General features: G+C 68.8%; 214 protein-coding genes, 1 tRNA gene, 2 pseudogenes and 1 riboswitch (2 of these 218 only partly in view). Of the genes and pseudogenes, 108 read left to right on the top strand and 109 right to left on the bottom strand.

Features of this window, described 5'->3' with window-relative positions; translation table 11 throughout:
• Nucleotides 1-151 carry the final stretch of a methylated-DNA--[protein]-cysteine S-methyltransferase gene (locus tag ACZ6SF_RS10890; RefSeq protein WP_466061853.1) on the top strand. Its footprint begins 398 nt before the window's first position, so the window shows 151 of its 549 coding nt (coding positions 399-549); the start codon falls outside the window, past its left edge; its stop codon occupies nt 149-151.
• 119 nt (nt 152-270) lie between these two features.
• The gene (locus ACZ6SF_RS10885) at nt 271-1,005 is read left to right on the top strand and encodes a MerR family transcriptional regulator (protein ID WP_466061852.1); all 735 of its coding nucleotides are present in this window, start codon (nt 271-273) and stop codon (nt 1,003-1,005) included.
• 17 nt (nt 1,006-1,022) lie between these two features.
• Here ACZ6SF_RS10885 and ACZ6SF_RS10880 read toward each other — a convergent pair whose 3' ends face one another.
• Both ACZ6SF_RS10880 and ACZ6SF_RS10875 read right to left on the bottom strand, forming a co-directional pair.
• Nucleotides 1,023-1,355 (bottom strand): rhodanese-like domain-containing protein, encoded by a 333-nt coding sequence (locus ACZ6SF_RS10880; protein ID WP_466061850.1) that lies wholly within the window; start codon nt 1,353-1,355, stop codon nt 1,023-1,025.
• Nucleotides 1,356-1,462: 107 nt separating this feature from the next.
• Nucleotides 1,463-1,882 (bottom strand): MarR family winged helix-turn-helix transcriptional regulator, encoded by a 420-nt coding sequence (locus ACZ6SF_RS10875; RefSeq protein WP_466061849.1) that lies wholly within the window; start codon nt 1,880-1,882, stop codon nt 1,463-1,465.
• Nucleotides 1,883-1,981: 99 nt separating this feature from the next.
• On the opposite strand from ACZ6SF_RS10875, the gene ACZ6SF_RS10870 reads away from it, so the two are divergent.
• The 4 genes from ACZ6SF_RS10870 to ACZ6SF_RS10855 all read left to right on the top strand — a co-directional run bounded on the left by ACZ6SF_RS10870 (nt 1,982) and on the right by ACZ6SF_RS10855 (nt 4,688).
• A complete protein-coding gene (locus ACZ6SF_RS10870; RefSeq protein WP_466061847.1) occupies nt 1,982-2,251 on the top strand; it encodes a hypothetical protein in 270 nt (89 codons plus the stop codon).
• A 104-nt stretch (nt 2,252-2,355) separates the two neighbouring features.
• Nucleotides 2,356-3,234, top strand: a complete 879-nt coding sequence (locus tag ACZ6SF_RS10865) for a TIGR03854 family LLM class F420-dependent oxidoreductase (protein WP_466061846.1) — start codon at nt 2,356-2,358, stop codon at nt 3,232-3,234.
• A gap of 111 nt (nt 3,235-3,345) precedes the next feature.
• On the top strand, nt 3,346-4,140 hold the full coding sequence (locus tag ACZ6SF_RS10860) for an SGNH/GDSL hydrolase family protein (RefSeq protein ID WP_466061845.1): 795 nt from the start codon (nt 3,346-3,348) through the stop codon (nt 4,138-4,140).
• Between the two features lie 65 nt (nt 4,141-4,205).
• The gene (locus ACZ6SF_RS10855; protein WP_466061844.1) at nt 4,206-4,688 is read left to right on the top strand and encodes a DUF456 domain-containing protein; all 483 of its coding nucleotides are present in this window, start codon (nt 4,206-4,208) and stop codon (nt 4,686-4,688) included.
• Nucleotides 4,689-4,725: 37 nt separating this feature from the next.
• Here the strand turns inward: ACZ6SF_RS10855 and ACZ6SF_RS10850 are convergent, their stop codons facing one another.
• Together ACZ6SF_RS10850 and ACZ6SF_RS10845 are read right to left on the bottom strand one after the other, a co-directional pair.
• The gene (locus ACZ6SF_RS10850) at nt 4,726-5,598 is read right to left on the bottom strand and encodes an amidohydrolase family protein (RefSeq protein WP_466061843.1); all 873 of its coding nucleotides are present in this window, start codon (nt 5,596-5,598) and stop codon (nt 4,726-4,728) included.
• Between the two features lie 71 nt (nt 5,599-5,669).
• On the bottom strand, nt 5,670-7,058 hold the full coding sequence (locus ACZ6SF_RS10845; RefSeq protein WP_466061842.1) for an FAD-dependent oxidoreductase: 1,389 nt from the start codon (nt 7,056-7,058) through the stop codon (nt 5,670-5,672).
• 229 nt (nt 7,059-7,287) lie between these two features.
• Between ACZ6SF_RS10845 and ACZ6SF_RS10840 the strand changes: the two genes are divergently transcribed.
• From ACZ6SF_RS10840 to ACZ6SF_RS10830, 3 genes are all read left to right on the top strand, one after another.
• Nucleotides 7,288-7,758, top strand: coding sequence for an Rv0361 family membrane protein (locus ACZ6SF_RS10840; protein ID WP_466061841.1), 471 nt, complete (start codon nt 7,288-7,290; stop codon nt 7,756-7,758).
• A gap of 64 nt (nt 7,759-7,822) precedes the next feature.
• Nucleotides 7,823-7,935, top strand: a riboswitch (SAM riboswitch).
• 17 nt (nt 7,936-7,952) lie between these two features.
• Complete coding sequence (locus ACZ6SF_RS10835) at nt 7,953-8,369, top strand: rhodanese-like domain-containing protein (RefSeq protein ID WP_466061840.1); 417 nt, start codon at nt 7,953-7,955, stop codon at nt 8,367-8,369.
• Entirely contained in the window at nt 8,366-9,577 is a 1,212-nt protein-coding gene (locus ACZ6SF_RS10830) for an O-succinylhomoserine sulfhydrylase (protein ID WP_466061839.1), read from the top strand. Before ACZ6SF_RS10835 ends, ACZ6SF_RS10830 begins: the two co-directional genes overlap by 4 nt.
• 423 nt (nt 9,578-10,000) lie before the next feature.
• Here ACZ6SF_RS10830 and ACZ6SF_RS10825 read toward each other — a convergent pair whose 3' ends face one another.
• Nucleotides 10,001-10,753: an HAD-IIA family hydrolase gene (locus ACZ6SF_RS10825; RefSeq protein ID WP_466062255.1), complete on the bottom strand. Its 753-nt coding sequence runs from the start codon at nt 10,751-10,753 to the stop codon at nt 10,001-10,003.
• A 225-nt stretch (nt 10,754-10,978) separates the two neighbouring features.
• Here ACZ6SF_RS10825 and fgd point away from each other — a divergent pair, with 225 nt between their 5' ends.
• Nucleotides 10,979-11,989 carry a glucose-6-phosphate dehydrogenase (coenzyme-F420) gene (fgd, locus tag ACZ6SF_RS10820; protein WP_466061838.1) on the top strand — a complete coding sequence of 337 codons (1,011 nt, stop codon included), beginning with the start codon at nt 10,979-10,981 and terminating at the stop codon, nt 11,987-11,989.
• Between the two features lie 42 nt (nt 11,990-12,031).
• Here fgd and ACZ6SF_RS10815 read toward each other — a convergent pair whose 3' ends face one another.
• Both ACZ6SF_RS10815 and ACZ6SF_RS10810 read right to left on the bottom strand, forming a co-directional pair.
• A complete protein-coding gene (locus ACZ6SF_RS10815) occupies nt 12,032-12,532 on the bottom strand; it encodes a DinB family protein (RefSeq protein ID WP_466061837.1) in 501 nt (166 codons plus the stop codon).
• A 148-nt stretch (nt 12,533-12,680) separates the two neighbouring features.
• Nucleotides 12,681-13,622 (bottom strand): GlxA family transcriptional regulator, encoded by a 942-nt coding sequence (locus ACZ6SF_RS10810; RefSeq protein WP_466061836.1) that lies wholly within the window; start codon nt 13,620-13,622, stop codon nt 12,681-12,683.
• Nucleotides 13,623-13,732: 110 nt separating this feature from the next.
• Between ACZ6SF_RS10810 and ACZ6SF_RS10805 the strand changes: the two genes are divergently transcribed.
• The 3 genes from ACZ6SF_RS10805 to ACZ6SF_RS10795 are packed head-to-tail and all read left to right on the top strand — an operon-like array spanning nt 13,733 to nt 18,048.
• Nucleotides 13,733-14,674: an NAD-dependent epimerase/dehydratase family protein gene (locus tag ACZ6SF_RS10805; RefSeq protein WP_466061835.1), complete on the top strand. Its 942-nt coding sequence runs from the start codon at nt 13,733-13,735 to the stop codon at nt 14,672-14,674.
• A 36-nt stretch (nt 14,675-14,710) separates the two neighbouring features.
• Complete coding sequence (gene pta, locus ACZ6SF_RS10800) at nt 14,711-16,783, top strand: phosphate acetyltransferase (protein ID WP_466061833.1); 2,073 nt, start codon at nt 14,711-14,713, stop codon at nt 16,781-16,783.
• A gap of 32 nt (nt 16,784-16,815) precedes the next feature.
• Nucleotides 16,816-18,048: an acetate kinase gene (locus tag ACZ6SF_RS10795; RefSeq protein ID WP_466061832.1), complete on the top strand. Its 1,233-nt coding sequence runs from the start codon at nt 16,816-16,818 to the stop codon at nt 18,046-18,048.
• Here ACZ6SF_RS10795 and yczR read toward each other — a convergent pair.
• Nucleotides 18,042-19,547: a MocR-like transcription factor YczR gene (yczR, locus tag ACZ6SF_RS10790; protein WP_466061831.1), complete on the bottom strand. Its 1,506-nt coding sequence runs from the start codon at nt 19,545-19,547 to the stop codon at nt 18,042-18,044. The two genes, ACZ6SF_RS10795 and yczR, sit on opposite strands and share 7 nt — an antisense overlap.
• Before the next feature lie 61 nt (nt 19,548-19,608).
• On the opposite strand from yczR, the gene ACZ6SF_RS10785 reads away from it, so the two are divergent.
• Complete coding sequence (locus ACZ6SF_RS10785; protein WP_466061830.1) at nt 19,609-19,833, top strand: hypothetical protein; 225 nt, start codon at nt 19,609-19,611, stop codon at nt 19,831-19,833.
• A gap of 63 nt (nt 19,834-19,896) precedes the next feature.
• Here the strand turns inward: ACZ6SF_RS10785 and ACZ6SF_RS10780 are convergent, their stop codons facing one another.
• The 3 genes from ACZ6SF_RS10780 to ACZ6SF_RS10770 all read right to left on the bottom strand — a co-directional run bounded on the left by ACZ6SF_RS10780 (nt 19,897) and on the right by ACZ6SF_RS10770 (nt 22,978).
• Nucleotides 19,897-20,193: a hypothetical protein gene (locus tag ACZ6SF_RS10780; RefSeq protein WP_466061829.1), complete on the bottom strand. Its 297-nt coding sequence runs from the start codon at nt 20,191-20,193 to the stop codon at nt 19,897-19,899.
• A gap of 250 nt (nt 20,194-20,443) precedes the next feature.
• Nucleotides 20,444-20,806 carry an excalibur calcium-binding domain-containing protein gene (locus ACZ6SF_RS10775; RefSeq protein ID WP_466061828.1) on the bottom strand — a complete coding sequence of 121 codons (363 nt, stop codon included), beginning with the start codon at nt 20,804-20,806 and terminating at the stop codon, nt 20,444-20,446.
• A gap of 105 nt (nt 20,807-20,911) precedes the next feature.
• Nucleotides 20,912-22,978 (bottom strand): Rv0361 family membrane protein, encoded by a 2,067-nt coding sequence (locus ACZ6SF_RS10770; RefSeq protein WP_466061827.1) that lies wholly within the window; start codon nt 22,976-22,978, stop codon nt 20,912-20,914.
• 104 nt (nt 22,979-23,082) lie between these two features.
• Between ACZ6SF_RS10770 and ACZ6SF_RS10765 the strand changes: the two genes are divergently transcribed.
• The 3 genes from ACZ6SF_RS10765 to ACZ6SF_RS10755 all read left to right on the top strand — a co-directional run bounded on the left by ACZ6SF_RS10765 (nt 23,083) and on the right by ACZ6SF_RS10755 (nt 26,116).
• Entirely contained in the window at nt 23,083-23,526 is a 444-nt protein-coding gene (locus tag ACZ6SF_RS10765) for a DUF3151 domain-containing protein (protein WP_466061826.1), read from the top strand.
• A gap of 68 nt (nt 23,527-23,594) precedes the next feature.
• On the top strand, nt 23,595-24,689 hold the full coding sequence (locus ACZ6SF_RS10760) for an FUSC family protein (RefSeq protein ID WP_466062254.1): 1,095 nt from the start codon (nt 23,595-23,597) through the stop codon (nt 24,687-24,689).
• Between the two features lie 503 nt (nt 24,690-25,192).
• Entirely contained in the window at nt 25,193-26,116 is a 924-nt protein-coding gene (locus ACZ6SF_RS10755; RefSeq protein ID WP_466061825.1) for a hypothetical protein, read from the top strand.
• Nucleotides 26,117-26,171: 55 nt separating this feature from the next.
• On the opposite strand, the gene ACZ6SF_RS10750 is transcribed toward ACZ6SF_RS10755, so the two are convergent.
• Both ACZ6SF_RS10750 and ACZ6SF_RS10745 read right to left on the bottom strand, forming a co-directional pair.
• Nucleotides 26,172-26,945, bottom strand: a complete 774-nt coding sequence (locus ACZ6SF_RS10750) for a site-2 protease family protein (RefSeq protein ID WP_466061824.1) — start codon at nt 26,943-26,945, stop codon at nt 26,172-26,174.
• Nucleotides 26,942-27,601, bottom strand: a complete 660-nt coding sequence (locus ACZ6SF_RS10745) for a hypothetical protein (RefSeq protein ID WP_466061823.1) — start codon at nt 27,599-27,601, stop codon at nt 26,942-26,944. The genes ACZ6SF_RS10750 and ACZ6SF_RS10745 overlap by 4 nt, the downstream gene beginning before the upstream one ends.
• A 201-nt stretch (nt 27,602-27,802) precedes the next feature.
• Here ACZ6SF_RS10745 and ACZ6SF_RS10740 point away from each other — a divergent pair, with 201 nt between their 5' ends.
• Nucleotides 27,803-29,092, top strand: coding sequence for an adenylosuccinate synthase (locus tag ACZ6SF_RS10740; RefSeq protein WP_466061822.1), 1,290 nt, complete (start codon nt 27,803-27,805; stop codon nt 29,090-29,092).
• 40 nt (nt 29,093-29,132) lie between these two features.
• Here the strand turns inward: ACZ6SF_RS10740 and ACZ6SF_RS10735 are convergent, their stop codons facing one another.
• The gene (locus ACZ6SF_RS10735) at nt 29,133-30,248 is read right to left on the bottom strand and encodes a BTAD domain-containing putative transcriptional regulator (RefSeq protein WP_466061821.1); all 1,116 of its coding nucleotides are present in this window, start codon (nt 30,246-30,248) and stop codon (nt 29,133-29,135) included.
• 25 nt (nt 30,249-30,273) lie between these two features.
• Nucleotides 30,274-31,308, bottom strand: a complete 1,035-nt coding sequence (fbaA, locus tag ACZ6SF_RS10730) for a class II fructose-bisphosphate aldolase (RefSeq protein ID WP_466061820.1) — start codon at nt 31,306-31,308, stop codon at nt 30,274-30,276.
• Between the two features lie 208 nt (nt 31,309-31,516).
• On the opposite strand from fbaA, the gene ACZ6SF_RS10725 reads away from it, so the two are divergent.
• Complete coding sequence (locus tag ACZ6SF_RS10725; RefSeq protein ID WP_466062253.1) at nt 31,517-32,260, top strand: DedA family protein; 744 nt, start codon at nt 31,517-31,519, stop codon at nt 32,258-32,260.
• A gap of 29 nt (nt 32,261-32,289) precedes the next feature.
• A pseudogene (locus ACZ6SF_RS10720) lies at nt 32,290-32,928 on the top strand (DedA family protein); the annotation flags it as partial.
• Between the two features lie 84 nt (nt 32,929-33,012).
• Here the strand turns inward: ACZ6SF_RS10720 and ACZ6SF_RS10715 are convergent.
• Complete coding sequence (locus ACZ6SF_RS10715; protein ID WP_466062252.1) at nt 33,013-34,101, bottom strand: glycoside hydrolase family 76 protein; 1,089 nt, start codon at nt 34,099-34,101, stop codon at nt 33,013-33,015.
• A 404-nt stretch (nt 34,102-34,505) separates the two neighbouring features.
• Between ACZ6SF_RS10715 and ACZ6SF_RS10710 the strand changes: the two genes are divergently transcribed.
• Entirely contained in the window at nt 34,506-35,288 is a 783-nt protein-coding gene (locus ACZ6SF_RS10710) for a TrmH family RNA methyltransferase (RefSeq protein ID WP_466061819.1), read from the top strand.
• A gap of 21 nt (nt 35,289-35,309) precedes the next feature.
• On the opposite strand, the gene ACZ6SF_RS10705 is transcribed toward ACZ6SF_RS10710, so the two are convergent.
• The 7 genes from ACZ6SF_RS10705 to clpB form a co-directional block, all read right to left on the bottom strand.
• Nucleotides 35,310-35,624 (bottom strand): DUF4190 domain-containing protein, encoded by a 315-nt coding sequence (locus ACZ6SF_RS10705; protein ID WP_466061818.1) that lies wholly within the window; start codon nt 35,622-35,624, stop codon nt 35,310-35,312.
• 67 nt (nt 35,625-35,691) lie between these two features.
• Nucleotides 35,692-36,381: a lysoplasmalogenase family protein gene (locus tag ACZ6SF_RS10700; protein WP_466061817.1), complete on the bottom strand. Its 690-nt coding sequence runs from the start codon at nt 36,379-36,381 to the stop codon at nt 35,692-35,694.
• 1 nt (nt 36,382) lies between these two features.
• Entirely contained in the window at nt 36,383-37,441 is a 1,059-nt protein-coding gene (locus ACZ6SF_RS10695) for a beta-ketoacyl-ACP synthase 3 (RefSeq protein ID WP_466061816.1), read from the bottom strand.
• A gap of 84 nt (nt 37,442-37,525) precedes the next feature.
• Nucleotides 37,526-38,074 (bottom strand): orotate phosphoribosyltransferase, encoded by a 549-nt coding sequence (gene pyrE, locus ACZ6SF_RS10690; RefSeq protein WP_466061815.1) that lies wholly within the window; start codon nt 38,072-38,074, stop codon nt 37,526-37,528.
• A gap of 144 nt (nt 38,075-38,218) precedes the next feature.
• A complete protein-coding gene (locus ACZ6SF_RS10685) occupies nt 38,219-39,259 on the bottom strand; it encodes a hypothetical protein (RefSeq protein WP_466061814.1) in 1,041 nt (346 codons plus the stop codon).
• A gap of 68 nt (nt 39,260-39,327) precedes the next feature.
• Nucleotides 39,328-40,134, bottom strand: a complete 807-nt coding sequence (locus ACZ6SF_RS10680; protein WP_466061813.1) for a DUF5666 domain-containing protein — start codon at nt 40,132-40,134, stop codon at nt 39,328-39,330.
• Between the two features lie 33 nt (nt 40,135-40,167).
• On the bottom strand, nt 40,168-42,771 hold the full coding sequence (gene clpB / locus ACZ6SF_RS10675; RefSeq protein WP_466061812.1) for an ATP-dependent chaperone ClpB: 2,604 nt from the start codon (nt 42,769-42,771) through the stop codon (nt 40,168-40,170).
• 323 nt (nt 42,772-43,094) lie between these two features.
• Here clpB and ACZ6SF_RS10670 point away from each other — a divergent pair, with 323 nt between their 5' ends.
• On the top strand, nt 43,095-44,252 hold the full coding sequence (locus tag ACZ6SF_RS10670) for a globin domain-containing protein (RefSeq protein WP_466061811.1): 1,158 nt from the start codon (nt 43,095-43,097) through the stop codon (nt 44,250-44,252).
• A 48-nt stretch (nt 44,253-44,300) separates the two neighbouring features.
• Entirely contained in the window at nt 44,301-45,080 is a 780-nt protein-coding gene (locus tag ACZ6SF_RS10665) for an FAD-binding oxidoreductase (protein ID WP_466061809.1), read from the top strand.
• Nucleotides 45,081-45,153: 73 nt separating this feature from the next.
• Here ACZ6SF_RS10665 and ACZ6SF_RS10660 read toward each other — a convergent pair whose 3' ends face one another.
• The 4 genes from ACZ6SF_RS10660 to dnaK are packed head-to-tail and all read right to left on the bottom strand — an operon-like array spanning nt 45,154 to nt 49,330.
• Nucleotides 45,154-45,567, bottom strand: coding sequence for a heat shock protein transcriptional repressor HspR (locus ACZ6SF_RS10660; protein ID WP_466061808.1), 414 nt, complete (start codon nt 45,565-45,567; stop codon nt 45,154-45,156).
• Nucleotides 45,567-46,739 carry a molecular chaperone DnaJ gene (dnaJ, locus tag ACZ6SF_RS10655; RefSeq protein ID WP_466061807.1) on the bottom strand — a complete coding sequence of 391 codons (1,173 nt, stop codon included), beginning with the start codon at nt 46,737-46,739 and terminating at the stop codon, nt 45,567-45,569. Before dnaJ ends, ACZ6SF_RS10660 begins: the two co-directional genes overlap by 1 nt.
• A gap of 27 nt (nt 46,740-46,766) precedes the next feature.
• Complete coding sequence (gene grpE, locus ACZ6SF_RS10650) at nt 46,767-47,486, bottom strand: nucleotide exchange factor GrpE (protein ID WP_466061806.1); 720 nt, start codon at nt 47,484-47,486, stop codon at nt 46,767-46,769.
• Nucleotides 47,483-49,330: a molecular chaperone DnaK gene (dnaK, locus tag ACZ6SF_RS10645; protein ID WP_357426932.1), complete on the bottom strand. Its 1,848-nt coding sequence runs from the start codon at nt 49,328-49,330 to the stop codon at nt 47,483-47,485. The genes grpE and dnaK overlap by 4 nt, the downstream gene beginning before the upstream one ends.
• Before the next feature lie 492 nt (nt 49,331-49,822).
• Between dnaK and ACZ6SF_RS10640 the strand changes: the two genes are divergently transcribed.
• The 3 genes from ACZ6SF_RS10640 to ACZ6SF_RS10630 all read left to right on the top strand — a co-directional run bounded on the left by ACZ6SF_RS10640 (nt 49,823) and on the right by ACZ6SF_RS10630 (nt 53,995).
• Nucleotides 49,823-51,163 (top strand): hypothetical protein, encoded by a 1,341-nt coding sequence (locus tag ACZ6SF_RS10640; protein ID WP_466061805.1) that lies wholly within the window; start codon nt 49,823-49,825, stop codon nt 51,161-51,163.
• Nucleotides 51,164-51,307: 144 nt separating this feature from the next.
• Complete coding sequence (locus ACZ6SF_RS10635) at nt 51,308-52,663, top strand: S1 family peptidase (protein WP_466061804.1); 1,356 nt, start codon at nt 51,308-51,310, stop codon at nt 52,661-52,663.
• Nucleotides 52,664-52,681: 18 nt separating this feature from the next.
• Nucleotides 52,682-53,995, top strand: a complete 1,314-nt coding sequence (locus tag ACZ6SF_RS10630; RefSeq protein ID WP_466061803.1) for a S1 family peptidase — start codon at nt 52,682-52,684, stop codon at nt 53,993-53,995.
• Between the two features lie 429 nt (nt 53,996-54,424).
• On the opposite strand, the gene ACZ6SF_RS10625 is transcribed toward ACZ6SF_RS10630, so the two are convergent.
• Nucleotides 54,425-55,225 carry a DUF8020 domain-containing protein gene (locus ACZ6SF_RS10625; protein ID WP_466061802.1) on the bottom strand — a complete coding sequence of 267 codons (801 nt, stop codon included), beginning with the start codon at nt 55,223-55,225 and terminating at the stop codon, nt 54,425-54,427.
• A gap of 468 nt (nt 55,226-55,693) precedes the next feature.
• Between ACZ6SF_RS10625 and ACZ6SF_RS10620 the strand changes: the two genes are divergently transcribed.
• Nucleotides 55,694-58,969 carry a (Fe-S)-binding protein gene (locus ACZ6SF_RS10620; RefSeq protein ID WP_466061801.1) on the top strand — a complete coding sequence of 1,092 codons (3,276 nt, stop codon included), beginning with the start codon at nt 55,694-55,696 and terminating at the stop codon, nt 58,967-58,969.
• Between the two features lie 161 nt (nt 58,970-59,130).
• Here ACZ6SF_RS10620 and ACZ6SF_RS10615 read toward each other — a convergent pair whose 3' ends face one another.
• From ACZ6SF_RS10615 to ACZ6SF_RS10600, 4 genes are all read right to left on the bottom strand, one after another.
• Entirely contained in the window at nt 59,131-59,562 is a 432-nt protein-coding gene (locus tag ACZ6SF_RS10615) for a PPOX class F420-dependent oxidoreductase (RefSeq protein WP_466061800.1), read from the bottom strand.
• 253 nt (nt 59,563-59,815) lie between these two features.
• A complete protein-coding gene (locus ACZ6SF_RS10610) occupies nt 59,816-60,961 on the bottom strand; it encodes an acyl-CoA dehydrogenase family protein (RefSeq protein WP_466061799.1) in 1,146 nt (381 codons plus the stop codon).
• Complete coding sequence (locus ACZ6SF_RS10605) at nt 60,961-62,193, bottom strand: acyl-CoA dehydrogenase family protein (protein ID WP_466061798.1); 1,233 nt, start codon at nt 62,191-62,193, stop codon at nt 60,961-60,963. The genes ACZ6SF_RS10610 and ACZ6SF_RS10605 overlap by 1 nt, the downstream gene beginning before the upstream one ends.
• A 136-nt stretch (nt 62,194-62,329) precedes the next feature.
• Nucleotides 62,330-62,866: a YdcF family protein gene (locus ACZ6SF_RS10600; protein ID WP_466061797.1), complete on the bottom strand. Its 537-nt coding sequence runs from the start codon at nt 62,864-62,866 to the stop codon at nt 62,330-62,332.
• A gap of 189 nt (nt 62,867-63,055) precedes the next feature.
• Between ACZ6SF_RS10600 and ACZ6SF_RS10595 the strand changes: the two genes are divergently transcribed.
• Both ACZ6SF_RS10595 and ACZ6SF_RS10590 read left to right on the top strand, forming a co-directional pair.
• A complete protein-coding gene (locus ACZ6SF_RS10595) occupies nt 63,056-64,375 on the top strand; it encodes a UDP-glucose dehydrogenase family protein (RefSeq protein WP_466061796.1) in 1,320 nt (439 codons plus the stop codon).
• Between the two features lie 165 nt (nt 64,376-64,540).
• Complete coding sequence (locus ACZ6SF_RS10590) at nt 64,541-66,382, top strand: DUF7159 family protein (protein WP_466061795.1); 1,842 nt, start codon at nt 64,541-64,543, stop codon at nt 66,380-66,382.
• A 419-nt stretch (nt 66,383-66,801) separates the two neighbouring features.
• On the opposite strand, the pseudogene ACZ6SF_RS10585 reads toward ACZ6SF_RS10590, so the two are convergent.
• Nucleotides 66,802-68,049: pseudogene (locus ACZ6SF_RS10585) on the bottom strand (YibE/F family protein); the annotation flags it as partial.
• A 332-nt stretch (nt 68,050-68,381) separates the two neighbouring features.
• A complete protein-coding gene (locus ACZ6SF_RS10580; RefSeq protein WP_466061794.1) occupies nt 68,382-69,635 on the bottom strand; it encodes a pyridoxal phosphate-dependent aminotransferase in 1,254 nt (417 codons plus the stop codon).
• 85 nt (nt 69,636-69,720) lie between these two features.
• On the opposite strand from ACZ6SF_RS10580, the gene ACZ6SF_RS10575 reads away from it, so the two are divergent.
• Entirely contained in the window at nt 69,721-70,965 is a 1,245-nt protein-coding gene (locus ACZ6SF_RS10575; protein ID WP_466061792.1) for a serine/threonine-protein kinase, read from the top strand.
• Nucleotides 70,966-71,024: 59 nt separating this feature from the next.
• Here the strand turns inward: ACZ6SF_RS10575 and ACZ6SF_RS10570 are convergent, their stop codons facing one another.
• Nucleotides 71,025-71,705 carry a winged helix-turn-helix transcriptional regulator gene (locus ACZ6SF_RS10570; protein ID WP_466061791.1) on the bottom strand — a complete coding sequence of 227 codons (681 nt, stop codon included), beginning with the start codon at nt 71,703-71,705 and terminating at the stop codon, nt 71,025-71,027.
• Nucleotides 71,706-71,753: 48 nt separating this feature from the next.
• Here ACZ6SF_RS10570 and ACZ6SF_RS10565 point away from each other — a divergent pair, with 48 nt between their 5' ends.
• The gene (locus ACZ6SF_RS10565; RefSeq protein ID WP_466061790.1) at nt 71,754-72,173 is read left to right on the top strand and encodes a DUF1761 domain-containing protein; all 420 of its coding nucleotides are present in this window, start codon (nt 71,754-71,756) and stop codon (nt 72,171-72,173) included.
• A gap of 3 nt (nt 72,174-72,176) precedes the next feature.
• On the opposite strand, the gene ACZ6SF_RS10560 is transcribed toward ACZ6SF_RS10565, so the two are convergent.
• Entirely contained in the window at nt 72,177-73,553 is a 1,377-nt protein-coding gene (locus tag ACZ6SF_RS10560; RefSeq protein WP_466061789.1) for a helix-turn-helix domain-containing protein, read from the bottom strand.
• Between the two features lie 258 nt (nt 73,554-73,811).
• Here ACZ6SF_RS10560 and ACZ6SF_RS10555 point away from each other — a divergent pair, with 258 nt between their 5' ends.
• On the top strand, nt 73,812-74,252 hold the full coding sequence (locus ACZ6SF_RS10555) for a hypothetical protein (RefSeq protein ID WP_466061788.1): 441 nt from the start codon (nt 73,812-73,814) through the stop codon (nt 74,250-74,252).
• A 76-nt stretch (nt 74,253-74,328) separates the two neighbouring features.
• Here ACZ6SF_RS10555 and ACZ6SF_RS10550 read toward each other — a convergent pair whose 3' ends face one another.
• Nucleotides 74,329-74,844: a hypothetical protein gene (locus ACZ6SF_RS10550; protein WP_466061787.1), complete on the bottom strand. Its 516-nt coding sequence runs from the start codon at nt 74,842-74,844 to the stop codon at nt 74,329-74,331.
• Nucleotides 74,845-74,940: 96 nt separating this feature from the next.
• Between ACZ6SF_RS10550 and ACZ6SF_RS10545 the strand changes: the two genes are divergently transcribed.
• Nucleotides 74,941-75,513: a TetR/AcrR family transcriptional regulator gene (locus ACZ6SF_RS10545; protein ID WP_466061786.1), complete on the top strand. Its 573-nt coding sequence runs from the start codon at nt 74,941-74,943 to the stop codon at nt 75,511-75,513.
• Here the strand turns inward: ACZ6SF_RS10545 and dcd are convergent.
• A complete protein-coding gene (gene dcd / locus ACZ6SF_RS10540) occupies nt 75,510-76,082 on the bottom strand; it encodes a dCTP deaminase (protein WP_466061785.1) in 573 nt (190 codons plus the stop codon). The genes ACZ6SF_RS10545 and dcd overlap by 4 nt on opposite strands.
• An 89-nt stretch (nt 76,083-76,171) precedes the next feature.
• Between dcd and ACZ6SF_RS10535 the strand changes: the two genes are divergently transcribed.
• The 3 genes from ACZ6SF_RS10535 (at nt 76,172) to ACZ6SF_RS10525 (ending at nt 77,259) form a co-directional block, all read left to right on the top strand.
• A complete protein-coding gene (locus ACZ6SF_RS10535) occupies nt 76,172-76,543 on the top strand; it encodes a VOC family protein (RefSeq protein ID WP_466061784.1) in 372 nt (123 codons plus the stop codon).
• A 102-nt stretch (nt 76,544-76,645) separates the two neighbouring features.
• Nucleotides 76,646-76,719: transfer RNA gene (locus ACZ6SF_RS10530), tRNA-Gly, on the top strand.
• Between the two features lie 60 nt (nt 76,720-76,779).
• A complete protein-coding gene (locus ACZ6SF_RS10525) occupies nt 76,780-77,259 on the top strand; it encodes a P-loop NTPase family protein (protein ID WP_466061783.1) in 480 nt (159 codons plus the stop codon).
• Between the two features lie 136 nt (nt 77,260-77,395).
• On the opposite strand, the gene ACZ6SF_RS10520 is transcribed toward ACZ6SF_RS10525, so the two are convergent.
• Together ACZ6SF_RS10520 and ACZ6SF_RS10515 are read right to left on the bottom strand one after the other, a co-directional pair.
• Nucleotides 77,396-78,250, bottom strand: coding sequence for a helix-turn-helix domain-containing protein (locus ACZ6SF_RS10520; RefSeq protein WP_466061781.1), 855 nt, complete (start codon nt 78,248-78,250; stop codon nt 77,396-77,398).
• Nucleotides 78,231-78,749, bottom strand: a complete 519-nt coding sequence (locus ACZ6SF_RS10515) for a DUF6879 family protein (RefSeq protein WP_466061780.1) — start codon at nt 78,747-78,749, stop codon at nt 78,231-78,233. The genes ACZ6SF_RS10520 and ACZ6SF_RS10515 overlap by 20 nt, the downstream gene beginning before the upstream one ends.
• Before the next feature lie 763 nt (nt 78,750-79,512).
• On the opposite strand from ACZ6SF_RS10515, the gene ACZ6SF_RS10510 reads away from it, so the two are divergent.
• The 3 genes from ACZ6SF_RS10510 (at nt 79,513) to ACZ6SF_RS10500 (ending at nt 80,876) form a co-directional block, all read left to right on the top strand.
• Nucleotides 79,513-79,827, top strand: coding sequence for a hypothetical protein (locus ACZ6SF_RS10510; protein WP_466061779.1), 315 nt, complete (start codon nt 79,513-79,515; stop codon nt 79,825-79,827).
• Nucleotides 79,828-79,954: 127 nt separating this feature from the next.
• Complete coding sequence (locus tag ACZ6SF_RS10505) at nt 79,955-80,302, top strand: VOC family protein (RefSeq protein ID WP_466061778.1); 348 nt, start codon at nt 79,955-79,957, stop codon at nt 80,300-80,302.
• A 229-nt stretch (nt 80,303-80,531) separates the two neighbouring features.
• Complete coding sequence (locus tag ACZ6SF_RS10500; protein WP_466061776.1) at nt 80,532-80,876, top strand: hypothetical protein; 345 nt, start codon at nt 80,532-80,534, stop codon at nt 80,874-80,876.
• Between the two features lie 37 nt (nt 80,877-80,913).
• Here the strand turns inward: ACZ6SF_RS10500 and ACZ6SF_RS10495 are convergent, their stop codons facing one another.
• The 4 genes from ACZ6SF_RS10495 to ACZ6SF_RS10480 form a co-directional block, all read right to left on the bottom strand.
• Nucleotides 80,914-81,411, bottom strand: a complete 498-nt coding sequence (locus ACZ6SF_RS10495; RefSeq protein WP_466061775.1) for a flavin reductase family protein — start codon at nt 81,409-81,411, stop codon at nt 80,914-80,916.
• A gap of 10 nt (nt 81,412-81,421) precedes the next feature.
• Nucleotides 81,422-81,931 (bottom strand): NADPH-dependent FMN reductase, encoded by a 510-nt coding sequence (locus tag ACZ6SF_RS10490; protein WP_466061774.1) that lies wholly within the window; start codon nt 81,929-81,931, stop codon nt 81,422-81,424.
• A 51-nt stretch (nt 81,932-81,982) separates the two neighbouring features.
• Nucleotides 81,983-82,585 (bottom strand): hypothetical protein, encoded by a 603-nt coding sequence (locus ACZ6SF_RS10485; protein ID WP_466061773.1) that lies wholly within the window; start codon nt 82,583-82,585, stop codon nt 81,983-81,985.
• 124 nt (nt 82,586-82,709) lie between these two features.
• Complete coding sequence (locus ACZ6SF_RS10480; protein WP_466061772.1) at nt 82,710-83,042, bottom strand: hypothetical protein; 333 nt, start codon at nt 83,040-83,042, stop codon at nt 82,710-82,712.
• A 396-nt stretch (nt 83,043-83,438) separates the two neighbouring features.
• Here ACZ6SF_RS10480 and ACZ6SF_RS10475 point away from each other — a divergent pair, with 396 nt between their 5' ends.
• On the top strand, nt 83,439-84,221 hold the full coding sequence (locus ACZ6SF_RS10475; RefSeq protein WP_466061771.1) for an alpha/beta fold hydrolase: 783 nt from the start codon (nt 83,439-83,441) through the stop codon (nt 84,219-84,221).
• Between the two features lie 11 nt (nt 84,222-84,232).
• On the opposite strand, the gene ACZ6SF_RS10470 is transcribed toward ACZ6SF_RS10475, so the two are convergent.
• Together ACZ6SF_RS10470 and ACZ6SF_RS10465 are read right to left on the bottom strand one after the other, a co-directional pair.
• Nucleotides 84,233-84,997 (bottom strand): crotonase/enoyl-CoA hydratase family protein, encoded by a 765-nt coding sequence (locus tag ACZ6SF_RS10470; RefSeq protein WP_466061770.1) that lies wholly within the window; start codon nt 84,995-84,997, stop codon nt 84,233-84,235.
• On the bottom strand, nt 84,994-86,517 hold the full coding sequence (locus ACZ6SF_RS10465) for an acetyl-CoA acetyltransferase (RefSeq protein WP_466061769.1): 1,524 nt from the start codon (nt 86,515-86,517) through the stop codon (nt 84,994-84,996). The genes ACZ6SF_RS10470 and ACZ6SF_RS10465 overlap by 4 nt, the downstream gene beginning before the upstream one ends.
• A 328-nt stretch (nt 86,518-86,845) precedes the next feature.
• Between ACZ6SF_RS10465 and ACZ6SF_RS10460 the strand changes: the two genes are divergently transcribed.
• The 3 genes from ACZ6SF_RS10460 (at nt 86,846) to ACZ6SF_RS10450 (ending at nt 89,956) form a co-directional block, all read left to right on the top strand.
• Entirely contained in the window at nt 86,846-87,928 is a 1,083-nt protein-coding gene (locus ACZ6SF_RS10460) for a DUF4185 domain-containing protein (protein WP_466061768.1), read from the top strand.
• A 73-nt stretch (nt 87,929-88,001) separates the two neighbouring features.
• Nucleotides 88,002-89,246 carry an erythromycin esterase family protein gene (locus ACZ6SF_RS10455; RefSeq protein WP_466061767.1) on the top strand — a complete coding sequence of 415 codons (1,245 nt, stop codon included), beginning with the start codon at nt 88,002-88,004 and terminating at the stop codon, nt 89,244-89,246.
• 44 nt (nt 89,247-89,290) lie between these two features.
• Nucleotides 89,291-89,956, top strand: a complete 666-nt coding sequence (locus ACZ6SF_RS10450; RefSeq protein WP_466061766.1) for a class I SAM-dependent methyltransferase — start codon at nt 89,291-89,293, stop codon at nt 89,954-89,956.
• Here the strand turns inward: ACZ6SF_RS10450 and ACZ6SF_RS10445 are convergent.
• Both ACZ6SF_RS10445 and ACZ6SF_RS10440 read right to left on the bottom strand, forming a co-directional pair.
• Complete coding sequence (locus tag ACZ6SF_RS10445) at nt 89,953-90,834, bottom strand: SDR family oxidoreductase (protein WP_466061765.1); 882 nt, start codon at nt 90,832-90,834, stop codon at nt 89,953-89,955. The two genes, ACZ6SF_RS10450 and ACZ6SF_RS10445, sit on opposite strands and share 4 nt — an antisense overlap.
• A gap of 83 nt (nt 90,835-90,917) precedes the next feature.
• Nucleotides 90,918-91,529 (bottom strand): alpha/beta hydrolase family protein, encoded by a 612-nt coding sequence (locus ACZ6SF_RS10440; protein WP_466061764.1) that lies wholly within the window; start codon nt 91,527-91,529, stop codon nt 90,918-90,920.
• 273 nt (nt 91,530-91,802) lie between these two features.
• On the opposite strand from ACZ6SF_RS10440, the gene ACZ6SF_RS10435 reads away from it, so the two are divergent.
• The 3 genes from ACZ6SF_RS10435 (at nt 91,803) to ACZ6SF_RS10425 (ending at nt 95,862) form a co-directional block, all read left to right on the top strand.
• Nucleotides 91,803-93,638 (top strand): acyl-CoA dehydrogenase, encoded by a 1,836-nt coding sequence (locus tag ACZ6SF_RS10435; protein ID WP_466062251.1) that lies wholly within the window; start codon nt 91,803-91,805, stop codon nt 93,636-93,638.
• A 262-nt stretch (nt 93,639-93,900) separates the two neighbouring features.
• Nucleotides 93,901-94,608, top strand: coding sequence for an MspA family porin (locus tag ACZ6SF_RS10430; protein WP_466061763.1), 708 nt, complete (start codon nt 93,901-93,903; stop codon nt 94,606-94,608).
• Between the two features lie 162 nt (nt 94,609-94,770).
• Nucleotides 94,771-95,862: a DUF4185 domain-containing protein gene (locus ACZ6SF_RS10425; RefSeq protein WP_466061762.1), complete on the top strand. Its 1,092-nt coding sequence runs from the start codon at nt 94,771-94,773 to the stop codon at nt 95,860-95,862.
• A gap of 234 nt (nt 95,863-96,096) precedes the next feature.
• Here the strand turns inward: ACZ6SF_RS10425 and ACZ6SF_RS10420 are convergent, their stop codons facing one another.
• Nucleotides 96,097-98,127 (bottom strand): VanW family protein, encoded by a 2,031-nt coding sequence (locus tag ACZ6SF_RS10420; RefSeq protein WP_466061761.1) that lies wholly within the window; start codon nt 98,125-98,127, stop codon nt 96,097-96,099.
• Between the two features lie 1,084 nt (nt 98,128-99,211).
• Between ACZ6SF_RS10420 and gnd the strand changes: the two genes are divergently transcribed.
• Nucleotides 99,212-100,243 (top strand): phosphogluconate dehydrogenase (NAD(+)-dependent, decarboxylating), encoded by a 1,032-nt coding sequence (gnd, locus tag ACZ6SF_RS10415; RefSeq protein ID WP_466061760.1) that lies wholly within the window; start codon nt 99,212-99,214, stop codon nt 100,241-100,243.
• A 50-nt stretch (nt 100,244-100,293) separates the two neighbouring features.
• Here gnd and ACZ6SF_RS10410 read toward each other — a convergent pair whose 3' ends face one another.
• Complete coding sequence (locus ACZ6SF_RS10410; RefSeq protein WP_466061759.1) at nt 100,294-101,586, bottom strand: acetyl-CoA C-acetyltransferase; 1,293 nt, start codon at nt 101,584-101,586, stop codon at nt 100,294-100,296.
• Between the two features lie 241 nt (nt 101,587-101,827).
• On the opposite strand from ACZ6SF_RS10410, the gene ACZ6SF_RS10405 reads away from it, so the two are divergent.
• The 5 genes from ACZ6SF_RS10405 to ACZ6SF_RS10385 all read left to right on the top strand — a co-directional run bounded on the left by ACZ6SF_RS10405 (nt 101,828) and on the right by ACZ6SF_RS10385 (nt 105,653).
• Nucleotides 101,828-103,186: a 3-oxoacyl-ACP reductase gene (locus ACZ6SF_RS10405; RefSeq protein WP_466061758.1), complete on the top strand. Its 1,359-nt coding sequence runs from the start codon at nt 101,828-101,830 to the stop codon at nt 103,184-103,186.
• The gene (locus ACZ6SF_RS10400) at nt 103,186-104,046 is read left to right on the top strand and encodes a MaoC family dehydratase (RefSeq protein WP_466062250.1); all 861 of its coding nucleotides are present in this window, start codon (nt 103,186-103,188) and stop codon (nt 104,044-104,046) included. The genes ACZ6SF_RS10405 and ACZ6SF_RS10400 overlap by 1 nt, the downstream gene beginning before the upstream one ends.
• Before the next feature lie 374 nt (nt 104,047-104,420).
• Nucleotides 104,421-104,759, top strand: coding sequence for a hypothetical protein (locus ACZ6SF_RS10395; protein WP_466061757.1), 339 nt, complete (start codon nt 104,421-104,423; stop codon nt 104,757-104,759).
• 21 nt (nt 104,760-104,780) lie between these two features.
• Nucleotides 104,781-105,260 carry a hypothetical protein gene (locus ACZ6SF_RS10390; RefSeq protein ID WP_466061756.1) on the top strand — a complete coding sequence of 160 codons (480 nt, stop codon included), beginning with the start codon at nt 104,781-104,783 and terminating at the stop codon, nt 105,258-105,260.
• Between the two features lie 168 nt (nt 105,261-105,428).
• Nucleotides 105,429-105,653: a hypothetical protein gene (locus ACZ6SF_RS10385; RefSeq protein WP_466061755.1), complete on the top strand. Its 225-nt coding sequence runs from the start codon at nt 105,429-105,431 to the stop codon at nt 105,651-105,653.
• Between the two features lie 221 nt (nt 105,654-105,874).
• Here ACZ6SF_RS10385 and ACZ6SF_RS10380 read toward each other — a convergent pair whose 3' ends face one another.
• The 4 genes from ACZ6SF_RS10380 to ACZ6SF_RS10365 form a co-directional block, all read right to left on the bottom strand.
• Nucleotides 105,875-106,462: a hypothetical protein gene (locus ACZ6SF_RS10380; protein WP_466061754.1), complete on the bottom strand. Its 588-nt coding sequence runs from the start codon at nt 106,460-106,462 to the stop codon at nt 105,875-105,877.
• 4 nt (nt 106,463-106,466) lie between these two features.
• Nucleotides 106,467-106,964, bottom strand: coding sequence for a hypothetical protein (locus tag ACZ6SF_RS10375; RefSeq protein ID WP_466061753.1), 498 nt, complete (start codon nt 106,962-106,964; stop codon nt 106,467-106,469).
• A gap of 157 nt (nt 106,965-107,121) precedes the next feature.
• The gene (locus ACZ6SF_RS10370) at nt 107,122-108,870 is read right to left on the bottom strand and encodes a hypothetical protein (RefSeq protein WP_466061752.1); all 1,749 of its coding nucleotides are present in this window, start codon (nt 108,868-108,870) and stop codon (nt 107,122-107,124) included.
• Nucleotides 108,867-109,178, bottom strand: coding sequence for a hypothetical protein (locus ACZ6SF_RS10365; RefSeq protein WP_466061751.1), 312 nt, complete (start codon nt 109,176-109,178; stop codon nt 108,867-108,869). The genes ACZ6SF_RS10370 and ACZ6SF_RS10365 overlap by 4 nt, the downstream gene beginning before the upstream one ends.
• A 573-nt stretch (nt 109,179-109,751) precedes the next feature.
• Between ACZ6SF_RS10365 and ACZ6SF_RS10360 the strand changes: the two genes are divergently transcribed.
• Together ACZ6SF_RS10360 and ACZ6SF_RS10355 are read left to right on the top strand one after the other, a co-directional pair.
• Nucleotides 109,752-110,240 (top strand): hypothetical protein, encoded by a 489-nt coding sequence (locus ACZ6SF_RS10360; RefSeq protein WP_466061750.1) that lies wholly within the window; start codon nt 109,752-109,754, stop codon nt 110,238-110,240.
• Nucleotides 110,241-110,451: 211 nt separating this feature from the next.
• Complete coding sequence (locus ACZ6SF_RS10355) at nt 110,452-110,685, top strand: hypothetical protein (RefSeq protein WP_466061749.1); 234 nt, start codon at nt 110,452-110,454, stop codon at nt 110,683-110,685.
• A gap of 1,234 nt (nt 110,686-111,919) precedes the next feature.
• Here the strand turns inward: ACZ6SF_RS10355 and ACZ6SF_RS10350 are convergent.
• On the bottom strand, nt 111,920-112,297 hold the full coding sequence (locus ACZ6SF_RS10350; RefSeq protein ID WP_466061748.1) for a hypothetical protein: 378 nt from the start codon (nt 112,295-112,297) through the stop codon (nt 111,920-111,922).
• Between the two features lie 201 nt (nt 112,298-112,498).
• Between ACZ6SF_RS10350 and ACZ6SF_RS10345 the strand changes: the two genes are divergently transcribed.
• Nucleotides 112,499-113,734 (top strand): MFS transporter, encoded by a 1,236-nt coding sequence (locus ACZ6SF_RS10345; protein ID WP_466061747.1) that lies wholly within the window; start codon nt 112,499-112,501, stop codon nt 113,732-113,734.
• A gap of 239 nt (nt 113,735-113,973) precedes the next feature.
• Here ACZ6SF_RS10345 and ACZ6SF_RS10340 read toward each other — a convergent pair whose 3' ends face one another.
• Nucleotides 113,974-114,273, bottom strand: a complete 300-nt coding sequence (locus tag ACZ6SF_RS10340; RefSeq protein ID WP_466061746.1) for a hypothetical protein — start codon at nt 114,271-114,273, stop codon at nt 113,974-113,976.
• A 283-nt stretch (nt 114,274-114,556) separates the two neighbouring features.
• On the opposite strand from ACZ6SF_RS10340, the gene ACZ6SF_RS10335 reads away from it, so the two are divergent.
• A complete protein-coding gene (locus ACZ6SF_RS10335) occupies nt 114,557-114,988 on the top strand; it encodes a MarR family winged helix-turn-helix transcriptional regulator (protein ID WP_466062248.1) in 432 nt (143 codons plus the stop codon).
• A 138-nt stretch (nt 114,989-115,126) separates the two neighbouring features.
• Here the strand turns inward: ACZ6SF_RS10335 and ACZ6SF_RS10330 are convergent, their stop codons facing one another.
• Complete coding sequence (locus ACZ6SF_RS10330) at nt 115,127-116,047, bottom strand: alpha/beta hydrolase family protein (RefSeq protein ID WP_466061745.1); 921 nt, start codon at nt 116,045-116,047, stop codon at nt 115,127-115,129.
• Between the two features lie 221 nt (nt 116,048-116,268).
• Here ACZ6SF_RS10330 and ACZ6SF_RS10325 point away from each other — a divergent pair, with 221 nt between their 5' ends.
• From ACZ6SF_RS10325 to ACZ6SF_RS10315, 3 genes are all read left to right on the top strand, one after another.
• Nucleotides 116,269-117,174: a helix-turn-helix domain-containing protein gene (locus ACZ6SF_RS10325; protein WP_466061744.1), complete on the top strand. Its 906-nt coding sequence runs from the start codon at nt 116,269-116,271 to the stop codon at nt 117,172-117,174.
• A 275-nt stretch (nt 117,175-117,449) separates the two neighbouring features.
• The gene (locus ACZ6SF_RS10320; RefSeq protein WP_466061743.1) at nt 117,450-118,073 is read left to right on the top strand and encodes a TetR/AcrR family transcriptional regulator; all 624 of its coding nucleotides are present in this window, start codon (nt 117,450-117,452) and stop codon (nt 118,071-118,073) included.
• Nucleotides 118,070-118,939, top strand: coding sequence for a metal-dependent hydrolase (locus ACZ6SF_RS10315; protein ID WP_466061742.1), 870 nt, complete (start codon nt 118,070-118,072; stop codon nt 118,937-118,939). The genes ACZ6SF_RS10320 and ACZ6SF_RS10315 overlap by 4 nt, the downstream gene beginning before the upstream one ends.
• A gap of 124 nt (nt 118,940-119,063) precedes the next feature.
• Here ACZ6SF_RS10315 and ACZ6SF_RS10310 read toward each other — a convergent pair whose 3' ends face one another.
• Entirely contained in the window at nt 119,064-119,930 is an 867-nt protein-coding gene (locus ACZ6SF_RS10310; RefSeq protein WP_466061741.1) for an alpha/beta fold hydrolase, read from the bottom strand.
• A 493-nt stretch (nt 119,931-120,423) separates the two neighbouring features.
• Nucleotides 120,424-120,768, bottom strand: a complete 345-nt coding sequence (locus tag ACZ6SF_RS10305) for a hypothetical protein (RefSeq protein WP_466061740.1) — start codon at nt 120,766-120,768, stop codon at nt 120,424-120,426.
• Nucleotides 120,769-120,849: 81 nt separating this feature from the next.
• On the opposite strand from ACZ6SF_RS10305, the gene ACZ6SF_RS10300 reads away from it, so the two are divergent.
• Nucleotides 120,850-121,500 carry a YybH family protein gene (locus ACZ6SF_RS10300; RefSeq protein WP_466061739.1) on the top strand — a complete coding sequence of 217 codons (651 nt, stop codon included), beginning with the start codon at nt 120,850-120,852 and terminating at the stop codon, nt 121,498-121,500.
• A 244-nt stretch (nt 121,501-121,744) separates the two neighbouring features.
• On the opposite strand, the gene ACZ6SF_RS10295 is transcribed toward ACZ6SF_RS10300, so the two are convergent.
• A complete protein-coding gene (locus ACZ6SF_RS10295; RefSeq protein WP_466061738.1) occupies nt 121,745-122,152 on the bottom strand; it encodes an HIT domain-containing protein in 408 nt (135 codons plus the stop codon).
• A gap of 165 nt (nt 122,153-122,317) precedes the next feature.
• The gene (locus ACZ6SF_RS10290; RefSeq protein WP_466061737.1) at nt 122,318-123,055 is read right to left on the bottom strand and encodes a GNAT family N-acetyltransferase; all 738 of its coding nucleotides are present in this window, start codon (nt 123,053-123,055) and stop codon (nt 122,318-122,320) included.
• A gap of 183 nt (nt 123,056-123,238) precedes the next feature.
• Here ACZ6SF_RS10290 and ACZ6SF_RS10285 point away from each other — a divergent pair, with 183 nt between their 5' ends.
• Complete coding sequence (locus tag ACZ6SF_RS10285; protein ID WP_466061736.1) at nt 123,239-124,027, top strand: CPBP family intramembrane glutamic endopeptidase; 789 nt, start codon at nt 123,239-123,241, stop codon at nt 124,025-124,027.
• A gap of 71 nt (nt 124,028-124,098) precedes the next feature.
• Here the strand turns inward: ACZ6SF_RS10285 and ACZ6SF_RS10280 are convergent, their stop codons facing one another.
• Entirely contained in the window at nt 124,099-124,671 is a 573-nt protein-coding gene (locus ACZ6SF_RS10280) for a putative glycolipid-binding domain-containing protein (RefSeq protein WP_466061735.1), read from the bottom strand.
• A 118-nt stretch (nt 124,672-124,789) separates the two neighbouring features.
• On the opposite strand from ACZ6SF_RS10280, the gene ACZ6SF_RS10275 reads away from it, so the two are divergent.
• On the top strand, nt 124,790-125,680 hold the full coding sequence (locus tag ACZ6SF_RS10275) for an aminoglycoside phosphotransferase family protein (RefSeq protein ID WP_466061734.1): 891 nt from the start codon (nt 124,790-124,792) through the stop codon (nt 125,678-125,680).
• Nucleotides 125,681-125,714: 34 nt separating this feature from the next.
• Here ACZ6SF_RS10275 and ACZ6SF_RS10270 read toward each other — a convergent pair whose 3' ends face one another.
• Nucleotides 125,715-126,149: a VOC family protein gene (locus tag ACZ6SF_RS10270; RefSeq protein WP_466061733.1), complete on the bottom strand. Its 435-nt coding sequence runs from the start codon at nt 126,147-126,149 to the stop codon at nt 125,715-125,717.
• Between the two features lie 50 nt (nt 126,150-126,199).
• Here ACZ6SF_RS10270 and ACZ6SF_RS10265 point away from each other — a divergent pair, with 50 nt between their 5' ends.
• Nucleotides 126,200-126,325: a hypothetical protein gene (locus ACZ6SF_RS10265; protein ID WP_466061732.1), complete on the top strand. Its 126-nt coding sequence runs from the start codon at nt 126,200-126,202 to the stop codon at nt 126,323-126,325.
• Nucleotides 126,326-126,333: 8 nt separating this feature from the next.
• Here ACZ6SF_RS10265 and pgfA read toward each other — a convergent pair whose 3' ends face one another.
• Complete coding sequence (gene pgfA, locus ACZ6SF_RS10260; protein ID WP_466061731.1) at nt 126,334-127,509, bottom strand: cell envelope lipid trafficking protein PgfA; 1,176 nt, start codon at nt 127,507-127,509, stop codon at nt 126,334-126,336.
• Between the two features lie 202 nt (nt 127,510-127,711).
• Here pgfA and ACZ6SF_RS10255 point away from each other — a divergent pair, with 202 nt between their 5' ends.
• Nucleotides 127,712-128,911 (top strand): acyltransferase family protein, encoded by a 1,200-nt coding sequence (locus ACZ6SF_RS10255; RefSeq protein WP_466061730.1) that lies wholly within the window; start codon nt 127,712-127,714, stop codon nt 128,909-128,911.
• 15 nt (nt 128,912-128,926) lie between these two features.
• On the opposite strand, the gene ACZ6SF_RS10250 is transcribed toward ACZ6SF_RS10255, so the two are convergent.
• The 3 genes from ACZ6SF_RS10250 to ACZ6SF_RS10240 all read right to left on the bottom strand — a co-directional run bounded on the left by ACZ6SF_RS10250 (nt 128,927) and on the right by ACZ6SF_RS10240 (nt 132,178).
• Nucleotides 128,927-130,087: a DUF5685 family protein gene (locus ACZ6SF_RS10250; RefSeq protein ID WP_466062247.1), complete on the bottom strand. Its 1,161-nt coding sequence runs from the start codon at nt 130,085-130,087 to the stop codon at nt 128,927-128,929.
• 130 nt (nt 130,088-130,217) lie between these two features.
• Entirely contained in the window at nt 130,218-130,832 is a 615-nt protein-coding gene (locus tag ACZ6SF_RS10245) for a TetR/AcrR family transcriptional regulator (protein ID WP_466061729.1), read from the bottom strand.
• Nucleotides 130,833-131,008: 176 nt separating this feature from the next.
• The gene (locus tag ACZ6SF_RS10240) at nt 131,009-132,178 is read right to left on the bottom strand and encodes a glycoside hydrolase family 3 N-terminal domain-containing protein (protein ID WP_466061728.1); all 1,170 of its coding nucleotides are present in this window, start codon (nt 132,176-132,178) and stop codon (nt 131,009-131,011) included.
• Nucleotides 132,179-132,308: 130 nt separating this feature from the next.
• Here ACZ6SF_RS10240 and ACZ6SF_RS10235 point away from each other — a divergent pair, with 130 nt between their 5' ends.
• The 4 genes from ACZ6SF_RS10235 (at nt 132,309) to ACZ6SF_RS10220 (ending at nt 138,605) form a co-directional block, all read left to right on the top strand.
• Nucleotides 132,309-132,821, top strand: coding sequence for a universal stress protein (locus tag ACZ6SF_RS10235; protein WP_466061727.1), 513 nt, complete (start codon nt 132,309-132,311; stop codon nt 132,819-132,821).
• Between the two features lie 33 nt (nt 132,822-132,854).
• A complete protein-coding gene (locus tag ACZ6SF_RS10230) occupies nt 132,855-133,955 on the top strand; it encodes an isochorismate synthase (RefSeq protein ID WP_466061726.1) in 1,101 nt (366 codons plus the stop codon).
• Nucleotides 133,956-134,121: 166 nt separating this feature from the next.
• Entirely contained in the window at nt 134,122-134,292 is a 171-nt protein-coding gene (locus ACZ6SF_RS10225; RefSeq protein ID WP_357428559.1) for a DUF2613 domain-containing protein, read from the top strand.
• A 68-nt stretch (nt 134,293-134,360) separates the two neighbouring features.
• On the top strand, nt 134,361-138,605 hold the full coding sequence (locus tag ACZ6SF_RS10220; RefSeq protein WP_466061725.1) for an alpha-(1->3)-arabinofuranosyltransferase: 4,245 nt from the start codon (nt 134,361-134,363) through the stop codon (nt 138,603-138,605).
• Here ACZ6SF_RS10220 and ACZ6SF_RS10215 read toward each other — a convergent pair.
• Nucleotides 138,559-139,818, bottom strand: a complete 1,260-nt coding sequence (locus tag ACZ6SF_RS10215; RefSeq protein WP_466062246.1) for a polysaccharide biosynthesis protein — start codon at nt 139,816-139,818, stop codon at nt 138,559-138,561. The genes ACZ6SF_RS10220 and ACZ6SF_RS10215 overlap by 47 nt on opposite strands.
• Before the next feature lie 137 nt (nt 139,819-139,955).
• Here ACZ6SF_RS10215 and ACZ6SF_RS10210 point away from each other — a divergent pair, with 137 nt between their 5' ends.
• The gene (locus ACZ6SF_RS10210) at nt 139,956-141,866 is read left to right on the top strand and encodes an MmpA family trehalose lipid delivery protein (RefSeq protein WP_466061724.1); all 1,911 of its coding nucleotides are present in this window, start codon (nt 139,956-139,958) and stop codon (nt 141,864-141,866) included.
• A 25-nt stretch (nt 141,867-141,891) separates the two neighbouring features.
• Here the strand turns inward: ACZ6SF_RS10210 and ACZ6SF_RS10205 are convergent, their stop codons facing one another.
• Nucleotides 141,892-143,100 (bottom strand): glycosyltransferase family 4 protein, encoded by a 1,209-nt coding sequence (locus tag ACZ6SF_RS10205; protein WP_466061723.1) that lies wholly within the window; start codon nt 143,098-143,100, stop codon nt 141,892-141,894.
• Between the two features lie 395 nt (nt 143,101-143,495).
• Between ACZ6SF_RS10205 and ACZ6SF_RS10200 the strand changes: the two genes are divergently transcribed.
• Nucleotides 143,496-144,221, top strand: coding sequence for a class I SAM-dependent methyltransferase (locus ACZ6SF_RS10200; RefSeq protein WP_466062245.1), 726 nt, complete (start codon nt 143,496-143,498; stop codon nt 144,219-144,221).
• Between the two features lie 3 nt (nt 144,222-144,224).
• Here the strand turns inward: ACZ6SF_RS10200 and ACZ6SF_RS10195 are convergent, their stop codons facing one another.
• The 5 genes from ACZ6SF_RS10195 to ACZ6SF_RS10175 all read right to left on the bottom strand — a co-directional run bounded on the left by ACZ6SF_RS10195 (nt 144,225) and on the right by ACZ6SF_RS10175 (nt 150,211).
• On the bottom strand, nt 144,225-144,539 hold the full coding sequence (locus ACZ6SF_RS10195) for a hypothetical protein (RefSeq protein WP_466061721.1): 315 nt from the start codon (nt 144,537-144,539) through the stop codon (nt 144,225-144,227).
• A 331-nt stretch (nt 144,540-144,870) separates the two neighbouring features.
• The gene (locus ACZ6SF_RS10190) at nt 144,871-145,053 is read right to left on the bottom strand and encodes a hypothetical protein (RefSeq protein WP_466061720.1); all 183 of its coding nucleotides are present in this window, start codon (nt 145,051-145,053) and stop codon (nt 144,871-144,873) included.
• A gap of 423 nt (nt 145,054-145,476) precedes the next feature.
• A complete protein-coding gene (locus tag ACZ6SF_RS10185; protein WP_466061719.1) occupies nt 145,477-147,309 on the bottom strand; it encodes a phosphoenolpyruvate carboxykinase (GTP) in 1,833 nt (610 codons plus the stop codon).
• A gap of 240 nt (nt 147,310-147,549) precedes the next feature.
• A complete protein-coding gene (locus tag ACZ6SF_RS10180) occupies nt 147,550-148,995 on the bottom strand; it encodes a hypothetical protein (RefSeq protein ID WP_466061718.1) in 1,446 nt (481 codons plus the stop codon).
• 121 nt (nt 148,996-149,116) lie between these two features.
• Nucleotides 149,117-150,211, bottom strand: coding sequence for a hypothetical protein (locus ACZ6SF_RS10175; protein WP_466061717.1), 1,095 nt, complete (start codon nt 150,209-150,211; stop codon nt 149,117-149,119).
• A gap of 154 nt (nt 150,212-150,365) precedes the next feature.
• Between ACZ6SF_RS10175 and trmB the strand changes: the two genes are divergently transcribed.
• Genes trmB through ACZ6SF_RS10160 form a run of 3 tightly spaced genes read left to right on the top strand, consistent with a single transcriptional unit; the run spans nt 150,366 to nt 155,653 of the window.
• Nucleotides 150,366-151,193, top strand: coding sequence for a tRNA (guanosine(46)-N7)-methyltransferase TrmB (gene trmB / locus ACZ6SF_RS10170; protein ID WP_466061716.1), 828 nt, complete (start codon nt 150,366-150,368; stop codon nt 151,191-151,193).
• Nucleotides 151,193-151,921, top strand: coding sequence for an NYN domain-containing protein (locus ACZ6SF_RS10165; RefSeq protein WP_466061715.1), 729 nt, complete (start codon nt 151,193-151,195; stop codon nt 151,919-151,921). The genes trmB and ACZ6SF_RS10165 overlap by 1 nt, the downstream gene beginning before the upstream one ends.
• Complete coding sequence (locus ACZ6SF_RS10160) at nt 151,922-155,653, top strand: MMPL family transporter (RefSeq protein WP_466061714.1); 3,732 nt, start codon at nt 151,922-151,924, stop codon at nt 155,651-155,653. It begins immediately after the preceding gene.
• Nucleotides 155,654-155,693: 40 nt separating this feature from the next.
• On the opposite strand, the gene ACZ6SF_RS10155 is transcribed toward ACZ6SF_RS10160, so the two are convergent.
• Both ACZ6SF_RS10155 and ACZ6SF_RS10150 read right to left on the bottom strand, forming a co-directional pair.
• Complete coding sequence (locus ACZ6SF_RS10155) at nt 155,694-156,389, bottom strand: DUF1707 SHOCT-like domain-containing protein (protein ID WP_466061713.1); 696 nt, start codon at nt 156,387-156,389, stop codon at nt 155,694-155,696.
• A 76-nt stretch (nt 156,390-156,465) separates the two neighbouring features.
• Nucleotides 156,466-157,767 (bottom strand): AI-2E family transporter, encoded by a 1,302-nt coding sequence (locus ACZ6SF_RS10150; RefSeq protein ID WP_466061712.1) that lies wholly within the window; start codon nt 157,765-157,767, stop codon nt 156,466-156,468.
• 101 nt (nt 157,768-157,868) lie between these two features.
• On the opposite strand from ACZ6SF_RS10150, the gene ACZ6SF_RS10145 reads away from it, so the two are divergent.
• The 3 genes from ACZ6SF_RS10145 to ACZ6SF_RS10135 all read left to right on the top strand — a co-directional run bounded on the left by ACZ6SF_RS10145 (nt 157,869) and on the right by ACZ6SF_RS10135 (nt 161,013).
• Nucleotides 157,869-159,353 carry an adenylate/guanylate cyclase domain-containing protein gene (locus ACZ6SF_RS10145; protein WP_466062244.1) on the top strand — a complete coding sequence of 495 codons (1,485 nt, stop codon included), beginning with the start codon at nt 157,869-157,871 and terminating at the stop codon, nt 159,351-159,353.
• A gap of 95 nt (nt 159,354-159,448) precedes the next feature.
• On the top strand, nt 159,449-160,570 hold the full coding sequence (locus tag ACZ6SF_RS10140) for a lysylphosphatidylglycerol synthase transmembrane domain-containing protein (protein WP_466061711.1): 1,122 nt from the start codon (nt 159,449-159,451) through the stop codon (nt 160,568-160,570).
• Between the two features lie 74 nt (nt 160,571-160,644).
• Nucleotides 160,645-161,013, top strand: a complete 369-nt coding sequence (locus ACZ6SF_RS10135; RefSeq protein WP_466061710.1) for a DUF3054 domain-containing protein — start codon at nt 160,645-160,647, stop codon at nt 161,011-161,013.
• 75 nt (nt 161,014-161,088) lie between these two features.
• Here ACZ6SF_RS10135 and ACZ6SF_RS10130 read toward each other — a convergent pair whose 3' ends face one another.
• Nucleotides 161,089-162,684 carry an NTF2-like N-terminal transpeptidase domain-containing protein gene (locus ACZ6SF_RS10130; protein WP_466061709.1) on the bottom strand — a complete coding sequence of 532 codons (1,596 nt, stop codon included), beginning with the start codon at nt 162,682-162,684 and terminating at the stop codon, nt 161,089-161,091.
• A 388-nt stretch (nt 162,685-163,072) separates the two neighbouring features.
• On the opposite strand from ACZ6SF_RS10130, the gene aroQ reads away from it, so the two are divergent.
• Complete coding sequence (aroQ, locus tag ACZ6SF_RS10125; RefSeq protein ID WP_466061708.1) at nt 163,073-163,537, top strand: type II 3-dehydroquinate dehydratase; 465 nt, start codon at nt 163,073-163,075, stop codon at nt 163,535-163,537.
• Between the two features lie 14 nt (nt 163,538-163,551).
• Here aroQ and ACZ6SF_RS10120 read toward each other — a convergent pair whose 3' ends face one another.
• Nucleotides 163,552-164,007 (bottom strand): nitroreductase/quinone reductase family protein, encoded by a 456-nt coding sequence (locus tag ACZ6SF_RS10120; RefSeq protein ID WP_466061707.1) that lies wholly within the window; start codon nt 164,005-164,007, stop codon nt 163,552-163,554.
• Nucleotides 164,008-164,166: 159 nt separating this feature from the next.
• Between ACZ6SF_RS10120 and ACZ6SF_RS10115 the strand changes: the two genes are divergently transcribed.
• From ACZ6SF_RS10115 to ACZ6SF_RS10105, 3 genes are all read left to right on the top strand, one after another.
• Complete coding sequence (locus ACZ6SF_RS10115) at nt 164,167-164,517, top strand: DoxX family protein (protein WP_466061706.1); 351 nt, start codon at nt 164,167-164,169, stop codon at nt 164,515-164,517.
• Between the two features lie 129 nt (nt 164,518-164,646).
• On the top strand, nt 164,647-165,744 hold the full coding sequence (locus ACZ6SF_RS10110) for a zinc-binding dehydrogenase (RefSeq protein ID WP_466061705.1): 1,098 nt from the start codon (nt 164,647-164,649) through the stop codon (nt 165,742-165,744).
• A 76-nt stretch (nt 165,745-165,820) separates the two neighbouring features.
• On the top strand, nt 165,821-166,132 hold the full coding sequence (locus ACZ6SF_RS10105; protein ID WP_466061704.1) for a GNAT family N-acetyltransferase: 312 nt from the start codon (nt 165,821-165,823) through the stop codon (nt 166,130-166,132).
• 22 nt (nt 166,133-166,154) lie between these two features.
• On the opposite strand, the gene ACZ6SF_RS10100 is transcribed toward ACZ6SF_RS10105, so the two are convergent.
• Nucleotides 166,155-166,916, bottom strand: coding sequence for a lysophospholipid acyltransferase family protein (locus ACZ6SF_RS10100; RefSeq protein ID WP_466061703.1), 762 nt, complete (start codon nt 166,914-166,916; stop codon nt 166,155-166,157).
• 127 nt (nt 166,917-167,043) lie between these two features.
• On the opposite strand from ACZ6SF_RS10100, the gene ACZ6SF_RS10095 reads away from it, so the two are divergent.
• Nucleotides 167,044-167,703 carry a YqgE/AlgH family protein gene (locus ACZ6SF_RS10095; protein WP_466061702.1) on the top strand — a complete coding sequence of 220 codons (660 nt, stop codon included), beginning with the start codon at nt 167,044-167,046 and terminating at the stop codon, nt 167,701-167,703.
• Between the two features lie 60 nt (nt 167,704-167,763).
• Here ACZ6SF_RS10095 and ACZ6SF_RS10090 read toward each other — a convergent pair whose 3' ends face one another.
• From ACZ6SF_RS10090 to ACZ6SF_RS10065, 6 genes are all read right to left on the bottom strand, one after another.
• The gene (locus tag ACZ6SF_RS10090; RefSeq protein WP_466061701.1) at nt 167,764-168,564 is read right to left on the bottom strand and encodes an ABC transporter permease; all 801 of its coding nucleotides are present in this window, start codon (nt 168,562-168,564) and stop codon (nt 167,764-167,766) included.
• Nucleotides 168,561-169,523, bottom strand: a complete 963-nt coding sequence (locus ACZ6SF_RS10085) for an ABC transporter ATP-binding protein (protein WP_466061700.1) — start codon at nt 169,521-169,523, stop codon at nt 168,561-168,563. The genes ACZ6SF_RS10090 and ACZ6SF_RS10085 overlap by 4 nt, the downstream gene beginning before the upstream one ends.
• Nucleotides 169,524-169,631: 108 nt before the next feature.
• Nucleotides 169,632-170,144, bottom strand: coding sequence for an EXLDI protein (locus ACZ6SF_RS10080; protein ID WP_466061699.1), 513 nt, complete (start codon nt 170,142-170,144; stop codon nt 169,632-169,634).
• Nucleotides 170,145-170,223: 79 nt separating this feature from the next.
• Entirely contained in the window at nt 170,224-170,580 is a 357-nt protein-coding gene (locus ACZ6SF_RS10075; protein WP_466061698.1) for an SCO6045 C-terminal-like domain-containing protein, read from the bottom strand.
• Nucleotides 170,577-171,440: an MbnB/TglH/ChrH family RiPP precursor modification enzyme gene (locus tag ACZ6SF_RS10070; RefSeq protein WP_466061696.1), complete on the bottom strand. Its 864-nt coding sequence runs from the start codon at nt 171,438-171,440 to the stop codon at nt 170,577-170,579. Before ACZ6SF_RS10070 ends, ACZ6SF_RS10075 begins: the two co-directional genes overlap by 4 nt.
• A gap of 4 nt (nt 171,441-171,444) precedes the next feature.
• Nucleotides 171,445-172,329 (bottom strand): TIGR04222 domain-containing membrane protein, encoded by an 885-nt coding sequence (locus tag ACZ6SF_RS10065; RefSeq protein ID WP_466062242.1) that lies wholly within the window; start codon nt 172,327-172,329, stop codon nt 171,445-171,447.
• A gap of 365 nt (nt 172,330-172,694) precedes the next feature.
• Between ACZ6SF_RS10065 and ACZ6SF_RS10060 the strand changes: the two genes are divergently transcribed.
• Nucleotides 172,695-173,393 carry a glycoside hydrolase family 25 protein gene (locus ACZ6SF_RS10060; protein WP_466061695.1) on the top strand — a complete coding sequence of 233 codons (699 nt, stop codon included), beginning with the start codon at nt 172,695-172,697 and terminating at the stop codon, nt 173,391-173,393.
• 73 nt (nt 173,394-173,466) lie between these two features.
• On the opposite strand, the gene ACZ6SF_RS10055 is transcribed toward ACZ6SF_RS10060, so the two are convergent.
• Together ACZ6SF_RS10055 and leuS are read right to left on the bottom strand one after the other, a co-directional pair.
• Nucleotides 173,467-175,506 carry a PhoX family protein gene (locus ACZ6SF_RS10055; protein WP_466061694.1) on the bottom strand — a complete coding sequence of 680 codons (2,040 nt, stop codon included), beginning with the start codon at nt 175,504-175,506 and terminating at the stop codon, nt 173,467-173,469.
• Nucleotides 175,507-175,637: 131 nt separating this feature from the next.
• Nucleotides 175,638-178,532, bottom strand: coding sequence for a leucine--tRNA ligase (gene leuS, locus ACZ6SF_RS10050; protein WP_466061693.1), 2,895 nt, complete (start codon nt 178,530-178,532; stop codon nt 175,638-175,640).
• A gap of 338 nt (nt 178,533-178,870) precedes the next feature.
• Between leuS and ACZ6SF_RS10045 the strand changes: the two genes are divergently transcribed.
• A complete protein-coding gene (locus tag ACZ6SF_RS10045) occupies nt 178,871-179,281 on the top strand; it encodes an SdpI family protein (RefSeq protein ID WP_466061692.1) in 411 nt (136 codons plus the stop codon).
• 7 nt (nt 179,282-179,288) lie between these two features.
• Here the strand turns inward: ACZ6SF_RS10045 and ggh are convergent, their stop codons facing one another.
• Nucleotides 179,289-180,629: a glucosylglycerate hydrolase gene (gene ggh / locus ACZ6SF_RS10040; RefSeq protein WP_466061691.1), complete on the bottom strand. Its 1,341-nt coding sequence runs from the start codon at nt 180,627-180,629 to the stop codon at nt 179,289-179,291.
• A 194-nt stretch (nt 180,630-180,823) separates the two neighbouring features.
• Here ggh and ACZ6SF_RS10035 point away from each other — a divergent pair, with 194 nt between their 5' ends.
• Nucleotides 180,824-181,525, top strand: a complete 702-nt coding sequence (locus ACZ6SF_RS10035) for an SDR family oxidoreductase (protein WP_466061690.1) — start codon at nt 180,824-180,826, stop codon at nt 181,523-181,525.
• A gap of 54 nt (nt 181,526-181,579) precedes the next feature.
• On the opposite strand, the gene ACZ6SF_RS10030 is transcribed toward ACZ6SF_RS10035, so the two are convergent.
• On the bottom strand, nt 181,580-181,876 hold the full coding sequence (locus ACZ6SF_RS10030; protein WP_466061689.1) for a hypothetical protein: 297 nt from the start codon (nt 181,874-181,876) through the stop codon (nt 181,580-181,582).
• 484 nt (nt 181,877-182,360) lie between these two features.
• Here ACZ6SF_RS10030 and ACZ6SF_RS10025 point away from each other — a divergent pair, with 484 nt between their 5' ends.
• Together ACZ6SF_RS10025 and ACZ6SF_RS10020 are read left to right on the top strand one after the other, a co-directional pair.
• Nucleotides 182,361-183,008, top strand: a complete 648-nt coding sequence (locus ACZ6SF_RS10025) for a DUF8020 domain-containing protein (protein ID WP_466061688.1) — start codon at nt 182,361-182,363, stop codon at nt 183,006-183,008.
• Between the two features lie 346 nt (nt 183,009-183,354).
• Entirely contained in the window at nt 183,355-183,990 is a 636-nt protein-coding gene (locus ACZ6SF_RS10020) for a hypothetical protein (RefSeq protein WP_466061687.1), read from the top strand.
• A gap of 90 nt (nt 183,991-184,080) precedes the next feature.
• On the opposite strand, the gene ACZ6SF_RS10015 is transcribed toward ACZ6SF_RS10020, so the two are convergent.
• The gene (locus ACZ6SF_RS10015) at nt 184,081-184,875 is read right to left on the bottom strand and encodes an LLM class F420-dependent oxidoreductase (RefSeq protein ID WP_466061686.1); all 795 of its coding nucleotides are present in this window, start codon (nt 184,873-184,875) and stop codon (nt 184,081-184,083) included.
• A gap of 249 nt (nt 184,876-185,124) precedes the next feature.
• On the opposite strand from ACZ6SF_RS10015, the gene ACZ6SF_RS10010 reads away from it, so the two are divergent.
• On the top strand, nt 185,125-185,952 hold the full coding sequence (locus tag ACZ6SF_RS10010) for an alpha/beta fold hydrolase (protein WP_466061685.1): 828 nt from the start codon (nt 185,125-185,127) through the stop codon (nt 185,950-185,952).
• A gap of 14 nt (nt 185,953-185,966) precedes the next feature.
• On the opposite strand, the gene ACZ6SF_RS10005 is transcribed toward ACZ6SF_RS10010, so the two are convergent.
• Nucleotides 185,967-187,103: an epoxide hydrolase family protein gene (locus ACZ6SF_RS10005; RefSeq protein WP_466061684.1), complete on the bottom strand. Its 1,137-nt coding sequence runs from the start codon at nt 187,101-187,103 to the stop codon at nt 185,967-185,969.
• An 86-nt stretch (nt 187,104-187,189) separates the two neighbouring features.
• On the opposite strand from ACZ6SF_RS10005, the gene ACZ6SF_RS10000 reads away from it, so the two are divergent.
• Nucleotides 187,190-187,834: a TetR/AcrR family transcriptional regulator gene (locus ACZ6SF_RS10000; RefSeq protein ID WP_466061683.1), complete on the top strand. Its 645-nt coding sequence runs from the start codon at nt 187,190-187,192 to the stop codon at nt 187,832-187,834.
• Nucleotides 187,835-188,071: 237 nt separating this feature from the next.
• Here ACZ6SF_RS10000 and ACZ6SF_RS09995 read toward each other — a convergent pair whose 3' ends face one another.
• Nucleotides 188,072-189,259 (bottom strand): helix-turn-helix domain-containing protein, encoded by a 1,188-nt coding sequence (locus ACZ6SF_RS09995; RefSeq protein ID WP_466061682.1) that lies wholly within the window; start codon nt 189,257-189,259, stop codon nt 188,072-188,074.
• 135 nt (nt 189,260-189,394) lie between these two features.
• Between ACZ6SF_RS09995 and ACZ6SF_RS09990 the strand changes: the two genes are divergently transcribed.
• Nucleotides 189,395-189,697 (top strand): hypothetical protein, encoded by a 303-nt coding sequence (locus ACZ6SF_RS09990; protein ID WP_466061681.1) that lies wholly within the window; start codon nt 189,395-189,397, stop codon nt 189,695-189,697.
• 564 nt (nt 189,698-190,261) lie between these two features.
• On the opposite strand, the gene ACZ6SF_RS09985 is transcribed toward ACZ6SF_RS09990, so the two are convergent.
• Nucleotides 190,262-190,621: a nitroreductase/quinone reductase family protein gene (locus ACZ6SF_RS09985; protein ID WP_466062241.1), complete on the bottom strand. Its 360-nt coding sequence runs from the start codon at nt 190,619-190,621 to the stop codon at nt 190,262-190,264.
• A gap of 149 nt (nt 190,622-190,770) precedes the next feature.
• Between ACZ6SF_RS09985 and ACZ6SF_RS09980 the strand changes: the two genes are divergently transcribed.
• Nucleotides 190,771-191,355: a TetR/AcrR family transcriptional regulator gene (locus tag ACZ6SF_RS09980; RefSeq protein WP_466061680.1), complete on the top strand. Its 585-nt coding sequence runs from the start codon at nt 190,771-190,773 to the stop codon at nt 191,353-191,355.
• A 45-nt stretch (nt 191,356-191,400) separates the two neighbouring features.
• Here ACZ6SF_RS09980 and ACZ6SF_RS09975 read toward each other — a convergent pair whose 3' ends face one another.
• The 5 genes from ACZ6SF_RS09975 to ACZ6SF_RS09955 form a co-directional block, all read right to left on the bottom strand.
• A complete protein-coding gene (locus tag ACZ6SF_RS09975) occupies nt 191,401-191,682 on the bottom strand; it encodes a hypothetical protein (protein ID WP_466061679.1) in 282 nt (93 codons plus the stop codon).
• Nucleotides 191,683-192,092: 410 nt separating this feature from the next.
• The gene (locus tag ACZ6SF_RS09970; RefSeq protein WP_466061678.1) at nt 192,093-193,529 is read right to left on the bottom strand and encodes an MmgE/PrpD family protein; all 1,437 of its coding nucleotides are present in this window, start codon (nt 193,527-193,529) and stop codon (nt 192,093-192,095) included.
• Nucleotides 193,526-194,365 carry a cyclase family protein gene (locus ACZ6SF_RS09965; protein WP_466061676.1) on the bottom strand — a complete coding sequence of 280 codons (840 nt, stop codon included), beginning with the start codon at nt 194,363-194,365 and terminating at the stop codon, nt 193,526-193,528. Before ACZ6SF_RS09965 ends, ACZ6SF_RS09970 begins: the two co-directional genes overlap by 4 nt.
• Nucleotides 194,362-195,204, bottom strand: coding sequence for an HpcH/HpaI aldolase/citrate lyase family protein (locus tag ACZ6SF_RS09960; RefSeq protein ID WP_466061675.1), 843 nt, complete (start codon nt 195,202-195,204; stop codon nt 194,362-194,364). Before ACZ6SF_RS09960 ends, ACZ6SF_RS09965 begins: the two co-directional genes overlap by 4 nt.
• Nucleotides 195,201-196,007 carry an IclR family transcriptional regulator gene (locus tag ACZ6SF_RS09955; RefSeq protein ID WP_449999062.1) on the bottom strand — a complete coding sequence of 269 codons (807 nt, stop codon included), beginning with the start codon at nt 196,005-196,007 and terminating at the stop codon, nt 195,201-195,203. The genes ACZ6SF_RS09960 and ACZ6SF_RS09955 overlap by 4 nt, the downstream gene beginning before the upstream one ends.
• Nucleotides 196,008-196,271: 264 nt before the next feature.
• On the opposite strand from ACZ6SF_RS09955, the gene ACZ6SF_RS09950 reads away from it, so the two are divergent.
• The 4 genes from ACZ6SF_RS09950 to ACZ6SF_RS09935 are packed head-to-tail and all read left to right on the top strand — an operon-like array spanning nt 196,272 to nt 201,685.
• The gene (locus ACZ6SF_RS09950) at nt 196,272-197,639 is read left to right on the top strand and encodes an FAD-dependent oxidoreductase (protein ID WP_466061674.1); all 1,368 of its coding nucleotides are present in this window, start codon (nt 196,272-196,274) and stop codon (nt 197,637-197,639) included.
• Between the two features lie 37 nt (nt 197,640-197,676).
• A complete protein-coding gene (locus ACZ6SF_RS09945; protein ID WP_466061673.1) occupies nt 197,677-199,137 on the top strand; it encodes a dihydroorotase in 1,461 nt (486 codons plus the stop codon).
• An 11-nt stretch (nt 199,138-199,148) separates the two neighbouring features.
• Nucleotides 199,149-200,357 (top strand): CaiB/BaiF CoA transferase family protein, encoded by a 1,209-nt coding sequence (locus tag ACZ6SF_RS09940; protein ID WP_466061672.1) that lies wholly within the window; start codon nt 199,149-199,151, stop codon nt 200,355-200,357.
• A gap of 32 nt (nt 200,358-200,389) precedes the next feature.
• Nucleotides 200,390-201,685 carry an MFS transporter gene (locus tag ACZ6SF_RS09935; protein WP_466061671.1) on the top strand — a complete coding sequence of 432 codons (1,296 nt, stop codon included), beginning with the start codon at nt 200,390-200,392 and terminating at the stop codon, nt 201,683-201,685.
• Between the two features lie 130 nt (nt 201,686-201,815).
• On the opposite strand, the gene ACZ6SF_RS09930 is transcribed toward ACZ6SF_RS09935, so the two are convergent.
• Nucleotides 201,816-202,676, bottom strand: coding sequence for a haloalkane dehalogenase (locus ACZ6SF_RS09930; RefSeq protein ID WP_466061670.1), 861 nt, complete (start codon nt 202,674-202,676; stop codon nt 201,816-201,818).
• A gap of 35 nt (nt 202,677-202,711) precedes the next feature.
• On the bottom strand, nt 202,712-203,530 hold the full coding sequence (locus ACZ6SF_RS09925; protein ID WP_466061669.1) for an SDR family oxidoreductase: 819 nt from the start codon (nt 203,528-203,530) through the stop codon (nt 202,712-202,714).
• An 82-nt stretch (nt 203,531-203,612) separates the two neighbouring features.
• On the opposite strand from ACZ6SF_RS09925, the gene ACZ6SF_RS09920 reads away from it, so the two are divergent.
• A complete protein-coding gene (locus ACZ6SF_RS09920) occupies nt 203,613-204,191 on the top strand; it encodes a TetR/AcrR family transcriptional regulator (protein WP_466061668.1) in 579 nt (192 codons plus the stop codon).
• Nucleotides 204,192-204,299: 108 nt separating this feature from the next.
• On the opposite strand, the gene ACZ6SF_RS09915 is transcribed toward ACZ6SF_RS09920, so the two are convergent.
• Both ACZ6SF_RS09915 and ACZ6SF_RS09910 read right to left on the bottom strand, forming a co-directional pair.
• A complete protein-coding gene (locus ACZ6SF_RS09915; protein WP_466061667.1) occupies nt 204,300-204,707 on the bottom strand; it encodes a hypothetical protein in 408 nt (135 codons plus the stop codon).
• A gap of 215 nt (nt 204,708-204,922) precedes the next feature.
• Entirely contained in the window at nt 204,923-206,821 is a 1,899-nt protein-coding gene (locus ACZ6SF_RS09910) for a S9 family peptidase (protein WP_466061666.1), read from the bottom strand.
• A gap of 244 nt (nt 206,822-207,065) precedes the next feature.
• On the opposite strand from ACZ6SF_RS09910, the gene ACZ6SF_RS09905 reads away from it, so the two are divergent.
• The gene (locus ACZ6SF_RS09905) at nt 207,066-208,013 is read left to right on the top strand and encodes an NAD(P)-dependent oxidoreductase (RefSeq protein WP_466061665.1); all 948 of its coding nucleotides are present in this window, start codon (nt 207,066-207,068) and stop codon (nt 208,011-208,013) included.
• Here ACZ6SF_RS09905 and ACZ6SF_RS09900 read toward each other — a convergent pair.
• On the bottom strand, nt 207,927-208,367 hold the full coding sequence (locus ACZ6SF_RS09900) for a hypothetical protein (protein WP_466061664.1): 441 nt from the start codon (nt 208,365-208,367) through the stop codon (nt 207,927-207,929). The two genes, ACZ6SF_RS09905 and ACZ6SF_RS09900, sit on opposite strands and share 87 nt — an antisense overlap.
• 98 nt (nt 208,368-208,465) lie before the next feature.
• A complete protein-coding gene (locus tag ACZ6SF_RS09895) occupies nt 208,466-209,233 on the bottom strand; it encodes a phosphotransferase enzyme family protein (protein ID WP_466061663.1) in 768 nt (255 codons plus the stop codon).
• A gap of 279 nt (nt 209,234-209,512) precedes the next feature.
• Here ACZ6SF_RS09895 and ACZ6SF_RS09890 point away from each other — a divergent pair, with 279 nt between their 5' ends.
• Nucleotides 209,513-210,586 carry an ABC transporter ATP-binding protein gene (locus ACZ6SF_RS09890; RefSeq protein ID WP_466061662.1) on the top strand — a complete coding sequence of 358 codons (1,074 nt, stop codon included), beginning with the start codon at nt 209,513-209,515 and terminating at the stop codon, nt 210,584-210,586.
• Nucleotides 210,587-210,625: 39 nt separating this feature from the next.
• On the opposite strand, the gene ACZ6SF_RS09885 is transcribed toward ACZ6SF_RS09890, so the two are convergent.
• Nucleotides 210,626-211,126 (bottom strand): winged helix-turn-helix transcriptional regulator, encoded by a 501-nt coding sequence (locus tag ACZ6SF_RS09885; protein WP_466061661.1) that lies wholly within the window; start codon nt 211,124-211,126, stop codon nt 210,626-210,628.
• A 104-nt stretch (nt 211,127-211,230) separates the two neighbouring features.
• Here ACZ6SF_RS09885 and ACZ6SF_RS09880 point away from each other — a divergent pair, with 104 nt between their 5' ends.
• The 3 genes from ACZ6SF_RS09880 to ACZ6SF_RS09870 all read left to right on the top strand — a co-directional run bounded on the left by ACZ6SF_RS09880 (nt 211,231) and on the right by ACZ6SF_RS09870 (nt 214,604).
• A complete protein-coding gene (locus tag ACZ6SF_RS09880; protein WP_466061660.1) occupies nt 211,231-212,400 on the top strand; it encodes a thiolase family protein in 1,170 nt (389 codons plus the stop codon).
• 80 nt (nt 212,401-212,480) lie between these two features.
• Entirely contained in the window at nt 212,481-213,551 is a 1,071-nt protein-coding gene (locus tag ACZ6SF_RS09875) for an RpnC/YadD family protein (protein WP_466061659.1), read from the top strand.
• Nucleotides 213,552-213,629: 78 nt separating this feature from the next.
• Entirely contained in the window at nt 213,630-214,604 is a 975-nt protein-coding gene (locus ACZ6SF_RS09870) for an o-succinylbenzoate synthase (protein ID WP_466061658.1), read from the top strand.
• Nucleotides 214,605-214,670: 66 nt separating this feature from the next.
• On the opposite strand, the gene ACZ6SF_RS09865 is transcribed toward ACZ6SF_RS09870, so the two are convergent.
• Nucleotides 214,671-215,198: a TIGR04338 family metallohydrolase gene (locus ACZ6SF_RS09865; RefSeq protein ID WP_466061657.1), complete on the bottom strand. Its 528-nt coding sequence runs from the start codon at nt 215,196-215,198 to the stop codon at nt 214,671-214,673.
• 31 nt (nt 215,199-215,229) lie between these two features.
• Complete coding sequence (locus ACZ6SF_RS09860; protein WP_449998139.1) at nt 215,230-216,102, bottom strand: DUF2786 domain-containing protein; 873 nt, start codon at nt 216,100-216,102, stop codon at nt 215,230-215,232.
• 264 nt (nt 216,103-216,366) lie between these two features.
• On the opposite strand from ACZ6SF_RS09860, the gene ACZ6SF_RS09855 reads away from it, so the two are divergent.
• The 6 genes from ACZ6SF_RS09855 to ACZ6SF_RS09830 all read left to right on the top strand — a co-directional run bounded on the left by ACZ6SF_RS09855 (nt 216,367) and on the right by ACZ6SF_RS09830 (nt 223,122).
• Complete coding sequence (locus ACZ6SF_RS09855) at nt 216,367-217,650, top strand: ABC transporter substrate-binding protein (protein ID WP_466061656.1); 1,284 nt, start codon at nt 216,367-216,369, stop codon at nt 217,648-217,650.
• A gap of 151 nt (nt 217,651-217,801) precedes the next feature.
• Nucleotides 217,802-218,728 (top strand): carbohydrate ABC transporter permease, encoded by a 927-nt coding sequence (locus ACZ6SF_RS09850; RefSeq protein WP_466062240.1) that lies wholly within the window; start codon nt 217,802-217,804, stop codon nt 218,726-218,728.
• A 37-nt stretch (nt 218,729-218,765) separates the two neighbouring features.
• On the top strand, nt 218,766-219,599 hold the full coding sequence (locus tag ACZ6SF_RS09845; protein ID WP_466062239.1) for a carbohydrate ABC transporter permease: 834 nt from the start codon (nt 218,766-218,768) through the stop codon (nt 219,597-219,599).
• A 62-nt stretch (nt 219,600-219,661) separates the two neighbouring features.
• Nucleotides 219,662-222,049, top strand: coding sequence for a transglycosylase domain-containing protein (locus tag ACZ6SF_RS09840; protein WP_466061655.1), 2,388 nt, complete (start codon nt 219,662-219,664; stop codon nt 222,047-222,049).
• Between the two features lie 180 nt (nt 222,050-222,229).
• Nucleotides 222,230-222,691, top strand: a complete 462-nt coding sequence (locus ACZ6SF_RS09835; protein WP_466061654.1) for a GyrI-like domain-containing protein — start codon at nt 222,230-222,232, stop codon at nt 222,689-222,691.
• Nucleotides 222,692-222,696: 5 nt separating this feature from the next.
• Complete coding sequence (locus ACZ6SF_RS09830) at nt 222,697-223,122, top strand: GyrI-like domain-containing protein (protein ID WP_466061653.1); 426 nt, start codon at nt 222,697-222,699, stop codon at nt 223,120-223,122.
• Nucleotides 223,123-223,347: 225 nt separating this feature from the next.
• Here ACZ6SF_RS09830 and ACZ6SF_RS09825 read toward each other — a convergent pair whose 3' ends face one another.
• Nucleotides 223,348-224,436, bottom strand: a complete 1,089-nt coding sequence (locus ACZ6SF_RS09825; RefSeq protein WP_466061652.1) for an inositol-3-phosphate synthase — start codon at nt 224,434-224,436, stop codon at nt 223,348-223,350.
• On the bottom strand, nt 224,429-224,989 hold the full coding sequence (locus ACZ6SF_RS09820) for a PadR family transcriptional regulator (RefSeq protein ID WP_466061651.1): 561 nt from the start codon (nt 224,987-224,989) through the stop codon (nt 224,429-224,431). Before ACZ6SF_RS09820 ends, ACZ6SF_RS09825 begins: the two co-directional genes overlap by 8 nt.
• A gap of 337 nt (nt 224,990-225,326) precedes the next feature.
• Here ACZ6SF_RS09820 and ACZ6SF_RS09815 point away from each other — a divergent pair, with 337 nt between their 5' ends.
• The gene (locus ACZ6SF_RS09815; protein WP_357429890.1) at nt 225,327-225,740 is read left to right on the top strand and encodes a DUF5318 domain-containing protein; all 414 of its coding nucleotides are present in this window, start codon (nt 225,327-225,329) and stop codon (nt 225,738-225,740) included.
• A 439-nt stretch (nt 225,741-226,179) separates the two neighbouring features.
• A protein-coding gene (locus ACZ6SF_RS09810; protein WP_466061650.1) for a transglycosylase domain-containing protein crosses the window boundary here: on the top strand, nt 226,180-226,385 show its beginning. Its footprint extends 2,422 nt past the window's final position; only the first 206 of its 2,628 coding nucleotides appear in the window; it begins with the start codon at nt 226,180-226,182; the stop codon falls past the right edge of the window.

The following is a 226,385-nucleotide window of genomic DNA, read 5'->3' as shown; positions in this document are numbered from 1 at the left end:
CAACCCGATCCCGCTGATCATCCCCTGCCACCGGGTCCTCGCCGCCGATCACGCGCTACACGGCTTCTCGGCGCCCGGCGGAATCGACACCAAACAGCGTCTGCTCACCATCGAACGCACCTCGGGCTTCGGCGAGCCGACTCTGTTCTGATCGGCGCCCGGCACCTTTCCACCCGGCAGTGCTTGACCATGCCGCCGCGGCACAGTTGAGACTGTGGTCGAGCCGGCGCACCCGCGCCGGCGGCCCGAGCGCTCGAGGAGTGACTGGATATGGCGTGGAGTACTCGTCAGCTCGCGGAACTCGCCGGCACCACCGTGCGAGCGGTGCGGCATTACCACGAGGTCGGGCTGCTGGAGGAGCCCGAACGGGGCTCCAACGGCTACAAGAAGTACAGCTCGACCCATCTGGTTCGCGTACTTCGGATCAAACGGCTCGCGGACCTGGGCATCCCGCTCTCACAGATCGCCGCCATGGACGGTGCCGACGAACATCCGGAGGAAGCATTGCGGACATTGGACGCCGAACTCGCCGCGACCATCGAGCGCCTGCAGCGCATCCGGGTCGAACTCGCCCTGATTCTGCGGCGGGGCGCCGGTACCGATCTTCCGCCCGAGATCGACGCCGTCGCCTCCGAACTCAGTGCGGCCGACCGCGACTACACCGTGATCCTGAGCCGGATACTCGGCCCGACCGGCCTCGGCACGCTGCGCGAACTGCTGAGCGATACGACGCACCGGACGAGCTTCGGCAAGTTCGACGATCTCACCCCCGAAGCCGACGAGCGCACCCGGGCCGAACTGACCGAGGAGTTGCTCCCCCATGTCCGCGACCTGCTGGCCGACCATCCCACGCTGTCCGAACAGCACAGGGACTCGCCGGTGGGCGCCGAACGCGCGGCACACACCATCGCCGTCGCGGTCCGGGACCTGTACAACGAAGCCCAGATCGACGTGCTGGTGCGGGTGAACAGAGTGCTCGAAGCCGAGAAGACCGCCGAATCCTGACCCGGACGGAGCACCGCTCACCGCTCGGTGAGGGGTCCGCCCGCGGCCCGCCATTCGATCAGTCCGCGACTCATATTCACGGCGTCGAAACCATTCTCCACCAGCAGATTCGCCGCTCCCGCGGAGCGCAGGCCGCCGGTGCAGAAGGTAATGAGCAGGCGATCTTCGGGCAATTCCGGACAGCGTTCGGGCAGCACTTCCAGCGGCATATGCACCGCGCCCGGGATATGCGCCCGGTTCCACTCGAACTCGCGGCGTACATCGACCACCAGCGCGCCTTCGGCCACGAGCCGTACCGCCTCGGCGGCGGTGACGGCCGGTGGGCGGTGCAGATAATGCCGGAACTTCATGCGCTGCGAGCCTCCCGTCGCACGGTGACACAGGTGAGCGACCCGCTCGGCGGGGGCACGACGGGGCGGAGAAACTCATTGTCCATAACCTTCAGATTAGCTGAAGGTTATGGAGCGCCCCCTGTCATTCGCGTCATAGCGGCGCGTAGCGCCTCGGTGAGCTCGGGATATTGCGGCGCGAACTCCCGGTCCAGACTCGTCACCACCTCAGCCGCCCGGGCCAGCAGTTCCTCGCCCACGGCGGTGACCCGCAGGGTCGAAGCGGAACCCGCGTGCGCGGTCGCGTCCTCGACGAACCCGGACGCGACGAAACCCGCGACGGCGGTATGCGCGCTCTGCACGGTGATCCGCGACCGCCTGGCGAGTTCACTGAACGAGATACCCGGCCGCGCCCGGATATGGCCCAGCAGCCCGTACTTACGCGTGGTCAGCCCGAGCGGTTTCAGCCCCTCGGCGAACCTGGCCTCCCAGACCCGTCCCACGGTCAACAGCATGATCGTCGGACTGAAGGGTGGCGGTTCGGACATGAGAGCAGGCTACTGTCCATCCGGCTTCCCACCACCGGACCGCACCGCGGCGGCGCGAAAGCGACCTGACGTCAGCGTTTTTCGCCGCTACCGTGGGTTATGGATATTTTCGGGTGGATCCTGGCAGTGGTGGCGGTGATCGGTATCGTCACCTTCTTCGTCACCGACCGCCGTCATCGGCGCACCGGGAAGCGACGCGGGGGCAGAGGCCTGCGGTCCGGTGGTTCCGGTGCGGCGTCCACGCCCTGGTTCTTCGGCGGCGGATCGGACGGGAGCGGCGGATCGGACGGCGGCGGAAGCGGCTGCGGCGGCGGTAGCAGCTGCGGCGGGGGTGGCGGCGGCTGCGGCGGCGGGGGTGGCGGCAGCTGACCGGCACCTTCCTCTCGATGGCGCCGCGGCCCGCACTCGGCCGCGGCGTCCTCTCCCCGTCGCGGACTATCGTGGCCGCAGGGGCAGCGGACCAGGAGTGAGAGATGAAGATCCGATTCGGCGTCGGCACGGGCTCCACCACCGCCACCGAGGAGTTGCCGGACCTGGTGGACCGGCTCGAGGACGCGGGCGTGGATTCGCTGTGGTTCTCCGAACTCATCCGGTCACCGGCCGTGGATCCGGTGGTGGGCATGGCGTTCGCGCTCTCGCGCACCACCCATTTGAAGGTCGGCACCTCGGTGGCGATTCTGCCCGGCCGCCATCCCGTCCTGGTGGCCAAACAACTGGCGTCACTGGCCGTCCTCGCACCGCGCCGGGTGCTGCCGGTTTTCGGATTGCAGCCGGCGAGCCCGGAGGAACGCGACCTGTTCCCGGTATCGGGCCGGCGCGGCGATGTCTTCGACGAATCCCTGCGGCTGCTGCGTGCCGCGCTGGAATCCGACGAGGTGTCCTTCGACGGCGATCACTTCACGGTGCGCGGCGCGGGTATCGGCACCCGTCCGGTGCGGCCACCCGATATCTGGCTCGGCGGCCGCGCCCCCGCGGCCTTCCGGCGGATCGGCCGATACGCCGACGGCTGGCTGGGCAGTTTCCTCTCCCCGGCCGACGCCGCGGCCGCGGTTCGCACGATCAACGCCGAAGCGGCGGCGGCCGGACGCGAGATCGAAGCCGACCACTTCGGAATAACCCTCCTGCTGGCCGAAAGCGGTATTCCCGCCGAACTCGCGACGGCCATCCGGGCCCAGCGCCCCGGCACCGATCCGGCCGAACTGGTGGCGGGCAGCTGGACCGATCTGCACCGGCTCATCGACGGCTATCTCGCCGCGGGACTGACCAAATTCGTGGTCGTACCGGCCGACGGGAAACCGGTCTCGGGATTCCTGGACCGCTTCGTCACCGAACTCCTCCCGCGGCAGAACTGATCGTTACCCGATTCCGGCAGGCACCGGCCGGATCGGATCCCTCTGTAGCACAACTCAGGTCGATCTGGAGGTTCCATGCGTCTCGGTCTGTCCGGCAGGCGGAGAAATATTGTGATCGCCACGGCCGTCGCGGCCCTGGCCGCCGTTCTCGGCGCCGCCGGTACCGTCGGGTACCTGACCTTCGTCCGCGCTCCGGCGGACGCACCCGCGCGGGCGTGCCGAGACGGACGTCCGGCCGCGAACGGGCCGGTGGTCGTCGCCGCCGGCGCCAGCATGACCCAGGGCACGCTGGGCGCGGATTGGGTCGGTGCGCTGCGGGCCCGCCCGGAGTTCGGCGGATACCGGTTCGTCAACGCCGGTATCAACGGAAATACCAGCGCGGATCTGCTCGAACGGCTGGACGGCGATGTCCTGGCCTGCCACCCCGACGCGGTCATCGTGCTGGTCGGTGCCAATGACGTGCGCGGCGACGTACCGCTCGACGAATACCGGGCCAACCTCGACGCCATCGCCGGGCGTCTCACCGCCGCGGATGGTATCCGCGTCGCGCTGATGTCGCTGCCCCCGCTCGGTGAGAACCTCGACGCGCCGATCAATCACGAACTCGCCGGATACAACCGGATCATCGCCGAGACCGCGGCCCGGCACGGCACCGACTACCTGCCGCTGCACGAACGGATCGCCGACCTGGTGCGCAGCGAGGGAAATCCCGAGGCGATCTACGATTTCGGCTTCGCCCTGGCGTTCAAGGCGGCCGCCCGCCACTACCTGTTCCGGCAGAGCTGGGACCGGGTGGCGCACAGCAACGGGATGACCTTCTTCATCGACCACATCCATCTCAGTGATCGCTCCGGGGCCGTGGTCACCGACCTCACCGCCGGCTGGCTCACCGGTCCCGGCCGCTGATCGCACGCGGAGATCAGGGATTTCACCGATCCACGGCGACGGCCGATCCGGGATAGGTTGGATCCGTGAGCGTATGGGGAGAAATCATTGTCGGCCTGGTGATCCTGGTCGGGCTGATCGGCATCGTGGTGCCGGTCCTGCCGGGGGTGATCCTGATCTTCGCGGCGATCGCGGTCTGGGCATTCCTCACCGGCGGCGCCACCGCGTGGGTGGTGCTGGGAATCGCCACCGTCGCGCTCCTCGTATCCGGCATCGTGAAATACACCTGGCCGGGACAGAAGCTCAAGGACGCCGGCGTTCCGAACCGCACGCTCCTGCTGGGCGGGCTCGCGGGTATCGCCGGATTCTTCCTGATCCCGGTGGTCGGGCTGTTCGTGGGATTCGTGGTGGGCGTGTACCTCTCGGAACTGCTGCGGCTACCCGACAACCGGCAGGCCTGGACGTCCAGCAAACACGCGCTCAAAGGCGTGGGACTGTCGATCATGGTGGAGTTGTTCGGCGCGCTGCTGGCCACCGGGGTGTGGGTGGGCGGCGCGATCGCGGCCTGACAGGCCCGGTCGATACCACCTGAGCGAGTCGGGCCTGTCAGTGCCGGCCGGGCGGGCGGCCGATGATCGGCAGCGGGCGCGTGGTGCCGTCGGTGGGCGGCGCGCCGCCGTTCTCCGGTAGCGGCGGAACCAGCAGCGGCAGTGTGGGAGTCGGATCCTCGGGATGGCGTTCGACGGCGGGCAGGCCGTAGAACGCGCGGGCATTGTCCTCGAGCACCGCGTGCATATCGGTGCCGACGACATCGCAGATCAGATCGATATCCGATTCGCGGAACGGGCGCCCCGCCCGGGTGCCGGGCAGATCGCTACCGAACATGAGCGCCTCGGGATTGACCGCGTGGATACGCCGGAGCGCGGTGGCGATATCCAGATCCACCCGCCCGAAGCCGGTGGCCTTCACCCGCGCGCCGCGGTCGACCAGGTTCAGCAGATACGACAGCCCTTCCTCGGACATCCCGAGATGATCCACCGAAACCTTGGGCAGTTTCAGGATCACCGGCTGCAAGGACGCCAGCATCTGGCCGTCCACGTAGATTTCCACATGCCAGCCGGCCAGTTCATGGGCGCGCAACGCCTGCCTGGTCATACTGGTGATATCGGCAGCGGCGCGTTTGAGATTGAACCGCACCGCCCGGACCCCGGCCGCGTGCAGATCGAGGATCTCGGAATCGGTGGCGTCCAGATCCAGCCTGGTCACGCCGACCCAGCCCGGCCCCAATTCGGCCAGTGCCGCACGCAGATAACTCTGATCGTTGCTCTGGAACGACGCGCTGACCACCGCGCCACCGGACGGCCGGTACCGCGCCATCCGGCGCCGGTAGTCGGCGACGGTATAGGGCTCCGGCAGGTAGCCCTCGTTCTCGATCAGCGGAAAACGCGGATCGATGATGTGCACATGGGCATCGAACACTGATACAGCATGCCTGATAGATCGGGGCGCCCGCTCCTCCCAGCACTGAACCGGCAGGAGCGGGCCGCGACTCATACCTTGTGCGGTTCGCTCGCGCGCAGCATGTCTTCGCGCTCCACGACCTTGACCCGCTCCCGGCCCTCGGGCTCGCCGAGCGACCGCTCGTGGGCGTCGAGCCGGTACCAGCCCGCCCAGGTGGTGAACGGAATACCCCGGCCCTCCAGGAACTCCAGCACCGCTTCGGGCTCGGGGCTCTCGGCCGGGGTGAAGTTCACGCTGTCGTCGACGAGGCAGGCCACCGTCTCGTTGGCGTCGCCCTTGGTGTGGCCGATCAGGCCGACCGGGCCGCGTTTGATCCAGCCGGTCACGTAGGTGCCGGACATGTACCGGGCCGCGCCGTCGGCGTTCTCGTCGACCAGCACCCGGCCGGCCTCGTTCGGGATGACGCCGGCCTGGTCGTCGAACGGCAGTTCCGAGATGTTCTGCGACAGATAGCCCACCGCCCGGTACACCGACTGCACATCCCAATCCTTGAAGGTGCCGGTGCCCTTCACATTGCCGGTGCCGTCGAGCTGGGTGCGCTCGGTGCGCAGGCCCACGACCTTGCCGTCCTCGCCGAGGATCTCCGAGGGGGATTCGAAGAAGTGCAGGAACAGTTTGTGCGGGCGATCGCCCTGATCCCGGATGGCCCACTGTTCGAGGGTGTTGGCGACCATATCGACCTGCTTGGAATGCCGCCGCGCCGCTTCCGAGCCCTCGTCGTAGTCGATGTCCTCGGGATCGACGATCACCTCGATCGTCGGGGAATGATCCAGTTCGCGCAGTTCCAGGGGCGTGAACTTCGCCTGCGCCGGACCGCGCCGCCCGAACACGTGCACCTCGACGGCCTTGTTCGCCTTGAGGCCCTCGTAGACGTTCGGCGGGATCTCGGTCGGCAGCAGTTCGTCACCGGTCTTGGCCAGTACGCGCGCCACGTCGAGCGCCACATTGCCGACGCCGAGCACCGCGACCTTCTCCGCGTCCAGCGGCCAGGTCCGCGGCACATCCGGGTGGCCGTCGTACCAGGACACGAAATCGGCGGCGCCGTAGGAACCGTCCAGGTCGATACCCGGGATCGGCAGCGCACGGTCGGCGTTGGCGCCGGTGGAGAAGATCACCGCGTCGTAGAAGCGCTTCAGATCCGAGAGGGTGATATCGGTGCCGTAGTCGATATTGCCCAGCAGCCGGACCTGCTCCTTGTCCAGCACCTTGTGCAGCGCGGTCACGATCCCCTTGATGCGGGGATGGTCCGGCGCGACGCCGTAGCGGATCAGTCCGAACGGCGCGGGCATCCGCTCGAACAGATCGATCGACACGTCGGCGTCCGACTTCATCAGTGCGTCGGCGGCATAGATCCCGGCCGGACCGGCTCCCACGATCGCGATCCGAAGCGGGCGGTTCGCTTCCTTCTGCTCGGTCATCAGTTTCGCGCACCCTTATCGGTCGAGAGATTCACTGGCGTTGTTGTTAGCTTAGGCTAAGTTGACGCGCGGCCTGTCTGCACCATCGCCCCGCCTTGCGCGGGCGGCTCGTTCGCCGTCGGTCTTCCCACGTCTCCGCGGTGACTGCCGTGCAGCAGCACCCGCCTCACCCGCGATTCTATCGGGGTGCGGGCACACGCCGATCCGGGGACCAGGGATGATCGTCTGTATGAGCGATCCCGGACCCACCGAGGAGCAGCCGGCCGCCGAAACGGGCGGCGACGAGGCACCGCGCACGATCACCCCGTTCATCGTGGCCGCGGTACTCGCGGCCCTGGTCCTGGGTGGTGTGCTGATCGCCGGGCTGGTGGCGCCCGCTGAGAAAAATGTCACAGAATCCGACCGCATCGCCGGAGCGGTCCGTGAGTTCGGCGACGCGAGCAGCCGCTTCGGGCCGGAACCGCCGCGGGAGGCGGTCTGCCCCGGGTTCGTGCCCGCCCGCTCACCGCTGGCCGGGCAGCTGAAACCCGGCGAAACCGGGAAGGACGTCGAGATCGAGAGATTCGGCGCCGTCCAGGTCAACGGCGAGAACGCGACCATCGAGGTGACCAGCCGCGTCGAAGGCGAGGAAAGAACCGCGACCTGGTGGCTGTTCAAGGCCGACGGCGAGTGGAAGGTGTGCAACCAGCCGGTCGAATAGCTTTCACCCGGCCCGTCAACCGGGGTTTGACACGACGGGGCGCGGCGGGCAATCTCATCCCTTAGGTCATGAGTGCCAGCGCCAAGCCCCGGCTCGCTGGTCGGCAACCCTCCTCCGCGGTGGGGTGCTCCGGGTGACGACCTGGCGTGCATCGAACGGATGCGGCAAGTGCGGATTCGCAGGAGGTACCACGTATGAGTTACGCAGGGGATATCGAGCCGAAGCAGGCATGGGAACTGCTCACCGGGCATCCCGACGCCGTCCTGGTGGACGTGCGCACCGAAGCCGAATGGAAGTTCGTCGGCGTTCCCGACACCAGCGGTATCGCCACCCCGACCGTGCTGGTCGAATGGGTCGATTCCACCGGCACCCGCAACGCGGGATTCCTGGACCAGTTGCGCCGCGCCCTGGGCGACCGCCCGGCCGACGCCCCGGTGGTGTTCCTGTGCCGGTCCGGCCAGCGGTCGGCGCATGCCGCCGACGCCGCCACCGCCGCGGGTATCGCCCCCTCGTACAACGTCACCGAAGGCTTCGAAGGGCCGCTCGACGAATTCGGCCATCGTGGCGAGTCGGGCTGGCGGGCCGACGGCCTGCCCTGGCGGCAGTCGTGATCGGCGGCGGTGCGTTCGAGCGCGCCCTGCCCGAAGGTGTCGGACCGGCGACGCTCGGCGTCCGCGGCGGGCTCAACCGCTCCGGTTTCGAGGAGACCTCCGAGGCGCTCTACCTGAACTCCGGGTTCGTCTACGCCAGCGCCGAGGACGCCGAAGCCGCGTTCACCGGCGACCTCCCGCATTTCGTGTACTCCCGCTACGGCAACCCGACCGTGGAGATGTTCCAGGAACGGATGCGGCTGCTCGACGGCGCCGAAGCCTGTTTCGCCACCGCCAGCGGTATGGCCGCGGTCTTCGTCGCCCTCGGCGCCCTGCTGAAGGCCGGCGACCGGCTGGTGGCGGCGCGCAGCCTGTTCGGATCATGTTTCGTGGTCTGCAACGAGATCCTGCCGCGCTGGGGTGTGGAAACCGTTTTCGTCGACGGTGAGGACCTCGGCCAGTGGGAGGCGGCACTGTCGGTCCCCACCACGGCGGTGTTCTTCGAAACGCCCGCCAACCCGATGCAGACGCTGGTGGATGTGCGCAAGGTCAGCGAACTCGCCCACGCCGCCGGCGCCCAGGTGGTCCTGGACAATGTCTTCGCCACCCCGCTGCTGCAGCGCGGCTTCGACCTCGGCGCCGATGTACTCGTGTACTCGGGCACCAAACATATCGACGGCCAGGGCCGGGTCCTGGGCGGCGCGATCCTCGGCTCCGCCGAATACATCGACGGCCCGGTCAAAACGCTGATGCGCCACACCGGCCCGGCGCTCAGCCCCTTCAACGCCTGGACGCTGCTCAAAGGCCTGGAAACCATGCCGCTGCGCGTACGGCAGTCCACCGATTCGGCCCTGCGCATCGCCCGCTACCTGGACGAACACCCCGCGGTGGAATGGGTGCGGTACCCCTTCCTCGAAACCCACCCGCAGTACGCACTGGCCACCTCCCAGATGAGCGGCGGCGGCACCGTGGTCACCTTCGAACTGAAGGCGAACGCGGACGAGGCCAAGAAACGGGCCTTCGAAGTACTCAACGGCCTGCGCATCGTCGATATCTCCAACAACCTCGGCGACGCGAAATCCCTCATCACCCACCCCGCGACCACCACCCACCGGGCGATGGGACCGGAAGGGCGCGCCGGAATCGGACTGTCGGACGGGGTGGTCCGGCTCTCGGTCGGCCTCGAGGACATCGAGGACCTCCTGGGCGACCTGGACCGGGCGCTGTAATTTTGGAGCGGCTCCGCCGCTCGAGGGTGGGGCTGTGATTTTGGAGGCGCTCCGCGCCTCGAGGGTGGGGCCCCTGGTAGCCCGGTTCTTCACTCCCGGCGGTCGGTCGCTGCGCTCCCTTCCTCTGGTCGCTCCAGAACCGGGCGGGCCCCACCCCATGGGGTGCGACCATGTGGACAAAGGTGAGAGCACGCTGGAGCGCCCGCACCGGCCCCCGGCATCCGCACGACCCCTGCCCCGATTCGAATTCGAACCGGGCTCAGGCCCACTGTCCCGGTGCCGAGGCGCAGCGAGGCATCGAACGGGTTCGGCCCGCGCCTGCTGTCGGCCCTCGAAGCGCATGCGGCGCAGCCGCGAGTCTCGAGGGCCGACAGCAGGCGCTCACGAGGGCCGAACCTCGAGCGGCGGAGCCGCTCCAGAATCTCAGAACGGGGTCCGGACCCGGCCCGCCAGTTCGGCGACCGAGTCGAGCACCATGGTCGGCCGGTAGGGATAGTGCTCCACGGAGGTTTTCGTGGAGATACCGGTGGTCACCAGGATGGTGCGCATACCGGCCTCCATCCCCGAGATCACATCGGTGTCCATCCGGTCGCCGATCATCACGCTGCTCTGGGAGTGGGCGTCGATCCGGCGTAGCGCCGACCGCATCATCAGCGGATTCGGTTTGCCGATGTAGTAGGGGTCGCGGCCGGTGGCGCGGGTGATCAGGGCCGCCACCGAACCGGTCGCGGGCAGGACACCGTCGCGGGACGGGCCGGTGGGGTCGGGATTGGTGGCGATGAAGCGGGCGCCGCGCTCGACCAGCCGGATCGCGGTGGTGATCGCCTCGAACGAATAGGTGCGGGTCTCGCCCAGGACGACGTAATCGGGGTCGACCTCGGTCAGCACGTAGCCGATTTCGTGCAGCGCGGTGGTGAGCCCGGATTCGCCGACCACATAGGCGGTGCCGCCCGGCCGCTGCTCGTTCAGGAAACTCGCCGTGGCCAGGGCCGAGGTCCAGATCGAATGCTCCGGGATCTCGAGCCCGGTCTGACGCAGCCGCGCCTGCAGATCGCGCGGGGTGCGAATCGAATTGTTGGTCAGCACCAGGAACGGGATCGCCTCGGCCCGCAGTTCGGCGAGGAATTCGTCGGCGCCGGGGACCATATGGTCCTCGTGCACCAGCACCCCGTCCATATCGGTGAGATAGGACAAAATCGGCTCGTCTGCGCTCACACCGCCAATTCTGCGCCTGTTCGCGACCGGACCGGGTATACCGCGCCCGCGCGAGCCGAAGTGGTGCCGCGATCGGGTGAACGCGCGCGCGGCCCGCACCCCGTGGACGGGGCGCGCACACCGGGCCTATTAATGTCGGATCCGGGCCGGAAACGGTCCGACCACAAGCGACAGGAGTGGCGCAACATGGGTGAGCTGAAGCTCGGGTACAAAGCGTCGGCGGAACAATTCGGACCCCGTGAACTGGTGGAGCTCGCGGTACTGGTCGAGGAGCACGGCCTCGACAGCGCGACGGTCAGCGACCATTTCCAGCCGTGGCGGCACAAGGGCGGCCACGCACCGTTCTCGCTGGCCTGGCTGGCGGCCGCGGGTGAGCGTACCGAGCGGATCATGCTCGGCACCTCGGTACTCACCCCGACCTTCCGGTACAACCCCGCGGTGATCGCGCAGGCGTTCGCGACCCTGGGTTGCCTGTATCCCGGCCGCGTGATGCTGGGCGTGGGCACCGGTGAGGCGCTCAACGAGATCGCCACCGGGTACGCGGGCGAGTGGCCGGAGTTCAAGGAACGTTTCGCCCGGCTCCGGGAATCGGTCGACCTCATGCGGGCGCTGTGGACCGGTGACCGTACCGATTTCGACGGCACGTACTACAAGACGGTGGGCGCCTCCATCTACGACGTGCCCGAGGGCGGTATCCCGGTCTACGTCGCGGCCGGCGGGCCGGTGGTGGCCCGCTACGCGGGACGCGCGGGCGACGGTTTCATCTGCACGTCGGGCAAGGGGATGGACCTCTACACCGAGAAGCTCATGCCGGCCGTCGCCGAGGGCGCGGAGAAGGCCGGGCGCGAGGTGAGCGCCATCGACCGGATGATCGAGATCAAGATCTCCTACGACACCGACCCGGAACTGGCGCTGGAGAACACCCGCTTCTGGGCGCCGCTGTCGCTGACGGCCGAGCAGAAGCACAGCATCACCGATCCGATCGAAATGGAAGAGGCCGCCGACGCACTGCCGATCGAGCAGATCGCCAAGCGCTGGATCGTGGCCAGCGATCCCGACGAGGCGGTGGAACTGGTGAAACCGTATGTCGACGCGGGCCTGAACCACCTCGTGTTCCACGCCCCCGGACACGACCAGAAGCGATTCCTGGACCTCTTCCAGCGAGATCTGGCCCCCCGCCTGCGCAAGCTCGGCTGAGCGAGAGCCGCCGTGGCGACGGCCGGCCGAGGGATGTGACGCTCATCGGCCGGTCGCGCCGTCGATGAGTTCGCGCAGGATATCCGCATGGCCGGCGTGGCGGCCGGTCTCCTCGATCATATGAACGAGCGCCCAGCGGACACTGGGCGCGGGACGCCCCGGGCGCGGGCGCGGTACGGGGGCGGCGAGGTCCGGGCATCGGTCCAGGATCTCGTTCGCGCGGTCCACCGCCTCCCGGTAGCGAGCGACCACCTCGGCCACGCTGTCGGCGGGGTCGGCCCGGAAGGTGGCCTGCCAGTCGGTGACGTTCTCGCCGAGGAATATCGAACGTTCGACCCGGGTGAGATGCGTGAGCAGGCCGAGCAGGTTCGTCCCGGAGGGCACGGCGGCGGTGCGGACCCCCGGTTCGGGAGCACCGTCGACCTTCGCGGCGATCGAGGTCCGGAGGTAGTCGAGGAACCCGCGCAGGGTCTCGGTCTCGCTGTTACCGGTCCGGGGCGGCGGTGCGTCGCGGCGACGTCCGGAATGTGAGGCAGTGGGCACAGCGGTCTCCTTCGTAGCCGATACGCCGACGATTCACGGCCCACCCAGTGTTTCCGCAATCCTGATAATCGGCACGCAATCTTGTCGTTCCGGCAAATCGCACGGTGCCGGCCCCGCCGATCTCCGCACCGGGGAGGTCGCCGGCTGCTCAGAGTCGGGTGAAGGCCGTCCGGTACGCCCGGGGCGTCAGGCCGTGCCGGTGTATCAGATGCCGGCGCAGTGATTCCGAGGTACCCAGCCCGGCCCGGCGCGCCACCTCGGTAACCGGCAGATCGGTGACCTCGAGCAGTTCGCGGGCACGGTCGACCCGCTGGTGCAGCAGCCACTGCAGTGGGCTCGATCCGGTTTCCGCGCGGAAGCGCCGGGTGAGCGTACGGGTGCTCATATGCGCGTGGGCGGCCAGCTCCCGCAGGGTCAGGGGCTCGTCCAGCCGGGCCAGCGCCCAGGCGCGGGTGGGTGCGAGGGTTACGCCGTTCTCCGGTGGCAGCGGTGTCTCGATGAACTGCGCCTGGCCGCCGGGCCGAAGCGGTGCCACCACCGCCAGCCGCGCCACATCGTTGGCGATCGCGGCGCCGTGGTCGCGGCGCACGATATGGACGCACAGATCGATTCCGGCGGCCAGCCCGGCCGAGGTGAGAATCTGGCCGTCGTCCACGAACAGCACATCCGGCCGCAGGTCGACGGCGGGGAAGCGCGATCGCATCTCACCGGAGAACAACCAGTAGGTCGTCGCGGGCCGGCCGTCGAGCAGACCCGCCTGGGCAAGGACGAAGGCTCCGGTACAGATGGAGGCGATCCGGGTCCCGGCGGCCGCGGCCGCCCGCAGCGCCGCCAGCACACGGACGTCGCCTTCGACGCGAGCACCGGTTCCGGTGACCATGACGGTGTCCGCGTCGGCCAGCCGCGACAGGTTTTCGTCTATCAGCACCGGCCGCCCGACATACCCGGCGACCGGTCCCGGGTCCGGGGTGCACACCACGACCTCGTACACCTGTTCACCGTTCACCCGCACCGCCGGGAACACCATTTCCGGTATGGCCAGGTCGAAAGTGGTCACCGGAGGTACCGCGAGTACGGCGATTCGATGCATGGCCCGATCCTTTGGATATATGGCATTCAGGCCACTACTGTATCGAGATCTTCCGCGCCACAGTGGTTCCGGACCGCCGCACCGCGGTCCGGGCAGAGGAGGATCGCGAAATGTCGTTGCACGTCGTCGCGGGCGCGGGCAGTACCGGAGGCCGTACCGCGCTGCTGCTGGCCGAAGCCGGGCACCGGGTACGGCTGGTGAGTCGTCGGGGCCTGGGCCCCGAACACCCGGCAATCGAAAAGGTCGTCGGTGACACCACGGATGCGGACGGGCTGACCGTGCTCACCGAGGGCGCCCGCACGCTGATCAACACCACGTGGCCACCGTATGACCGATGGCCCGCCGAATTCCCGCCGATCGGCGCCGGCGTACTGGCCGCGGCCGAGCGCACCGGGGCGAACTACGTATCGCTGAGCAACACCTACGGCTACGGACATGTCGAGGGCCCGATGACCGAGGATCTGCCGATGGCGCCCGTGACGGTGAAGGGCGCGGTACGGGCCCGGTTGTGGCTCGACGCCCTGGACGCGCACAGGGCGGGACGGGTCCGCGTCACCGAGGTCCGCGCCTCGGACTACCTCGGGCACGACGCCGGCTCGCTGTTCAACTTCCTCGCGACAGCTGCGATACGCCAGGGCGCGCCGGTGCACTATCCCGGGGATCCGGACGTACCCAAGAGCTGGTCGTATCTCGACGATGTGGCCAGGACACTGGTCGCGGTGACCCTCGACGACCGGTCGTGGGGCCGGGCCTGGCACGTACCGTCCACGGTGGTCTCGCTACGCGACCTCGTCGAACGGCTGGCCCTGGTCACCGGAGCACCCGAGCCGCGATTGGCGCCCATGACGCTGACCGATCTGGCGTGGGCGGGCGCGACCGATCCCATCAGCGCCGAAACGGTCGAGATGTGGTACTCGCTGGCCCACCCCGACATCCTCGATTCCACGCTGACCCAGCGAACCTTCGACCTGACCGCCACGCCCCTCGACGAGGTGCTCGCCGATACCGCGCTGTTCGGGATGATCCCGGACCGGGTCGCCCCCACCGGCTGATCGGGTAACCGGCCGGGACACCGTTAGGCTCTTGCCATGGCCGAGGTTGCTGCGTCCAGTGTGTACATCGCATCGCCGGAGGGCGATACCGGGAAATCGACAGTGGCGCTCGGTGTGCTGCAGATGTTGTGCGCGACCACCGCGCGGGTGGGGGTGTTCCGGCCCATCACCCGCTCGGTGCGCGAACCCGACTACATCCTGGAATTGCTGCTCGAGCACAGCACCGTCGATCTGGAATACCAGCAGGCGGTGGGGGTGAACTACGAGCAGGTCCACGCCGACCCCGACGGCGCGATCTCCGAGATCGTGATGCGGTACCACGAGGTGGCGGACCTCTGCGACGCCGTGGTGATCGTGGGCAGCGACTACACCGACGTGGCCAGCCCGAGCGAACTCCGGTTCAACGCGCGGATCGCGGTCAATCTCGGGGCCCCGGTGCTGCTGGTGGTGCGCGGGGCGCAGCGGTCTCCCGATGAGGTGCAGCAGCTGGTGGATCTGTGCACGGCCGAACTGTCGGCCGAGCACGCGCAGCTCGCGGCGATCGTCGCCAACCGGTGCGCGCCCGGCGAACTGGACTCGGTCCGGGACCGGCTGACCGGCTTCGGGGTGCCGTCCTGGAGCCTGCCCGAGGTACCGCTGCTGATCGCGCCCACCATGGCGGAACTGTGCGCCGCCCTCGACGGCGAGATCTACAGCGGCGACCCGGAACTCCTGCACCGCGAGGCGCTGGGAGTGATGGTCGGCGGGATGACCGCCGAGCATATTCTGGAGCGGCTCTACGACGGCGCGGTGGTGATCGCCCCGGGCGACCGGTCCGATGTGCTGCTGAGTGTGGTGAACGCGCACGAAGCGGAGAGTTTCCCCTCGCTGGCCGGGATCATCATGAACGGCGGCCTGCTGCCGCATCCCGCGATCGCCCGGCTCATCACCGGACTGAAACCGCGATTACCCATCCTGACCACCGGCCAGGGCACCTACGACACCGCCGGTATCGCGCACCGGACCCGCGGCCGGATGTCGGCGGACAACCCGCGCAAGGTGGATACGGCGCTGGCACTGATGGAAACCCATGTGGACGCCGGGGAGTTCCTGCGCCGCCTCGAGGTGCCGCTCACCAGTGTGGTGACCCCGCAGATGTTCGAATATCAGCTCATCGAACGCGCGCGGGCCGACCGCAAGACCATCGTGCTGCCCGAGGGCGACGACGACCGGGTGCTGCGGGCCGCGGGCCGGGTACTGCAGCGCAAGATCGCCGATCTGATCATCCTCGGCGACGAGACCGCGGTCCGGGCGCGGGCCGCGGAACTGGGCGTGGATATCGCCGGCGCGCAGGTCTTGGACCCGCGCACCTCCGACCATATCGACGATTTCGCCCGCGAATACGCCGACCTGCGCAAACACAAGGGAATCAGCCTGGAGCGGGCCCGCGAAACCGTCACCGACATCTCGTATTTCGGCACCATGATGGTGCATCGCGGCCTCGCCGACGGCATGGTGTCGGGAGCCGCGCACACCACCGCGCACACCATCCGACCCTCGTTCGAGATCATCAAAACCGTGCCCGGGGTCGCCACGGTGTCCAGTGTTTTCCTCATGTGCCTGGCCGATCGGGTGCTGGCCTACGGCGACTGCGCGGTGGTCCCCGATCCGACCTCGGAACAACTGGCCGATATCGCCGTCTCCTCGGCCGCCACCGCCACCCGGTTCGGTATCGACGCCCGGATCGCCATGCTGTCGTATTCGACCGGCGAATCCGGCAGCGGCGCGGATGTCGACAAGGTTCGGGTGGCCACCGGATTGGTACGCGAACGCGCGCCCGAACTCCTGGTGGAGGGACCCATCCAATACGACGCGGCCATCGAACCCACCGTCGCCGACGCCAAACTCCCCGGATCCGAAGTGGCCGGCCGGGCCACGGTTTTCATCTTCCCCGACCTCAATACCGGCAACAACACCTACAAGGCGGTACAGCGCAGCGCCGGGGCGGTCGCGATCGGGCCGGTCCTGCAGGGACTGCGCAAACCGGTGAACGACCTGTCTCGCGGCGCTCTGGTCACCGATATCGTGAACACGGTGGCCATCACCGCCATTCAGGCCCAGCAGCAGTGACCGCGAGGCGGTCCGGCGAACAGGAGACTGCGGTGGACAGCAAGCTGGTTCTGGTGGTCAACTCCGGCTCCTCCTCGATCAAATATCAGCTGGTGGCACCGGTTTCGGGCGAGGTCGCGGCGGCCGGGCTGGTGCAGCGCATCGGTGAGGACAACGGCTCGATCGAGCACACCGACGGCGACCGGACCGTTACCGAGGAGGTCCGGGTCGCCGACCATACGGCCGGATTGCGGCTGGCCTTCGCGAAATTCGCCGAGACCGGCCGGGATCTGGCCACCGCGGGAGTCGGGGCGGTGGGCCACCGGGTGGTGCACGGTGGCGAGGTCTTCTACCGGCCGACCCTCGTCGACGACCGGGTGCTCCGCACGATCTCCGAGCTGTCCACCCTGGCGCCGCTGCACAACCCGGCCAATGTCCGGGGTATCGAGGCGGTGCGCACGCTGCTGCCCGGGGTGGCGCAGGTGGCGGTCTTCGATACCGCGTTCTTCCACGGGCTGCCCGAGGCCGCGCGCACCTACGCCATCGACCGTCAGGTCGCGCAGGCGCACGGTATCCGCCGCTACGGTTTCCACGGCACCTCGCACGAGTACGTCTCGGGGCAGGCCGCCGAATTCCTCGGACGCCCGGCGGATTCGCTGAACCAGATCGTCTTCCACCTCGGCAACGGCGCCTCGGTCTCGGCACTGCGCGGCGGGCGGCCGGTGGACACCAGTATGGGTCTGACTCCGCTGGAGGGCCTGGTCATGGGCACCCGGTCCGGGGATCTGGACCCCGGAATCATCCTGCACCTCATGCGCGCGGCGCATCTGGACATCTCCGGTGTCGACCGGCTGCTCAACCGGGGCTCCGGGCTGCGCGGGCTGGCGGGGGTGAACGATTTCCGCGAACTGCGGCGGCTCATCGATACCGGTGACGCGGCCGCCCGCACCGCCTACGACGTCTATGTGCACCGCATCCGCCACTACCTGGGCGCCTACCTGATCGAACTGGGCGGGGTGGACGCGATCACCTTCACCGCCGGTGTGGGCGAGAACAATCCGGATATCCGGGCCGATGCCCTGGCCGGACTGCAACGGTTCGGGATCGCGGTGGACCCCGGCCGCAACGCCGCCCCGGAGCGCACCGCCCGCCGGATCTCCCCGCCGGACGCCGCGGTCGAGGTGCTGGTGATCCCGACCAACGAGGAACTCGCGATCGCGCGGGCGGCGCTGGCCGTCACCGAGGGGGCAGCGGAGGTCGCCGGCAAGCCGGGGTCAGGTCAGTAGCAGGTCAGGGGCTGTAGCGCGTCGCCGGCCTGCGGCCCCAGGCTCGCGTAGGCGGTGGCGATCGCCGTCACCGCCCGCCGCAGTTCGGGTTCCGAGGTGGTGTAGGGCAGGCGCAGGAACCGCTCGAAGGCGCCCTGGACCCCGAAGCGGGGCCCGGCGGCCAGCAGCACCCCGTGATTGGGCGCCGTGGCGGCCAGCGCGGACGCCACCGGCGCCGGGAGTTGCGCCCAGACCGACATCCCGCCGACACCGGGCAGCACCTGCCAGCCCGGCAGTTCGTCGGCCATCGCGCCCAGCAGTACCTCACGCTGGTCGCGGAGCAGCGCCCGGCGGCGCTTCAGGATCGGCACGGAGTTCTCGAGCAGGTGCACCGCCGCCAGCTGATCCATCACCGGGGTGCCCATATCGACGGTGGCGCGGGAGGTCAGCAACCGGGTGATCAGCGATTCCGAGGTCCGGATCCAGCCGACCCGCAGCCCGCCCCAGAAGGATTTGGACGCCGAGCCGATCGTGATCACCTCGGAGCCCTTCGCGTACGCGGCGACCGGGGTCGGCAGCGCGGAATCGGCGAGCGAGAGATCGACCATCGACTCGTCGATTATCAGCGTCATCCGGGTTTCGCGGGCGATGGCGGCGAGTTCGGCACGGGCGGGCTCGTCCATCAGGAAGCCGGTGGGATTGTTGTGGTCGGGCACCAGATAGGCCAGCGCGGCAGCGGTCTGGCGCGCGGCGCTGCGGATCCCGTCGAGATCCCACGCCGCGTGCGGGGCCTCGAGCCGCAGGGGTACGGGGATCGGGCGGGCGCCGACATCGCGGATCGCCTCGATCGCGTTGGGGTAGGTGGGGTGGTCGATCAGTACCCGCGAGGTCGGCGCGGCGAGCACGTTCACCAGCAGCCGCAACCCGTGCTGGGCGCCGAGGGTCACCAGGATCTGGTCGGCGGTGGTCGGCAGGCCGCGCTCGGTGTAGCGGCGGGCCAGTGCCTCGCGCAGCGGCCCGATTCCCACCGGATCCATCCCGTGGGTGCCCAGGTACGAGGGGATCCCCTGCAGCGCTACGGCGTACGCGTCCTCCATCTCGGGCGGCGCGGTCATGGCGGCGTAGGTCAGGTCCACGGCGGGACGGTCGCCGGTGGACATGGTGGCCAGGATGCCGCGTGCGACCCGGCGGCCGTCGTGCGCGATGGACGGCGGCAGGGCGACGGTACTGCGCGAACCCTGCCGGGTGATGAGATAGCCGTGCTCACGCAGCAGCGAATAGGTGGAGGTCACCGTGGTGCGGCTGACCCCGAGCGTCGCGGCGAGGTCGCGTTCGCTGGGCAGGGCCACCCCGAGCGGGGCCCGGCCGTCGTGGATGAGCAGCCGGATTCCCTCCGCCAGCGCCAGATAGGCGGGGCGGGAGGTCTTACGGGCGGCGGTCTCCGCGGACCCGGGGTCGGCGCTGCGCCACTGCCCGAGATCGCGGGCGAGGCCCGAGGCGCCGATCACTCGTGTTGCCATAAGGTCCAGTATCGACCGATTGGCTCTTTATCGGCAAGTCCAGTAGGCGGATGCTGGAAACATGACACTCTTGGTGACGCTCGTGGGAGTGGGAACGTTCGTCTTCTTCGCCTACCACTACCTGGTGACCGAATCACGGATACCCGAACTGCTGGAACGGTACCGGCCGCTCGGTTCGGTCACGGACGACTCGCGCACGCGGTACGACCTCGAACGCGAGTACCGGGACCTGGACGCGGCCCGGGCACACCGGGAGCCGGGCCCGATCCCATTCCGCGCCGGCTGACCCCCGGCGCTACCTCCACACCGCCCATCGACCAGTCCAGTTGGAAAACTGGACTGGTCTTCGCTAGTTCAGTGGATGCCGGTGGTAGAAGTCGCACGCGTCGCCGGAAACCAGACCGTCCTCGCAGGCGAAATAGGTCTGGATACACGAGTTGCTGTCACATCCCAGCTGCACGAGCTGATCGCGGATACGGAGACTGCGCTGCTGCGGTGTCTCCGCCGGCGGTGCGGCGACCGAGGAAACCGGCGCCGCGGAGGTCGTGGCCGTCCCGGACCCGCTGTCGGCACAGGCCGCGAACAGCATGGTTCCGGCGCACAGCGCCGTGACGGCGGCGAATCGGGCGGCGGATCTCGTAGTCATTTCGCACCTCCACTTCCCCCGGTGTTCGACGAGCGGCCAGCCTAACCGACACCCGGGCGCGCCGGAACCGGTCGCGAATCCCGAATCGGACCGACCGGACGGACCCGGCGTCTCGGCGAGCGATATCCGCTGGTAGCCCGGCCGGTGACCCAATTGCGCCGTCATCGGGCCACCTCGTCACACAGCGCCGCGGAGGCGGGAAACACACAGCGCCGCGAAGGCGGGGCCGCCGGACGCCCGCGCTACCGGTTCAGAACTCCCCGACCTCGCAGGCGAGCCCGTCACCGTCGGCGTCGAGTTGCCGCGAATACCCCGGCTGTCCGCCGTAGAGCGGGGTATCGGTCTCCCGCCGGGCGTGACCGCAACTGATGTAGTACGGATAGCCCTCCTCGTCCGGCGGCGTCTGCGCGCGATCGGCGGGAAGGGGATGGGAATCGTCGATCGTATTCGACGACCGCGGCTGATCGGCCGCGGCCGGAGCGGCGGCGAGCAAGGTCAGCGCGCAGCCGGCGACGACGATCCGGGCGGCTCGCAGGGCCCGTCCGTGGGTCGCGGCCCGCGACAGCCCGCTCGGTCGCGGCACCGTCGGGGAAGAGATAGTGCGAAAGCTCATGCTGGAATCCTCGGAGCGCAGGGATATCTCCATCCTCACCCGGACTCCGCGAAAGTGAAAGACCTGTGATCCGGGGGCGGGCCGGATGCGCCCGCCCCCGGTCGGTTACGGGGTGGCCGTGGGGGGATCGCAGACCTTCCAGCCGCTTTCGGTCTCCTGCAGGTCGAGGGTCCGGGCGGTCTGCTCGGCGTCCGCCTCGGTCTGCACGCTGACCTGCGCGAGCGCCGTCCGATCGGTGATCTGGACGGCGTCGACGCCGGTGACCTCGGGGATACTGCCCTCGGTGACGGCCTGCTGGTGTACGCCCGCGAACTGTTCCTCGGACAGTCCCTGGTAGTACTCGTGCAGGCCACCGCAGGTCGCGTCACGCAGGCTCGACAGGTCACCGGATTCCAGCGCCCCGGTGTAATCGCCTATCGCGGCACGGATCCGGGCCTGCGGGGAATCGTCCTCCGATCCCACGCCCACCAGCACCGCGATCAGCGCGATCACCAGCGCGGCCGCGGCGCCGGCCACGATCAGCCACTTCTTGTTCGCACCCGGGCCGGCGGGCGCGGACGCGGGAGCGGGCGCCACCCGCTGCGGCGCGGCGATCTGCGGCGGCGCGGAGTAGGGGGCCGCCTGCGCGACCCGCTGTTCGGCCACCGTCTGCTTGTTGTCGGCGGGCGACGGCGCCGAACCCGGACGCTGCGGGCCGGCCTGCGGACGCCCCGCGCCCTGGCGCTGCGCGGGCGGCGGTCCACCGGGCCGCTGCGGCGCCGGCTGATCCGGACGACCTGGGTTCGCGGGTCCCGGCCGTTTCGGCCCGGGTTGAGAACGCGGGGTGGCCGGTGGTTTCGACAGCGGCGGCGCCCCCGGACCCACCCGGTCCGTCCGCGCCGGACCCTGCGGTCCGCCCTGCTTCGACCGGCCGGCCTGGCGCACCTGATTCATATCGATACGCTCGGTGGCATCGGCGTCGGGCCGCTGCACCGGCATGGCCACGGTCTTCGCCTCGGCGGCCGGTGGGTCCTCGGGCTTCTTCGGATCCGCGGGGCCCTGGCCGCCGCCGGGCCGTTTCGCACGGGGGATCACGACGGTCTTCGCGTCGGTGTCCTCGGGTTCATCGGCCTGCCGCGCCTCGCCGGAATCCTCGCCGTCCGCTTCGGACCCGGCCCGCACATCGGAATCCGCAGCGACCTCGGCCGCGGTATCGCCCGCATCGGGCCCGGGTTCCCCGGAATCGCCGCTGTCCTCGGCGGCCTGCCCGTCGGTGGCGTCGCTGTCCGGGCCGTTCTCCACGTCCTCGGTGGGCCCGGCGGTGGCATCACCGAAATCGTCCGCGCCTTCCGCCGCGTCCGAATCATCGGTGCCGGCGGTGTCGCCTTCCGTCGGAGCCTCATCACTCGCGGCTTCCGCGTCGGCATCGCCCGAGGCCTTGTCATCCGGGCCTTCCGTGGCGGCGTCGGCGTCACCCGGGGCACCCTCGGGATCCCCGTCCGCCGCATTCGCGGTCGTGCCCTCGCCGGCCTTCGCCGAGCCCGCCGGGGTATCGCTCCCGCCGGACGCCGCGGACGTCGTGGTGTCGTCCGCTCGCACGTCATCGGCCGCCCGCGTCTCGGTGTCCGCGGCGGTGCCGTCCTGCTCGGACTCTGTCACCTGTGCACCATCACCCTCGGCGGCGTCGCTGTCCACGACAGCGGCGGGCGTGTCGCCCGGTTCGTCCGCCGCCGGTTCACCGGCCTCCGGTTCCTCCGCGGCCGCCTCCGTCGCGGCGGGCTCGGCCTCCGGGGTCGCGGGGTCCGCATCCTTCGCGCCGGACGAGGCGGCGTCCTTCGCGCCGGACGAGGCGGGGTCCTTCGCGCCGGACGAGGCAGCATCCTTCGCACCGGACGTGGAGATGGCCTCGGTCTCGGCGTCGTCACCGCCGTCCGGCGACTCGTCTCCGGACGCGGCCGACGCCCGGGGAATCGCGACCGTCCGCTCGTCGTTCTCCACCGCCGCCGGCCCGCCGGATTCTCCGGTCTCGGCCGTGGAGATCCGGGAGGTCACCGCGTCGGCCGCCGGCGACTGCGTTCCGGTGTCCTGCGACGTTTCCCCGGCGGTGGAATCCGCTTGTGAATCGTTATCCGCGGACGAGCCGGAACCTGACTCCGAACCCGTCGGTTTCTTGTCGTCGGTCGGGTGCGACACCTATACCCCTTGTTACTTGCAAACAGATCGTTACTGGCAAACAGACTTGTGACGTAGAAGGCCAGCCTATCGACCATTCCCCGGAGCCGTGCACAATGAAGCCCATGACCTCGTTCGGTGATCTGCTCGGCCCGCAACCTGTCCTCCTCCCAGAGCTCCACGCGGCGCAGGACGCGCTGGACGCGGGCACCGATCCGGTCCGGGTGGCCGCCGAGAATCCGGCCGCCTCGATCGCCTGGGCCGCCCTCGCCGAGGCCGCCCTGGACCGGGCTGCCGACGCCGGGGAAGCGGTCAACCACGATGTCGTGGCCGCCTACGCGTTCGCCCGCACCGGATACCACCGCGGGCTCGACCTGCTGCGCCGTAACGGCTGGAAGGGATTCGGCCCGGTCCCGTGGGAGCACGAACCCAACCAGGGCTTCCTGCGCAGCGTCGGCGCGCTGGCCCGGGCGGCCCGGGCGGTCGGCGAATCCGACGAATACGCCCGCTGCCTGGATCTGCTCGAGGACTGCGACCCCCGCGCGGCCGCCGAACTCGGTCTGGGCTGAACGACCCCGCGGCATTGATCCACCAGAACTCACCGGTGGCCCGGGCCAGAACCAGGGGCGCCGCCCGGATGCGGCGTTCCTGGAAGCGGCTGCGCCTGTCCGCGCTGCCCATCGTGCAGTGTTCGCTGGCCGCGGCACTGGCCTGGTTCCTGGCCAAGGACGTGGTCGGCCATCCCCTGCCCTTCTTCGCGCCCACCGCGGCGGTGGTGTCGATCGGCACCGCGTTCGGGGCCCGGCTGCGCCGCTCCCTGGAACTGGTCGTCGGAGTCGCGGTCGGTATCGGCGTCGGTGATCTGTTCATCTCGCAGGTCGGCACCGGAGTCTGGCAGATCGCCCTGGTCGTTGCGGTCGCGATGGCGCTCGCGGTCTTCCTCGACGGCGGCCCGATCATCGGCATCCAGGCATCCGGTTCGGCGGTGCTGGTCGCGACACTGATGCCGCCCGATACCGGCGCCGGACTCTCCCGCATGGTCGACGCGCTGATCGGCGGGCTGGTCGGGGTGGTCGTCGTGGCGGCGCTGCCACTGCACCCGGTGCGCCGCGCCCGCGAACACGCCGCCGCCGTACTCGGCGTGATGGGCAAATCGCTCGACGACTGCGCCCGCGGTCTGCTGGAACAGGACCCCGCCAGAATCCACGACGCTCTCACCGCGGTACGGGCCACCCAGCCGCAATTGGATTCGCTGCGCAAAACTCTGGAGGGCGGCCGCGAAGTGAGCCGGATCTCCCCGCTGTACTGGAACTCCCGGAGCCGGCTGGAACGACTACGCGCCGCCGCCGACCCACTCGACAACGCCGTCCGCAACACCCGGGTACTGCTACGCCGCTCGCTGACGCTGGTCCGCGACGACGAAATCCTGCACCCCGGCCTGATCGAAGAGGTGGAACGGCTCTCTTCGGCAGTGGATGTGGTGCGGCGCATGGTGCTCGCCGACCCCGGTGAACAGCCCGACCGCGCCGAAGCAGCCCGGGCCCTGCGCTCGGTCGCCAAACAGGCGAACCCCGATCTGGTTTCGGGGGCGGGGCTTTCGGCACACGTGGTCTTCGCGCAGATCCGGTCCACCCTCATCGACCTCATGCAGGTATGCGGGGTACAGCGGGTATCGGCACTGGCCCTGCTGCCCCCGACGGTCCCCAATCCCTATGTCATGCCGCAGAGTTGAGCACACCCGGTTCCGGCGGCGGCGCACAACCGGCGCGGGCGAGGAGTTGCCGGTCGGCGCGGCCCTCCGGACTCGGATTCATCTCGACTGGCGGACTACCCGTGCCGCCGGATACCACCTTCCACTAATGTGAAATATGGCCGAACCGGTTCCGCCGGTCCGGCCGGGACCCCACCCGTGCGCCGCGTTGCCGACGGACGGCGCCCAACAGCGCCGATACCGTTCGGATACCCGGACGCCGGCCCGGGCGGGGAATCCGGGCCCGTCCGGCCGGCGCCGCGCCGGACGGGCCCTCTCGGAAATCCGAGAATGCCGGGCCGATGATCCGCACAGCGGGATTCCCGGGTGTGGGGGCCGCGCGGATCGACAGGGGTGGCCGGGGCCAATAAATTGGCCGGGTGACTGCTGGGGACGGCCAATTGTTGAACGCTGTTGCGAGATTCGAACGTTCGGTGCGCGAGGGTGATCCGGATGAACTCGTAGCGGCACACGGGGAGCTTCGGGTGCTGGTCGGTGACGCGAGCCATACGACGCTGGCACAGGCGGGGCCGCGCCTGGCGGCCGTACTCGATGACGTCCCGATCGGCGGCAGAGCCGATATCGCGGCGATGATCGGTTACTGCGTCGAGGTCGGCGCCGACCCGATCGCCTGCGCGCCACAGGTGCTGGCGAATTTCGCGAATACGCTGGAAAAGGCCCAGGAGATGGTCGGGCAGTGGGCCGCGACCATGGACGTCGGCCTGCCCGACCCCGCGGACGTCGGCGACGAGAACGAACTGCTGGAGTCGATGTTCGAGGCGTTCGGTTTCGAGGAGACCCTGTCCTGGCTGACGGTATCCCCCTGGCTGACCGCCTCGCTCTCCATGCTGCAGCGCAAGGCGGTTCGCCGGCATCTCGGCACTCCCCTGCGCGAGATGCTGACGCAGCGGTATCAGAGTTACACGCGGGCCACCGATTCCGACAGCAAAGATCTCGACTACGCGCTGCTGGTTCTGGACGACGAGCCGCTGATCGCCCTGGATCGCGAAACCGGTACCGGCTATCTGCTGCGGATCAGCGGGATCGCCGACAACTTCCAGTTGCAGACCCTGCTCGGCGACGCGCTCGTCGGCGGCGGATATCTACCCGGCGAGGCGCCGACGGCCGAGGCGGTCGCGGTCTCCCGGGACGCCGACGGACGCGAGCCGACCGTCTGCTCATTCCTGTTCCACGCCACCGACGGAACCAGGATCTGGAACGAGGGCACGCCCTCCGATATCCCGGTCATCGCCGGCGAACGGGTACTCGTGCTCGACGAGATGCCGTATCCACATCATTTCCCGGCGCTGCGGTACTTCCCGAGCATGACCGCCGAACTGGTACTGGAGCGGTCACTGAGCCCGGCGGAGTGCGCTACCCGGTTCGAGCGGGTCCGGCCCGCCGGGTAGCCCGAAGTCCGCCGGGGTGAGGCAGCGCCTCGGCGGACGGGCCGGGTACCGGGAATCAACTCCAGAAGCGGGTCAGGTAGCTGCCGTAGCGGGACCATTCCTCGGGGACGCCGGAGAGGTCGTACAGGGCGTAGACGGCGTCGAAGAAGACCTGGTTGATGGCGGGGGTGAACAGCAGGGCGAACAGGATCAGCATGCCGAAGGGTTTGAACTGTTCGAGGCCGCGCCGGGTTTGGTAGCTCAGGGAGGGTTCCACGACGCCGTAGCCGTCGAGACCCGGAATGGGCAGCAGGTTCAGCAGGGTGGCGGTCACCTGGAGGAAGGCCAGGAAGCTCAGGCCGAACCAGAAGGCGGGGTTGTGTTCCGCGCTGCCGAATAGCCGCACCACCAGCAGCAGGATCACGGCGCACAGGAGGTTCACGGCGGGTCCGGCGACGCTGATCAGCCGCTGGGTTCGGGGGGACACCTGGTGCGTATGTATGTAGACCGCTCCGCCGGGCAGGCCGATTCCGCCGAGGGCGATGAACACCATGGGCAGCACGATCGACAGCAGCGGATGGCTGTACTTCAACGGGTTCAGGGTGAGATAGCCGCGCAATTCCACCTCGCGGTCACCGGCGCGCCAGGCGAGGTAGGCGTGGGCGAATTCGTGCAGGCACAGGCTCACCACCCAGCCGGCCACCACCAGGACGAAAACTCCGGCGCGCGCCTGCCACGAATCCGTATCCGCGCCCCAGGCCAGCACCGCGCCGGCCACCGCGACAGCGACGACGAGCAGGAACACCGGGCTCGGCCGCACCGCGCCGCGCCGCAATTCCGGGACGCTCACCGGACCAGGAGCCAGGGTTCGTGGTGGCGGTAGAAACTCGCCCGGGGCACCGGGCGGTCGCTCTGCACACCGTCGCGGTTCACCACCGCGGCGGGGGTGCCGAGCTGGGCGGCGCGGCCTGCGGTCCAGCGGCGGCGGCGGAAGCGGCGGGGCACGCTCGCGCGGACTCCCGGCAGTTCCAGCGTCGGGGTCACGAACATGGCCCGCACTTCGCCGGAGAACAGGCGGGTGTCGTCCACGTAGGCCTCGCCGGTCAGGTGGGCGCCGTCCACTCCGGTGATCTTGGCCCGGCCCACCAGCACGGTGCCGGTGTCATCGCGGACCAGCGGCACTTCTTCGGCGCTGCCCTCCAGGGCGCGTTTGGCGGCGGCGTTCCCGGTGCCCGTGTGATAGGCCTGCGCGCCGTAGGTCCCTTCCAGGGGCACGTACCCGACTTCCACATGCAGCCGTTCGGTCCGCATGAGATGGGTGAGCACGGCCGCCAGCGCGGCATCGCCGCCCAGCACGATCAACCGCGGGAGACTGTCGGCGGCCAGCACCGGCAGCAGTTCGTCGATGAGCGCGGGATCCGGAACGGCGTCGGACTGCGCGGTGGACTGTGCCGCCAGGGCGATGGGCACCGGAACGTCTGCACAGCGGAGAACCTGGGTACTCAAACGCCCAACACCCTCCCTCGGACCGGTCATCCCCGAGTGTAGAGGGTGGGCTTCGGCGACCCGCGCAACGGGCCGGGCACGGCGGCCGTCCCGGCCCGCCGAGGGGCCTCGGCTAGACTGTGCTCCCGGCTTCCTCCCCATTACGGCAGGTAGCTGCGATACGAAGTGCGTGTCGCGCGTCGAACCGTAGGAGACACGACCATGCCGGCAATCGTCCTCATCGGCGCCCAGTGGGGTGACGAGGGCAAGGGCAAAGCCACCGACCTGCTCGGCGGCCGCGTGCAGTGGGTGGTGCGGTACCAGGGCGGTAACAACGCCGGTCACACCGTGGTGCTACCCAACGGGGACAACTTCGCGCTGCACCTCATCCCCTCGGGCATCCTCACCCCGGGGGTCAACAACGTCATCGGCAACGGTGTGGTGGTCGATCCGGGTGTTCTGCTCGACGAACTCGCCGGACTCGAGGAGCGCGATGTCGACACCTCGGGTCTGCTGCTGTCCGCGGACGCGCATCTGATCATGCCGTACCACGTGGCCATCGATAAGGTCACCGAGCGGTTCCTCGGCAACAACAAGATCGGCACCACCGGCCGCGGTATCGGCCCCTGCTACCAGGACAAGGTCGCCCGGGTAGGGGTGCGGGTCGCCGATGTCCTGGACGAGAAGATCCTCACCCAGAAGGTGGAGGCCGCCCTCGAGTTCAAGAACCAGGTGCTGGTCAAGATCTACAACCGGCGCGCCCTGGACCCGCAGCAGGTGGTCGAGGAGGTGCTGGGCCAGGCCGAGCGGTTCGCGCACCGGATCAGCGATACCCGCCTGGAGCTGAACCTGGCGCTGGAACGCGGCGAAACCGTGCTGCTGGAGGGGTCGCAGGGCACGCTGCTGGATGTCGACCACGGCACCTACCCCTATGTCACCTCGTCCAACCCCACCGCCGGCGGCGCCGCGGTGGGCGCGGGTATCGGCCCGAACCAGATCGGCACCGTGCTGGGGATCCTGAAGTGCTACACCACCCGCGTCGGTTCCGGCCCGTTCCCGACCGAACTGTTCGACGAATCGGGCGCCTACCTGGCCAAGACCGGTGGCGAGGTCGGCGTGACCACCGGCCGCGCCCGGCGCTGCGGCTGGTTCGACGCGGTGATCGCCCGCTACGCCACCCGGGTAAACGGGATCACCGACTACTTCCTCACCAAACTGGATGTGCTCTCCAGCCTGGACCGGGTCCCCATCTGTGTGGCCTACGAGGTCGACGGCGAGCGGGTGGAACAGATGCCCACCACCCAGACCGGTTTCCACCACGCGAAACCGATCTACGAGGAGATGCCGGGCTGGTGGGAGGACATCTCGGGGGCCCGCACCTTCGACGAGCTCCCCGCCAACGCCCAGGCCTATGTGCACCGGCTGGAGGAACTGTCGGGCGCCCGGATCTCCTGTATCGGAGTGGGCCCCGGCCGCGACCAGACCATCGTCCGGCACGACATCCTCGGCTAGCGGCACTGCGCGCTCGCCGCGGGTGAGCGGGCCGGACGGTTCAGCGAACCGCTTGGAAGCCCAGGACGGTGTTGCCGATCCGGATCGTGTCACCGTCGGCGAGCAGCGCGGAGTCGATGGGTTCTTCGTTGACGTACACGCCGTTGGCCGAATCCAGGTCCTCGATCAGCAGACCGGCGCGGCCCAGCTTGATCTGGGCGTGGTAGCGGCTGGCCTTCGGATCGTCGAGGACCAGATCGTTATCGGTCATCCGGCCGATCCGGAGACTGCCGTGCGCGACCACGACGAGACGGCCGTCGGGGAGTAGTAGCTGCCCGCTGCGCACAGTACGCGGCACCTCGGTGACCGTATCGGTCATGGCCGCCGCCATCCGCTCCACACTTTTGAGCTCCCCGGCGCCCAGCGGTTCCTGGCGCAGCACCCGCCGTTCCAGTTCCAGCAGCGCCGGACCCGGATCGATACCGAGTTCCTCGGCGAGTACCGCCCGTACCCGGCGGCACGCCTCCAGCGCGTCGGCATGGCGTTCGGAGAGGTACAGGGCGGTGATGAGCTGGGCCCACAGTGGTTCCCGCAGCGGATGCTCGGTGGTGAGCGCGACGAGTTCGCCGATCACCGCGACCGCGCGTCCGCAGGCGATCTCGGCGTCGAACCGCGCCGAGACGGCCAGGAGCCGTTCCTCCTCCATCGCCGTGGCGAATCCGTCGGCGAAACCCAGACCGGCCAGATCCGACAGCGCGCGGCCGTTCCATTCGCGCAGCGCGGTGGTGAACAGGCGCGAGGCCGAGATGTTGTCACCGGCCGCCGAGGCCCGGCTGCCCGCGTCCCGGGCGGCCTCGAACCGGCCGAGATCGCACGCGTCGTCGGCGATCTCGAGCCGGTAGCCGGAGGATTCCGTACGCAGCACAGCCGCCGGGTCGATCCCCGAATTCCGCAGTGCCTTGCGGATATTGGAGACGAACACCTGCAGGCTGGCCGCATAGGCGTCCGGCGGCTCCTCGTTCCAGACCATATCGGCCAGGGTCGTCGAGGCGACGGCACGCCGCCGGTTCACCGCGAGCGCGGCGAGCAGCGCCCGGGGTTTGGGCCCGCCGACCGGAATCGGCTCACCGCCGACCAGTAACCGCACGGGCCCCAGCACACGGAGATCGAGAGTCATCTGGCTGCGGGTGAGGGCACGGGTATCAGGCGCTGATGGAGCGCCCCGCGGACCGCAGATCCTCGCAGGCCTGCACCACCCGCTGCGCCATGTTCAGCTCGGCCTTCTTCAGGTAGCTGCGCGGATCGTAGGTCTTCTTGTTGCCGACCTCGCCGTCGATCTTCAGCACACCGTCGTAGTTGGCGAACATATGGGCGGCGATCGGCCGGGTGAAGGCGTACTGGGTGTCGGTGTCGACGTTCATCTTCACCACGCCGTAGCGCAGCGAATCGTCGATCTCCGATTTCAGCGAACCCGACCCGCCGTGGAAGACGAAATCGAAGGGCTGCGCGTCGGAGCCCAGGCCGAGCTTGGCCGCGGCCACCTTCTGGCCCTCGGCCAGCACCTCGGGCTTGAGCACCACGTTGCCGGGCTTGTAGACGCCGTGCACATTGCCGAAGGTGGCGGCGAGCAGGTACTTGCCCTTGTCGCCGGCGCCCAGGGCGTCGATGGTCTTCTCGAAATCGGCGGGCGAGGTGTAGAGCTTGTCGTTGATCTCGGCCTCGACGCCGTCCTCTTCACCACCGACGACGCCGATCTCGACCTCGAGGATGATCCGGGCGGCGGCGGCCTGGGCCAGCAGCTCCTGGGCGATGGAGAGGTTCTCGTCGATCGGGACCGCCGAGCCGTCCCACATATGCGACTGGAACAGCGGGTTCTTTCCGGCGTCGACGCGCTCCTGCGAGACGGCCAGCAGCGGGCGGACGAATCCGTCGAGCTTGTCCTTCGGGCAGTGGTCGGTGTGCAGCGCGATGGTGACGCCGTACTTCGCGGCCACCACATGGGCGAATTCGGCCAGCGCGACCGCGCCGGTGACCATATCCTTCACACCCTGGCCGGAACCGAATTCCGCGCCACCGGTGGAGAACTGGATGATCCCGTCGCTGCCCGCCTCGGCGAAACCCTTGATCGCCGCGTTGATCGTCTCCGAGGATGTGCAGTTGATAGCGGGGAAAGCGAACGAGTTCGCCTTGGCCTGACCGAGCATCTCGGCGTAGACCTCCGGAGTCGCAATCGGCACTGTGAAGACCTCCGTGTAGTGCGGCAGACGGGACTGTCTGTTTCTGCCCATACCCTAAGGCAGGCGGGATTCATCCGGTATAAGGGGATTGTTTGCGCCGCCGCACCCTGCGGGTGCCGGAGTTACCGGTACTGTGGTCCGGGTGATTGCGCTGGCGGCTTCCGACGCGGTGACGAGCAATCTGGCTCTGACCGAACTGCTCGACCCGATGCACCTGTTGACCGAGACATGGCTGAAGAACGCCGTGCTACCGGCCATCCTGGTGATCGTCTTCATCGAAACCGGACTGCTGTTCCCGCTGCTGCCCGGTGATTCGCTGCTGTTCACCGGCGGTCTACTGGCCGCCCAGGAGAACCCCCCGGTGTCCATCTGGGTGCTGCTGCCGGCCGTCGTCCTCATCGCGTTCGCCGGTGACCAGTGCGGTTACTGGATCGGCCGGGCCATCGGTCCGGCGTTGTTCCACAAAGAGGACACCCGGTTCTTCAAGAAGAGCTACGTCACCGAAACGCACGAATTCTTCGAGAAGCACGGCCCCAAAACGATCATCCTCGCCCGATTCGTCCCGATCGTCCGGACCTTCATGCCGGTTCTGGCGGGCGTCTCGAAGATGAACTATCAGCGCTATCTCGCCTTCGATATCGTCGGCGCCGTCGCCTGGGGCGGCGGGGTGACCATTCTCGGGTACTACCTGGGCAGTATCGCCTTCATCCGCGATCACGTCGAAGCGATCTTCCTGTTCATCGTGTTCATCTCGATCCTGCCCGGTATCAGCGCGGTGGCCAAGAAGCTGCTCGGCCGCAAGTCCGCGGCTCGGCCGGCGGCCGCGGCCGGGATCACCTCCACCGCCGAACTGCCGGCCGTGGATATGCCCGGTCCGATCGACGCCACCATGCCCCTGCCGGTGGTACGGACCGGCGGTACGACCGGCGCGAACGAGAGCCCCGTTAGGTAGAGGTGTCCAGCCAGGCCATGCCCCATGCGATGGGTAGTTTCGAACCACTGATCTCGGCCGGTCCGACATTGGTCTGGATAGTGGTTCTGACCTTCGTCTTCTTGGAATGCGCGTTCATTCTCGGACTTTTCCTGCCCGGCGATTCGATGCTGCTCACGGCGGGGATCGTGATGGCCTCGCATGCTTCCGGCGAAACCCAGGTGTGGTTGCTGTCGGTGGGCGCGATGGTGGCCGCTATCGCCGGTAACCAGGTCGGATATGTCGTCGGCCGGCGCACCGGGCACCGGCTCGTGGCCCGGAAGAACGGGCGCTATATCAACACCCGCAATCTGGCCCGCGTCGCCGACCTGCTGCAACGGCACGGTTTCGTCGCGGTCCTCATCGCCCGCTGGATTCCGTGGGTGCGCACCCTGTGCCCGATGGTGGCCGGCGCCGCCGAGATGGATCATCGCCGGTACACGGTGGCCTCCACGGTCGGCGCGATCATCTGGGCCCCGGTGCTGTTGCTGATGGGCTACTACGCGGGCAGTTTCATCCAGCAGTTCTCCTGGTTGATGCCGATCGTGATCGGCTCACTGGTGCTGTGCCTGATCGTCGGCACGATCATCGGCGTCAGGCAGTACCGGCACGAGATGTCGCAGCCGGAAGAGGATTTCGATCTGGATTCCGCCTCGGCCGAAGGCGACACCATGCCGCTACCGGAACTCGCCCGGGCCGATCACGACTCCGCCCCGGGACGCGGCTGGAACGACCTACAGTCCGGCCGCCGTGACCATATGGGCGGCTTCCATGAGCATCCAACCCGACAGCTGTACCGATAGATCGCGTTCGGGTACGCGCGAGGAGGTCACCGCGCCGTTCGAGGTGACCCCGCCGGCGCCGGCGCTACCACCCGGCAGTTTCGCCGAGGTCGTCCAGTCGTGGCCGAACAGCGGTTCGCCCTCGACGTCGAGGCGATTCGCCCAGGCCGAGGCGGCGGATTCCTTCACGATCCGGGCCGCCGTGCGGCGATCGGCGAGTTGTTCGTGTTCATCGCCGGGCAGCATGAGAGCGACCTGCGCGAGATACCGGATGAGAATCCCATTGAACAGTCCACCGTCGCCGCCCGAGCCACCCCGCACCACGCTCTCGGTGGTGAGATCGTCCTCGACGGCGTCGAGCAGCGTGTGCACGCGATCCAGATGTACGCCGTCGTGGGTGTGGACCGCTAGTTCGGTTTCCAGTCCCAGCACCACGCCCTGGCAGTAGGTGTAGATGGGGCGTTCGAGATTGCCGGCGGGCAGGTGGATACCGTCGAAGATCAGGCCGGTTTCCGGGTCGCGCAGGGTGCGATCGATCCAGTCGGCGATCTCGGCGGCCCGTTCGTAGCGGCCGAGCCGGGCCAGCGCGATACCCGCGGGCCCGTTGGCGGGGGCGTTGTAGAAATCCGCACCGACCCGCCAGGGCAGACCGCCGCCCACGGCCGGGTCCCAGGCGGCGTAGAGCTTCTGTTCCAGCGGTCCGAGCCCGCCCCGTGCCTCGGCGTTCTCCTGGATGCGGGTGGCGCGCTCCAGTGCCAGCGCCAGCCAGGCCATATCGTCGTAATAGCGGTTGGTCCACCCGGTGAGATTGCGGAGGCGATGCGAACGGACCAGGGTGGCGACCCGTTTGCGGCGCGCGATCGTCGGCGCCCGGTTGGCGGCGTCCACCGCGCAGTCGATCAGATGGGCCTGCCACCAGTAGTGCCAGGTGAGAAAGAACCGTTCCCGCCTGGTCGCCGGCCAGCCCACGACTCCGAGGCCGGTGGCGGGCAGCAGCCAGACCGGTCTCAGATGCCGCGACAGAATCGCCGCCTCGGCCATATCCGCCCGTTCCGACCACAGCGTCGCGGGGTTGCCCAGCCGCCTGCGCTGTTGCCCGGCCGAACGCCGGGGAACATCGAGATCGTCGCTGGGCGGGGTCATGCAACCCATATTGCCAGGAGAATCGGAATTCACGCCGCTCAATTGTTACCGAGTCGAAGCGCAACCGTTCGGGTACGCGCTTTATCCCTCGGGACCACGGCTGATTGCGGCCGGACAGCGCCGGCGCAGAACCCGGTCGGCCGTCAAGCGGGGTTAACATATCGGCCGGGGGCTGGCCGCTCCGCCTGTCGGTATCGAGACCGTTCGCGCCTCCGATCGCGGTAACCGCAATCGGCACAACGGTATTCGATCGGACCAGACCGACCCGCCGGTGCCCGGCCCGCCCGCACTACGATCATGCCGTGACCAATCCTGCGCCAACGGCCGGCCCCGAACCCGCCCCGAGTCCGGAGCCGGCGTCCGCGGGCGCCGGCGGAGAAGCGGACGCGGAACCCGCGGAATCCGGCGACGAGGACGATCCGGCCGGTCGCCACGAACCCGGCCCCACCGAATGGGGCGAACACCCGCACGGTGTCGGACCCTGGGTGACCGAACACGGCGGCCCCCCGCCCGACGACGACCGGTTCGACCCGGAACTGCTGGCCGAGGGCGACCGCCGCAATGTCGTCGACGCCTACCGCTACTGGACCCGCGAGGCGATCGTCGCCGATATCGACCGCCGCCGGCACCCCTTCCACATCGCCATCGAGAACTTCGGGCACGACGCGAATATCGGCACCGTGGTGCGCACCGCGAATGCCTTCGCCGCGGGTGCGGTGCATATCGTCGGCCGGCGCCGCTGGAACCGCCGGGGCGCCATGGTCACCGACCGCTACCAGCACATCACCCATCATCCGGATATCGAGGCCCTGCTCGACTTCACCCGCGCCGAGGACCTCTCCGTGGTCGCCGTGGACAACGTCCCGGGGTCGGTACCGCTGGAGACCGTCCGGCTGCCGCGCCGCTGCCTGCTGCTGTTCGGCCAGGAGGGTCCGGGCGTCACCGAAAGCGCCCGCGACGCCGCGGTACTCACCGTTTCCATCGCCCAGTTCGGATCCACCCGCAGTATCAACGCGGGCGTCGCGGCGGGGATCGCCATGCACACCTGGATCCGCCAGCACGCCGATCTGACCACGGCCTGGTGACCGGACCGGTACTCGGGGGCGTCAGACCGCGCTCGACGTACCGAACAGGACGATGACGAACACGATGTAGGCGACGATCGCGAGAACTCCCAGGATCACGAACACCGAGCCGATGATCCCGCAGATGTAGCCCACCATCACATTGCTCCGGCCGCCGATGGCGCCGCCGGAGGCGTCGATCTCGTTGAGCGCCCGCTTGCCCATCACCCACGCGAACGGCGCGCACAGCTGGCAGAACACCAAGCCGACGATGCCGAGGATCAGCACCAGCGTGGCCTGCGGATGCTCGGGCGGCGGCCCGTAGGCGGGATAGCCGTACGGCGGCGGGTAGCTCATGTGTGGATAGTAGCGGCCCCACGACAACGGCCACGAGCGAAAATCCGGCCGGGACAGGGCGGCCGGGCTAACGACGGGTGTGCGCGCCCGGGTCGGTGAGCAGGTACTGGGCCGCCCCGTAGGTCGCCAGGATGGTGCCCTCCAGCACCCGCCGCGACCGCTCACCCCGCGCGAACAGCCGGCGCAACACGATGAGACCGTCCGATACCGTGAACAGCAGGGCGCCCAGGCCGAGCCGGCTGCGCGGATCGGCATCCGGGATGTTCAGCCCCGCAACAGTCTTCGCGCCGGGGGCGAGCGCGGGATCGGAGGCGAGCACCGCGGCGGTGCCCAGCGTCGCACCGTAGGCGCCCAGTGGCACGGCCAGTACCGGGGCCTTGGCCCGCAGCAGTGCCGCGGCCCCCGCCCAGGCCAGCACCCGGGGCAGCGCCACTTCCGGCCGCGGCCGGGCCCCGCGCCGCCACCAGAGGGTGGCGTAACCGGTCTGCATCACCGCGAACGAGGAGGCGCCGGCGATGAGCCGGCGGTCGTCGTCCGGGTCGATCAGCAGGATATCGCCCACGGTGGCCGCGCCCAGCGAACCCAGCAGCAGGGTTCGCTCGGACGGATCGATATCGGCGCCGCCGGTCGCGATATCGGCGGCCAGCAGCGGCATCATCAGCGGTTTGGCCACCCACTGCAGCCGTTCACGCCCGGTGAGCGCGCCCAGTACGGTAACCGCCGTCGCGGCCAGGAAACCCGCGCGCAGGGGCCGCATCTCAGAGACTCGACTCGTCGGGAGCGGGCGGCAGGGTCACCACCTGGCCCGCGTAGCTGAGCCCGGCGCCGAAGCCGAGCAGCAACGCCAGCTGCCCGCCCTTGGCCTTGCCGGTCGCCAGCATCTCCTCCATGGCCAGTGGGATGGAGGCAGCCGAGGTGTTACCGGTGTTCTCGATATCGCCGGCCATCGGGATATCGTCGGCCAGCCCGAGGTTCTTCTTCATCAGCTCGTTGATCCGCGCGTTGGCCTGGTGCGGAATGAAGACCTCGATATCGTCCTTCGACACCCCGGCCATATCGAGCGCGGTGGACAGCGCCCGGGGCAGGGTGACCGCCGCCCAGCGGAACACCCGCGGTCCCTCCATCCGCAGCGCCATCCGGCCGACCGGCTCCACGGCCGGATCGGTGCCCTGCAGGTCCTGGGCGCGCTGCATGTAGTCGATGAAGTTGACGTCCTGTTTGATGGCCTCGGCGTTCTCGCCGTCGCTGCCCCAGACCGTCGGCGAGATCCCGTTCTCCTCGCTCGGCCCGAGCACCACCGCACCCGCGCCGTCACCGAAGATGAAGGCGGTGCCGCGATCGGTCGGGTCGATCCCGATGGTCATCGTCTCGGCCCCGATGAGCAGGACATATTCGGCCGAACCGGCCCGGATCATATCGGCGCCGACACCGAGGCCGTAGCCGAACCCACCGCATCCGGAGGTGAGGTCGAAGGCGGGGATACCGTTCATCCCGAGGTCGCTGGCGACGATCGGGGCGCCGTGCGGGGTGAGCATGGGCCAGCTCGAGGTGGCCAGGATCAGCGCGCCGATCTTCTCCGGATCCACCCCGCTGTTGCGCAGTGCCCGACGGCCGGCGGCCACCGAGATGGAGCGCAGCGATTCGTCACCGCTGATCCAGCGCCGGTTGCGGATACCGCTGCGCTCGAAGATCCACTCGTCGGTGGAGTCGAGAACCTCGCACACCTCGGCGTTGCTGACCACGCGCTGCGGCCGGTAGGCACCGATACCGAGCATTGCGACGTTGTCGTGCCCCTGTTTGCCGGCAATGCTCACCACGACATTCACGACCCTTCGATTCGCAGTACTGACGGATCCTCAGGCTAACGGAGGGCGACCCGAGGTTGAACAGCCCGTCATACTTCAGCCCAGCGCCAGATCCCGCAGGCCCAGAATCGAACGGTACTCCAGACCCTCGTCCGCGATGACCCGATCCGCGCCGGTTCCCCGGTCGACCACGGTGGCCACCCCGACCACGGTCGCGCCCACGTCACGCAGGGCGCGCACGGCGGTCAGCGGGGAGTTGCCGGTGGTGGTGGTGTCCTCGACGACCAGCACCCGTTTGCCCACCACGTCGGGGCCCTCGATCTGGCGTTGCATGCCATGGGTTTTCGCGGCCTTGCGCACGACGAAGGCGTTGATCGGGCGGCCGGGGGCGTGCATCACGGCCAGCGCGACGGGGTCGGCGCCCATGGTGAGCCCGCCTACCGAATCGAATTCCCAGTCGGCGACGAGTTCCCGCAACAGCGTGCCGATCAGCGGCCCGGCCCGATGATGCAGAGTCGCCCGGCGCAGGTCGACGTAGTAGTCGGCCTCCTTACCCGAGGACAGTGTCACCTTGCCGTGCACGACGGCTAACTCGCGCACCAGCCCGGCCAAGACGTCCCGGTCGGTCGTTGCCTGGTCGATCATCGGTGTCCTTCCGCCTGCGTAGGCGAGTCGCGGCAAGTTCGGGTCCGGCGCACGATTCGGCGCCCACCGAGTGAGGATACGGGGGCCGCTCGGAGGGAGTTACCGCAGGTGGCTGTATCTATCGACCGGCCGGGGGCCGCGTGGTCACCGGGGCACCGGCCCCTGGTACGGCCGGAATCCGGGGTGGAAGGGACCGCCCGGCGGACGGGAGCCGTTATCGTCCTCGGCGCCCTCGCGACGCTCCGGATCGCCGGGCCCGGCCGGGCGCGGCGGCGGATCGCTGGGCGCGGACCGGCTCACCGGTCGGGCATCGGGGACCACGGCCAGGCTCGGCCGGCGCGGCGGGGTGTCGTCGCCGGGCTCGGGACCGCGGCGGTCGCGGTCCTGCTCCGGGTCCTCCTGCCGGTATCGGACGTTCGGGGCGGGGTGCTCGTAGCGACCGCCGGGTTCGTCCTGGTAGTCGTCGAAATCGTCGTAGTCGTCGAACTCCCGGTCCGGGCCCCGGTCGTCGCGGTCGTCCGGACGGACCCGGCCCCGCGGATGCGCGCCGGGCTCGCGCTCGTCGAGCGGCGGCTCGGTGACCGGCGGCAGCACATGCAGCAGGCCGGAAAGCCGCAGCACCGCGTCGATACCGGTCTCCCAGTCCTTGGCCGCGGTGCCGACGGGCAGCATGCCCAGGGTCCAGTTGCCCTCGCTCCACAGCATCTGCACCGTATCGGCCAGCGATTCGATGAACGCGACCATCCGCTGATCCACCGCGTGCCGCGCGATTTCGGGATTGGTCGCGAACACCACCCGGTCGCCGATGGCGCCGAGCAGTTCCAGATCGGCGTCCTTGGGCGGATTCATGGTCTTGAGCCGCATATCGACGTCGATATCCGAGCCGATCTGGCGGCGCACCGCGACCAGCGTCGCCGAATCCTCCAGATCGAGCAGAACGAACTTCTCGCCCTTGCGGATACCGGTCACCACGTCGACCGCGGTCAGGTAGCCGAGCTTGGCCAGCGCACCGCGCCGCCAGGTCGACGCAAGCGCCGGTTCCACCGACACATAGGTGTATCCCTGGGCTTTCGCCCACACCTGGCGCGCGTGACCGGTGCGCTGCCGCTGCCGCCGGTCGAAGTAGAGCAGCACGAAGGCACCCGCGAGGGTGATCGCCGCCAGCCCGAACCACATTGCCGTCATCGTCGCCTAGCCTATCGACCCGCCCGGCGTAATGCCGGGCACCCACACTGCGTGCCGCCGATTTCTCTTCATCGCCCGCCTCCTTCGAGTGCGGTACTGATGATGACCTCGGCCTGAATCGAGCCGTCCGGGCCCTTCTGCCCCTGCACGATCACGAGATCTCCGGTGGGCAGCGCCTCGACGGTACTGCCCGCCAGCGAGATCACCTGGGTACTCGCGCTGGTGTGCACAGTGACCTCGGCACCGGCCAGGGTGCTCAAGGTCAGTGTCCCACCCGAATTGGCGCTGATGGTGCCCATCGTGGTGCCGCCCGCTTCCGGGTCGCCGGTATCGGGCATATCCGGGAGCCCGGGCAGACTGGGCAGTGCGGGCGCGGATTCCTCCGGCCCGCCGGGGATCTCACGGCCCAGAGTGCGGGTCGTGCTGGTGGTATCGCTCGCGGTCGATCCGGAATCGTCGCGGCCGGAAAGCATTCCCACCGCGATTCCCGCGAGCGCGACCGCAACGAGGGCGGCCAGCCCGAGCGCCACCCACATCCCCGTCCGCTTCGGCGGCCGGGGTGGTTCGCCGGGCGGACCGGGTGGCGGGCCACCGGGCGGTCCGTAGGAACCCGGCGGCCCGTACCCCTGCTGCCCCTGCCCGGCCCACTGGTTCGGGTAGGCGTAACTGTCGTAGGTCGGCATCTCCCGGGTCGGGTTGGGGCCGGGCCCCCACCCGCCGTAGGGGTCGGTGCCCGGGTAGGCCGTCGTCGGTTCCCCGTAGCCCGCGTTGTCGCCGGTGGGCAGCTTCTCGGTCGCCGATTCGCCCGGCTGACCCAGGTGCTGGGTCGGATCGTCGTCCGGCCGCCTCGCCCAGGGATCGTTCGGGTTGGTCATGCCATCCAGACTAAGCCGAACGGATCCCGGCCGTCAGGAGCCCACCTGCCCGTCCGAGCCCACCCGCGCCGCGGCGCGGGTCTCGCCTCCCACCACCAGCCGGTCGCCGTCGGCGGAGACGCCCACCTCGACCGTGTCGCCGTCGACGATCTTGCCGGCCAGCAGTTCCTTGGCCAGGGTGTCGCCGATCGCCTGCTGGATCAGGCGCCGCAGCGGCCGGGCGCCGTACACCGGGTCGTAGCCGCGTACCGCCAGCCAGAACCGGGCCGAATCGCTGACGTCCAGCGTGAGCCGCCGCTGCGCCAGCCGGCGCTGCAGCTGATCGAGCTGGATATCCACCACGTGCGCGAGCTGGTCCTCGTCCAGGGCGTCGAACATCACCACATCGTCGAGACGGTTCAGGAACTCGGGTTTGAAGGCGGCGCGGACCGCGTTCATCACGAACTCCGGATCGCCCCCGGCGCCGAGGTTCGAGGTCAGGATGAGGATGGTGTTGCGGAAGTCCACCGTCCGGCCCTGGCCGTCGGTCAGCCTGCCCTCGTCCAGGACGGCGAGCAGGATATCGAAGACATCGGGATGCGCCTTCTCGATCTCGTCGAACAGCACCACCGTGTAGGGCCTGCGCCGCACGGCCTCGGTGAGCTGGCCGCCCTGGTCGTAGCCGACGTATCCGGGCGGTGCGCCGACCAGGCGCGCGACCGCGTGCTTCTCGCTGTACTCGCTCATATCGATGCGGACCATCGCCCGTTCGTCGTCGAACAGGAAATCGGCCAGCGCCTTGGCCAGCTCCGTCTTACCCACGCCCGTGGGACCGACGAACAGGAACGAACCGGTGGGACGGTTCGGATCCGCGACCCCGGCGCGGGCGCGCCGCACGGCATCGGATACCGCTTTCACCGCGGCATTCTGCCCGACCACCCGGCGGCCCAGTTCGTCTTCCATCCGCAGCAGCTTCTCGGTCTCGCCCTCGAGCAGACGGCCCACCGGGATATGCGTCCAAGCCGAGATCACCTCGGCGATATCGTCCGGGCCGACCTCCTCCTTGAGCATCACCTCACCGTCGGCCGCGGCGCCGGACGCCCGCTCGGCCTCGGCGAGTTCCTTCTCCAGCGCCGGGATGCGCCCGTAGCGCAGCTCGGCGGCCTTGCCCAGGTCACCGTCGCGTTCGGCGCGCTCGGATTCCCCGCGCAGACCCTCGAGCTGCTCCTTGAGCGTGCGGACCTGGTCGATCGCGGTCTTCTCGTTCTGCCACCGGGTGGTGAGCTGGTTGAGCTTCTCCCGGTCGTCGGCGAGTTCGGCGCGCAGTTTCTCCAGCCGCTGTTCGGACGCCTCGTCGGTCTCCTTGGCGAGGGCCACCTCTTCGATCTCGAGCCGGCGCACCGCGCGCTCGACCTCGTCGATCTCCACCGGTCGCGAGTCGATCTCCATCCGCAGCCGTGACGCCGATTCGTCCACCAGGTCGATGGCCTTGTCGGGCAGGAACCGGGAGGTGATGTAGCGGTCGGAGAGCGTGGCCGCGGCGACCAGCGCGGAGTCGGTGATCCGCACACCGTGGTGCACTTCGTAGCGCTCCTTGATACCGCGCAGGATCCCGACGGTGTCCTCGACCGTGGGTTCGCCCACCAGTACCTGCTGGAAGCGGCGTTCCAGAGCCGCGTCCTTCTCGATATGCCGGCGGTACTCCTCGAGCGTCGTCGCGCCGACGAGCCGAAGTTCGCCGCGGGCCAGCATCGGTTTGATCATATTGCCGGCGTCCATCGCCGATTCGCCGGTCGCGCCGGCGCCGACGATGGTGTGCAGTTCGTCGATGAAGGTGATGATCTGCCCGGCGCTGGACTTGATCTCCTCCAGTACGGCCTTGAGCCGTTCCTCGAACTCGCCGCGGTATTTCGCGCCCGCCACCATGGCGCCCAGATCGAGCGAGACGACGGTCTTACCGCGCAGCGATTCCGGCACATCACCCGCGATGATGCGCTGGGCCAGGCCCTCGACGATCGCGGTCTTACCGACGCCCGGCTCACCGATGAGCACCGGGTTGTTCTTGGTGCGCCGGGACAGCACCTGCACGACGCGGCGGATCTCGGTATCGCGCCCGATCACCGGGTCGAGTTTGCCGGCGCGCGCGGCGTCGGTGAGATCGGTGGAGTACTTCTCCAGCGCCTGATAGCTGCCCTCGGGGTCGGGGCTGGAGACACGGGTGTTGCCGCGTACCGCGGTGAACGCCTCTCGTAGCGCGGCGGCGCTCGCGCCGTATTTCTGCAACAGCATCGTGATGTCGGTATCGCCCTCGGCGAGGCCGACCATCACATGCTCGGTGGAGACGTATTCGTCACCGAGTTCGGTGGCCAGATGCTGCGCCGCGGTGATCGCGGCCAGGGCCTCCCGCCCGAGTTGCGGGGTGGTGGTGGCGCCGGACGCGCGCGGCAGCCGGTCGACGATGTCCTGGGCCTCGCGCCGTACGGTCGCCGGATCTGTGCCCACTGCCTTCAGCAGCGGACCGGCGATTCCGTCGGTCTGGTCCAGCAGCGCCACCAGCAGATGCGCCGGCCGGATCTCGGGGTTTCCGGCGGCCGAGGCGGCCTGCAGCGCGGCGGTCAGCGCGGCCTGGGTCTTGGTGGTGGGGTTGAACGAGTCCACGAAGCACCTTCCTGCTAGTCGATATCTCCTCCGGCAACCGCACCCGCATCCGGGGACTCGTGCCGTTCTGCCCGTTTCAACGTCCGAAAGGTTGAGTCTGTTCCGCTCAAGTTTGAGATTTTTCCGGATCCGCCCGCATGCTCCGGTAACCAGAAAAATGCCGGACCACGGCGCGCGATACCCGCGAACAAGATCACTCAAACCCGGTACTGGTATTTCACATCCACCATCATCACAATTTTCGGGGATACTGGTCCAGGGAAGGACCGCCGGTAACGGCTGGGTCACTTCGGGCAGATATCAGGGAAAGGAAGCTCCACGCCGTGGATGCGCGTTCGGCAGCGCTGGTCCGCGCCAATTTCCAGTCGGTGCTCGACACTCCGGCTGGACCCGAGCGGTTGGTCAGCGCGTTTTACAGTCACCTGTTCGCGGAGGACCCGCGGCTGCGAGAACTGTTTCCTCCGGCGATGGAGATGCAGGCGAAACGACTGGTCACCGCGATCCAGTACATGCTCGACCATCTGGAGGACTGGGACCGTGCGCAGAAGTTCCTCGAACAGCTCGCCCGCGATCACCGCAAGTACGGCGTCGAGGCCGCGCACTACGATCAGGCCGGGCCCGCGCTCTACGCCGCCTTCCAGAACTACAACGGCCGCTACTGGACCAGAGAACTCGCCGAGGGCTGGCGAGACGTCTGCCTGCTGATCTCGGCCGCCATGGCGATCGGCGCCAATTCCGACGACGCCCCGCCCTACTGGGAGGCCACCGTCGTCGGCCACCGGCACGTCCTCGACGATCTGGCCATCGTCCGGCTGCAGTCCGACGATCCGATTCCCTACCTGGCCGGGCAGTACGTCCCGGTCTCGGTACCGCAGCGCCCGCGGATGTGGCGCTACCTGTCCCCGGCGATCCCGTCGAACCCGTACGGCGAGATCGAATTCCACGTCCGCAAGGTCCGCGGCGGCTGGGTGAGCCCGTCCATCGTCGGCGAGACCAAGGTCGGCGACCGGTGGCTCATCGGCGGTCCGCTGGGCGGCCTCCAGGTGGATCCGGACCGCGGCAGCGATGTGCTCATGATCGGCTCGGGCACCGGGGTCGCCCCGCTGCGGGCCCAGCTGATCGAGATGGGCCGGCGCGGTATCAATCCGCGGGTGCACTTCTTCATCGGCGGCGTCTACCCGTGCGACCTCTACGACGTCGAGAACATGTGGCAGCTCTCGCAGAGCAACCCGTGGCTCACCGTGGTCCCGGTCTGCGAACACAAGACCAACCCCTGGTGGTACCCGCACCCCACCGAGGACGCGCCCTACGGAATGCACCGCCGGCTCGTCGGCAACCTCGGCGCCGTGGTCGCCAGCTTCGGCGCATGGGAGGATCGGCAGATCCAGATCGCCGGTTCGGCGACGATGATCGCCGACACCCGGCGCGCGCTGCTCGCGGTGGGCACGCCGGAAGAGATCATCAGCACCGACCCGGTGTGATCCGGTGCCCCACCGAACACCAGGCCCCGAAAGGGTTGAGGCCCGCGTATGACCAACGACCCCCGCCTGTCCCACGACCGGCCCCGGCAGGCGTATTGGATGGCCGATGTCGTCGAACACCACCGGCTGCGCCACGATACGGCGGTGATCCGGCTGATCGGCGATTACGTGCCCTTCACCGCGGGGCAGTCCGTCCAGGTCGAGGTCCCGCAGTTCCCGGGGATGCGGCGCCGGTTCTCCCCCGCCCTGCCGCCCTCGATGGACGGCAAGATGGAATTCCACGTCCGCACGGTCGCGGGCGGCTGGTGCAGCGGCGGGATCGTCGCCGATACCGCGGTCGGCGACCGGTGGAAACTCTCCGAACCCCAGGGCATGTTCACCATCGACCCCGACGGTGAGGAGGTGGTCCTGATCGCCGGCGGCACCGGCCTGGCGCCGCTGCGCTCCCAGATCCTGGAACTGGCCCGGCATCCCGCACCACCCACCACCTACCTCTTCTTCGGCGGTTTCTCCCCTCGCGACCTGTACGCCGCCGATATGCTCGTGCTGCTCGGCCACAGCCTGCCCTGGCTCACCGTGGTCCCGGTCGTGGAACGCCTCGAAGATCCGTCCTGGCCCGACCAGTGGCACGAAAGCCACCGGGTCGACATCGGATTCGACGAGGACGACCTCATCCAGGGCACCCTCGCCGACGTCGTCGGCTCCTACGGTTCCTTCAACCGCCATCAGGTGCTGGTCTGCGGTTCCCCGGCCATGACCCGCTCCACGGTCGAACGCCTCCTCGATACCGGCACCCCACCCGAACGCATCCAATTCGAAGGCGCCTGAGGGGAATCGCCGGACGAAGGAAACCCCGTGGAAGACTCCACGGGGTTTCCCTCGAGACAGCGGGTGGGCCCGGCTACCGTCGCCGGTTGCGGGGCTGCCAGACGACCAGGGCGGTATTGCGCTGGGGCGGGATCAGTTCCGGACGGTAGTCCGGCCGGCTGCGTTCCCGCTCCAGAGCCGCGGAGAGCTCCACCACCTGCTGCTGGAGTTCGGACACCTGGTTGGTGAGTTCGATGATCCGTTTGATGCCGGCCAGATTGACGCCTTCGTCCTGGGACAACCGCTGCACTTCGCGCAGAAGTTCCACGTCCCGTTCCGAATAGCGCCGGCCACCACCCGAAGTGCGCTGCGGAGTGACCAGACCCAGCCGGTCGTAGGTACGCAACGTCTGCGCGTGCATACCGGCCAGCTGAGCGGCCACCGAGATCACGAAATACTCGGCTCGCGCAGCACCACCCTCGGGTGTCCGCTTCGGATCAGTGGACATCACGCACCTGCCCATCCAGCTCTCGGATCGAAGCCGCTGGCCTTCTCCGCCTCCTGCAGCGCGCGCATGGCGGCCACGGCGTCGTCGTCCAGCTTCGGCGGCACGGCGACCTTCACGGTGACCAGCAGATCACCGGCTCCGCCACCACGTTTGGGAACCCCGCGGCCACGCACCCGCAGGATGCGGCCGTCCGCGGTGCCCGGTGGCACCTTCACGCCGACCCGGCCCTCCAGAGTGGGCACCGATACGGTCGTGCCGAGCACCAATTCACTGTAACTGACCGGTAGCGCCAGCGTGAGGTCATCGCCGGCCCGGCCGAAGACCTTGTCCTGGCCGACGCGCACCGTGACGAACAGGTCGCCCGAGGGCGCGCCCCGCAGCCCGGCCTCGCCCTGCCCGGCCAGGCGGATGCGCTGACCGTCGGAGATCCCCGGTGGAATCCGGACATTGATGGTGCGGGTGCGGTTCTGGATACCGCTGCCCTGGCAGTCCACGCACGGATCGTCGATGATCGATCCGGTCCCGCGGCAGTCGTCGCAGGGTTCGCTGAACCCGAACGCGCCCTGGTTGCGGCTCACCACACCGCTGCCGTTGCAGATCGGGCAGACCCGCGGGCTGGTGCCCGGTTTGGCGCCGCTGCCGTGGCAGGTGGTGCAGGGAGACGGGCTGGTCAGGTGCAACGGCACGGTGACGCCCTTGGCCGCCTCGCGGAAACCGAGGGTCGTCTCCGCCTCCACATCGGCGCCCCGGCGCGGCCGCTGACCGGTCCGCGTGGTGCCGCCGCCCCGGTTGAACAGACCGCCGAAGAGATCGCCGAGTCCGCCGTCGGCACCGGCGCCGGCGCCCTGCCCGAAGAGATCGCCCAGATCGAAGCTCTGGGAGAACCCGCCACCGCCGCCGGGGGTGAAGCCGCCGCCCCGGCCGTACCCGCCGCCGGAGAACAAGCGGCGGGTCTCGTCGTATTCGGAGCGTTTGGCCGGATCCGACAGCACGGTATGGGCCTCGCTGACGGCCTTGAACCGTTCTTCGGCCTGGGCGTCACCCGGATTGGCGTCCGGGTGCAGATCACGGGCGAGCTTGCGGTACGCCTTCTTGATCTCGTCGGTGGAGGCGTTGGAGGAGACGCCCAGCTCCTTGTAGAAGTCCTTTTCGATCCACTCCCGCTGGCTCACCGAGCGTCTCCTCCTCTCGCACTATCGTCAATTACCGGAGCCGGCATCAGCATCCGATGCCTCCACCCCGGCGGTCGCTGCCGCGGTGCCGGGGTCCGGCGCGGTATCTCCCACACCGTCGGTGACCCCGACCAGCGCGTGCCGCAGCACCCGCTCTCCGAAGCGGTAACCCTTGCGCATCACCACGCCGATCACCGGATCGTGCCCGGCGCCCTCGTGCTGAACGGCCTCGTGCAGATTCGGGTCGAAGGGTTCGCCTTCGGATCCGAACTCCTCGAGTCCCTGTTTGCGCAGCGCCTCGGACAATTTGTCGGCCACCGACCGCAGCGGGCCGGTCTCCAGATCACCGTGGGCGCGGGCACGGTCCAGATCGTCGAGCACACCGAGCAGTTCGGTGACGACGGCCGCCTTCGCGTTGTCGATCGCGGTTTTGCGATCCCGTTCGACCCGGCGCCGGTAGTTGGTGTACTCCGCCGTCAGACGCTGCAGATCGGCGGTCCGCTCGGCGAGTTCGTCCTTCGCACCGGCCGGGGCCCCGGCGGACGCCGCCGCGGTGGCGTCGTCCTCGAGCCCGGCCTGTGGAGCCTGCGGGGCGACGGGTTCCTCGCCCCCGGCCGGAGCGGCGCCGTTGGCCGCCCCGGCCTGCTCGCGGACCTCACCGGTTTCCGGATCGATCTTGCGCTTGTCGACGAATTCCACCGGCTCCGGGGAATCTCCCGTGTTCCCTGCGTTTCCCGTATTCGTCACTTCTTCTCCGTGTCGACCGGATCGTCCACGACCTCGGCGTCGACCACTTGGTCGTCACCGGAGTCCGCGGCGGCACCGTTACCGGACGCCGCGCCCTCCTGCGCCTGGGCCTCGTAGATCGCCTGACCGAGTGCCTGGGATTCGGTGGCCAGCTTCTCCACCGCGGCCTTCACCGCGGCGGTGTCGGTGCCCTTGAGCGCCTCGTTGGCCTCCGCGATCGCGGCCTCGACCTTGGTCTTCACATCGGCCGGGACCTTGTCCTCGTTGTCGGCGATGAACTTCTCGGTCTGGTGTACCAGCGATTCGGCCTGGTTGCGGGTCTCGGCCTCCTCACGGCGCGCCTTGTCCTCGGCGGCGTGCGCCTCGGCGTCCTTGACCATCCGGTCGATCTCTTCCTTGGACAGACCGGAGCCGTCCTGGATCTTGATCGTGTTCTCTTTACCGGTGCCCTTGTCCTTGGCGGTCACGTGCACGATGCCGTTGGCGTCGATATCGAAGGTGACCTCGATCTGCGGCACACCGCGCGGCGCCGGCGGGATACCGGTCAGCTCGAAGGAGCCGAGCAGTTTGTTGTGCGCGGCGATCTCGCGCTCACCCTGGAACACCTGGATCTGCACCGACGGCTGGTTGTCGTTGGCCGTGGTGAAGGTCTCCGAGCGCTTGGTCGGGATGGTGGTGTTGCGCTCGATGAGGTTGGTCATCACGCCGCCCTTGGTCTCGATACCCAGCGACAGCGGGGTCACATCGAGCAGCAGGACGTCCTTGACCTCACCCTTGAGCACACCGGCCTGCAGGGCGGCGCCGACGGCGACGACCTCGTCCGGGTTCACGCCCTTGTTGGGCTCCTTGCCGCCGGTCAGTTCCTTGACCAGTTCGGAGACCGCGGGCATCCGGGTGGAGCCGCCGACGAGGACGACATGGTCGATATCGGCGACCTTGATCCCGGCGTCCTTGACCACGGACTGGAACGGCGCGCGGGTGCGGTCGAGCAGGTCCGAGGTGATCTTCTGGAACTCCGAGCGGGTGAGCTGCTCGTCGAGGAACAGCGGGTTCTTCTCCGCGTCGACGGTGATGTAGGGCAGGTTGATCGAGGTGCTCTGCGAGGAGCTCAGTTCGATCTTGGCCTTCTCGGCGGCCTCACGCAGCCGCTGCATCGCCATCTTGTCCTTGGTCAGGTCGATACCCGAGCTCGACTTGAACTTGTCGACCAGCCACTGCACGACCCGCTCGTCCCAGTCGTCACCACCGAGGTGGTTGTCACCGGAGGTGGCGCGGACCTCGACGACGCCTTCGCCGATTTCCAGCAGCGAGACGTCGAAGGTGCCGCCACCGAGGTCGAAGACCAGGATGGTCTGTTCCTTGTCACCCTTGTCCAGGCCGTAGGCCAGCGCGGCCGCGGTGGGCTCGTTGACGATGCGCAGGACGTTCAGTCCGGCGATCTGCCCGGCCTCCTTGGTGGCCTGACGCTGGGCGTCCTCGAAGTAGGCGGGGACGGTGATCACCGCGTCGGTGATCTCCTCACCCAGATAGGACTCGGCGTCGCGCTTCAGCTTCATCAGCGTGCGCGCGCTGATCTCCTGCGAGGTGTACTTCTTGTCGTCGATCTCCACGGTCCAGTCGGTGCCGATATGGCGTTTCACCGAACGGATCGTGCGGTCGACGTTGGTCACGGCCTGGTTCTTGGCCGGCTGCCCGACCAGTACCTCGCCGTTCTTCGCGAACGCGACGACAGAGGGCGTAGTGCGCGAACCCTCGGAGTTGGCGACGACGACCGGCTCACCACCTTCGAGAACGGCGACGACCGAGTTCGTGGTCCCGAGGTCGATTCCGACCGCACGAGCCATTTGTTCCTCCTCATTTTTTCCGACTGCTTGTGTCTGTACGGGCCTGTTCGCCCACGTACCCCGGCTCCGGGGAGCCGGCGTTCCGGGCCGGCCCCAGGCACGGCGTAGAGCACGGTCCCAGCAATACTGAGCGTGGTCGGCTCAATCCTGCCCGCCGCCCGGCGAGCCGTCAAGTCAAACTTGAGCCGAGTTCACTCAACATTGTCGAAAAGCTCAACCCCGGGCTCCGGCGAACTATTCCCGCACCCCCGTACGGCGGAGCCCGCACCAGTCTTCCCGCGATCAACCCGCCGAACCCCGCCGCAACGACATCGTGACCCAGCTGTGCCGTACCCGGCACCTGCGCACCGTCCCGCCCGGATCCCCGCCGGTGCCGAATCGGAGTTATTGTCAATGCTCCGCCCGTGGTGACCCGGCGCCCGCCGCCGGGCCGGTCACGGGCGAACCCGTGTCGTGGTTGTTGGACGAGTACGTCGAAGCGAGGATCCGAGGATGGCCACTGGGGTCGGCCTGCACATCGCGGAACACGTGTGCGCCGCAGCGGTCGTCGGCGACGGCGCGGATCCGCATTTCATCCTCCGGGAACCGGTGCTGCACATGTCCGACGACGGCGACGCCGTCCTCGGCGGCACGCACGCACCGCCCGACCACGCCCATACGATCACCGGGTTCGTCGCGGCGGTGGGCGACCCGGCCGGTGTGGTGGTGGACGAGGGCGAGGCGTTCCGTGGCGAGGACCTCCTCGCCACCGCGATGTTCTGCCTGATCAACCTGACCGCCGACCATCTGCACGGGCCGGCCGAGTTCTATGCCACCCATCCGGCCGACTGGCCGGTCGCGCAGGTGCTGGCCCTGCGCGGCGCACTGGACTACCTGGGGCTGAAAACGGTCGCCCTGATCAGCGAAGACGACCTGCCGGCCCGGCCCGCCGGACTGACCGCGGCCGAAACCGGCCGCTACTTCGCGGAGAACGCCGGCCGGGCCGCGCTCGCCGTGGTCCTCGACACCCCGGCCGGGGCCACCCCGCCCGACCCCACGACCGCGGAGAACTCGTTCCTCGACACGATCGTCATGCCCAAACTGCGCGGCGGCGACACCCCGGCCAAGGCGTATTCCGCGATCTCACCGGCCATGGACCCGGAGGCCACCTACGGCGGTCCGAGCCTGGGCGTACTGGCCGCCGGGCTGGGCGCACCCGCCGCGGAACGCCCGGCGATCAGCGCTCCGTCCGCCGCCGTGCCCGCGGCCGCGCCCGCCACCGGCGCCCGCAAGGTCGCGGCGAAGGCCGCGCCCCCCGCGCCGGCGGCCCGGCCCGCCTCCGGCAACGGCGTCCGCCGGACCGCGGGACTGGTGGCCGCCGCCGCCCTCGGCGGTGTGATCATCGGCGCCGTCGGCGTCGCGGTCCTGCTGGGCCGTGGATCCGCCGAGCCCGGCACCCCGGCGACCCCCACGGTCACCGAGACACCCGCCGCCTCGCCGGTCCCGCCGCCCGTCCTGCCACAGCCGATGGCCCCGCCTCCGGCGGAACCCACCTACGAAACCGAGCCGACCTACGAGCCGGAGCCGACCTACGCCGAGCCTCCGCCGCCACCACCACCACCGCCGCCGACCGTCACCCCCACCCCGGCGCCCACCACGACCGGCGTCACCCAGACCCCGGGGCCGACGCTCACCGAACCGACCACCGGAACCGAAACGCCTACGACGAAGACCCGGCCGTCGAACGGTTTCGAGTTCTTCCCGTTTCCGATGCCATTTCCCACCGACGAGAACCCCGAAATGGACCTTCCCGACACCGGATCCAAAGAAGGTCGTCAAGAGGAAGCCAGATAGCGTTTTGTGCCATAGAGTGTTCGCCTGACCGGTGTATTCCGGCCACCCCGGCACCCGGTCACTGCTCGAGGAAACCTGCGCGCCAACGGATTCAAGCCCGTGGCCGCGGATTATCTGGCACACAAGTGCCTACGAAGGGACTCCATGCGCAAGTCGGTGGCGCGTCGCGCCGCGGTCAAGGCTGCCGTCATCAGCTCGACCGTCCTCCTGGCTCCCCTGTTCGGTGCGACATCGGCGACGGCCGACCCGGCACCCGAACAGCTCAGAGCCGAGGATCTCCCGGCCGAACTCGTAGAAGCGCTGTCCCGTGATCTCGATATGACCCCGACCGAATACCTGGACCGGTCGGCCCGAGCCCAGCAATTGCAGTCCTACGCGAGCGAATTCCGGACCGAACGCCCGGACGTCTTCGCGGGCGCGTGGATGAACCCGGAAGGTAAGCCGGTCGTCGCCGTCACCTCCCCGGACGCCGCCAAGGTCGCCAGCGCCGACGGCTACCAGACCCGGCTGGCCCCGGTTTCGGCCGCCGCGCTGGAAACGTCGCTGACGCAACTGAATCAATGGGTCGCCGGGCAGCCCCGGGATATCTCCCAGGTGATCAATTCGATCGCCATCGACTTCCTCAACAGCCAGCTGGTCGTGAATGTCGCCAATACGCCGCTGGCTCATATGCTCAATCTGCCGACGCTGATCGCCAACATCAAAGTCGTCCTTTCCCCGGACGGCGGCGGACCCGTCGAACACCACCCGATGGGCGGCGATACCTACATCAGCGCCCCCGGCCCGCTGGACGACGCCGAATTGCGCAGCGTGGACGTCTGCTCGTTCGGCTTCAACAGTGTGGACGCCGGCGGAAACGCCCTCAATATCAGCGCCGGGCACTGCAACCCCAATCTCGACAAGGGCGACGAAAAGGCTTCGGTCTACGGCCCGAATATCCGCAATATCCCGGCGAGCCCGCAGCTGGGCACATTCATCCAGTCCGAACTGGGCGGCCCCAGCACCCTGGACTATTCGGTGATCCAGCTGAACGAGCGCGCGGTCGGCGCGGGAATGGACCAGCCCTCGGTCCGCGGCGCCAACGGCACCACCCTCACCATCACCGGCACCGCCGATCCGGTGACCGGCGCCCCGGTCTGCAAGTCCGGGCAGTCCTCCACCTTCACCTGCGGCTTCGTCGTCGCCGACCGGGTGGAGACCCAGCTGTTCACCACCGAGGGCGAGGCCAAGACGGTCCGCGGCTTCGCCAGCTCGGCCTGCACCCTGGGCGGCGACAGCGGCGGGGCCATCGTCACCGGCACCCTGGCACTCGGTATCACCAGCGGTTCGAACGCCGCCGACGCACCCGATTGCGGTAAGGCCAATATCGCGTTGGCCCAGTACGGCGGCACCGCCACGCTCGGCATTCCGATCCGCGCCATCCTCTCGCAGGCCGACGCCGCCGCCGCCGGCGGCGTCGGCAGCGGCATCAGCGTACGAACCCGGCCGAACGCCGGGTGAGCCCGATATAGTCTCTGCATGCTCATGCCACGCATAGGTAAACGGCGAGAGTCGCCGTCCAGAAACCGGCTGCACCGTGCCGCGATCGCCGCCTCGGCGGCCGTGCTGCTGTTCGGCCCCACCGCGGTCTCCTCGGCCGCCCCCGAACCCGCTCCCGGGCTGCCCGGCGACCTCGTCGCGGCGCTGCAGCGCGATCTGCACATCTCCCCCGAGGAGTACCTGGCGCGCGCCGATACGGCCCAGCAGGTGGCGGCGTTCGCCACCACCGCCCAGCGGCAGTTCCCGCAGGTTTTCGCGGGCTCCTGGCTCGACGAGCAGGGCAAGGGCGTAGTGGCCCTGGCTCCCGGCCCCGGCGCCGACGAAGCGCGCGGTGCGGCCGAGGGCAGCGGTTTCGTGGTCCGTAACGTCGCCAAGAGCGAATCGACGCTGCGCGGCGAGAAGAGCGCGTTCGAGCGCTGGCTCGACGGCCAGCCCGCGGCGGTGTCCGCGCTGGTGCGCGGCGTCGTGATCGATACCGTGAACAACAGCATCGCGGTCCGGGTCGACAAGGCCGGCCTGCCGATGCCGAACTTCATCGATCCGGCCCGGGTGATCGTGATGGCCCCGCCGGTGGCCGCCGAGACCCTGCCGCAGGCGGCGGCGGTCGCCGAGGCCGGAACCGTGGGCCTCGGCGGCGGTGACGGGTTCGCCTCGATCGCCGGCGACAGCTCGCTGCGCTGCTCCTTCGGATTCAACGGTGTCGGCCCGGCCGGCAACGTCGTGAACATCACCGCCGGACACTGCAATCCCGACCTGAACAACGTCGGCGCGGCCACCGTGCACGAATCGCTCGGCGGCAACAAGGTCGGCCCGAAGATCGCGACCTTCCAGAAGTCGGTGCTGGGCAACCAGGACTACTCCATCCTCGGTATCGAGGACGGGGCCGCCGGCCGCTTCGAGAACAACCAGGTCAAGGTTCCCGGTGCCGCGCCGGTGCCGATCGAGGGCGTGGCCGCCCCGGTCGTCGGAGCCCCCGTGTGCAAGTCCGGTTCGCGGACCGGCTTCAGCTGCGGCGTGGTGAACGCCGTGGACCAGACCGTTCAGGTCGGCGACCGTCAGCTCACCCAGAGCTTCTCCGCCAATATCTGCGCCCTCCCCGGCGACAGCGGCGGCCCGATCGTGACCGGACGCCTGGCACTGGGCATCTCCAGCGCCTCCTCGGTGGCCGACTACCCGATCTGCGAGATCCCCAACCTGCTGGGCGTGCTCACCGGTAACGCCCCGCAACTGTTCGCGCAGCCGGTGAGCGTGGTGCTCTCCGACAACCCGGGGCTGCGCATCCGCACGAGCTAGACCGTTCGCCCTCCGTTCGACGCGGAGGCGGCGTCCGGGTCACCTCCGCAAGGACGGGGCCCGCACGGCATCGAGCACACCAGAAGGGCCGGCAGCACAGCTGCCGGCCCTTCTGCTGTCCGCAAGACCCGTCCCCCACCGGGGAAGTACCGGCCACGGATATTCGTGCTCACAGGACCGATACGCGCCCCGCTAGGCGACCTCGCGGAACTCCGGGCCGTGACTCCACCACCGGCCTCCGGAGGTCCGGAGTTTCTAAGGGTCCTGGATCGGTGCGGAGACTCATCATCGGCTCCGCCCGACACCTGGGAAACACGAAAAGGCGGTCACGGTCCCGGAGTTCACTCCAGGACCGTGACCGCCTCTGTCTTCGTTGCGATCTCAGCCGCTACGGTCTCGACTCACGAGGAGCGCGAGACCGATCGACCGTTACTTCGGCGCTTCCACTTCCGCTTCCGCCTTCGCGGGCTCGGTCTGGGGCTGACCGCCGTTGGCCCACTTGGTGGTCCCGGCGGGCGCCTGCATGGCGTTGATCAGCTCGACACCGGCAGCGACCAGGGTCGGCCCTCCCACCGCGATGGTGCCGAGAATCCCGCCTACACCGGCACCCGTGACCAGGCCCGGGATGCAACCCGCCGGGAGTGTCACGACGCAGCCGATGACGGCACCGATGGCGGTGCCCACGAAGCCGCCGATGGCGGTGGCCAGACCGAAGTTGCTGGTGAACTCGCTGATCGCACTCTGGTTCTCGGCGGGCGATGCAATCGGCTTCACGACCTGCGGCTGGACGATCGGCTGCAGGACGGTGTTCGGTGCGAGAGCCTGAAGTTCGGCCGGCCGCTCCGGAACGATCTCGAGGACGGAACCGTCCTTCTTCACCTCGGAGGCCACCGGGATCTCGACACCGTTGGCGGTGAACTCCAGCGGCATCGAGGCCACCAGGTTGCCGCCTTTGTCCTTGATCTCGACGACCTTCTGGACGTCTTCCTTCGCGCCTTCCGCGATGGGATCCCCGGCCGCCTCCCCCGCGACGGGTTCTTCCTGCGGAGCGTTCGGGTCGGAGATCTCCTTCTCGACGATGGAGAAGGTGCCGCCGTTGATGGTCGCGACCACGGTCTTTTCCAGCAACTGGACCGCGTAGTTGACGGTTTCCTTCGGCGCTGCCGCCGGTTGTGCATGAGCTGTGCCGAAGCCCATGGCGAGCGAGCCGGTGACCAGTGCAGCGATCACGGCGGATCTCGGGAGTGTCATCCAATTCCAATCGGGTGTCCGAGGTCACATCTCAACGCGAGGGGGTCAACGCAGAACTGACCCGGAAATCCTCCCCGAGCGTTAGGAGATGTCACGCTTCCTGATAGATCGGGCTGAGCGTAATCGAATGCACTGGCAAAAGGCGAGATTCGTTTCCCAAGCGTAAGAAGTGTCGCGGGTAAGCCTGGCCTTATCACGGCGTGCCACAGGGGGCCCTTTACGGTGTTGATCAGGTCGTTCCGTTATGGACGAACAACTGAACACAGTGATGTTGATCACGCGACGATCGCCGCGAAAATCCCAGGCAGACGGGCCGCAGCCTGCCGGCGATCGTACAGTGGACACCAGTAGTTACTGGCGAGTAACTTACTGGCGGTTACGATACGAGCCGGACGGGTACTGCTCAGTTCTCCGTACCTCGTGTTGCTTCGAAAGAAAGGTCGCGACATGAATGCCCTGACAGTGACGCTGGGCACCTTGGGAGCGGCGCTCAGCCTGCTGTGCTGGGCGTCGTTCTTCGGCGGCGTCCGCAGTATCGTGCGCGCCATCATGCTCGGCCAGCCCGCCCCGGACCGCTGGCAGCCGTTCTTCCCGCGGCTCAAGCAGATGCTGGTGGAATTCCTGGCCCACACGCGGATGAACAAGTTCCGCACCGTCGGCTGGGCCCACTGGCTGGTGATGATCGGCTTCCTCGGCGGCTTCATCCTCTTCTTCGAGGCATACGGCCAGACCTTCGATCCCGAATTCCATTGGCCGATCATCGGCGACCTCGCGGTGTACCACCTGTGGGACGAGATCCTCGGCATCGGCACCGTGGTCGGCATCCTGACGCTGATCGTGATCCGTCAGCTCAACCATCCGCGGGTACCCGAGCGGCTCTCCCGCTTCAGCGGTTCCGCGTTCGCTCCCGCGTACGTCATCGAGAGCATCGTGCTCGTCGAGGGCCTGGGCATGGTCTTCGTGAAGGCCGGCAAGATCGCGACCTACGGGCACGCCAACGCGGCCACCGATTTCTTCACCATGCAGATCGCGAAGCTGCTGCCCGCGAGCCCGGTGATGGTCTCGGTATTCGCGCTGATCAAACTGCTGTCGGGCAGCCTGTTCCTGTACCTGGTGGGCCGCAACCTCAACTGGGGCGTGGCCTGGCACCGCTTCTCGGCGTTCTTCAACATCTACTTCAAACGCGAAGACGACGGCGGGGTCGCGCTCGGTGCCGCCAAGCCGATGATGTCCAAGGGCCGTGCCCTGGATATGGAGAACGTCGACCCGGATACCGACACCCTGGGCGCCGGCCGTGTCGAGGATTTCTCGTGGAAGGGTTGGCTGGACTTCACCACCTGCACCGAATGCGGTCGTTGCCAGTCACAGTGCCCGGCCTGGAACACCGGTAAGCCGCTGTCGCCGAAACTGCTGATCATGTCGCTGCGCGACCACGGCTACGCCAAAGCCCCGTATCTACTCGCCGGCGGCAGCCGGGATATGGGCGGCGACGAGGTCGGCCTGGTGGACGCCGAGGGCAACCCGGACGAGGCGAAGCTCGCGAAGATCTCCGAGGCCGCTCGCGCCGAGGCCGAGCGCCCGCTGGTGGGCGACGCCGAGGTGAACGGCATCATCGACCCCGAGGTGCTGTGGTCGTGCACCACCTGCGGCGCCTGCGTGGAGCAGTGCCCGGTCGATATCGAGCATGTCGACCACATCATCGATATGCGCCGCTACCAGGTGCTCATCGAATCGGAGTTCCCGTCCGAGCTCGCGGGTCTGTTCAAGAACCTGGAGAACAAGGGCAATCCGTGGGGCCAGAACGCCAAGGACCGGCTCAACTGGATCAACGAGATGGACTTCGACATCCCGGTGTTCGGTAAGGACGCCGACAGCTTCGACGGGTACGAGTACCTGTTCTGGGTGGGCTGCGCCGGCGCCTACGAGGATCGGGCGAAGAAGACCACCAAGGCCGTCGCCGAACTGCTGGCGACCGCGGGCACGAAGTTCATGGTGCTGGGCCAGGAGGAGACCTGCACCGGCGATTCGGCCCGTCGTGCGGGTAACGAATTCCTGTTCCAGCAGCTGGCCATGCAGAACATCGAGGTGCTGAACTCGGTGTTCGAGGGCGTGGAACAGAAAAAGAAGAAGATCGTCGTCACCTGCGCGCACTGCTTCAACGCGCTCAACAACGAGTACCCGCAGGTCGGCGGCACCTACGAGGTGGTCCACCACACTCAGCTGCTGAACCGGCTGGTGCGCGGCAAGCAGCTCGTCCCGGTGGCCCCGGTGACCCAGAACGTCACCTACCACGACCCCTGCTACCTGGGCCGGCACAACAAGGTCTACAACGCGCCGCGTGAGCTGATGGCCGCTTCCGGATCCAATCTGGTGGAGATGCCCCGGCACGGCGAACGGTCCATGTGCTGTGGCGCCGGTGGCGCCCGGATGTGGATGGAAGAGCAACTCGGCAAGCGCATCAATATCGACCGCGTGGACGAGGCGCTGACCACCTCGCCCGCCAAGATCGCCACCGGCTGCCCCTTCTGCCGCGTGATGCTCACCGACGGTGTGACCGCCCGCCAGGAGTCGGGTCAGGGTGAGGGCGTCGAGGTCGTCGACGTCGCACAGCTGATGCTGGAATCCATCGAACGGGTCGACCCGTCGAAGCTGACCGAGAACCTGACGGTTATCCAGGAGCCGAAGGCCGAACCCGAACCCGAGGTCGAACCGGAGCCCGAGCCGGAACCCGTCGCCGAGGCCGCGCCCGCCGCGGAGAAGGCGGCTCCGAAGGGCGGCGGCCTGGCCATGAAGGGCCCCGCGAAGGCACCCGGTAAGGGCCTGGGCATGAAGGGCGCCGCGAAGGCACCCGGAGCCAAGGCACCCGCCGATGAAGCCAAAGCTCCCGCCGAGGGCGAGACCGCGGCTCCGGCTCCGGCCAAGGGCCTCGGAATGAAGGGGGCCGCCAAGGCACCCGGCGGTAAGGGTCTGGCGATGAAGGGCGCTGCCAAGGCACCCGGCGCCAAGGCCGAATCCGCGCCCGCCGAAACCGCTCCGGCCGAATCGGACGAGGCGAAGGCCGCTCCCCCGGTGAAGGGCCTGGGGATGAAGGGCGGCGCGAAGGCGCCCGGTAAGGGTCTCGCCATGAAGGGGGCCGCGAAGGCTCCCGGCGCCAAGGCCCCGGCCGCCGAGCCGGAGTCCGAGGCGCCCGCGGAAGCGGAAGCCTCCGCGAGCTCCGCCCCGACCGAAACCAAGCCCACGGTCGCGGCCAAGGGTCTGGCGATGAAGTCCGGCTTCAAGCGTCCGGGTCCGAAGGCTCCCGGCGCCAAGCCTGCGGCCGATCCGGCTCCCGCGCAGACATCCGACCCCACGGACTCGACCGCGACCGATTCCGCTCCGGCGGGAGCCGGAGCACCGGCCGCACCCGCGCAGGAGAGCAAGCCGTCGAAACCGGCCAAGGGTCTGGCGATGAAGTCCGGTTTCAAGCGTCCGGGTCCGAAGGCTCCGGGCGCCAAGGCTGCGGCCGAACCGGAACCGGCGCCCGAACCGGAGCCCGCCGCTGAGGCGACCCCGGAGGCCCCCGCCGAGACCGAACCGGAAACGGCCACCCCCGAGACCGCTTCGGAAACCTCCGGCAACGGAAACGGCTCCACCGGCAACGGGTCCGGTGCGACCCCGCCGCCGGCGAAACCGGGTGCGCTCGGCTTCAAGTCCGGCGCGAAGGCGCCGGGCCGGAAGAGCTGACGACACGAACAACAGAAGAACTGAACGGGCCCGGCTTTCGCAGCCGGGCCCGTTCGGGTTTATCGGTCCGGCCGGAACGGCCACCTGAAACGCCGGGCGTCGGGAGTTCCCGCAGCCCGGCTCAAAACAGGGCACACGGCGGCTCGGAACCGGCGACCGGCTCAGCGAAGGGCGGCGCCGTACACCCGCTCCACCGCCAGCTTCATCAGCACCCGGCGGTCGGACACCATGACCGAACGATATTCGTCCCAGTCCGGGTGCTCACCGGCAGCAGCGCGGTAGTAGTCCACCAGCGCCTCGACCTCGGGTCCGTGTGGATCGGCGCCCGGTCCGGTCAGCGTGACCGAACCTTCCGCTGTCGCCCACGCCCAGCCGTCGGCCCGGGTCACCTCGAGCGCCGCCCGTGGGTCACGGCGCAGGTTCACGGTTTTCGCCCGGCCCTCGGTCATGGAGACGTAGATGATCTCGGCGGCGCGGTCGTAGTAGGGCGTAACCGGCGACAGCTGCGGCAGTCCGTCGGATTTGATGGTCGCGAGGACGCCGAGGCGACTCTCGCTCAGCAAGGTGCGGGGGTCGAACTGTGTGTCCGTCATACCGTGATCCAAGCGGAAGCTCCGGTCCACTATTCCAGGACGGATCTTCGAACAGAGCACCGAATGGACCCCCGCCGACCAGAACGGCGTCCATATCGACTTCCCGTTCCCGATCACCATCCCATGGACGGAACTGGAGTATTGACCCGCGGGCCGGACCGCGCGGTGATCCCCCTCTGACGAGCCACCGCACGGCCCGGCACGGGTTTTCGCGCACCCCACTCGGGCACGGTGAGTGGGGTGCGCTTTGCGATCAGGAATTCGTCAACGCGATATAGCGTGCGAGATGATCGGAGCTGGAACCGAATTCGTATTCGATGGCGGTGAGCCGTTTGAAGTAATGGCCGATGGCCAGTTCCTCGGTCATGCCCATCGCGCCGTGCAGCTGCACCGATTCCTGGCCGATGAGGCGGGTGGCGCGGCCGATGGTGACCTTGGCCGCCGAGACGGCGCGGGCGCGTTCGGCGGGGTCGGCCTCGAGCGCGTAGGCCGCGAGGTAGGCGGCGGCGACGCTCTGTTCGAGTTCGATGAGCATATCGACCATGCGGTGCTGCAGCGCCTGAAAACTGCTGATCGGGACCCCGAACTGCTGGCGCTGTTTGGTGTATTCGACGGTGTCGCCGAGTACTTTGCGCATCAGGCCCACCGCTTCCGAGGCGACCGCGGCGATCGCGGCGTCGACGGTCGCGTCGATGACCGGCCAGGCCCCGCCTTCCGCTCCGAGCAGCGCGCCCGCGGGTACCCGCAGGCCGGTGAGGGTGATATCGGCGGCCACCCGGTCGTCGATGGTGCGGTACCGGTGCACCTCGACTCCCGCCGGCGGCGCGGACGGGTCGAACGGCAGCAGGAACAGCGAGATCCCGTCCTGGTCGCGCCGGTCGCCGGAGGTGCGCGCGGAGATGATCAGGTGGGTGGCGACGGGCAGGCTCGTCACCACGATCTTGGCGCCGTCCAGTACCCAGTCCGCACCGTCGCGCCGGGCGGTGACCGAGACATCGTGGCGCACTTCGCCGGAGCCGGGTTCGAGGGCGGCGAAGGCGATCCGCGCGGTTCCCCCGGCGATCTCCGGCAGCAGCGCCTGCGCGGCGTCGCCGCCGGAGTGGCGCAGCAGACCGCCGCCGACCACCACGGTATCGATATACGGTTCCACGACGAGGGCCCGCCCGAGTTCCTCGGCGATGATCATGCCCTCGACGGGACCGCCGCCGGAGCCACCGGACTCCTCGGGCAGGGTCAGGCCGAGCACATCCAGTTCGGCCAGGCCGCGCCAGATCTCCGGCTGCCAGCCCGCGCCGGTCTTGACGGCGCTGCGGCTCTTCTCGAGGTCGTACCGTGCGGCGAGGAAACCGGCGACAGCGTCGCGCAGCATCTGCTGCTCATCGGTGAAGGTGAAGTCCATCAGAGCCCCAATGCTGCCTTGGCGAGAATATTTCGCTGGATTTCGTTGCTGCCGGCGTAGATCGACCCGGCGCGGTCGTTGAAGTAGCGCAGGGGCGCCACGGCCTGCCAGTCGGCACCGCTGAGGTAGCCGTCCGACGGCGGGGTGTAGTCGGCGATCGGACCGCCCGGCGCGGTGGCATGCGGCTGGTAGACCCGCCCGCGCGGACCGGCCGCGGTGAGCGCGAGTTCGGTGAGCTGCTGGCTGAGCTCGGTGGACAGGATCTTCAGCATCGACGAGGACGTTCCCAGATCCTTGCCCTGGGCCATCGCGGCCAGGGTCCGGAATTCCAGTACCTCGAGCACCTCGGTGCGGATCCGGGCGTCGGCCAGCTGCGCGGCGAAATGCGGATCGGCGCTGAGCGGGTTGCCGTCCCGGCCGGGCTGGGTGGCCGCGGCGGTCGCGATGTTCTCGGCCATGGCCTGCAGCGCGGGCGCCATGGCGCCGCCGCCGCGTTCGTGGACCAGCAGGTATTTCGCGACGGTCCAGCCGTCGTCGATCCGCCCCAGCACATTGCTCTTGGGGACCCGCACGTTGTCGAAGAAGATCTGGTTCTGGACCTGCTCGCCCGAACTCATCACCAGCGGCCGGATCTCGATACCGGGGGTGGTCATATCCATCAGCAGGAAGGTGATGCCCTGCTGTTTCTTGCCCTCGCGGGAGGTCCGGACCAGGGAGAAGATCCAGTTCGCCTCGGTGGCGTGGGTGGTCCAGATCTTGCTGCCGGAGCAGACGAAGTCCTCACCGTCGGCGACGGCGGACATATTGAGCGCGGCGAGATCGGACCCGGCCTCCGGTTCGGAGTAGCCCTGGCAGAAGAAGACCTCGCCGGTGAGGATGCGCGGCAGGAAGTATTTCTTCTGCTCCTCGGTGCCGAAGGCGATCAGGGCGGGGGCGACCATCCTGATACCCATCGGCGAGAGCGCGGGCGCCCCGGCGAGGGTGAGTTCGCGGCTGAAGATGTAGTGCTGAGTGAGCGACCATTCACAGCCGCCCCATTCGACCGGCCAGTGCGGCGCCGCCCAGCCCCGCTCGTGCAGGACGCGCTGCCACTCCAGGCTCGCCTCGTGGTCGGAGTAGACACTGGTCATCAGCCGGCCCGCGGTGCTCACCTCGGGCGTCAGCTTCTCGGCCAGGAACGCTCGTACCTCGTCTCGGAAGGCCTTGTCGGCCTCCGACCAGTCGTAATCCATACACGCTCCCGAAGGCTTCATGCGTCGTCGCAGCAGGTCCGGCGACTACCGGTGCCAGTACGAATGTAGCCACGCCGCTCACCCGGAGTCAAACTGAAGGCACGTGCCCTCAATGGTCCGGAAATAGTCCGGCAGGTTACTCGCAATTCTCGAAGATCGCCTTCGCGTAGCCCGCGGATTGATACACATAGTCGTAGGCCCACCGCAGAACCGACAGCCGCGGCCGGGTGTCCACGAACAGCAACTGCCCGTCCCAGCATTTGCCGAGGACATACCGCGCGCGCGAGATATGCGGGGTGAAGGTGACCACGATGACCCGCCGCCAGCCATGCGCCCGCGCCTGCTCCGCCAGATAGCGGGCCTCACCCCGGGTGGTCCGCGGCGCGGGATCGAAACACACGACCTCGAAGCTGTACCCACCGTGACAGATCCGGTTGATCAGCGGGCTGTCCTCGTAGGGATTGGAGATGAGGACCCGCGGCGCGTACCCCTCGCGGGCCAGCCGCAGCCCCAGCGCCTCCCGGCCGTCGTGCGCGCCGCCCAGCACCAGGATCGCGTCGGCCGGGGCGGGATCCTCGCGTTGCGGACGCACGTACACCGGCCACAGCGCGAGCACCGCGACCACGACCGCGACGAGGACCGCCATCGCGATGGGGACGAGTCGCTGGCGCATCGCCGCGATCCTAACGGGCACGCCTCCGGCGCCGACCGCGCCCGGCCGGAGCCGAACACCCTGGTCCGGTGCACCGGGCGACACTCCGCCCCGGGCCCGCACGCCGCGTCGTCGGGTGTACATCTGCTGTTGCCCGGCACCTCGCCTCGGTTTTCTGGTGTGGCCATCGGCGGGGCTTACCACTGGATCATGCGATGCACAGTCTTCGGAACCGGGTACCTGGGGGCCACGCACGCAGCGTGTATGGCCGAACTCGGACACGATGTACTCGGAGTCGATATCGACCCGGGCAAGGTCGCGAAACTCTCCGACGGGGTGACACCCTTCTACGAGCCCGGCCTGGACGCGGTACTACGCCGCAATCTCGACTCCGGACGTCTCCGGTTCACCACCTCCTACAGTGAGGCGGCCGATCACGCGGATGTGCACTTCCTCGGGGTCGGCACGCCACAGAAGAAGGGCGAATACGCGGCGGATCTCAAATATGTGCACGCCGTGGTCGACACGCTCGCCCCGCTGGTCACCCGGCCCGCGGTCATCATCGGCAAATCCACCGTGCCGGTGGGCACCGCCGCCGAACTCGGCCGCCGGGCCCGCGCGCTGAGCCCGGATATCGAGGTGGCCTGGAACCCGGAATTCCTGCGCGAGGGGTTCGCGGTGCGCGACACCCTGCGGCCCGACCGCCTGGTGCTCGGCGTGGACCGGGAACGGGAGCGGTCGGACTGGGTGCGGGAGGTGGTGGAGGAGCTCTACGCGGATCTGCTCGCCGCCGAGGTCCCCTTCCTGCTCACCGATCTGGCGACCGCGGAACTGGTCAAGGTCTCCGCGAACGCCTTCCTGGCCACCAAGATCTCGTTCATCAACGCGGTCTCGGAGGTCTGCGAGGCCACCGGCGCCGATGTGACCGTCCTGGCCGACGCACTCGGCTACGACGCCCGGATCGGGCGCCGGTTCCTCAATGCCGGGGTCGGTTTCGGTGGCGGATGCCTGCCGAAGGATATCCGCGCGTTCATGGCGCGGGCCGGCGAACTCGGCGCCGATCATGCCCTGGCCTTCCTGCGCGAAGTCGACAACATCAATATGCGCCGCCGCACCAAGATGGTGGATATGGCGGCCCGGGCCTGCGGCGGTTCGCTGCTGGGGGCCAATGTCGCGGTGCTGGGCGCGGCCTTCAAACCGGAATCCGACGATGTCCGGGATTCCCCCGCGCTCAATGTGGCGGGCATGATCCAGTTGCACGGCGCGGTGGTCACCGTCTACGACCCCAAGGCGCTCGAGAATTCGCGCCGGGTCTTCCCCACCCTGAGTTACGCGACCTCGGTGGCGGAAGCCTGCGAGCGCGCCGACGTCGTTCTGGTGCTCACCGAATGGAAGGAATTCGTGGACCTCGCGCCCCGGGATCTGGACGCTGTGGTGCGGACCCGGTCGATCATCGACGGGCGCAACTGTCTCGATCGAGACGCCTGGCGCTCGGCCGGATGGGTGTACGCAGGGCTGGGCACACCGTAGAGTCGGGGTGAGCGAGCCGGGGCCCCGCGGCATCGGTTCCTGCCACCCGTAGCAACGGGACCGGGCGGTACTGTCGGAGGAGTCACCTGGTTCGGGGGATGAGCCGTCATCATCGACCGGTTGGCGCTCGCATATCGTGAAGCGGGAAGTACAGATGGGCTGCCGATGAGTTCAGTTCTGGGTGTGTCGGTGGGGGCCGGCGCGATCCGCTTGGCGCGCCCACCGGCGGGCGACGCGTCCGCGACGGATCCCGAATCGTTCGAGCAACGGACGTTCGTGGTGCCGCCGGAGACTCCGAGCGCGGAACGTGCCGCGCTCTCGGTGGCCGCCGCCTTGAACTCGAACCCCGCGATCACCGCCACCGTGCTGGCCTGCCGTGGCGAACAGCAGGCCCGGGCCATGCGCGTGGCCATGGCCGAGCAGGGCCTGCACGACTACGCCCTGGTACCCGATATCGACGCGATCCTCGAATTCGCCGTCACCTCCGGCGCCCTGCAGGGCGTGAACACGCTCGCCGTCTACGATCTCGGCGCCTCCGGGCTGTCGGTGACGGTGGTGGATATCGCGAGCCGGGAGGTCCGCCACACCGAACGCACCGGCGATATCAGCGGTGAGTATTTCGATTCGCTGGTCCGCGAGCAGCAGATCAACTCCGGGCGGATCGCGCATCCTCCGGATCCCGCGGACCTGATGCGGCTCGACGCACTGTGCCGGGCCGCGAAGGAACGGCTTTCGGCGAGCAACGCGGTCGCCCTGCCCAGCGATTTCGGACCGGTACTGCTGACCCAGGAGAACTTCACCGCGCTGATCGCCCGCGCCGTCGAGGCGTCGGTGCGCTCGACCCGCGATGTGATCGCACGGTCGGGAGTGCCGGTCCAGGCGCTGCTCGCGGTGGGCGGCGGCGTCCGCATTCCGCTGGTGAGCCGCACGCTGCGCGATATTCTCGAGATTCCGGTACTGGTTCCGCCCGAGCCGGAGGCCGCGACGGCTCGCGGCGCCGCGCTACTGGCCGGCAAAGAACCGGAAGCCCGTACCTCGACGCGCCCCGCGGTCCCCGACACCGGATCGCGTCCGGATTCCGTCGCCGCCACGCAGGGCACAGCGACACCGCCGCCGTTCCCACCGGCCCAGAGCACCGCGACCCCCGCGCCTTTCGCACCCGTGCGGAACCCGGTAACCCCCGCGCCGTTCGCACCGGCGGCCCACGGCACCGCGACCGCCGCACCGTCTCCCGGCAGCGCGCACCACATTTCCGCCGCACATGACGCCCGCGCGCACTCCGGCTCCCACGAGACCCCGGCCGCCACCGCGACTCTGCGCTCGACCGGACCACAGCCGGTGCTCGCTCCGGCCGCCGATCCGTATCCGTCCATGCCCGGGCTCTTCCCGCCGGTGCCACAGCCCGGTATCTTCGGCCCGCCCGCGGGGTCTCCCACCACCGCGCCGGCCGGTCCGCGGCCGCTGCTCGCGCCCGCCTCCACCCCTGATCCCGATAGCGAGCCCGTCACCCTCGCACCGGAATCGGCCCCCGCGAAGCCGACGGAAACCGCTACCCCGCAACGACTCTCACCGGCCGAAGACCCGCCGACCGTCGCCCTGCGGATTCCCGCCAAACTGCTGCCCCGCCGCTCCTTCGACGTTCCGCCGCGCCGCGGTCGCGAGCTCAGCGCCGCGGCGGTGGCGGTGAGCGCACTGGTCGTGGTGGCCGCGATCGGTATCGGGCTCGGTTACGGCCAGCACATGTTCCGCCAGGAGTCGACCACGGTCGAGAGCACGACCCAGGCGCCCACCACCACACCGACCACCCGGACCGCCGCGCCTCCGGTCACCACTATCCCGCCGGAACACGAATCGCTGGCGGAGCCGCCACCGGTGGCGGCTCCACAGGAGACCGAGGCACCCACCACCACGGCCGGGCCGAACACCTTCCAGGTCCCGTGGCTCCCGCCGATCGTCGTGCCGACCATCCCGCCCGAAGCGCTGCCGTTCCCGCGGCCGCCGCGCTGACCGGCCGTTTCACCCGCGAGCGGCCGGGCTCAGAACTCCCCGTACCCCGGCCGCGGCGGACGCCGGGGCGGCATCGGACCGCGTAGCCCCGGTTGTTCCCCGGACCACGGCCGTTGCGACCCGGGTTGCTGCGGATCCGGCCGCCGCGGCCCGGGTTGCTGCGGGCCGGACTGTTGCGGGCCCGGCTGTTGCGGGCCGGGTGGCGCGGAACGTCCGGCACCACGCGGATCGGTGGCGCCACCGGAGGTCCGGCCCCGCGGCCGCTCGCCCGGCTCGCGGGGCACCCGGGGTTGCTCCCCCGTGGTCGGCCACGGTTCGTACCGGCGCCCGGATCCGCGGCGCCGACCGGTCGCGGTATCGGCTTCCGGCCGGGCGACCTTGCGATGGGACCCGGTATCGGTACGTCTGACCGCTTTCGGGCGGGTGGACTCCGGGCGGCGCTGCGAGCCGAACGGTTTGGCCAGCAGTACGGCGATACCCGTGGTCAGCGGCACGGAGAGCGCCAGGCAGATACCGCCGACCGCCGACCGCGCGATTTCGATGGCCACCGCGTCACCGACCAGGACATCGCGGATCGGACGGCCCGCGACACTGAACAGCAGCAGCAGCGGCAGCGCCCCACCCGCGTAGGCGAGCACCAGGGTGTAGACGGTACTGGCGATATGGTCGCGCCCGACCCGCATCGCGGCCGCGAAAATCTCCCGCCGCGTGGCCTTCTTGTCCAGTTCCGCGAGTTCGAAGGCCGCCGAGGCCTGGGTGATCGTCACATCGTTGAGCACACCGAGTGAACCGATGATGAACCCGGCCAGCAGCAGGCCCGTGATACTGACGTGTTCGATATAGGTCGCGACATTCGTGTTCTGCTCTTCGGAAAGCCCGGTGAGCGTGGTCGATTCGATGGCCAGCCAGGACAGCAGCGCCGCGATGAGCATCGAGGTCAGCGTGCCCAGCAGGGCCGAACTCGTGCGCAGGTTCACCCCGTGCGCGAGATACAGCACGGCATAGAGGATCAGCGAACCCGATACCAGCGCAACCGGTATCGCGGGTTTACCGTCGAGCAGCGCCGGCAGCAGGAAGACCACCAGCACCGCGAACGCGAAGACGAGACCGATCAATGCCCGCAGGCCGCGCCAGCGGGCGACCACCACGATCACGACGATGAACGCGACCACGAGCACGCTCAGCGGGAACCCGCGCGCGTAGTCGTCGAACGAGTACAGCGGGGTGCCGTCGGGCCCGGCCTGCCGAATGATCCGCAACTCGTCACCGGCGGCCAGATCGGGCTGGCCGGGGCCGGGCGCGATTTCCAGAAGTGTGTGTTTACCCTGGTGCGGCCCGGATTCGATCTCGATGAGACTGCGCTGGCAGTCGTAGACCTGCGCCGGAGGCGGCTGCGGATCGCCCTCGAACACCCGCCCGATGGACGGGCTGCCGCAGGCGCCGAGATCCTGCCGGATCACCGTCCCGGCTTCGGTGACCACCGCCGAGCCGTCGGCGTTCTGCATGGGCAGCGGGATATCGATCTGCTGCCGGTCGGGCCACAGCGCGATGGTGGCGATGACCACGACGATGCCGATCGCGACCAGCAGTCCGACCACGACCCGGGCCGCGGTCGCGCCGATGGCGATCGGCCGGGAGTGATCGTGATGGTGATGGTGGTCGCTCACCCCGGCCAGCCTAGAGGATGCGCCGGCAGCTCATACTTCCGGCGGATAGGCCGTACGCAGCGAGTTCTCCGCGGACGGGAGGAATTTTCCGAGAACTTCGGGAAGGGGCGGCGGAGAGCAGGGGGATGTCTCCGCCGCCCGGGGTCGGCGCCCAGGGGGGGTAGGCGGCCTAACCCGAGGACCAGGTTGCCCAGGGGGGGTAGACAACCTGGCCGGGCACTCGAAGTGCCGATGCCCACTGTACACATAGGATCCGGATTTGTGCCAGTGGTTCAGTAATTCCGCCAAAATCCGGACGGAGAGTCTGTTTTTGGCCGCAATTACCCGCCCCGCTACTGGCGATAGCCCGCCAGGAAGTTGCCGAAACGCTCGATGGCAACAGCCAGATCGCGGGCCCAGGGCAGGGTCACGATGCGCAGATGATCATGGTGGGGCCAGTTGAAACCGGTGCCCTGCACCATCAGGATCTTCTCCTGCAGCAACAGGTCCTGTACCAGTTTCTCGTCGTCGTGGATCTCGTGGACTTCGGGGTCCAGCCTAGGGAACGCATACAGCGCCCCTTTGGGTTTCACGCACGACACGCCGGGAATCGCGTTCAGCCGCTCCCACGCCACATCCCGCTGCTCCAGCAACCGGCCGCCGGGCAGGATCAGATCCTCGATGCTCTGGTAACCCCCCAGCGCGACCTGAATGGCGTGCTGGGCAGGCACATTCGGGCACAACCGGGAGGACGCCAGCAGGTCGATCCCCTCCAGGAATCCGCCCGCGTGCTCCTTGGGCCCGGTGATGGCCAGCCACCCCGACCGGTAGCCCGCCACCCGATAGGCCTTGGACAGGCCGTTGAAGGTGAGGCACAGCAGATCGGGAGCCAGGGTCGCCAACGAGATGTGCTTGGCGTCGTCGTAGAGGATCTTGTCGTAGATCTCGTCCGCGAGCAGCAGCAACCGGTGTTTGCGGGCCAGGTCCACCAGCTGCTGCAGGACCTCCGTCGAGTAGACGGCGCCGGTCGGGTTGTTGGGGTTGATCACCAGCAGCGCCTTGGTGCGGGGCGTGATCTTGGATTCGATATCGGCGATATCGGGCTGCCAGCCGATGCTCTCATCGCACAGGTAGTGCACCGGGGTGCCGCCGGCGAGGCTGGTCATGGCCGTCCACAGCGGATAGTCCGGGGCCGGGATCAGTACCTCGTCGCCGTTGTCCAGCAGCGCCTGCATGGTGATGGTGATCAGCTCGGAGACGCCGTTGCCGAGGTAGACGGAGTCGACGTCGAGTTCGGGGAAGCCCGGGACCAGCTCGTAGCGGGTCACGATCGCGCGCCGGGCCGGCAGTATCCCCTTGGATTCGGAGTACCCCTGCGCGTTCGGCAGGGCGGCGATCATATCCCGCATGATCACATCGGGGGCCTCGAACCCGAACGGCGCGGGGTTGCCGATATTGAGTTTCAGGATCCGGTGCCCCTCGGACTCCAGCCGCGCTGCGTGCGCGTGTACCGGCCCACGGATCTCGTAGACGACGTTCTGCAGCTTCTTGGACTGCTCCAGAATCCGGGGCGCGGGGTGCGAATGGCCAGTACTCACCCGATCCATGGTGCCACCCGGCGCAACCCGATATCGGTCCCGGCCCCGGCTCGTGCAGTACCGTTATCGCTGGACAGAGGCAGAGGAGAGCCAGGTGGGGCGGTCGCTGGTGAGCGGCGAGGTATTCGCGGGTTATCGCATCGAACGGCTGCTCGGCGCCGGCGGGATGGGGGAGGTCTTCCTGGCCAGGGACCTGAATCTGCCCCGGCTCGTGGCCCTGAAACTGCTCGACGCCGGCCGCGGCGCCGACCCCGGTCTGGCCGGTCGGTTCCGGCGGGAGGCCGATACCGCCGCCCGGCTGTCGCATCCGAATATCGTCGCGGTGCACGCGCGCGGCGAACACGACGGCCGGCTGTGGATCGCGATGGAGTTCGTCGACGGCACCGACGTGGACGAACTCCTGCGCGGCGGGCCGTTGGAACCGGCCCGCGCCGTCGATATCGTCACGGGCGTCGCCGCGGCGCTGGACCACGCCCATCGGTCCGGGGTGCTGCACCGCGATGTGAAACCCGCGAACATCCTGCTGACCTCCGGTCCGGGGCAGCGGGCGCTGCTCGCCGATTTCGGGATCGCGAAAAGCCTCGACGAATCGACCGGCCTCACCCGCACCGGGGAGATCTTCGCCAGCCTGCGCTACGCGGCCCCCGAACAGTTCACCGAGGCGGACGTCGATCACCGCGCCGATATCTACGCGCTCGGCGGCACGCTGCACCATATGCTCACCGGCGCCCATCCGTACCCCGGAACCAGTTCGGCGCAGCTCATCCACAGCCACCTGAACGGGTCGCCGCCGGTACCGAGCGCGCTGGACCCGCGGCTACCGCGCGCGTTCGACGCGGTGATCGCCCGCGCCATGGCCAAGAATCCGGCCGACCGCTACCCGACCTGCGGCGCTCTCGCCGACGCGGCCGCCGACGCGCTCACCGGTACCGGCCCCCGCTCCGCTGTCACCGCACCCGCGGCCTACTCCGCACCCACCACGCCTTCGACGACCGCGCGGTCCACCCGGGTCCACGAACCGACCGCGACCGCCGTGAACACCGGCCCCGAGTCGCTCGCCTCGACCGCACGGCTCCCGGCCCGTACCCGCCCGGCCGGCCGCCGGAGACGGCGGCGTTTCACCCTCGCACTGGTCACGATCGCCGCCGTCGCGGCCGCTGTCTGCGGGACCGGGGTCGTCGCGGTGGATACGGTCCGGGGCCCGGTGGTGGAACGCCTGCACAAGGCCCGCGAACTGGCCGGTGGTTTCGCGCACCGCGTGAAGGGCGCCGTCCACGACCTGGTGTTCCTGACCGGGGACCCCGCACCCGCACCGGCCGATGCACCCGCCGCCCCGTAGCGGGCTCGCTCCCACCTGCCGGCCATATGCACGGATGCCGGTGCACGTCGGTGCGATCGTCACTCGCCGCCCGCCGGCGGCGCAACGTTCGGACGATCGGGGGTGAATATGGTTCGCAGGACGCTCGGGTCACCCTCGAACTCACCCGCCGCGACTGCCTGCTCGATGCCGATCGCGCCCGCGGCCAGCCCGACGACGACCTCGGGAACGGCGATGAGGCGGGTATCGGGCAGGTCGTAGGAGCGGACGATCGCACTGGGTCCTCGTCCGTCGATCCGCAGGACCATGCAGAAGCCGTCCGTCTCGATGCCGAGTTCGACAGGAACCGGGGCGGTCACACCGCGGAGCAGAGCGGGGAGCGCGAGGGTGAGCCAGCGCGGCTCGAACGCATCGTCGCCACGTCCGGTCGCGAGCAGCGGCGCACCCCAGCGGCCGAGGGCTTCCATGGGCTCGCGCAGGCCCTCACCCCACGACGTAAGGGCGTACACGACGCCCGCATTCCGCAGGCGGCGCTCGACGATCCCGTTCGCCTCCATGGTCCGCAACCGCTCGGCGAGGAGGTTGGTGGCGATGCCGTTGAGCGAGGTCTTCAGCTCGGTGTAGCGCATCGGGCCGGGGAGGAGTTCTCGCACGATGAGGAGGGTCCAGCGTTCACCCACGACGTCCAGTGAGCGCGCCAGGGCACAGAACTGCCCATAGGTCTTGGAGCCCCGCGGTACTTGGTTGATTTTTTCCACCATAGTTGATTTTATCAATCTAAGTCGGCCGTCGAAACCGAGGGGGCTCCCGTGGAGCTGGGCATCAGCTGGTTCGCCGTTCTGGTCGCGACCGTGGTCGGGATGGCGATCGCATGGGTCTGGTACAGCGATTGGGGACTGGTCGGCAGCACCTGGCGGAAATCGACCGGCGTGACCAAGGAAGACTCTGTTCGCGCCGGCAAGGTTCCGTTCGTGATTCTGGTGGCGTCGATCGTCGCGACCGCTCTCGCTCTCGCCGCCGCTTGTTCCCTCGCGTTCGCCTTCTACGGGAGCGATTCGGTCTGGCTCGCCCTGGCGGTCGGCTTCTCCGCCTGGCTCGGGTTCTCACTCTCGACCCTGGCACAGCACAACGGCTTCGAGCAGAAGCCCGCCCGGCTTACCGCGATCAACAGCGCCTATCAGCTCGCCCTGTTCCTGGGCATGGCCCTCACCATCGGCCTGCTCCAGTAGTAACTAGACGCTGCCCGGCGGAAGCCCCCGGGTCACCGTCGACTCGCAGAATTCCTCGATCCGCTCGTCCAGGCTGCGGGCCTCGGCGACGCCCTGGAAAGCGGGCGCGCAGATCCGGCGGCGTAGCCCGGTGAGGCGTTCCTCCAGTTGCGCGATGCGTTTGTCCTGGTCGAGCGCGAGCACCGGATGCAGCGCCGCGGCCGCCCCGTCCAGACTCCCGTTGATCAGGTGCGCGGCCGCCGAATCGACCCGGGCCAGCGCCTCGGCGCCGTAGGAGCGTTCGTGGGCGGGCCCGGTGCGGTAGAGCTCGATGGTGCGTTCGGTGGCGGCCAGCGCGGGTTCGGCCATACCCAGGTGGATATAGGTGGCGCCCGCGTAATAGCCGGCCTTGGCTTCGGGGAATCCGAACACCCCGCCCACCTCGTCGTGCAGGGTGTCCGAACGCGCGCTCTCGCTCGCGTCGGCGGCGGCCCGGATGCACCGCTCGGTATCGGCGGTACTGCCGATCTTCGACCAGATCCGGGCCTCGATATTGTGCAGCCGCACCGCGGCGCTGGCCGAATCCGCGTACTGCTGCCCGCTCTGGGCCAGCTGCAGTGCCCGGTGTGGCCGTTCGGACCAGTATTCGATCAGCGCGTGCATCCCGCGCGCCCAGGCCCGTAACCCGTTGTGGCCGCATATCTCCCCGTAGGCCCAAGCGGCCCGGATCTGTTCACCGGCCGCGTCCAGATAGCCCAGGTCGGTGCTGGCGTTGGCGAGCAGTCCCGACAGCGACCCCGCCAGCAGATAGAGGTGCCCGGTATCGGCGGGCCGCTGATTACCTTCCAGCAGCCGGTACACCCGGCGGCGTACCCGCAGCATCTCCACCATCATCGGCATCGGCGGGGTGGACAGGTAGTCGTTGGCGATCCGGGTGACGTCGGCGTCGAGTTGTTCCAGGGTGCTCGGGCCGAGATTCGTACCCTCGGCCCGGCTCACATGATCGCTCGCCTCGTGTGCAGCCGCCATGATCAGATCCCTCTCCGAAATCGCCGCCGGCCCGTCGCCGCGGAACGAACCGCCGTCGAGGAAGGCCGAGAGCCCGGCATCACTGGAATTCCCGCCGTCCGCCGGGGCGTGGCCGGCGAATACGGCCGGACCGCTGTCGGGACCCGCGGTGGACAGGGCCGTGAACCGCGCGCGCTCGACCTCGCCGGACCTGGCCAGACAGGTGTCGAGGGCGGCCTGGTTGACCGGACGTGGATGTACCCGGATGCCCCCGGCCTCCCATTTGGACACCAGTCGTTCGTGTACGCCCAGATGCGCCGCGAACTCCCGGATGCTCATCCGCTTGGCCTCACGGAGCGCCCGGGCCTCCCTTCCAGACCACTGGCCGACCACGTCGTCACCCTTTCCGAACGATTTCCTCTCCAGAGTACGAGCCGAATGTGACTGCAACCACAGGGAAATTCGGATCGCGGACCAGTGGCAGCGCAAGGGCAGTGGAACGCGGGCGTGTAGGCGGTTCCGGCGCGCCGTAGACCGGGCGATCCTGGAGAAGAAAGGTCGGCGACCACCGTCAGCCGTGGCTCGGCACGCAGGGAGGCCCGGCACGCCAGGAGGCTTCGCACGCAGGACGCAAGGGGATTCACCGTGAACGTGGAAAAGCTCAGAACGGTCGATGATTGGGCCGCCTACTATCGCCACGAATTCGGTTTACCGGCCACCGAACGCGGCGGATTCGTCATGCTGCCGATCACCAGCCGCGCCTGCGTGATGCACTTGCCCACCGAACGCGCGCGCGCCGTCCGCGACCTGATGGACTTCAACGAGATCCGGGTTCCCATGCTGGCCCGCCAGATTCGCTGGAGTTTCCTGGCCTATCCGGACCGCCGGCCGGATCCCGAAGTGGTCGAGATGCTGGGACGTATCGATATCGATATCCCCGGCGTGGGCAGCGCGGTGATGCTGCCGACCGGTATGGGCCGCTGGAACCGGGAAGGCTGCAATTGGGTGGTTCCACCCGAACGCGATGGCCTGCTGCCGCCGCTGTCGTCGGTGATCAACGCGGCGCTGCTGGCCGGAGGCGCCCGGGAATAGCCGGGGATGGGGCTACGTCCGGCCGCTCACAAGGCGCGCCGGACGTAGCCCGCCCGAATCGGAACCCCCGGCCGGATCAGCTGTGTGCCAGGAGTATCCGTCGCGCCGCGGTCAGCAGTTCCGGCGCGAAACGGCGGTGCGCGGGCGAGGCCCGCTTCCAGACGCTCGCGCCGATCCGCCGTTCGTAGCGCACGAAGGTGGTCAGCGCGACGCCGCCGGAATCCACCTCGACCACCAGGTTTCCGGTGATCATCCAGGAACGCGCCGCGAGGGTTATCCAGCCGTCGCCGCGGTCGGCGATCGCCCATCCCGCGATCTGCCCGGGCGCGGATCCGCGCGCGAGCCGCAGCCCCAGCAGTCCGCGCCAGACGAGCTGCCCCTTACTTCCCGCCGCGTCGCGTAACGCCGCGCGGGCCCATTCCGCGGGTGTACCGAGCGCCTCGGCATCCGCGGTGACCAGTGCGAACCGGTCGGCGTAGTCGTAGGCGGGCATGGTCGAGCGCGACCGGGTCGCCGCGCCGATCTCGTACTCCCGATTCGCAACCGGGCCGGTGCGATCCCGGGCATCGCGCACTCTGGGTTGATCCGTCATCGCCGCACTCCCTCGTTGTTATACGGTGGCGTATATCAACGGTAGCGCAGTTATACGGTGGCGTATAGATGTGCGAACAGAAAGGAGCGCGTCCCGATGGGTACCGCCAGGACACCGAGCGCCGACTGGATCGACGCGGGCCTGCGGGCCCTGGCCCGCGGCGGGCCCGACGCCGTCCGGGTGGAGGCGCTGGCGAAAACGCTCGGCGTCACCAAGGGCGGCTTCTACGGCTATTTCGCCGACCGCGACGCACTCCTCGCGGCCATGCTCGACACCTGGGAGCGCCGCAGCGTCGACGAAGTACTCGACCGGGTGACCGACGAGGGCGGCGACCCCCGGACCAAGGTCTACCGGGCCGGCGCACTCACCCTGTCTCCCGAACTCCTGCCCATCGACCTCGCGATTCGAGATTGGGCGCGCCGTGACGACACCGTGGCCGCCCGCCTGCGCCGGGTGGACAACGAACGGATGCGCCTGCTGCGCGAGATGATCGGCACCTGTTTCACCGATCCGGTCGAGGTCGAGGCCCGCAGCGTGCTGGCCTTCGCCGCCCGGATCGGTATGCATTTCCTGGCCGCCGACCGCGGCACCGGCCCGGACCCGCGGGCGGTCGAAGCCCGCACCGCCGAGATCGTGCTCGGCGGGCCGGTCGGCGACAGCGGCGGTTAGGCCTGCGCCGGGAAGTTCAGGTACGCCCGAGACGGTGTCGGCCCCCGCTGACCCTGGTATTTCGACCCGGTCCCCGCGCTACCGTACGGATTCTCCGCCGGGCTGGTCAGCCGGAACAGGCACAGCTGCCCGATCTTCATCCCCGGCCACAGCGTGATCGGCAGATTCGCCACATTCGACAGTTCCAGCGTGATGTGCCCGCTGAACCCGGGGTCGATGAAACCGGCGGTCGAATGCGTGAGCAGCCCCAGCCGCCCCAGACTGGACTTACCCTCCAGCCGCCCCGCCAGATCGTCGGGCAGACTGCACACCTCCAGCGTGGACCCGAGCACGAACTCCCCCGGGTGCAGCACGAACGGCTCACCGGCGGCGGGTTCCACCAGACTGGTCAGCTCGTCCTGGCGCTGCGCCGGGTCGATATGGGTGTAGCGGGTGTTGTTGAAGACCCGGAACATCCCGTCCAGCCGCACGTCGATACTGGACGGCTGCACCAGGTTGTCCTCGAAGGGTTCGAGCCCGAGCCGTCCGGCGGCGAACTCCGCCCGGATGTCACGATCGGAAAGCAGCACGCCAGCAGCGTAGCGACCCCTGCCCACGGCCGGCGGCCCCGGTCCGGCGGGCCCGGTTTCCTGTCACACCCCCGGGGCATACTCCGCCCATGTCCGAGACGAGCGCGCACACCCATCACGGCATCGACTACATCGAACTCACCGTCACCGACCTGGACGCCGCCAAACGCTTCTACCGGTCGGCCTTCGGCTGGGAGTTCACCGACTACGGTCCCGGATACGCCGGTTTCCGCCGCTTCGACGGCAGCCCCGGCGAGGCCGGCGGCCTGGCCCTCGGCGCCGAGGTCCGCCCCGGCGGCCCCCTGGTGGTGCTCTACTCCCAGGATCTCGACAGCACCCTGCGCACCGTCGCCGCCGCGGGCGGTGCGGTGACCGAGGGTCCCTACGACTTCCCCGGCGGCCGCCGCTTCCACTTCGCCGACCCCAGCGGCAACGTACTCGGCGTCTGGTCCGAATCCTGACCGGTCGCGCGTCCCACGCCCACAGGGAACCGGGATCCGGCGAAAATTTAGAGCGTGGGGGCGGGCTCTGCTAAGCTGCCCTTCGCGCCTGTGGGCGTGCTTGCCGGTGTAGTTCAATGGCAGAACTTCTGCTTCCCAAGCAGACGGCGCGGGTTCGATTCCCGTCACCGGCTCCACCATCACAACCGATACAGCGGGTTCGTGATGTTCTTCTCATCGACGATTCCGGCGGACCAGTGCGCAAGATAGTCGTTCTCGGTCGTGGTGGCGCGGGCAAATCCACCCTGGCCGCCCGTCTCGGTGCGGCCACGGCACTTCCGGTCGTCGAACTCGACGAGCACTTCTGGCCACCCGACCTGACACCCCTGCCGAAAGATCAGTGGGCCCGGACCCAACAGCGGCTCGTGGCGGGTCCGGCATGGATACTCGACGGCGATCTCGGTCCCTATGACGTGCTCGAGGTGCGACTGCGGGCCGCGGACACCGTCGTCGTACTCGACTTCCCGCTGTGGCGCTGCGCGTGGCGGGCCCTGCGCCGCTCGCGGGAGAACGCCGCGTTCTGGCGCTGGGTCATCGGGTACCGGCGGCGGAGCCTGCCCCTGATCGAGGCCGCGATCGCCCGCGATGCGAACCATGCGGATGTTTTCCTGCTGAAAACGCCCCGCGATGTCGAGCAGCTCTTGGCTCTGGCCGGCGGGCCGGACCGGTCCCCGTGAATGCCGGTGCACAGCCGGCCTCCGTATCGAGACGCCTGAAGGACGAGCACCAACACCGGCGAGAACTATCGACGGGCTGAGCGCCTCCTGTCGTCAGCGCATTCACGCAGTGGCCGGTCACCGCTTCCACGCGCACTCACCGATCGAGCTCCCCGAGAACCTTCACGATGATCTCCCGCGCCGCCCTCCCGTAGACCGCAGCCCCGCGTAGCACCTCGAACATCCGCGCATACAACAAACACTCAGCGGGTTGTGTCACCTGAATACTCGCGGTCGGGATCTCCAACGCCACCAACTCGTCATCGAAGATCCAGAACCCGGCGCTGGCTACCGCCTCCCTCTCTGTCATCAACGGGATGATCCCGAGAGAAATGTTCGGCAACGCCATCAATTCCAGCAGCCGCCCCAACTGCCCGGCCTGGACCTCGGCGTCGCCGAACCAGGTGCGTAGCGCCTGCTCCTCGATGACAATCACGAACCGTTTGCCGCCCCGTTGAAGGATGCGCTGCCGCTTCATGCGAACAGCCACGGCCTCCTCGATATCGTTGGTCGTCTCCAGGAACTTGACCCAAAAGGCCAGCATCGCCGCTGAATATTCGGCTGTCTGCAGCAGACCGGGTATCACGTTGTGCTCATAGATGCGGAATACGCGCGTCTGCTCGTACCGCTTCTGCGTGTGCGCACCGAGCACCCGCTTCATTCCCGCGCGGCTCTCACGGCGGAACTCTATATAGGCGGCATCGACTACTCGCAAGGTAGCGATGAGATCGGGAATCTCACTGTCTGCGGCGCAGGCCCGGCACCATGCACGAATGTCCTGGTCGCTGGGCTGTTGCACGCCCGTTTCTATCTTTGACACCCGGGTGAAGTGCTGCCCCGTGGCTTGCGCCAACTGGCGGCCGGTCAGCCCCGCGTCCTTGCGTAGGTCGCGGAGCCGACCGCCCAGCGCACGCCGCGCATCCTGCGCGGAGCTAGACGGGCTCGTACTCACTGTGCGGTATCGCCAACTGCCACACCTGATCGAATGCCGAGCGGCAGAGATCTATGTCGTGAGGGTCGGTCGAGGTGACTTTGTCCACGCCCAACCCGCTACCCGCATAGTGCAGAAACACTACGAGTCGGTCATCGAAAAGGTAGAAGTCGTTTCCGGGAATGGCCACCGAGGATACATACCGGCGGGGAACCCAGCGGATATCCTCGCCGGCATCGACCATCGGCTGAGCGATGCTGTGTGACCACCGCTGGTAGCCGCTCAGCGGTTCGGACACGATTCGTGCGCGCCGCACCAGCCGGCCTGCTGCCACATGCTCACGCACGGTAGAGCACCAGCCCTGCAACCACTCCAAGTCGTCGGCCTCGCCCGCCGCCCACCGCGCCATAAACGGCAACTCGACCTCCGTGCCATACTCGTCACGGGTTTCGAGGTGGACCGACGAGGCACCGAACGAGGTCAGTAGGCGTTCGAACTCGTCGTCACCTATCGATGTCACTGTCCCCCTGCCCGAAGAACGGAACCAACCTATCCGGGATCTCGACACACGACTCACCCTCAGGAATCCCCATCTGGGCGAGCACGGCCGGATCACTCACCACCCAACCCTGCACAACCCACGAGTCTCGGTCGGTGCGGTAGAGCGTCGGTGAACCGACCGGATTCGAAGCGGGATCTTTTGCTACAAACGTAAGCCTCATCTGGGGTTCCCCTGCCATGATGTTGCGAAGTATTGCGCCATTGTCGGCAAACCCATGATGCTCCCTAGGGTCGAATGGGGTCAAGGCCGGTGACCCCGAAACTTCCTTTGACACAACAGGAACAGGGGGTGAAGCGGCCAATTACGCAACATATCGCAACATCCTGGCTAAGGGAGTTACCGGAGTCGTAGCTTCGGACCTGACCATCGGCTATGCGTACGACTCGTGTCGCGAACGTGGCCGAACACCGAACCCTCTCTCACCGAGGTGACTTATGCGCCAGGACTCACTCGACCGGTACGTCGGCACTCCCGCCAACCGTGCGATCACCACCCCGCTCAGAGCGTGGGAAGCCGGAAAGCGATGGGCCGAAGCCGGCAATCCATGCGTACTGCAGCGTCTCGCCGGAGGGCTACGGGGCCTCCGGTACCCCAGCGGCCGATGCCGGTTCACTGATCCGATTCGGGGCTACGCGCACGCTCATCATGTGATGGATATTCACCGCGGGCACAACTGCCCCCGCTGGGATATGGCCGTCGCCTACGCCGCGGCCTCCACCACGTGAGCACCGTGTGGAGCGCGATCGCCCTGTGCAACTACGACTTCGACAGCCGGGACCTCGAATACGCGGCGAATAGGCACGGCTTCGATATCGTGCACACGGTATTCATAAACCCGGCGTCGCCACATGCGCCGATCGTCGCCGCACAGAATGTCCTGGAATCCGATGCCGCGGCGGTCGTGGTTCCCGAACTCACCGGCAACGATGTTTTGTCGGCGCAGGCATGGCGGCCGGTGATCGCACTCGCGCACGTGGTCACCTCCACCGGACTCCTCGAGTGCAGCCCCGACATGATGCCCACCCGCCGGTTATGAGCGGCGCCGGTCTACCCGGGTCTGTGGGCATCGCCGGGCCGAGGGCACGCGTCCCGAGGATCGCGGACACCCCGACACGGCGTGGGAAAGCTCCGGGGACCCGGAGTGGGTGGGTTAGCGTGCGCGCATGGTGAACGGTCTGCACGCGATCGTGTTCAGCCCGGAGGCCGAGAAGGTCCGGGCCTTCTTCCGGGATGTGCTCGAATGGGAGTCCGTGGACGCAGGGGGCGGCTGGCCGATCTTCGCCGCGCCGCCGGCCGAGCTGGCCGTCCATCCGGCCGAGGCACCCGGCCACGGCCTCTACCTCATGTGCGACGACCTCGAGGCGACGCTGGCCGGGTTCCGGGCCAAGGGTGTCGAGTTGTCCACAGGTGTGACGGACCAGGGCTGGGGACTACTCGCCGCGGTGCGGCTGCCCGACGGGAGCGAACTGCCGGTCTATCAGCCGCGTCACCCGTCGCCGCCGCGGAGCTGACCGCGCTATTCCGCAACAGATTGGTAATCGGCGCGGAATATGTTCTCGCGCATTCGGTTCGGAATGGACAATGGCGCATTTTTACCAGGAGTGGAATGGCCGCGGCGGGGTATGAACACCAGGATTCATATTCGAGGCAAGAGAGACCGGCCGAGTGACCCAGCTGCGCCATTCCCGTAACGACGCAATCTCACGCACCGACTCCGCTTCACGAACCGAGGAGATTGCATTGCTCAAGATTGTTTCCGCCGCCGCTGCCGCGCTGTCCGGGATGGCGCTCGCCGTCGCGGGCTTCGGACTCACGGGCTATGCCCAGGCCGCGCCCATTCCCGGGGTTTCCCCGGACGCTCAGGTGCATTCGCGGCTCGCCGTGCTCGGTGCGGATCGCCCCGATGCCGTGGTGCTCGCGGGCCAGGTGTGCGGAATCCTGCACAGCGATCCCACGCCCGCCGGAAAGCGCACGGCCCGCAATCACCTGCTGGACGCCGGTGTCGCGCCCGGGATGCAGGACGGCTGGACGCTGGGCACGATGGTCGATGTGAAATGCCCGGAAATGGTGCCGGTACTGCGCTGAGACGCCGATCCGGCCGGGATCGGGTCGCCCGGCCGGCTCAGCCGGCGCGCAGGAGCCGGAAGCGGGAGCCGTGGAAAACCAGCGGTTCCCGGTCCGGGTGCAGGGCCAGCCGATGGATGCGCAGGATCACCACCGTGTGGTCGCCGGCGGGGACATGGGCCTCGGGGGTGCCCTCGATCCACACCGACGCGCCCTGGATGAAGACCGCCTCACCGGTGCCGTCGTGGAGTTCCAGGCCCTCGAAGCGGTCGCCGTCGCGGGCGCTGAGTGAGCGGGCGGCGCCCTGCTGATCGGTCCCCAGCAGGCTCAGGCCGAGATGGCCGGCGTGGACGAGCCGGGTCCAGGTGGCCGAGGTGTTCTGGATACAGAACGAGACGAGCGGCGGATCCAGGGAGACGGGGACGAAGGTGCTCACCGCCAGCCCGTCCGGTTTCCCGTCGATACGGGCGCACACCGCCACCACTCCGCTGGGGAAATTCGCGAAGGCCCGGCGCAGACCGGTGCCGTCGGCGGGGGTTTCGAAGATATCGGTCATAGCGGGCCCTTCACTTCGTGCGGGATACCTCGGCCGAGAGCGCATGCGCCACCGGCCGCCAGCGTTCGGCGTACGCCGCGAGAACTCCGTCCTCGGTGTAGGTCCGGTCGGAGAGGTACAGCCCGGGCAACGCGGTGGTCGCGCCGAGTTCCACCAGAACCGGTTTGAGCAGCAGGTCCGGGGCGAGTGCGTGCGCGGGCCCGGCGCCGAGCATCAGCGGGACGGCCAGCACTCCGGCCAGGCCGGTTCCGCCGTCGAACTGTTCCAGGAAGAGTTTCAGCAATCCGGTGTAGGTGGCTTTGAAGGTGGGGCTGGCGAAGATCACCAACTCCGAACCGGCGACCGTCCGCACGGCCTCGGCGACCGTGGGATCGCCCCAGCCGAGCAGTCGCGGGCCGTAGTCGACCAGGTCGAGAACCGCGGGCTCGGTATCGGGCCGCAGCGCCTCGGCGAGGGCGACGGCCGCGGACAATGTGCGCGACGCCGGTTTGGGATTGCCGACAACCACCGTCACGGTCACCGCGATGCCTCCTGCCCCCGGTGCGAACCGGGCTCGACGTGCCTGCGCCGATCAGTTCAGCATCGGTTGCCCGCCGGAACAAGGGTTGCGCTCCGCGCGATCACAACCGGCGGTCTGGGCCAGCACGTACAGTCCGCGCGGCAGGCGGGGCGAATCGCGGTAGCGCGGACGGTCCGCGGCGAGCGGCAGGAAGCCGGCCAGGCCGCCGCGATCACCGGCGACGAAGGTCAGATCGGTGCTGGCGGCGATCTCGCCGAGGGATTCCGGGGTCACGAATTCCACCAGGAAGGCGCCGCCGCGTTCCAGGAAGTCGCCGAGCCGGGCACCCGTTTCGAAGGGGTATTCCACGCTGACGCCGACATAGCCGTCGAATCTGATCCGCGCGGTGCGCCGGGCGCCCGCGCCGGGCCGGCGACGCGGCCGGATACCGCCGCCGACGACCGGGGGATGCGTGCCGTGCCGCAGCGCGCGCTGGTCCCGGTCGCTGTAGAGCGCGACCTCGAATCCGGCGTCGAGCAACCCCAGCGCCGAGGTGACGCCCAGCGGGTCCGCGCCTATCACCGCGGCCGTACGCGCGGCCGGTGCGCGCGAATTATGTGCTGCCATGGTGGCATGCTGCAGGCCGGTGATTCCCGTACGCAGTATTGCGCTCACCGAGAATCATTTCCGGAAGCGGCTCACCGGGCGAAATGCGTTGGTGTGCCGAATATCTCGGATTCACACGAGCCGGGCGGCCGAGACCGCGCGGCCCGTGTGCCGAATCGATCGCCGGAAAGGGCTACTGCGCGTTCCCGAGGCATTCGCTGACGATCTTGTTGGTCGCCGCGCGCGCCTTGTCGGCGTCCTCCTGACTCATACCGAGGGTTTCCGGATCGGCCATCCGGGTGTCGAATTCGTCGCTGACCATGGTCTGCAGACCGTCCTGCGAAATGCCCTCGGAAATGTAGAGTTTCGCGGCGCAGTCGGCGAAGGCCGGATCCTGCAGACCCTTCTCCTGCAGGGACTTGGACAGATCCGCTTCGGTCAGCGCGGGTGCGGATTCGGTATCGCTACCGCAGGCCGCCAGCAGCGGCAGAATGACGAAGGTCGCGGCAATAAGGGTCTTCCGCACCGGGTTCCTCTCTCAGATGTATCACCTGGACGCCGCGTCGGCCGCGGATTCGATACCGGGCCACCCGTATGACGTCCACGCATGTGTGTAGTCGCAGTCACACTCGCGCCGCAACTCGGGGCCGCAAATTCCGATATGCCTCACAGTCGGGATCGGCGCAGGTCCGGCCGGGGGCGGGCTTCCGGCGCGCCCGTGTCCGGGGCGTGCGGGCCCGGCGAGATGGCGATTTGCGACATTCGGCAGATCGTGTCTCTTCGATATCGGCCCGCGCACCGACTGTCAGCCCTGCTTGCGCCGCCCACGGCGCCGAGCCGGGCAATCCCGCTATAGCAGAACTGAGGGCCCGTGCCTGCTGTTAGTGTTTCCCCGAATCCCGTAGCGATCGGAAGAACCGGCATGACGACCCTCGAGCATCATCGTGAAGGCAGCGGCGAACCCCTGGTTCTGGTGCACGGGGTGGGCAGCAGATGGCAGGTGTGGGAACCGATCATCGGCACGCTGGCCGAACACTTCGACGTGATCGCGGTCGACCTGCCCGGCTTCGGTGGATCGGCGCCGCTGCCGCGCACCACCGTCGACACCCTCACCGACGCCCTCGCCGATTTCCTGGCCGCCGAAGGTATCGAGAAACCCCATCTGGCCGGCAACTCGATGGGCGGCGGGATCTGCCTGAATCTGGGCGCCCGCGGTCTGGCCCGTTCGGTGACCGCGTACTCGCCGATCTTCTTCTGGGATACTCCGGGCCGGATCTGGTGCCAGCAGTCGCTGGGACGTTCGGGGACCCTCGGCCGGCTGCTCGGGCCCGCGATACCGAAGGTGCTGGCCAACCCGGTGGGACGGACCGCGTTCCTGGGCCTGGTGTTCGGGAAACCGTGGGCGGTCACCCCGCAGATAGCCCTCGATACCGCGAACGGGGCCGTCGGCTCCCTGGGCTTCGCGCCGGCACTGGCTTCCTTCACCGACGCGAAACTGCGGGACCCCGCGGCCCTCGCGGATATTCCGGTGACGATCGCCTGGGGCAATCGCGACATCCTGCTCACCTACGCGACCCAGAGCCGCCGGGCCCGCGAGGTGCTGCCGTTCGCCCGGCACATCACGCTGGAGGGCAGCGGGCACACCCCGTTCTACGACGACCCCGCCGCGTGCGCCCGGATCCTGCTGGACCGGGCGGCACGCTAGCGGAGGGCCGCTCAGCGTCCCTGCCAGACCGGATCGCGCTTCTCGGCGAAGGCCAGCGCTCCTTCGGCGGCGTCCTTGGAGACCAGGGCGGGCAGGGCGATCTCGCCCTGTTTTGCGAAACCCTCGGCCGCGGTCCAGTCGGGGCTCTCATCGATGATCCGCTTACTGGCGGCCACCGCCAGCGGCGCCGCCGCGGCGATCTCACCGGCCAGTTCCAGCGCGACCTCGAGCGCCTCGCCCGGTTCGGTCACCCGGTTCACGAGGCCCAGCTGGTGCAGGCGTTCCGCGCTGATCCGGCCGCCGGTCAGCGCCAGTTCCGCGGCCGTGCTGCGGGGCAGTCGCTGGGTCAGCCGCATCACGCCGCCCGCGGCCGCCACCAGTCCCCGCTTCACCTCCGGGAGCCCGAATTTCGCGTCCCGGGCGGCCACGATGAGGTCACCGGAGAGCGCCAGCTCGAATCCGCCGGCGAGCGCGAAACCCTCCACCGCCGAGATCATCGGCTTCACCGGGGGTTTCGCGGTGATCCCGAGCGGCCCGCGGCGTTCGGTGACCGGTACCTCGCCACGCGACATGGCGATCAGATCCATACCGGCGCTGAAGGTTCCGTCGGCGCCGGTGAGTACCAGGACCCGGGCCGTATCGTCGGCCTCGAATTCGTCGATGGCGGCCTCGAGGGCCTTCGCGGTGGCCAGGTCGACGGCGTTGCGCGCCTGGGGCCGGTTCACCGTGAGCACGGTGATCGCGTCACACCGGTCCAGGAGCACGGGTTCGGTCATCGGGCGGTCCTCTCGCTGAGCAGCGTGAAACGATCTGCGGCGGTGATATCGACGGTGGCGCCCAAACGGTCGCCGGTGGTGCAGGCGGCGACGGTCTCGCTGTCGGTCGCCCGGACAAGTATGCGGGCCCCGGCCGGGTTCAACGCACTCACCACCACCGCTTCCGGTTCGTCGCCGTCGGCGCCCTTGCGGTACGGGACCGTATAGGCCTCCACGACCGCCGGGCCGGTGTAGCCGGGGGCGGTATCGCGCCGGGCCACCGGGACATCGGCCTCCACCGGCGTGAACAGCTCGGCAGGCGGGCGCGCCGAGTACACCCCGACTCCGTGCTTGGTGATGTACCAGCCGAGCGCGGTGGTGAGGCCGTAGTCGTCCGGATTGCGGCGCAGCACCTGGGCCATCGCGGCGATGCCGTGGGTGCTGTAGTTGTTACCCGGGCCGCCACCGAAGGTGAGACCACCGGTGACGGTGAGCGGACGGGCGGGATCGTCGATCGGCAGACCCAGGGCCGCGGCCCCGACCTGGACGGCCACCGGGAAGCAGGAGTACAGGTCGATATGGGCGATATCGTCGATACCCACACCCGCTCCCGCCAGCGCCGCGCGCCCGGCCGCCGCGATGGCCGGGGAGGCGGCCATCTCGGTGCGTTCGGAGACGAACCAGGTGTCGGTGGCGGTCGCGCCGCCGTGCGGGAAGACCCAGAGATCCCGCGGCACTCCGGCGGCGTCGGCCGCGGCGGCACTGCACAGGATGAGGCCCGCCCCCTGGTCGACGGTCAGGTTCGCCATCAGCAGCTTGGGATAGGGGGTGCACACCATCCGGTTGTCGGGTCCGGTGGTGACCAGCTCGGACACCTCGCGCGCGGCCGGTAGCCACGCGTAGGGGTTACGGGCGGCGACCTCGGAGAACCTCGACCACAGCCCGCCGATCCGGGCCAGGTGCGATTCCTGGTCCAGGCCGAGACGGTTCCGCATGGCCGATTCCATCAGCGCGTAGACGAAGATCGGGCCCCAGAGCCCGGCGGCGGTCTCCATCGCGGTGCTCGGGGCGTCGTCGGAACCGATCACGCGGCCGGGCCGGGCGGTTTCGTCCTGTTCGGGCCAGTCCGGTTCGGTTCCGGCCCGTTTGGCCGCGTTCCACGAGGCCACCGCTTCGGCGCCGCAGATCAGCGCGATATCGGTTTTACCGGCCGCGATCTCGCCGCCCAGCAGGTTCAGCAGGCGCTGGGGGGCGTCGCCGCCGTAGCGGGCCGATTGCACGGTCCGCTTCGGCGTGATGCCCAGCTCGGCCGCCACCAGCGAACCCAGATCGGGGTAGGTCCGGCTGACCGGGGACACCGAGGCGATCACATCGGCCGACCGCAGCAGCGCCTCGCCGGCGCCGCTGTCGGCGGCGGCACGGCGCAGGGATTCCGCCGCCAGCGCCACCGGACCGGGCAGGCCCGCTTCACCGGGCCGGTGCACGATCTGGCCGACTCCGACGAGCACCGGTGTGCGCGGGTCCATTCCGGCTGGCAGCATGCGTCCTCCGCTTCTTCGCTGAAGTAACCCGCCGATATGCGCGGTTAACTTCTCGATTAGACCATGTAGTGGTCTATGCCGCTGGGGGCCGGACTTTCCACCGCTGAACGGACGCGACGCCGGAGCCGGGCCGGACTCGTCGATAACACCTTCGCAGACCGGCGGGGGAATTGGCTGGTGCGGCCGTGTCCACTGCTAACATGTCCGGCGATCTGCGAGCTATTCGAAAATGTGCGCCCGTATCCGATCGAGGCGCTCCCCATTTGACCGCGGCGTTTTTACGTGACCCGGAGGTCCGACGGACTTGAAGAGAACCGGATCCATCCTGATGACTTTGCTGGCGGGCGCATCTGCCGCCTTACTGGCGGCCACCGCACCGGCCGCGGCGAATCCCAACGCCATCAACCCGATACCGGTGCTGAACGGCACCGCCGGGCTTCCCCAGTTACACGGCGCGACCCGGGCGGTTTTCCAGGTGACCGGGATGGCCAGCCCCAACAGCACCCACAACTACAACATGCTGGGCACCGATCTCGGCATCATGTGGGATAACGGGAACGGCGAAATGCTGACCGCTTTCGGCGATACGGCCGGGGTCGGTTTCCCCAATCTGCTCGCCGGCAGTATGTGGGCGTGGCGCAGCAATGTGCTGGTCCGCAGCCATACCCAGGATCCCCGGAACGGGATCTTCTTCGACAGCGTGGTGCGGGACGTATTCGGTCAGGCCCGCGATCTGATCCCCAGCCCGAAGATTCCGCTGCTCGAGATCAGTCGTATTCCGACCGCCGGGATATCGGTCGGCGGCGTACAGTACATGAGCCTGATGTCGGTGAAGACCTGGGACACCCCCGGCGACTGGACCACCAATTACTCGGGACTGGCGGCCTCGGCCGACAATGGTGAGACATGGGCCGATCTGGCCTTCACCCGGCGGCCCAACGAGGGCGCGAACCGCAATTTCCAGATGAATTCCTTCGTGAAGGACGGCGGGTTCGTCTACGTTTACGGAACCGCTTCGGGCCGTGACAATGCCGCGTATGTCTCCCGTGTGCGGGAACCCGATATCCAGAACCTGGGCGCCTACGAATACTGGGACGGCGGGGCCTGGAAACACGGTGATGTGAATGCCGCGCGCCCGGTCATGCACGGCGTCGGGGAACTATCCGTGATGTGGAACGACTATCTGGGGCAGTTCGTCTCGCTGACCACGGATCCGTTCAATTCGGTGGTTATGCGGACCGCGCCGGCGCCGGCCGGACCGTGGAGCGAACCACGGGTATTGATCGACGCCCGGGAATTGCCGACGGCATACGCCCCGTCGATTTTCCCCTACCAGACCGGTAGCGATCTGTACTTCATGACCACCGTGCACAACCAGTACAACGTCGTCCTGATGCGCACCCGGTTGTGAACCCGCCCTTGACCTGAAGTATTGTTGAGGTACAAGGCTGGTCCCCGACGCCGATACGCGACCGGGAGGACCCATGACCAGCACCGCCCCATCCAGTAGCACCGACGCGGTTTCCGAATGGCTGCGCGGCGCGGCCCGGCCGATCCACAGCACCGGGCCCGCCGCCACCGGACCGGACCTGCGGCCGCTGACCGACCGCCTGGCCACCGCCCGGGTGGTCGGTCTCGGCGAATCCACCCGCTTCTCCCGGCAGACCTACGGGGTCCGGGAGCGGATCCTGCGGACCCTGGTGACCGAGCACGGTTTCCGCGCCCTGGCCCTGCAGGACAGCGCCCGCTCCGGAGCGCGGATGGACGCCTACGTGCGCACCGGCGCGGGCGATCCCGTGAGCGCGCTGGCCGAGGCCTGGCGTCCGCTGCGCACCGCCGAAACCGCCGCGACCCTCGAATGGATCCGCGCTCACAACATCGCCCACCCCGGCAACCGGGTCTCCGTATTCGGAGTGCAACCCCCGGCCGCCGGACCCGCGGATTACGACGCGCTCCTCGCCTACGCCGCGGCGCGGGCGCCCGAACGCCTCCCCGAGCTGGAAGCGCACCTGAACCCGATCCGCACCGCGCACCGGATCGACGAACATATCCAGCGCCACCGGGGAATCCATCCCGGCCGCCCGTTCGCCGAAGACGCCCGCGACGCGCTGGCGCTCGTCGAGTCGCTGGGGGCCGCCGACGGGGCCGGCCGCGATACGGCACTGGAGCACGCCCGGCTGATCGTGGCCTTCCACGAGAACAGTGTGGCCGGGCGCGGAGGTTTCGGCGGCGACGACGGCGGATCGGCGCAAACCCTGATCGACCGGCACGACGCCACCGGCGAGCGGATCGTCTACTGGGACGGTATCGGCCACACCGCCGCATCCGGGCTGCTCACCGGCGCGGAAACCACGGCCCGGATGCGCGGCGAGGGCAGCCGGTTGCGCGCCCGTTTCGGCGCGGACTACGCATCGGTGGCGATCGGCTTCCATCACGGCGACCTCGGCGCCGTCCGCGCACCGGACCCGGAGCCCGATCTGATCGATGCCGCGCTCGGCGCAGTGGATCTGCCCGCCTTCTACATCGATCTGCGCGACCCGGCGCCGGAGCCGGTGCGCGCGTGGCGGTCGGCGGCGGCGGGGCTGCGGGTCATCAGCGGGGTGTACGACCCGGCGAAGGACCGGGAGGCCCGCATGTCCGTCGACTCCCTGACGGCCGCGTTCGACATCCTGGTCCACATCCGCGAAACCACCCCCGTGGACTGGCTGCCCGAATCCACCGCGGATTGAGTGGCCCGGCACGGGACGACGGCCGCCTCCATACACTGGTCGGCATGAAGGCGGCCGATTGGGATGCGCGGTATGTGCAGAGCGACCTGGTGTGGGGGGCACCACCGAACAACACGGTGGTGGAGTTCGCCCACGGCCTCGACCGGCGCATACAGCTGCTCCCCGGGCCCGACGGCCGGGTCCCGGAGCTGCCCCGCGCCCTCGACCTCGCCTGCGGCGAAGGCCGCAACGCGCTGTGGCTGGCCACGCACGGCTGGCAGGTGCACGCGGTGGATTTCTCCCAGGTCGGAATCGACAAGGGGCGCACGGTCGCGACCCGGCTGACCCGGTCCATCCGGGAGCGGATCAGCTGGCAGTGCGCCGACCTCACCGAACCGGGGGCCGATATCGGCGGGCCCTACGAGCTCGTGCTCATGGTCTTCCTGCATCTACCGGCCGCGCAGCGCCGGGTCATGGTCCGGCGCGCGGCCGAACTGCTCACCCCGGGCGGGATGCTGCTGGTGCTCGGACACGACAGCGCGAATCCGGAGCGGGGGCACGGGGGTCCGCAGGATCCGGAGATCCTGTTCACGCCCGAGGACGTGGTGGCCGATCTGGGCGCCGATTCCGGGCTCGAGGTGGATACGGCCCGGCAGGTACTGCGGCCGACCGAGGCCGGGGACGCGATCGATGCCCTGGTGGTCGCGACGAAACCCGCACCCCGGGACTAGTCGTCGCCGAGGGCCTGGGTGCGGGCGCTGAACGAGCGGCCCAGCGCGGCGACCTCGGCGTCCATATCCGGCAGCCATTCCGGAACGGCCCGGCCGGAGAGCCGCTCGACGATCGGCGTCTGCAGCAGCGGTTTCAGCCAGCGCAGCGCACCGACCCAGGCGGGCACATCGATCCGCCTGGCGCGCCGATCGATCCCGCGCTCGAACCGGTCACCGCATTCCCGCAACGAGATCGTCTTACGCGCCGGACCCGGCAGGGTCGCGCGACCGCGCTCGGCCGCGGGCATATCGGTGAACGCTTCGCGCACGAGTGGCGTATCGATCCACGACATATGCGCCGACCCGACGTCGACCCCGTGATGCGCCACCTCCAGCCGGAGCGCGTTGGCGAAATGCTCCACCCCCGCTTTGGCGGCGTCGTAGGCGGTATTACCCGGCAGGGCCAGATAGGCGGCGACCGAAGAGACGATCAGCACGTACCCGTGCCGCTCGACAACCGACGGCAGGGCGGCACGCACGGTGTGGAAACAACCGAGCAGATCGACGTCGACGACGCGCGCGAAGGCGGCCGGGTCGACCTGCAGAACGGACCCGTAGCAGCCGATACCGGCATTGGCCACGACGATATCGATCCCGCCGAACCGCTCGACCCCCCGCGCGACCGCGGCCTCCATCGCCGCGAGATCGCGCACATCCGCCGGCACTGCCACGACTTCGCGCCCCCCGCCGAGCTCGGCGGCGAGGTCCCGGAGGGGCTCCGGATCGATATCGGTGAGAACCAGGTAAGCGCCCTGGGCGCGCATCCGCCGGGCGACCTCCGCGCCGATACCCCCGGCGGCGCCGGTGATGAATACGACCTTGCCGGATGAGGCGGCCATGGCTCCAGAGCCTAAACCCGCTGGTCGCGCTCCGAGAAGGCCTCGGCCGAGGTTGTGAGCGTCCCGTGACGCCACCGCACGGGTCAGGCGCGCCAGCGCCGGAACCAGGGCGCCAGCGTTTCCGCGATCGTGTCGAAACCCTTCTTGAAGGAATGGGGCTGGCCGGGTATCACCCGGACCTCCGCGGCATCGGCGCTGTCGGGAATACCGAAGGGGTCGCTGCCGCCGTTGATCACCACCACGTCGGCGGCCCCCGCCGCGAGCAGTTCGTCGCGCCGCGATTTCTCCGGCTTGCCCGGAGGGTGCAGCGGAAACGACAACGCCACGATCGCGCCGGCGCCGAGTTCGGTGGCGGTCCGGCAGGCCACCCGGGCACCGTTGCTGCGACCGCCCAGAACCAGCGGGAGTTCGGCACCTTCATCCGACCGGAACTCGGCGCGGAGCGCGTGCACCAGTTCGACCCAGGCGCGATCCTGGAGTTCGGGTTTACCGGGGGCGCGCCGGCCCGCCACCCGATAGGGCTGCAGCACCCGCGCCACCACGCCACCGGCCGCCAGCGCGGTATCGCGCACGGTCAGGATGTCGGGGGAATCCACCCCACCACCGGCGCCGTGCGTGAACACCAGCAGGAACGCCGGTTCGTCCGGCTGGTCGATCTCGGCCTCGGCGGGCCCGGCGCTGGTCTCGATCCGCACGCCTCACCCTAACCAGCCCGACCGGAAACACCCCGCCGACCGGCGGCGCGGCGGTCCGGGAACATCACGGATCGGATACCGGCCGTGCCCGGCGTGTTCGTCACGTCACAAAGCGCCCCGGCGCAATTGCCGAGCGCCTTACTCGTCGGTAATATACTCAGTAAAGTTACCCGCGAGTAGCATGCCGCCTTCCGGTAGCTACCCGATGGCAACAACGGGCGGGAACGGCACAGACACCGACCGCACCCGACTCAACGGAGAGTGAGTATCACAATGGGTCATTACAAGAGCAACGTCCGCGACCTGGAGTTCAACCTCTTCGAGGTACTCGGGCTCGGCAGCATCCTCGACTCCGGCGCCTACGGCGACCTGGACACCGACACGGTCAAGGAGATGCTGAACGAGGTCCGTCGCCTGGCCGAGGGACCGCTGGGCGAATCCTTCGCCGACGCCGACCGCAACCCCCCGGTCTTCGACCCCGAGACCCACACCGTCTCGCTCCCCGAATCCTTCAAGAAGAGCTACCGGAAGCTGCAGGAAGGCGGCTGGGACTCCTTCTCCGTCGACCCCGAACTGGGCGGCATCGACATCCCGCGCACCGCCTACTGGGCCATCGCCGAACTGATCCTCGGCGCGCAGCCCGCCGCGTTCATGTACGCGGCCGGCCCCGGCTTCGCCAACATCTTCTACAACAACGCCACCGAAGAGCAGAAGAAGTGGGCCAAGATCGCCGTCGAGCAGGGCTGGGGCGCCACCATGGTGCTCACCGAGCCCGACGCCGGTTCCGATGTGGGCGCGGGCCGCACCAAGGCCGTCCAGCAGGAGGACGGGTCCTGGCATATCGAGGGTGTGAAGCGTTTCATCACCTCGGCCGACTCCGATGACCTGTTCCCGAACATCATGCATCTGGTGCTCGCCCGCCCCGAGGGCGCGGGACCGGGCACCAAGGGCCTGTCGCTGTTCTTCGTCCCGAAGTTCCACTTCGACCACGAGACCGGCGAACTGGGCGAGCGCAACGGCGTTTTCGTCACCAATGTCGAGCACAAGATGGGCCTGAAGGTTTCGGCCACCTGTGAGGTCACCTTCGGTGGTCACGGTGTTCCGGCGCAGGGCTGGCTCGTGGGCGAGGTCCACCAGGGCATCGCGCAGATGTTCGAGGTCATCGAGCACGCGCGGATGATGGTGGGCACCAAGGCCATCGCCACCCTGTCCACCGGCTACCTCAACGCACTGGACTACGCCAAGGAGCGCGTCCAGGGTGCCGACCTGACCCAGATGACCGACAAGTCCGCGCCCCGGGTCACCATCACCCACCACCCGGATGTGCGGCGCAGCCTGGCCACCCAGAAGGCCTACGCCGAGGGCCTGCGCGCGGTGTACCTCTACACCGCCGCCCACCAGGACACCGATGTCGCGGCCGCCGTTTCCGGTGCGGACGCCGATACCGCGGCCCGGGTCAACGACCTGCTGCTGCCGATCGTCAAGGGCGTGGGTTCCGAGCGGGCCTACCAGTACCTGACCGAATCCCTGCAGACCCTGGGCGGGTCCGGCTTCCTGCAGGACTACCCGATCGAGCAGTACATCCGCGACGCCAAGATCGACTCGCTCTACGAGGGCACCACCGCGATCCAGGCGCAGGACTTCTTCTTCCGCAAGATCGCTCGCGATCGCGGTGTGGCCCTGGCCCATGTGGCCGGCCAGATCCAGAAGTTCATCGACTCCGAGGCGGGCAACGGCCGGCTCAAGGGCGAGCGGAAACTGCTGGCGACCGCGCTCGAGGATGTGCAGGCCATGGCCGCCACCCTCACCGGCCACCTCATGGGCGCCCAGGAACAGACCGACGAGCTGTACAAGGTCGGCCTGGGTTCGGTGCGGTTCCTGCTCTCGGTCGGCGACCTGCTGATCGGCTGGCAGCTGCTGCGTGCGGCCGAGGTCGCCGGCGCGGCCCTGGATGCCGGCGCCGACGGTGCCGACAAGGCCTTCTACCAGGGCAAGGTGGGCGTGGCGCAGTTCTTCGCCCGCAATATCCTGCCCGAGCTGACGGCCACCCGCGCCATCCTGTCCAACCTCGACAACGACATCATGGAGCTCGACGAAGCGGCCTTCTGACCCGCTTCCCGCTCGTCCCCGCGGCGGCCCGGAACCTTCCGGGCCGCCGCGTTTTTCGTCTGCGCACTCCCGGCTTCCGGCGCGAATCCGATCGCGATAAAGCCGGGTGCACTGCGTGGCAACTATCTTGCGGTATCGCCGGTGCGGTAGAAATACCGCGTCGCGCGCGGGTCCGGGTTGCCCGCACGAAGTTCGCGGCGCTGGTTCACGTGTGAGTTCGTTTGTGAAAGTTCCGATTCGATAATTACTCGACTGGAGCGTTATGAACCGCAGATACTCGTTCACGGTGGCCGTATTCGCCGCGGTGATATCGGCTGTCACCAGCACCGGATCCGCCACCGCCGGCGTCCCCGGGGAAATCTCCGTCGGCGGGCTGCACATCATCGCGGCGGTGGACTCCAACGGTGTCGTCCCGTCCGCCGAGACCGCAATGGGAGTGCCGTTCGTGCACGCGGTCAAGGTTTCCGGCAATTTCTCGGTCGCCCTGGACAGCAACGCGGCACTGCGCAGTGGTGAGATCGTGGCCGGGTACCTGATCGGCTGCGCCGTCGATATCGCCAACGGCATCTCCATCGGAATCTCCCCGAGCGTCGGCGCCTCCGCCGCCATCGCGCCCTCCATCGGCGTCGATTTCGGCGTCGACCTGGGTCTGGCCATCGACGCACCCCCCGAGATCGGCATCGGGGTGGGCGTGGGCGTCGCCGTCCAGCCGTCCGTCGGAGTGGAAAGCGGCCTCGCCGGAGAACTCGCCGTGAACCTGGCCCCCGGAACCGTCACGGCGGCGGTGATCGGCGCCACGGAACTCGACGAAGAGGCGACCTTCCCGTACACGTTCGCCCACAGCAATACCCCGCTGAACGTCAACGGTTGCCTCTCCCCCGCCTCCGCGATGCCGTTCGTCACCGTCCGCGCCGACGCGAGCAACAGCACCGCCCAGACCACCGGTTACGGCGACCCCTTCGTCTTCTGACAGCGTTCCCGCACCGTCTCGAGCAGGCCCGGCCCGCACTTTCCCCAGCAAGAGCGCCACCATCTCAGGAAGAAGTCATCCCGCGCGAACCGCTTCGGACCCCCGCTCCTGTGGCAAGATGACCCCCGAACCTCGCCCAGTTCCGCAGGAGGACATCGAGAAATGACTCGCCGCCCGCTGTCCGTACTGGTGCGCGCCGGAGTCGTCGGTGCCGCCGCGGCCCTCGTCCTGGCCGGTCCGGCCGTGGCCGACCCGAACAATGTGAACCCGATCCCGGGGATCAACGGCCAGCCCCGGGGCCTGCCGCCGCTGCCGGGCGACACCCAGGCAGTGTTCCAGGTGACCGGTATGGACAGCCCCAACAAGACCCAGCAGGTCAATGTGCTCGGCACCGATCTGGGCGTCATGTGGGACGACGGGGCCGGAACGATGATCACCGCGTTCGGCGATTCGGCGGGCTTCGGGTTCCCGAACCTGCTCGCGGGCAGTATGTGGGCGTGGACCAGCAATGTGGTCTTCCACAGCCGGACCAAGGATCCGTCCCAGGGCATCATCTTCGACGGCGCGGTGCCCAACCCGCTACCCAGCCCGAAGATTCCCGGCATCGAGATCAGCCTGATCCCGACCGCCGGTATCGCGGTGGGCGGGGTGCAGTACATGAGCCTGATGTCGGTGAAGGAATGGGGCGATCACGGTCGCTGGACCACGAACTTCTCCACCCTGGCCTCCTCCGGTGACGGCGGCCGGACCTGGGCGCAGCTGCCGACCACCCGGCGTGGGAACGTCGACGGTCACGAACGGTTCCAGCAGAACGCGTTCGTGAAGGAAGACGGGTTCGTCTACCGCTACGGCACGCCGGGCGGGCGGAACCACCCCGGTTTCATCTCCCGGGTGCGCGAGGCCGAGATCGCGAATATCGACGCCTACGAGTACTGGGACGGCAAGGAGTGGAAGCTCAACGACGCGAAGGCCGCCGCGCCGATCGTGGACGGGGTGGCCGAGCTGTCGGTGCAGTGGAACGAGCATCTGCGCAAGTACGTGATGACGACGACGGATCCGTTCAACTCGGTCGTGCTGCGCACCGCCGACTCGCCGGAAGGCCCGTGGAGCCCGCCGCGAGTGCTGGTCGAGGCGGCGGCACTGCCCACCGCGTACGCCCCGATGATCTTCCCCTACCAGACCGGCAGTGACCTGTACTTCCTGCTCACTGTCCACAACCAGTACAACGTCCTGCTGATGCGCACCCCGTTGTAATCAGGCAACCACTCCACCAACCGGACCACCCGAACAGTTCGTTCCGAACCGACCAGAGCCCTCCGCCCCGCGAGTCGAGCGAGGCCCACCAAGGGTTCGCCCCGCGTCGGTTCGGCCCGCGTCTGCTGTCGGCCCTCGAAGCGCATGTGGCGCAGCCACGAGTCTCGAGGGCCGACAGCAGACGCTCAGGAGGGCCGAACCTCGAGCGGCGGAGCCGCTCCAACGACAACAGCCTCAGCGGTTGCTGGGGCGACGGCCTTCGGTATCGCTGCTGGGGGTGCTGGGGCGAGTGGTTGTGGTGGGGGTCGAACCGCCCTCCTCCGGCTTGTCCTCGTCCTTCTTCTCTCCCGGGGTCTCGCATTTCACCTCGGGCACCGGATCGTATTTGACGGTGCGGGTGTGGCGGGAGATCTCCTGGCCGGTATTGATATCGCTGATCACCCGGGTGTCGGAGATGGTGAAACCGGGGGCGCCGTGGGAGGCGATGCAGTCGTCGCCCTCGGGGAGGGTGATGGTCTCCGGATCGGTCGGCTTGCTCTTCTCGCCGGTGATGGATTCCACGTTCACCGTCTTGGTGCCCCAGATCCGCACCGTCACCTCGGAGCTGTCGGCGAAGGCCTGGATATACAGCCCGTGCGGGGTGTTGTTGCGGAACTGCAGGTCGATTGCGCCGTCGAAGACCGTCGCCTCGCGGGCCGCCGGGTAGCGCGAGATGTAGTAGCTGTGCTCGGTATGGCCCATATCCTCGAGGCCGGCGAAATACGAGGCGTTGTAGAGGGTGGTCGCGAACTGGCTGATCCCGCCGCCGACCGCCTTACTGGGCCGGCCGTGGTCGATGATGCCGGATTCGACATAGCCCTCCGCGGCGGTACGCGGACCGGTGTGGCCGTTGAGGGAGAACGTGTCGCCGGGTTTCACCACGGCGCCGTTGACCTCCTGGGCGACGGTGCGGATGTTCACGCCGGAGGGTCCGGTGAATCCGCCGGTGGTGAACTCGCCCATCACATCGGTGATACCGAGCTCTTCCGCTGCCTTGGTGGTGAGTTTGGGTTCGATGCGTTCGTAGATCGCGGCGGTGGTGCGCTGGGGTCCGTTCGCGGCCAGCATGACCGGCAGCTGGTCCAGCGTTTTCGCCCAGTTGACCTTGTCACCGACGACGGCCGGCACCACCGTGGGGGCGCCGGAGAAGGTGAACGTCGCGTCCTTCGGCTCGACCTCGGTGGAGGCCAGCTGCGGGGCCAGCAGATCGGTGGCGACCTTGTGATCGAATTCGACCCGCAGCCCCCCGTGACCGTCCGGCACGAAATCGACGATCTCGGCGATCTGCTCCGGGTTGAGGGTCGCCGTGGCCGAACCCTTGCCCGTGTAGACCACCGGGGCGCTCACCGCCGGTTCGGCGATCTGGTGCAGCGCCTGTTCGATGGCGTCGCGGCGCACCGCGGGCGGTGCGTCGGCGACCGGCAGATCCAGGGTGCTCGCGGTGGGCCACTGATCGGTGATCACGGTGCGTGCGGCCGCCACATCCAGCACCCGGCCGGGTGTCGGATCCACGGCGACGGGGCGGGTGCCCTCGAATTCGATACCGCCCTCTACCGGCGGATGGTCGTGCACCTTCAGCTCGTCGATCGTGCGGCCGAAGGCGGCTTCGTCCACCGAACTCGCGACGGTCACCTTGCGGGTCGCGACGAAGGACAGCAGCCGGGAGGCCGGGTTGAGGGGTTGCCCGCCGATCCGCTCCCAGGTGGCGTCCCAGTCGACGCCGAGTCCGGCGGCGGCGGGAACGAGCTGGGTCTGCACATCGGCGATCTTCACCGGGATCGTCTCGCCGGAGCGGGCGTCGAGCACGCCCTGCAATTGCCCGCGTGCTTCTTCCTTGTCCATACCGCCGATCGCGACCCCGGCGACCTCGACGCCGCGCGGCACCTTGCCGGAGGTCATGACCAGATCGGCGATATAGCCGACGAGCGCCAGCCCGAAGACCACGGCCGCGACCAGCAGCACGCGCCGCGCGCCGGGTGAACGCAACCAGGTCCGCGCACCGGACAGCGGACCGCCACCGGAACCACCGGAGCCGCCCGAACCACCGGGACGCGGTGAGCGGTTACGCGGCGGGGGCGTATCGGAACCACTGGCCGCAGCGATATCGGCGGTCGTGGGGTTGTCGGGGTGCCCGGGCCACGAGGACGGCCCCGCGGACAGCCGCTGGGTGATCGCCTCGGAGTCGAACACCTCGGTCGGGGCGTCGTCGCGCCGGGGATTCGGCACATCGCGCGGGCCCGCGGCGGGGGAAACCTGCGGCGGGCGCGGGAACTGCCGGGTCGCGTACTCGGAATCGCCGAGGTCGGGGCCGCGATCGGGCCCGGGGGCGGGGTACGAAGCCGTTCCGGGACCCGATTTGGGATCCGGACCCTGGAACGGAGCAGGTCCGCGGCCCTGGTACGGGGCGGGACCGGGTTCCGGGTGGGGAGCGTGACCGGGGCCCGCGTGCGGATCGGATCCCGGATACGGAGCAGAGCTCCCGTACGGCGCGAATTCGGGACCCCGATGAGGTTCCGGACCGGGCTGCTGAACAGGACCGGGGCCGAGGTGCTGAGTAGGACCGGGGTGCGGGGCGGGGCCCGGCTGCTGAGCGGATCCCGAACCCGGGTGCGGTGCCGGACCCGGCTGGGGAGCCGGTCCGGGCCCTTGGGGCCGGGCGGATCCGGTGCCCGGCTGCGAGATGGGACCGGGAGGCGGGGGTTGCGACGGCGCTTCTCCGGACACAGCACCCCGGGAGGGGGCCGGCCGGGCGGTCTGCGGACCCGCGGGATTCGGAGCGCCGGAGCCGGAGTTCGCGGCCGGGTTCAGCCAGGAGCTGCCGCCGCGCCAGCCGGGCGCGACGTTTTCGGCGGTGTCCGGTTGCCCGGGCGAGCGGCCGGAATCGGGTAGCCGGCGATCGTCACCGTCGGCCGCCTGCGGGTGACCGGGATGGCGTCTGTCGCCGCGGTCGGTGTTCGATTCGCCGCTCACGAACCGTCCTCCCCAATTGCTCTCTCCGGGGACTCGCCGGGTGCGAGCCTTCGCCAACGATAGTTGTCCGAACTGTAATCTTCAGTGCCTGATCGATCACAGCTGCGCCAACCGGCCACTGCCACGGCGTCTCATTGAGGACACCGCGCCGGATCCGGCTCCGGACAGCAAAGTGGCCCCGTGTAGTCGCCGGGTCGGGGGTCAGGCGAATACACGGAGCCGACCGGTATATCGCCGCCGCGCACGGGTCGTTACACCCGAATCCCGCGGACCTTCTCCCACGGCGGGCACAATCGATACGACGCGCGATCCACCGACCCTGTCACGAAGGGACGCGAAGATGCAGTTGGGCATGATCGGCCTCGGCAGGATGGGCGCCAATATCGTCCGGCGGATCGTCGCCGCGGGTCACAGCGCGGTGGGCTGTGAACGGCATGACGAGGTCCTCGACGGCCTCGCCGCCGAGCTCGGCGCCGGCTTCCGCGGGTTCGCCGATCTGAAGGATTTCGTCGCCGCGCTCGACACCCCGCGGGTGGTGTGGGTGATGATCCCGGCCGGCGCGACCGGCGCCGTGATCGATAATCTCTCCGGCCTGCTCGAACCCGGCGATATCGTGATCGACGGCGGCAACAGCCGTTACCACGACGATATCGCCCGGGCCGCGAAACTGGGCCCTCTCGGGATCCACTACGTGGATATCGGCACCTCGGGCGGGGTCTTCGGCCGCGAACGCGGTTTCTGCCTGATGGTCGGCGGCGAGGCCGAACCGGTCCGCCGGATCGACCCCCTACTGCGCGCGATCGCCCCGGGAGTGGACGCCGCCCCGCGCACCCCCGGCCGGACCGGCGAACCGACCGCCGCCGAACACGGGTACCTGCACTGCGGTCCGGCCGGCGCCGGGCATTTCGTGAAGATGGTGCACAACGGGATCGAGTACGGCGCCATGGCCGCCTACGCGGAGGGCTTCAACATCTTGCACAAGGCCGATTACGGTAACCGGGCCGCCGGTGAGTACTCCGCCGAGGAGACCCCGCTCGAGCACCCCGAGTACTACCGATACTCCCTCGATATCGGCGAGATCGCCGAAGTATGGCGGCGCGGCTCGGTGGTCGCGTCGTGGCTGCTGGACCTCACCGCCGCCCAGCTCTACGCCGATCCGAACCTGGACGCGTTCGGCGGCCGGGTCTCCGATTCCGGTGAGGGCCGCTGGACCGTGGACGCCGCCGTCGATATCGGGGTTCCCGCCCCGGTGCTCTCGGCCGCACTGTTCCAGCGCTTCGCCTCCCGCGGTGAGGCGGAGTACGCGGACAAAACCCTCTCGGCCATGCGCGAAGCGTTCGGCGGCCACCACGAGCTGCCCCATACCGACTGAGAAGGCAGCATGGTGCCCCGCCCCCTCGAGCGGGGCACCACGTCGGGATGTCAGCGCTCGATGATGGCGACGACGCCCTGCCCGCCGGCGGCGCAGATGGAGACGAGCGCGCGGCCCGACCCCTTCTCCGCCAGCATCTTGGCGGTCTGGGCCACGATCCGGCCGCCGGTGGCGGCGAACGGATGACCGGCGGCCAGCGAGGAACCGTTGACGTTCAACTTGCCGCGATCGATCGAGCCGAGCGCGCCGTCCAGGCCCAGCCGCTCCTTGCAGTACCGGTCGGACTCCCAGGCCTGCAGCGTGGCCAGCACCACCGAGGCGAACGCCTCGTGGATCTCGTAGTAGTCGAAATCCTGCAGGGTCAGGCCGTTACGGGCGAGCAGGCGGGGCACAGCGTAGGTGGGCGCCATCAGCAGGCCGTCGGGCCCGTGGATGTAATCGACCGCCGCGACCTCGCTGTCCACCAGATGCGCCAGCACCGGCAGGCTGCGTTCGGCGGCCCATTCGTCGCTGGACAGCAGCACGGCCGAGGCGCCGTCGGTGAGCGGAGTCGAGTTACCCGCCGTCATCGTGGCGTCGCCGAGTTTCACCCCGAACACCGGCTTCAGCGTGGCCAGCTTCTCCACCGAGGAGTTCGGGCGCAGATTGTCGTCGCGGGTCAGGCCCAGGAACGGGGTGACCAGATCGTCGAAGAACCCGCGCTCGTAGGCGGCGGCCATATTCTTGTGCGACAGGTAGGCCAGTTCGTCCTGCGCCTCCCGGGCCACGCCGAACTCCTTGGCGGTGATCGCCGCGTGCTCACCCATGGACAGCCCGGTCCGCGGTTCGGCGTTGCGCGGGATCTCGATTCCGAGCATGCCCGGCCGCAGCTGCCCGACGAGCTTCAGGCGCTGGGCGTTGGTCCGCGCGCGGTTCGCGTTGAGCATCCACTCACGCATCCGCTCGCTCACCCCGATCGGCGCGTCGGAGGTGGTGTCGGTGCCGCCGCCGATCCCGGCCTCGATCCGGCCGGCCGCGATGGCGTCGCCGACGGTGACCACGGCCTGCAGGCCGGTCCCGCAGGCCAGCTGCAGGTCGTGGGCGGGGGTGTAGGGGCTGAGACGGCTTCCGAGCACGCTCTCCCGGATCATGCCGTGCTCGCCGACCCGTTTGAGCACCGCGCCGCCGGCGACCATGCCGAGCCGTTCGCCCTGCAGGCCGAAACGGCTCACCAGCCCGTCCAGGGTCGCGGTGAACATGTCCTGGTTGGAGGCGTGGGCGTAGGCCTTGTCGGAGCGGGCGAACGGGATGCGGTTTCCGCCGAGGATGGCTACCGGACGAGTCGAACGGGATGTGGTGGTCACTCGGGTCTCCCAGGTTGTCGAGGTGGCGAGATGGTCGGGTGTTCCGGCCCCGGGCCGCGGTACCCGGCCGCGGCGACCGACGCCCGCCCGCGATCGGTTTACGATAAACTTACTCCGGAGTAAGTTCAATGTCGACACCACCTCCGGTGACCGCCGACACCGCCGGCGCGGGCATCGGAGCAGCGGTACCGGGTACTGCGCGGTACCGACACCCAATCGAGCAACAGAAAAGGTGGGAACAGTGGCAGCCAAGAGCAAGGGCGCACCCAACCTCTACGGATCGTTCGTCAATTCCGCGCCGGGCGGGTTCCTCGCGAACAAGCTCGGCCTGCCCAAACCGGAGAAGCTGCGCCGCTACGCCGCCGGCGAACCGGCCCTGCCGGGCCCCGTACTACTCGGCGGCAAGGGTCGCGCGGCCGAAGCGGTGCGCACACTGCTGGCCGGGGACTACACCTTCGCCGACTCCCTGGCGCCCGGCACCAAATACGGCGCACTCGTCTTCGACGCCACCGGTATCGGCAGCATCGACGAACTCTCACAGCTGTTCGAGTTCTTCCAGCCGGCCATGCGCAGTATCGCCCCGTCCGGCCGCGTCCTGGTCATCGGCACCACCCCCGAACTGACCGGCAGCGTCGAGGAACAGATCGCCCAGCGCGCCCTCGAAGGCTTCACCCGCTCGGTCGGCAAGGAACTGCTGCGCGGCGCCACCGCACAGCTGGTGTACCTGCACCCGGAAGCCGCCTCCGCCGCCACCGGCCTGGCCTCGACCCTGCGGTTCGTCCTGTCCGCGAAATCCGCGTTCGTAGACGCCCAGGTGATCCGGGTCGGCAAGGAAGACGCCACCGCGCCCGCCGACTGGGACCGCCCGCTCGACGGGAAGGTCGCGGTGGTCACCGGCGCCGCCCGCGGTATCGGCGCCACCATCGCCGAGGTGTTCGCCCGCGACGGCGCCACCGTGATCGTCGCCGATATCCCCGCCGCCGGTGAGGCGCTGGCCGAAACGGCCAACAAGGTGGGTGGCACCGCGCTCGCGCTCGACGTCACCGCCCCCGACGCCGCCGACCGGCTGGCCGAATTCGCCACCGAACGTTTCGGCGGAATCGACATCATCGTGCACAACGCCGGTATCACCCGCGACAAATTGCTGGCCAATATGGACGAGGGCCGCTGGAACGCGGTGCTCGGTGTGAACCTGGCCGCCCCGCACCGGATCACCCAGGGCCTGGTGGGCTCGGGTGCACTCAAGCCCGGCGGCCGCGTCATCGACGTGTCCTCCATCGCCGGTATCGCCGGCAACCGCGGCCAGACCAACTACGGCGCCTCCAAGGCCGGTGTGATCGGCATGGTGAACGCCGAGGCACCCGCACTGGCCGAGAAGGACATCACCATCAACGCCGTCGCGCCCGGTTTCATCGAAACCGCCATGACCGCCGCGATCCCGCTGGCCACCCGCGAAGGCGGCCGTCTGATGGCGTCGCTGAACCAGGGCGGGCAGACCGTCGACGTCGCCGAAACCGTCGCCTTCTTCGCGAGCCCCGCCTCGAACGCGGTGAACGGCAATATCGTCCGCGTCTGCGGCCAGAGCATGATCGGCGCGTGATGACCGAAACCATCACCCTCGACGCCCCGCCGAAGAACGGCGGGCTGTATGTGAAAGCGGCCCTCGGCGCCGTACCGCTGCTGTCCTCCCGCAAACCGGCCATCCCCGACCGGGAGGTCCGACTCGACGGCCTGCGCATCGATCCGGAGCATCTCGCCGCGTACTGCCGGGCCACCGGCCTGCGCTACAGCGACACCCTCCCGCTGACCTATCCGTTCATCATCACCTTCCCGCTGGTGATGAAACTGGTTGTACAGCGCGACTTCCCGTTCGTCGCGGTCGGCGCGGTCCACGCGGAGAACCTGATCGAACGCACCCGCGAGATCTCGGTCAGCGAACCCCTCGACATCACCGCCCATATCGAGAACCTCCGCGAGCACCCCAAAGGTCTGCTGGTGGACGCGATCAGCGAGATCCGGGTGGGCCGGGAACTGGTGTGGCGGCAGGTCACCACCTTCCTGCACCAGCAGAAGACCTCCCTCTCCGGCGGCCCCAAACCCGAGCCGAAACCGGACGAGGTCCCCCCGCCCCCGCTGCGGACCATCCGGGTGGACCAGAAGACCATCACCCGCTACGCCGCCGCCTCCGGCGACCAGAACCCGATCCACACCTCGGCGCTGGGCGCCAAGGCCTTCGGATTCCCCAAGGCGATCGCGCACGGAATGTGGTCGGCGGCCACGATCCTGGGCACACTCGAAGGCCGTATTCCCGAACACGTCGACTACGCGGTGAAATTCGGCAAGCCGATCCTGCTCCCGTCGACGGTGAACGTGTACGCGGATCAGGCCGGCGAGGGTTGGGATCTGGCGCTTCGGCACCCCAAGAAGGGCTACCCCCACCTCACCGCCACCCTCCGCTGAACCCGGACACCGGCGATTGGACCCCTCTCCGGACTTTCGGAGAGGGGTCCCCTTCGTTCCGAGCCCAACCGACCCGGGCTTCACATCGCCGGCCCGCACGTCACCGCTCACAGCGATCTCGCGACTGTCCCCTGGCCGCCGGTAAGTGGGGCAAACCGGCGGTTGGCGGGTTTGACAGGCGCGGTTCGTCGGTCCGGGTGGTCGAGCCGGGCCAATTACGCATCGTGGCGCGCTTGTTTTGATTGATTTCGGTTCTGGCGGAACCAGATCGGGTTACCGCGCATCCAAGTTGATGTGTGTGCGCGGTGATTCTGCTCGTACACCCTGGTGATGCTGCTGCGCAGAGCAGCGGCGATGCTTATCGGGAGGGAAGTATGAACAGCACGAGCAGGGTTGTGACGGGTGTGCTGTCGGTAGCGGTAGCGACGACACTGGTCGGCGCCGGCGCGGCATCGGCAGACAGTGGGCTGGCCACGCCCTCGCATCCGGCGGCGGTCTCGTCGATCTCCTGGCCGATAGAGGTTGTGCCGGTCCGTTCGTACACGGCCAGGGTCAAATGCGCCAAGATCAGGCTCAGTGACAACAACGCGGTCGGATACGTCGAGGGAAGCGGGAGCGGCAAGACCCAGCCCGCTGCGGTCGCGGCGGCGAAAAAGGACGCGAATTCCAAGGTGGGCGACGGTTACCGTGCCAAGCACTGCCGGACCCTGTAAACAACGTTGAAGGAGTGCACGATGCCCTCGGGCCTGGACTTGTGGGAACTGCGGGTAGGCGTTTACGCCACCGATGAGGAGATCGGTCGCCTGCTGGAAAAGGCCCGGGACCGGCTGCAGAACACTGCTCCCGCTTCACTGGCCGACAGGTTCGGCGCCGCCGAGCCCGCCGAACCCGGTATCGAGCATGAGGACGCCGAACCGATGTCGATCGGCGAGCTCTACAGCGAGCTACCCACGCAGTGGGAACTGGAGCATCCCGGCCTCGAACCCGGTGGACGGGCGGTGTTCGAACTGCGGGCCGCAGTACTCGCCGACGAGGGCCACGCCGAGCAGCTCCTCGACGACCTCACCCACTTGATGTGCCCCGATCCCCAGCATGCGGGACCTTGCCCGATCCCGTGGTCGGCTTCCAAGACAGGGGCTATCGATGACACCTACCGGGGCTATCTCGAACGCAGCTACGGGCGACTACGGCGGGAACACACGACCCAGTCATAGTCTCGTCGCTGCCGACGTGCGCCGGCCACGAGGTAAGGACCTGGACCAGTAGCCCCGCAGCCAGGCCTGCCGATTTCGATAATGTCCGAGTCGGCGAGTGGGAGTTCTCGCCGACACGAGGAGGGGGCACGTGTGATGCCTTCTGCAACCGAGAAAAGGATTCACGTGATGAAACGCACCACTTATGGGTTCGCGATCAGTGTCCTGGTCACCGGCGCGATGGCCGGTGCTGTCTGGACCGCCGGTACCGCTGCCGCCCAGGGTGGCGGCATGTCGTACCAGGAGTGCATGACCACGGGCAAGGACAGCTATCGGCAGCTGTACGGCAAGGAGGCTGTCTGCGTCGAAGACGGTTACGGCACCTACAAACTGGAGCCCGACACAGGGCAGTAGCAACCGAGGCGCCGATCGCTCGGTGACCGCAGCCGGCGCCGTCTGTCCACCTGGGCAGGCGACGTCGGCCGGACCATGGGCCGCGGCGCTACGCGATCTCGACCCGGCCTATTCCCTCGGATTCCGGACTCTGGGTCCGGATCTTGTTCGTCCACGCTGTTGAGGCGCAGACCAGCCCCCTGGGTCGCGGGGATCCCCCCGACCCAGGGGGCTGGTTTCGGCTATTTCTGGGCTGGTCGAGCTTCGCTTGCCTTGCGGTATTTTCCGTGTTGCCCTTCTCCGATTTCCCAGGTCACCGGCATGCCCGCGGTAATGGCTTGTTCGTCGCCTTTGTATTGCCAGAGGGAGAACCAGACGTCGCCGGAGCGGCTGGCGATGAGGCCGTCGTAGCTGTGTGGGAGCCACCACCGGACCACACCGTCGAGAGCCGGGTCCGGATCCTTCGCGGTCTCGACCTGCCCGAAGGGTATCGAGCTGCCCGATCCCTGCCATCCGGTAGTGGTGGGCAGCAGGGGCTGGTCTCCCCCGTCGGGGTCGGCGGGCCAGATCTTTCCGGAGCGGGTGAGGATGTCGTCGTGGATGCGACGGGCGATTTCGTAGGCCATGCCGCTGGGGGTGCTCTCGTCAGGCGTACAGCCGACCAGGACCTCCAGGGCCGGGATGGTGAATTCGATCCACCATCCCGGCGGGGAGGGCTGCCTCAGGAGACGCTCGGGGATCGTTTCATCGATGTGGACTTCGAAGCCGAGAGCCGACTCGATGTCGGCCGCCAGCAGGTCGGCGCCTTGCCGGGCTGTCTCCTGGTTCATGTAGCTATCCTGCCGAATAGGGGACGGTGCAACGGTTGAGAGGGGTCACGTACAGCTTTCCGCCGGCGGCATGAGAGGCGGTGACGTGGATCTCGTCGCCGGACTCGTACACGTTACGGCCCTTCTGGTTCCGGGGGATGGTCATGTGCAAGTTGTCGTCCTTGTGGATCGTGTCGGTCAGCAGAACCTCGCCGTTGATCCGGATCTCGTAGTCGTATCGGCCGGGGACGTGGGAGATGTCGTTGATGAACATGGCCCAGGCGATATTGCCGATGGAGTCCGCTCCCGAAGGCCGGGTGTCGACCTCGACTCGGCCCCAGTTGGTCGTGACCCGGTAGTTGGTGCACGGCTGATATGCGTGGGCGGGACCGGAGGCCTGCACGCCGGTGATCATGAGGATCGCCAACGCCAGGGCGAAAAGCAGTGCCCGACCGAGCCGGCTCGCCTGTCTCGGCGCGGAAGCGAGGGGTCTGTCGGCCAAGGGTGCTTGAAAGAGGTTCATGATGTGGTTCCCTGTCGGTGTGTGAACGGCTGCAGCGCAGCGCGAATTCGGGTGTTGGGGAGTGGCAGCTCCTCCAACACCCGCTCTGGTGGCCCGGATGGTTCTTGCCGGGTGGTGGGGTGATGGTTCAGGGCGCTTCGCCCTGTTGTCGGGTCCCTTAGAGGGACAGCGTGCTTTCCGGCGCTGGCGGGCTCGCGGCGGCGACCACGGGGGCCGGCCCGGTGGTGGCGCCGGTCGGGGTCAGGCCGCGCAGGCTGGAGGCGGCCATGGCCAGGGCATGGTCGGTGCCGGCGACCGGTTCGAGTGGGGGCGTGGGCGCGGGCAACTGTGGTTCGAGCCCTTCGCCGGCGGTGTCTCCGGAGTTCTGCCGTGTTTGGGCCGGTCCCGGCTCCTCCACCACCGGTTCCCCCAGCGGGGCCTGCTCCCCGGTCGACTCGACCTCCAAGGGCACCTCAGCGGTCTCCTCGCTGGCACCGCCTTCGCCCATATCTTCGGGCGCGGGCTCCTCGCCCTCGCGGTCGTCACGGGCGGCCGCACTGTCCTCGGGGACCTGCGCCGGGGGCTCGCCATCGACGGGGATCTCGGCGTCGACCGGAAGCTCGGCCGCGGCGGGCTGGTTGTCGACGGCGTCGATGATGGTCGCGGCGGCATCGCCGGTGGCCTTGATGATCTCGTCGAGGTTGCCGGCCAGGCCACTGACCGCGGTGATCAAGTCGGGGACCGAGCCGGTGATAGTGCCGACCGCGGTCACCATGGCGGTGATATCGGCAGGCGTCCACTCCCCCGTGGTCCCGGTATCGCCCGGCGGCGTGGCCGCCGAATCATCGAGACCCAGCCCGGAGTCCGACGAATCGTCGGCAGCCGAATCGTCGGCCCCGGCCGGGATGCCGGTCGTGGGATCGGTGCCCAACCCGGCGGTGTCGCTGATCGGGGCCGCGGCCGGTGTGGTGGTCAGCGCCAAACTCGATGGGGTGTCCTGGCCTGCCGGATTCTGCGGGGCACCCGCGGTGGTCACGGGGTTCTGTCCTGCCGGAGGGGTGTCGCTGTCGGGCTCGGTGACTGCCAGAGGAGCGCCGACCGCGGCGAGATAGCTCGGCTGCCCTGCGGTGGTGGTGAGTTCGGTGTCGGCCGCCGGCGTGCCACCGGGTGAGAGAAACACTGCGGGTTCGACGGCCTCGACCACGGTGATCAGCTGATCGTAGGCGCAGGTCACTGTGGTGTGAGCGTCGGCGCACAGGGTCGTGAAGCGGGCGACCTTGGCGTCGACCTCGGGAACGAAGACCTGATCGAGCCAGGTGCGGCACATCGCGGCGGGATCGCCACCCTCGACGTAATGGTCTCCCAGTTCGGTGCGCAGCCGGTCCTGCACCGTTTGGCTGGTATCGCCACGTCCTGCGGCGAGGTCGATCAGCCAGTCGATCTGCTGCGGGGTTTTGCCCGCCGCATTATCCGGGGTGAACTCACCGGCGATCGTGTCGGCCTTGGTCCGCACAGCGGTCTCGATCTGCGTGACCGCGGTGGTGGTGGCGGTGTGGACGGTGCGCAGGGTGTCGAGGTGTGTGGTGACCGTGGTGCCGGTATCGGTGAGGTACTGCCGGGCGTCGTCGGCGGCCGGAGATCCGCTCCAGAAATCGGAGACCGCGGCGAACCTCGTGGTCTGGGTGGCGGCCTGATCGTCGAGGCGCCCGTCGAGTTCCTCGCCCAGGGTGGTCGCCAGGGCCTGCAGGGACGCCAGGTCCGTGCCGCGCTGCTGGTCGTAGCGGGCGGCCAGAGCGAAGTAGTCCCCTCCGGCGGGATCGTGGCCGGTCCATTCCCGGTACCGCGGCCCGAAGACCTCGAAATAGCGCAGTCCCGTGGCGCCATCATCCAGGATCGCGTCGATGCTGTCGGTGTCGGTGGGTCTCATTCGAACGCTCCCGCCACCGCGCCGAGGTTGACCGCGGTCGACTGATCGACACCGGTGCAGCTGCTCGCACTGGCCTGCAGTGCCGACCCGCTGTCGTGCACGCAATGCGCCCAGGCGAACAGCGACCGCCGCACATCGTCGAGGCCTCGGCCGATGCGTTCACCAGCCGCCTGATAGTCACGGCCCGCCCCGGCCGCCTCGAACCCGCGCAACACATCCGCGACGCGCAGCGCGGCGTCGTTGACCGTGCCCGCCGTCGTCTGCAGATCACCGGCAATGCCCTGCACCGCCGCCACATCCATCAACATTTCGGTTCCTCCCTGCATGGCAGCAACCTGCGATGGTGCCGCTTCGCCCGACCCGGCGATCCCCCGGACTCCGAACCCTTACGGGACCGAATCCTGTTTCGTTACAGGCTTTGACGGCGCCATCCCGCCATCGGTTCCCCCGGTTCCGAAATTCTTTTTCCGGCGCTGGAGAACACCCCGGTTGGGCGCCCATCCCCGGTGCGCCGCAGCGCCTACACCCCCTATGGGCCGTAGAGCCACTATTGATCACACGGCGCTTCGGCAGAGTCGTGAGGCGCGGTCATGGCAGGTCAGGGGTCGGCGGCAGTCCGTCCAGCGGAGCGGACACCTCCAGGTCGGCAGGGCTTCGGCGGAAACTTCTGAAATCAGTTGGAACCGATTGCGGGATGGTGCCGTCCAACCCTGTACGCAACACCTTCGAGCAACGAGCGACTACGGCCGAATAAACCCGTAGGAGCCTGTGCGCATCGAAATTCTCGGCCGGTCAGCATCAGTTGTCAGCGGTCTGATTACTCATGCGTCCGGAAACCCGAAACGAAAGAAAGGACCAGCCTAGAAAAGGAAGAAAAGCGGGTGGAGAGCGCCAACTCCCCACCCGCCGCGAAGCTGTTCCACCAGCTTCTTAATGCAGTTCACAACCAAAGGAAAAAGGACACCATGAAGGCAATCCACAAGCCGATCGCTGCAGTATGCATTGTACTGGCCACAGCCACGGGCGCGGCGGCAAGCACCGGTGTCGCGCTCGCGGCACCGCAGCCCAGTGCCCCTGCTGTCAGCCAGTTCCAGGCAGCGAACCAGCCCCTGCGCACCAACGTGCCGGCCGCTCTGCTCAGCGCGGCCGTCATCTCCTGCGCACAGGGTTCCCTGGCCAGCGTCGGTGTCGACGTCCTGCGCGATATCGCCAACGGCGGCGACCAGCCCGACTACGTCGTCAACGCCGTCGTCGGCTGCTTCGGCGGCGCCGGAGTGGGACTGGTCTGGAAAGCGCTGCCGGGACCGCTGAAGAAGCAGGCAATCGCCATGGTCGTCGCAGCGGTCATCAAGTACACCCCGCTCGAGTGATATAAGGTGAAAATCATTGTGCGGGGAGGTCCTCGGACCTCCCCGCACAACTGTTCAGGAAATTGAGTAGAACGGGGGAAGCGTGCGTCCACTGCTCATGGCGCTCATATTCGTAATGATTTTCCTGGCATGCTGCTACGTGGCGGCGAAAGGCTATCGCGGTCTGGCAACGAGCAGGTCCGAAGGTTACGGAGAAGATCTCCCCGACCACATGCTGACTGACCCGGACCGCCGCAAAAAGGTCAACAGGATGGTCTTCGCCTGGGGGGCGGCCGCCGCTGCGCTGTGCCTACCACCCATCGGCTACCTCGCCTACATCCTCGCTGATCCCGAGCGCCAGCTCACCACACCGGCTCTCATCGGACTGGCGATCTACGGCCTGGCCGTCGCGGTCATGGCCGGATATCCCCTGGAGAAGATCAAAAGCTACGGCGACCCAGCATAGTTCAACGGTTGCCATCCCTGGCAGATCGCCTCGGTCGGTGAACAGAGCACGATGGCCGCAGCGCCGAAGTTCTGCGGCCACGGAAACGCCTGAGCCGATCGAATGCAGGCCCTGAGGCTATCGACCCTTGCCGGACTCGATCCGATACTGCTCCACCACGTGGTCGTATCCCTCCCGACGATCCGCGGCCATTTCGTCCTCGGCGTGGATGCCGAGGCTCCACGGGATCGGGCAGGGAGGAGCGTGGTCGGGGTCAGGGCACAGCAGGCGCGCTCGATCTGTTCGGCGACCGCGCGTGCTTCCGCCTCCGAGGCGATGACGCCCAGACGGATCTCCCACAACCGCTTCTCGTCCGGCATCTGTCAGATCTCCTTGCAGTGGCGCTTGTGGTGACCCCGGCACATTCGTGTCCACAGTCTTCTTCGTATCGGTGACCGAAGCCGCGCTGCAGCCGCCGCGTTGTTCTGGTTCGGCGGATTGGCGTTACGCGCCGCCGTTCCCTATCGACCCTCGTCCCCCTCCTGACGGGCCGATTCCTACCTGAGCAGGCCCTCCGAACCTCGTCGCCTCGAAAGTTCCGGGCGGATATCGAAGGCCGGCCGAGGCGAACCGGCCATGAAGCCTTGGAACCGATCGTCAGCGTGTTGCGTCCAACTGTTGTGAAGGGACAACTCGGCCTGGTGAGGACGCTGTGAGCTGCCAGGGTTTCGAGAGAGGTCGGCGGTGTGGAGATGCGCTGTCGAGGTGTGTAGGAGGGGGCGCGAACCATGGTGCCGGAGCGAGAAAACCTCGATCTGTTCGAGGACGGGGTAGGAACCGAAGGTCTTCGCTACGTCAGGGCGTTTCTGCCAGGCGATGATGCGCAAGTCCCACCAGAGGACCGCTAGCGCGCTGGGTCGGCTCTTCACACGGTCCGGCCACGCCTTGTACAGGCAGCACTGGGTCATGCACCGCGACCCAGTGCTGCGCTAGAAATTTGCTACACAGCAAAAATGCCCGGTTGTTGCCGGGCAATAATAGGTCAGAAAGGCGCTATCTCATTTATTTTTCCAGCCGCCCTTTTTGAAGGCGTATTGCGATTGTATCTGCAATGCCTTGGCGGTGGTTATTTCCAATCCTCGGGAGCTGCTGCTTGCACCGTTCGGACTTATGTCGATGGATCCACCCCCGGCGGCTCCCCTGCGCAAGGGGTGCCGCCGGAGGCCTGCTCAGCGGAGCTGAGACCTCATGAGGATCAGGAGGTCTTGATCCAGTGAGTGACCTTCACGTCGCTCGGCTCGACCCCGAACTTCCCGAACAGGGCGCCGTGGTTGGAGTCGAGATAGACGTCCTTCTTCTCCTGGAAGAAGTTCTCGTTGTACCAGGCGACTCCGAAACGAACAGTCCCCCCACCAGCTTCGTTCGCCTCGAGGGTCACGATCTGCCAGTCGTAGGGGTCCGGGCTCGGCCGCGGTCCCTTCTTGATGCTTTCCGCCAGGCGCCGGTCGGACTCTTCCAGTTCGGCCAGGCACACCGCCACGGCCTCATCGGTCGCGAGTGTCATCTCGATGTGCGACTCGGCGACGGCCACCCGGCCGGCCCGCCGCTCCTCGGTTTCACCGCCGAGAGACACGATCCGTCGGACCGTTTCGACCGAAGGCGTGGCAATGGACTGAGTTTCCATGTGAATCCCTCCCAAATAAATGCAGCTGCGGTATTGGAAGCCGCTGCGCCATCGAACATTACAGGTTTCAGCCGATTGCCGCTAGAGTTTAGCTGCCGCCACCGAGTGGCGGTAACCTATGATTTGCTATCAAGGATTCGGGGGATGTAGGTGCGACTCATCGTTCTGGCCGTAGCGCTCGGGATCGCCTCGGCGGGCGGTTCGGTGGCGCGAATAGCGCTGTTGCTGCTTCTGGAGGACCACTCGGCGCTGTCGGTGTCGGCGTTCCTGTTCGCCAGCCTGGTACCCGGCGTCTTCCTCGCCCCGCTGCTCGCCCCTGCCGTGGACCGTGTCGAATCGCGCAGGCTGCTCACCGTGACACTGCTGGGCCAGGCGGTCATCACCTTGGGCATGGCCGCAGCCGCCGCGCTCCCGATCGGGGTCATCCTGGTACTGGCCTTCACGGCCAGCTGCCTGGCAGCCCTGAACGCCCCGGCGATGATGCTGCTCGCCGAAAAGGCCGACGAGACAGCAGCGGCCAACCCGGCGCGCGCCTACTCGACGCTGGATGGCGCACGCATGACCGGCATGCTGGCCGGTCCGGCCCTCGGCGGCGCCGCGGTCGGACTCCTGGGGTTCTCCTTCACCATGGTGGTCGACGCCGCCGCGACCTGCCTGCTGGTCGCACTCCTGGCGGCACTGCGGTTGCAGCGCACCCCGCCCGAAGGCCGCGGGAAACGGCCCACCTGGTGGAAGCAGGTCGCCGAAGCGCCCGTACTTCTGGCCTCCGACGTGGTGGTCAGAGCCGCGATGGCCTCGCTGGCAGTCGCCATCATCTTCACCGCGATCTTCACTGTGGCCGAAGTCTTCTACGTCCGCGACACCCTCGGCGCGACACCGCTGCTATACGGCCTGGTGACGACCGCCTTCGTCATCGGCAGGCTCATCACTTCCTCCTGGATCGCCGGCCGCATACCACCGGGGCGGCAGTCCGAGACACTGGTATTCGCCGGCCTTCTGATGGGGGTAGGCCTGGCCGGCGCCGGTCTGTCGCACTCGCTGATCGGTGCCATGGTCGGCTTCGCCGCGGCAGGTGTAGCGAACTCACTACAGGTCTCCGCCATCAGCGTCCTCATCAGCACGCACGTCCCAGCCGAGGTCAAGGGCCGCGCGTTCGCGGCGATGGGATCGTTCAACAACGCCGCCACCGTGCTGGGCACTCTCCTCGGCGCGCCGGCCGTTGCCGCAGCAGGACCCGCCGGAGCGCTGATACTCGCGGGCGCAGGCACCTTCGCCGCGACTGCGCTCGCCACGCCCGTATTACTCCGACGCACGCGCGAACCCGCCGACACTCTCCACACCACTGGCGGAGTCGACCTGGAAAAGACAGCTACGCCGAGCACATAACCACTCATGGGCGTACACGGAAGCGGGCCGCGGCGGTCGAACTGTGGCTAGGCGCTCTTCAAGCCCCGATCTCTGCTGTCTGTCTGAGGTAGACCCCAGGTGGTCGACCTCGGCCAGGTACAGCCGCCGCAACTGGCGCACCGTTTCGGCCATATCGTGTTCGCCGAGCGCGGCCGGCCGGGTGGCCACCATGTCGTAGCCGTCGAGCGTGGCCGTGCACTGGGCGGTCGGATCGGCGCTTACTGCTTGTTGCCCAGCAGGTCATAGGCCAGTACGCCATTGGTGTCGTACCAGCCTCCCGGGCCCTGGGTATAGCGGACGTTGCCGTCCGCGTCGCGCCACGTCCCGCTCTCGAGGGTCCATCCCTCCCACGGTGTGCCGGCGTCTATATCGTCGTCGCGGGTCAGGTTCGCCGGGCGCGCGGCGGCCGCGCCGGACTTACGGGCGGCGGCCAGGCGGGCACCGAACTGGTCGAGAATGCTTTTCTTGCGGGTGATGTCGTCCGGGTTCACCGGCCGCGGTGTGGGGTCTTTGTGCACGGGTGGCACCTTTCTAGAGTTTCGGGATCTCGCTCATGGTGATGATGACTTTGCCCGTGGCCGGGTCGATGTACTTGTCGTGCACAAAGAACGTGGAATCGCTGGGGAACAGCACCTCGTCGTCGGTGCCGTAGGCGCCCGCCGAAGCGGTTCCACCCGTCCCACGATTTACGTGGAAACGGCCCGCAACCGAGGGATAGCGGGCCGTCCGGGGTCGGTGGTCCGCCGGATCTGGTGACCGGACTGCTGCACCTGACCCGCAGGATCAACCACTGCAGGCCGTATCTCCCAACGCCACGGCCTGACGGCGATGCAGGCACGTCTGCTCCGGGTCCTTCTGGAGGGACCGCAAGGGATGGCCGCACTGGCGAAGGCATTCGGGGTGGAACGTGCCGCGCTGACCGGGCTGGTCGACCGCGCCGAAAGCCGAAACCTTGTGCAACGTCGACCCGTACCGGCCGACCGCCGCGCGATCCATGTCGCACTCACCGGCCCCGGTCGCCGCATCGCCCACGCATCTCACACCGACTTCACCACCGAAGTCGAAAATCTGCTCACCGATGTGCCTGTCACCGAACGCGACCGTTTCCACCGGACACTGCTCGCGATCCTTGCCGCGGGCGCTACTCGAGGCCGAGTCGACGTTCCGTTTGCTGTCCAGAAAAGGGTATTGCTGGACGTCATGTCGGTAGTAATCATCGCTGAACAGCGATGATCGCTTGTCTTCAGTGTCCAAGAATGTATCGATTCACGACAGCTGCCGCAAGCGGTCATGTTCGCTTGCGGCCCGGTTTGTTCGGGAGCCCCACACGTTCAGGTGAAGGGCTCCCGATCGGATGGGCAGGGTTGTCGGTTACTTCAGGTGTTTGTCGAACCAGTCGATCGGGATCTCGGGATGCAGGCCGAAGAAGTTGTAACCGTCGAACCGGCGGTCCGTGCCCCGGATCCAGTACAGCTCTTTTTCTTGGACCGGTAGCGCGTCGTAGATCGATTGGACGTCTTCGGGCCGGGTCATGGTGTCATCGTGGACCTGGGCGACCAGGGTCGGGACCGTGACCGCGCCGACGTGCTGGAGCGGGGATTGCTCGGCGAGGTGGAAACCGGTGCGTTCGTGGACGGCCTTGTCGAATTCGGCGTAGCCGTCGGCCATGCCGATGGCTTTGACGAATTCCTCGACGATGTAGGGGCCCGAGACCGGCTGCAGCATGACCATGGCCTGGACCTCGGAGAACTCCTCGGGATGTTTCGACCAGGCGACCGCGGTGGAGTCCGCGCCCAGGCACACCGACAGCAGAACTTTCTTCATGGTGCGGGTGTCGGGGCGGGCGGCGGCGTAGCGCAGGGAGCCGATGACGTCGCGGTATTCCAGCAGGCCGATACCGGCGATGCCGCCGTTGCCCTGTCCGCTCAGACCGTGGTTGCGGATGTCGTAGGCCAAAATGTTGTAGCCGGCGTCGTGCAGGGCCTTGTATTCGGGCAGGAAGTTGACCTCGAAACCGCCGAGGCCGCCGAATTCGGGGAGGTGGCCAGGGTAGCCGTAGCGGTTGCCGGGCAGGAAGTGGTTGTGGATGACCAGCCGGTCGGAGTCGGCGGGGATGAACCAGCCCTCCAGCGGTACGCCGTCGGTGGACGGGAAGGTCACGTCCTCGTAGTCGAGTCCGACCTCGTCGGGCCGGCGCAGTACCGGGGCGCGGCGACCGGCGGTGGTGCCGGTGGTCCAGAGTTGAACGAAGTTGTCGAAGGCGGCCTGGGCCTGATCCTCATCGGTTGCCATGGTGATCCTCTCCCTGTGTCGGGCGAGCGTCGCGCCGCTGTTCGAAACCGGAACCCGGTGACGCTCGCGATGGTGATGCGCTGTTCGGCGCGTGGTACCCGCAACCCATGCTGGCAACCGTGAGCGCCGACCGGCAGAGGAAGGATTCCTCCCCCTCACCCGACCGGGAGGGAGGAATTCCTCCCATGAACAGCAGGCCGCGGATACGGGAAGGTGGAGGTATGGCCGATCACACTCACCTGCGGGAGCTGGGAGATTTCCTGCGGGCTCGCCGCGACGCCCTCACACCCCGAGATGCCGGCCTGGCCGAAGGCCCCACCCCGCGGCGGGTGCCGGGACTGCGCCGCGAAGAGGTCGCCGGTCTCGCCGCGATCAGCACCGACTACTACACACGTATCGAACAGGGACGCATCACCGCGTCCGGCCCGGTCCTGGACACGCTGGCCCGTGTCCTGCACCTCGACGCCGACCAGCGAGGCTACCTCCACGAACTGTCCGGCCGGGTCCCCGCACGGCCGCGGCAGCGTGCTCGGCAGCGGATCCAGCCCACGCTGCAACGACTTCTCGACGACCTCCAGTTCGTCCCGGGCTTGGTTCTGGGCCGCCGAATGGACATTCTGGCCTGGAACTCGCTGGCCGCGACCCTGCTCACCGATTTCGCCCAGATTCCGGAGAGACACCGCAACTACCTGCGCCTCGTCTTCACCGACCCCGCCCTGCGAGTCCTGTACGCCGACTGGGAAACCGTCGCCCGCACCTGTGTCGCTCAACTGCGCATGGAAGCCGCCCAACGACCCGACGACCCGCAACTGGCAGCCCTGGTAGGCGAACTATCGGTCTGCGACGACCACTTCCGCCGATGGTGGGCCGCCCACCACGTCGCCACACGCCGGATCGGCACCAAAACCCTGCACCACCCACTCGTCGGAGAACTGAGCCTGGACTGGGACACTCTGACCTGCGCCGCCGACCCCGAACAGCAACTCATCACCTGGACCGCCGCCCCCGACACCCCCACCAGCGACAGGCTGCGCATCCTCGCATCCTGGACCGCCGAACACCCCGGCTCACCCTCGGACCCCCGACCGAGCCCCACTGTCCACCGAAAGGGCATTCGCGGACAGTAACGCACCAGGAAACATCCCCGACCAGCGATGATCTACCTGCTGAGCGTCCAGGAAAGCATCGGTTGATGGACACCCGCGACCGGATGTCGCCGTGTTCGCCTCCAGCTCGAACACCGGCTCGTCGCCTATGAGATGGAGCTGCCGGCGAGGTCGGGGGCGAACGCCAGCTGTGGACGGCGTGGTCGCGGACCGGGCGCCATTCATCGAGCTGCGAGTATGAGACCCAAAATTCAATAAACAGTGACGGTTCACTGTAATTGTGGCAGAGTGGAGTCATGCCCCAGCGAGAACGACGCAGTCAGGCCGAACGTAGCGGCGAGATGCGCCGAGCGCTGCTAGATGCGGCGTTCGATGCGCTGGTGGAGTTCGGTTTTCGCGGGACCACCACCACGGAGGTCACCCGGCGCGCGGGGGTATCGCCGGGAGCCCTGCTGCATCACTTCCCCACGAAGTCCGACTTGTTGACGGCCGCCGTGGAGCACGCGTTCGGGCGGCGGATCGAGGAGTACCAGGCACTGGTGTCGAGCCTGGAGCCGTCGGCCGACCGGGTCGAGGTCGCCGTCGAGCTGCTGTGGTCGATGTACTCGCGGCCCACCTTCCTCGCTTGGAACGAGTTGTGGACCGCGGCGCGAACCGATGCCGAGCTGGCGGCCGTGATGGTCGGGATGGATGAGCAGTTCCTCGCCGCCAGCAGGGACGTCTTTCGAACCCTGTTTCCCAACGCGCCTGCGGCCGCCCTTCATCTGGTGTACGCGCTCATGACCGGGCTGGCCGTAAACAACTCCCTCCCCGGGCGCCGGACCGGCGACCCCGAATCCGTCCTGACCCTTTTCAAGACCGCCATCCGTGAGGTGCTCGGAGAACCACCGGCGCCGCGGACCACCCAGGAGGACCGATGAACCACGTCCCGAGCACGCCCGAACCACAACCTCGTGATGTGCCGAAAGTCCGCCGGATCCGCTTCGATTACCCTTCCGGATCCCTCGATCGTCACTATGTCCGGGGCGATCTGGTCATGAGCCATATCGTCGCCTACCTTTCGGCGACGTTCCCCGAGGGGGAAGACTTCTTCGTCCGCTCGGTGCGGCACTTCGAGAACCAGGTCACCGACCCGGCCCTCGCGAAACAGGTGCGCGGGTTCATCGGGCAGGAGGTCACCCACGGCCGGGAGCATCGCGCGCTCAACGACCGGCTCCGGCAGATGGGATACCCCACCCGCTGGGAGGACGCCTCGACCCGTTGGTTCGTCGGCGGCTACGAGCGGTTGCTGTCCCCGCTGACCTGTCTGGCGGTCACCGCCGCGCTCGAGCATTTCACCGCCGTGTTCGCCGAGACCCTGCTCGACGACGAACGCGCTCAGGCCCTGTTGGGATCGACCGAGGTCCGTTCCATGCTGCTCTGGCACGCCGTCGAGGAGTCCGAGCACCGTGCGGTCGCCTTCGATGTCTACCGGGCTGTCGATGGGTCCGAACGCCGGCGCATCACCACCATGGCCGCGATCATCGTGCTGTTCGGTGCCGGCATCGCCTTCCACACCGTCATCTCCCTGCTCGGCGATCGAGCCGCCTACAACCCCGCGCGACTGGCCAGGAGTGTCGCCGCGCTTCGGCATTCGCCGTTCATCGCACCCACCGTGCGTCGCCGAGTCCGCTCCTACCTGAAACCCGGGTTCCACCCCGACGACACCGACAACACCGCACTGCTCGACCGCTGGAGAACCGAACTCTTCGGCGACCAAGGCACTCTCGTCGACCATTTGCGCTGACCATCCGACAAGCCCACCGCCCCTGGCCGCCGAAGCGCCGGGATGTGGGAGTTATCGGCGGTCGGAATGAGCGCGAGAGTGCATCCACGGCCCGGGGGTCTTCTCGAAATTCGCTGATGCGGCGTCACTCCGGCGAGTCCGTTCGCCGAAGGTGTTCGAGGACGAGGCTGCGGACGGGTTCGATATCGGCCAGGAGGCCGTGTCCGGCACCAGGGAGAATCACCGTGTGGGCCCCGGCACGCCGCGCGACATCCGCGGCCGCCTCCGCATCGTGCACCTCGCTCGCCCCGGCCAGTGCGACAAGGGTCGAGACCGGCAGGCGCGTCGGCCCGTCCGGCAGGTGGGGATAGACGATCGGCGAGGCCGGGAAGTGCGCGGCTCCGTGAGCGAGCAGGTCGAAGTAGGCCTCCAGGTGCGCCGGCCCGCTGCCGGGGGCGCCCGGTGCCAGGGCCGCGCGGGCGTCCTCGAATGTCGGGTGCGGGTCGCGGTTCCGGCCCAGCTCCTCGAATTCGGGACTGAGCCCGGCGAAGACCAGGGGCGGATCGAGCAGCACCAGCCGTCGCACCCGTTCGGGATGGGCGAGCGTGAACCGGAGCGCGAGGTGACCACCCAGGGACTGGCCACACAGGTCGGCCCCGGACAGCCCGAGCAGGTCGAAAGTTTCCGCCAGCCAGTCCACGAGATCGTCCATGCTGGTCAAGGCCGCGCCGGTGTGTCGACTGCGGCCCGGCTCGCCCATGATGTCCACGGCCCGCACACGGTGCTCCTCGGCCAGCGAACCGACGACCGGATACCACATCCCGGACGTGCCACTGTATCCGTGGAGCAGGACCAGCGACTGCGCCGCGGCCGGGCCGGCGGAAGTGACCCGTGTCGTTCCGTACCGACCCGGAAGATCTGCCGTCTCGACCGGCACCGGCCAGTGTGCCATCACCGCGTCGTAGGCCCCGAAATATGCCGCCTCCAGCTCAGGGGCGGCGAACGCGCTCATCGCGCACTCCCCAGCTCACCCAGCGGGTGCGGGGCATGCGGTGCAGCGTAAAAATCCTCACTCGACCGGAAACGGTCCTCGACGGGCGCGTCAACCTTCCTCGGCCGGGATCTCCGGTCAGTCATTCTCACCACTCCCTTTTTCAAGTCAGTTGTATTATGTCATGTGTATGGAATCAGAGGGAAGGGGTTCGCGTACCCGGACAGGTCGATCACCGAGACCGGCGCGAAACCATCGCGCGCCCTGTGACGAGTAGTGGAACAACAACACGGTTGGACCCGAGCGGCGATGCGTGAGATCGCCCGCGAGGCGGACGCCTCCCTCGGACAGGTCCAGCACGCTTTCAACTCCCGGACAGCGATGCTCGTATCCGCAATGGAGTTCGCTTCCGAACAGACCTCGCGGCGCGCCACCCGAAGCCTCGACCGCCTCGGCTCACCTCAACACCCGCGTCCGCAGGCATGAGGACAGTCTGAACAGACTTCCGTTATCGCTACGAGTAATACGTCCGCGCCGAGGACGTCCAGAGCGGACCGGCTATCGCGGCGGCGAGTATCAGCGCCGCAATGCCTACTCCTACCGAACCCGACTCCGAATCCAGCATCACAACGACGCCGTTCGCGCAGATAAGCGCAGCCGCACCGGTCGCGGCGTTGCGCCCCTCCTCCCGTCCGGACCAGACAAGGGCCGCGATCACTGCGCATACCACCGACAGGGCGATAGCGACGAAACCGAAGACCTGCGCCAACCCGCGGGGCACATCATCGTCTTCGACGGAACCGGACAGGAGAAAGGCCGCGCAGACAAGACAGCCGACCGTCGCGATGACCATGACCACAGCTGCTCCACGCACTGTGTTGGGTGGATTCGGCTGGGGCACAGTAGCTCCCGGAAGCTGATACTCGAACGGGGTGCCGCGATGGTATCAGTCCAGCGCATCGACCGCCCGCTGTTTCCTCGTGGCCGACGTCTCGCGCCGAGCTCACCGACGAAGAGCCCGGCGGTGCCGGCAGTGGCGTTGAGGATCCCGCTGACGATAACGCGGCGTAGCCTGCGGGGAGTGAGTTCACGCGAGCACGTCCGGTCCGATGTCCGCCCCACGGCGGGGATCCCCGACGCCGGCTCGGTCGCGACCGCCCAGATCGAAGCACTGTTCCGAACCCTGGAATCCGCGTTGGCGACCAAAGACGCGGCAGCCTTCGACCAGCCGTTCACCGAAGACGTCATCTTCGTCACGCCGGCGGGGGCGCTCTTCCGGGGCTGGGACGAACTGCACGGCTACCATCGCGAACGCCTCGGCGACGGCCCTGACGCGCGAGCCCACTTCGAGCTACTCGCCCTACGACTCCTCACACCCGAACACGCAGTCGTCAACGTCGAGCAAACACTGCATACGCCAGAGTTCTCCGTCGTCAACCGGGGCACCTGGGTCCTGGTCAAACGCCACGAGACATGGTGGGTCTGTTCGGTTCACAACACCAACCTCGCTGGATCGACAAAGGCCGTGCCCGATACCTCAGGGCCGAAGCGTGGTTCAAATCCTCGGCCGTTCGACTCCTCACCCGAGTAGAGGGCTACCTCGCGATTCTGGACGCGCACGGCATCGAATGGATCCGCCGGACCTCGAACGGCCCCGGCCGCATCATCTACGACGACCCCTTCCAGATCATCGTCGACAACAGACCGTAGTTCTCCGCCGGACTCCAGGACGCGGCAACAGGATAGCTGTCGACCGGCGTCGGGCAGCATCATAGGGTGGCCCGCCGCGTTGTACTGCGGAGCACAGGCCCGTCATCGGGGAAGAACTCTTGCGTTCAGGGCGATCGGGTGTGGGATTCGGTTGCGCGAGCAAAGTGGGCTGCGAGGCGATTCGAGAGTGCGGTCAGTCCTCCCTCGTCGAGTCCGGGGCCCTCCTCCCAGGAGTCGACGTCGAACCACGGCGTTTCGGCCGGTGTACCCTCCGGGCGCGCGAAGACGTGCTGATGGAAGTGGGCGACGCTGCGGCCGGTGATCGCGGAGAACACGTACTCCGGGGCGAGCGCGGCTCGTAGCGCGGATGCCGCGAGGCCGGCCGCCCGACCCACTTCTGCTGCCTCGACGGCGGTGAGATCGGCCAAAGTCGCTACGTGCCGCCTGGTTTCGACGAACAGATACCCGGGCACCGGCCTGCCCTCGGTCAAGGGCCGGTGACTGACCACTACAAGCTCGTTCGCGAAGACCACAGGCCCCACCAATCGGCCGATACCTCGATGCTTGTCGCAGATAAGACAGCTCTCCCCCATGCCCCCGATAGTAGGTCACCTGCTCTGCTGCGGACCGTCCACACACGACTCGGCCGGCGGCCGGAGCTTTCGCCACGGCGCCGGTCCGGGCCGTCCACGCGACCTTCAGGATCTTCGCGGAACCACTCGACCCAATTCGACGCTGAGCTGCGACCCGAGTTCGCGGAAGCCCAGGGCCGACGCGACCCGTTGGGACTGCCGAGCACGTGCCCGCCACTGCGGAAGGAGTCCGGCGTCCAGGGCGTGTGCCACTGCCGCGGAACTCGTCCGGCGTGCCAGACCCCGCCCTCGGTGCGCGGGAGCTGTCAGCACACTCATATGGGCGGTCCGGCTCGGCCAGAGGCGGTATCCGGCAGCGGCGACGACCTGGTCATGGATCCGCACGGCGAAGACCGGCGAGGTTGTCTCGCGGAGCCCGCTCTCCTCTGATTCGGACTCGCCCGCCAGCGCTTCGAGCCGGCGTAGATCGGGGTGCTCAGCGGAAAGTCGTTCAACCGATCGCGAACCCGGCGGTGTCGGACGGAAGTCGCGTTCGTCGAGGTAGGCCAGCGTGGCCGGGCCCAGCACTTCGGCCAGGGGCAGGACTCGGCCGAGCATTGCCGGGTCGACGAGATCCTCGACGGACAACTCCGCGATGGCGCCGCGAATCGCCGCTGCCTCGGCCGGGCCGGGTGCGGTCACGATCGCCCGTTTCCGCAGCACCACGAAGCCGGCCCAGCCCGGTGGGCAGATCTTCGCTCGGGGCGAGATCGCCACATTCGCGGGCGACGCGAACGAGATCGGCGCCGCGGCCAGTTCTTCCCAGAGGGCGCGGGCCCGTGTGAGCACCGATTGCGTTGGCATAGCTGCCTTCTGGCCACTTCGGCCGATCGTAGGGAGGTCGCGAATTTCCGGGGTCCGATTGTCGATCAGTGTTCGGGCATGGACACACTCGGGTGCTTCAGCTCCGGCCGCCGAGCAGTCCCCCGATCGGCATATTCGGCGGAAACCGCAGGTCGGGCCGGGTACAGCACCTATATTCATCCCATGAGAACCGCGGATGACCCGACGCAGGTGGCTCCCGCCGGCCGACGTCTGTCATACCCGATGTTCGCCCTCGTCGTCATCGTCTATCTCGCCATCATCCAGGGCGGCGGGATTCTGATGAAGCAGCTCAGCGGCGAGGACGACTTCCGGTCCACCCGCGCGGTGTTCTACGGGATGATCATTCCGCTGGGCGTGGCCCTGTTGTTCACCTACGCGGTGATCGCCTATCTCGGATGGTTGCGCCCGGTCCTACGTGACGACCGGCCCACCCGGCCCTGGGTGTGGGTGGTGCCGATCGTATTCCTGGTCGCGATCGCCGGCGGTATCAGCTACAGCGCGCTCTCGGAAAAGGGCTGGCTGTACCTCCTCGTGCTGCTCATCGCCACCCAGTTCGTGGGCTGGGGTGAGGAGGGTATGTTCCGCGGTATCGGCGTCGTCGCGCTGCGCGAGCACGGTCTCACCGAGGGACGGGTCGCGCTGTGGTCGAGCGTCGTCTTCGGCGCCGTGCACCTGGCCAACGGCATCACCCATGGCGCCTCGGCGATCCCCCAGGCGATCATCGTCAGCCTGGCCGGCTACTTCTTCTACCTGACCCGGCGGGTCACCCGCGGCAATGTCGCCAACTCGATCATCCACGGCCTGTTCGACTTCAGCCTGCTCACCGGGACCGCAATCCTGGTCGACCAGACCTTCTACCTCGGAACCCTGCTGCCGGTCCTGGTCTACCCGTTACTCGCGATCATCCTGCTGGTCGGGCGCCACTCCATCGAACCCGCCTCGGCTTCCTGAAACCCACCCGGCCGGTGCGGGGTTCTCCGCGATCCGATGAGTATCCGTGGGCCGCGGGGTGGCGCGACCGATCACGCGGCACGTACCGCGATCCCGGGGTACTCGACGATCAGCCCGGAGGTGTCGAAGGTCAGCTCGCAGGCGAAGCCGAACGTAGGCGACGTATAACCGAATCGGCCGCGCTCGTCCAGGCGGGTATACGTTTGCTCGATCCGTTCGACGCCCAGGTCGCCGGCTCGCACGAAGGCCGCGGGCACGCCGACGGTCTCGCCGACCGCGAGGTCGAGCCGGTGGACCGGCAGCGTATTGGTGACGGCCGACGATTCGAAGTCGATATCCACACAGCCGTCCAGTTCGGGCCGGTGAACTCCGGATACGAACCATCGGTGCCCGTCCCGGCGTTCGAGTTCGACGCGCGCCTCGCCCTGCGCGGTCCGGTTGCTCGCCCGCACCGTCGTCGTCCGCCAGCGGTCGTCGACGGCGACCAGGTAGGCGACGGTCCACCCGGCACCCGATTCGACGGCCGTCGTCTGACCGGCCAACATATACCCGGATGCGGTGCGCGTCGTGAACAGCACCTCGAATCCCTCACGCGCGCCCTGATGCCGCCAGGCCGCCTGCGACGGGAGATCGTCGAATCGCACGCGCCGACTGTATCCGAGGGCGGCGTCGAGGAATACGCGGAATCGAGAGCGCACCGGTCTGGACGGCCCGGTCGTAAACCGGTTGGCAGTGGCGGATCGATCGGCCCAGGATGGGCCGGTGACCGACGCACCCGACGGCCGAGCCGGAATCGACGTCCACCTGGTCCGGCAACTGCTCGCAACCCGGTTTCCGCAGTGGGCGCGACTGCCGGTCAACCCGGTAGAACACGACGGCCACGACAACCGCACGTACCGATTGGGTGCGGAGCTGACCGTCCGGCTGCCCACCGCCGCCGCGTACGCACCCGGAATCGGCAAAGAGAGCAGGTGGCTGCCCGCGCTGGGCCCGGCTCTGCCCCTACGGATCCCGGTGGTCGTCGCCGACGGTGCGCCGGGGCCGGGCTACCCGTTCCCGTGGTCGGTGCGGCGCTGGATCCCCGGCGAATCCGCCGACCGGGCGCCCATCTCCGACCGGACCGAATTCGCCGTCTCGCTGGCCGGATTCATCCGCGCACTGCAGAGTTGCGATACCACGGATGGGCCGGTGGCCGGCGCGCACAGCTTCTACCGGGGCGCGTCCCTGCGCCACTACGACCAGCAGACCCGGCGCTGCCTGGAGATACTCGGCGACACCGTCGACACCGGCGCCGCGACCGCGGTATGGGACAGCGCGCTGGCCTCCGAATGGAACCGCCGCCCGGTCTGGTTCCACGGCGATCTCGCCGCCGGAAACCTGCTCGTGGCCCACGGGGAACTCGATGCCGTTATCGACTTCGGCACCTGCGGAGTCGGCGATCCGGCCTGCGATCTGGTGCCGTTCTGGACGATACTGTCCGGCACCGGCCGCTGCGCGTTCCGCGATACCGTCGGCCACGACCCGGATACGTGGGCCCGGGCCCGCGGCTGGGCACTGTGGAAAACGCTGCTCACGCTCGCCGGGAACCGCGCCGATGAGCGCGCCCGCGCGTCGGTGACCGATATCCTCGCTGCCGGCGACCCCTGCCACTGAGGGGTTACCGGTGCCCGCACCTCGTGCGGGGCGCTCAGTCGAGACAGAATTCGTTACCTTCGACGTCCCGCATCACGATGCACGACTCGTTCTGGCCGTCAGCGGTCAGCACTCGGACACAGACCGCACCGAGAGCCAGCAGCCGCGCGCATTCGGCTTCCAAAGCGGCGAGGCGCTTCTCACCCACGAGTCCGGTGCCCACCCGCACGTCCAGATGTAGACGATTCTTGGCGACCTTGCCCTCGGGAACGCGCTGGAAGTACAGTCGCGGGCCCACTCCGGACGGATCGACGCAGGCGAACGACGAGCCCTGACGCTCGGGCGGCCGCGTGCGGTCGAAATCGGCCCATGACGCGAAACCCTGGGGCGGCGGCGGTACGACGTAGCCCAGCACCTCGCACCAGAAACGCGCGACGCGCTCGGGTTCCGCACAGTCGAACGTGATCTGAACCTGCCTGACCGATGCCATCGGTCCACGATAGGAGCGCGTCGCGGGCCCCGGGGCCCCTGGACATCTCTGTGACGCTATGGGTTGACGCCACCGAATCGGACACCTCGACGGTGGTTCCGGTGCGCGTCGACGGCGGGTTCGCCGACGGGAACGAGGAAGGCCCCCGGACCGAAGTCCGGGGGCCTTCCTGGTAGCGATTCGCTCAGAGGTTCTTCGGGAGCTTGATCTGCTCCGTCGGAGCGTCGTCACCGCGCGGGATCGTGGTGGTCGGCGCGTCCGTGGCCGTGGCCGCGGGGGTCCGGCTCGAACCGCCGGGACGATTCCCCGAGGGGCCCGGCCGGGCCGGGGTACCGGAGCGACCGCCGGTGATGCCGAGGACGATACCGGCGATCAGGGCGATGACACCGACGATGCCGAAGATGATCGGCAGGACGCGGCCGAACAGCGAGAGCTGATCGATATTGTCCTTGGCGATCGCGAGCTGCGATTCGACCGTATCGGTATCGAAGACCATATGCGCCTTGAGGGCGGTGACCTCGGGCTTGTCGGCGGTGCGGCCGTAGAAGATGTTCAGCTGCTCACCACCCTTGACGATGGTGCCGGTCTCCGGCTCGACCCACACGTCGCGGGTGTTGCCGTAGAAGCGGTACATGGTGACCGGCTCCTCGCCGCCCTCGACGCCCCATTTGGCGGCGGGCAGGCTGAGCTGGTTGGTCGGCGCCTTGTACTTGTCGGCCAGTTTGGTCACCGGGACCTCCTGGCGGAAGTGGTAGACCTTGGTGCCGTTGATCTCGGTCTCTTCCAGGAACTCCATATCGGTGGTGGTCCGGGCGAGAACGTCGAAGTACGGGTAGGTCTTCTTCTCGGTGCCGATCGGGAAGCGGTACTGCAGACCGGTGCGGTTCACCGGGTCGGCGATGCTCTCACCCTTGGCGTTGGTGGTCATCGCGACCGAGCCGTTGGGATCGGTGGCCACCGGCTCACCGGTCTTGCGGTCGATGGTGACCCGGTCCACGTAGGCGGTCAGCACACCGGTATCGCCCGATTTGTCGATCCGGCGCAGTGTGTTACCGCCCTGGACCGTCATCTCGTCGGCGTTCGAGGGGTCCTCGACGGTGAGAAAACGCTGCGAGACCAGCGGAACGTTCTTGTTGACCTCCGCGGAACGGCCCTCCGCCGTCAGCGACGAGGAGTCGAGGACCTCGCTGGGCTGATCCGGCTGATTGACCGCGACCGTGGTGATCTCCAGGTCGAGAGGAGTCTTGGCCATCTTGCCTACGGTGTAGGTAGGGATCATCAGCGCGGCAACGATCAGCAACGCGCCGAGACCCACGAGCACGCAGGCAACCGTCCTTCTGGTTCCGGCACTCAGTGCCATGCAAAGTCTCCTCGTCGTAGAACACAGGTCGTTCCGCGGGTACAGCGGAAGGCCGCGGCACTCGTGAGCCCTGACACTAACAGCCCGAGTGTTACCCGGGAGTTGGCGAGGCCGGAATCGGACCGGAATCGGGGGGAGTGTACCGCGCATTGTGAAATACCGGCTTCCCCTTCCACGAACCGGCGCGGCAGACTGGGACCCGATGACCACCACCCCGAACACCGCGGCCCACGTCCGGCCGGAACCGGTTCCCGCCTCTCCCGCGGGCCCGGCCCCAGCCGGCGCCAACCGGGGTTTCCTCCCGGCGCTGGAGGGGATGCGCGGTCTGGCGGCGCTCGGGGTCGTCCTCACCCATGTGGCCTTCCAGACCGGCGCCAACGGGATCCCGGTGCTCGGCCGGCTGCTGGAACGGTTCGATATGGCGGTCGCGGTATTCTTCGCGCTGTCGGGGTTCCTGCTGTGGCGGCCGCACGCACTGGCCGCGCACGGTCGCGGCGAACCTCCCACACTCGGCTACTACCTGCGGCATCGGATCGCGCGCATCATGCCGGCCTACTGGGCGGTGGTGTGCGCAGTACTGCTCCTGGTGCCCGCCGCCTCGGATACCGCCGGGTTCCAGGTGTGGTTCTCCAATCTGTTCCTGCTGCAGGTCTTCATCCCGCTCACGCTGACCGACGGGCTCACCCAGATGTGGAGTCTCTCGGTCGAGGTGGCCTTCTATCTGGTGCTGCCACTACTGGCGTGGCTGCTGCACGGCCTGCGCGGGCGCAGGGCATCGGCCCGGGTGCCGGTGGTGATCGTCTTCGGACTGGCATTCCTGAGCTGGAACTTCATCCCGGTACCCACCCCGGACGCCATTCACGCCGACAACTGGCTGCCCGCCTATCTGCCGTGGTTCGCCGGCGGCATGCTGCTGGCGGAACTGCTCTGCGACGAGCGGCGGGCCCGCTGGCGCCGGGTCCTCGGCAATCAGCCGCTGATGTGGGCGATCGCGGCCGTGGCCTTCGTGTTCTCCGCGACCGACCTCGGCGGCGTCGCCGGATTGACCCGCGCCGAGCCCTGGCAGTACGCCGCGAAGATGGGACTGGGGGCGCTGATCGGATTCGCCCTGCTGGCGCCGCTGGTACTCGGCGCCCCGGATAAATCCCACCGCTGGCTGACCTCGGCCCCGGCCGCGACGGTGGGGCGCTGGTCCTACGGGATCTTCATCTGGCATCTGGCGGTGCTGTCGGTGATCTTCCCGGTGTTCGGGATCCTGCCCTTCCACGGAGATTTCCTGGTGGTGCTGGCGCTGACGGTGGCGTTCACGCTGCCGATCGCCGCGGCGAGTCACGCCCTGATCGAAGAGCCCTCCCGGCAGTGGGCCCGGCGCCGCGACCGGCCGCGACCGGCACGCGACTGACGATTTCCGGCGCGCTCAGCAGGAACAGTCGCAGTCGCAGCAGTCACATCCGCAGCCGTCCTCCCCGCCGCAGCCGCAGTTCGAGCAGCAGCTCGCGCAATCACAACAGCCACCGCACTGGTCACAGCCGCAACCCCGGCTCGCCCAGGATTCCTGCCGGTCACCGCTGCACGGCCTGGTGTGCTCGGCGCAGCAGGCGTAGCCGGTGCAGTACTGGGTGAGTATCAGCTGGATGGATTCCCCGGCACCGGGCCGGCGCGGCGGGGCACCCGGGTACTCGGCACGCGGCCCCGGAGCGGATACCCGCGGGATTCCCGCCGTCGCACCGAGACGGCGCACCGCACCGGCCAGCGGATCGAGCAGCGCCCAGCGCATGGCGGGCACCCGGGTGAGTCCGGCGGACCGCAGTGCGCGGCGCAGCGTGTGATCCGATTCCCGGACCAGGTCGTAGGCGTCGGCGGGGGCGGTCCCGGTGGCGGCGAGCGGATTGAACCGGCCCGCGGCGGTATCGGCCTCCAGGTCGGTGAGGGCGTCGGCCAGATGCGCGATCCGGCCGAATTCCGCTCCCGCGACGCGGAGCGAGTCGGCGTTGCCGGGGCGTCCGGCGAGTACGGCGGTATGGGCGAAGAATTCGGCGGCACAGGCGCGGCTGGCGACCGTCAGATCGTCGAGTGCGGCCGTATCGCACGGGCCGGAAGCGGCGATCCGGCGTTCTGTCGCGGCCTGCGCCTCGATCGCCGCGACCAGCGGGGCGATATCCAGCCCGACCCCGGCCGCGCGGGCATGTGCTCCGGCCGACCAGCCGGACGCGATCCGCCGCATGGGGCGGTGCAGCAGCGGCCGCACGTCACCGTCGTCGATGTGGTCGGCGACCTTGGCCGACCCCAGCAGCAGCGAGGCGGTGGCCGCCAGCTGTACCGGCGCGGAGGCCGCCACCGGAACCCGCGCGGTCCGCATCCCGCGCAGCGGGCAGGGACCGGCGGTGCGCCGGGCGGCGGGAGCCTCGGCCTGGGCTTCGGTGAGCACGGCGAGTACGACGGCGTCGGTATTGGTGGCCGCCCGGGCCCGCTGCCCCTGCCCGTCGCGTAACCCCAGGCACAGCCCGCACATATGCGACTGCCAGAGGTCCGGATCGATTCCGTACCGCGCGGCGCCGTGGCGGCACGGCCGCAACATTCCGAACACACTGCCCTCCCGATCGGATGTCGTCCTCCACGACACCCACTGCCGCATGAAAATACGGAGCGGAAGAGTTACCGGCAACCCGGGAAAACCCCGGCGCGCGAGCGGATTCGGACTATCGGGACTATTCGGCGCGTTCGCCGGAATCCGGCTTCCGGCCGGAGAGTCCGCGCCAGGCCAGCGCGTCCAGGAGATCCACCGCCTCGGCCACGTCGATCGTGCCGCTGGCGACGGTATCGGCGATCGCCTCCCCCGCGCCGATCACGGCGACGGCGACGATATCGAAGTTGGTACCCGGCTCGGCGTGTTTGGCGCTGGACTCCAGCAGTTTCGCGGTCAGCTCGATCACCCGCTGCCGGGCGTTCTCGATCTCCGAGGCGAAGGCCTGCTGACCGAGCGCCTGCCGGTAGAGCACCTGCCAGGAGTTGCGGTGGGTGTCGACGAATCCGAGGAACCCCTCGAGCGCGGTGCGCAGCTGTTCGTGCGGGCTCAGCAGCGGGTTTCCGGCGGGAGCCACCGATTCCAGGAAGCGCAGCCCCTCCCGCTGGATGCAGGCGCGGAACAGTTCGTCCTTGGAGCCGTAGTACAAATACAGCATCGGCTTGGAGATCTCGGCCTCCGCGGCGATGGCGTCCATGGAGGTCTCGTGGAAGCCCTTGCGCGAGAAGACTTCGACCGCGGCGTCGAGCATCTGCTGCTCACGCACCGCCCTCGGAAGTCTCTTCGTACCGCCCGCCATCACGTCTCTCCTACCGCAGTGAACCCTTCATATTACTCCTAAGTAAGTTCCGCGGGACCGGAACCACCGGCGCTGTCGCGCACGCGCCACCGGCCTCCGGGCGATGTCCCCCCGAAACCCCGCCGTAGACGACGGACCGGCCGGGCGTCACCCGGCCGGTCCGTCGGTCCCTCGGTTCAGCAGGAACGCGGTACGCGCTTGTAATCGGCCATCCGCAGCACCGAGGCGTCCACGCGTTCCATCGGCAGACGTCCGGTCGCGACCGCGTCCTCCAGTTGATCGAGCACGCTACCCACCGCGTCGGTGCTGATCCACAGCGCATTGTCGGCACCGGCCACCAGCGTGGCCTCCACCGCCTGTTCGATGGACAGCCGATCGGCGATCGCGGCCATACCGCTCAGGTCGTCGGTGAAGATCACGCCGTCATAGGGGGCGGCGCCGTATCCCGTGCCCTCGCGCAGCAGGTTCATGACCTCCGGGCTGATACTGGCCGGCACGTCCTGGGTGGTCAGGCCGGGAACATCGAGATGCCCGACCATCACCGCGGCCCCGGTGTCGATCAACTCCCGGAACGGCACCAGATCGCGTTCGCTCAGCTCCGCCAGCGGCGGTACCTGCACCGCGCCGGTATGGGAGTCGCCGGTGCTCGCGCCGTGGCCCGGGAAATGTTTGAGCACGGTACCCAGACCCACCTCGTTCATCGCCCGGATATAGGCGTCGGCGTATTGGGTGACCACATCCGGATCATCGGAATAGGACCGGTCGCCGATGACCGAATCGTCGGGCTGGGAGCTGACATCGATATCGGGCGCGAAATCGACGGTGATGCCCAGGTCCTTCATGGCCCGCGCCCGGTCCAGGGTCGCGGTGTAGTACTCGTCGGGCGTCATGGTCTGGGCGGTGACCCGGGCCGAGGGCGCGGTGCCGATGAGGCTGCCCAGCCGCGAGACCCGGCCGCCCTCTTCGTCGGTGGTGACCATGAGCGGCACCTTCGCCGCACCGGTGACCTGCTGGAGACCGCCGTCGGAGAGCATCGACAGATCGGTCCAGCTGCCGACGAAGATCCCGCCGACCTGATGATCGCGGACCACGCTCAGCGCGTCCTCGGTGCCGGTGACCCCCACGGTGAGCAACTGCCCCAGCTTCTCCCGGGTGGTGAACTGATTCAGGTAGTCGGTATCGCAGTCGCGCTGGGCGCCGGTGGTGGGGCCGGGCGCGGCGCCGGGCGCGCCCTCGGGGCTGCGCGCGCCCTGGGTGGTGGTCCCGGAACCTCCGCTGTCACCGCCGGAACAGGCGGTGAGGACGATGGCGAGCACCGCGAGCAGGACGTACGGCATCTTCCGCATCGTTGCACGGTAGCCCGCGCGCCCCGGCCACGAAAGCTCGGCTCGGCAACCACGCGGAGGTAATCTGGAAACATCCGTCCGGACCATCCGTAAGGACCCATTCCGTCAGGACACCGCCTCGGAGGTCGCCATGCCCTGCGATCTGATGCTCATCGCCTACGACGGTTCCGAACATGCCAAACGCGCCATCGAGTACGCGGGCCGCTTCCTCACCGCCGACCGTGCCGTGGTGCTCACGGCCTGGGAGCCGATGGTCCGCCAGGCCGCCCGGATCTCCGGGATCACCGGCATGGTGCAGCCGGAATGGGTGCCCGACGAGGAACTCGAGGACATCGCCTACACCACCGCGCGCGAGATCAACACCGAAGGCGTGCACCTGGCCGGGCTGGCGGGTATGAACGCCGAGGCGCGGACCCACGAGTTCGCGGGCAGCGTCTGGCACGCCATCGTCGAGGTCGCCGACGAACTCGATGTGGACATCATCGTGGCCGGGACCCGCGGCGCCACCGGGCTGCGCGCACTGGTGCACAGCAGTGTGGCCGACGCCGTGCTCAAACACTGCCACCGACCGGTATTCCTGGTGCCCCCGGTCCAGCAGGCCGCTACCCGCGAGGACGGGCGTGATCAGCAGACCGCGCCCTGACGGCCGCGTCCCGGCCCGCGGCGGAGCGGGGTCGTGACCGGATTCCTGCTGACCGATCCCGGCAGCGCGGTGCGGGCGAGCGGGGTCCGGGAGGTCCACCACGACCCCTGGGCCGCGGCCGACGCCCTGCGCGCGGGCCGGGCGGCCACGATCGTGGGCGCGCTGCCCTTCGACCCGCGCGGCCCGGCCGCCCTGGTCGAACCCGTGGATCTGACACAGACCGCCGGGCCCTGGCGTCCGGCGGCGCTCCCCGCATTGCCCGGGCTGCGAGTGGTGCGCGAGATACCGGACCCGGCCGAGCACCGCGCCCGGGTGGCCGCCCTGGTGGACCTGCTCACCGAGCCCGGCTCACCCCTGCGCAAGGTGGTGGCGGCGCGGTCGGTGCTGGTGGCCGCCGATGCGGTGCTGGAAGCCGAGGTGGCCGCCGCCTACCTGCTGACCCGGCATCCGCGGGCGGCGGTGTTCACCGCCGACCTCACCCCCGCCGGGCGCACCGGCGCGATCCTGCTCGGCGCCAGCCCGGAACTGCTGGTCCGGCGGGAGGGCTCGCGGGTCAGCGCGTATCCGCTGGCCGGGACCGCGCCCCGGCATCCGGACCCCGAAGCGGACAGCGCGCAGGCCCACCGGCTCGCGGACAGCGCCAAGGAGCGGGCCGAGCACGCCTTCGTGGTCGACTGGATCGCCGACCGGCTGGCCCCGGTGTGCACCGGACTGTCGCTACCGGAAGGCCCGCGGCTGGTGGGCACCCGGGAGGTGTGGCATCTGGGGACCCCGATCCACGGCGTATTGCGGGAGCCGGCGCCGAACGCGCTGGAACTCGCCCTGCTGCTGCACCCCACTCCGGCGGTCTGCGGGACCCCGACCGCGGCGGCGCTCGAGTACATCACCGAGTTCGAGGAGGACCGGGGGTTCTACGGCGGCGCGGTGGGCTGGTGTGATGAGCGGGGCGACGGGTCCTGGGCAGTGGCCGTGCGCTGCGCCGAACTGGCCGCCGACGGGCTTTCCCTGCGGGCCTGGGCGGGCGGCGGCATCGTCGCGGGGTCGGATCCGCGGGCCGAACTCGACGAGACGACCGCCAAACTCGGCACCCTGCTGGGCGCGCTGAACTGCGCCGTCCCGGCCGCGACCGAGTGACCGGAGAGGTCCACCGGAAACCGGCGACCGGCGACCGGCGGACCCGGGTACACACCGCGCCCGGCCACACCCTCTAGGCTGAAACGCCGGACGGTAGGTTTCCGGACCCGCCCGGTCCTGCTAGGTTGACCCAGATATCTGCCAGCTTCGAGTTTGGAGTGCTGCGATGAAGTTTGCTGTCCCCGGTATTGCGAGCGCGGTGGGCGGCGCCCTGCTGGGCGCGATCGCGGTGTTCGCCATCACCGCCGCGCTGCAGCAGAACACCCGCCCCGAGGTGGACCGCAGCGGTAACGCGGACAGCTCACTGCTGAACAGCGTCGAATACGGCCAGCGCTGAGCCCCACGCCGAACTCCGCACGTCCCCGCCCGCCGGTCGCGGCGGGGACGGCGAACGCCTGACCCCCGGTGCGCGGTAAGTCCGATCCCGCGGCACCGGAACCGGATGAGAACCCCGCAGACGGGCTGGGCCGCCGCTGGTTCCTCGGCTCGGCGGTCGCCGCTTTCCTGCTCACGTTTCTGCAGGCTCCCGGGCTCGCCGTCGCCGATACCAAATACGACCTGGCGGAGAACCCGCTCGGATTCCTGGCCCGCGCCGCCCATCTGTGGAGCAGTCAGGCCCCGATGGGCCAGGTGCAGAACCAGGCCTACGGCTATTTCTTCCCGCACGGCGCCTTCTTCGCGCTCGGCGATTTCCTGCATCTGCCCGCCTGGGTGACCCAGCGGGTCTGGTGGGCGCTGCTGCTGCTCGCCGGTTTCTGGGGCGTGATCAAACTCTGCGAAACGCTGGGGATCGGCAGTAACGGATCGCGGATCGTCGCGGCCGCCGCCTATGCCCTCTCGCCTCGGGTGCTGACCACGGTGGGCTCGATCTCCTCGGAAACGCTGCCGATGATGCTCGCCCCCTGGGTGCTGCTGGCGCCGGCCGCACTCGGCACCGTCTATCACCGGCACCGGCGCGGCGGGATCCGGTCACCGGCGGGCAGTGCGCTCGCGCTGGCCCTGATGGGCGCGGTGAACGCGGTGGCGACGGTCGCGGCGTTCCTGCCGGCGCTGCTGTGGTGGGCCTGCTACCGGCCGAGTCGCGCCTGGTGGCGTTTCACGCTCGCCTGGGTGCCGCTGCTGGTACTGGCGGTGGCCTGGTGGGCGGTACCGCTGCTGCTGCTGGGCCGGGTCAGCCCGCCGTTCCTCGACTACATCGAATCGTCCGGGGTCACCACCCAGTGGGCCTCGCTCGGCGAGGTGCTGCGCGGTACCAACAGCTGGACGCCGTTCGTCTCGCCGGAACGGATCGCGGGCGCGGTCCTGGTGACCCAGCCGGCCGCGGTCCTGGCGACCGGCCTGCTCGCCGCGGCCGGGATGGCCGGACTGGCCCTGCGGTCGATGCCCGCGCGCGGGCGGCTGGCGCTGATCCTGTGCGTGGGACTGGTCGGGATCTGCGCGGGATACGTGGGGCAGCTCGGCGGGCCCTTCGCCGAATCGATCCGGATCTTCCTCGATTCCGGCGGTGCGCCGCTGCGCAACGTCCACAAACTGGAACCTCTGATCCGGCTACCGCTGATCCTCGGTCTGGCCCACCTGCTGGTCCGGGTACCGCTGCCCGCGTCGGCCCGGCCCGCCGCGTGGCGCACCGCCTTCACCCACCCGCACCGCGATCGCCGGGTGGCGGTGGCCATGCTGATCCTGGCGGCCCTGGCACTGTCCACCTCACTGGCCTGGACCGGCAAACTCGCCCCGCGCGGCGCCTACGACCACGTCCCCGCCTACTGGCAGGAGACGGCGGACTGGTTGCACGACAATGCCGCCGACACCCGGGCGCTGGTCGTTCCGGGAGCGCCCTTCGGCAGTCAGGTATGGGGCCTGACCCGCGACGAGCCGCTGCAGGCGCTGGCGCAGACGCCGTGGGCGGTCCGCGACGCGGTCCCGCTGAACCCGCCCGGAACGATCCGGGCCATGGATTCGATCCAGCGCCTCATCGCCGACGGCCGGCCGTCGGACGGACTCGCGCCCGCGCTGCGGGGCCAGGGCATCGGCGTGCTGGTACTGCGCAACGATCTGGATCCCGACACCTCCCGGTCGACGCGGCCGATGCTGGCGCACAGCGCCGTGGAGGGTTCGCCCGGACTGCGCAAGGTCGCCGAATTCGGCAAACCCGTCGAACACGATCCGGACCGCGACGATTTCGTCGCCGACGCCGATCTGCGCCCCGACTATCCGGCGGTCGAGATCTACCGGGTGGAGACGCCGCCTCCGGGCACACCGGCCGAGGTGCGCGGCGGGGCGGGGGCGCCCGCGGAGTTCCCCGGCGCGTACACGGTACCGCTGTCGTCGGTGCCCGTGGTCCAGGGCGGTCCGGAGGTGCTGGAACGCCGGTATCGCGACCCGCTGACCCAGGGTCCCACCCTGCTCGCCGCCGACGCGGCCGCGGCGGGGCTGCCGGCGGGACCGGTGACCCTCACCGATACTCCGATGAACCGGGAAACCGATTTCGGCAAGGTCGACAACCACAACTCGGCACTGCGTGCCCCCAGCGATGCCCGCCGCACCCACAATCTCGTTCCCGATTACGACGTCCCCGGCGCCGAACTCGTCCAGGGCGATTGGACCGGCGCCACCCTCACCGCCTCGAGTTCGGCGGCCGACGCCACCCAGATCGGCGGCGCCGCACCGGGTAACTCCACCGCGGCGGTCGTGGACGGGGATCCGTCGACGGCCTGGATCAGCAATGCCGGCGAGTACGCACTGGGCCAGTGGCTGCGCATGGACCTGGACAAACCGTTCAGCACCGGACTGCTGAGCTTCACCACCACCCCCGCCGCCATCGGCGACCCGGTGAAATGGGTCGAGGTGCGGACCAACAACGGCAGTGTGTCGGCGCGGATCGGCAAACCCGGCGAACCGGTTTCGGTCGCGCTGCCGGTGGGGTCCACCGACTGGATAAAGATCACCGCGATCCGCACCGAACGCGGCAGTACCGGTGGCCAATTCGGGATCAGCGAACTGAGTATCGACGACTACACCCAGCGCGACTTCCCGGTACCGGTCGATATCCGCCACCGCACCGTCCTGCCGCCCGCCCCCGCGGGCGCCGCGGTGACCGGCTGGGATCTCGGACAGGAATTCCCCGGCCGCAGCGCGTGCTTCGACGCGCCCGATCGGGTGCGCTGCGGGAAGGGGCTGGCGCTGGCGCCCGAGGAGATGGGCGCGTTCGACCGGACGTTGCAGGTACCCGCGCCCGTCACGGTCGACCCCCGGCTCACGGTCCGGCCCCGGCAGGGCCCCGCGCTGGAAGCCCTGCTCACCGATCCGGCCCGGCCGGTGGCCCGGGGCGAATCCGATGTCGGCGATCTGCGCGGGTCCGCGTTCGCCGCCACCGACGGCGACCCGCGGACCAGCTGGACCGCGCCCGAGGATTCGGTGCGCGACAGGATGGGCCCGAAACCGACACTGACCATCGAACTCTCCGAGCCCACGCTGGTCACCGGCCTGGAGTTGGCGCCCTCGCTGGGCGGTCTGCCCGCGGCCCCGACCTCGGTCGCGGTGAATCTCGGCAACGGTCCGCAGATCCGGGAAATCGAAGAGCCCGACGAGGTCTCGCGGATCGAACTGGAGCCGACGGTCACCGACCGGATCGAACTCAGCATCCGGAGCTGGGAAACGGTCCTGGACCGTACCGCCCTGGGCTACCACCAGGCGCAGCCGCCCGGCCTGGCCGAGGTGAACGTACTGGGACCGCAGTACCCGGCCCCCGCGCCGGACGACCGGACGGTGACGGTCGGGTGCGAATCCGGGCCGACCATCGCGGTCGGCGGACGGCTGGTGCGCACCGGTATCACCGCGACCGCGGGCGAGCTGCGCTCCGGCGCACCGGTTCCCGCTCAGATCTGTCCCGACGCGCCCGTTCCGGGAACGGAAGCGCAGCCGGCGCAACCGGTTTCGCTGCCGGCCGGTGAGGTCGATGTGCTGGTGGCGCCGACGGACCTGTTCTTCGTCGACCGCCTCCAATTGGTGAACACCGCACCGGCGCCCCCCGCTCCCGATACCGGCGAACGTCTGCTGGTGCTCCCGCTCAGCACCAATATCGGCTGGTCCGCCCACACTGCCGACGGCCGCGCACTCGAACCCGTGGTGGTCGACGGCTGGCAGCAGGGCTGGCTGCTCCCACCCGGCGCGACCGGGCCGGTGACGGTCTCGTTCCCGATCGACACGTGGTACCGGGTCGCGATATTCGGCGGACTGCTGCTGCTCATCCCCCTTCTCCTGCTGGCGATTCCGCGCGGACCCCGGGTCACGATCCCGGCGGCCGCCCGGGTCCTGCGGCCGCCGCGAGCCCTGGGCGCGCTCGGCGTACTGGCCGCGGCCACGCTCATCGCCGGCGCGGTGGGCGCGGCGCTGACGGTCGCCGGCGTGGCGGCGCTGCGATTCGTGCCGAGGGTGCCGGGCCGCACCCTGACCGCGGTGGCCGGGTTCGGTACCGCGATCTCGGCGGCGGCACTGTCCACGGGCCCGTGGCGGATGCCCGGCGGCTATATGGGTGATTCGCTGTGGGTGCAGGTTCCGGCCCTGATCGCGGTTATCGCGGTGGGCCTGGCGGCGCTGCCGCCGGTCAGGCCGCGGAAGCCACCGCCGGACGGCGAGTCGCGGTCCGGATGACCAGTGCCGCGATCACGACGGTGGTCGATCCGGCCACCGAGGCCGCGGTCACGATGAGACCGGTCACCGAATTCGCGAGGGTCAGCATGAGCACCACTTCGAGGGCCAGACCCGCCCAGGCCAGGCCCGCGAGGGCCGTCCGGTCTCCGGCGATCGCCGAGAGCAGCGCCCCCTGCAACACCGCCAGCACCGCGCCGTGCAGCGCGAAGAGCCAGAGCAGACCCTCGATCGGGGCGTAGTCGCTACCCGCGAACAGCGGGGCCAGCGGGGCGGCCAGCGCGGCGCCGAGTACGGCGACCAGCCCGATTCCCGAGAGCACGGCCAGCGCCGACCGCGCCGCCGCGGCCGAGGACGCCGGCTGCGCCATCCGCGGATACAGCACCACCCCGACGGCCTGCGGTAACCAGAACGCGATCTTGGCTGCGATGGTGCCGAGCGCGTACCGGCTCGCATCGGGCTCGTCGAGCACCATCCGGACCACGATCAGATCGGCCGAGGAGAGCGCCATCAGCGCCGCCTGGACCTGCGCGGCCCGCAGCACGGCGGCCACCCCGCCGAAACCGGAGGTGTCGACGGCGGGGGCGGTCAGGGCGTCCGGCGGAGGCGTCGTCCGGGAGCCGGTGTCGGGTTCGGCCACGGCGCCCGGCGTGGCCGAGGCCCGACTGTCGGGTCCCGTCACGCCGCCCGAGACATCCCGCGGAGAACCGGCGACAGCGCGCGCGTAGAAGGCCGCCGCCGCTATACCCCCGGCGGCCGCCCACAGCGCCGCGCTCGCGCCGCCACCTGCGGCCAGGACCACCAATGCGGGCAGCACCTTCGCGATTCCGGTGACCCCCAGCACCAGCGCCAGCCCGCGGAACTGCTTACGCCCCTGCAGTACGCCCTGCTCACCGGCCACCAGAACCAGCGCGGGCGCCGACCCGAGCGCCGCCGCGGCCGCCACGACACCCACCTCGAGCAGCACACTCACCACCGGGACCAGCGCCACCATCGCGACGGCCACCAGCAGCGCGCACCGCCACCGCAGGGCGCGCAGCGCGGTGACATCGGCGCCGTGCACGAGTTCGCGCGCCACCACGTTCTGCAGGGCCAGCGCGGGTACGGCGCACAGCAGCTGCACCGCGAGCAGACTGGCGAATTCGCTGTATCCGTCCACACCGAGCCACCGCCCGGCCAGCAGCTGCAGCAGATACCCCGCGATATTCGCGGTCATCGCCCCCGCGGTCACCAGGGTCATGTCCGCCACAGCGGGGAGACGGCGAACGAACAGCACGTCGGCAAGTGTCGCACCCGGCGCCGTGCGGATACCGGTCCGCCCCGCCGGGGCGGGCGAACGTAGGGTGACTGGCCGTGGGCGAACGACGGACAGGCCGGTGGGCACGCGGGGTCCCGGCCGGTTACAGCCTGCTGCTCACCCTCCTGATCACGGCGCCGCTGCTGCGGCCCGGTTATCTGCTGATCCGTGATGCCGTCAGCACACCGCGGTCGTATCCCACCGACGCGGCGCTCGGCCTGGGCGACGCCGCCCCGCGCGCGGTCCCCCAGGACGGGCTGCTGGCCGCCCTCTCATCCGTCGTCGACGGCGGCCTGCTGGTGAAGGCCATCCTGGTGGCGGCACTGTGGGCCGCCGGATACGGCGCCGCGGCCCTCACCCGCGACCTGCTGCGCGCTCCGCTCGCCGCCCAGCTGGTGGCGGTCACGCTCGCGCTGTGGAACCCCTACGTCGCCGAACGCCTTCTCCAGGGACATTGGAGCCTGCTCACCGGTTACGCCGCGCTGCCCTGGACGGTCCTCGCGGTCGTCCGGCTGCGCGCGACGGCCCGGGGTCCGGTGGCCGGCTGGGCGGCCCTGGCCGGATGCCTGGCCGCGGCCGGGCTCACGCCCACCGGTTCGCTGCTGGCCGGGGTGACCGCGCTCGCGCTGGCGGGCCGGCGCAGATTCGCCGGAGTCCTGCTGGTCACGGCGCTGAGCTGTGCGCCCTGGCTCACCGCGACCGCGGTATCGGGTGTCGCGGCCGAACCCTCCGACCCGGCCGGGGTCGCGGCGTTCGCCGCCCGCGCCGAACCGGGTCTGGCCACCGTCGGCAGTCTCGCCGGGCTGGGTGGTATCTGGAACGCCGACGCCGTCCCCGGTTCCCGAACCGGCCCGTTCGCCGCCCTCGCCACCGTGCTGCTGCTGGTGATCGTGCTACTCGGAGTGCGCCGGGTGGCGGCTTCCGACGGCGATCCGGATCGCACCCGGATCCGCCGGACCCTGCTGGCCCTGGCCGCGGCCGCCGTCGCCCTGCCCGCACTCGCCGCCACTCCGCTCGGACTCGAAGTGATGGAGTGGCTGGTCGTAGAGATCCCCGGCGCGGGCCTGCTGCGCGATACCCAGAAGTTCGTCGCCCTCGCCCTCCCCGGATACCTACTCTGCGCGGCCGCCGCCTGCAGCGCCCTCCCCAGCCGCCGCACCCCCCACACCAACCCTGCCACCCCCACCTCCACCCCCGAGTCCCCGCCCGCCACTCCACCACCACCCGCCTCCCCCGACGCCGATCCCGACAACAGGTTCGGCCCGCGTCCGCTGTCAGCCCTCGAAGCGCATGCGGCGCAGCCGCGAGTCTCGAGGGCTGACAGCGGACGCTCAGGAGGGCCGAACCTCGAGCAGCGGAGCTGCTCCAAAATCACAGCCTCGTTGTTCATAGCCCTGCTCGTCCTTCCGCTGCCCGATCTCGCCTGGGGAGTGGGCGGGCAACTGCGGGCCGTCCACTACCCCGACTCCTGGCGTGAGACGGCCGACCGGATCGACGGCCCCGGCGATATCGCGGTGCTCCCCGGTGGCATGTTCCGCCGTTTCCCCTATTCCGGTTCCACTCCGGTCCTGGACCCGGCCCCCCGGATGCTGCCCCGCGATGTGCTGCAGACCGGTGCGCTGCCGGTGGCCGGCCGGACCGTCACCGGCGAGGGCGTCCGGGCCGGTCGCGCCGAGGAGGTGCTGCTGAGCGGCGGCCCGGCCACCGATCTGGCCGGGCTGGGCGTGGGATGGGTGCTGGTCGAACGGGACACCCCCGGACCGCGCGGCGATTCGGAGGTCACGCTGGCGCAGCTGGAACCGGTGCACGACACCGGTGACCTCGCCCTCTACCGGGTCCCGGGCGTGATGTCCCGGCCTGCGCCCGAGCACCGAACCCTCGTGGTGGGCGCGCATATCCTGTGGGCCGCACTGCTCGCGGCACCGCTCGTGGCTCTCGTCCGGCGCCGGCGGGACAGGAACGCCTGACGGCCGCGACCGCCGACGTCCGGGCTCAGGCTCCCGCAGCGACTTCGGTACGCACCGCGGCCGCCGTATCCTCGCCGGGCGAGATGAGTCCGCTGATCCGCTCCCCGGCAGCGGCCGCCGCCAGTACCTGATGAACCCCCGAGGCGGTGTGTTCCCAGGAGAACTCCCGCGCCCGCGCCCGCGCCTTCTCGCCCATGATGGTGCGCGCCGCCGCGTCGTCGAGCAGTTCGCCGACCGTGACGGCGAGTTGGTCGGCGTCGTCGGCCAGTACTCCGGTCACGCCGTCGATGATGGAATCGGTGAGTCCACGGGAGGAGCGGTAGCCGACTGTCGGGACCCCGTGCTGGGCCGCTTCGATCACCGCGAGCCCCCAGCCCTCCTTACGGGAGGGCAGGACATGCACCCACGCCCGCGCCAGGAGTTCGTGCTTACGCGATTCGTCCACATGCCCGTGGAAGGTGACGGCCTCGGCGATCCCGAGGGCGGCGGCCTGATCCTGCAGTTTGTCGGCCCACCAGCCGCCGCCGATCACATCCAGCCGGATACCGGGGATCCGGCCGCGCAGCCGCGCCACCGCCGTGAGCGCGTCCTCGATCTGCTTGTGCGGAACGAGTCGCGAGAGCACCACGACGCGGGGCTCCGGCGTCCGGACCTCCGCGGCGCCGGTGGGGACGTCACCGGGTACGGGTTCGGCGCCGTTACGGACGACGGCGATACGTGAACGATCCACTCCGAGGGTGGCCAGTTCCTCGGCCGAGGGCAGTGAAACCGTGAGGTACTGGTCGGCCCGGTGCACCCGCGGCGACAACCTGGACTCGATCCACCAGCCGATCCGGCCCACCAGTTTGCCCGCGACCGGCCACTGCTCCCGGTGCCCGTGGTGCACCAGCACCACCGAGGGCACGCCCGAGACCAGCCGCGCGAAGAAAGGGATGCCGTTCTGGGTGTCGACCACCGCTTCGGGCCGTACCCCCTTGAGCGGGCCCAGCCCGATCCGGCCGAACGCGATCGCGGCCAGCGCCCGGGGATACACGGTGAACCGCCCCCCGCCGCGGCTGATATCGATACCGTCGATACGCTCCCGTTTCGGCGCCCCCGGGTACCGGGCGGTGCGCAGCGTCACCCGGACGCCCCGGGCCGCGAGGTGCGCGCCGACCTGCTCCAGGTACCGTTCGCTACCGCCGCCCTGTGGATGACCGGTATCGCGCCAGCAGAGCAGAAGGACTTCGCGCACGTGGGGCTTCTCCGGTCGGGTCGGGTCCCGCGGACGGGAACAGCGGTGGTCCCGCGGACGGGACAGGGCATCGCGCTACACCTTAACGCTCCCACGCGTCCGGCAAGTCGCCCACCTGCGTGTCCTTCCGGTATCGGATCGAGGCCGGCGGCGGTTCCCGGCTACGGATCTGTGACCGGCTGAGAATCTGTGATCGGTCACAATATGCGAGACTCGGCGTCGTGCTCGACGACCGGCAATCACCTGTGGATCGCGTATCACTCGCGACCGGCCCGGACTCCGCTCCCACCGGTATCGCGTCCACGGCCGCACCCGACCGGGCCGGCGACCCGGTCCCGCCCGCCGGGCCCCGCCCGCGCCGCACCCGCCGGGCTCGGTTCGCCCGCCGCGCGACGGTGGCCCGCTCGCTGCGACTCCTGTACAGCTTCCGTTTCGAACAGACCGATCCCGCCCGCTTCTACGGCGGTATCGCCACCGACAGCGTCGACCTGCTCGCCGACTTCTACGCCGACCTCACGGGCCGCGACCTCACCGGCGTCACCGTCCTGGACGTGGGCGGCGGTCCCGGCTACTTCGCCGACGAGTTCGCCCGGGTGGGCGCGAAGTACATCCCGGTGGAGCCCGATCCGTCGGAAATGCACGCCGCGGGGATCGCGGTCCCCGCCGCGGTACGCGGTTCCGGAATGGCACTGCCGTTTCGCGACGACGCGGTCGATATCTGTTTCTCGTCCAATGTCGCCGAGCACGTACCGGATCCGTGGCGGATGGCCGACGAGATGGTGCGAGTGACCAAACCCGGGGGCATGATCGTGCTGTCCTACACCGTGTGGCACGGCCCGTTCGGTGGTCACGAAACCGGTCCGTGGCATTACCTGGGCGGTGAGTACGCGGCCCGCCGGTACCGCCGTAAGCACGGGAAAGATCCGAAGAACCGGTTCGGAGTCTCACTGTTCGCGGTTCGCGCCGCCGACGGTATGCGCTGGTCGGAGCGTACTTCCGCACACGTCCACACGGCGTTCCCCCGGTACCACCCGCGCTGGGCCTGGTGGCTGGTGCGCGTTCCCGGAATCCGGGAGTTACTCGTCAGCAATCTGGTGGTGGTTGCCGGCAAACCCGGCTGAGGTCTACAGCGCGACCTGCTGCCTGCTCCGGCCGACCCGGCCCCGCCAGCCGCTGCGGACCACCGGTTCCGCGCGGGCCCACGGTGATTCCTGAATGGCCAGGCCCACGGTTTCGAGGGTGGTGAGCCCGACCAGATCGGCGAGCCCCCCGACCATCGTCACCGCCTCGGCCGCCTGCATGGCGGCCATGGCCTGTTCCAGAGTCAGGGTGCGGCCCGGTAGGAACGAAACGACCCATCCACCGCTGCCAACGCTTTTCGCCTGATGCTCGGTCTGGTCGCTGGTCATCAACGCCCGGCCGATCACTTGCACCGCCATGAACGCCTCTCCCAATCGTGGGTCTTCGGTTCCAATGGAGCGAGCTGATCTGTAGCTAACAGCATGCGCCCTCCAGCAACAAAACGCAATAGTGCGTTCGATGAAATACGAACCGAGAGGCGGGAATTCGTATCCGTATCTGCTCACGGCAGTCCCCCGCGACCATGCCCAGCGTCCGGACCTGCGCAGATGCGATCACGAGTTCGCTTGGGGCACAAGATCGAATCTTGTCACAAGGAGTGTTCGACAAGGCGTAGAAACGCCGCGAATATCAAAGAAGAGCTCTCACAGAGTATCCCGGAACCGGCCCGGAAATCATTTGTCCGGCAAACTAATCGGTTGCCAGCAACGCGCGCAGAATCGGGCGCCCGTACTGGGAGACGTCCTCGGGATCCACGACCTCGACCTGCCAGCCGGCCGGAAGCGCCGACTGCAACTGCCCCGCGGCGCGATGCAGAGGCGTACTCACCGGGACATCACCGGGCGACTCCGGGGCGATAAACCCATCGGCCATGGTCCAACCACCTCTCACGGGGCGATCGGCCCGGCCACGGGTCCGCGACAGGCGGGCCGATCAAGGAGTGGGTCAGGCAATCGGGATTGCGTGGTCGAGATTCAGGACCCCTCCAGAATAAGGCACAAATCACCCCGAGAGCGGTCCACAACCCCGGCAAGCCACCCGCTACCTCCCCGCCGGACACCCCCCGCCGAAAAGACCGCCAACCCAGCCGAGACGCCGCCCCCCATCAGAACCACCGCACCGCCCCGCCCCGCCCCGGCCCCGACCTCCTACAACACCCCGACCCGGTTCGGCCCGCGTCGGCTGTCAGTGCTCGAAGCGCACGTGGCGAAGCCACAAGTCTCGAGCACTGACAGCCGACGCCCAGGAGGGCCGAACCTCGAGCAGCGGAGCTGCTCCAAAATTACAGCTCCAAAATTACAACACCCGCTGTTTGAGGGCCTCGAATTCGTCGCGGACGCCGGAGGGCAGCTTATCGCCCACGAACTCGAACCACTCCTCGATGAGCGGGATCTCCGTACGCCATTCGTCGAGGTTCACCGACAGCGCCTCGTCGACATCGGCGGCCTCGACGTCCAGCCCGTCCAGATCCATCTGGGCGGCGGTGGGCACATTGCCGATCGCGGTCGGCTCCGCCTGCGCGGAGCCTTCGATCCGGCCGATGATCCACTCCAGCACGCGGGAGTTCTCACCGAAGCCCGGCCACAGGAAGCGGCCGTCCTCGCCGCGCCGGAACCAGTTCACGTAGAAGATCTTGGGCAGCTTGGTGGCGTCGGCGTTCTTGCCGAGATCGATCCAGTGCCCGATGTAATCGCCGACGTGGTAGCCCATGAACGGCAGCATGGCCATCGGGTCGCGGCGCACGGTGCCGACCTTGCCCTCGGCGGCGGCGGTCTGCTCCGAGGACAGGGTGGCGCCCATGAAGACACCGTGCTGCCAGTCGAAGGATTCGGTGACCAGGGGAACGGTGGTCTTGCGACGGCCACCGAACAGGATCGCCGAGATCGGCACGCCCTGCGGGTCGTCCCATTCGGGGGCCAGGGTCGGGCACTGCGACATCGGGGTGCAGTAGCGCGAGTTGGGGTGCGCGGCCAGGGTCTCGGTCTCGCGCAGGTACCAGTCGTTGCCCTTCCAGTCGATGAGGTGATCGGGCTCGCCCTCGAGGCCCTCCCACCACACATCGTTGTCGTCGGTGAGCGCGACGTTGGTGTAGACGGTGTTGCCCGCCTCCAGCGTTTCCATCGCGTTCGGGTTCGACGACCGGTTGGTGCCGGGCGCGACGCCGAAGAAGCCGAACTCCGGGTTCACCGCGTAGAGCCGGCCGTCCTTGCCGAACCGCATCCAGGCGATATCGTCGCCGAGGGTTTCGGCCCGCCAGCCGGGAACCGTCGGCTGGATCATCGCGAGGTTGGTCTTACCGCAGGCGCTGGGGAACGCGGCGGCGACGTAGTAGGCCTTGTTCTCCGGGGAGATGAGCTTGAGGATCAGCATGTGCTCGGCCAGCCAGCCCTCGTCGTGGGCCATGGCCGAGGCGATCCGCAGCGAGTAGCACTTCTTGCCCAGCAGCGCGTTACCGCCGTAGCCGGAGCCGTAGCTCCAGATCTCGCGGTCCTCGGGGAAATGCGTGATGTATTTCGTATCGTTGCAGGGCCACGGCACATCGGCCTGGCCCTCGGCCAGCGGCGCGCCGACCGAGTGCAGCGCCTTCACGAACGGGCGATCCGTGCCGAGCGTATCCAGTGCCGCCTGTCCCATCCGGGTCATCACCCGCATGGAGGCCACCACATATTCCGAGTCGGTGATCTCGACGCCGAGCTTCGGGTCGTCGGCGCCCAGCGGGCCCATGCAGAACGGCACCACGTACATGGTGCGACCCTTCATCGAGCCGCGGTACAGCTCGGTCATGGTGGCGCGCATCTCGGCGGGGTCGACCCAGTTGTTGGTGGGGCCGGCGTCGGCCTCGGCGCGGGAACAGATGTAGGTGCGCGATTCGACCCGGGCCACGTCGGAGGGGTCGGATAACGCGAGGAACGAGTTCGGCTTCTTCTTCTCGTCCAGTTTCTTGAACGTGCCCGCCTCGACGAGCTGCGTGGTGAGCCGATCCCATTCGGCGTCGGAACCGTCCGCCCACACGACTCGATCCGGCTGAGTCAGTTCGGCGACCTCCTGAACCCAGGCGAGCAGTTCGCTGTGTTCGGTCGGCGCGGTGCCGTCGGATCCACGAAGACCGGGAATGGTCGCTGAGGTCATGAAAACTCTCCTGAAATGGGCGGCGCCGTTGCCTCCGCCCTGGCCCTTGGGCCCGTGACCAGCGCGAAAACACCTAGCGCCACCATTGGCGGGTGAGGCGCCCGCTACGGCCCGTCGGGTGTACTTCCGGGTACCGGAGGTACACCAAGGGCGAAGCGGACGCCCAGGTTCCTGTCTAGAGGTTAACGCGGTATTGCGGCCCCTATGGAATCGGGTTGCCGATCAATAGGGGTGAACAAACTATTTTCCGGAATCGCCCGCCCAGCGCTCGAGTATCTCCCGGTCACGGGCACAAGCGGCGAGCCGGCCGGGCTGCCCGGAGGTAGCTCGCCGGAGGGCGGTCTCCAGTTCGGCCACCCGTCGATCGACATCCAGCATATGCGCCGCGGCGCTGCGGACCATCTCGTCGGAAAGCTCCGATTCGGTCTCGACCAGCGCTGTTACCGCTCGCTGCTCCAGTTGGGCCTTCACATTCGCGACCACGTCGGCCACCCATTGCCGCAGATGGTCGCGGTCGGCGAGCTGACGGCGGGCCCGGACGACCCAGGCCGCGGCGCCCGCGCCGAGCAGTAGCGTCACCGGGATGGTGGCGGCGTCCAGGGCCGGCACCAGGGCCAGCGGCGATACCAGGAGGCGGCCCAGGCCGACCCCGGCCGAGGCGCCCAGCACGATCATCAGGTGATCTTCGACACCCCGGCCGCGGGGTTGCGGATCGGGACCGAGTGTGGGGGCCGGTTCGTGCCGCTGCGGCGCTGTCCCATCCGGTCCGGACGAGCCCGGCGCCGGCGCGGCGGCGGCCCGGGCGCGCAACTCGGTGAGCCGGGCGTCGATATCGAGATCCACCGCCGCTGTCAGCTGGTTGACCGCCGAGCGCAGCCGGTCGGGGAATTCGCGGCGACCCCCGCGGTCGAGGCGGTCGAGTTCGGCGCGCGCCTCGGCGTGCAGGGTCCGGACCCGCGCACCCACCTGGGTCAGCAGATCCACGCGGGCGAGGTTGAGCTGGGCGCGCAGCGTGGACACCGCGACCGCCCGGCCGCCGTCGCGTTCGGCGAGCAGCCGGGCCCGTTCGGCCCGCAGCATCTCGGTCTCGCTCCCGGACCGCAGTGTCTGCTCCTCCTGCGCGATCCGCTCCCGGGTGTCGGCGACCACCTGGGCGGCCGCGGTCCGACGGCGCGCCGCCGCGGTGGCGCTGTCGGTGGTGAGCGCGATCAGCCGCGCATGCAGCCGCCCCAGCCCGGATCGGTCGAAGAGCGCCGAATCGGCCGAGTTCCGGGCGGCCAGGGCCAGCCGCGCCGAGACCGGCACGATCTCGCAGGCCGGGCCGGCGGCGGCGACGAGTTCGGCGGTCCGGTCGCGGGCCAGTTCCCAGTCGCGGTGCGCATGGGTCCCGTTGAGGACCAGCAGCACCCGGGCGCCGCGAGCGTGCAGCCTGCGGACGATATCGAGTTCTCCCGCGCCGATCACGACTCCCGCGTCCAGGACGAGTAATACGACTCCCCCCGGGGTGACGGCGGGTTCGGCGTCCGGGGCGCCGAGCCGCACCCGCGGCTCGATGCGGGTGAGTTCGGCCCGCAGCAACGCCGTATTGGCGTCGTCGGGTCCGATCAGCGGAACCGGGGCGGCGATCCCGCCCGCGACGGAGGTCGACAGCAGTACCGCGCCCTGCGGATTCCACCGCTGGACCACGGCCGAAACCTCATCCGGCAATGAGTCGGCGACGGCCGCGAGCGCCGGCCCTCCGGTCGCCGGATGGGGTTCCGGCGGCGCGGGGCCGGACCGCCCGGCCGGCGCCCCCGGAGTGGGGCCGTCAGAGTCCGACACTGCTCATCCGTTCCCATATCCGGACGTAGCCGTTGTGAACCCTGATCGCGGCCCGGCGCGCCGCCGGTGACATCTCACCGGATGCCACCGCCCGCCAGCGCACCGCCCGGGCCAGCGCGTCGTCGGCGTCCTCGGGTTCGGGCCGGGGATAACCGGCGGCCAGATGCGCGACCTCGGGATCGGCCAGGCCGCCGCACAGCGCGAGCCAGCGGGCCTCGTCGGTGTCCAGGTATTCGGTGATCAGCGCCCGCGCCCGGCTCTGTCCGTGCGGCACCGCCCGCGCCGACAGCCGGAGCAGTTCGTCGACGAGCACCCCCGCCCGCCGCGATATCGCCTGCTGATACCGGACGCCGAGCAGCTTCGCCGCCGGTTCGACCCCGCTGACGGTGTGCAGGATCTGCAGCACGGTCTGTGGCGAGAGATCGGGTTCGCGATCCAGCGTGGCCAGCACACACGACAGGCCGTGCAGATCCCAGCGGTCCAGCAGTTCGGCGCGTTCGGCGGTATCGGTTCCGGCGGCCGGGGAGAGGAAGGAATCGGCCGAGACGGCCAGCGCGGATCCGGCGTGGGCGTGCCGGCGCAGTAATCCCAGGTCACCCTCGCGCAGCGCCCCCGAGATGGTGCGCGCGGCCAGCGAGCCCACGATCGGGAAGGTCGGCAGTCCGAACTGCCGGGAGTACCGGTCCGCCGCCGCGACCGCGTCGGCCCATCCCGTACCGATGGCGTCGGCCTTGTTGAGCACCACCAGCGAACGCTGCGGCGTCAGTGTCGCCAGGACCCTGCGGTCGCCCGGCGACGGGGTGCTGGCCAGCACGTAGACGACGATATCGGCGTCGAGCACCGGGTCCGGGAAGCCCGGTTCGTCGACCGGCGCCGTCTCCACCCCCGGCTGCAGTCCCAGCGCGCGCGCCACGGTGGTGCGACCCGACCGGGCGCGTCCGGCGACCTGCGCGCGCGGCAGCGTGCGCCAGCGGTGCGCGGCCGCCTCTATTCCGTTGGCGATTCCGGTGTCCACGCCGTCGCCCATCCGCAGCGCCGAGATCATCCGATCCAGTGGGTCCGCCGCCCCCGCCTCACGCATATACCCGTTCGCTCCCTCGATCGCCGCCACCCTCGTACCCCCTTGGTCCGGTGCGCATTCTGTCAGAAGACCGTCCACAGCGCGCCGGGTGCGGACCGGCCCCGTCCTACCAACGGGTAGGCGCCCGGCGGTCCGCTGCGGACCACAGTCGGGCATGCGGGACAATAGGGCTGTGAACGACGCCGTGCACCCCAGCTCCGAATCCGTTCCCGTCGCGGTGACGGAAGACGCGGACGGCTCCTCCGGCGCCGCGAACCCGCGGCGGCTGGGCGCCGGATCGCGGCTCTATCCCCGGGTCACCAGTTTCCGCTCCCGGCGCGGCGCGCTCACCCCGAACCAGCAGAAATCCTGGGACCGCACCTGGCCGGTGATCGGCCGCGAGGTGGCCGACGAACCGCTGGATGCCGCTGCCTGGTTCGGCCGGCACGCGCCGCTGGTCATCGAGATCGGCTGTGGAACCGGCACCGCGACCGCGGCGATGGCCCGGGCCGAACCGGATATCGACCTGATCGGCATCGAGGTCTACCAACCCGGATTGGCCCAGCTCGTGCAGCGGATCGAACGCGAGGAAATCGGTAATATCCGGCTGCTCCGCGGCGATGCGGTAGATGTGCTGGAGAACATGATTGCTCCCGAGTCGCTGACCGGGGTACGCGTGTTCTTTCCGGACCCCTGGCCCAAGGCCCGCCACCACAAGCGCCGGCTGCTGCAACCCGCGACCGTGGCGCTCATCGCCGACCGGCTGCGGCCCGGCGGTGTGTTGCATATCGCCACCGATCACGCGGGCTATGCCGAGCACATCGCCGAGGTGGGTGCGGCCGAACCCCGGCTGACCGGCCTGAACGAGACCACCGGCGGGGTGAGCGCCGAACATCGTGATTCGGCGCCGATCGGATTCGAGCGTCCGGTCACCAAGTTCGAGAGCAAGGCACATCGCGCCGGTAGCGCGATCAACGAGTTCATATGGGGCAAGATCGAATGATGAGCGTCAGTGAGATGGCCCCGGCCGGCGACGATGTTGCCGGAAGTCTGCACGAATCCGGCGGCGAGGCGGGCGGAGCCGATGCGGACGGATTACGGCGGGTTCTGCTGGTCTGGGACGCACCGAACCTCGATATGGGTCTGGGCGCCATTCTCGGCGGCCGCCCGACCGCCGCCTACCGTCCGCGCTTCGACGCGCTGGGCCGCTGGCTGCTGGCGCGCACGGCGGAACTGTCCGCCGGTGAGAAGCAGCGGGTCGAGCCCGAAGCGACCGTGTTCACCAATATCGCGCCGGGAACCGCCGATGTGGTCCGGCCGTGGGTCGAGGCACTGCGCAATGTCGGTTATGCCGTTTTCGCCAAGCCCAAGATCGACGAGGACTCCGATGTCGATTCGGACATGCTCGGCCATATCGAGTCGCGCACCCGGGGCGCGGGGCTGGCCGGAATCATTGTGGCCTCGGCCGACGGACAGGCGTTCCGTGAGCCGCTGGAGCAGCTGGCGGGCGAAGGTGTTCCGGTTCAGGTACTCGGGTTCCGTGAGCACGCGAGTTGGGCCGTAACATCCGATACCCTCGAATTCGTCGACCTCGAGGATATCCCGGGAGTATTCCGTGAACCGCTGCCCCGGGTGAGCCTCGACTCGTTGCCCGACGAGGGTGCCTGGCTGCAGCCGTTCCGGCCGCTGTCGGCGCTGCTCACCTCTCGCCCCGCACAAGGAGTCGCTTAAGTGTTCACCCGCTGGGGCGATCTGGTCCATCGACTGCGTTTCGCCGTTATCGGAGTGGTTGTCGGGGGCATGCTGGCCCTGGGCGCCTACGGTCTCGGGCTGGCGGATCACCTCAGTTCCAGCGGGTTGTTCGATCCGGGTTCGGAGTCGGTCGAAGCGGCGGAGATCTCCGACGAGGCGTTCGGCCGCGACCACAACGCCGATGTCCTGGTGCTGTATACGGCACCGGAGGGCCAGACGGTCGATACCGATCCCGCCTTCCGGGACAAGATCGTCGACAGCCTGAACAAACTGCCGCGCGAGCATCCGGACCAGATCGCGAAGGTGAACGGCGCCTACTGGAAGACCGAGACGGGCGAGGCGCAGCCCGCGGTCTTCGGTTCCAGGGACAAGACCAAAACCTTCGCCTCCATAGCGATCGTCGGCGACAACGACGACGAGATGGTCCGCAACTACCGCGAGGTGAAGGATGTCTTCTTCATCGACGGGGTGGACGTGCAGGTCGCGGGCCTGCAACCGGTCGCGGGCACGCTCAACGACACCATGGCGCACGATACGAAGCGGATGGAGCTCCTCGCCATTCCGGCGGTCGGAGTGCTGCTGTTCTTCATCTTCGGCGGTGTGGTGGCCGCCGCGCTCCCGCTGATCGTGGGCGGTCTGACCATCCTCGCCGCGAACGGCATTCTCATGATGGTCACGAAGTTCACCGAGGTGAACACGTTCGTCGGCGCCGTGGTGTCGATGATCGGCCTCGGCCTGGCCATCGACTACGGACTGTTCATCGTCAGCAGATTCCGGGAGGAACTGGCCGAGGGTTACGACACCGCGGCCGCCGTCCGGCGTTCGGTGATGACCGCCGGGCGAACCGTCGTGTTCTCCGCGACCATGATCATCGCCAGCCTCGGCGGGCTGCTGCTGTTCCCGCAGGGCTTCCTGAAGTCCATGGCCTACGGCACCATCGCCACCGTCGCCGTGGCCGCGCTCGCGTCGATCACCCTGCTCCCGGCCATGCTCGGTGTGCTGGGCCGGCGGGTGGACATGCTCAGCTTCAAGAAGATGCGCAAGACCAAATCCGCGGAGGAGGTCGAGTCCAGCGTCTGGGGCCGGATCACCACCTGGGTCATGCGGCATCCGCTCAAGATCGCCATCCCGATCTGCGTCGGACTGCTGCTGTTGATCATCCCGGTGAAGAACCTGGCCTTCGGCGGTATGAGCGAGAAGTATCTCCCCCCGGACGCCGCGGTCCGGATCGCGCAGGAGGAGTTCGACCAGACCTTCCCGCTGCGCCAATCCGACCCCATCCAGCTGATATTCATCGCCGACAAGAGTTCCTCCATCGGCAAGGTGCTGCGGGAGGTCGACAAGGCGCCCGGCCTGGCCGACGCCGGCGGTTTCGCGGTGCCGTCGCAATCCCCGAACCGGCCGGACGTGTTCCGCACCGAAGCGACGCTCCTGGACTCCGACGACTACCGGCCGACCGTGGAATACCTGCGGGCGCTCGAAGTACCGGACGGCGTGACGATGCTGGTCGGCGGGCAGCCGACTCTCCAGGGCGACAGTATCGACGCGCTGGTGGACCGCATCCCGCTGATGATCGCGCTGGTACTGCTGGTCACGACGGTACTGATGTTCCTGACCTTCGGATCACTGGTGCTGCCGATCAAGGCGGCCCTGATGAGCGTGCTCGGTCTGGGCTCGACCCTGGGCATCCTCACCTGGATATTCGTCGACGGTCACGGGGCGGGCCTGCTGAACTTCACCCCGCAGCCGATCATGTCGCCGGTACTGGTGCTGATCATCGCGATCATCTACGGCCTGTCCACCGACTACGAGGTGTTCCTGCTGTCGCGGATGGTCGAGGCCCGCGCCCAGGGCGCCTCCACCACGGAGGCGGTGCGTATCGGCACCGCGCATACCGGCCGCATCATCACCGCCGCCGCGCTGATCCTGCTCGTGGTCACCGGCGCGTTCGCGTTCTCCGATCTGGTGATGATGCAGTACATCGCCTACGGCATGATCGCGGCGCTGATCATCGACGCCACCATCCTGCGGATGCTGCTCGTACCGGCCACCATGAAACTGCTCGGCGACGACTGCTGGTGGGCTCCGGCCTGGATGAAACGGATTCAGCAGCGGATCGGGCTGGGTGAGCCGATTCTCGCCGACGAACGTCCCGGCGGCGGCGATCTGGTGGACCTCGTGAAGACCACGCCGGTCACCGACCCCGTCACCATGCAGATGCCGGCGCTGACCTCGGAGAAACAGCGCAAGACCCCGGTGCTGAAACGCTCCCGCGAGGAGATCGAGGCGGGCGCGCCCACCACACATCTCGAGGCGCTGTCGAAGGACGGACGCAAGGGCGGCGACAAGCGGTCCGAGGATTCCGCGCCCGCGGCGCCCAAACAGCCGATGCCGACCCCGCCCGACCCGACCCGGCCGCGCGCGAATCCGGCGGGCACCGGCGCCGGCGAACCGGGCCGGGGCGGCGAAGGCAGCACCGGTGCGGGTCGCGGCGGCCGGCCGGCCGATTCGCCACGACCGCCCACCCGCGGACCGCAGGCGTTCGACGAGAGCTCGCGGATGGGCCGCGGCGCACCGCAATCCGGCCCGCGCGAGGGCGCCGAACCGGGCCCGTCCGGAATACCCGGCCGCGCAACCGAATCCGGCCGCACCCCGGGCGCGGTTCCCGAACCCGGGCGCCCCGGTGGTCCCGGGCCCGAACACCGCCCGGGCCCGGCCGGCCGCACCGAACCCGGCCGCGGGCCGAACCCGCTGCCCACCCGGCCGGGCCCGAATCAGGCGGGCCCCCAGCCCACGAACCCGCCCGCACCGAATCAGCCCGGCCCCCCGGCGCCCGGGCGCCCCGGCGCACCGGGCCGGCCCGGACCCGCGACCCCGGGGCGCAACGCCCCCGCCGGCCCGCCGCAGAGCGGACAACCCGGTGGCCGGCCGGGTTTCGCGACACCCACGCTGCGCGGCATGTTCGCGTCCGAACCGACCGACGACGAAGGCGGGCAGAACGCCACCGGTCGCACGGTCTACCCGAGCGCGGCCGACGCGCTGCCCGTACCGCCGACCCCGCAGCAGGCTCGTCTCGGCGGCGCGCGCCACACGCCGCCGGAGGGTCCGCCGCAACCGCCGGGCCGGCCGGCGGGTCCGGCCCGTCCGCGGCCACCCGCGCCCGAAGGCCGCGCTCCCGCTCGCCCGGGGCCGCAACCGGCCGGGAACGCGCCCGACCAGGGCCTGCGCCGGCCACCCGCGCCGCCGCGGCGGACCGGCCCGAATCCGGCTCCGGGACAGCAGGATCCCCGCTCGGCCCAGGATCAGGGTTCCCAGCCCCGGCCGCTGCCGCGCGTCTCCGGCCCCGGCGGCGCACCTCCGGCCGGTCCGGCCTCCGGATTGCCCGAACTGCCCCGGCGCGTACCCGGAGCCCAGCCGCCGGAGATGCCGGGCCAGTACCGGCTGCCCGAGCCACCGACCCGCCCCGCGCAACGGCCCGCGCCTCCGGCGCAACGGCCCGACAGTCTCGCCGAGCAGTCCGCGGGTTCCCCGGAACCGCAGCAGAATCCGGACGGCCGGGAACGCAACAGCATCGAATCCTGGATGGCCGGGCTACGTTCGGCGCGACGTCAGCAGGCCGGCACTCCGGCCGAGGACACCGGGCGGCACCAGCACGGCGAGGGCCGGTCGGTCAGCGTGAACGAATTGCTGCGCCGGCGCGAACAGGACTAGGCGGCGGTGTGCCGCCCGCACCGCGGGCGGCGCTCCTGCCTCAGTGCCCCAGCAGCCGGCGCCAGTGCGCCATGAAAGGCTGTTTGGCGGTGACCGATCCGAACCGGACCCGCCCGTGCACCAGCAGATGCAGGGGCCCGATCGGGGGACCGCTGCGCACCTTGTTGTTGACACTGGATCCGACCAGTTCCAGGCCGTCCAGATCGACGGTGGCCTCCTGCGGAACGATCAGGGTGAGCGAACTGGCGTAGTCGTCGACCTGGATCTCCACCACCTGGGTGGTCATCACCGCCTGGGTGAAATCCAATGTGACGCCGGACAGCCAGCTGTTCACCCGCAGCAACGGCGCGACCTGCCAGTTACCGCGCCGATTCACTCCCGACATCCGCGGCCGGATGGCGCCGCCCGGCACCACGGCCGATAATTGCGCGGCACCCGGTTGCGGCCGCGGTAGCGGTACCGGCCGCCCCGGCTCCGGCCGGCGCGTGGGGGGTTCGCCGATGAGCCGCACTCCGGGCAGATCGATGAGCACCGAGTTCAGATCACCGCGGGTCTTGGCGGCCAGCGCCGTATCCATCCGCTCGGTGAACTCCCCCAGCGACAACATCCCCAGCCCCACGGCGCGTTGCAGCAGTTCCCCCACATGCTCCCGTTCCGCATCGGAAACACGCAGGTCCCGGTTGCCGACCTGGCCGCCGGAACCCGCACCGTCGAATACCGGATCGGGGCCGTTCATAGCACCGAGATTACCCAGCTCCGCCCGGATCCCGCATCAGGGCATTCCCCGATGCGGCAGGCCGGTGCGGCCGCCCTCACCCCGGCTTACCTCCGGATTCCTCCGGGTCCGGGTCCGGTTCGGGCCCCTCGCCGTCCGATTCGGCCGTCCGGTTGAGCGGTAGCCGGCGCTGTGCGCCCGCGAGCAGTCCGGCGAAATCGAACCGGCCCGCGGCCTCCGGGTCCGCGGACGCCGGATCACCGCCCGGCTCGGGCGAATCCGGCTCGGCCACATAGATCCCCTTACCGTCCGGGGTCAGTTCCGCGAGCAGTTCCTCCGGGTCGTCGGCGAGCAGCGATCTGATCGCCGTGTTCAGCACCGCGACCAGGGGCACCGCCAGCAATCCGCCCGCGATACCGCCGAGCACCACACCCGCGGCGATCGCCACCACCACCGCCAGCGGATGGATCCGCACCGCCCGCCCGAGCAACAGCGGTTGCAGGACATGGCCCTCCAGCTGCATCACGGCCACGATGATGCCGAGCACGATCAGCGCGGTGACGAACCCCTTGGTCACCAGGGCGATGAAAACGGCCACGAACCCCGCCAGGAAGGCGCCGATGATCGGGATGAACGCGCTGATGAACACGAGCGAGGCCAGCGGCAGCGCCAGCGGAACGCCCAGCAGGGCCAGACCCGCGCCGATACCGATCGCGTCGACGGCGGCCACCGCGACGGTCGCCCGGACGAACCCTACCAGCGAGCCGAACCCCAGTTCTCCGGCGGTACGCACCCGTTCGCGGTGCGGCCGCGGCACGATCCGGGTGACGAACTCCCAGATCTGATAGCCGCTGTAGAGGAAGAAGATGAGGATGAACAGGGTCAGGAAAGCGCCGGTCAGGATATGACCGATCATCGTCGCAGTGGTGAGGGCGCCACTGGTGAGTGTGTCCTGGTTGGACTGGATGGCCCGGACCGCCGCGTCGCCGGCATTGCGGATCTGCTCGTCGCTCAGATGCATCGGCCCGTTGATGAGCCAGTCCTGCACCTGGTGAATGCTGTTGGTGAACTCGTCCGACAGCTGCGGCACGCCCACCACGAACTGTTCGACGACGAAGGTCACCACTCCGGCCACCAGGCCCAGCGAACCGAGCATCGCCACGAACACCCCGAGGCCGCGGGGGAGCCCGCGCCGCTGCATCCAGTCGACCAGCGGGGCGAGCAGCGCCGCCGCGAGCATGGCGATGGACAGCGGGATCACCACGGTGTCCAGCCGCCGCACCGCGGCCGCGAGCACCCCGACCAAGGCGAAGATCACCAGCAGCCGCCACGCCCATTCGGCGGTCTGGCGGACGATCGGGTGCACGGCGTCGGCGGCGGTGGGTTTCGGCTCGGTCATCGAGGGCGAGCCTAACCCCCGAACCCGGGAGCGTCGGGGCGTCGCCGCCGGACGCTAGATTGGTACACGTGTCAGCGCCCTTGGAAGCGGTCAAACAGACCATGCATACGCGCTGGCCCCTGTATCTGACCTCGATGCTGCTCGCGAACGCGTTCGGCGCGGTGCTGGTGTGGGCGTTCATCCAATACGGTCTGCCGGTGCCCGAGGGGCAGCAGCCCGGCGCCCGCGAGGTCGGCCTGCTGCTACCGGCCGTCGTCTTCCTGACCGGCGGCGTACTCAGCGTGGCCGCCTCGGCCCTGATGCTGCGGCCGGTGATGCGCTGGCAGGTGCGCGGCGGGCCGCCCAGCCGGCAGGAACAGATGGCGGCGCTGCACGCTCCGCTGCGACAGGCGATCCTGCATCTGGCGCTGTGGATACTCGGCGGCGGCATCCTGGGCGCCTACATCATCTCCGAGACCGCGGCGCTGGCCGGAACCGTGATCGTCAGCGAATGTATGGCCGCGACCATCGTGTTCGGTTTCACCTACATGCTCGGCGAGCGCATCCTGCGCCCGGTCGCGGCCGAGGCGCTCACCGCCGGACGCTTCGACCACACCCTCACCCCGGGCGTGGGTACCCGCATGGCCATGACCTGGGGGATGGGGACCTTCGCGCCCACCATCGCCATCGTGCTGCTGTGCGTCACCCAGATATCGTCGGACGTCAAGTTCTCGGCACAGTCGCTGGCGGTTTCGATCCTGCTGCTGTGCGGAGTGGTGATCATGCAGGCGCTGGCGCTGTCCATGCTCACGGCCTCCAGCATCTCCGATCCGGTCCGCCAGCTCAGCCAGGCCATCGACCAGGTGCAGAACGGCGCCCGCGATGTCCAGGTCGAGGTGTTCGACGGCAGCGAGATCGGTCTGCTGCAGGTCGGTTTCAACCGCATGATGGAGGAGGCGGCCAGCCGCCAGCGCCTGCAGGAACTGTTCGGCCAGCACGTCGGCGCCGAGGTGGCCCAGCGCGCCCTCGACTACGGCACCGAACTCGGCGGGGAGACCCGGTTCGTGGCGGTGCTGTTCGTGGATATGGTCGGCTCCACCGCGACCGCCGCCGAACACCCGCCGACCGAGGTCGTCAGCCTGCTCAACGAATTCTTCCGGGTGGTGGTCGATGTGATCGATTACCACCACGGGTTCGTCAACAAATTCGTGGGCGACGCCGCTCTCGCGATATTCGGCGCCCCGCTCGACCGGCCGGACGCCCCGACCGCGGCACTGGCCGCCGCGCGGGATCTGCGGGAGGCGTTGCGCTCGATTTCCGGCCTCGATATCGGTATCGGTGTTTCGGCGGGGCTCGCGGTCGCGGGCAATATCGGTGCGGCGAACCGTTTCGAATACACCGTCATCGGTGATCCGGTGAACGAGGCATCCCGGCTCACCGAACTCGCCAAGGACCATCCGGGCCGGGTGCTCGCCTCGGGTTCGGCCCTGTATTTCGCCGAGGAAAGCGAACAGCGGCGCTGGACGGCGGGCGAGGAGGTACAGCTGCGGGGCCGGCGCCGCAAAACCCGGCTGTCGTGGCCCGGCACCGCGTCCAACCAGGGCTGACCGGTTCGTCGCGCGGCCCGGACAGCTACCCCCCTTGGCGTGGCGGAACAGGGAGGGTACGGACTTCACCTGGTCGTGTCCATTAGGCTGGGCCCGTGACGGCCAACGGAGATACAGCGGATACCGCCGCCGTGTCTCCGGCCGAGGATTCTCCCGATCGCGAGGATTCCGCGCGGTCCGCGAATCGCCGCCGCAGATTCCGGTGGATCAAATGGCTGGCGATAACCGTCGTACTGCTGCTCCTGATCGGCGAGGCCTTTTACCTGTGGCCGCGGCTCCACGAATCGTGGCGCAAACTCACCGAAATCCACTGGGGCTGGGTCGCGGCCTGTATCGCGCTGCAAATGCTGTCGATGACCGGTTTCGGGCATGTCCAGAAACAACTGCTGCGCGCCGGCGGGGTCGAGGTGAGCCAGCACCGCTCGGTCGCGGTCGTCTACGGCGCCACCGCCATGTCGGTGACCCTGCCGGCCGGGCAGGTGTTCTCCACCGCGTTCACCTACCGGCAGACCCGGCGCTGGGGTGCGAGCCCGGTGGTGGCGTCCTGGCAGCTGGTGTTCTCCGGCGTGGTGTCGGCCGTGGGCCTGGCGCTGCTCGGTGTCCTGGGCACGGTACTGGCCGGCGGCGATGTGGGCCCGGTGAAACTGGTTCTCTCGGTGGCGGCCGTGGTGGCGCTGGTCTGGGCCGGTAACTACGCGTCGCGGCATCCGGGCACCCTCGAGGGCGTCCTGCGACGCGGGCTTGCCCTGGTCAACCGGTTGCGGAAACGCCCGGCCGATACCGGCGCCGATAAGGTCCGGGAGATGCTCGCCCAGGTCGAGACGGTGGATCTGGGCACCCGCGACGGTGCGTGGGTCACCTGGTGGGCGGTGGTGCACCGGATCGCCGATGTGGCCTGCCTGGGCGCGGCCTGCTACGCGATCGGCGGCGATCCCCGCTGGGCCGGACTGCTGATCGCGTTCGCCGCGGGTAAGGCGGTCGGGTCGATACCGTTCGCGCCGGGCGGCATCGTCTACGTCGACGCGACCCTGATCTACGGTCTCACCGCGGCCGCGGGCCTGCCCGCCGCCCAGGCGGTGGCCGCCGCGTTCGTGTACCGGCTGGTGAGTTTCGTGCTGATCGCGATCATCGGGTGGATCGTCTTCGCGTTCCTGTTCCGCACCCGCAATGCCGAGGACGACGAGTACGAGAAGGAGTTCTCCCGGCTCAACGGCTGAGCGCGGTCGTGGCACGGATTCACGACGGCGGGTGCGACGATCCGGCGGGCGGTGCGGCTACTAGGCTGCACCGAGTGAGAAGGTTCGGGCCGATCGCCGCCGATACGCTGCTCGTGGTGCTGTTCTGCGTAATCGGACGCCGCAGTCACGACGAGGCGATACTCGCCGGACTGCTGCGGACCGCGTGGCCTTTCGTGGCCGGACTGGCCGTCGGGTGGCTCGTGGTTCTACTCCTGGACCGCCGACGCCCCGGTGCGGAGCCCTTCGACGCGACTCGCCTGTGGCCGGCCGGTGTCGTGATCTGGCTGAGCACCCTGGTCGTGGGGATGCTGCTGCGCGTCGTCTCCGGCCAGGGCACCGCGGCGAGTTTCATCGTGGTGGCGAGTCTGGTCCTGGCGCTGTTCCTGCTCGGCTGGCGGGGTGCCATCCGCGCCCTGCGCTGAGTCATCGCGTCGCGGTGATCCGGCACAGCTTCGAGTAACCCGGCCGCACCGGGGTGAACCGCGACGGCCGGGCGGTCACTCGTCGGGTTTCGCGAAGGCCTGCAGCATCCGCTCGCCCATCCGGACGACCATATCGCCGCTGTCGACATCGGCGATATGGATCGCGAACGAGAGGTCACCCATGCTGGCGATGAGCCAGCCGTCGTCGCCGGCCTTGGCCGAGAACCCGGCGACATCGCGGAATCCGCGCAACCGCGCCATCTGCGGGGCGTTGATCCCGTCGCGCAGTGCGCCGCGCAGCGCGTCGCCGACCGGCGGCTGCAACGGTCCGACCGGGGCGTCGGTCTCGCCGGGACGTCCGCGTTCGATCATCGGGGTCCGCAGCGTGCCGTTGGCGATGGCCGCCGCCGCGATCGCCATGCCGAAGGGGCTCACCAGCAGCGCGTCCGATCCGGCGCCCTGGCGCACCGGTTCGGCTCCGCCGGCGCCCGCGGGACGTCCGGTGACCTCCTCCAGGCCCGGGACCCGGAAATCCACCCCGACACCGAGCAGGGCCGCGGCCTCCACGGCTTCCTGGTCGGAGACGTCCTTGGGCGCTTTGCCCTTGGCGGCGCCGGCGGCCACCCGGAACAGGTCCATGGCGCCGCCCGCCGGGTAGAGCCCGGTGAAGGCGACCGGCCCCTGCGCGCTGGAATAGTTGTTCTGCGCCACCGCCACCACGGCGCCGGTGGACGGCTGGGTCACCACGATCGAGGCGGGCGAACCCACGCTGACCACCGCGTCCTCGGCCGCGCGCTGCAGCCGCTGGTCGAGGGTTCCGGCGATATCGGGTCCGGCCGGACCCTGGTACCCGGCCAGCTGTTTGACGAATTGCCCGTTCTCGAACAGCTGCACACCCCAGCCGGAATGCTTGTCCTGGCTTTCCTCCCAGACGTTGTGCATGGCGTCCAGAACCGGGGAGAACACGCGGCGATCGGAGACGATCAGCCGCGGCTCCTTCTTCATCACCACGCCCGGGATGGGCGCCATCTCCGGTTCCAGGATCGCGAAATCACCCTCGCGCAGGCTCACCGCCGTGATCGGCTTCCCGCCCGCCTGCGCCAGTTTGTCGCGCAGGGTGGCGCCGGTGATCAGCGGCGCCACCGGTTCGATGGCCCGGGCCAGGTCGTCGGTCGAGCGGCCGACGTCGGGCATCTTCGCGGGATCGAGCTGGATGACGTTGATGTCCTGCTGCGTCATCAGCGGTTTGCCGATGTTGTCCACGACGCGCGGCGCCGGCTCCGGGGTGGTGCGGACGAGCTGCACGGTGCGGTTGTGCGCGAGCTGTGGCATGACCACGCCGGGGTCCCAGGAGATCTTCCAGCCGTTGGAGAGTTTGCGGATGGTTCCTTCCAGTCCGTAGGACCAGTCCTTGCGCTCCCCGAAGTTCCAGTGGACGTCGAGACTGAAGATTCCCGATTCCGCGTCGAGCCCGATGAATTGCGTTTTCTCGTAGTCCACGGTTCCGGATTCGAGACCGTCGAACATTTGCTCGAGGGTTGCCGAAGCGGCGGAGGGGTAGGAGGTGAGATCCGCGGCCGCGGCGTGGTCCCGTTCGTCGAGCAGTTCGGTGAATTGGTCGACGACGGCCTCGGGGCCGGTCGACTCGGCACCGGTCCCGCATGATCCCATCGCTATTACCAAAGCCGCCACCCCCGTAAGGGCAAGAGCGCCCCGGAAGCGAAAGCGGCGGGATCCCCACACATCCATGTCGCCCACTCTTCACTCTTGTCACTTCGGTAACAAGACAACCGTACCTGAAAAATGCCTGCTTGCGACTGCTCGCAAACCCGAAACCATACCCGGTCCCACCGTGTGCAGTTGTGGCCGTACCCAACTCGGCGCAAAGTGGACCATGATCGTTTACCGTCGCGTCCGCGGACACCCGGCGAAGCTACGCTACCGATCGATCCGAGGCGGTGCGGTGTTACCCCGCAACTCCGCCGTCCCCGAAGAGATACCCCGTCACGGTAGCTCAGAATCCTCGGCGCGCGGGTGAGGTGTCGGTAGGGTTGCTGCCATGTCTGACGGCGCCATTCCGCAAACCTCGAGCAGCCCGATTCTGGTCCTCAACGGGCCGAATCTGAACACACTGGGCATCCGGCAACCCGATGTGTACGGGTCGGAGACCCTCGAGGATGTAATCGAATTGTGCCGTCGGGCCGCCGCGGCGCACGGCCGGGAGATCGTGCATTTCCAGTCGAACCACGAGGGCGCGCTGATCGACCGGATCCACGAGGCCCGCGGCACGGTGTCCGGAATCGTCATCAACCCCGGCGGCCTGACCCACACCTCGGTCGCGCTGCGGGACGCGCTGGTGATTCCCGAGGTGCCGATCGTCGAGGTGCACATCAGCAATGTGCACGCCCGGGAGGAGTTCCGCCGGCACTCCTACGTCTCCCCCGTCGCCGCTGCCGTGGTCGCCGGGATGGGCAGTTTCGGTTACGCCGCCGCCATCGAGTTCCTGCTGACCCGCCGCGGCTGAGCCGTGCGCCGCGCTCAGGCCGCCGGCTCGATCCGGAACACCGGGAATCCGGGCGCGATACCGGCGAGTTCCTCGTCGGTCGAGTTCTTGGTGATGCCCTCGAAGAACCGGCCGACCTCCCAGCCCCAGCGCTTCAGGTAGAGCCGCAGCAGGGGCACTTTGTCGGCGTCGGCGATCTCGACCGCGGTGAAGGTCTCGACCTTGCGGCCGAGGCGCAGTTCGCCGCCGCCGGCCACCCGGATATTGCGAACCCACTGCGTATGCCCACGCGGCGCGACGAGATAGCGCTGCCCGTCGGCCGCGGTCATCACGTTCACCAGGGTGCTGCGCCATTCGCCGGATTTCCGGCCGCGCACCGCCAGCAAACGGGATCCGGCGATGCTGATCCCGAGTTTGGGCAGCCCGTTGACGATCCGGTTGAAGATCGGGTCGAGGCCGGTGGGAGCGAGGTAACGGGTCGAGGCGGTCATATCTTCTCCTTGTGAGCGCTGCTCTCTGTTGTGAACAACGATCGCACTCTGCGCCGACAAAGTCAAGAGCAGTGCTCTCACTTTCTCGGATGTCACATTCGCGCCTGCCGCGTCGTCATCCAGATGTCCCCGAAACAGACTTCGTCACCAGGAGTTCCGATGTCGCTCGCCTACACCGTCGTCACCCTGCTCGCGGCCGCGTGGGTCACCTTCTCGGCCGGGGCGCTGCTGCTGCACGCCGGCTGGGTGGTGGACAACCTGCGCGATTACCGCGTTCCCGAGTCGTGGTGGCCGTGGCTGGGTTGGGCCAAGGCCGCGGGCGCGGCGGGCCTGGTGGCCGGGCTCTTCGTCCCCGCCCTCGCCGTCGTATCGGTGACCGCGCTGATCCTGTACTTCGCGGGCGCCGTGCTGACGGTGCTGCGGGCCCACGCCTATTCGCATATTCCGTACCCGCTGCTCTACGCGATCCCGGTCGTCGTCGCCGGCGGTCTCGGACTCGCCGCGGCCTGAGCCCGAGTGATCCCGTGACCTGTTCGTACGCCGAACCGGGCACCGGGCACGCCGTTTTCTGAGACGGTGGTCGGGCACCCGGCGAATCCCGGACCCGGCGTGCACCGGCCGACGGCAGAGGAGAGACGCGTGCAGGCGGCAGTTTTCCACGGAACCGACCCCCGACTGGTCATCGAGGACATCCCGGTCCCCGTCCCGCGGCGGGGCGAGGTCCTGCTGCGCGTCAGCGCGTGCGGGGTCTGCCATACCGACCTGCACGTCCTCAAATCCGAGGTGAAGTTCCCGGCGCCCGCCGTCCTGGGCCACGAGGTGTCCGGCGTGGTCGAACAACTCGGCGAGGGTGTGGACAATGTCGCGGTCGGCGACAGCGTGGTCTGCAGTTTCATCATGCCGTGCGGCGACTGCCGGCACTGTGTGCGCGGCGCCGAGGATCTGTGCGAGAAGTTCTTCGCGCACAACCGGCTCAACGGCACCCTCTACGACGGAACCTCCCGGCTGAGCCGGGCCGACGGTTCCCCGCTCGCGATGTACTCGATGGGCGGGCTCGCCGAGTACTGCGTCGTACCGGCCTCCGATGTCTTCGTGGTGCCGCCGGAGGTGGGCCTGGAGGCGGTGTCGATCCTGGGATGCAGCTCGTTCACCGCGCTGGGCGCCGTGCACAACGCCGAGCTCGGGCTGGGCGACCGGATCGCCGTGGTCGCCGCCGGCGGCGTCGGTTCCTCGATCGTGCAGTTCGCGGCCGCGGCGGGGGTCGCCCAGATCATCGCGATCGATATCAGCGACGAGAAACTGTCCGCCGTGGCGAAACTCGGCGCCACCCATACCGTGAACTCGCGCACCGAGGACGTGGTGGCCCGGGTCCGGGAACTCACCGGCGGCCACGGCGTGGACGTGGCGTTCGAGGCATTGGGCAACGCCGCCACCTTCGCGACCGCGCTGGACATCCTCGACGACGGCGGCCGCGCCGTAGTGGTCGGCATCGCGCCCGCCGGTTCCACCGGCGAAATCGACCTGGCCCGCCTGGTCCGCCGGAAACTCCAGGTCCGGGGCTCCTACGGCGCCAAGGCCCGCACCGATATGCCCGCGCTGCTGCGTATGGTCGCCGCGCCTACGGTGCGTCCCCAGGACGTGATCACCCGCCGCTACTCCCTGGCCGAAGCCGACGCCGCCTATCAGGCGCTGGCCCGCGGCGAGATCGTCGGCCGCGCGATCATCGAGATGTCCTGACGCCGTGGGCAACCGGACTCGCCGTTATCGGCGGCCATCGAGGGAAAATTCCCGGGCGAGCGAGTAACGTCGAGCCATGCCGACGGAGGTCCGCAACAACATCGCATTGGAACGCTTCGAGATCACGGTCGACGGCGAGGTCGCGGGCTACACCGAGTACCAGGACACCGTCGACGAGCGCGCGTTCGTCCACACCGAGATCGACCCGCGTTTCGACGGGCCGGACTACGCCCGCGAATTGATCGAGGCCGCCCTGCGCGCCACGTACGCCGACGGACTCGGCGCGCTACCGATGTGCCGGACGGTCCAGCATTTCATCGAGTCCCGCCCGCAGTACCTGCGGATGGTCCCGCACTGGGCCCGCGACCGCCTGGACCTGCCGCAATAGCCCGGGCGGTCGCGGCGCCGGTTCAGTACGCGGCCACGGCTCCGTCCAGGGCCCGCTGGAGATCCTCCTTGACCACCCGGGTGATCTCCGCGGGCCGGTCCGGGAGTTCGGTGCGCGGCAGCGTGAAGTGGAAGCTCGCCGAGCGCACCTCGTCCTTGGTGGGTTCCACCGCGGGATCGGTGCGCTTGCCGTAGCTCAGACCCAGGCAGACCAGTGCGGGCCGGACACCGAGCTTGCCGGCGCGGAACGCGATATGCCCGATACCCGTGCCCACCGGCTGTACCCGGGCCTGGTCCACGTCGTTGCAGGTGCCCTCGGGGAACACCGCGAGGCTGTCGCCCCCGGCCAGCCGTTCGGCGCAGATATCCATCATTCGCTGACCGGCCGCGTTCACCGCGCGCAGGCCGTGGTCGGTGCTGCGGAAGACCGGGATCCCGCCCATCATGTCGATCCGGCGGCGCAGTTTCTCCTCTTCGAACAGTTCGTCCTTGGCCAGCACGCGGGTGCGTCCGATGATGGGGCGCAGTTCGCTGCGCCAGGCCGCGGCGGCGAGTGTGTAGGGGTCCAGACGGGAGAGGTGGTTGACCGCGATCAGCAGCGGGGTGCGGGCCCGGATCAGGTCCCGGATCGCCGTGGCGGCGCCGTCGGAATAGCTGATCCGGGGCCGGTAGCGCCGGCCGAGCAGGGCATAGGCGCCCATCGCCTGGATTCGGTTCTGCCGGTGCGCCCGGTAGTAGTCGTATACGTCGTCGCTGTTGCCGAGGAGCACCTCAGGGTGTCGCATACGGCTGACTCTACGAGCCCCGGCCGGTATGTCCAGGTGGCCGCGAACCGTCGCCCGCGCGAACTCGCGGCGAAGTGAACGGATGATCAAAGGGGCGCGATCCGGCGATTGCTGCGATGATGGCCTGGTGGCGCAGGCAGATGACCCCGATGATCGCAAGACCCGGGGCGGCCGCGGTGGCGGGCAGGAGCCCGACCCTGGTCGTCGCGGAAACCGGCAGGGTGAACAGGTGGTGCGGGCCGGTACGCTGCTGGTTTCCTCGACCGAACTGGCCGAGCCCACGTTCCGCCGCACCGTCGTCTACATCATCGAGCACAACGACGCCGGCACGTTGGGCGTGGTGCTGAACCGGCCCAGCGATACCGCCGTCACCGATGTGCTACCGCAGTGGAGCGAACTATCCGCCCAGCCGCGCACCCTGTTCGTCGGTGGTCCGGTCAAGCGGGATGCCGCCCTGTGCCTGGGCACCGTCCGGGTGGGGTCCTCGATCGACGGAGTGCAGGGGTTGCGGCGGGTGGACGGCCGGGTGGTGCTGGTCGATCTCGACGCCGACCCGGATCGCATCGGCCCGCTGGTCGAGGGGGTCCGTATCTTCGCCGGGTACGCGGGCTGGACGTTCGGCCAGCTCGACAGCGAACTCGCCAACGACGACTGGATGGTGGTCTCGGCGCTGCCCAGCGATCCGATCGCCGGGCGCCGCACCGATATGTGGGCGGCGGTACTGCGACGTCAGCCGCTGCCACTGTCGCTGCTGGCCACGCATCCGATCGAGGTCGAACGCAACTGAGTCGCGCGGCATACCGGTCCCGCCGCTTCGAGCGACGAGACCGGTATGGCGGCGAGCGGTTCAGCGACCCTGGCGACGGAACACCGTGGTCGACCAGAAGAACCCGCCCAGGCCGATCACCAGGCACCAGCCCAGCGAGATCAGCGCGTTGTTCCCGATGGCGGTGCCCATGAGCAGGCCGCGCAGCGTTTCGGTGAACGGGGTGAACGGCTGGTACTCGGCGAACCAGCGCATCACCGTCGGCATGGTGCCGGTGGGGACCAGCCCCGAACCCAGAAACGGCAGCATGATGATCGGGAACGGCAGGTTGCTCGCGCTCTCCGGGTTCGGCGCGACCAGGCCGAACGCGACCGACAGCCAGGTCAGGGCGAACACCACCAGGAGCAGGAAGCCGATCGCGGCGGCCCATTCCAGCGGAGTCGCCGACGGGCGGAATCCCATCAGCGCCGCGACCCCGAGCATCGCGGCCAGCGCCGGGACCGCCTGCACCAATACCCCGAGCACATGCCCGGTGAGCAGTGCGGACTGGGTGATCGCCATGGTCCGGAACCGGTTGACGATGCCTTTGGTCACATCGGTGCACACCGATACCGCCACCGACGCGGTGAGATACGCGGGCAGCATGAGCAGCATCCCCGGCACCAGGTAGTCGATGTAGTCGACACTGCCGTCACCGCTGAGACCGGATTCCAGGGCGCCGCCGAATATGTAGTTGAACATGGCCAGCAAGACGATCGGCATCACCGTGACGGAGATGGTCATACTCGGGTAGCGCCGCGCCAGCACCAGATTGCGCCGCAGCATGGTCCAGGTATCCGCCAGCGGGGTGGCCGGCCGCGGCGCGTGGGTGAGGGTGGTCATCGCGCGTGTTCCTTTTCTGCGGTGGGGGTTCCGGTGAGGGTGAGGAAGACGTCGTCCAGGTCCGGGGTGTGCACGGACAGGCCTTCGGCGGGCAGGGTGTGCGCGTCGATCCGGTCGAGTACCGCGCGCAGAGATCCGAGGGCCCCGTCGCCGGGGACGGCCAGGGTCAGTTCGTCGTCGATGGCCCGCGCGCCCGATCCGAAGACCACGGCGGCGGAGGCAAGCGCCGCCGCGTCGGCGAACCGCACCCGGATATGGCCACCGGGAACGAGTCGTTTGAGTTCGGCGGAGGTCCCCTCGGCCACGATCCGGCCCCGGTCGAGGACGGCGATGCGATCGGCCAGCCGGTCGGCCTCCTCGAGGTACTGGGTGGTCAGGAACACGGTGACGCCGTAGTCCTGGACCAGACCGCCGATGATCTCCCACATGGTGCGGCGGCTGCGCGGATCGAGCCCGGTGGTGGGTTCGTCCAGGAAGATGATGCGCGGATCGCCGACCAGGGTCATGGCGAGATCGAGCCGGCGGGTCATACCGCCGGAGTAGCTGCTCGCGGTCTTGTCGGCGGCCGCGGTGAGATCGAACCGGGCCAGCAGTTCGTCGGCGAGTTCGCGGTTGCGGCGGCGCGGGATCCGGTGCAGATCTCCCATGAGCCGGAGGTTCTCCCGGCCGGTGAGCAGTTCGTCGACGGCGGCGAATTGCCCGGTGACCCCGATCGCCGAGCGCACGGCATCGGGTTCGGCGCACGGATCGTGACCGCCGACGCGGATATCCCCGCCGTCCGGGGCGGTCAGGGTGCTCAGGATCCGGACCGTGGTGGTCTTCCCGGCGCCGTTGGGTCCGAGCAGGGCGTAAATAGTGCCCTCGGGGACGGTGATATCGACGCCGTCGAGCACCGCGGTATCGCCGTAGGACTTCCGCAGTCCGGAAGCCCGGATCGCGGGGCCGCGTCCGTTGTTCATGGTCGATTCCTCCTGAAATACATGTTCAGATGCGTATGTGGGCATGTTTTATCGACACCGCTCCCCAGGTCGCGGTGTGTGCGGGTGGTTACCGGCGGCGGGATCCGATCAGATGTCGAGATCCTCCACCGGGGCCATCTCGGCTATATCGGCGATCCGCCGGTACATCTGATCGGGGATCTTGCCTTTCAACTCCTCGAGAGTGTCGGTGATGGTGAGAAGGTAATCGCCCCAGTCCTGTTCGAGACCGAGCATGCGACGCCAGTTCTTCAGATCGCGCACCCAGTTCTGACTTTCGGGATACTCGGACCATTTGGAGTACTGGGCGTGCAGAACGAATTTGCCCTTACGACTCCGGAATACGCGGACATGCTCCATCCGCTCGTCGTCCTCGTCCCGGTATTCACCGAGCAGCGAGCCCTGGAACCGCACCTGCCGGACCCCGTTGTGCCCGACCCGCAGAACCACTTCGTCGTAACCCTCGACCTTGCCCTCTTCCAGTTCGATGAACCGCCGCAGCGCGGTGACGACGGCGCCGGAGAGGTTGCCGCCCACGAGCTCCTGCGCCCGCTGGAACAGGGGTAGATCATCATCGGCGACGTAGATGGTCTTATTGGGCATGAGCCAACTATACGTAGACATATACGTAGAGACAAGAGCGATCCGGCCGACGCACGGTAATGCTTTCCCAACTGGTAATTCAGGAGCCCCGCGGGCTGCCGCGCCGGAACGACCTCGTGAGCCCGGCCCATACCGGACCCCGGCCACCCCACCGGATACCGGAATCGCGGGCGAACCGCCGCGCGTCGGCCGCGGTTCCCCGCTTGGGCCGGGTCCGCGCCCACGCCACGTACCGTTCGGCGAAATCCGGGCCGGCGGCGTGTTCGAGTCCGGGATAGCGGGCGGCGACCTCCCGGGCACGTTTATGCAGTACGGCATGCGCCGCGGCGCGGACCGCGCAGACATCGAAACCCGGCGGCACGGCCTCCCCGGCCACCAGCGCGCGGACCAGTGCCGCCTGCCGGGCCGCCAGATCCGGCACGTCGGGCCCGGTCATCGCAGCGCCGCCCGGGCCGAGGCCGTGATGGGGGCCCGCGCCGCGGCGTTGCTGAGCGCGTCCAGTTCGTCGAGCAGTTCCTCGGCCGGCGGATAGTTGCCGTCCCGCTCGAGCATCAGCGGCACCGGATGGTCGCGCACGAATCCGGCCACCATCTTCAACACCTCCGCGGGAATCGGATGCAGATGGGTGTCGTGATATCTCCCGCCGGACTCCGCGCCACCGGCGATATGGCAGTAGGCGATCCGTTCGGTGGGCAGCGCGGCCAATTCCGCATGCGGATCGCGACCCCGGTTGCGCGCGTTGGCGTAGACGTTCGCGATATCCAGGAGCAGATAGACGCCGGTGCGGTCGACGATCTCGGTGAGGAACTGCGCCTCGGTCATCTCGTCGTCGGGCCAGTCGAAGACCGCCGCGATGTTCTCCACGGCGAGGGGGACATCCAGTTCGGCCACGGTGCGCGCGATATTCGCGGTGAGCACCTCGAGGGCCTCCCGGGTCCGGGGCACCGGGAGCAGATGCCCGGCCTCCAGGCCGCCCGCCCGGACGAAGGCGATATGTTCGCTGACCAGCGGCGCCGAGACCGCCTCGGCGCAGCGTGCCAGCCGCTCGACCCGGGCCGCCGTTACCGGTTCCGCGCCGCCGAGGGAGAGCGAGACACCGTGCGGCACCACCAGGGTGCCGCGGGCGCGCAGCGATTCGAGTTCCTCGGGTACCGCGACGGCGCCGGATCGGCCTGCCGGGATGAGTGATTCGGCGATGACCTCACAGAACGCGAGCCCGTCCAAATGGTCGATCACCCCGCAGATCTGCGGCCGCCAGCCGATACCGAGCCCGTTCTCGGGTAGTGGACCGGACACCGGATCAGCCGCCGCATCCGCCGCAGCCGCCACCGCAGCCGCCACCGTCACCGCCGCCGGAATCACCGCCCGCGTCGCCGCCCCCGCCGCCGTCGACCCGGGGATCGCCCATCGCCGTGTTCAGGGCCGGGTCCAGCAGGATCAGCGCGTGCGCACCGAACAGCGCGACCGCCAGCCCAGCGGCGGCGCCGCCGTAGGTCTGGAACGCGGGCGAGTTCGAGGGGCGCAGGTGGCGATGCCGGGCGGTCGCGTCGTCGAGGGCGGCCCGGCCCAGCGGTGTCACCCGGACCGGCGCCATCACCCGCCATCCGGCGATCGCCAGTGCGATCAGCACCACCACCAGCAAGAGCACCGCGTTACCGTGCGCGACTCCGGCGATCAGCCGCAGCACACCGAGCGCGGCGACGACCATGATCGGTATACCCGCCCGCCGCAGCCGTGCCGAGTGGCCGGAATCGGTGAGGTAGCCGCGGCGGCGCAGCGAGGTGCGCAGTTCCGCCAGCTCGGCGCGCATCCGGTGGCACACCCCGGAAAAACTCTGTTTCGACTCGTCCATCCGCTGCGCCACCCCGAGGGTGAACGGATCGAGCGCCGCACCCGGTACCGGCTTCCCGGTCGGGTGGCCGGCGCTGTCGATGAGATCGTGGCCCCGCAGCAGCGCGACCGACGCCATCACCGCCCGGTCGTCGCCGGTGAGCATCCCGAGTTCGTGCGGGGAGAGTTGTTCGGCCGGCGGCCCGACGGGTGCGAGCACCCGGGCCCGCAACCGGAATCCGGCGACCACCGCGACCACCGCCAGCGGAATATAGAGCAGCAGGAAGCCGGGTCCGTCGATTCCCCAGGTCGGCCCGGCGGCGACCGCTATCGGCTGGGCGGCCGACCACTCCATCACGCGCACATCGACCACCTCCGGATCACCGATACCGCTGAACCCAGTATCCGGACCGAATCCCGACCACGCCACGACGATTCGATGGCGGGACCGTAAACCACACGTGGCCGTTCGGGTGTTCCGGATACCGGCCGGCCCGTGAAGCCGTACTGTCCGCCGGGTGAATTCCCGGCGATTCACGGCGTTTTCCTACCGGGCGCGCGCCGGGTGGATGCCTAGGGTCGGTGTCCATGAACCCTGCCGGTTGGAGATCGAACGCGATTGGGCGCCGTCGGCGGCGCGGCTCGGCACCCCTGTGGACACGGGTTTGCGCTGGTCCCGCCCGTTCGGGACCGGGGCGTGCGCTATTGGCCGGAGCCGCGATGCTGCTCGTCGCCGCCGCCCCCGTCGCCCTGCCCGGCGGCGCGGCGGCCGAACCCACCGGACCCGATGTCTCGTCGTGGCAGCACGGCGGCGGACGGCCCATCGACTGGTTCGCGGTGCGTGCCTCCGGCCACCGTTTCGCCATGGTGAAGGCGACCGAGGGCCTCGACTACATCAACCCGTTCTTCGTACAGGACAGCCTGCATATGCGGGTCGCGGGGATGGCCCGCGGCACCTATCACTACGCCCACCCCGATCTGCCGCCCGAACCCCAGGCCGCCCTGTACGCGGCGATCGTGCTCGGGCAGAACGGACCGCTGGATCTGCCGCCGGTGCTCGATATCGAACATTCCGGGGGTCTGCCGCCGGGTGCGCTGATCGACTGGACGCACCGCTATCTCAACACCGTGCAGCAGCTCACGGGCCGGGTGCCGATCATCTACACCTATCCCAACTTCTGGAAATCGGCGATGGCGAACAGCGACCAGTTCCACCGCTATCCGCTGTGGATCGCCGACTACCGGGACCGCCCCCAGCCCGAGGTCCCCGGTAACTGGCCGGCCTGGACCTTCTGGCAGCAGACCGATTCCGGTTCCATCCCGGGCATCCACGGCCCCACCGATGTGAACGTATACAGCGGCGCCCAGGGCGATTTCGCCCGCTTCGCCCGGATGGGCGGGCTCACCGGCAGCGGATAACCGCCCGGTGTCCGGACAAGGCCGCCGAGCCCCACGGCTCGGCGGCCTTTCGCCACGCCTCCCGTACTCCTCGTTACTCCACGCCGATCCGGCCGCCCCCGGCCTTCCAGACCGCCACCACCGCCGGCCGCGGCTGCGAATCGCCGCCGTCGGGCCAGTGCGACGCGGGGTTCTCCACCGACGCGTCATCGGTCTCGCCCGGATGCTGGACGCATACCAGGACCCGCTCCTCGGTGATCACCGGACCGCAGGTCTCCCCGCCCGCCGGCACCGACAGGAACTGTTTGGTCTCGCCGCGCCGCTCACCGTCGAGTACCACCGCGAACAGCCCGTCGTTGGCGTCCAGCGCGTTGCCGTCGGTGCTGATCCACAGATTGCCGTACGGATCGAAGGCCAGATTGTCCGGGCAGGAGATCGGGCTGACCTTCGTTTTGTCGTATCCGGCGAAATAGGTGTCCGCGGCGGCGGGGTCACCGCAGACCAGCAGCAGCGACCAGGTGAACTCGGTACCGGCGTGATCGTCGGTGATCTCGAGGACCTGTCCGTTCTTGTTCTCGTCGCGCGGATTGGCCTCGTCGGCGGCGGCCTCCCCGTCGGTGCCGCGTTTGCTGTTGTTGGTCAGCGCGACGTACACCTTGCCGGTTTTCGGGTTCGCCTCGAAATCCTCGGGCCGGTCCATCTTGGTGGCGCCCACCTTGTCGCCGGCGAGGCGGGTGAACACCGCGACCTCCTCGGCGGTCATACCGTCCACCAGCGATTCGCCGCGGCCGTCCTCGGCGGTGCGCAGGATCGGCACCCACTGACCTTTGCCGGTGAATCCCTGGTCCGACGGAACGTCGCCGGAGCCGTCGATACGATCCGGGTGATCGCCGGTCAGCTTGGCGACGTAGAGGGTGCCGGCGTCGAGGATGGTGAGATTGTGGCGGCGGCTCGCGGCGCCGGTGCCGGGTTCGATCCTGCGGGTGGAGACGAACTTGTACATGTAGTCGAAGCGCTCGTCGTCACCGCTGTAGGCGACCACGGTGCCGTCGGCGGTCACATGGATATTGGCCGCCTCGTGTTTGAACCGGCCCAGGGCGGTGTGCTTGATCGGCGTCGATTTCGGATCCCACGGGTCCACCTCGACCACCCAGCCGAACCGGTTGGGTTCGTTGGGTTCGGCGGCCACATCGAAACGCCGGTCGAACTTCTCCCAGTAGTGCGGGGCGTCGGATTCACCGATCCCGTAACGCTCGAACCGGGCCGCTGTCACCGGATCGGCGGCCTTACCGGCGAAGTAGGCGTTGAAGTTCTCCTCACCCGAGAGCACCGTGCCCCAGGGGGTGACCCCGCCGGAACAGTTGTTGACCGTGCCGAGCACCTTGGTGCCGGTGGGGTCGGCGGTGGTCTTCAGCAGCGGGCTGCCCGCGGCCGGACCGGTGAGCACGAACTCCGTGGTGGCGGTGATCCGCCGGTTGTACCGGCCGAAGGCGGGTTTCAGCTGCCCCTTACCGGGCTCACCCCGCACCTCGACCACCGACAGCCCGTGCGCGGCCATCGCGATATCGGCCTGTTCCCGGGTGATCTTCTCCGCGTCGTACCCCGGGAACATGAACTGCTCGGTGGTGTACTCGTGGTTCACCACCAGCAGGTATTTACCGGGCTCCCCGTCGATCGGGAGCAATCCCGCGAAATCGTTGTTGTAGCCGAACTGGCGCGCCTGCGCGGCGGCGGTCTGGCCGAAGAAGTCGAACTCCGGGGCATCCTCGAACAGCGGATCGCCCCAGCGGATCACCACGCCCTGTTCGTACCCCTCCGGGATGACCACGGCGTCCTCGGTGTTCGGCGCCACCGGGGTGAACCCGGTGCCCGTGCTCCCGGCGCCGGCGGCCGTCTCGACCTCGGTATCGCCGCAGCCCGCCAATGCGCCCATGGCACCGACGGCGACCACCGCGGCCGCCCCGCCCTGCAGCACCCGGCGCCGGGAGATCGCGGCGACGATATCGCCGAAGTACTCGTTGGACGAGGTGTTGGGGACCTCGTGGAAGCAGGCGTTTCCGCATTTGTACCGGCAGGTCACGCGGGACCGCGAACCGGCGGGCTCATGGGCGACGAAAAGCGGGAGAGGTTTCACTGTGAACTCCTGTTCCGGGCTGAACGCCCGCACGCTAGCGGACCCAGGAGAGTCTCAGGAGACGGTGGGATTAACGACGGGCCAACACGGCGGCCCGGGAAACCCCAGGCCGCCGCGCCGACGCCCACAACTCACGCGACGATATTGACCAGTCTCCCCGGGACCACGATCAACTTCCGGGGGGATTTTCCGTCCAGCAGGGCGGCGATCTTCTCGTCGGCCAGGGCCGCGGTCTCGATGGCCGCCTGGTCGGCCTCCGGATCCACCTGGATCCGGCTGCGGACCTTGCCGTTGACCTGGATCGGGTATTCCACCGTCTCCGCGGTCAGCAGCGCGGGGTCGGCCACCGGGAAGGGTCCGTGGGCCAGCGAACGACCGTGACCCAGCCGCTCCCACAGTTCCTCGGTCATATGCGGGGCCAGCGGGGCCAGCATCAGGACCACCGGTTCCACCGCCGAACGCGGCGCACCCTGGGGGTAGGCCTTGGTCAGGTGGTTGGTCAGCTCGATCAGTTTGGCCCCGGCGGTGTTGTCGCGCATCGCCGCCAGATCCTCGTCCACGCCGGCGATGGTCCGGTGCAGCAGCCGCAGGGTCTCGTCGGAGGGGTTCTCCTCGGTGACCCGGGACGTGCCGGTCTCCTCGTCCACCACCAGCCGCCACACCCGCTGCAGGAAGCGGTGCGCGCCGATGACGTCCTTGGTCGCCCACGGCCGCGAGGTATCCAGCGGGCCCATCGACATCTCGTAGAACCGGAAGGTGTCGGCCCCGTACAGATCGCAGATCTCATCGGGGGCGATGGCGTTCTTCAGCGATTTGCCGACCTTGCCGTACTCCTGGTTCACCTCGGTCTCGGTGCCCGAGGCGTCGGTCCAGAAGAACTTCCCGTCCCGTTCGACGACCTCCGCGGCCGGGACATAGGCCCCGCGCGCGTCGGTATAGGCGAAGGCCTGGATATAGCCCTGGTTGAACAACCGGCGATACGGTTCGCTGCTGCTCACCTCACCCAGGTCGAACAGCACCTTCTGCCAGAACCGCGCGTACAGCAGATGCAGCACCGCGTGCTCGACGCCGCCGACGTACAGGTCCACGCCGCCCGGATCGTCCGCGCCGTGCTCGGCCGGGCGCGGGCCCAGCCAGTAGTTCTCGTTCTGCTTCGCGCAGAACTCCTCGGAGTTGGTGGGGTCGGCGTAGCGCAGCTGATACCAGGAGCTGCCCGCCCAGTTGGGCATGACATTGGTATCGCGGCGGTATCTGCGCGGGCCGTCGCCCAGATCCAGTTCCACCTCGACCCAGTCGGCGGCCTTGGCCAGCGGTGGGGAGGGCTCGGAATCGGCATCGTCGGGATCGAAGGTGACGGGCGCGAAATCGTCCAGTTCGGGCAGCCGCACCGGCAGCATCGACTCGGGCAGCGCGTGCGGGGCGCCCGCCTCGTCGTACACGATCGGGAAGGGTTCGCCCCAGTACCGCTGCCGGGCGAACAGCCAATCGCGCAGTTTGTACTGCACCGTGCCCGCGCCGCGGCCGTCGGCCTCCAGCCGCGCGATCACCGCGGCTTTGGCGTCGGCGATCTCCAGGCCGTCCAGGTAGCCGGAGTTCACGGCCGGGCCGTCGCCGGAATAGGCCTCGCCGTCGAAATCGGCGGGCGGGCGCACGGTCCGGATGACGGGCAACCCGAACGCGGTCGCGAAATCCCAGTCCCGCTGGTCCTGGCCGGGCACGGCCATGATCGCGCCGGTGCCGTAACCGCTCAGCACATAGTCGGCGATGAAGATCGGGATCTGCGCGCCGTTCACCGGGTTGGTGGCGTAGGCCCCCAGGAAGACGCCCGTCTTCTCCTTGTTCTCCTGCCGCTCCAGATCCGATTTGGCCGCGACGGCCGAGCGGTAGGCGGCGACCGCCGCGACCGGATCGGCCGCACCGCCGGTCCAGCGGGCGTCCACACCGTCGGGCCACGCGGCCGCGGTCAGCTCGGCGACCTTCTCGTGCTCGGGCGCCAGCACCATGTAGGTGGCGCCGAACAGGGTGTCGGGGCGGGTGGTGAACACCTCCACATCCCCGGCCGGGGTCGCGAACTCGACCCGCGCGCCCCGGGAACGCCCGATCCAGTTGCGCTGCATGGCCTTCACGTTCTCCGGCCAGTCCACGTGGTCCAGATCGTCGATCAGGCGGTCGGAGTAGGCGGTGATCCGCATCATCCACTGCCACAGACGTTTCCGGAACACCGGGAAGTTGCCGCGCTCACTGCGGCCGTCGGCGGTGACCTCCTCGTTGGACAGCACCGTGCCCAGACCCGGGCACCAGTTCACCACCGAATCGGTCTGATACACCAGGCGATAGGAATCGATCAGCGCGCCTCGCTCGGCCGCCGTCAGATCCGCCCAGTCCTTACCGCCGGGCACCGCCCGCGCCCCCGACGCGAACTGCCGTTCCAGTTCCGCGATCGGCCGGGCCCGGTCGGCCTCCTGGTCGTACCAGGCGTTGTAGATGCGCAGGAAGATCCATTGCGTCCACTTGTAGTACTCGGGATCGGTGGTCGCGAACGAACGCCGCCGGTCGTGCCCCAGACCCAGCCGGTCCAGCTGCCGCTGCATGGTCGCGATATTGGCTTCGGTGGTGTCGCGCGGATGCGCGCCCGTCTGCACCGCGTACTGCTCGGCGGGCAGGCCGAACGCGTCGTATCCCAGCGCGTGCAGCACATTGCGGCCGTGCATCCGGTGATACCGGGCGAACACATCGGTGGCGATATAGCCCAGCGGATGGCCCACGTGCAGCCCCGCGCCCGACGGGTACGGGAACATGTCCTGCACGAACAGCTTGTCCGCCGGGACCTCGCCCGCCAGCGGACCCACCGGATTCGGCGCGTGGAAGGTCCCGCGCTCGTTCCACCGCTGCTGCCAGCGGCCCTCGATCTCCCCAGCGAGCGCGGCCGTGTAGCGATAGGCGGGCGTATCGTCGGCACGGCCCGGGGCTGCGCCGGTATCTACCGAGCTCTGCCCGGCGGTCTCGGTTGCGCGGGAGTCCTGCACGGTCCTGCCTTCTCTAGCTGCTGATGGGGAGAAATCCGTCGCGAACAGCGTAAGTCGTACCCCCTTACAAGCCCAAAAGGTGGGTAGTGCTGGTCGGAGCTGTGACATTGGAGCAGCTCCGCTGCTCGAGGTTCGGCCCTCCTGAGCGTCTGCTGTCGGCCCTCGAGACTCGCGGCTGCGCCGCCTCGCTTCGAGGGCCGACAGCAGACGCGGGCCGAACCCTTTCCCACTCGGCGCCGGCGGACGGGTTGGTGCGGGGGGGTGTCCCGGGTGGCTCGGTGGGGTGGGAGGGGTTACCCGCGTGCGGGGGGCGGGGCGGTAGGGACTATTCTGACCTGGTGTTTGTCGTCGCGATTCTGCTGTTCGTCCTGGCCCTCGTCGCCCTGACGACCGGGGTGCTGGGGCTGTTCGGCAAGCTGCCCGGTAACCGCTACATCGGGGTGCACACCGAGGCGGCGCTTCGCGACGAGACCGCGTTCCGGACCGCCAACCGGGTGGCCGCTCCCACCTCGATCGTCTCCGCCGCGCTACTGGCCGCGGGCGGGCTCGTGGTCATGGCCGCGGGCGGTTTCACCGCGGTGGTCGTCGCGGTGGGCGTGCTGGTCATCTCCCTGTTCACGCTGGGCGCCGGCGCCAACGCGGGCGCCCGGGCCGCGGAGGCCGTCGCGCCGGCTCCGGAGCCCGCGGGCTGCGGCGGGTCGTGCGGCGGGTGCTCGCTGAAGAACACCTGCGCCCCGGCCGCCGGCTGAGCGCCCCTCAGCCCAGCCAGTCCAGTACCGACGCCGCCGTCCACGACTGCTGCATACTGCCCAGCGGTTCCCCGGTGAACGGTTCGTAGTATTCCGCGAAGCTGCCGTCGCTGGCCTGGCGCAGCGCTTCGGCGCGCAGCATGAAGGAGCGCTCGGCCCAGCCCCGGTGGGCGAATACCCAGGAGAACAGCCAGCTCATCACCGGCCATACCGGCCCGCGCCAGTACTCGCGGGACCGGAAATCCTTCGACACCGGCGAGGTGGAGGGCGGCAGCGCGTAGCGCAGGTCGGGGTGACCACAGAAACGCGGGCCTTCGAACAGGCGCAGCAGGTTGCGTTCTATGGCCCGGGGCAGGCCGCCGCTGATGAGCGGCGCAAACATGGCCAGTGTTTCGGTGTTGATCCAGCGCTGGGCCCGGGTGTCGTAGTCGCGGGCCGCGCCGGTACGGGCGTCGGTCGTGGCGATCACTCCCGCGCGGAACCGCTCGGCCCAGCCGAACAGCTCCCGGGTATCGGCCTTGGGCTGGTGATACTCCTCACCGATCTGCCCGAGGACCTCGCAGGCCATCGCGAAGATCGCGGTGACGAAAACGTCCTCCACCGCGAACCCCATCACCGCGCTGAGTTCGGCGTCGTCGTAGCGGGCGCGCCGCATCTGCTCGACCAGCCACAGGTACCGGTCGTATTCGCGGTCGGTGGGGCGCTGCGAGGGGTCGTCGATGACGAGGACGTCCTCGCGCCGGTAGGCGGGCAGGTCCGCGCCGGGCACCACGTTCTCGTAGGCGCGATCCCAGCGCGGCGAATTGTCCATTCCGGATTCCCAGCCGTGGTACAGGGTGATCCGGCCGTTGCCCAGGGGGTCGCGGGCGTGGGCCAGCCAGCGATGCCAGCGCACCAGATCCGACCAGCGGCGGTTGAGGAATTCCTCGGCCACCGCGCGCGTGCTGCGACCGTGCCGGCGGGAATGGTCGAGGATGCGCTGGACCGCGATGGCGTGGACCGGCGGCTGGGTGATGCCGGAGGTATCGGGCCCGTCCGGCGCGGCGGCCGCCAGCAGCCGGCATTCCCAGCGGGCCGGGCCGGGGAAATAGCCGTCCACGCCGTTGGCGAAGACGATATGCGGGATCATCCCGTTCTTCCATTGCGCCGAGAGCAGGGTGTCGAGTTCGATCACCGCGCGTTCCACGCTCAGCGGGGCCAGCCCGACCGCGACGAAGGCCGCGTCCCAGCTCCACATATGCGGATACAACCGCGGCGCGGCGCTGGTCATGGTTCCCAAATCGTTGCCGCGCAGCAGATAGGCCGCTCGCGCTGCGAGCTGCGTGGGAGTGAAACCTGGGTGTGCCATCTCTATATCTTGCGGGTTGGGACCGGACTCTCGCCCGGTTCGGTGCCAGTGATCGCAATATCTACCGAGTCACGGTTTCGCTTCGGTGTGCGCGATATTGCGCACGCGCTACACACCTCTCCCCGGCGACGGCCGTCACCGGTGCGAATGTGATACGCACTACCGAGGACCGCGGAACACGACCAGGAGGCGATATGACCGTGCCGCACGATACGGGGACCGCCGAGCGACCCGTGGCGCTGGTGACCGGCGGCGCCCGCGGTCTGGGCGCGGCCATCGCCCGCGAACTCGCACCCGATCACTCGCTGCTGCTGGGCGGCCGCACCGCCACCGGCCTGGAACCGATACTGCGGGAACTCCCCGGCGCCACCGCCTGGCCGGTGGATCTCACCGACTATGCCGCGGTGGCCGAGGCGACCGCCCCCCTCGACCGGCTCGACGTGCTGGTGCACAACGCCGGTATCGCCGATCTGGGCACGATCGCCGAATCCTCGGTCCGGCAGTGGCGCGAAACGCTCGAGGCCAATCTGATCGCCGTCGCGGAGCTGACCCGCCTGCTGTTGCCCGCGCTGCGCGCCGCGAACGGGCATGTGGTGCTGATCAATTCGGGGGCCGGTATGCGCGCGCACGCCGGATGGGCCTCGTACGCGGCGAGCAAGTTCGGCCTGCGCGCCTTCGGTGACGCGCTACGCCTCGAGGAGCCCTCGATCCGGGTCACCTCGATCCATCCGGGCCGTATCGACACCGATATGCAGCGCACGATCGTGGCCGGGGAGAAGCGGCGCTACGACCCGGAGCAGTTCCTGCGGCCGGAAACGGTCGCTCGCGCGGTGCGCACGGCGGTGGATACGCCCGCGGACGGGCACCCCACCGAAATCGTGCTGCGCCCCCGCTGAGCGACAGCCGGACGCCCGGCCCGGCGAGATGCCGCCGGGCCGGGCCGGGATGCGTCAGTGCTCGTCGTAGTGGCCGTTGTGGGCGGCGTGGCGGTGGCCGTCGTGGATGTAGTCGACGTGATCGCCGTGCGGTACGGCTACGTGACCGCAACCCTCCCCGTGCACATGCTCGTGGGCGCCGTGCTCGTGATGGCCCTGGGTCTCGCATTCGTCGAAATGATCACCGTGCGCGCGATGCAGATGGCCGTCGTGGACGTAGTCGACATGATCGCCGTGCGGTACCGCGACGTGGCCGCAGTCCGGGCCGTGCACATGGCCGTGATCGGTGTGCTGAGCGTGTGCCGTCGTCATCGGTGTTCCTTCTTTCCTCGTACCGGTCAGGTGGAACTACGCCCCTCTATTACATCACCAAGTGCGCATGATTGCAGTTAGCTGTTTATTCACCACGCGGCCCGGGTACCGGGTAGTTGGATCGAGTACCCGGGGCATCCGCTTCTCTCGGTGGATTGCGGGAGTACTTCCGGCCCACCGAGCGTTACCACCGGGCAGTAGCGAGACCTCTCCGCGCCGACCGATGTGGCACAGAGTTTGCCCGATGGCGGATCGACATACCTATCAGTACGCAACCTGACAGAATGCCCGAATCATCCGACCTTTAAACCGGATTCGGAATATTTTTTCCAAATTCGGTGTCGTTTCATGTTCCAGCCACGTAACGTCATGTTGTTCGTCCCACCGGGACAGCCTCCTTTGGCCCGGCGAACCACACTGCGCGCTTGTTCTGACTGGAACCCAACCTGGCAACCCAGCCACGTAGATCGGACACGAGAACATCATGAAGATCCGCAAGATCGCCGCCGTCCTGGCACCCCTGCTGGCCACCGCCGCGGTGGGCGCGGGAGTCGTTCACGCAGAGCCCGCCACGCCCGATATCGGTTACCGCACCGAACTCGTCGGCAAAGACGTGGTAACCACGCTCACCAACGGCACGTTCGCGCTCCGGGACGAAACCGTGGACATCGTGGACAAATCCGGCGCCACCGTGGTCACCCTGCCGTTGTTCGTGCGCGAGGGCACCACCGAATACCCCCTCCCGCACGCGGTTCGCGATGAGGGCCGGGTGCTGGCACTCACGGCCGTCAAGGATGTCGAGCACGCCCGTCCGACGACGGCACAGCCGATCGCTTCCCCGCAGGAGAACCTCTCCGCCCAGAACAACTTCGCCTCCCAGTTCGGGCTCGCCACCGCCATCGGCGGATTCGTGGGCACGGCGCTCGGAGCCCTTATCGGGCTGGCCGTCACGCTGCCGACCGGCGTCGGGATTCCGGCCGGAATCATCAGCGGTGCCACTCTCGGCGGCATCATCGGCACGATCGTCGTCGGCGGACCCGCACTGGTCATCGCCGCCGTCGATCTGGTGAACACCCTCGCCGCGGCCCCGGGTACCACCCAGTGGGCCCCGAAGGCGCAGGCCACTCGCTAGACCCTCGGGCCGGAACGCTCGACCGGCCACCGGGAACCGATGAGGGCGGGCTCCGTGCCCGCCCTCATTGTCGTGTCCGCGGACGCCGCCGTTCGGGATGAATCCCGGCACAGCCGGTTCCGGAGCCGGTCGGCCGATACCCGCGGACCGACCGCAGACCGCGGACCACCAATTCGGTGGACCCGGCCGCACGCGGCATCTACTGTCACCCGCGTGATGCAGCAGTTCTTCTTCCGTCTCGGATAGCGACCCGGCCGCGAACAGCGGTCCGGGTCGGTGACCCGCCCTCCGGCGCGTGACGCGCCGGAGGTGATCCGTCGTCCGCGAAACGTGAAGAAGGTATTCCATGCTGTTGCTCGTCTCCGGCGCCTCGGGCGTCGGGAAAACCACCGCCCGTCTCGCCGCCGCCCCGCTGCTGGGCGCCGGCTTCGAGACGGCGGAGCTGTTCACCCTGGGTCCGATTCCCGCCGTCCCGACCATCGAGTGGCGGCACCGGCAGGTCGAGGTGGCCGTCCGGCGGGCCGCCGAATTGGCGCCGGAGGGGCGGCATCTGCTGTTCGCCGGGGACCCGGTACCCGCCGGTGAGGCGCTGGCGGCGCCGTCCGCGGATCTGATCGATATCGCCGTCTGCCTGCTCGACGCGAACGAGACCGCGCAGACCGCGCGGCTGCGGGCCCGGCAGGATCCACCGGAACTGCTCCACTTGCACCTGGCATTCGCCGAATGGTTGCGGCGCCACGCCGTCGATCCCACCCATGTGCCCGAGGCCGTCACCACCGGCGCCTGGCCACAGATGCGCTGGCAGCGCTGGGCGGGTCGCGAGGACATCGCGGACCGGTGGGCCATGAACGTGATCGACACCTCCGCGCTCGACGGCCCGGGTGTCGCACGGGAACTGGTCACCTGGTGTCGTGCCGCGACGGCCGGGCAGGCCCCGGTGTTCCGGCGCGGCTGGCATCTTCCGGCCGGTGGAGCCGGCTGAGCGAGTGGGGGTTCCGCCGCACCGCGCAGGTATCACGCGCGGTGCGGCGGAACGCGGCGAGCCGCCCGGGCCCGCCGGGGTGCGAAACACTCAGGCGATACCGCTGACCGGTTCCGGGTTGGTCTTGTCACGCCAGGCTAGCGCCTCCCGGACCTGGGTCAGGTCGTAATCCGGGCCGTTGATACCCACGGTGAACAACGTCGACCCGGCGGACAGGTAGGCCGGGGCCGCGTCGGCGCCGGGCCAGGCCACCGACCGTTCGATCTTCTTGGCATCGGTGCCCACCCGGGCGCAGTGCTCCTCGAGCACCTGACTCTTGTGGGTGAACACATCCAGTTCACCGAAGCTGTGCCAGATATCGGCGTATTCGGCCACCAGCCGCAGCGTCTTCTTCTCACCGCCGCCGCCGATGAGGATCGGGATATCGCGCACCGGCTGCGGGTTCAGCTTCGCCAGCCGGCCGGTGATCCGGGGCAGGTACTCCTTCAGCAGATCCAGCCGGCCGCCGGCGGTGCCGAAGTCGTAGCCGTACTCGTCGTAGTCGCGTTCGAACCAGCCCGAGCCGATGCCCAGGATCAGCCGGCCGCCGCTGATCTGGTCCACGGTGCGGGCCATATCGGCCAGCAGGTCCGGATTGCGATAGCCGCCGCCGGTGACCAGCGCGCCGATCTCCACCCGTTCGGTCTGCTCGGCGAAGGCGCCGAGCATGGTCCAGCATTCGAAGTGCGCACCGTCGGGGTCCCCGTACAGCGGATAGAAGTGATCCCAGTTGAACACGATGTCCACGCCCGCGTCCTCGGCCCGCAACACCGCGTCGCGGATGAGTCCGTAATCGGGGGCGTGCTGGGGCTGGAGTTGGATTCCGATCCGAACCGGTCGGCTCATCTGCTTGACTCCTCGTCGTCGGGTTGTCTCCCGGATCCGAGGCTACCGGCGCGACCGCCGGACGGCCGGACGTGAACGGTGCCGCCGGGCCGCGGGATCGGATCCGGAATTCCGTTCGTGCATGGATTCCGTAACAGATGAATACACCCCTTTTCCGGGGCATATCCGTCGGTAGCATTTCGGGCGGCGCGTCTCGTTCTCACGACCTGCCGCAGGTCGGCGAACACGCACAGAAGGAGGCTCCCGCTGATGCCCATGTGCCCGACTCGCGACAACGTGAACATCTTCTACAAGGATTGGGGCTCCGGCCGCCCGGTCGTATTCATTCACGGCTGGCCGCTCGACGCCGACGCCTGGGAAGACCAGATGAAATTCGTCGCCGACCACGGGTACCGGGGCATCGCGCACGACCGCCGCGGCCACGGGCGCTCGGACCAGCCCTGGGAGGGTTACGACTTCGATACCTTCGCCGACGACCTGAACGACCTGATCACCGCCCTCGACCTCCGCGACGTGACCCTGGTCGCGCACAGTATGGGCGGCGGTGAACTCGCCCGCTACATCGGCCGCCACGGCACCGGGCGGGTGCAATCGGCGGTCCTGCTGTCGGCCATCCCGCCGCTGATGATCAGGAACGAGAACAATCCGGAAGGCGTGCCGGAGAAAGTATTCGACGATATCAAATCCGGCATCCTCACCGAACGTTCGCAATTCTGGAAGGACACTTCCGAAGGATTCTTCAGCGCGAACCGATCGGGTACCAAGGCCACCCAGGGAAACCGCGACGCGTTCTGGTTCATGGCCATGCAGGAGAGCATCGAGGCCGGCGTGAAATGCGTCGACGCCTTCGCCTACACCGATTTCACCGAGGACCTGAAGAAATTCGATATCCCCACCCTGGTGGTGCACGGCGACGACGATCAGGTGGTTCCCATCGACGCCACCGGCCGCAAATCCGCCCAGCAGATCGCCGACGCCACCCTGAAGGTCTACGAGGGTGGCTCCCACGGTATCGCCCTGGTCCCGGGTGACAAGGACCGCTTCAACGCCGACCTGCTGGAGTTCCTCGACCGCTGAGCGCGGTCGCGCGTTCAGCCGAGCTTCGCGAAGAAGTTCCGGATATCCGCGACCAGCACCTCCGGCGCCTCGTGCGCCGCATAGTGGCCCGCCGCGTCGTTGGCGCCGGCCGGGCCCGAGCCGACGTCGTAGGAGTTCCAGCTGACGATATTGCCGTGATCGCGCTCGGCGAACCGGCGGATGGACTGGAAATCGCCCTTGAACATCGCCAGCGCGGTCGGCGTGGTGGTCGGGCCGGTCTGCCGCTGCTCGGCGTGGGCGTCTTCGTAGTAGAACCGGATGGATGAACCGGCGGTGCCGGTGAGCCAGTACAACGCCACATTGCCGATCACGAAGTCCTCGTCCAGATTCTCGCCGAACAACTGCGCGTTCCAGCCGAGCAGCCCGATCGGGGAATCGCTGAGCGCGAAGGCGAGGGTCTGCGGCTGCTGACTGTGCAGGGTGTTGAACGCCATCTTGTTCTCGTGGAACCACTGCAGATGCCCCAGCGCCGCCTGATCCGCCTCGGAGAGGCCCTCGAACTCCGACGGATCTCCCGACGGGAACGAGAACAGCTGGGTCACATGGACTCCCACCACATGGTCGGAATCGATCCGGCCGATCTCGGGCGAGATCATCGAACCGCCGTCGTTGCCGATGGCGCCGTAGCGCGCGTAACCCAGCCGGCCCATCAGCTCCACCCACGCCGCGGCGGTGCGATCGCGACCCCATCCGGTGCTGCGGGTCGGTCCGGAGAAGCCGAACCCCGGCAGCGAGGGAATGACGACGTGGAAGGCGGGATCGTCCGCCGACTCCGGTTCGGTGAGCGGTGCGATCACGTCGAGATATTCCAGGATCGAACCGGGCCAGCCGTGGGTGAGGATCACCGGGAGGGCGTCCGCCCGCGAGGACTCGATATGCAGGAAGTGGATGTCCTCGCCGTCGATTTCGGTGACGAACTGCGGATAGGCGTTCAGCCTCGCCTCCAGCGCCCGCCAGTCGAACCGCTCCAGCCAGTATTCGGCCAGCCCGCGCACCCGGTCGTTCGGAACGCCGTAGGAGTCGGCCACACCGCTCAGCTCGTTCGGCCAGATCGCCCGACGCAGCCGGTCGGCCAGATCGTCCAGCCGGGTCTGGGGGACGTCGATGCGGAAGGGGCGGATGTCGCTCATGATGAACTCCTTTTGGAACGGAATGGTTCGTTCTGATTGAAGCTTAACAGAACGGATCATTCCGTTTCAACTGATAGTCTCGAACCATGCCGAAGTCATCCGATCGCCCGGAACCCAAGGGCCTGCCCGGCCGGAAGGCGCAGGCCGCCCAGAACGACGGGATCATCCTGGAGGCCGCCCGCGCGGTGTTCCTCGCCGACGCCACCGCGCCGATCGCCGCCGTCGCGGAACGCGCCGGAGTGGGAATCAGCGCGCTGTACCGTCGCTACCCGAGCAAGGAGGCGCTGTTGCGCACCCTCTGCCACGAGGGATTACGGCGCTACAACGCGGAAGCCGACGCGGCGCTGGAGGCAACGGACGGCTGGGAGGGCCTGATCGGCTTCCTGCGGCGTGTCGTCGACACCGATGTGCACTCGCTGACCGTGCATCTGGCCGGCACCTTCACCCCCGACGAGTCGATCCGCCCCGACGTCGCCCATTCGAGCGAGGTCACCGCGGAACTGGTGCGGCGCGCACACGCCGGCGGCCGCCTACGCCCCGACGTCAACGTCCACGACATCGGCCTCGTCCTCGAATCGTGCGCGGCGATCACCCTGCCGGATCCGGAACGAACCACGCAGCTGCGCCGGCGAATCCTCGCGCTCCTGGTGGCCGGACTGTCCGCCGACGGCGACCTCCCCGGCCCACCCCCGGCCTCCGACGAGTTCGCCTGGCGCTGGCGGCGGCAATGATCCGCGATTCGAAGCACCCCGATCCGAGAGCCCCTGCCCGACAAGACGGCTTCTTCTCCGCGCCAGACGCGGAGTAGACCCGACGTGCGCGCCCCTACGAAATCGCCCTCCCCGCATACTATCTTCAATGATACTATCACCAATGATAGTATCATCTGCGCAGGTCAGGGCGCATTTCTGCACGTCGCATCAGCCGAGCGATCACCGAACACCCCACGAGCCGGACCACTTCCGTGATCAGCATCGACCGGTGTGAGTTGCGGTCGGCCCCGGTCGGGCCATCAGTGCGGCCACATCACGTATCCGCCGAGCGACACGATCGGATCCGGTATCGTTCGGCACCTTCGCCAGCTCCGTCCGAGCCGCATCGAAATCCCCATTGCGCGCACAGGCTTCGGCCAGCCATGACCGATACAGCGCCGCTTCTCGCCGGCGCGCGGCAGGGAAGCGGTCGACCACCGGACTCAATAGCGCACCGGCCGTGGCCACATCTCCCAACTCGACCGCGCACCGTGCCCGCATCACATCGATCTCGTCCCGATCCAACCAATATGTCCAGTCCGGCTCCTCGTCACCGGGACGCCGGCGGTCATAGTCCTCGTCCACTGCATCCAGAGCACGCCGCGCAACATCGGACTCTCCCGATCTCGCCGCGGCCCAAGCGATCCGTTCGCCGAGAAGCGCGCGCACGACGGCCGGCGCGTCATCCGAAGCTCCACGTGATGCGGTGCGTGCCAAGAGAACGGCATCCCGGGCATTTCCGGTATTCGTGAGCAAGTAGGCCGCGCTGGAAAGAAGTTGTCCGGCCAGCGGCCGGTCACCGGCTTCGGAGGCGGCGCCCACTCCTTCCAGATAGGCACCCTGCGCTCGGCGGTTGTGCCCGGCATCGGCGTACACCCAGCCACCCAATTGCGACAGTTCGGCGACCACCCGCAACAAGCGACGTCGTACCTGCGAGGAGTGGGACCCTTCACGCACCACCATTCGCGCGGCGTCCAGATCGCAGCGCACCACCGAGTGCAGCGTTGCGCCGCCCACCGCGTCGTCCAGGCGGCGCAGCTCAACGACTCGCCGTTCCATCTCATCGGCCAGACCAGAGCCGACTCGGCGTCCGGACGACATCTGGACCACCGATGGCGGATCGGCGAGCAGCCACTCGTGCGCGACACGCAGCGGATCGGCCGGAGGCGTCCATGTATCGGGATCGGCGCCCAATGCATCGACGTACGCGGACCGGAGATCGTCATTGACCGGGCGCTGCCCGCGCTCCACCTGAGAAAGATAGGCGGCGCTCCAATGGGTCCGCCGGGCGAACTCCCGCAGCCCGATACCGGCAGCTTCCCTGGCGGCACGCAGTTCCGCGCCGCTGATCACCCTGCCGCACATTCGTCCCCCTTTCGCGCGGTGTTGACGCAGCGCAAACACCGTTCGTCACCTGCGACCACCGTAGGCATTCCGACGCCGAAATCGCAGCCATAGCGTGATTTTCGGCTTCGACGTCCGGCCGGCTCCGCATACCGGCCAGCGGATGCCTTCCGAGGGATGACGAGAGGAGATGGGATGAAACCGACGGCGCTCGGATGGATCGATCACGACACCTGCGCCTCGCCTGGATGGGACGACCGGGCGCAGGTGCTCCGCCTCGCAAAGCGTCTCGGCTATCGCGTGGTGTGGCCCGATGAAGAATCCGTTCTACCGGTATTCGAACAGGCCCGGAATGCCGGAGTCGATGCCGTCATCCTGCCGTCACCCGATCATCTCGGGCCGGTGGAATTGAACAGGGTCATGGATATCGCCGATGTCGAAACAGTACTGCCCCGGCTGTCTTTCACCAGATGGCATTCGGCCGGGCCGCCGCGATGATCACTTTCGGAATTGTCCTGGCGGGCGGTATTCCGCTCGGTGTCCTGATCTGGGCCATCTTCTGGCCGGCCCGAGCCACAGGCGCCGGCACTACGACTTCCCGGCTCGATTCACCCGATGATGGGATGACACGTACCGTGCATTTTGCAATGATCGCTGGAATCAGCGGTCGCACCAAGAGAATTCGAAAGGTAGGTAATGCGTACGTCACTGCGACTCGCCATTGCGGGAATCGGAATCACGGCGGCCCTCGGTCTCGCCGCGCCGGCCGGTTGGGCGGAAGCTCCGGTCGAGAATCAGCCGGCACCATCGAGTCAGCCCCCCGTTGAGTACGACGGCTGGAAATTCCTGCTGAACTGCATCACCACCGGATCGACGAACGCCGGCCCCGGCCAGTTCTGCCCCGGCGGGAAAATTCCGGAGACCGGTATCTGAGCCCGGAGGCGGCCTCGGGGACCGGGCCGATGCGTCCCGGTCCCCGAACGGCCACCGCTCGCCGCGCACCGGCGCCTGCGCCTTCGGATGAGCGCGGCCCGACCGAGTCGCCCGGACCGTTTGCCCGACTCAGTGCCGAGGCAGTTCGTCGCGTCGATCGAGATCGATACGCACGGTGAGTAGGTCGGTTCCGAGCATTCGGACATTCCAGCTGTTCACCCTGGGCAGAGTCCGGAGGCGCGCGAGCGCGTCGTCCTCGGGGAGCAGATGAGCGATGCCGGTGTACCAGCGCGAGCGGATCTGCAGCCGGACCCGCGGGTCGGCTTCGATATTGCGGATATAGGCCGACCCCAGGCCGTGGTTGCTGACCAGCCAGAACGATCCGCCGGCCAGGCGGCCGCCGATCGGGGTCCGGCGTGGCAGCCCACTGCGGCGGCCGGTGGTCTCGAGGAGCGCCTGACCGGGCAGATGCCCCACCATGCGCCTCATCAGCGGATTGGCGATATGCCGGTGATACCAGTTCACCCTGCGCCTTTTCGCGGTAGTAGCGGCCACGGGCCCTCACCTCATTTATAGGTACCGTCAGTCTCGACAATTCTTGCCGGTACCGGCGGTTCCGTCAACGCTAGGCTCGAACAATGACGTCGCCCCGACCCCACACCGGCCGCCGCCGCAACGAAGCCGCCCGGCACGCCATCCTCGACACCGCGGCAGCCCTGCTGGCCGATTCCGGCGGCGCCGCGGTCACCGTCGCCGATATCGCCTCGGCGGCCGGCGTCAGCAAGCAGACGATCTACCGGTGGTGGCCGTCGAAAGGCGCGGTGCTGCTGGAAGCGATGATGGAATCGGCCCGCGACCGCGCACCGGACCCCGATACCGGCAACCTGCGCGACGACCTCACCATCCTGCTCACCGCCACCTTCGCCAACGCGGCGACCCCGCCGATGACCGACCTGCTGCGCGCGGTACTCGCCGAAGCGCAAACCGAACCCGCCACCACAGCGCTTCTCGCCGATTTCGCCCGCGACCGCCGTGCGGTCATGCATCAGGTCCTGGTCCGGGCACAGACCCGGGGAGAACTTCGCGCCGACGCCGACCTCGAACTGCTCATCGACCAGATCTACGGCGTGCTGTGGTACCGCCTCGCCGTAACGCGGACCCCACTGGACCCGGAAATCGCGCTACGCCTGCTCGACTCGCTGTATCCCGGGCGGTCGTCCTAGGCCTCCGCGGAGCGGCTTCCGCTCATCGACGCGGCACACGATGCCTCACCCGGCCGGAGGGGTGGGCACGATCTGCAGTCCGTCGACGAAGGTGTCGATATCGGCTCGGTAGATGTCGCGGCCGGCGGCCGCGGCGTCCACCGACATTCGGATCGGGTACGACATTGTGCCCGCCGGGTAATCGAAGTCGAGGAACTCGTGATACCGGTCGGACCCGTCGGCGCCGGACGCGGGCAGGATTCCGCCGGCTCGGTTGCCACCCCATCCGCACACCTGAACGGCCTCGGATCGCCACTGCTGCCAGTCGCCCTGGATCGCGCTGATCACGGACCGACTGTCGGTAGCGCTGCGCGGACGGGATACACCGAGGACGACGGTCGCGCCGCCCAACCGTGCCGAGTGCGGATCGGTGCGGCGCAACACCAACTCGTCACCGTCCGCCGACGTCACCTGCCAACCCTGCAGTTGTGGAAGCCGAATCGTGAACGGTACATCTGGACGCACTTCGGTGGTGAAGACGGATCCGGACGCCGCGCCTGCGTCGCAGGCGGTGCGAATCGCCGGAGCCGCTGTCGTCTCCGGCGAATCCGACCCCGACTCGCCGCACGCGGTCGCACCCGTGGCCACGATGCAGGCCAGAACCAGATGCCGAATCCTCATCACGGGTCGCGAGTTTATGGGCCAGGCCGTCACGGCGAGTCGCGGGACCGGGCCGATGCGACCCGGTCCCCGGGTGGTCAGTGCACGCCGCGCACGGCATCCATCAAGCTGTCGAGGGAGGCGGTAGCGGGAAGGGCGAGGGTTCGTTCGGCGACCTCGCGGGCGGCCTCCGGTGACAGCCGGTGCTCGACGTTGAGATCGAACTTCTGGGTGAGTTCGGCGTCGGAGAGCGGGTTGGCGGGGCCGCCGCGATTGTGGTCGATCCGGGCTTCGTGCCAGGCGCCGTCGCGGGTGCGCACGCGCAGGACAGCGGGGAACTGGTGCGGGTAGATCTCATCGCAGCGGTCGTCGGCATGGCTGGTGACCAAGCGGGCGAGTTCCAGGGTGCGTGGGTCCTGCGCCGCCTCGTCGGTGAAATCGGCATGGCCCACACCGAGTCCCGACCCGCCGAGCAGGGCCCGGGCCACGGTGAACGGGCCCGAGAAGGCGGCGTGGTAACCCGATTCGGGGGCGGCCTTCGCGGCCGGGGGTTCGGCGATGGTGCGTAGTACCGGTTTCGGCACTCCGAGGTCGATCTCGGTGATGTCGGCAGGGTCGAGTCCACCGGCCCGCAGGGCACGGGCGGCGTCGATACCGGCGTGGGTGAAGTGGTTGCAGGGGTAGGGCTTGAAGAAGATGCCCGGGAGTTCCCAGTGTTCGCCGAGCCGGTCGACGACCTTGTCCACATCGGCGCGGTCGCCGCAGAAGGCGTGCAGGAAACCGAACCGGCCCTCGATCACCGTGGGCGGGCCGGTGAGCCCGTGCTTGGCGAACTGCGCGGCGGTGACACCGGAATGCGCGGCCCAGCCGCAGTGCGCGCGTTTGACGGTGCCGCCGGTGCGGTTGGCCTCGAGCAGCCCGGCGCCGAAACTGGCGGCGATACCCATCGCGTCGGCGATACCTTCGGGGTCGAGACCGTAGAGCATCGCCGCGGCGGCGGCCGAGCCGACCGCCCCGCAGATGGAGGTGGCGTGCTGGCCGCGTTCGAAGAATTCGGAATTGCCGAGTTCTTCGTCGTAGCCGCCCATACCGAGACGGACCGCGATCTCGATGCCCACGCCGGCGGCGTCCAGGACGGCGGGTCCGGACGCACCGGTCGCCTCTCCGACGGCCAGCGCGGCCGGGATCACCGACGCCGACGGGTGCAGCACCGACGGGAGGTGGGTGTCGTCGGAATCCATCGAATGCGCGAGGGTCCCGTTGACCAGGGCGGCGGTCGCGGCCGGGAAGCGTTCGCCGGTGCCGATTCCGGTGGCGGCGGGGGCTCCGGCCCATTCCCGCGCGACCGCGGTGACCGCGCGCGCGGACGGCTGGCCGTGGGCGGCGAGGGAGTTGCCGAGTACGTCGAGGACACGGCGCGCCGCATCCTTGCGCAGGTCGGCGGACAATCCCTCGGCGCGGACCCGGCCGGCCAGCGCGGCGAGGCGGCCGACGACCGTGCCGTCCAGGTCGTGACGGGTGGCGGCGGCGGTCACGAGGCCACCACCGCGACGGGACGAACGGGCGATCCGGTGCCGCCGACAATGCGCAGCGGCGCCATGACGAAGGTGAACTCGGTGAGGCCGCGCTCGGAGGCGGCTTCCAGGTTCAGATGTTCGATTATGTGGATACCGTTCTCCACCAGCAGCACCCGGTGCACCGGCAGGACGCTGTGCCCCTTACCGGCCGGAATGTGTTCGAAGGCGGTGGTATCCGCACCGGCCGCCACGATGCCCGCGGCGGCCAGCCACCGCCCGGCGCTCACATCGGCGCCCGGGACCCCGTCCTGCTGGCCCAGATAGCGCTGGGCGTCGTCGAAGTGGCGGGCCCAGCCGGTACGGATGAGCACCACGTCGCCGCGGCGCGGAGTCACCCCGGCGGCATCCGCGGCATCGCGCAGATCCTGTTCGGTGATCGCGGTACCGGCCTCGAGGACGTCGACGCCGCGCACCTTGGGCACGTCCAGCAGCAGCCCGCGGCGCAGCATGAACGGGATGTTCTCGGCGCCGTGGCGGGAGTGCCGGCCGCCGCGCTGCGCCTCCTCGGCGTCGATATCGCCGTGCAGTTTGCCGCAGTGGCTGACGTGGGAGAGCGCGTCGACATGGGTGCCGACGTGGCCACCGGTCACGATGATCTCGTTCGAGGCCGAACCGCCGTCCGGGCGGACCATATCGCCGTGGCGGCGGATGAGGGTCATCCGGAAACCGGGATGGTTGGGGGAACAGGGCATACCGGTGGTGTAGGGATGCCCGAGCTCGACGGTGTCGAGGTCGCTGCCCATCACAGCGTTCAGTAACACGTCGGGCGACGCGGCGACGGATGTTTCGGTCATGCTCTCACTCCTCGTACTGCGGTGGCCTGCGCCCGGTCCAGGACCACGCGGGCATTCGCGACGACGGCGGGATCGATGAACCTGCCGGATTCGTCGAGCACCGCGGATTCACCGGCCGCCAGTGCGGCGGCGGCGAGATCCACGATCCGCTGGGCGCGGTCCTGGTCTTCCGGTGACGGCGTATAGGCCTGATTGACGATGTCGATCTGATTCGGGTGGATGACGGAACGGCCGAAGAAACCCTGGGCGCGCCCGGCGCGGGAGGTGCGGGCCAGACCTTCCGGGTCGTCGACGGCGGTCCAGACGCTCTGCACCGGGGAAGCCAACCCGGCGGCGCGGGCGGCGGTGACGAGCCAGCCGCGCGCCCATTCCAGACCACCGGCCTCGGTGCGCATATCGGCGGCCAGATCTGCCTCACCCAACGCGATTCCGGTGACCCGCGGATGGCAGCGCGCGATCCGCGGCGCCGCGAGCAGCCCGGCGGCGGATTCGATGATGGCGTGGACGGCGCAGCCGAGCCGGTCCGCGGTCGCGGCGACCGCGGCGGGGTCGTCGGCCTTGGGCAAGCGGACCCCGGCCGGCCGGATTCCGCTCGCGGCCAGCGCCGCGGTCTCCTTGTCGAGCCATTCCGTACCGACGGCGTTGAGCCGCAGCCAGATCGGCTTCGCGGCCGGCGCCTGCCGGAGCGCGTCGAGCGCGTTGGCCAGCGCCCGGTCCTTGGCGCCCACGGGGACCGCGTCCTCGAGGTCGATCACCACGGCATCGGCGGCGCTGTCGATCGCCTTGCCGATCCGGTCGTCACGATGACCCGGGACATACAGCCAGCTGCGCGGGGTCACGGGGTGCTCACCGCCGGAATATCGGCCGTGGCGTCGGAGGTGCGATGACCCATGGCCCGCGATACCCGGCGCGCCGCCTCCACGAGCGCGGCCTCGTGCCGATCGCAGGCTTCGGCGGTCATGCGGTAGCTGGGTCCGCAGACCGAGACCGATCCGATCACCGAGCCGTCGGCGCCGAACACCGGCGCGGCCATGGAACCGGCACCCTCCTGGCGTTCCCCGGTGGACCGGCACACACCGCGTTCGCGCGCTTCGCGCAGCGCCGCGCGCAACCGCGCGGGGTCGACGATGGTGGTGCCGGTCAACCGGGGCAGCGGACGGGACAGGAGATCGTCCTGTTCCTCCTCGGACAGGTGCGCGGCGATGATGCGCCCCGACGAGCCGCTGTGCAGTTCGAACCGGCGACCCAGTTCGACGGTCATTTTTATCTCCTGCGTACTCTCGACCTGGTCGAGATAAACGCGACCGCCCGGTATGCGACCGGTGACGGTCGCCGTCTCACCCGTGGCGCGTTGCAGGTCCACCAGGGCCTCGCGGGCCGCTCGCCGCAGCGGGGATACGTCCAGGGCGCGCGCGCCCAGGGTCGCGGCCGCCGGACCGAGCAGATATCGCCTGGTCGAGGGCTCGTAGAGCAGGAGTCCGCAGTCGACGAAGGTCGTCAGGATGCGGTGTGCCACCGCCTTCGACATACCGGTCGAGCGGGCGATCTCGGAGACGCCGAGCGCGCTCGAGCGGCGGCCGAACTCGAGCAGCACATCGGCTGCCCGCGCGGCAGCTGTGGTGCCTCCACTGGAGGACTCCATCGTGGCTCCGTTCTGCGGGGTCATTTCGTTGTCCGGTCAACAACAGCACGGGCGGTCGCCCCGGCGCGACCCGCCGGTTGACGCTCAACAACTGAACAAGTTGTACCGCTTAGCGAAACAATTGTCCAGCACCTTAGCGGGCTTGATTCGAGTTTCTGCTGCGTTAATCGTTTCTACAGGCACTTGTGCCCAGATTGTCAAACGTGCATAGTGCAGGGGACCACATTCTTGCGTTCCGCTGGACGGAACACGATAGGAGGAAGCGTGGACGGTCCGGATTTCGATCTCGTCATCGCCGGCGCCGGCGGCGGGCTCGTCGCCGCGCTGCGCGCCGCCGAACTCGGCGCGAGCGTGCTCGTGATCGATGCCGACGAGCATTTCCAGCGCGGTAACAACACCTCGATGTGCACCGCGATGATCCCGGCCGCCGGAACCCGCTGGCAGCAGGCCGCCGGGGTATCGGACGATCCGGAACGCTTCCTCGCCGATATCGACCGCAAAACCGGCGGCACCGCCGATCGGCGGGTCGCCCGCGCCCTGGCCGAGGCGAGCGCGGCTCTGGTCACCTGGCTCGCCGACGCCCAGGAACTCGAGCTGGAACTGGTCACCGATTTCCGCTACCCCGGGCACAGCGCCGACCGCTGCCACACCATCCCGGGCCGGCACGGCTCCAAACTGCTGCGCCACCTCGTGGACCGGGTCCGGGCGCATCCGAATATCGAACTCATCGCCCCGATGAGCCTGCGCGCCGTGCACACCACCGACGGCCGGGTCTCCGGGGTGGAGATCGCGACACCCGACGGAAACGCCGAACAGCTCACCACCCGCGCCGTCCTGCTCGCGACCAACGGCTTCGGCGCCGATACCGATCTCGTCCGCGAATGGATGCCGGAGATCGCCGGCGCCCACTATCACGGCGGTCGGTACAGCCGCGGCGACGCCCTGCGCATCGGCCGTGACCTGGGCGCGGATACCGGCTACCTCGACGCCTACCAGGGGCACGCGGCGCTGTCCGCGCGCAGCCAGACGCTGATCGGCTGGGCCACCGTCGTGCACGGCGGCGTGATCGTCGACAGCACCGGCCGCCGCTTCGCCCCCGAGACAACCGGCTACTCCGAATTCGCGGCCATCCTCGCCGCCCGCCCCGGCGGCGCCGGCTGGATCGTGATCGACGAGCACATCGAACAGCTGTGCTCGGTATTCGACGATTTCCGCGCGGTCGCCGAGAGCGGTTCGCTGATCCGCGCCGCGACCGCACGCGGGCTGGCCGAACTCATCGGCGTCCAGCCCGACGCGCTCGAGGACGAACTCGCCGCCGCCCGTCGCGCGGCCGAAGGTTCGGAACCCGACCGCCAGGGCCGCACCGACGAACGCCATCCGCTGTCGGAGCCGTATATCGCGATCGCGATCACCCCGGCCCTGTTCCACACCCAGGGCGGGCTCGTCGTCGACGAACACGCCCGCGTTCTCGCCGCCGGAGCGCCCATTCCGGGGCTCTACGCCTCGGGCGGCGCGGCCATCGGTATCTCCGGTCACGGGGCCGGCGGTTACCTCGCCGGCAACGGCCTCGTCACCGCGCTCGGCCTGGCATTCCTCGCCGCCGAACACGTGATGAGTCCCGTCCCCGCCTGACCAGCACATCTATCCAGTTATTCGCCAGGAGAAGACAATGACCAGCTATCTGATCAAGAACGGCACCGTCGTCCGCACCGAGAACGCGGCCCCCGAAGAGGGCGAGACCGCCGATATCCTCATCGTGGACGGCAAGATCGCGGCCATCGGCCCCGATCTGAGCGCCGACGACGCCGAGATCGTCGACGCGACCGGCAAGCTGGTCTTCCCCGGCGTGGTCGACGCGCATCAGCACTGGGGTATCTACAACCCGCTGGCCGAGGACACGCAGACCGAATCCCGCGCCAGCGCCCAGGGCGGCGTGACCACCGCGCTCACCTATATGCGTACCGGGCAGTACTACCTGAACAAGGGCGGCCCGTACGCCGATTTCTTCCCCGAGGTGCTGGACGCCTCGGCGGGCCGCAGCTATATCGACTACGCGTTCCATCTCGCGCCGATGTCGAAGGAACATATCGGTGAGATCCCCGCGCTGGCCGCCGATCAGGGCGTGACCTCGTTCAAGATCTTCATGTTCTACGGCAGCCACGGGCTGCACGGCCGCTCCACCTCGCAGAGCGATTTCCTGATGATCCCGGAGGACGAGCGCTACGACATCGCGCATTTCGAATTCGTCATGCGCGGCGTGCAGAAGGCGCGTGAGCAGTTCCCCGAACTGGCCGAGCACATCTCGCTGTCGCTGCACTGCGAGACCGCCGAGATCATGAGCGCCTACACCAAGATCGTCGAGCAGGAGGGCAAGCTCAGCGGCCTCGCCGCATACAGCGCGTCGCGCCCGCAGCATTCCGAGGGCCTGGCCGTCACCATCGCCTCCTTCCTCGCCGATGAGACCGGCCTGCCGAATATCAACCTGCTGCACCTGAGTTCGGCCAAGGCGCTGAAGGCCGCCATGAAGATGGCCGAAGCGTTCCCGCATGTGAACTTCCGCCGCGAGGTCACCATCGGCCATCTGCTCACCGATATCGACAACGCGAACGGGCTGGGCGCCAAGGTGAATCCGCCCATCCGCCCGCGCGAGGACGTCGAGGCGCTGTGGGAGCACCTGCTCGCCGGCAATATCGACTGGGTCGTCTCCGACCACGCCTGCTGCAAGGACGAGGTGAAGTTCGGCGAGGACCGCGACGATGTGTTCGCCGCGAAGTCCGGGTTCGGCGGCACCGAATACCTGCTGTCCGGACTGGTCACCGAGGGCCGCAAGCGCGGACTGTCGCTGCGCCGGATCGCGCAGCTCATCGCGACCAACCCGGCCGACCGCTACGGCCTGCCCGGTAAGGGCCGGCTGGCCGAGGGCGTCGACGCCGATATCGCGATCGTCGACCCCGACCGCACCTGGACCGTGCGGGCCGCCGATTCCGAATCCACCCAGGAATACACGCCGTTCGAAGGCTTCGAGCTGACCGCCGCGGTCACCGACACCTTCGTGCGCGGCAACCGGGTGCTGGCCGACGGGGTCGTCACCGGCGAGCCCACCGGCCGCTACATCTCGCGTCCGTACTGAGGAGTGCGCAGTTGAACGACGAGTCGCAGCCCACCGGGCCACTCCGGGGAATCAAGGTCCTCGACGCCTCCACCATCCTGGCCGGACCGCTCACCGCGCAGATCCTGGGTGATTTCGGCGCCGAGGTCATCAAGATCGAGCATCCGCAGAAACCGGACGGGATGCGCGGGCACGGTCTCGAGAAGGACGGTGTCCCGCTGTGGTGGAAGATGGTCAGCCGTAACAAGCAGACCCTCACGCTGAACCTGGGCACCCCCGACGGTCAGGCGATCTTCCGCGATCTGGCGGCCGAGGCCGATGTGATCGTGGAGAACTTCCGCCCGGGCACCTTCGAACGCTGGGGCCTGTCCTACGCCGAACTCGCCGAACGCAATCCGGGTCTGATCATGCTGCGCGTCACCGGGTTCGGCCAGCACGGCCCGTACTCGAAACGGCCCGCGTTCGGCACCCTGGTGGAATCGATGAGCGGATTCGCCCATCTCACCGGCCAGCCCGACGGACCGCCCACCCTGCCCGCCTTCGGGCTCGCCGATTCCATCGCCGGTGTCGCCGGATCGTCGGCCATCTCGATGGCGCTGTTCGAGCGGGAACGCAACGGCGGCACGGGCCAGGAGGTCGACCTCGATCTGCTCACCCCGATCATGACCGCCGTCGGCCCCGGGGTGATCTACGCCGACCAGCTCGGTATCGACCAGCAGCGGACGGGCAACCGTTCGCAGAACAACGCCCCGCGCAATCTGTACCGCACCAAGGACGAGCACTGGCTCGCGATCTCCACCAGCGCCCAGGCCATCGCCGAACGCGTGATGCAGATCGTCGGGCATCCCGAGGTGATCGACGAGGACTGGTTCGCCAGCGGCCGCACCCGCGCCGAGCACGCCGACCTCCTCGACGAGTACGTGGGCGGGTGGATCGCCGAACGCACCCGCGACGAGGTCACCGGCGTTTTCGAAGAAGCCGGTGCCGCCGTGGCGCCGGTCTACAAGCCGAGCGATCTGCTCACCGACCCGCAGGTCGTCGCCACCGACATGGTCACCACTGTCGACGACGACGACCTCGGCCCCATGCGCATGCAGAACGTCATGTGGCGCATGACCCGATCCCCCGGTGCGATCCGTCACACCGGTAGACCCGCCGGTGCCGATACCGACAAGGTCCTCACCCGCCTCGGGCGCAGCCCCGAGGACATCGACGACCTGCGGGCCCGCGGGGTCATCTGACCCCGCGATCTGTTTCATCCGAGGAGTACCCTATGAAATCGCGTTGGTGGACAATCGCCATCATTCTGGGCCTGGTGGTGGTGAATTATGTCGATCGCAGTGCGATCTCGTTCGCGGCCACCGATCTGAAGGCCGAATTCGGGATCACTCCCGGGCAATACGGCATCATCAGCTCCGCGTTCTCGATCGGCTATATGCTGTTCGCGCTGCTCTCGGGGCCCCTGGTCGACCGGTACGGTTCCCGCAAGGTGCTCATCGCCGGCATGTTCATCTGGGCCGCGGCCACCGCGCTGACCCCGTTCGCGGGCGGATTCATCGGCCTGATCCTGCTGCGTATCGTCCTCGGAGCCGGTGAGGCGCCGTGCTTCCCGGCGGCGACCCGGGTCGCCAGCCGCTGGCTGCCCGTGCACGAGCGCGGTAAGGCGCTCGCGCTCATCGGCGGTGTCGCGGTGTCGGGCAGTCTGCTCATCGGCGGTCCGATCCTCACCCAGCTGATCGCGCTGACCGGCTGGAAGGGCATGTTCTGGGTGCTGGCGGTCGCCGGGATCGCCTGGGTCGTACTGGCCTACCCGTTCCTGAAGAACTCCCCGAGCGAAGCGTCCTTCGTCTCGAAGGAGGAACTGGACTACATCAAGGCCGGGCAGGCCGACGGTGAGGACAGCGGCCACGAATCGAAGGTCGACTGGGGCGAGATCCTGCGCAACCGCAACCTGTGGCTGGTGGGCCTGGGCTATTTCGCCTGGGGCTTCATGTTCTGGGCGTTCATGTACTGGCTGCCGCAGTACCTGGAACACGAATTCGGGCTGTCCATCAAGGAGGTCGGCGGATTCTCGGTGGCGCCGTGGGCGGCCGGTGTGGTCGGCGCGCTGCTCGGCGGCATCCTGGTCGACCGGGTGTACAAGAAGACCCAGAGCATCCGCTCGCGGTTCGTCATCATCGGCGTGGCACTGCTGCTCGCGGGCGCCTCGATCATCCCGATCCTGTTCGTCCCCGGCAATCTCACGGTCGCGCTGATCTGCATCTCGGCCGGTGTCGGCTTCGGTTTCGTCACCGGCGGCATCTGGTGGGTCGCTTCGATCGACGCCGCGCCCACCCAGCCCGGTACCGCGGCCGGTTTCGCCGACGCGTGCTTCGCCCTCTCGGGCATCATCGCGCCGTCGGTGATGGGTTTCATCGTCGGCCGCACCGGCACCTACAACGGCGGGTTCATCGTCATGACGGTGCTGTGCCTGATCGGCGCGGCGGCGATGCTGCTGTTCACCAAGGAACCCGAGCGCACCGTGCTGGGCTCGGGTGAGCCGGAAGGTCAGCTCACCACGGCGAGCTGACACGGGCCGGAGCAGTCCGGAAATACGACGCACCGCGTAATCCGATGAGGGAGTTACGCGGTGCGTTTCCGTATCCGGGCGGTTGCGAACGCCGCCGCCGCGTCCGTACCGGGCCATCGCGACGGCCGGATCAGCGCAGACCGTGCCGGTCGGCCCAGGTGGCCACCGCCGCGGCGATCTCGGTGGGACGGTCCTCCGGGGTGTGATGCCCGGCCGGCAGGTCGTAGCGCGCGACCTCCAGCGCGGCGATATTGTCGGCGCACCACGCGAGCAGGTCCGGGCCCATCATCACACCGGGTCCGGGCGCGAATTCGATCAGCAACTTCGGCACGTCGTGGCTTGTCGCGAGCCAGCCGGCGTAGTTCTCGACGCGGGCCACGGTATCGGCGGGCTCACCGCCGAGCGGCATGGCGCGTGGCCATCGCAGCAGCGGCACCCGGGACTCCCGGGTGGGGTAGGGCCGCAGGTATTCGGCCAGATCGGCCGGATCCAAGGTGTGCGCTACGGTCCCGGGGAGCCCTTCGGTGAGCATGCGATTGTCGTCCAGGATCATCGACTCCCCCACGCCGTCGGTCTTGACGGCCCGGAACAGTGCCCGGCCGCCTTCGGGAAACTCCTGCCAGGACATGGGTTTGACGATGGTCTCGGTGAAGGCGATACCGCGGACCCGGCCGGGATGACGGGCCGCGTGGTCGAAGGCCAGGGCCCCACCCCAGTCGTGGCCGACCAGTACGACCCCGTCGAGACCGAGGGCGTCGAACCAGGCGTCGAGATAGCGGGCGTGATCGTCGAAGGTGTAGTCGATGGCGGGTTTACCCGAATCACCCATCCCGATCAGGTCCGGGGCGAGCAGCCGGCCCGGGCCGACGGCCGGGAGGACATTGCGCCACAGATGCGACGAGGTGGGGTTGCCGTGCAGGAAGACGAAGGGGGCACCCGACCCCTCCTCGCGGTGGGCGATCGTCGAATCGAGTACCGAGGTCACCGGCATGGGAAATCTCCTGATCGTGCGTCGCGGAGCGGGGGTCAGCGGAAGGCGGCGGCGTTGCGGGCCGCCCAGTCCGCGAACGGACGTGGCGCCCGGCCCAGGATCCGCTCGATATCGGAGCTCACCCGGCGCTCGGCGGGCAGCGGATCGCCGAGAATGGCCAGGGTGCCCTCGACAACGGCTTCGGGCATAACCGCGCGCATCCGCGCACGGGCCTGATCGGCGGTCTGCTCGGCGAAGCGCACCGTTTCGCCGAGAGCCGCGCCGAGGGCCGCGGCCCGCTCACGCGGGGTCGTCGGAACGGGGCCGGTCAGTTCGTATACCGCGCCGGTGTGGCCGGGCCGGGTCAGCGCGGCGGCGGCGACCTCCGCGATATCCGCCGGATCGACCGTCGGCAGGCCGATATCCCCGAACGGCGCGGCGACCAGCCGATCGGCGCGGATGGATTCGGCCCAGGCGAAGGCGTTGGAATTCAGTCCACCGCACCGCAGCACGGTCCATTCCAGACCCGATCCGCGCAGCGCGGTCTCGAAGGCCGCGGGGTGGCGGTACGCCTCCGGCCGGGTCCCGACCCCGAGGGACGAGATCAGCACGACCCGCTGGATTCCGCCTGCTTTCGCCGCATCCAGGATGCCCTGCGGATCGTCCCCGGCCACGAGCAGCAACAGCGCGTCGGCGCCGTCGAATGCCGGGCGCAGCCCCTCGGGGTCGGACAGGTCGGCGGCGATATGGCGGACGCCCGCGGGCAGGTGATCCGGTTCGCGCCGGGACAGTGCGCGCACCCGTTCACCCGATTCGGCGAGAACGCGGACCAGTTCGCGCCCGACGTTTCCGGTGGCGCCGGTTACCACGATCATGAGAGCTCCTAGTGAGTCAGTCAACTAACTAAATCCAGAGCAACGTAGCACCACGGACCTCGCGGCGTCTATCGTTAGTCAGGTGACTGACTCATCCCCCGGCAAACCTTCGCGCGGCAAACGCGACCGGCTGGCCGCCGCCGCGGCCACGGTTCTGCACGAACAGGGGGTCGAGAAGACCACGCTCGCCGATATCGCGCGCGTGGCCGAGGTCCCCGTGGGGAATGTGTACTACTACTTCAAGACCAAGAACGAGCTGGTGGAAGCCGCCATCGAGACCCATTCGCGCAGCCTCTCGGAGCTGATCCAAGAGCTCGACCGGCTACCCGAACCCGCCGATCGGCTGAAGGCGCTGATCGACGGATGGGTCGCGCAGCGCGATACAGCGGTCCGGTTCGGCTGCCCCACCGGCACACTCGCCTCCGAACTGGACAAACGCGATGACGGTCTGGACGCCAGTGTCGCCGCCCCGATACGCACCCTCATCGAGTGGGCCGAAAACCAGTTCGCCGCGATGGGCCGCGCCGACGCCCGCGAATCCGCGGTCGCGCTGATCGCCGCCTACCAGGGCATTTCGCTACTGACCAATACGCTGCGCGATCCGGAACTCATGGCAGTGGAAGGCCGCCGTCTGCAGCGGTGGATCGATTCCCTGGCCTGACCGGTCGGCGCGTACGCGCTCCGGCCGGCCCCGGAAACACACGAGTGCGGTATCGGCCGTGGCTGCCGATACCGCACTCGCACAGGGCGATCCGGGCGGATCCTCGTATCACGCGGCGTCGAGAGCCGCCGTGATCTTGCGGGTCATCTCGGCCGATACCGGGGTGGGGCCGCCCTTGCCGGACCGGCCGGCCACGTCGACGGCGACCAGGACGGTGCTGCGGAAGTTGTCGGCCTCGGCCGAATCCTGCGCCTTCAGCAGGCTCATGGCCGCGGTCAGAGCCGGCAGTACCTGGTCGGCGAGCTGGGCGACGGTTTTGCCCGGCAGGCCGATGTCCTTGGACTTCGCCGCGAGCACATGCCCGATCGGGCCGGTGGCCGAGTACAGGGCGAGAGACCCCTGGGTGGCGGCCTTGTGCGGCGAGCCGGTGGCATCGGCGGCCGACATCAGCGAGACGGCGCCGTAGGCGGCGGTGCGAACGGTGGCCTTGTCCTGGGCGGTCAGGGTGATGGACATGGTGTACTCCTCGGAATCTGTGGTGCTGCGTCGGGGACGAACGGCCGTACGATCCGGGTCGCTACCCGGGAGGTCCGATCGTTCAGAGCCGGTCACCACTGTGGAGTGGCTCCCTGTTCTGCTCATATGAGTACTTTCGCGGGCCGGCCTGATACGGGGCTGACGCCGATCTGATACCTCCCCTGACACCGAATCCGGCCTGATCACAGATGAAATCAGGAAGGCCGGGCCGGGTCCTGCCGCCCACCCAGATGCCGGGCGAGGAATCGCTCCACCGCGTGGAACATATCGATCCGGTTCTCCGGATTCACGAATCCGTGCCCCTCGTCGTCCTTGATCATGTACTCGACCTCCACACCGCGATCCCGCAGTGCCGCCACCAGATTGTCGGATTCCGCGCGCACGACACGGGCGTCGTTGGCGCCCTGCACCACCAGCAGCGGGGTCCGGATCCGGTCTGCGTAGGTGATGGGCGAGCGCGCGAGCATATCGGCCTCCTGCTCCGGATCGGCCGGATCGCCGACGAACAGATGCCAGTTGTTCGCCAGATGCGGTTTCGAGAACGGCGGGATGGTGCGCAGGAAGTTCGCCAGATTCGAGATGCCCACATAGTCGATCGCGGCGGCGAACACGTCCGGGGTGAAGGTGACGCCGACCAGCGAGGCGTAACCACCGTAGGAGCCGCCGAATATCGCGACCCGCTCCCGATCGGCATACCCCCGCGCCACCGCCCACTCCACGGCGTCGATCACATCGTCGTGCATCGCACCGGCGAACTCCTTGATCGCGGCGCGCACGAACGCCTTGCCGAAGCCGGTCGAACCCCGGAAGTCGACCTGCAACACCGCATAGCCGCGGTTGGCGAGGAACTGGGCCGGCGGGTCGAACTCCCAGCTGTCCCGGAACCACGGACCGCCGTGCAGCAGTACCACCAGGGGCAGGTTCCGCGGCTCGATCCCCACGGGCAGGGTCAGATACGACGGGAGGGTCAGGCCGTCGCGCGCCGGGATCAACACCGGCGTCATCGGCGCCAGCGATTCCGGGTCCAGATGCGGGTAGGGGCGGTACAGCAGCCGGCTCTTCCCGGTGACATGGTCGTAGTGGTAGGCGAGATCGGGGTCGCGGTCGTGGACGAAGGTGGCGATCCAGTGCCGCCCCGAATCGTCGCAGGAGAGCGCGCCGAGATCGCCGTCGGACAGTTTCTCCAGATTCGCCAGCACCTGGGCGAAACGCTCGTCGAGCGCGTGGATCTTCTGACGTTCACCGAGATAGCGCACCCCGAGCAGCTCGCCGGTCGCCGGGTCGAGGATCAGCGGCGCGTACAGCGACGGGTTCACCGCGGACCTGGTGTCCAGGTCGTACCGGGGGTGACTGTCGACCTCGGTCTCCTCGCCGGTACGCAGATCCAGCCGCACCAGCCGCGTCCGGTCGGTACCGCTGCTGGATCCGATCCACACACCGGTCCCGTCGGGTGTGGGCACCACGGGCGCCACCCCCATCGGGTAATCCGCTCCCGTGAAGGTCGCGACGGGTCGCGTCACACCCGCCTCCGGGTCCCAGCGCGAGAATTCGAAATCACCACCGGATGTCAGTCCGCGGCAGTAGATCTCACCGTCACGACCGCACTGCCAGTGGGCGACCGACCCGGGATTCTCGGCGAGCACGGTGAGTTCGCCGGTGGCGATATCGATCTCGCACAGATCGAACCAGGCCGCGCTCCGCTTGTTCAGATGCACCCGCGCCTTCCCGGGCAGATCGGCGGGCAGATCGATATCCAGTACCGTCACCCCCGGAAACGGCGTCAGATCCACCGCGGCGGCGGGATCGTCCGGATCCACCCGGTACAGATGCCATTTCTCGTCGCCGTCGCCGTCCTGGATGTAGAGCAGCCGGCGCGAATCGCGGGTCCAGCGGTAACTCTGCACACTGCGGTTCTCGTCGGCCGTCACACAGCGGGGCTCGGCCCCGGAATCCAGCTCCTGCACCCAGACATTGAGGCGGTTCCGCCACGGCGCGAGATAGGCGATCCGGGTGCCGTCCGGCGAGATCGACGGCGCCGCACGCACGGGTTCGGTGAAGAACTCCTCGACCGAGATGAATTCGGGCAACGCCATGATCGATCCTTCCGGTGGGTGCGCGGTACGGAATCCAGCACACTCCCGGCCGTCGCGGCAGGGTCAACCTCGCGACAGTGTGACCCGCGGCACATGACAGACGGGCCCGCCGCGTAGGCCTGGTTCCTTACCCGGAGGTCGGGTACCGGCGGAAAAAGTGCGTACTGGTCCGCCCCACCGGCCCGTCCGATACTCGGCCGCACGGTGGAGCGGAGGTCTCCACGCTGAGACGAGCGGAGTCACGATGACGGACGAGCAGCGCATACCGGTGACCGTGCTCGGCACCGGTTCGATGGGCCGGGCGCTGGCCGGAGCCTTCCTCGCGGCGGGACACCGGACCACGGTGTGGAACCGCACTCCGGAACGCGCCGCGCCCCTGGTGCGCGGCGGCGCGGAACTACAGACGGATATCACCGCCGCGGTCGAGTCGGCCCGGCTGATCATCGTGTCGACCACCGGCCTCGAAGCCGCCAGGGAAAGTCTGGCCGCCGCGGAGAACGCCCTCGCCGGACGCACTCTCGTCACCCTGAGCAGCGCGATCCCCTCCACTGCGCGGGAGTTCGCGCGGTGGGCGGCCACCCGCGGAGCCCGGGTTCTCGGCGGCGCGATCAAGAACGTGCCCGCGGCCGTGGGCGATCCGGATACGCTGCTGTACTTCGGAGGCGAGCGGGCGGTCTTCGACGAATACGCCGGCACTCTGCGCGTACTCGGCGGCGATATCGTCCATCTCGGGGCGGAGCCGGATCTGGCCGCCCTCTACGAATCCGCCGTCGGCGCGACCCTGCTGCCCGCGCTGCTGGGGTTCCTCGAGGGCGCGGCGCTGCTGGCCGCGCGCGGTATCCCGGCGGATTCGATGGTTCCGTATTCGGCGAAATGGCTGGAGATGATCGTCGCGCTGCTCCCGGTGATGGCCGCGGAGATCGACAGCGGCGACTACGACCGGCTGGGGTCGTCGGTCGGGCTCTTCCACAGCGGTATCGGCGACGACGAGCGGCTCGCGCGCGAATCCGGCGTCGATATGTCCTGGCACGCCCCCATGCACGACCTCCTGCGCCGGGCGGTGGCCGAGGGCCGGGGCGAGCAGAGCATCACCGCGCTGTTCGAACTACTCGCCCCGCGCGTACCGGACAGCCGCGGCGATCTCCTCGATCTCCCCCGCCCGCCCGGGGTCGCCGCCGAGCGCCTCGGATAGTTCGAGGACCGAATCCTCGACCGTGTGACGCCGGGCCAGCGCGACCAGTTCGTCGCGTAGATAGTCACCCGGGAGCTGCCCCGGGGCGGCCGCCCGCTCGGTGAGCACGTCCCATTCGGCGGCGGGCAGCGCGTAGGCGCCGCCCGAGAGGGGGACATCGGCGATGCCGCGCGACTCCCGCCACCCCGGCCGTTCGGCCCGCAGGAACTCCACCACCGAATCCAGCGGCACCCGCCGTCGAGCCAGAGCGGTCAGCTCACGGCGTACCTGGGTGTGGACCGGTACCCCGGCGGCGCGGGCGCGCCTGCGCAATACATCGGCGGCGGCCGCGGGCAGGTCGTCGATCAGCGTCATGAGGTCACCATAGGCAGCGCGCGCGATCCCCGGACGGAAAACCGACCCCGCGGCAGCTCGGCCATCCAGGCTGCCGGGACGGATGCCGAGCACGCCGGCTAACCGGTCAGTTCCCCACGACGGGACCGCAGATATTCGAGATCATCCAGGTAGATCCTGGTGTCACCGCGTTCCAGGACGGCTCGCTGCGCCCGGTCGCCGCTGTCGGCCGAGGTGACGATGAACTCCACCAGTTCGGTCAACTTGGCGATAGCGGCGTCCAGAACATCGGCCGGGGTGATGCCCGCGACGCCGTAGCTGTCGCAGAACAACCCGAGCCGCCGGCGCTGCGCGTCGGCACCGGCCCCGCCGGCGTCCGGGTTCGCCGGGCCGGCCAGCGGGACGAACCGGTAGGCGGTGTAGCCGAGATCGCGGACGCGGGGACCGGGCGCCGCCATATCGAAGTCGATGACCGCACTGAGACGCTCGCCCTCGAAGAGCAGGTTGTAGGGGCAGAAGTCGTTATGACACAGCACTTCCTGCGGCTCCCGCGCCCGGAACTGCCAGCTCGCACCCGGCGGCGGCTCGAAGTCCACGGTGGCGTCGTGGAGTTCGCGCAGCATCTGGGCCACCGCGCGCAGGGTGGAGTCGGTGAGCACGAAAGGCGGCAGTGGGTAGACCGCGACCCGCCCCGGAAGCAGGTCGAGGATCTCGCGGCCCTGCTCGTCGTAGCCCAGGGGTCGCGGGGCACGAAGGAAACCGCGCCGCCGGATATGGTCGAGCAACGCGTGCACCGCGGGGGTCCACGGGCCGGCCGCGCGCCGGACGGTGTCGCCGACCCGTACGACCGCGGTGGTGCTCCCTCCGGACAGAATCTCCTCGTCCACTCTCCGACCTCGCTTCGCTGAGACCACCGACCGAGACGCCGGTTCCGGACCGGACCGTCACCCTTCCGCGCGACCTGACCGGATGGTGGACACCGGTCGCACTCGTACCGCCGAATGGGTGGACAGCCGGGGTGTTCGCTGGCACGATAACGCTCCGAAAAGGACAGACCATGCGGAGCCCGAGAACACCAGCGGTAGCCTCTGACGCCATGACCACGCACATGTTGCGAATTCGCTCCACTTCGCGTGTTCCAACCGGTGAAGGGAAGTGAACAAGCCGTGGCCACGGTGACCTTCGATCGCGCCACCCGGCAGTATCCGGGGGCCAAAACGCCCGCCGTCGATCAATTGCAGCTCGAGATCACCGACGGTGAGTTCCTGGTGCTGGTCGGCCCGTCGGGCTGCGGGAAATCCACCTCGCTGCGGATGCTGGCGGGCCTCGAGGAAGTCTCGGGCGGCCGCATCCTGATCGGCGACCGGGATGTGACGCATTCCGATCCCAAGGACCGCGATATCGCGATGGTCTTCCAGAACTACGCGCTGTACCCGCATATGACCGTCGCCGAGAACATGGGCTTCGCGCTCAAGCTCGCGAAGGTCGGCAAGGACGAGAAGCAGCGGCGGGTGCTCGAGGCGGCCCGGCTGCTCGACCTCGAACCGCTGCTGGACCGGCTGCCCAAGGCGCTGTCCGGCGGCCAGCGTCAGCGCGTCGCGATGGGGCGGGCGATCGTGCGCGATCCGCAGGTGTTCCTGATGGACGAGCCGCTGTCCAACCTGGACGCGAAACTGCGGGTGCAGACCCGCACCCAGATCGCGCAGTTGCAGCGCCGGCTCGCCACCACCACGGTGTATGTCACCCACGACCAGGTCGAAGCGATGACCATGGGCGACCGGGTGGCCGTGATGCGCGACGGCCTGCTGCAGCAGTGCGCCGCCCCGCGCGATCTCTACCGCGACCCGGCCAATGTGTTCGTCGCCGGGTTCATGGGGTCGCCGGCGATGAACCTGTTCACCCTGCCGGTATCCGGCGGGGCGGTCCGGATCGGCGGATATTCGCTGCCGCTGCCGCGCTCGGTGGCCGACGAGGCGGGCGCCTCGGTAACCGTCGGTATCCGCCCGGAGCACCTGGAGGCCGGCGACTCCGGTATCGAGATCGAGGTGGACGTGGTGGAGGAACTCGGTTCCGACGCCTTCATCTACGGCCGCCCGGCCGAGGCCACCGCAGGCGTGGAGACCATCGTCGCCCGTAGCGACTGGCGCAATCCGCCGGCCAAGGGCACCCGGGTGTCACTCACCCCGGGCCCGGAACACATCTACTTCTTCGGCGCCGACGACGGCCGCCGCCTGAACTAGACCCGTCATACAGGTGTCCCGCCCGCGGCGGGACACCTGTCACGAACGTGCGCGACGGCTCGCGCGCCACCGCTCGTTGAGCCGTACGCCCAGTTCGTCCACACCGATCTCGCGACCGGATTCGCTGCGCACCTGAACCCGCACCGGATCTCCCGTCGCGGCCTCCACCAGGTCCAGCGGCGCCGGGCCCGGTTGCAGGTGGGCGTTTCCCCACTGCATCAACGCGAGCACCACCGGGAGCAGATCGCGCCCCTTCGGCGTGAGCACGTACTCGTGCCGGGTGCGTTTACCCTCCTCGCGATAGGGCTGCTTGGTGAACAGCCCCGCCTCGGTGAGCTTGCGCAACTGGCCCGAGACGGCGGCGTCGGTGATTCCCAGCCGGGAGGCGAACCCGTCGAAGCGGGTGGTCCCGTAGTAGGCCTCCCGCAGGATGAGGATCGCCGACCGGGTGCCGACCACATCCAGCGCCATCGCTATCGAGCAGTGGTCGGGTTTCCACGAGTTCAGATCGGCCAGCGGGCCTTCCATCACGGCTGCCATCGGTCCATCATATCCACCCTGACTTGCCTCGGGTCATGTCAGGGGTTAATCTGGCTTTAGATAACTTTAGCCAGAGTCGAGCTCTGGCGGCGAAAGGAATCACCATGCGAGACGCGGTCATCGTCGATGCGGTCCGGACCCCGATCGGGCGCGGTAGGCCCACCGGAGCCCTGCACTCGGTCCATCCCGTGGACCTCATGGCACACAGCCTCCGCACCCTGGTCGAACGCACCGGGATCGATCCCGCGCTGATCGACGATGTGATCGGCGGGGTCGTGAGCCAGGTCGGCGAACAGGGTGTGAACATGACCCGCCGCGCCGCCCTGGCCGCGGGCTTCCCGGAATCGGTCCCGGCGACCACGGTCGACCGGCAGTGCGGCAGCAGCCAGCAGGCGGTGCACTTCGCGGCCCAGGGTGTGATCGCCGGCGCCTACGACATGGTGGTGGCCACCGGCGTCGAATCCATGAGCCGGGTACCGATGGGCGCGAGCGCGCGCGGCGCCGACGATATCTCCGGCGTGGGTTTCGCCGAGCGGTACCCCGAAGGACTGGTGCCCCAGGGGATCAGCGCCGAACTCATCGCCGCGAAATGGGGGATCTCCCGGACCGAACTGGACGAATTCGCACTCGCCAGTCACGAGAAGGCCGCCCGAGCCACCAAGGACGGCCGGTTCGCGGCCGAACTCGCCCCGCTGGCCGGGCTCGACACCGACGAGGGCATCCGCACCGGCTCGACCCTCGACACCCTCGCCGGGCTGCGCCCCGCCTACTACGACGAGGCGATGGCGCAGCGGTTCCCGCAGATCGGCTGGAACATCACCGCCGCCACCGCCAGCCAGATCAGCGACGGCAGCGCCGCGGTCCTGATCACCACCAGCGACAAGGCCCGGGAACTGGGTCTGCGCCCGCTGGCCCGGCTGCACAGTTTCGCGGTGGCCGGCGACGACCCGCTGCTCATGCTCACCGCCGTCATCCCCGCCACCCGCAAGGTCCTGGACCGGGCCGGGCTCACCATCGACGATATCGACCTGATCGAGATCAACGAGGCGTTCGCCTCCGTGGTCGCGGCCTGGGAGCACGACACCGGCGCCGACCCCGGGCGGGTGAACGTCAACGGCGGCGCGATCGCCCTCGGCCACCCGCTCGGCGCGTCCGGCGCCCGGCTGATGACCACCCTCGTGCACGCCATGCGGGATCGCGGCGCCCGCTACGGCCTGCAGACCATGTGCGAGGCGGGCGGGCTCGCCAACGCCACCATCCTCGAACGCCTCTGATCGCCGCCCACCGATGCCGGCCCTGCCCGAGGGCCGGCATCGCTCGCACCGGAAACTGTTCCGCTGGGAAATGATCCGAGGTGGACACGAACGCGGTCCGGCAACGCCCTACCGATACCCGAATCAGCTTGCCGGGCGACGCGCCGACGATTCGGAAACGCCGGAAATCGAACACACTTTCTAACGTAACCCGCGGTAACCCGGATATGTTCTGCCACATGGCCGGTTCCCCACACGAGGTGATGCACCGCCTCTTCCAACACGATCCCGGCGTCTTCGCCCGAGCGTTCCGCGCCCTCGGACTACCCTTCGACGACCCCGACGAAGTCGCGGTGTTCACCAACGACCTCACCGAGATCCGCCCCCTCGAACGCCAGGTCGACACCCTCCTCCGGATCACCACCGTCCGAGACGGCGCCTTCCTGCTCCTCGTCGAAGCCCAGAACAAGAAAGACGACGACAAACCCGGCGCCTGGGCCTACTACCTGGCCCACCTCCACGAGAAGTACCGGCTACCGGTCGTACTGCTTGTCGTGTGCCGCGACACCACGACCGCCGCCTGGGCACGCGAACCGATCAGGATCGGCCTGCCTCAATGGTCGAGCATTATCGTGCGCCCACTCGTCCTGGGCCCGGACAACGTCCCTGTCGTGACAGATCCCGAGGCGGCAGCCGCCGATATCCCCTTGGCCGTGTTGTCGGCGGTCACCCACGTCGACGACGCACGTATCGGTGCCATACTGAAGACGCTCGCCGATGCCCTGCACGAACTGGAAGACGAGGAAGATTTTCACGTCTTCGCCGAACTCACCGAACTCGGCCTCGGCGCGACCCGAGCCGCGAAAACCTGGAGCACACTGATGAGCGTGGACCTGTCGTTCTATCGTTCGCGTACCTCGCAGCGCCTGCGCGCCGAAGGCCGCGCCCAGGGGCTGGCCGAAGGCCGTGTCGAAGGACTGGCCGAAGGGCACACCGAAGGCCGGGTCGAAGAAGGCATCGAAAAAACTCTGCGGCTGCTGAAGGCCCGCGGGATCACTGTCCCCGACCATTCCAGAGAGCGCATCCGGGCCTGCACAGACCTCGAGATCCTCGATCGCTGGTTCGACCGCGCCATCACGGCGACCGAGATCGACGAGATCTTCGCCGACTGACGGTCGTCCTCTCGTCCGGCAGTTCGAGCTCGGTCCGGACGACCGGCCCTGCTCTGCAGCACTACTACTGTGGGACCGGTGACCGAGCTACCCGAGATCGACACCCTCGTCGTCTATGCGATTCCGATGCGGTCGAAGTTCCGGGGGATCACGGTGCGCGAGGGGGTGGTGGTTCGCGGACCGCGCGGGTGGGGGGAGTTCTGCCCCTTCCCCGAATACGACGATCGGGAATCCGCGCACTGGCTGGCCACCACCATCGAACAGGTGGACACAGGCTGGCCGGAGCCGGTACGTGAACGTATCCCGATCAACTGCACGGTGCCGGCGGTCGACCCGGAGCGGGCCCACGACCTCGTGGCAAGGTCCGGTTGCCGGACCGCGAAGGTGAAGGTCGCCGACCATCCCGGATCTCTGCCCGAGGATCTGGCCCGGGTCGAGGCGGTCCGGTCGGCGCTGGGGCCCGGCGGCGCGATCCGGGTGGACGCCAACGCGCTGTGGGATGTGGACACCGCGGTGGCGAATATCGGCCAGATCGACCGGGCCGCAGGCGGTCTGGAATACGTCGAGCAACCGTGCCGGACCGTCGAAGAGCTGGCGGCCGTTCGCCGCCGGGTGGCGGTACCGATCGCGGCGGACGAATCCATCCGCCGGGCCGAAGACCCGATGCGGGTGGCGGTGGCCGGGGCCGCGGATATCGCGGTGATCAAATGCACTCCCCTCGGCGGGGTGCGGCGGGCGCTGGAGGTGGCCGAAGCGGCCGGGCTGCCGTGTGTGATCTCCTCGGCGCTCGAGACCAGTGTGGGACTGTCCGCGCAGCTCGCGCTGGCCGGCGCGCTGCCGGAACTCGGGCACGCCTGCGGATTGGGCACCGTGACCCTGTTCGAAGGTGATCTGGTCGCCGAATCGCTGCGGCCCGTGGACGGATTCCTCCCGGTTCCGCACACCCCACCGCGACCCGATCCCGCGCTCCTGGAGAAGTACCGCCACCCGGACCCGGAACGCACCGCCTGGTGGACCGAACGTTTCCACCGGCTCTGGGATCGGGCTCGCTGACAACCTCCCGATTCCACCACACACTCGCGCGGCGGCCGCGGTGCGCGCCGCCACCGTTCGGGTGACTCATCCCAACCGGACACCGCAGTCGTGCAGGGTGATGCGCAGCAGCAGTGCGGCTTCCGGGCCGATCACACCCTCGGCCAAGGCCACATAGCGCGCGCAGAATTCCGGACCGTGCGGGGCGACGGCGTCCGGAGCGGGTTCGAGGTGGTGGGCCAGTTCGTGCAGCACCACCAGTTCCCGCAGCGCCCAGGAGGTTCCGTCACCGGGTCGGCCCGCGTGGACCGGAACCGCCAGCACCGCGGAATCCGTTTCGTAGTGGGCGGCAAATGTTCCCGCCCGGGCCCGCACCCGGATCGGCGTCCGTGCCCGGTCCCACTCCCGGCCGACCCAGTCCAGCGCCAGCACTCGATCGCAATAGCGCTGCACCGACTCCGCCGACGCGAATTTCCGTTCCACCGGCAGCGTCAGCCCGGAGCCGTGCACCTCCACGGTGTAGTTCCCGAACTGCGCGGCCCGGTCGAAGATCGTGCGCACGAGTTGTTCGGCGTCGTACACCCTGGCGCGCTGGGTATCCCGCACCGCCGTCACCGCGGCCCCGCCGCCCGGGAGACGCGCATGGTCAATTACCCGGTCGGGCGGTGAGCCCCGACCTGGCCGCGTCGAGTTCCGGCGCCGTACCGAGCCGCGCCACCCGGCCCGCCCGATCACCGGCCCGCCGGGCGTCCGGTGAATATCCGGTGGAGGTATCGGGCCCGCGCCAGGTCCCGCGCGCCTCCGAATTGCGCCCGTAGAAATCGGTGAGCGCGAGTTCCTTGTCGCGCAGGGCCAGCGCCGCGCCCGCCGCCTGCTCGGCGGACACCGGTTCGGCCGGATCCAGCGCCCGCCCGGTGGCGGCTCGCTCCACCTCGGTCTTCGCTTCGGTCAGCCGGATCCCGATCCGCGCCGCGAACGCCATCTGGAAGTTCAGCCGCGCCGTCACACCGGCCACCGGTACCCGCACCGTCCGGCGCACCCGGCGGCCCGCACGGCGTTCGACGACGAGCTTCTCCACCGTCGCCGACCGGTAGGCCCCCGATTTGATGTAGCGGTCCGAGGCCCGCACCATCTGCACCAGCAGGCTCGAGTACAGCGCCTCGCACACCCCGATATCGGCGGCGAACCCGTAGGCGTACACCTGGGTGGAGTTGCGGGCCACATCGCAGCGCACATCGTTGGCGGCGGCGATGGCCACGAACAGCTGCACGTAGGTGCGCAGACCCTTGCGGCCGGGTTCGCCGATCGGCACCATCCGCTGGATCGGGGCGCTCGCCCGCTCCCGGCCCCGGGTATGCGCCCGCGCCACCGCCAGATCGATGGAGGACCGGGTGGCCAGCCGCTGTGCGGCGGCCATGAACGCCTCGGCCTCGTGCTCGTTGTCGGTGGACTCGGCCTGGCGCAGCAGTCCGCCGATCCTCGTCAGCAGGCGGTCGGGTACTGCGTTCGCGGTGGACATCGCGGATCAGCCTAATAGGCGTCCCGGAACCCCCGCTGTGATCGACGCCATCGCATCCGTGACCCGACTTCCGTGGTCGCGGGCCACCGGCCGCGGCATCCTCGAACCCCGTCCACCTGTGGGTATTCGCGGTGCCGGGGTTGCGGGTGCGGACCCGGACGAAAGCCGGGGCCGTACTTCCGCACAGGAGTACCCCACACGCGCCGGGCACACCATGTATGTTGCCTTGTGCTGCCGCTCACGTATCGACCCTGGAGTTCCGCGATGGCTTTCAAGAAGGTGCCGTCTCTACGCGCCGCGCTCGTTATTGCGCCGATCGCGCTGCTGACCGCGACCTTCGCCACCGCGTGCAACACCGCCGACACCGAAGAACAGCTCGGCATGAACCAGGACGGACGCGGCCCGATCACCTACGTCGAGGGTAAGGACACCACCGAGACCGGCGCGGTCAAGCAGGTCATCGACCGCTGGAACGCCACCCACCCGGACGAACAGGTCACCTACAAGGAGCAGTCCAACGACGCCTCCGCGCAGTACGACGACCTGGTCGAACATATGCGCGCGAAGTCGGCCGACTACGACGTGGTGGCCATAGACGTACCGTGGACCGCCGAGTTCGCGGCCAAGGGCTGGATCCAACCCCTGGAGGGGCAGTTCGCCATCGACACCTCCCCGCTGCTGTCGCCCCCCGTCGCCAGCGCCACCTACAACGGCACCCTCTACGCCGCCCCCCGCAACACCAACGGCGGCCTGCTGTTCTACCGCAAGGATCTGGTGCCCAACGCGCCCCGGACCTGGGCGGAGATGCGGGCGAGCTGCCCGGTGGCCCGGGAACAGCAGATCGGCTGCTACGCGGGCCAGTTCGCGCCCTACGAGGGCCTGACCGTGAACACCGCCGAGGTGATCAACGCCTTCGGCGGCACCTTCGTCGGCACCGACGGCCGCACGCCCACGGTGAACAGTCCCCAATCGCGCGCCGGGCTCGAACAGCTGGTGGACGCGTACAGGGTCGGCGATATCCCGCGCGAGGCCGTCACCTTCCAGGAGCCGGAAAGCGGCGCCGCCTTCAACCAGGGCAAACTCATGTTCCTGCGCAGCTGGCCCTCCACCTACGGTGACGCCTCCTCGGAATCGTCGGCCGTGAAGGACAAGTTCGGGGTGGCCCCGCTGCCCGGCGACACCGGTATCGGCGCCTCGACTCTCGGCGGCTACAACGCCGCGATCAGCGCGTACTCCGAGAACAAGGCCACCGCGCTGGATTTCCTGAAATTCCTGATCAGCGAGGAAGCCCAGCACATCATCGCCTCCGGCGCACTGCCGTCGGTGCGGGCCTCGATCTACGACGATCCGGCACTCATCGCGAAGATGCCGTACCTGCCCGCCTTGAAGGATTCCATCGCCAGCGCGGTGCCCCGACCGGTCACCCCGTTCTATCCGGCGGTGTCCAAAGCCATTCAGGACAACGCATATGCTGCCCTGACCGGAACCAAGTCCGTGAACGACGCGATCATCGGGATGCAGAAGGGCATCGAGACAGCCGGATCGTAGAAGTGGTTCAACCGGACCCGGCGAGCCCGTAGGAGAGAGAACGGTGTCGGATCCTTCCGGAACGGACGCGCAGGCGTCGGTCCGTACAGATAAGCCCGCGAACGCGAAGCGTGACAGCGGGACGTCCACCTCACTGCTCGACGATATCCGCATGTCCGGCAGGGCATGGATGTTCGTCGCGCCGGTACTGGCGGCACTCGCGGTGGTCATCGGCTATCCGGTGATCCGGGCGCTGTGGATGTCGTTCCACTACGACGATCAGCTCGATCCCGTCACCGGCCGCTTCGTCGACAACGGTGAGAGCACCTTCTACAACTACCTGCACTGGCTGGTCGGCCAATGCCAGGTGATCACCGGCGGCACCACCGAATGCCCGACCGGCAACCTCGGCGCCGAGTTCTGGAGCGCGGTCGGCGTCACGCTGTTCTTCGCGGTGGTGACGGTGACGCTGGAGGTCGCGATCGGGCTCGGGATGGCGATCGTCATGGGCAAGACCTTCCGCGGCCGGGCGCTGCTGCGCGCCGCGGTGCTGATCCCGTGGGCGATCCCGACCGCGGTGACAGCGCGGCTGTGGGAATTCATGTTCCAGTACGACGGCCTGGTCAACAATCTCTTCGGCACCGAGATCCTGTGGACCTCGGATACCTGGCCGGCTCGGTTCGCGGTGATCGCCGCCGATGTGTGGAAGACCGCCCCGTTCGTGGCGCTGCTGCTGCTGGCCGGCCTGCAGGTCATCTCCCACGATGTCTACGAGGCGGCGCGGGTCGACGGGGCGTCGGCCTGGCAGCGGTTCACCCAGATCACCCTGCCGCTGCTGAAGCCGGCGCTGCTGGTCGCGGTGCTGTTCCGCACGATGGACGCGCTGCGGATGTACGACCTGCCCGCCATCATGACCGATGATCTCCCGGCCACCCGGACCCTGTCGGTGCTGGTGGTCGAACAGACCAGGCAGGGTCCCAACAGCGCGGCCGCACTGTCGACGATCACCTTCCTGTTGATCTTCGCCGCGGCCTTCGTACTCGTGAAGATATTGGGCGCGAACGCGGTGCGGACGCAGGAAGAACAGCGGAAGGCGTGAGGGCCGCGTGACTACTCAGCAGAACAGAACCCCGTCGTTGCTGCGCCGCCTCGGGTCGGCCCGGATCTATGTGGGCGCGCTGATCGTGCTCCTGTGGGGGCTCGGCCCGTTCTATTGGATGGCGGTGACCGCCTTCCGCGATCCCGCCTACACCTTCGAGACCACGCCCTGGCCGACCCACGTCACCCTGGACAACTTCCGCGACGTCTTCGACACCAGCCGCGGTAACGATTTCGGCAAGGCGCTGCTCAACAGCGTGATCATCGGCACCGCCACCACGGCGATCGCCCTGATCATCGGTGTCATGGCCGCCTACGCGCTGGCCCGGCTCGCCTTCAAGGGCCGGTACGTGGTGGCCGGGCTCATCCTGGGCGCGTCGATGTTCCCGGTGGTGGTCCTGGTGACGCCGCTGTTCCAGCTGTTCACCGAGATCGGCTGGATCGGCGAGTACCAGGCCCTGATCCTGCCGAATATCTCCTTCGTGCTGCCGCTGACCGTCTACACCCTGTCGTCGTTCTTCACCGAACTGCCGTGGGAGCTGGAGGAGGCGGCGCGGATCGACGGCGCCACCCGGTCCCAGGCGTTCCGGCTGGTGATGCTGCCGCTGGCGGCGCCCGCGGTGTTCACCACCGCCATCCTGGCCTTCATCGCCGCCATCAACGAATACTTGCTGGCTCGTGTCCTTTCCGGTAGCGAAACGGAACCGGTAACGGTGGCCATCGCGCGTTTCTCCGGGAACAATCCCCTGGTAGAGCCCTACGCGGCGATTATGGCGGCCGGAACGCTGGTAACCGTGCCGCTGGTAATTCTGGTACTGCTGTTCCAGCGCCGGATCATCTCCGGCCTCACGGCAGGCGGGGTCAAGAGCTGATCACTGGGTATCCTGGGGGCCGGCGGTGGTGCGCCTGAGTTTTTCCGACGCTCCGGAAGGAGATGATCGTGAGCAGCTCGTCCCGTTCCCAGCGTGGCCGCAACACCCCCGACGAACCCGAGTACTCCTCGCTGGCCGGATGGAATCGGCTCGACGCCGGTGTGCGGCCCCGCCCGCCCCGGCCATCGGAATACCCCCGGCCCCGGCGCACCCGCGGTCAGCGGATCCGGCATCTGATCCTGTGGCTGTTCGTCATCCTGATCGCGATCCCGGCGCTGCTGGTGGCGCTCGTGTACTGGAGTTCGGAGATCCCGGCGGCCGGTACCGTCCCGGTGAATCAGACCGCCACCATCGTCGCCTCCGACGGCAGCACCGTCCTGGCCGAGGTGGTCCCGCCGGAGGGCAACCGCACCCCCGTTCCCCTGTCGAAGGTGCCCGCCCACGTCCGTGACGCGGTGCTCTCCGCCGAGGACCGCAACTTCTACACCAACCCCGGTTTCTCGACCGCGGGCCTGCTGCGCGCCGCCCGGGACAACGCCCTGGGCCATCCCAACGCCGGCGGCGGTTCCACCATCACCCAGCAGTATGTGAAGAACGCCTTCCTCGGCACCGAACGCACGGTGAGCCGGAAGGTGCACGAACTCATCATCTCCTCGAAGATGGCCCGGGAGTGGAGCAAGGACGATATCCTCGCCGCCTATCTGAACACCATCTACTTCGGCCGCGGCGCCTACGGCATCGAGGCCGCCTCCAAGGTCTACTTCGGTAAAAGCGTCTCCGATCTGACCGTGGCCGAGGGCGCGGTACTGGCCGCGCTGATCCGCACACCGTCGGGCCTGGACCCGCAGAACCAGCTCCCCCAGCTGCTGCAACGCTGGAACTACGTCCTCAACGGCATGGTCGAGATGAAAGTCCTGGCCCCCGGCGACCGCGACGCGGTGGTCTTCCCGCCCACCAACCCGCCGCCGGCACCGGAGGACGCCCGCAGCACCCGCGGTCCGGAGGGCCATATCAAGGCGCAGGTCCTGCGGGAACTGGCCGCCGCCGGGATCTCCGACCAGGAAATCGACACCGGCGCCCTGCAGATCACCACCACCATCGACGCCCGCGCGCAGCAGGCCGCCCAGGCCGCCGCCGGCGATTCCCTCGACGGCCAGCCGCCGGAGCTGCGGACCGCCACGGTGTCGATCGATCCGCGCTCGGGCGCCGTCCGGGCCTACTACGGCGGCGCGGACGGCATCGGTTTCGATTTCGCCCAGGCGCCGGTGCAGACCGGATCGGCGTTCAAGACGTTCGCGGTACTGGCCGCGATCCAGCAGGGCATTCCGCTGTCGCAGGCCTACGACAGCGCGCCGGTGGATGTGAACGGCGTGACCGTACGCAATGTCGAGAACGAATCCTGCGGCGTGTGCTCACTGTCGGAGGCGTTCAAACGGTCGCTCAACACCAGCTTCTACCGGCTCACCCTGGCGATGAACAACGGTCCCCAGGCCATCGCCGATGCCGCCCACCAGGCCGGGATCCCGAAGGACATCCCCGGTGTGCAGGGTGAATCACTCACCGAGATGGGCGAGGCGCCGATGCCGTCCATCGTGCTCGGGACCTATCTGGTGCGGCCGATGGATATGGCCTCGGCCTACGCCACCATCGCCGGCGAGGGCCGCTACCACCAGCCGTACTTCGTCCAGCGGGTGGTCCGCGGCGACGGCACCGTGCTGCTGGACCGCGGCGGCGACCCGGAGCAGCGCACCGGCGAACAACCGCCCCCGGCCGAACAGCGGATACCGCCTGATGTGGCGGCGCGGGCGGCCCAGGCCATGCTGCCGATCGCCGACTACTCCAACGGTCACGGGCTCAGCGGCCGCCCCTCGGCCGCCAAGACCGGCACCACCCAGCTCGGTGACACCGGCCAGAACAAGGACGCCTGGATGGTCGGTTTCACGCCGTCGCTGTCGACCGCGGTCTGGGTGGGCACCGAGGCCAATCTGCCGATCGTGACCGCCGGCGGCGGACGGATCTACGGTTCCGGGATGCCGTCCGATATCTGGAAGCGGACCATGGACGGCGCACTGGTCGACACTCCCTCCGAGCAGCTCGGCGTGGTGCCGCCGGCCGGTCCGATCATCCCGGCCGCCCCCGCGCCGCAGCCGTCGGGCAATGCCGGCGGAAACCAGAACGGCGGCCGCAACCCGTACGACATCCTCAATCCACCGCCGGCGCCCGAACCCGAACCGGAACCGGCGCCGCCACCGCAGCAGCCGTTCATCGTCATCCCGCCGGCCTCGGAGCCCTACGTTCCCGAACCCGAGCCCCAGTGGGAGAACAACTACGACCCGCCACCGCCCGCACCCGCACCCGCGCCGGAGGTCGCGCCCCCACCGCCCCCACCCGGTCCGCCACCGCCGCGGGTGGTGGAAATCCTGCCCGGTGTGACCATCCCCGTACCGTGATCGATGGATTTCCGCTCGTGATCCCACCGAGGGAACGGTCGACGTGGCAGCATCGTTGGCCAGAGTGAGTATGTCGCCCATCCGACCGACCGGCACCGGGCCGACGCTCGTGCCGGGACGGGCGTGCGGGAGGATATGCGCTGGAGCGACGACGGATGACGAGACATAGGGGCTACGCCGGTGGAATTCAATGTCGTTGACCGCCCGGAAACGCTGGTGGCGGGAATGGTGCTTCGCAGCCCGGCCCTCGCCGTGGAGGGTCCACGCCGAACCAAGGTCGAAGAAGCCTGGAAGCGCAACCTGGCCCGATCCTTACCCGGACCCCCGGCCAGCGCGTTCGTCGATCACGCCCCGGAGATCAACTCGTACCTGACCCATATCATCGGCTACCGCTGCCGCAGTCTCGACGATCTGCAGGCCGGTGACGTTCTCGCCCGCATCCCCGCCGGCCGCTACGCCCGCTTCACCCTCAGCGGCGAAGACCTCGGTGAGACCATCGTGACCCTGTGGCGGGCCATCTGGGATGCCGAGGCCTCCGGCCGCCTCGTGCGCTCCTACACCGGTGACCACGAGCGCTACCCGGACGAGCAGACGGTCGAAGTGTTCGTGGCGATTACAGAAGACGATTCGGCGGGCAGGTAGGAACAGTGGATTTCGAGATTGTCACCCTGGACGAAAGTATGGTCGCCGGGCTCACCATCCCCCTGGCCGGCCGCGAAGTGACCGCCCGCGACCTGGATCTCGTCAACTTCACCTGGGACCGCTACCTGAGCCGGGAGAAGGACGTACCCCGCGTAGCCGCGTATATCGGGCAGGACGACCACGCCGTCGCGGTCCTCGGCTACGAAATCGCGGCCCTGGGCGAAGTGGACTCCGGCGATGTCCTCACCCGCGTCCCCGCCGGCCGCTACGCCAAATTCGTGGTCACCGAGAAACCCTACGACCTGCTCCGCACCGCCTGGGCACGAGTCCGGGAAGCAGAGAAAGCGGGCACGATTACCCGCTCCCACACCGCCGAACTGGAACGCTATATCGGCCCCACCTCGGTAGAGGTCTACGTCTCCCTCGACTGACCCCCACCGGGACGCCCCAGTTATCCCGAACCGGCCACCCCTCGGTGCCGAGTTCAGCGAGCCCTCCCCCGAAGAGCGTTCGGAGCCGGCCCGTTCTCGCCTACAGCCCGGGTTCGGCCCGCGTCGGCTGTCAGCGCTCGAAGCGCATGTGGCGAAGCCACGAGTCTCGATCGCTGACAGCCGACGCTCAGGAGGGCCGGACCTCGAGCGGCGGAGCCGCTCCGATTACCCGATGATGAAGGCTTCCAGCTGAGTCCGGGCGATGTCGTCCGGCAGCTGCTTCGGCGGGGACTTCATCAGGTACGCCGACGCCGGGATGACCGGTCCGCCGATGCCGCGGTCCTTGGCGATCTTCGCCGCCCGGACCGCGTCGATGATGATGCCCGCCGAGTTCGGCGAATCCCACACCTCGAGCTTGTACTCCAGGTTCAGCGGCACATCGCCGAACGCGCGGCCCTCGAGGCGGACGTAGGCCCATTTGCGGTCGTCGAGCCAGCCCACGTGATCGGAGGGGCCGATGTGCACATCGTTGGCGCCCATTTCCTTCTGCAGGTTGCTGGTGACAGCCTGGGTCTTGGAGATCTTCTTGGACTCCAGGCGTTCCCGCTCGAGCATGTTCTTGAAGTCCATGTTGCCGCCGACGTTCAGCTGCATGGTGCGGTCGAGCTGGACGCCGCGGTCCTCGAACAGTTTCGCCATCACGCGGTGGGTGATGGTGGCCCCGACCTGGCTCTTGATGTCGTCGCCGACGATCGGAACGCCCGCGGCGCGGAACTTCTCGGCCCATTCCGGATCCGAGGCGATGAACACCGGCAGGGCGTTGACGAACGCCACCCCGGCGTCGATCGCGCACTGGGCGTAGAACTTGTCGGCTTCCTCGGATCCGACCGGCAGGTAGGAGACGAGGACGTCGACCTCGGCGTCCTTCAGCGCCTTGACGACGTCGACCGGTTCGGCTTCGGCGAGTTCGATGGTCTCGGCGTAGTACTTGCCGATGCCGTCGAGGGTGGGGCCGCGCTGCACGGTGACGCCCAGCGGCGGTACGTCGGAGATCTTGATGGTGTTGTTCTCGCTGGCGAAGATCGCCTCGGACAGGTCGAAGCCGACCTTCTTGGCGTCCACGTCGAAGGCGGCCACGAACTTCACGTCACGCACGTGGTATTCACCGAACCGCACGTGCATGAGTCCGGGCACCGTCGTGGAATCGTCGGCGTCCCGGTAGTACTGCACGCCCTGGACGAGCGAAGAGGCGCAGTTGCCCACGCCTACGATGGCGACGCGAACACTGGACTTGCTGGTGTCTCCACTACTCATGGCCGGAATTTCCTTCTTTCTGTGGTGCCGCCTTCGTCGATTGCTCCGCCGCAATCAACTCGTTGAGCCAGCGCACTTCGCGCTCGCTTGATTCGAGTCCGAGTTGATGGAGCTGGCGGGTGTAGCGATCCAGCGAGCCACTCGCCTTCTTGATCGCTTCCCGCAGCCCCTCTCGGCGCTCCTCGACCTGACGCCGCCTGCCTTCCAGGATCCGCATCCGCGCTTCCGCGGGAGTGCGGCTGAAGAAGGCCAGGTGGACGCCGAAGCCGTCATCGGTGTAGTTCGCCGGCCCGGTGTCGGCGAGGAGTTCTTTGAAGCGCTCCCTGCCCTCCGGGGTCAGCTGGTAGACCCGGCGGGCGCGACGGGTGGGCGTCAAACCCTCGGGGACTTCCTCCGCGATCAGCCCGTCCGCCTGCATTCGTTTCAGGGTCGGATACAGCGATCCGTAGGAAAAAGCCCGAAACGCCCCCAGCAGACCGGTGAGCCGCTTCTTCAGCTCGTAGCCGTGCATGGGCGCTTCCAGGAGCAGCCCGAGGATTGCCAGTTCGAGCACCGGGCTTCACCCCCTGACTTCCGTACAGAACCAACCAATGGATGCGACTGCCAACTATATCGCACCGATATAACCACGCATAGTTCGGCGCGATACACACCACAAACACACGGGGTCGTATCGGCGCGTGGCGCCGGTTGGCACATATGCGCCAACCGCGCGCGGAGGCGCGGTCACCCGGATCGCTCCGGTAAGCGGCGCGCCTCGGTCTCCCTCCGCCTCGCACCGGCGATACGGCCGGTGCGGCTTCCCCCGCGCCGCGCATTTCGCACCTGTCGCGGACGGGAATCCACTGCAGCCCCGGGCGGCACAAAAACATCACGGCTACTCTGGGAGCGTGCGAATTCAGCGGCAAGTGGTGGACTATGCGCTCCGGCGCAAGTCGCTGCTGGCTGACGTCTATGCGGGCCGTGTCGATGTCGCCGAGGTATGTGACGCCAATCCCTACCTCCTGCGTGCGGCCAAATTCCACGGCCGGGGGAGCGAGGTCACATGCCCCATCTGCCGGAAGGAACAACTCACCCTCGTATCCTGGGTCTACGGCGACGGCCTCGGGCCGGTCGCGGGTTCCGCGCGCAGCCCGGAAGAGCTGGTACGCCTGGCGGAGACCAGAGAGGAATTCTCGGTTCACGTCGTCGAGGTGTGCCGGACGTGCAGCTGGAATCACCTGGTGCAGTCCTATGTGCTCGGCAAGACTCCGGGGCGCCGGCGGTCCGGTTCCCGGGTGAACCGGCGCACAGCCGCGGAATGACCCCGTCCGGCCCGAGTACGGTGTCTGCGCCGAGCCCAACGGGGCGCCGGAGCGCGGGCCCTTCAGACCGATACGAGCTTTGGAGACCTAGTCAGTGAATTCGCCCTACGAGCCCCCACCCGGCGATGACCCGCGTGGTGGTCGCACTCAGCGCGGGCCGGTTCCTGGCCGGGAGCCGCAGCAGCGTCCGGGTGTACCGAACCGCGGTCCCGCGCCCAACGCGAACGGACCACGACCGGGCCCCGGTGGACGTCCGCCGGGTCCGGGCGCGCCCCGCCCCGGACCGCGCCCCGGTCCTCCGACGGGTCCGCGACCGGCCGCGGGCGGTCCCCGTCCCGCTCCGGGCGGACCGCGCCCGGCGCCGAGCGGCCCCCGTCCCGCGGTCCAGGGGCCCCGCCCCGGACCCGACGGACGCCGGCCGGGCCCCGGGACCGGTGGTATGCCGGGCGCACCGCGCGGTCAGCAGCAGCCCCAGCGGCCCGGCCCGCCGCCGGGACCGGGCGGCCCGGGCCGGCCGCCGCAGGGCCGGCCGCCACAACCCAACCAGCCCACCCAGCGGATGGGCGGGCGGCCGGGCGAACCCGTGCCGCCGCGCGGGGACCAGAGCACCGCGAAGATGGCCAACCCCGGCGCCCCCGCGGAACC

The organism is Nocardia sp. NPDC049935 (assembly GCF_055586645.1).
This window is presented reverse-complemented; position numbering and strand designations above follow the sequence as displayed.

Bases quoted from the DNA above. Each gene is read 5' to 3' on its own strand.
- ACZ6SF_RS10235 (WP_466061727.1), top strand. From the start codon at position 132,309: ATGCCCTGCGATCTGATGCTCATCGCCTACGACGGTTCCGAACATGCC.
- ACZ6SF_RS09985 (WP_466062241.1), bottom strand. From the start codon at position 190,621: ATGAGGCGCATGGTGGGGCATCTGCCCGGTCAGGCGCTCCTCGAGACC.
- ACZ6SF_RS10185 (WP_466061719.1), bottom strand. From the start codon at position 147,309: ATGACCTCAGCGACCATTCCCGGTCTTCGTGGATCCGACGGCACCGCG.
- yczR (WP_466061831.1), bottom strand. From the start codon at position 19,547: ATGGCAACACGAGTGATCGGCGCCTCGGGCCTCGCCCGCGATCTCGGG.
- ACZ6SF_RS10240 (WP_466061728.1), bottom strand. From the start codon at position 132,178: ATGCGGAAGATGCCGTACGTCCTGCTCGCGGTGCTCGCCATCGTCCTC.
- ACZ6SF_RS09955 (WP_449999062.1), bottom strand. From the start codon at position 196,007: ATGGAGTCCTCCAGTGGAGGCACCACAGCTGCCGCGCGGGCAGCCGAT.
- ACZ6SF_RS10395 (WP_466061757.1), top strand. From the start codon at position 104,421: ATGAACAGCACGAGCAGGGTTGTGACGGGTGTGCTGTCGGTAGCGGTA.
- ACZ6SF_RS10605 (WP_466061798.1), bottom strand. From the start codon at position 62,193: ATGGATTACGACTGGTCGGAGGCCGACAAGGCCTTCCGAGACGAGGTA.
- ACZ6SF_RS10805 (WP_466061835.1), top strand. From the start codon at position 13,733: ATGTCGTTGCACGTCGTCGCGGGCGCGGGCAGTACCGGAGGCCGTACC.
- ACZ6SF_RS10255 (WP_466061730.1), top strand. From the start codon at position 127,712: ATGACCACCACCCCGAACACCGCGGCCCACGTCCGGCCGGAACCGGTT.
- ACZ6SF_RS10600 (WP_466061797.1), bottom strand. From the start codon at position 62,866: ATGCGCCAGCGACTCGTCCCCATCGCGATGGCGGTCCTCGTCGCGGTC.
- ACZ6SF_RS10085 (WP_466061700.1), bottom strand. From the start codon at position 169,523: ATGAACAACGGACGCGGCCCCGCGATCCGGGCTTCCGGACTGCGGAAG.
- ACZ6SF_RS10760 (WP_466062254.1), top strand. From the start codon at position 23,595: ATGCGGCGTTCCTGGAAGCGGCTGCGCCTGTCCGCGCTGCCCATCGTG.
- gnd (WP_466061760.1), top strand. From the start codon at position 99,212: ATGCAGTTGGGCATGATCGGCCTCGGCAGGATGGGCGCCAATATCGTC.
- ACZ6SF_RS09990 (WP_466061681.1), top strand. From the start codon at position 189,395: ATGAAACCGACGGCGCTCGGATGGATCGATCACGACACCTGCGCCTCG.
- ACZ6SF_RS10005 (WP_466061684.1), bottom strand. From the start codon at position 187,103: ATGAGCGACATCCGCCCCTTCCGCATCGACGTCCCCCAGACCCGGCTG.
- ACZ6SF_RS10685 (WP_466061814.1), bottom strand. From the start codon at position 39,259: ATGACGGCAATGTGGTTCGGGCTGGCGGCGATCACCCTCGCGGGTGCC.
- ACZ6SF_RS10570 (WP_466061791.1), bottom strand. From the start codon at position 71,705: ATGGTGGAAAAAATCAACCAAGTACCGCGGGGCTCCAAGACCTATGGG.
- ACZ6SF_RS10025 (WP_466061688.1), top strand. From the start codon at position 182,361: ATGAAGATCCGCAAGATCGCCGCCGTCCTGGCACCCCTGCTGGCCACC.
- ACZ6SF_RS10465 (WP_466061769.1), bottom strand. From the start codon at position 86,517: ATGCTGCCAGCCGGAATGGACCCGCGCACACCGGTGCTCGTCGGAGTC.
- ACZ6SF_RS10590 (WP_466061795.1), top strand. From the start codon at position 64,541: ATGAGTTCAGTTCTGGGTGTGTCGGTGGGGGCCGGCGCGATCCGCTTG.
- ACZ6SF_RS10105 (WP_466061704.1), top strand. From the start codon at position 165,821: ATGCCGACGGAGGTCCGCAACAACATCGCATTGGAACGCTTCGAGATC.
- dnaK (WP_357426932.1), bottom strand. From the start codon at position 49,330: ATGGCTCGTGCGGTCGGAATCGACCTCGGGACCACGAACTCGGTCGTC.
- ACZ6SF_RS10620 (WP_466061801.1), top strand. From the start codon at position 55,694: ATGAATGCCCTGACAGTGACGCTGGGCACCTTGGGAGCGGCGCTCAGC.
- ACZ6SF_RS10115 (WP_466061706.1), top strand. From the start codon at position 164,167: ATGTCGCTCGCCTACACCGTCGTCACCCTGCTCGCGGCCGCGTGGGTC.
- ACZ6SF_RS10145 (WP_466062244.1), top strand. From the start codon at position 157,869: ATGCATACGCGCTGGCCCCTGTATCTGACCTCGATGCTGCTCGCGAAC.
- ACZ6SF_RS10030 (WP_466061689.1), bottom strand. From the start codon at position 181,876: ATGACGACGGCACACGCTCAGCACACCGATCACGGCCATGTGCACGGC.
- ACZ6SF_RS10375 (WP_466061753.1), bottom strand. From the start codon at position 106,964: ATGAACCTCTTTCAAGCACCCTTGGCCGACAGACCCCTCGCTTCCGCG.
- ACZ6SF_RS10100 (WP_466061703.1), bottom strand. From the start codon at position 166,916: ATGCGACACCCTGAGGTGCTCCTCGGCAACAGCGACGACGTATACGAC.
- ACZ6SF_RS09980 (WP_466061680.1), top strand. From the start codon at position 190,771: ATGACGTCGCCCCGACCCCACACCGGCCGCCGCCGCAACGAAGCCGCC.
- ACZ6SF_RS09915 (WP_466061667.1), bottom strand. From the start codon at position 204,707: ATGTCCATCACCCTGACCGCCCAGGACAAGGCCACCGTTCGCACCGCC.
- ACZ6SF_RS10325 (WP_466061744.1), top strand. From the start codon at position 116,269: ATGGCCGATCACACTCACCTGCGGGAGCTGGGAGATTTCCTGCGGGCT.
- ACZ6SF_RS10015 (WP_466061686.1), bottom strand. From the start codon at position 184,875: ATGAGCCGACCGGTTCGGATCGGAATCCAACTCCAGCCCCAGCACGCC.
- ACZ6SF_RS09885 (WP_466061661.1), bottom strand. From the start codon at position 211,126: ATGGCAGCCGTGATGGAAGGCCCGCTGGCCGATCTGAACTCGTGGAAA.
- ACZ6SF_RS10705 (WP_466061818.1), bottom strand. From the start codon at position 35,624: ATGAGCTACCCGCCGCCGTACGGCTATCCCGCCTACGGGCCGCCGCCC.
- ACZ6SF_RS10880 (WP_466061850.1), bottom strand. From the start codon at position 1,355: ATGAAGTTCCGGCATTATCTGCACCGCCCACCGGCCGTCACCGCCGCC.
- ACZ6SF_RS09840 (WP_466061655.1), top strand. From the start codon at position 219,662: ATGATCGTGAGCAGCTCGTCCCGTTCCCAGCGTGGCCGCAACACCCCC.
- ACZ6SF_RS10615 (WP_466061800.1), bottom strand. From the start codon at position 59,562: ATGACGGACACACAGTTCGACCCCCGCACCTTGCTGAGCGAGAGTCGC.
- ACZ6SF_RS10430 (WP_466061763.1), top strand. From the start codon at position 93,901: ATGAACCGCAGATACTCGTTCACGGTGGCCGTATTCGCCGCGGTGATA.
- ACZ6SF_RS10735 (WP_466061821.1), bottom strand. From the start codon at position 30,248: ATGACTCTCGATCTCCGTGTGCTGGGGCCCGTGCGGTTACTGGTCGGC.
- ACZ6SF_RS10290 (WP_466061737.1), bottom strand. From the start codon at position 123,055: ATGCCAACGCAATCGGTGCTCACACGGGCCCGCGCCCTCTGGGAAGAA.
- ACZ6SF_RS10635 (WP_466061804.1), top strand. From the start codon at position 51,308: ATGCGCAAGTCGGTGGCGCGTCGCGCCGCGGTCAAGGCTGCCGTCATC.
- ACZ6SF_RS09880 (WP_466061660.1), top strand. From the start codon at position 211,231: ATGCGAGACGCGGTCATCGTCGATGCGGTCCGGACCCCGATCGGGCGC.
- ACZ6SF_RS10090 (WP_466061701.1), bottom strand. From the start codon at position 168,564: ATGACCACCCTCACCCACGCGCCGCGGCCGGCCACCCCGCTGGCGGAT.
- ACZ6SF_RS09910 (WP_466061666.1), bottom strand. From the start codon at position 206,821: ATGGCGTTGCCCGAATTCATCTCGGTCGAGGAGTTCTTCACCGAACCC.
- ACZ6SF_RS09935 (WP_466061671.1), top strand. From the start codon at position 200,390: ATGAAATCGCGTTGGTGGACAATCGCCATCATTCTGGGCCTGGTGGTG.
- ACZ6SF_RS09925 (WP_466061669.1), bottom strand. From the start codon at position 203,530: ATGATCGTGGTAACCGGCGCCACCGGAAACGTCGGGCGCGAACTGGTC.
- trmB (WP_466061716.1), top strand. From the start codon at position 150,366: ATGCGGGACAATAGGGCTGTGAACGACGCCGTGCACCCCAGCTCCGAA.
- fgd (WP_466061838.1), top strand. From the start codon at position 10,979: ATGGGTGAGCTGAAGCTCGGGTACAAAGCGTCGGCGGAACAATTCGGA.
- ACZ6SF_RS10700 (WP_466061817.1), bottom strand. From the start codon at position 36,381: ATGCGGCCCCTGCGCGCGGGTTTCCTGGCCGCGACGGCGGTTACCGTA.
- ACZ6SF_RS10425 (WP_466061762.1), top strand. From the start codon at position 94,771: ATGACTCGCCGCCCGCTGTCCGTACTGGTGCGCGCCGGAGTCGTCGGT.
- ACZ6SF_RS10810 (WP_466061836.1), bottom strand. From the start codon at position 13,622: ATGCATCGAATCGCCGTACTCGCGGTACCTCCGGTGACCACTTTCGAC.
- ACZ6SF_RS10150 (WP_466061712.1), bottom strand. From the start codon at position 157,767: ATGACCGAGCCGAAACCCACCGCCGCCGACGCCGTGCACCCGATCGTC.
- ACZ6SF_RS10435 (WP_466062251.1), top strand. From the start codon at position 91,803: ATGGGTCATTACAAGAGCAACGTCCGCGACCTGGAGTTCAACCTCTTC.
- ACZ6SF_RS10825 (WP_466062255.1), bottom strand. From the start codon at position 10,753: ATGGACGGGGTGCTGGTGCACGAGGACCATATGGTCCCCGGCGCCGAC.
- ACZ6SF_RS10320 (WP_466061743.1), top strand. From the start codon at position 117,450: ATGCCCCAGCGAGAACGACGCAGTCAGGCCGAACGTAGCGGCGAGATG.
- ACZ6SF_RS10505 (WP_466061778.1), top strand. From the start codon at position 79,955: ATGGTGAACGGTCTGCACGCGATCGTGTTCAGCCCGGAGGCCGAGAAG.
- ACZ6SF_RS10120 (WP_466061707.1), bottom strand. From the start codon at position 164,007: ATGACCGCCTCGACCCGTTACCTCGCTCCCACCGGCCTCGACCCGATC.
- ACZ6SF_RS10385 (WP_466061755.1), top strand. From the start codon at position 105,429: ATGAAACGCACCACTTATGGGTTCGCGATCAGTGTCCTGGTCACCGGC.
- ACZ6SF_RS09855 (WP_466061656.1), top strand. From the start codon at position 216,367: ATGGCTTTCAAGAAGGTGCCGTCTCTACGCGCCGCGCTCGTTATTGCG.
- ACZ6SF_RS10155 (WP_466061713.1), bottom strand. From the start codon at position 156,389: ATGAACGGCCCCGATCCGGTATTCGACGGTGCGGGTTCCGGCGGCCAG.
- ACZ6SF_RS10840 (WP_466061841.1), top strand. From the start codon at position 7,288: ATGAGCGATCCCGGACCCACCGAGGAGCAGCCGGCCGCCGAAACGGGC.
- ACZ6SF_RS10865 (WP_466061846.1), top strand. From the start codon at position 2,356: ATGAAGATCCGATTCGGCGTCGGCACGGGCTCCACCACCGCCACCGAG.
- ACZ6SF_RS10310 (WP_466061741.1), bottom strand. From the start codon at position 119,930: ATGAGCGCGTTCGCCGCCCCTGAGCTGGAGGCGGCATATTTCGGGGCC.
- ACZ6SF_RS10065 (WP_466062242.1), bottom strand. From the start codon at position 172,329: ATGGAGTGGTCGGCCGCCCAGCCGATAGCGGTCGCCGCCGGGCCGACC.
- ACZ6SF_RS10300 (WP_466061739.1), top strand. From the start codon at position 120,850: ATGGTATCAGTCCAGCGCATCGACCGCCCGCTGTTTCCTCGTGGCCGA.
- ACZ6SF_RS09930 (WP_466061670.1), bottom strand. From the start codon at position 202,676: ATGCCGGTGACCTCGGTACTCGATTCGACGATCGCCCACCGCGAGGAG.
- ACZ6SF_RS10245 (WP_466061729.1), bottom strand. From the start codon at position 130,832: ATGGCGGGCGGTACGAAGAGACTTCCGAGGGCGGTGCGTGAGCAGCAG.
- ACZ6SF_RS10400 (WP_466062250.1), top strand. From the start codon at position 103,186: ATGACCGAAACCATCACCCTCGACGCCCCGCCGAAGAACGGCGGGCTG.
- ACZ6SF_RS10630 (WP_466061803.1), top strand. From the start codon at position 52,682: ATGCTCATGCCACGCATAGGTAAACGGCGAGAGTCGCCGTCCAGAAAC.
- ACZ6SF_RS10175 (WP_466061717.1), bottom strand. From the start codon at position 150,211: ATGCGTGAGGCGGGGGCGGCGGACCCACTGGATCGGATGATCTCGGCG.
- ACZ6SF_RS10000 (WP_466061683.1), top strand. From the start codon at position 187,190: ATGCCGAAGTCATCCGATCGCCCGGAACCCAAGGGCCTGCCCGGCCGG.
- ACZ6SF_RS10355 (WP_466061749.1), top strand. From the start codon at position 110,452: ATGCTGACTGACCCGGACCGCCGCAAAAAGGTCAACAGGATGGTCTTC.
- ACZ6SF_RS10035 (WP_466061690.1), top strand. From the start codon at position 180,824: ATGACCGTGCCGCACGATACGGGGACCGCCGAGCGACCCGTGGCGCTG.
- ACZ6SF_RS10580 (WP_466061794.1), bottom strand. From the start codon at position 69,635: ATGGATCGGGTGAGTACTGGCCATTCGCACCCCGCGCCCCGGATTCTG.
- ACZ6SF_RS10060 (WP_466061695.1), top strand. From the start codon at position 172,695: ATGCTGCTCGTCGCCGCCGCCCCCGTCGCCCTGCCCGGCGGCGCGGCG.
- aroQ (WP_466061708.1), top strand. From the start codon at position 163,073: ATGTCTGACGGCGCCATTCCGCAAACCTCGAGCAGCCCGATTCTGGTC.
- ACZ6SF_RS10595 (WP_466061796.1), top strand. From the start codon at position 63,056: ATGCGATGCACAGTCTTCGGAACCGGGTACCTGGGGGCCACGCACGCA.
- ggh (WP_466061691.1), bottom strand. From the start codon at position 180,629: ATGGCACACCCAGGTTTCACTCCCACGCAGCTCGCAGCGCGAGCGGCC.
- ACZ6SF_RS10725 (WP_466062253.1), top strand. From the start codon at position 31,517: ATGCACCTGTTGACCGAGACATGGCTGAAGAACGCCGTGCTACCGGCC.
- ACZ6SF_RS10190 (WP_466061720.1), bottom strand. From the start codon at position 145,053: ATGGCCGATGGGTTTATCGCCCCGGAGTCGCCCGGTGATGTCCCGGTG.
- ACZ6SF_RS09825 (WP_466061652.1), bottom strand. From the start codon at position 224,436: ATGAGTAGTGGAGACACCAGCAAGTCCAGTGTTCGCGTCGCCATCGTA.
- ACZ6SF_RS09945 (WP_466061673.1), top strand. From the start codon at position 197,677: ATGACCAGCTATCTGATCAAGAACGGCACCGTCGTCCGCACCGAGAAC.
- ACZ6SF_RS09900 (WP_466061664.1), bottom strand. From the start codon at position 208,367: ATGACGCTGATCGACGACCTGCCCGCGGCCGCCGCCGATGTATTGCGC.
- ACZ6SF_RS10470 (WP_466061770.1), bottom strand. From the start codon at position 84,997: ATGACCGAACCCGTGCTCCTGGACCGGTGTGACGCGATCACCGTGCTC.
- ACZ6SF_RS10835 (WP_466061840.1), top strand. From the start codon at position 7,953: ATGAGTTACGCAGGGGATATCGAGCCGAAGCAGGCATGGGAACTGCTC.
- ACZ6SF_RS10450 (WP_466061766.1), top strand. From the start codon at position 89,291: ATGAAGGCGGCCGATTGGGATGCGCGGTATGTGCAGAGCGACCTGGTG.
- ACZ6SF_RS10370 (WP_466061752.1), bottom strand. From the start codon at position 108,870: ATGAGACCCACCGACACCGACAGCATCGACGCGATCCTGGATGATGGC.
- ACZ6SF_RS10195 (WP_466061721.1), bottom strand. From the start codon at position 144,539: ATGGCGGTGCAAGTGATCGGCCGGGCGTTGATGACCAGCGACCAGACC.
- ACZ6SF_RS09860 (WP_449998139.1), bottom strand. From the start codon at position 216,102: ATGTCCACCGCGAACGCAGTACCCGACCGCCTGCTGACGAGGATCGGC.
- pyrE (WP_466061815.1), bottom strand. From the start codon at position 38,074: ATGATCGACCAGGCAACGACCGACCGGGACGTCTTGGCCGGGCTGGTG.
- ACZ6SF_RS10550 (WP_466061787.1), bottom strand. From the start codon at position 74,844: ATGACGGATCAACCCAGAGTGCGCGATGCCCGGGATCGCACCGGCCCG.
- ACZ6SF_RS10390 (WP_466061756.1), top strand. From the start codon at position 104,781: ATGCCCTCGGGCCTGGACTTGTGGGAACTGCGGGTAGGCGTTTACGCC.
- ACZ6SF_RS10270 (WP_466061733.1), bottom strand. From the start codon at position 126,149: ATGGCATCGGTCAGGCAGGTTCAGATCACGTTCGACTGTGCGGAACCC.
- ACZ6SF_RS10715 (WP_466062252.1), bottom strand. From the start codon at position 34,101: ATGGCCGAGGCGGCGATTCTGTCGCGGCATCTGAGACCGGTCTGGCTG.
- ACZ6SF_RS10785 (WP_466061830.1), top strand. From the start codon at position 19,609: ATGACACTCTTGGTGACGCTCGTGGGAGTGGGAACGTTCGTCTTCTTC.
- ACZ6SF_RS10870 (WP_466061847.1), top strand. From the start codon at position 1,982: ATGGATATTTTCGGGTGGATCCTGGCAGTGGTGGCGGTGATCGGTATC.
- ACZ6SF_RS10665 (WP_466061809.1), top strand. From the start codon at position 44,301: ATGACCAACGACCCCCGCCTGTCCCACGACCGGCCCCGGCAGGCGTAT.
- ACZ6SF_RS10775 (WP_466061828.1), bottom strand. From the start codon at position 20,806: ATGAGCTTTCGCACTATCTCTTCCCCGACGGTGCCGCGACCGAGCGGG.
- ACZ6SF_RS10315 (WP_466061742.1), top strand. From the start codon at position 118,070: ATGAACCACGTCCCGAGCACGCCCGAACCACAACCTCGTGATGTGCCG.
- ACZ6SF_RS10020 (WP_466061687.1), top strand. From the start codon at position 183,355: ATGCTGTTGCTCGTCTCCGGCGCCTCGGGCGTCGGGAAAACCACCGCC.
- ACZ6SF_RS10640 (WP_466061805.1), top strand. From the start codon at position 49,823: ATGGCCACTGGGGTCGGCCTGCACATCGCGGAACACGTGTGCGCCGCA.
- ACZ6SF_RS10330 (WP_466061745.1), bottom strand. From the start codon at position 116,047: ATGGCAACCGATGAGGATCAGGCCCAGGCCGCCTTCGACAACTTCGTT.
- ACZ6SF_RS10885 (WP_466061852.1), top strand. From the start codon at position 271: ATGGCGTGGAGTACTCGTCAGCTCGCGGAACTCGCCGGCACCACCGTG.
- ACZ6SF_RS10455 (WP_466061767.1), top strand. From the start codon at position 88,002: ATGACCAGCACCGCCCCATCCAGTAGCACCGACGCGGTTTCCGAATGG.
- ACZ6SF_RS10740 (WP_466061822.1), top strand. From the start codon at position 27,803: ATGCCGGCAATCGTCCTCATCGGCGCCCAGTGGGGTGACGAGGGCAAG.
- ACZ6SF_RS10075 (WP_466061698.1), bottom strand. From the start codon at position 170,580: ATGACCGGGCCCGACGTGCCGGATCTGGCGGCCCGGCAGGCGGCACTG.
- ACZ6SF_RS10545 (WP_466061786.1), top strand. From the start codon at position 74,941: ATGGGTACCGCCAGGACACCGAGCGCCGACTGGATCGACGCGGGCCTG.
- ACZ6SF_RS10680 (WP_466061813.1), bottom strand. From the start codon at position 40,134: ATGACCAACCCGAACGATCCCTGGGCGAGGCGGCCGGACGACGATCCG.
- ACZ6SF_RS10380 (WP_466061754.1), bottom strand. From the start codon at position 106,462: ATGAACCAGGAGACAGCCCGGCAAGGCGCCGACCTGCTGGCGGCCGAC.
- ACZ6SF_RS10215 (WP_466062246.1), bottom strand. From the start codon at position 139,818: ATGACCGCGAATATCGCGGGGTATCTGCTGCAGCTGCTGGCCGGGCGG.
- pgfA (WP_466061731.1), bottom strand. From the start codon at position 127,509: ATGGCACTGAGTGCCGGAACCAGAAGGACGGTTGCCTGCGTGCTCGTG.
- ACZ6SF_RS10130 (WP_466061709.1), bottom strand. From the start codon at position 162,684: ATGGGATCATGCGGGACCGGTGCCGAGTCGACCGGCCCCGAGGCCGTC.
- ACZ6SF_RS10010 (WP_466061685.1), top strand. From the start codon at position 185,125: ATGCCCATGTGCCCGACTCGCGACAACGTGAACATCTTCTACAAGGAT.
- ACZ6SF_RS10165 (WP_466061715.1), top strand. From the start codon at position 151,193: ATGAGCGTCAGTGAGATGGCCCCGGCCGGCGACGATGTTGCCGGAAGT.
- ACZ6SF_RS09965 (WP_466061676.1), bottom strand. From the start codon at position 194,365: ATGACCGAAACATCCGTCGCCGCGTCGCCCGACGTGTTACTGAACGCT.
- ACZ6SF_RS10610 (WP_466061799.1), bottom strand. From the start codon at position 60,961: ATGGACTTCACCTTCACCGATGAGCAGCAGATGCTGCGCGACGCTGTC.
- ACZ6SF_RS10250 (WP_466062247.1), bottom strand. From the start codon at position 130,087: ATGTTGCGGCCGTGCCGCCACGGCGCCGCGCGGTACGGAATCGATCCG.
- ACZ6SF_RS10460 (WP_466061768.1), top strand. From the start codon at position 86,846: ATGACTTTGCTGGCGGGCGCATCTGCCGCCTTACTGGCGGCCACCGCA.
- ACZ6SF_RS10660 (WP_466061808.1), bottom strand. From the start codon at position 45,567: ATGTCCACTGATCCGAAGCGGACACCCGAGGGTGGTGCTGCGCGAGCC.
- ACZ6SF_RS10080 (WP_466061699.1), bottom strand. From the start codon at position 170,144: ATGCCCAATAAGACCATCTACGTCGCCGATGATGATCTACCCCTGTTC.
- ACZ6SF_RS10780 (WP_466061829.1), bottom strand. From the start codon at position 20,193: ATGACTACGAGATCCGCCGCCCGATTCGCCGCCGTCACGGCGCTGTGC.
- ACZ6SF_RS10535 (WP_466061784.1), top strand. From the start codon at position 76,172: ATGTCCGAGACGAGCGCGCACACCCATCACGGCATCGACTACATCGAA.
- ACZ6SF_RS10845 (WP_466061842.1), bottom strand. From the start codon at position 7,058: ATGACCGAGCAGAAGGAAGCGAACCGCCCGCTTCGGATCGCGATCGTG.
- ACZ6SF_RS10285 (WP_466061736.1), top strand. From the start codon at position 123,239: ATGAGAACCGCGGATGACCCGACGCAGGTGGCTCCCGCCGGCCGACGT.
- ACZ6SF_RS10365 (WP_466061751.1), bottom strand. From the start codon at position 109,178: ATGTTGATGGATGTGGCGGCGGTGCAGGGCATTGCCGGTGATCTGCAG.
- ACZ6SF_RS09850 (WP_466062240.1), top strand. From the start codon at position 217,802: ATGTCCGGCAGGGCATGGATGTTCGTCGCGCCGGTACTGGCGGCACTC.
- ACZ6SF_RS10445 (WP_466061765.1), bottom strand. From the start codon at position 90,834: ATGGCCGCCTCATCCGGCAAGGTCGTATTCATCACCGGCGCCGCCGGG.
- ACZ6SF_RS10475 (WP_466061771.1), top strand. From the start codon at position 83,439: ATGACGACCCTCGAGCATCATCGTGAAGGCAGCGGCGAACCCCTGGTT.
- ACZ6SF_RS10765 (WP_466061826.1), top strand. From the start codon at position 23,083: ATGACCTCGTTCGGTGATCTGCTCGGCCCGCAACCTGTCCTCCTCCCA.
- ACZ6SF_RS10495 (WP_466061775.1), bottom strand. From the start codon at position 81,411: ATGACCGATATCTTCGAAACCCCCGCCGACGGCACCGGTCTGCGCCGG.
- ACZ6SF_RS10875 (WP_466061849.1), bottom strand. From the start codon at position 1,882: ATGTCCGAACCGCCACCCTTCAGTCCGACGATCATGCTGTTGACCGTG.
- ACZ6SF_RS10225 (WP_357428559.1), top strand. From the start codon at position 134,122: ATGAAGTTTGCTGTCCCCGGTATTGCGAGCGCGGTGGGCGGCGCCCTG.
- ACZ6SF_RS09905 (WP_466061665.1), top strand. From the start codon at position 207,066: ATGACGGACGAGCAGCGCATACCGGTGACCGTGCTCGGCACCGGTTCG.
- pta (WP_466061833.1), top strand. From the start codon at position 14,711: ATGGCCGAGGTTGCTGCGTCCAGTGTGTACATCGCATCGCCGGAGGGC.